282 protein-coding genes, 7 tRNA genes and 3 pseudogenes (1 of these 292 cut by a window edge) are annotated in these 221,055 nt (G+C 34.0%); 176 read left to right on the forward strand and 116 right to left on the reverse strand.

The features are described from left to right. Positions 1 to 74: 74 nt before the first annotated feature. Both NADRNF5_RS01925 and NADRNF5_RS01930 read right to left on the reverse strand, forming a co-directional pair. Complete coding sequence (locus NADRNF5_RS01925; RefSeq protein WP_048115110.1) at positions 75 to 938, reverse strand: DNA adenine methylase; 864 nt, start codon at positions 936 to 938, stop codon at positions 75 to 77. Positions 939 to 1,105: 167 nt separating this feature from the next. Beyond that, positions 1,106 to 1,179 (reverse strand) — tRNA-Thr (locus NADRNF5_RS01930). A 91-nt stretch (positions 1,180 to 1,270) separates the two neighbouring features. Between NADRNF5_RS01930 and NADRNF5_RS11010 the strand changes: the two genes are divergently transcribed. Further along, a tRNA-Leu gene (locus NADRNF5_RS11010) sits at positions 1,271 to 1,392 on the forward strand. A 5-nt stretch (positions 1,393 to 1,397) separates the two neighbouring features. Here the strand turns inward: NADRNF5_RS11010 and NADRNF5_RS01940 are convergent. Then, the gene (locus NADRNF5_RS01940; RefSeq protein ID WP_048115112.1) at positions 1,398 to 1,784 is read right to left on the reverse strand and encodes a hypothetical protein; all 387 of its coding nucleotides are present in this window, start codon (positions 1,782 to 1,784) and stop codon (positions 1,398 to 1,400) included. A 117-nt stretch (positions 1,785 to 1,901) separates the two neighbouring features. Continuing rightward, the gene (locus NADRNF5_RS01945) at positions 1,902 to 2,297 is read right to left on the reverse strand and encodes a response regulator (protein ID WP_048115114.1); all 396 of its coding nucleotides are present in this window, start codon (positions 2,295 to 2,297) and stop codon (positions 1,902 to 1,904) included. A 199-nt stretch (positions 2,298 to 2,496) separates the two neighbouring features. Between NADRNF5_RS01945 and NADRNF5_RS01950 the strand changes: the two genes are divergently transcribed. Beyond that, positions 2,497 to 3,390, forward strand: a complete 894-nt coding sequence (locus NADRNF5_RS01950; RefSeq protein ID WP_048115116.1) for a B12-binding domain-containing protein — start codon at positions 2,497 to 2,499, stop codon at positions 3,388 to 3,390. An 8-nt stretch (positions 3,391 to 3,398) separates the two neighbouring features. Here the strand turns inward: NADRNF5_RS01950 and NADRNF5_RS01955 are convergent. After that, positions 3,399 to 3,473 (reverse strand) — tRNA-Ile (locus NADRNF5_RS01955). Between the two features lie 33 nt (positions 3,474 to 3,506). Beyond that, a complete protein-coding gene (locus tag NADRNF5_RS01960; RefSeq protein WP_048115124.1) occupies positions 3,507 to 4,061 on the reverse strand; it encodes a thioredoxin family protein in 555 nt (184 codons plus the stop codon). Positions 4,062 to 4,141: 80 nt separating this feature from the next. Between NADRNF5_RS01960 and NADRNF5_RS01965 the strand changes: the two genes are divergently transcribed. From NADRNF5_RS01965 to NADRNF5_RS10820, 6 genes and pseudogenes are all read left to right on the forward strand, one after another. Continuing rightward, a tRNA-Ala gene (locus NADRNF5_RS01965) sits at positions 4,142 to 4,215 on the forward strand. Between the two features lie 309 nt (positions 4,216 to 4,524). Beyond that, positions 4,525 to 5,592, forward strand: coding sequence for a hypothetical protein (locus NADRNF5_RS01970; RefSeq protein WP_048115134.1), 1,068 nt, complete (start codon positions 4,525 to 4,527; stop codon positions 5,590 to 5,592). A gap of 486 nt (positions 5,593 to 6,078) precedes the next feature. Next, positions 6,079 to 6,351: pseudogene (locus NADRNF5_RS11520) on the forward strand (hypothetical protein); the annotation flags it as partial. Between the two features lie 79 nt (positions 6,352 to 6,430). Continuing rightward, positions 6,431 to 6,907: a phosphopantetheine adenylyltransferase gene (locus tag NADRNF5_RS01980; RefSeq protein ID WP_048115138.1), complete on the forward strand. Its 477-nt coding sequence runs from the start codon at positions 6,431 to 6,433 to the stop codon at positions 6,905 to 6,907. Positions 6,908 to 6,959: 52 nt separating this feature from the next. Continuing rightward, positions 6,960 to 7,289: a hypothetical protein gene (locus NADRNF5_RS01985; RefSeq protein WP_048115140.1), complete on the forward strand. Its 330-nt coding sequence runs from the start codon at positions 6,960 to 6,962 to the stop codon at positions 7,287 to 7,289. Positions 7,290 to 7,360: 71 nt separating this feature from the next. Further along, positions 7,361 to 8,077, forward strand: coding sequence for a CxxC-x17-CxxC domain-containing protein (locus tag NADRNF5_RS10820; protein ID WP_082051961.1), 717 nt, complete (start codon positions 7,361 to 7,363; stop codon positions 8,075 to 8,077). 146 nt (positions 8,078 to 8,223) lie between these two features. On the opposite strand, the gene NADRNF5_RS01995 is transcribed toward NADRNF5_RS10820, so the two are convergent. Both NADRNF5_RS01995 and NADRNF5_RS02000 read right to left on the reverse strand, forming a co-directional pair. Beyond that, positions 8,224 to 8,505 carry a hypothetical protein gene (locus NADRNF5_RS01995; protein ID WP_048115142.1) on the reverse strand — a complete coding sequence of 94 codons (282 nt, stop codon included), beginning with the start codon at positions 8,503 to 8,505 and terminating at the stop codon, positions 8,224 to 8,226. Next, entirely contained in the window at positions 8,502 to 9,614 is a 1,113-nt protein-coding gene (locus NADRNF5_RS02000; protein ID WP_048115144.1) for a tryptophan--tRNA ligase, read from the reverse strand. Before NADRNF5_RS02000 ends, NADRNF5_RS01995 begins: the two co-directional genes overlap by 4 nt. A gap of 51 nt (positions 9,615 to 9,665) precedes the next feature. Between NADRNF5_RS02000 and pheS the strand changes: the two genes are divergently transcribed. Together pheS and pheT are read left to right on the forward strand one after the other, a co-directional pair. Next, entirely contained in the window at positions 9,666 to 11,054 is a 1,389-nt protein-coding gene (gene pheS, locus NADRNF5_RS02005) for a phenylalanine--tRNA ligase subunit alpha (RefSeq protein ID WP_048115146.1), read from the forward strand. Next, positions 11,045 to 12,688 (forward strand): phenylalanine--tRNA ligase subunit beta, encoded by a 1,644-nt coding sequence (gene pheT / locus NADRNF5_RS02010; protein ID WP_048115149.1) that lies wholly within the window; start codon positions 11,045 to 11,047, stop codon positions 12,686 to 12,688. Before pheS ends, pheT begins: the two co-directional genes overlap by 10 nt. Here pheT and NADRNF5_RS02015 read toward each other — a convergent pair. Continuing rightward, a complete protein-coding gene (locus tag NADRNF5_RS02015; RefSeq protein ID WP_048115151.1) occupies positions 12,659 to 12,922 on the reverse strand; it encodes a hypothetical protein in 264 nt (87 codons plus the stop codon). The genes pheT and NADRNF5_RS02015 overlap by 30 nt on opposite strands. A 244-nt stretch (positions 12,923 to 13,166) precedes the next feature. Here NADRNF5_RS02015 and NADRNF5_RS02020 point away from each other — a divergent pair, with 244 nt between their 5' ends. Genes NADRNF5_RS02020 through NADRNF5_RS02030 form a run of 3 tightly spaced genes read left to right on the forward strand, consistent with a single transcriptional unit; the run spans position 13,167 to position 14,460 of the window. Further along, positions 13,167 to 13,586, forward strand: a complete 420-nt coding sequence (locus NADRNF5_RS02020; protein WP_048115154.1) for an EVE domain-containing protein — start codon at positions 13,167 to 13,169, stop codon at positions 13,584 to 13,586. Positions 13,587 to 13,629: 43 nt separating this feature from the next. Further along, on the forward strand, positions 13,630 to 13,869 hold the full coding sequence (locus NADRNF5_RS02025) for an Lrp/AsnC ligand binding domain-containing protein (RefSeq protein WP_014963852.1): 240 nt from the start codon (positions 13,630 to 13,632) through the stop codon (positions 13,867 to 13,869). 18 nt (positions 13,870 to 13,887) lie between these two features. Further along, positions 13,888 to 14,460 (forward strand): hypothetical protein, encoded by a 573-nt coding sequence (locus NADRNF5_RS02030; protein ID WP_048115158.1) that lies wholly within the window; start codon positions 13,888 to 13,890, stop codon positions 14,458 to 14,460. Here the strand turns inward: NADRNF5_RS02030 and NADRNF5_RS02035 are convergent. Beyond that, on the reverse strand, positions 14,457 to 15,089 hold the full coding sequence (locus NADRNF5_RS02035; protein WP_048115161.1) for a hypothetical protein: 633 nt from the start codon (positions 15,087 to 15,089) through the stop codon (positions 14,457 to 14,459). The two genes, NADRNF5_RS02030 and NADRNF5_RS02035, sit on opposite strands and share 4 nt — an antisense overlap. Positions 15,090 to 15,244: 155 nt before the next feature. On the opposite strand from NADRNF5_RS02035, the gene NADRNF5_RS02040 reads away from it, so the two are divergent. Then, positions 15,245 to 17,509 carry an aconitate hydratase gene (locus tag NADRNF5_RS02040; RefSeq protein ID WP_048115163.1) on the forward strand — a complete coding sequence of 755 codons (2,265 nt, stop codon included), beginning with the start codon at positions 15,245 to 15,247 and terminating at the stop codon, positions 17,507 to 17,509. A gap of 35 nt (positions 17,510 to 17,544) precedes the next feature. Here the strand turns inward: NADRNF5_RS02040 and NADRNF5_RS02045 are convergent. Continuing rightward, positions 17,545 to 17,618 (reverse strand) — tRNA-Trp (locus NADRNF5_RS02045). Between the two features lie 90 nt (positions 17,619 to 17,708). Here NADRNF5_RS02045 and NADRNF5_RS02050 point away from each other — a divergent pair. The 5 genes and pseudogenes from NADRNF5_RS02050 to NADRNF5_RS11525 form a co-directional block, all read left to right on the forward strand. Continuing rightward, positions 17,709 to 18,242 (forward strand): hypothetical protein, encoded by a 534-nt coding sequence (locus NADRNF5_RS02050; RefSeq protein ID WP_048115165.1) that lies wholly within the window; start codon positions 17,709 to 17,711, stop codon positions 18,240 to 18,242. A gap of 30 nt (positions 18,243 to 18,272) precedes the next feature. Next, a complete protein-coding gene (pdxS, locus tag NADRNF5_RS02055) occupies positions 18,273 to 19,241 on the forward strand; it encodes a pyridoxal 5'-phosphate synthase lyase subunit PdxS (RefSeq protein WP_048115169.1) in 969 nt (322 codons plus the stop codon). Then, complete coding sequence (pdxT, locus tag NADRNF5_RS02060; RefSeq protein ID WP_048115172.1) at positions 19,238 to 19,855, forward strand: pyridoxal 5'-phosphate synthase glutaminase subunit PdxT; 618 nt, start codon at positions 19,238 to 19,240, stop codon at positions 19,853 to 19,855. The genes pdxS and pdxT overlap by 4 nt, the downstream gene beginning before the upstream one ends. 58 nt (positions 19,856 to 19,913) lie before the next feature. Then, the gene (locus tag NADRNF5_RS02065) at positions 19,914 to 21,122 is read left to right on the forward strand and encodes a hypothetical protein (protein ID WP_048115175.1); all 1,209 of its coding nucleotides are present in this window, start codon (positions 19,914 to 19,916) and stop codon (positions 21,120 to 21,122) included. 422 nt (positions 21,123 to 21,544) lie between these two features. Next, a pseudogene (locus tag NADRNF5_RS11525) lies at positions 21,545 to 21,814 on the forward strand (peptidase); the annotation flags it as partial. A 2-nt stretch (positions 21,815 to 21,816) separates the two neighbouring features. Here the strand turns inward: NADRNF5_RS11525 and NADRNF5_RS02075 are convergent. From NADRNF5_RS02075 to NADRNF5_RS02085, 3 genes are all read right to left on the reverse strand, one after another. Continuing rightward, on the reverse strand, positions 21,817 to 24,135 hold the full coding sequence (locus NADRNF5_RS02075) for a valine--tRNA ligase (RefSeq protein WP_048115177.1): 2,319 nt from the start codon (positions 24,133 to 24,135) through the stop codon (positions 21,817 to 21,819). A 7-nt stretch (positions 24,136 to 24,142) separates the two neighbouring features. After that, complete coding sequence (locus NADRNF5_RS02080; protein WP_048115180.1) at positions 24,143 to 24,958, reverse strand: 6-pyruvoyl trahydropterin synthase family protein; 816 nt, start codon at positions 24,956 to 24,958, stop codon at positions 24,143 to 24,145. 67 nt (positions 24,959 to 25,025) lie between these two features. Continuing rightward, a complete protein-coding gene (locus NADRNF5_RS02085; RefSeq protein WP_048115182.1) occupies positions 25,026 to 25,304 on the reverse strand; it encodes a 4a-hydroxytetrahydrobiopterin dehydratase in 279 nt (92 codons plus the stop codon). Positions 25,305 to 25,377: 73 nt separating this feature from the next. Here NADRNF5_RS02085 and NADRNF5_RS02090 point away from each other — a divergent pair, with 73 nt between their 5' ends. Continuing rightward, the gene (locus NADRNF5_RS02090; protein ID WP_048115184.1) at positions 25,378 to 26,133 is read left to right on the forward strand and encodes an asparagine synthase C-terminal domain-containing protein; all 756 of its coding nucleotides are present in this window, start codon (positions 25,378 to 25,380) and stop codon (positions 26,131 to 26,133) included. Here the strand turns inward: NADRNF5_RS02090 and purB are convergent. From purB to NADRNF5_RS02105, 3 genes are all read right to left on the reverse strand, one after another. Then, entirely contained in the window at positions 26,126 to 27,487 is a 1,362-nt protein-coding gene (gene purB, locus NADRNF5_RS02095; RefSeq protein WP_048118777.1) for an adenylosuccinate lyase, read from the reverse strand. The two genes, NADRNF5_RS02090 and purB, sit on opposite strands and share 8 nt — an antisense overlap. 157 nt (positions 27,488 to 27,644) lie before the next feature. Then, positions 27,645 to 27,866: a hypothetical protein gene (locus NADRNF5_RS02100; protein WP_048115187.1), complete on the reverse strand. Its 222-nt coding sequence runs from the start codon at positions 27,864 to 27,866 to the stop codon at positions 27,645 to 27,647. A 6-nt stretch (positions 27,867 to 27,872) separates the two neighbouring features. Then, complete coding sequence (locus NADRNF5_RS02105; RefSeq protein WP_082051963.1) at positions 27,873 to 28,334, reverse strand: CBS domain-containing protein; 462 nt, start codon at positions 28,332 to 28,334, stop codon at positions 27,873 to 27,875. 111 nt (positions 28,335 to 28,445) lie between these two features. Here NADRNF5_RS02105 and NADRNF5_RS02110 point away from each other — a divergent pair, with 111 nt between their 5' ends. After that, on the forward strand, positions 28,446 to 28,871 hold the full coding sequence (locus tag NADRNF5_RS02110) for a universal stress protein (RefSeq protein WP_048115190.1): 426 nt from the start codon (positions 28,446 to 28,448) through the stop codon (positions 28,869 to 28,871). Positions 28,872 to 28,896: 25 nt separating this feature from the next. Here NADRNF5_RS02110 and NADRNF5_RS11240 read toward each other — a convergent pair whose 3' ends face one another. Together NADRNF5_RS11240 and NADRNF5_RS02115 are read right to left on the reverse strand one after the other, a co-directional pair. Continuing rightward, positions 28,897 to 29,037: a hypothetical protein gene (locus NADRNF5_RS11240; RefSeq protein WP_192828341.1), complete on the reverse strand. Its 141-nt coding sequence runs from the start codon at positions 29,035 to 29,037 to the stop codon at positions 28,897 to 28,899. 78 nt (positions 29,038 to 29,115) lie between these two features. Then, a complete protein-coding gene (locus NADRNF5_RS02115; protein ID WP_048115193.1) occupies positions 29,116 to 29,316 on the reverse strand; it encodes a hypothetical protein in 201 nt (66 codons plus the stop codon). A gap of 128 nt (positions 29,317 to 29,444) precedes the next feature. Here NADRNF5_RS02115 and NADRNF5_RS02120 point away from each other — a divergent pair, with 128 nt between their 5' ends. Genes NADRNF5_RS02120 through NADRNF5_RS02130 form a run of 3 tightly spaced genes read left to right on the forward strand, consistent with a single transcriptional unit; the run spans position 29,445 to position 31,617 of the window. Further along, on the forward strand, positions 29,445 to 30,893 hold the full coding sequence (locus NADRNF5_RS02120; protein ID WP_048115195.1) for an RtcB family protein: 1,449 nt from the start codon (positions 29,445 to 29,447) through the stop codon (positions 30,891 to 30,893). Then, positions 30,890 to 31,309, forward strand: coding sequence for a DNA-binding protein (locus NADRNF5_RS02125; RefSeq protein WP_048115197.1), 420 nt, complete (start codon positions 30,890 to 30,892; stop codon positions 31,307 to 31,309). Before NADRNF5_RS02120 ends, NADRNF5_RS02125 begins: the two co-directional genes overlap by 4 nt. Then, on the forward strand, positions 31,306 to 31,617 hold the full coding sequence (locus NADRNF5_RS02130) for a hypothetical protein (RefSeq protein ID WP_048115199.1): 312 nt from the start codon (positions 31,306 to 31,308) through the stop codon (positions 31,615 to 31,617). Before NADRNF5_RS02125 ends, NADRNF5_RS02130 begins: the two co-directional genes overlap by 4 nt. On the opposite strand, the gene NADRNF5_RS02135 is transcribed toward NADRNF5_RS02130, so the two are convergent. Continuing rightward, a complete protein-coding gene (locus NADRNF5_RS02135) occupies positions 31,614 to 32,120 on the reverse strand; it encodes a 30S ribosomal protein S11 (RefSeq protein ID WP_082051964.1) in 507 nt (168 codons plus the stop codon). The genes NADRNF5_RS02130 and NADRNF5_RS02135 overlap by 4 nt on opposite strands. Before the next feature lie 117 nt (positions 32,121 to 32,237). Here NADRNF5_RS02135 and NADRNF5_RS02140 point away from each other — a divergent pair, with 117 nt between their 5' ends. Next, positions 32,238 to 32,558, forward strand: coding sequence for a hypothetical protein (locus tag NADRNF5_RS02140; RefSeq protein WP_048118788.1), 321 nt, complete (start codon positions 32,238 to 32,240; stop codon positions 32,556 to 32,558). On the opposite strand, the gene thiL is transcribed toward NADRNF5_RS02140, so the two are convergent. Both thiL and NADRNF5_RS02150 read right to left on the reverse strand, forming a co-directional pair. Beyond that, positions 32,559 to 33,509 (reverse strand): thiamine-phosphate kinase, encoded by a 951-nt coding sequence (gene thiL / locus NADRNF5_RS02145; protein WP_048115202.1) that lies wholly within the window; start codon positions 33,507 to 33,509, stop codon positions 32,559 to 32,561. Then, complete coding sequence (locus NADRNF5_RS02150; protein WP_048115205.1) at positions 33,493 to 34,791, reverse strand: phosphomannomutase; 1,299 nt, start codon at positions 34,789 to 34,791, stop codon at positions 33,493 to 33,495. Before NADRNF5_RS02150 ends, thiL begins: the two co-directional genes overlap by 17 nt. 53 nt (positions 34,792 to 34,844) lie before the next feature. Between NADRNF5_RS02150 and NADRNF5_RS02155 the strand changes: the two genes are divergently transcribed. Next, positions 34,845 to 34,918 (forward strand) — tRNA-Thr (locus tag NADRNF5_RS02155). Positions 34,919 to 34,953: 35 nt separating this feature from the next. Here NADRNF5_RS02155 and NADRNF5_RS11745 read toward each other — a convergent pair. Then, a complete protein-coding gene (locus NADRNF5_RS11745; RefSeq protein WP_257719704.1) occupies positions 34,954 to 35,082 on the reverse strand; it encodes a hypothetical protein in 129 nt (42 codons plus the stop codon). 38 nt (positions 35,083 to 35,120) lie between these two features. Further along, positions 35,121 to 35,309, reverse strand: a complete 189-nt coding sequence (locus NADRNF5_RS02160) for a hypothetical protein (protein ID WP_048115208.1) — start codon at positions 35,307 to 35,309, stop codon at positions 35,121 to 35,123. 61 nt (positions 35,310 to 35,370) lie between these two features. Here NADRNF5_RS02160 and NADRNF5_RS02165 point away from each other — a divergent pair, with 61 nt between their 5' ends. Continuing rightward, positions 35,371 to 35,583 carry a hypothetical protein gene (locus tag NADRNF5_RS02165; protein WP_048115211.1) on the forward strand — a complete coding sequence of 71 codons (213 nt, stop codon included), beginning with the start codon at positions 35,371 to 35,373 and terminating at the stop codon, positions 35,581 to 35,583. Positions 35,584 to 35,586: 3 nt separating this feature from the next. Here the strand turns inward: NADRNF5_RS02165 and NADRNF5_RS02170 are convergent, their stop codons facing one another. Continuing rightward, complete coding sequence (locus NADRNF5_RS02170; RefSeq protein WP_048115213.1) at positions 35,587 to 35,847, reverse strand: winged helix-turn-helix domain-containing protein; 261 nt, start codon at positions 35,845 to 35,847, stop codon at positions 35,587 to 35,589. Between the two features lie 105 nt (positions 35,848 to 35,952). Here NADRNF5_RS02170 and NADRNF5_RS02175 point away from each other — a divergent pair, with 105 nt between their 5' ends. Beyond that, the gene (locus NADRNF5_RS02175; protein ID WP_048115215.1) at positions 35,953 to 36,543 is read left to right on the forward strand and encodes a hypothetical protein; all 591 of its coding nucleotides are present in this window, start codon (positions 35,953 to 35,955) and stop codon (positions 36,541 to 36,543) included. Here the strand turns inward: NADRNF5_RS02175 and NADRNF5_RS11245 are convergent. Together NADRNF5_RS11245 and NADRNF5_RS02185 are read right to left on the reverse strand one after the other, a co-directional pair. After that, complete coding sequence (locus NADRNF5_RS11245) at positions 36,540 to 36,707, reverse strand: hypothetical protein (RefSeq protein WP_192828342.1); 168 nt, start codon at positions 36,705 to 36,707, stop codon at positions 36,540 to 36,542. The genes NADRNF5_RS02175 and NADRNF5_RS11245 overlap by 4 nt on opposite strands. A 165-nt stretch (positions 36,708 to 36,872) precedes the next feature. After that, positions 36,873 to 38,624: an AIPR family protein gene (locus NADRNF5_RS02185; RefSeq protein ID WP_048115220.1), complete on the reverse strand. Its 1,752-nt coding sequence runs from the start codon at positions 38,622 to 38,624 to the stop codon at positions 36,873 to 36,875. A gap of 75 nt (positions 38,625 to 38,699) precedes the next feature. Here NADRNF5_RS02185 and NADRNF5_RS02190 point away from each other — a divergent pair, with 75 nt between their 5' ends. After that, entirely contained in the window at positions 38,700 to 39,110 is a 411-nt protein-coding gene (locus tag NADRNF5_RS02190) for a cupredoxin domain-containing protein (RefSeq protein WP_048115224.1), read from the forward strand. A gap of 110 nt (positions 39,111 to 39,220) precedes the next feature. Here the strand turns inward: NADRNF5_RS02190 and NADRNF5_RS02195 are convergent, their stop codons facing one another. Continuing rightward, complete coding sequence (locus NADRNF5_RS02195; RefSeq protein WP_048115227.1) at positions 39,221 to 39,442, reverse strand: histone family protein; 222 nt, start codon at positions 39,440 to 39,442, stop codon at positions 39,221 to 39,223. A gap of 96 nt (positions 39,443 to 39,538) precedes the next feature. Between NADRNF5_RS02195 and NADRNF5_RS02200 the strand changes: the two genes are divergently transcribed. Genes NADRNF5_RS02200 through cgi121 form a run of 3 tightly spaced genes read left to right on the forward strand, consistent with a single transcriptional unit; the run spans position 39,539 to position 41,631 of the window. Beyond that, positions 39,539 to 40,294: a TatD family hydrolase gene (locus NADRNF5_RS02200; RefSeq protein ID WP_048118790.1), complete on the forward strand. Its 756-nt coding sequence runs from the start codon at positions 39,539 to 39,541 to the stop codon at positions 40,292 to 40,294. 31 nt (positions 40,295 to 40,325) lie between these two features. Next, complete coding sequence (locus NADRNF5_RS11530; RefSeq protein WP_082052021.1) at positions 40,326 to 40,817, forward strand: hypothetical protein; 492 nt, start codon at positions 40,326 to 40,328, stop codon at positions 40,815 to 40,817. Between the two features lie 40 nt (positions 40,818 to 40,857). Beyond that, on the forward strand, positions 40,858 to 41,631 hold the full coding sequence (gene cgi121, locus NADRNF5_RS02210) for a KEOPS complex subunit Cgi121 (RefSeq protein WP_048115231.1): 774 nt from the start codon (positions 40,858 to 40,860) through the stop codon (positions 41,629 to 41,631). Here the strand turns inward: cgi121 and NADRNF5_RS02215 are convergent. The 5 genes from NADRNF5_RS02215 to NADRNF5_RS02235 all read right to left on the reverse strand — a co-directional run bounded on the left by NADRNF5_RS02215 (position 41,623) and on the right by NADRNF5_RS02235 (position 44,209). Further along, on the reverse strand, positions 41,623 to 42,144 hold the full coding sequence (locus tag NADRNF5_RS02215) for a THUMP domain-containing protein (protein ID WP_048115234.1): 522 nt from the start codon (positions 42,142 to 42,144) through the stop codon (positions 41,623 to 41,625). The two genes, cgi121 and NADRNF5_RS02215, sit on opposite strands and share 9 nt — an antisense overlap. Beyond that, a complete protein-coding gene (locus NADRNF5_RS02220; RefSeq protein ID WP_048115237.1) occupies positions 42,141 to 42,737 on the reverse strand; it encodes an L-threonylcarbamoyladenylate synthase in 597 nt (198 codons plus the stop codon). The genes NADRNF5_RS02215 and NADRNF5_RS02220 overlap by 4 nt, the downstream gene beginning before the upstream one ends. 153 nt (positions 42,738 to 42,890) lie before the next feature. Continuing rightward, complete coding sequence (locus NADRNF5_RS02225; protein ID WP_048115240.1) at positions 42,891 to 43,178, reverse strand: winged helix-turn-helix domain-containing protein; 288 nt, start codon at positions 43,176 to 43,178, stop codon at positions 42,891 to 42,893. A 119-nt stretch (positions 43,179 to 43,297) separates the two neighbouring features. After that, complete coding sequence (locus tag NADRNF5_RS02230; RefSeq protein WP_192828343.1) at positions 43,298 to 43,939, reverse strand: hypothetical protein; 642 nt, start codon at positions 43,937 to 43,939, stop codon at positions 43,298 to 43,300. 60 nt (positions 43,940 to 43,999) lie between these two features. Further along, positions 44,000 to 44,209, reverse strand: a complete 210-nt coding sequence (locus NADRNF5_RS02235) for a hypothetical protein (protein WP_048115244.1) — start codon at positions 44,207 to 44,209, stop codon at positions 44,000 to 44,002. A 78-nt stretch (positions 44,210 to 44,287) separates the two neighbouring features. Here NADRNF5_RS02235 and NADRNF5_RS02240 point away from each other — a divergent pair, with 78 nt between their 5' ends. Next, entirely contained in the window at positions 44,288 to 44,569 is a 282-nt protein-coding gene (locus tag NADRNF5_RS02240) for a Fe(2+)-trafficking protein (protein ID WP_048115247.1), read from the forward strand. Positions 44,570 to 44,645: 76 nt separating this feature from the next. Here NADRNF5_RS02240 and NADRNF5_RS02245 read toward each other — a convergent pair whose 3' ends face one another. After that, a complete protein-coding gene (locus NADRNF5_RS02245) occupies positions 44,646 to 45,026 on the reverse strand; it encodes a hypothetical protein (protein ID WP_237089311.1) in 381 nt (126 codons plus the stop codon). An 80-nt stretch (positions 45,027 to 45,106) separates the two neighbouring features. Here NADRNF5_RS02245 and NADRNF5_RS02250 point away from each other — a divergent pair, with 80 nt between their 5' ends. Genes NADRNF5_RS02250 through NADRNF5_RS02260 form a run of 3 tightly spaced genes read left to right on the forward strand, consistent with a single transcriptional unit; the run spans position 45,107 to position 47,565 of the window. Next, complete coding sequence (locus NADRNF5_RS02250) at positions 45,107 to 46,108, forward strand: adenylosuccinate synthetase (protein WP_048118802.1); 1,002 nt, start codon at positions 45,107 to 45,109, stop codon at positions 46,106 to 46,108. A gap of 49 nt (positions 46,109 to 46,157) precedes the next feature. Beyond that, the gene (locus NADRNF5_RS02255; protein WP_048115249.1) at positions 46,158 to 46,844 is read left to right on the forward strand and encodes a hypothetical protein; all 687 of its coding nucleotides are present in this window, start codon (positions 46,158 to 46,160) and stop codon (positions 46,842 to 46,844) included. After that, positions 46,825 to 47,565, forward strand: coding sequence for an orotidine 5'-phosphate decarboxylase (locus tag NADRNF5_RS02260; protein ID WP_048118805.1), 741 nt, complete (start codon positions 46,825 to 46,827; stop codon positions 47,563 to 47,565). Before NADRNF5_RS02255 ends, NADRNF5_RS02260 begins: the two co-directional genes overlap by 20 nt. Here the strand turns inward: NADRNF5_RS02260 and NADRNF5_RS02265 are convergent. From NADRNF5_RS02265 to NADRNF5_RS02280, 4 genes are all read right to left on the reverse strand, one after another. Then, positions 47,545 to 47,964, reverse strand: a complete 420-nt coding sequence (locus NADRNF5_RS02265; protein ID WP_048115252.1) for a bis(5'-nucleosyl)-tetraphosphatase — start codon at positions 47,962 to 47,964, stop codon at positions 47,545 to 47,547. The genes NADRNF5_RS02260 and NADRNF5_RS02265 overlap by 21 nt on opposite strands. Continuing rightward, on the reverse strand, positions 47,961 to 48,734 hold the full coding sequence (uppS, locus tag NADRNF5_RS02270; protein WP_048118808.1) for a polyprenyl diphosphate synthase: 774 nt from the start codon (positions 48,732 to 48,734) through the stop codon (positions 47,961 to 47,963). Before uppS ends, NADRNF5_RS02265 begins: the two co-directional genes overlap by 4 nt. A gap of 102 nt (positions 48,735 to 48,836) precedes the next feature. Next, positions 48,837 to 49,982, reverse strand: a complete 1,146-nt coding sequence (locus NADRNF5_RS02275; RefSeq protein ID WP_048115255.1) for a DUF373 family protein — start codon at positions 49,980 to 49,982, stop codon at positions 48,837 to 48,839. Positions 49,983 to 50,052: 70 nt separating this feature from the next. Continuing rightward, complete coding sequence (locus NADRNF5_RS02280; RefSeq protein ID WP_048115257.1) at positions 50,053 to 50,553, reverse strand: hypothetical protein; 501 nt, start codon at positions 50,551 to 50,553, stop codon at positions 50,053 to 50,055. Between the two features lie 250 nt (positions 50,554 to 50,803). On the opposite strand from NADRNF5_RS02280, the gene NADRNF5_RS11250 reads away from it, so the two are divergent. From NADRNF5_RS11250 to NADRNF5_RS02315, 7 genes are all read left to right on the forward strand, one after another. Continuing rightward, positions 50,804 to 50,956 (forward strand): DUF5679 domain-containing protein, encoded by a 153-nt coding sequence (locus NADRNF5_RS11250; RefSeq protein ID WP_048115260.1) that lies wholly within the window; start codon positions 50,804 to 50,806, stop codon positions 50,954 to 50,956. Positions 50,957 to 51,026: 70 nt separating this feature from the next. Further along, positions 51,027 to 51,449, forward strand: a complete 423-nt coding sequence (locus NADRNF5_RS02290) for a translation initiation factor IF-2 (RefSeq protein WP_048115262.1) — start codon at positions 51,027 to 51,029, stop codon at positions 51,447 to 51,449. Continuing rightward, positions 51,449 to 51,745: a DUF424 domain-containing protein gene (locus NADRNF5_RS02295; protein WP_048115264.1), complete on the forward strand. Its 297-nt coding sequence runs from the start codon at positions 51,449 to 51,451 to the stop codon at positions 51,743 to 51,745. Before NADRNF5_RS02290 ends, NADRNF5_RS02295 begins: the two co-directional genes overlap by 1 nt. 95 nt (positions 51,746 to 51,840) lie before the next feature. Next, positions 51,841 to 52,653: a serine protein kinase RIO gene (locus NADRNF5_RS02300; RefSeq protein ID WP_192828344.1), complete on the forward strand. Its 813-nt coding sequence runs from the start codon at positions 51,841 to 51,843 to the stop codon at positions 52,651 to 52,653. Beyond that, positions 52,650 to 53,222 carry a KH domain-containing protein gene (locus tag NADRNF5_RS02305; RefSeq protein ID WP_048115267.1) on the forward strand — a complete coding sequence of 191 codons (573 nt, stop codon included), beginning with the start codon at positions 52,650 to 52,652 and terminating at the stop codon, positions 53,220 to 53,222. The genes NADRNF5_RS02300 and NADRNF5_RS02305 overlap by 4 nt, the downstream gene beginning before the upstream one ends. Continuing rightward, a complete protein-coding gene (locus tag NADRNF5_RS02310; protein WP_048115272.1) occupies positions 53,209 to 55,083 on the forward strand; it encodes a DNA topoisomerase VI subunit B in 1,875 nt (624 codons plus the stop codon). Before NADRNF5_RS02305 ends, NADRNF5_RS02310 begins: the two co-directional genes overlap by 14 nt. Continuing rightward, positions 55,070 to 56,188, forward strand: a complete 1,119-nt coding sequence (locus NADRNF5_RS02315) for a DNA topoisomerase IV subunit A (RefSeq protein ID WP_048115275.1) — start codon at positions 55,070 to 55,072, stop codon at positions 56,186 to 56,188. The genes NADRNF5_RS02310 and NADRNF5_RS02315 overlap by 14 nt, the downstream gene beginning before the upstream one ends. Here NADRNF5_RS02315 and NADRNF5_RS02320 read toward each other — a convergent pair whose 3' ends face one another. After that, a complete protein-coding gene (locus NADRNF5_RS02320) occupies positions 56,189 to 56,701 on the reverse strand; it encodes an Hsp20/alpha crystallin family protein (protein WP_048118814.1) in 513 nt (170 codons plus the stop codon). A gap of 17 nt (positions 56,702 to 56,718) precedes the next feature. On the opposite strand from NADRNF5_RS02320, the gene NADRNF5_RS02325 reads away from it, so the two are divergent. From NADRNF5_RS02325 to NADRNF5_RS02340, 4 genes are read left to right on the forward strand one after another with little or no spacing between them, the layout of a single operon-like run. Continuing rightward, positions 56,719 to 56,937 (forward strand): hypothetical protein, encoded by a 219-nt coding sequence (locus NADRNF5_RS02325; RefSeq protein ID WP_048115278.1) that lies wholly within the window; start codon positions 56,719 to 56,721, stop codon positions 56,935 to 56,937. A 34-nt stretch (positions 56,938 to 56,971) separates the two neighbouring features. Then, positions 56,972 to 57,325: a helix-turn-helix domain-containing protein gene (locus tag NADRNF5_RS02330; protein ID WP_048115281.1), complete on the forward strand. Its 354-nt coding sequence runs from the start codon at positions 56,972 to 56,974 to the stop codon at positions 57,323 to 57,325. A 22-nt stretch (positions 57,326 to 57,347) separates the two neighbouring features. Further along, positions 57,348 to 57,746 carry a hypothetical protein gene (locus NADRNF5_RS02335; protein ID WP_048115283.1) on the forward strand — a complete coding sequence of 133 codons (399 nt, stop codon included), beginning with the start codon at positions 57,348 to 57,350 and terminating at the stop codon, positions 57,744 to 57,746. 8 nt (positions 57,747 to 57,754) lie between these two features. Continuing rightward, positions 57,755 to 58,039: a hypothetical protein gene (locus NADRNF5_RS02340; RefSeq protein ID WP_048115286.1), complete on the forward strand. Its 285-nt coding sequence runs from the start codon at positions 57,755 to 57,757 to the stop codon at positions 58,037 to 58,039. Here the strand turns inward: NADRNF5_RS02340 and NADRNF5_RS02345 are convergent. The 4 genes from NADRNF5_RS02345 to NADRNF5_RS02360 all read right to left on the reverse strand — a co-directional run bounded on the left by NADRNF5_RS02345 (position 58,036) and on the right by NADRNF5_RS02360 (position 63,699). Next, positions 58,036 to 58,827 (reverse strand): S-methyl-5'-thioadenosine phosphorylase, encoded by a 792-nt coding sequence (locus NADRNF5_RS02345; protein ID WP_048115289.1) that lies wholly within the window; start codon positions 58,825 to 58,827, stop codon positions 58,036 to 58,038. The genes NADRNF5_RS02340 and NADRNF5_RS02345 overlap by 4 nt on opposite strands. Beyond that, positions 58,827 to 59,339, reverse strand: coding sequence for an adenine phosphoribosyltransferase (locus NADRNF5_RS02350; RefSeq protein WP_048115291.1), 513 nt, complete (start codon positions 59,337 to 59,339; stop codon positions 58,827 to 58,829). Before NADRNF5_RS02350 ends, NADRNF5_RS02345 begins: the two co-directional genes overlap by 1 nt. 38 nt (positions 59,340 to 59,377) lie before the next feature. Then, entirely contained in the window at positions 59,378 to 61,507 is a 2,130-nt protein-coding gene (locus NADRNF5_RS02355; protein ID WP_048115294.1) for a biofilm-associated protein, read from the reverse strand. A 98-nt stretch (positions 61,508 to 61,605) separates the two neighbouring features. Beyond that, positions 61,606 to 63,699, reverse strand: coding sequence for an AAA family ATPase (locus NADRNF5_RS02360; RefSeq protein ID WP_048115297.1), 2,094 nt, complete (start codon positions 63,697 to 63,699; stop codon positions 61,606 to 61,608). A 103-nt stretch (positions 63,700 to 63,802) separates the two neighbouring features. Between NADRNF5_RS02360 and NADRNF5_RS02365 the strand changes: the two genes are divergently transcribed. Genes NADRNF5_RS02365 through NADRNF5_RS02380 form a run of 3 tightly spaced genes read left to right on the forward strand, consistent with a single transcriptional unit; the run spans position 63,803 to position 65,704 of the window. Continuing rightward, positions 63,803 to 64,264, forward strand: coding sequence for a hypothetical protein (locus NADRNF5_RS02365; RefSeq protein WP_048115300.1), 462 nt, complete (start codon positions 63,803 to 63,805; stop codon positions 64,262 to 64,264). Positions 64,265 to 64,310: 46 nt separating this feature from the next. After that, on the forward strand, positions 64,311 to 65,114 hold the full coding sequence (locus NADRNF5_RS10640) for an RPC34 RNA polymerase subunit family protein (protein WP_052661858.1): 804 nt from the start codon (positions 64,311 to 64,313) through the stop codon (positions 65,112 to 65,114). Next, entirely contained in the window at positions 65,111 to 65,704 is a 594-nt protein-coding gene (locus tag NADRNF5_RS02380; protein ID WP_048115302.1) for an RlmE family RNA methyltransferase, read from the forward strand. The genes NADRNF5_RS10640 and NADRNF5_RS02380 overlap by 4 nt, the downstream gene beginning before the upstream one ends. Here the strand turns inward: NADRNF5_RS02380 and NADRNF5_RS02385 are convergent. Continuing rightward, positions 65,694 to 66,842 (reverse strand): tRNA (guanine-N1)-methyltransferase, encoded by a 1,149-nt coding sequence (locus NADRNF5_RS02385; RefSeq protein ID WP_048115305.1) that lies wholly within the window; start codon positions 66,840 to 66,842, stop codon positions 65,694 to 65,696. The two genes, NADRNF5_RS02380 and NADRNF5_RS02385, sit on opposite strands and share 11 nt — an antisense overlap. A gap of 60 nt (positions 66,843 to 66,902) precedes the next feature. On the opposite strand from NADRNF5_RS02385, the gene rnhB reads away from it, so the two are divergent. Next, complete coding sequence (gene rnhB / locus NADRNF5_RS02390; protein WP_048115308.1) at positions 66,903 to 67,523, forward strand: ribonuclease HII; 621 nt, start codon at positions 66,903 to 66,905, stop codon at positions 67,521 to 67,523. Here rnhB and NADRNF5_RS02395 read toward each other — a convergent pair. Both NADRNF5_RS02395 and NADRNF5_RS02400 read right to left on the reverse strand, forming a co-directional pair. Further along, complete coding sequence (locus NADRNF5_RS02395) at positions 67,520 to 68,230, reverse strand: fibrillarin-like rRNA/tRNA 2'-O-methyltransferase (protein ID WP_048115310.1); 711 nt, start codon at positions 68,228 to 68,230, stop codon at positions 67,520 to 67,522. The genes rnhB and NADRNF5_RS02395 overlap by 4 nt on opposite strands. Continuing rightward, positions 68,181 to 69,851, reverse strand: a complete 1,671-nt coding sequence (locus NADRNF5_RS02400; protein WP_237089312.1) for an NOP5/NOP56 family protein — start codon at positions 69,849 to 69,851, stop codon at positions 68,181 to 68,183. The genes NADRNF5_RS02395 and NADRNF5_RS02400 overlap by 50 nt, the downstream gene beginning before the upstream one ends. Before the next feature lie 43 nt (positions 69,852 to 69,894). Between NADRNF5_RS02400 and NADRNF5_RS02405 the strand changes: the two genes are divergently transcribed. From NADRNF5_RS02405 to NADRNF5_RS02455, 11 genes are all read left to right on the forward strand, one after another. After that, positions 69,895 to 70,848 (forward strand): dihydroorotate dehydrogenase, encoded by a 954-nt coding sequence (locus tag NADRNF5_RS02405; protein WP_237089313.1) that lies wholly within the window; start codon positions 69,895 to 69,897, stop codon positions 70,846 to 70,848. Beyond that, a complete protein-coding gene (locus NADRNF5_RS02410) occupies positions 70,832 to 71,644 on the forward strand; it encodes a dihydroorotate dehydrogenase electron transfer subunit (RefSeq protein ID WP_048115316.1) in 813 nt (270 codons plus the stop codon). The genes NADRNF5_RS02405 and NADRNF5_RS02410 overlap by 17 nt, the downstream gene beginning before the upstream one ends. A 51-nt stretch (positions 71,645 to 71,695) precedes the next feature. After that, positions 71,696 to 73,420, forward strand: a complete 1,725-nt coding sequence (locus tag NADRNF5_RS02415; RefSeq protein WP_192828345.1) for a B12-binding domain-containing radical SAM protein — start codon at positions 71,696 to 71,698, stop codon at positions 73,418 to 73,420. A 40-nt stretch (positions 73,421 to 73,460) separates the two neighbouring features. After that, positions 73,461 to 73,643, forward strand: coding sequence for a 30S ribosomal protein S30e (locus tag NADRNF5_RS02420; RefSeq protein ID WP_048115322.1), 183 nt, complete (start codon positions 73,461 to 73,463; stop codon positions 73,641 to 73,643). A gap of 82 nt (positions 73,644 to 73,725) precedes the next feature. After that, positions 73,726 to 74,946, forward strand: coding sequence for a DNA repair and recombination protein RadA (gene radA, locus NADRNF5_RS02425; RefSeq protein ID WP_048115325.1), 1,221 nt, complete (start codon positions 73,726 to 73,728; stop codon positions 74,944 to 74,946). 93 nt (positions 74,947 to 75,039) lie between these two features. After that, the gene (gene rlmN, locus NADRNF5_RS02430; protein ID WP_048115328.1) at positions 75,040 to 76,095 is read left to right on the forward strand and encodes a dual-specificity RNA methyltransferase RlmN; all 1,056 of its coding nucleotides are present in this window, start codon (positions 75,040 to 75,042) and stop codon (positions 76,093 to 76,095) included. A 57-nt stretch (positions 76,096 to 76,152) separates the two neighbouring features. Further along, a complete protein-coding gene (locus tag NADRNF5_RS02435; RefSeq protein WP_048115331.1) occupies positions 76,153 to 76,452 on the forward strand; it encodes a 50S ribosomal protein L21 in 300 nt (99 codons plus the stop codon). Position 76,453: 1 nt separating this feature from the next. Further along, positions 76,454 to 76,780 carry an RNA polymerase Rpb4 gene (locus NADRNF5_RS02440; protein ID WP_048115334.1) on the forward strand — a complete coding sequence of 109 codons (327 nt, stop codon included), beginning with the start codon at positions 76,454 to 76,456 and terminating at the stop codon, positions 76,778 to 76,780. Positions 76,781 to 76,800: 20 nt separating this feature from the next. Then, the gene (locus NADRNF5_RS02445) at positions 76,801 to 77,367 is read left to right on the forward strand and encodes a DUF655 domain-containing protein (protein WP_048115337.1); all 567 of its coding nucleotides are present in this window, start codon (positions 76,801 to 76,803) and stop codon (positions 77,365 to 77,367) included. Next, positions 77,364 to 78,071 (forward strand): 16S rRNA (adenine(1518)-N(6)/adenine(1519)-N(6))-dimethyltransferase RsmA, encoded by a 708-nt coding sequence (gene rsmA / locus NADRNF5_RS02450; RefSeq protein WP_048115339.1) that lies wholly within the window; start codon positions 77,364 to 77,366, stop codon positions 78,069 to 78,071. The genes NADRNF5_RS02445 and rsmA overlap by 4 nt, the downstream gene beginning before the upstream one ends. Beyond that, positions 78,046 to 78,579 (forward strand): HemK2/MTQ2 family protein methyltransferase, encoded by a 534-nt coding sequence (locus NADRNF5_RS02455; RefSeq protein ID WP_048115342.1) that lies wholly within the window; start codon positions 78,046 to 78,048, stop codon positions 78,577 to 78,579. Before rsmA ends, NADRNF5_RS02455 begins: the two co-directional genes overlap by 26 nt. Here the strand turns inward: NADRNF5_RS02455 and NADRNF5_RS02460 are convergent, their stop codons facing one another. Further along, positions 78,580 to 79,611: an isocitrate/isopropylmalate dehydrogenase family protein gene (locus NADRNF5_RS02460; RefSeq protein ID WP_048115350.1), complete on the reverse strand. Its 1,032-nt coding sequence runs from the start codon at positions 79,609 to 79,611 to the stop codon at positions 78,580 to 78,582. 111 nt (positions 79,612 to 79,722) lie between these two features. Between NADRNF5_RS02460 and NADRNF5_RS02465 the strand changes: the two genes are divergently transcribed. From NADRNF5_RS02465 to NADRNF5_RS11260, 4 genes are all read left to right on the forward strand, one after another. Further along, positions 79,723 to 80,469 (forward strand): metallophosphoesterase family protein, encoded by a 747-nt coding sequence (locus NADRNF5_RS02465; RefSeq protein ID WP_048115352.1) that lies wholly within the window; start codon positions 79,723 to 79,725, stop codon positions 80,467 to 80,469. A gap of 33 nt (positions 80,470 to 80,502) precedes the next feature. Continuing rightward, a tRNA-Ser gene (locus NADRNF5_RS02470) sits at positions 80,503 to 80,589 on the forward strand. 36 nt (positions 80,590 to 80,625) lie between these two features. Then, positions 80,626 to 80,787, forward strand: coding sequence for a hypothetical protein (locus tag NADRNF5_RS11255; RefSeq protein ID WP_179371275.1), 162 nt, complete (start codon positions 80,626 to 80,628; stop codon positions 80,785 to 80,787). Between the two features lie 73 nt (positions 80,788 to 80,860). Next, positions 80,861 to 81,031, forward strand: coding sequence for a hypothetical protein (locus tag NADRNF5_RS11260; protein WP_182130871.1), 171 nt, complete (start codon positions 80,861 to 80,863; stop codon positions 81,029 to 81,031). On the opposite strand, the gene NADRNF5_RS02475 is transcribed toward NADRNF5_RS11260, so the two are convergent. Next, positions 81,028 to 81,846 carry a SirB1 family protein gene (locus NADRNF5_RS02475; protein WP_048115355.1) on the reverse strand — a complete coding sequence of 273 codons (819 nt, stop codon included), beginning with the start codon at positions 81,844 to 81,846 and terminating at the stop codon, positions 81,028 to 81,030. The genes NADRNF5_RS11260 and NADRNF5_RS02475 overlap by 4 nt on opposite strands. Before the next feature lie 4 nt (positions 81,847 to 81,850). Next, positions 81,851 to 83,044, reverse strand: coding sequence for a hypothetical protein (locus NADRNF5_RS02480; RefSeq protein WP_048118830.1), 1,194 nt, complete (start codon positions 83,042 to 83,044; stop codon positions 81,851 to 81,853). A 91-nt stretch (positions 83,045 to 83,135) separates the two neighbouring features. On the opposite strand from NADRNF5_RS02480, the gene NADRNF5_RS02485 reads away from it, so the two are divergent. Continuing rightward, a complete protein-coding gene (locus tag NADRNF5_RS02485; RefSeq protein ID WP_048115359.1) occupies positions 83,136 to 84,005 on the forward strand; it encodes a methyltransferase domain-containing protein in 870 nt (289 codons plus the stop codon). Positions 84,006 to 84,010: 5 nt separating this feature from the next. On the opposite strand, the gene NADRNF5_RS02490 is transcribed toward NADRNF5_RS02485, so the two are convergent. Beyond that, positions 84,011 to 84,487 carry a cupredoxin domain-containing protein gene (locus tag NADRNF5_RS02490; protein ID WP_048115362.1) on the reverse strand — a complete coding sequence of 159 codons (477 nt, stop codon included), beginning with the start codon at positions 84,485 to 84,487 and terminating at the stop codon, positions 84,011 to 84,013. 76 nt (positions 84,488 to 84,563) lie between these two features. Then, positions 84,564 to 85,373 carry a PKD domain-containing protein gene (locus NADRNF5_RS02495; protein WP_048115365.1) on the reverse strand — a complete coding sequence of 270 codons (810 nt, stop codon included), beginning with the start codon at positions 85,371 to 85,373 and terminating at the stop codon, positions 84,564 to 84,566. A 203-nt stretch (positions 85,374 to 85,576) separates the two neighbouring features. Between NADRNF5_RS02495 and NADRNF5_RS02500 the strand changes: the two genes are divergently transcribed. Continuing rightward, positions 85,577 to 85,750, forward strand: coding sequence for a hypothetical protein (locus NADRNF5_RS02500; protein WP_237089314.1), 174 nt, complete (start codon positions 85,577 to 85,579; stop codon positions 85,748 to 85,750). A 267-nt stretch (positions 85,751 to 86,017) separates the two neighbouring features. Beyond that, positions 86,018 to 86,317: a hypothetical protein gene (locus NADRNF5_RS02510; RefSeq protein ID WP_048115374.1), complete on the forward strand. Its 300-nt coding sequence runs from the start codon at positions 86,018 to 86,020 to the stop codon at positions 86,315 to 86,317. 15 nt (positions 86,318 to 86,332) lie between these two features. Here the strand turns inward: NADRNF5_RS02510 and NADRNF5_RS02515 are convergent, their stop codons facing one another. Further along, positions 86,333 to 87,196: a prohibitin family protein gene (locus NADRNF5_RS02515; RefSeq protein ID WP_048115377.1), complete on the reverse strand. Its 864-nt coding sequence runs from the start codon at positions 87,194 to 87,196 to the stop codon at positions 86,333 to 86,335. A gap of 96 nt (positions 87,197 to 87,292) precedes the next feature. Between NADRNF5_RS02515 and NADRNF5_RS02520 the strand changes: the two genes are divergently transcribed. Together NADRNF5_RS02520 and NADRNF5_RS02525 are read left to right on the forward strand one after the other, a co-directional pair. Beyond that, positions 87,293 to 87,721, forward strand: a complete 429-nt coding sequence (locus NADRNF5_RS02520) for a hypothetical protein (protein ID WP_048115385.1) — start codon at positions 87,293 to 87,295, stop codon at positions 87,719 to 87,721. A 112-nt stretch (positions 87,722 to 87,833) separates the two neighbouring features. After that, on the forward strand, positions 87,834 to 88,709 hold the full coding sequence (locus NADRNF5_RS02525) for a transcription initiation factor IIB (protein WP_082051966.1): 876 nt from the start codon (positions 87,834 to 87,836) through the stop codon (positions 88,707 to 88,709). A gap of 413 nt (positions 88,710 to 89,122) precedes the next feature. Here the strand turns inward: NADRNF5_RS02525 and NADRNF5_RS11065 are convergent, their stop codons facing one another. After that, positions 89,123 to 89,260 (reverse strand): hypothetical protein, encoded by a 138-nt coding sequence (locus tag NADRNF5_RS11065; RefSeq protein ID WP_160289372.1) that lies wholly within the window; start codon positions 89,258 to 89,260, stop codon positions 89,123 to 89,125. Between the two features lie 132 nt (positions 89,261 to 89,392). On the opposite strand from NADRNF5_RS11065, the gene NADRNF5_RS02530 reads away from it, so the two are divergent. After that, positions 89,393 to 89,659, forward strand: coding sequence for a hypothetical protein (locus NADRNF5_RS02530; RefSeq protein ID WP_048115388.1), 267 nt, complete (start codon positions 89,393 to 89,395; stop codon positions 89,657 to 89,659). Positions 89,660 to 89,909: 250 nt separating this feature from the next. On the opposite strand, the gene NADRNF5_RS02535 is transcribed toward NADRNF5_RS02530, so the two are convergent. Continuing rightward, complete coding sequence (locus NADRNF5_RS02535) at positions 89,910 to 91,424, reverse strand: metallophosphoesterase (protein WP_048115391.1); 1,515 nt, start codon at positions 91,422 to 91,424, stop codon at positions 89,910 to 89,912. Between the two features lie 124 nt (positions 91,425 to 91,548). Here NADRNF5_RS02535 and NADRNF5_RS02540 point away from each other — a divergent pair, with 124 nt between their 5' ends. Together NADRNF5_RS02540 and NADRNF5_RS02545 are read left to right on the forward strand one after the other, a co-directional pair. Next, positions 91,549 to 91,950, forward strand: coding sequence for a response regulator (locus tag NADRNF5_RS02540; RefSeq protein ID WP_048115394.1), 402 nt, complete (start codon positions 91,549 to 91,551; stop codon positions 91,948 to 91,950). Positions 91,951 to 92,046: 96 nt separating this feature from the next. Beyond that, the gene (locus NADRNF5_RS02545) at positions 92,047 to 94,701 is read left to right on the forward strand and encodes a DEAD/DEAH box helicase (protein WP_192828346.1); all 2,655 of its coding nucleotides are present in this window, start codon (positions 92,047 to 92,049) and stop codon (positions 94,699 to 94,701) included. A gap of 175 nt (positions 94,702 to 94,876) precedes the next feature. Here NADRNF5_RS02545 and NADRNF5_RS02550 read toward each other — a convergent pair whose 3' ends face one another. Genes NADRNF5_RS02550 through NADRNF5_RS11265 form a run of 3 tightly spaced genes read right to left on the reverse strand, consistent with a single transcriptional unit; the run spans position 94,877 to position 96,880 of the window. Next, positions 94,877 to 95,677, reverse strand: coding sequence for a helix-turn-helix transcriptional regulator (locus NADRNF5_RS02550; RefSeq protein ID WP_048115397.1), 801 nt, complete (start codon positions 95,675 to 95,677; stop codon positions 94,877 to 94,879). A gap of 42 nt (positions 95,678 to 95,719) precedes the next feature. Then, complete coding sequence (locus tag NADRNF5_RS02555; RefSeq protein WP_048115401.1) at positions 95,720 to 96,688, reverse strand: nitroreductase family protein; 969 nt, start codon at positions 96,686 to 96,688, stop codon at positions 95,720 to 95,722. Positions 96,689 to 96,730: 42 nt separating this feature from the next. Further along, positions 96,731 to 96,880, reverse strand: coding sequence for a hypothetical protein (locus tag NADRNF5_RS11265; RefSeq protein ID WP_192828347.1), 150 nt, complete (start codon positions 96,878 to 96,880; stop codon positions 96,731 to 96,733). A 307-nt stretch (positions 96,881 to 97,187) separates the two neighbouring features. Between NADRNF5_RS11265 and NADRNF5_RS02560 the strand changes: the two genes are divergently transcribed. The 3 genes from NADRNF5_RS02560 to NADRNF5_RS02570 all read left to right on the forward strand — a co-directional run bounded on the left by NADRNF5_RS02560 (position 97,188) and on the right by NADRNF5_RS02570 (position 98,097). Beyond that, positions 97,188 to 97,382 carry a hypothetical protein gene (locus tag NADRNF5_RS02560; protein ID WP_237089315.1) on the forward strand — a complete coding sequence of 65 codons (195 nt, stop codon included), beginning with the start codon at positions 97,188 to 97,190 and terminating at the stop codon, positions 97,380 to 97,382. Between the two features lie 152 nt (positions 97,383 to 97,534). Further along, entirely contained in the window at positions 97,535 to 97,897 is a 363-nt protein-coding gene (locus tag NADRNF5_RS02565) for a hypothetical protein (RefSeq protein ID WP_048115404.1), read from the forward strand. After that, positions 97,894 to 98,097 carry a hypothetical protein gene (locus NADRNF5_RS02570; protein WP_048115407.1) on the forward strand — a complete coding sequence of 68 codons (204 nt, stop codon included), beginning with the start codon at positions 97,894 to 97,896 and terminating at the stop codon, positions 98,095 to 98,097. Before NADRNF5_RS02565 ends, NADRNF5_RS02570 begins: the two co-directional genes overlap by 4 nt. A 101-nt stretch (positions 98,098 to 98,198) precedes the next feature. Here the strand turns inward: NADRNF5_RS02570 and NADRNF5_RS02575 are convergent, their stop codons facing one another. Continuing rightward, positions 98,199 to 98,414 (reverse strand): hypothetical protein, encoded by a 216-nt coding sequence (locus NADRNF5_RS02575; RefSeq protein WP_048115412.1) that lies wholly within the window; start codon positions 98,412 to 98,414, stop codon positions 98,199 to 98,201. 250 nt (positions 98,415 to 98,664) lie between these two features. On the opposite strand from NADRNF5_RS02575, the gene glnA reads away from it, so the two are divergent. The 8 genes from glnA (at position 98,665) to NADRNF5_RS02615 (ending at position 103,192) form a co-directional block, all read left to right on the forward strand. Further along, positions 98,665 to 100,110 carry a type I glutamate--ammonia ligase gene (glnA, locus tag NADRNF5_RS02580; protein ID WP_048115423.1) on the forward strand — a complete coding sequence of 482 codons (1,446 nt, stop codon included), beginning with the start codon at positions 98,665 to 98,667 and terminating at the stop codon, positions 100,108 to 100,110. Between the two features lie 82 nt (positions 100,111 to 100,192). Further along, complete coding sequence (locus tag NADRNF5_RS11070) at positions 100,193 to 100,366, forward strand: hypothetical protein (protein ID WP_160289373.1); 174 nt, start codon at positions 100,193 to 100,195, stop codon at positions 100,364 to 100,366. Positions 100,367 to 100,371: 5 nt separating this feature from the next. Further along, positions 100,372 to 100,659 (forward strand): hypothetical protein, encoded by a 288-nt coding sequence (locus NADRNF5_RS02590; RefSeq protein WP_048115428.1) that lies wholly within the window; start codon positions 100,372 to 100,374, stop codon positions 100,657 to 100,659. Positions 100,660 to 100,738: 79 nt separating this feature from the next. Next, positions 100,739 to 101,479, forward strand: coding sequence for a DUF4377 domain-containing protein (locus tag NADRNF5_RS02595; RefSeq protein ID WP_048118839.1), 741 nt, complete (start codon positions 100,739 to 100,741; stop codon positions 101,477 to 101,479). Then, complete coding sequence (locus NADRNF5_RS02600; RefSeq protein WP_048118841.1) at positions 101,472 to 101,834, forward strand: hypothetical protein; 363 nt, start codon at positions 101,472 to 101,474, stop codon at positions 101,832 to 101,834. The genes NADRNF5_RS02595 and NADRNF5_RS02600 overlap by 8 nt, the downstream gene beginning before the upstream one ends. Before the next feature lie 35 nt (positions 101,835 to 101,869). Further along, positions 101,870 to 102,250 carry a nuclear transport factor 2 family protein gene (locus NADRNF5_RS02605; protein WP_048118846.1) on the forward strand — a complete coding sequence of 127 codons (381 nt, stop codon included), beginning with the start codon at positions 101,870 to 101,872 and terminating at the stop codon, positions 102,248 to 102,250. 321 nt (positions 102,251 to 102,571) lie between these two features. Beyond that, the gene (locus NADRNF5_RS11270) at positions 102,572 to 102,736 is read left to right on the forward strand and encodes a hypothetical protein (RefSeq protein WP_192828348.1); all 165 of its coding nucleotides are present in this window, start codon (positions 102,572 to 102,574) and stop codon (positions 102,734 to 102,736) included. A gap of 33 nt (positions 102,737 to 102,769) precedes the next feature. Continuing rightward, positions 102,770 to 103,192: a hypothetical protein gene (locus tag NADRNF5_RS02615; RefSeq protein ID WP_048115432.1), complete on the forward strand. Its 423-nt coding sequence runs from the start codon at positions 102,770 to 102,772 to the stop codon at positions 103,190 to 103,192. A 134-nt stretch (positions 103,193 to 103,326) separates the two neighbouring features. Here the strand turns inward: NADRNF5_RS02615 and NADRNF5_RS02620 are convergent, their stop codons facing one another. Continuing rightward, positions 103,327 to 103,629 (reverse strand): hypothetical protein, encoded by a 303-nt coding sequence (locus tag NADRNF5_RS02620; RefSeq protein WP_048115435.1) that lies wholly within the window; start codon positions 103,627 to 103,629, stop codon positions 103,327 to 103,329. Positions 103,630 to 103,762: 133 nt separating this feature from the next. On the opposite strand from NADRNF5_RS02620, the gene NADRNF5_RS02625 reads away from it, so the two are divergent. Both NADRNF5_RS02625 and NADRNF5_RS02630 read left to right on the forward strand, forming a co-directional pair. Next, positions 103,763 to 104,122, forward strand: coding sequence for a hypothetical protein (locus NADRNF5_RS02625; protein WP_048115438.1), 360 nt, complete (start codon positions 103,763 to 103,765; stop codon positions 104,120 to 104,122). A gap of 164 nt (positions 104,123 to 104,286) precedes the next feature. Continuing rightward, positions 104,287 to 105,120, forward strand: a complete 834-nt coding sequence (locus NADRNF5_RS02630; RefSeq protein WP_237089316.1) for a hypothetical protein — start codon at positions 104,287 to 104,289, stop codon at positions 105,118 to 105,120. A 77-nt stretch (positions 105,121 to 105,197) separates the two neighbouring features. Here NADRNF5_RS02630 and NADRNF5_RS02635 read toward each other — a convergent pair whose 3' ends face one another. Further along, on the reverse strand, positions 105,198 to 105,599 hold the full coding sequence (locus NADRNF5_RS02635; protein ID WP_237089317.1) for a DUF302 domain-containing protein: 402 nt from the start codon (positions 105,597 to 105,599) through the stop codon (positions 105,198 to 105,200). 95 nt (positions 105,600 to 105,694) lie between these two features. Here NADRNF5_RS02635 and NADRNF5_RS10645 point away from each other — a divergent pair, with 95 nt between their 5' ends. Continuing rightward, positions 105,695 to 106,438 (forward strand): rhodanese-like domain-containing protein, encoded by a 744-nt coding sequence (locus NADRNF5_RS10645; protein WP_052661859.1) that lies wholly within the window; start codon positions 105,695 to 105,697, stop codon positions 106,436 to 106,438. A 63-nt stretch (positions 106,439 to 106,501) separates the two neighbouring features. Further along, complete coding sequence (locus NADRNF5_RS02645) at positions 106,502 to 106,852, forward strand: winged helix-turn-helix domain-containing protein (RefSeq protein WP_048115443.1); 351 nt, start codon at positions 106,502 to 106,504, stop codon at positions 106,850 to 106,852. Here NADRNF5_RS02645 and NADRNF5_RS10845 read toward each other — a convergent pair. Then, entirely contained in the window at positions 106,843 to 107,052 is a 210-nt protein-coding gene (locus NADRNF5_RS10845) for a hypothetical protein (RefSeq protein ID WP_082051967.1), read from the reverse strand. The genes NADRNF5_RS02645 and NADRNF5_RS10845 overlap by 10 nt on opposite strands. 283 nt (positions 107,053 to 107,335) lie before the next feature. On the opposite strand from NADRNF5_RS10845, the gene NADRNF5_RS02650 reads away from it, so the two are divergent. The 3 genes from NADRNF5_RS02650 to NADRNF5_RS02660 all read left to right on the forward strand — a co-directional run bounded on the left by NADRNF5_RS02650 (position 107,336) and on the right by NADRNF5_RS02660 (position 110,439). Then, complete coding sequence (locus NADRNF5_RS02650; protein WP_048115446.1) at positions 107,336 to 107,899, forward strand: hypothetical protein; 564 nt, start codon at positions 107,336 to 107,338, stop codon at positions 107,897 to 107,899. Positions 107,900 to 108,019: 120 nt separating this feature from the next. After that, positions 108,020 to 108,871 carry an agmatinase gene (gene speB / locus NADRNF5_RS02655; protein ID WP_048115449.1) on the forward strand — a complete coding sequence of 284 codons (852 nt, stop codon included), beginning with the start codon at positions 108,020 to 108,022 and terminating at the stop codon, positions 108,869 to 108,871. Next, entirely contained in the window at positions 108,868 to 110,439 is a 1,572-nt protein-coding gene (locus NADRNF5_RS02660; RefSeq protein ID WP_048115452.1) for an aldehyde dehydrogenase family protein, read from the forward strand. The genes speB and NADRNF5_RS02660 overlap by 4 nt, the downstream gene beginning before the upstream one ends. Here NADRNF5_RS02660 and NADRNF5_RS02665 read toward each other — a convergent pair. Then, entirely contained in the window at positions 110,421 to 111,293 is an 873-nt protein-coding gene (locus NADRNF5_RS02665; protein WP_237089318.1) for a proline dehydrogenase family protein, read from the reverse strand. The genes NADRNF5_RS02660 and NADRNF5_RS02665 overlap by 19 nt on opposite strands. 218 nt (positions 111,294 to 111,511) lie before the next feature. On the opposite strand from NADRNF5_RS02665, the gene NADRNF5_RS02670 reads away from it, so the two are divergent. Continuing rightward, the gene (locus tag NADRNF5_RS02670; protein ID WP_237089319.1) at positions 111,512 to 112,060 is read left to right on the forward strand and encodes a hypothetical protein; all 549 of its coding nucleotides are present in this window, start codon (positions 111,512 to 111,514) and stop codon (positions 112,058 to 112,060) included. A gap of 130 nt (positions 112,061 to 112,190) precedes the next feature. On the opposite strand, the gene NADRNF5_RS11075 is transcribed toward NADRNF5_RS02670, so the two are convergent. Further along, positions 112,191 to 112,364 carry a hypothetical protein gene (locus NADRNF5_RS11075; RefSeq protein ID WP_160289374.1) on the reverse strand — a complete coding sequence of 58 codons (174 nt, stop codon included), beginning with the start codon at positions 112,362 to 112,364 and terminating at the stop codon, positions 112,191 to 112,193. Between the two features lie 705 nt (positions 112,365 to 113,069). Here NADRNF5_RS11075 and NADRNF5_RS02675 point away from each other — a divergent pair. Further along, entirely contained in the window at positions 113,070 to 113,567 is a 498-nt protein-coding gene (locus NADRNF5_RS02675; RefSeq protein WP_148313036.1) for a hypothetical protein, read from the forward strand. A 535-nt stretch (positions 113,568 to 114,102) separates the two neighbouring features. Here the strand turns inward: NADRNF5_RS02675 and NADRNF5_RS11275 are convergent. The 3 genes from NADRNF5_RS11275 to NADRNF5_RS02685 all read right to left on the reverse strand — a co-directional run bounded on the left by NADRNF5_RS11275 (position 114,103) and on the right by NADRNF5_RS02685 (position 115,992). Beyond that, positions 114,103 to 114,252, reverse strand: coding sequence for a hypothetical protein (locus NADRNF5_RS11275; RefSeq protein ID WP_192828349.1), 150 nt, complete (start codon positions 114,250 to 114,252; stop codon positions 114,103 to 114,105). A gap of 108 nt (positions 114,253 to 114,360) precedes the next feature. Beyond that, entirely contained in the window at positions 114,361 to 115,248 is an 888-nt protein-coding gene (locus NADRNF5_RS02680) for a hypothetical protein (RefSeq protein ID WP_160289375.1), read from the reverse strand. 111 nt (positions 115,249 to 115,359) lie between these two features. Next, positions 115,360 to 115,992: a hypothetical protein gene (locus NADRNF5_RS02685; protein ID WP_148313038.1), complete on the reverse strand. Its 633-nt coding sequence runs from the start codon at positions 115,990 to 115,992 to the stop codon at positions 115,360 to 115,362. A 174-nt stretch (positions 115,993 to 116,166) separates the two neighbouring features. Between NADRNF5_RS02685 and NADRNF5_RS02690 the strand changes: the two genes are divergently transcribed. After that, entirely contained in the window at positions 116,167 to 117,570 is a 1,404-nt protein-coding gene (locus NADRNF5_RS02690) for a hypothetical protein (protein ID WP_148313039.1), read from the forward strand. A gap of 80 nt (positions 117,571 to 117,650) precedes the next feature. On the opposite strand, the gene NADRNF5_RS02695 is transcribed toward NADRNF5_RS02690, so the two are convergent. Together NADRNF5_RS02695 and NADRNF5_RS02700 are read right to left on the reverse strand one after the other, a co-directional pair. After that, positions 117,651 to 118,022, reverse strand: a complete 372-nt coding sequence (locus tag NADRNF5_RS02695; RefSeq protein ID WP_048115475.1) for a hypothetical protein — start codon at positions 118,020 to 118,022, stop codon at positions 117,651 to 117,653. Positions 118,023 to 118,034: 12 nt separating this feature from the next. Further along, a complete protein-coding gene (locus tag NADRNF5_RS02700) occupies positions 118,035 to 118,562 on the reverse strand; it encodes a winged helix-turn-helix transcriptional regulator (protein ID WP_148313040.1) in 528 nt (175 codons plus the stop codon). A gap of 264 nt (positions 118,563 to 118,826) precedes the next feature. Between NADRNF5_RS02700 and NADRNF5_RS02705 the strand changes: the two genes are divergently transcribed. After that, positions 118,827 to 120,308 (forward strand): thrombospondin type 3 repeat-containing protein, encoded by a 1,482-nt coding sequence (locus NADRNF5_RS02705; protein WP_048115481.1) that lies wholly within the window; start codon positions 118,827 to 118,829, stop codon positions 120,306 to 120,308. A gap of 156 nt (positions 120,309 to 120,464) precedes the next feature. Here NADRNF5_RS02705 and NADRNF5_RS11280 read toward each other — a convergent pair whose 3' ends face one another. The 3 genes from NADRNF5_RS11280 to NADRNF5_RS02720 form a co-directional block, all read right to left on the reverse strand. After that, positions 120,465 to 120,857: a hypothetical protein gene (locus tag NADRNF5_RS11280; protein WP_192828350.1), complete on the reverse strand. Its 393-nt coding sequence runs from the start codon at positions 120,855 to 120,857 to the stop codon at positions 120,465 to 120,467. A 186-nt stretch (positions 120,858 to 121,043) separates the two neighbouring features. After that, positions 121,044 to 121,373 carry a YnfA family protein gene (locus tag NADRNF5_RS02715; protein ID WP_048115485.1) on the reverse strand — a complete coding sequence of 110 codons (330 nt, stop codon included), beginning with the start codon at positions 121,371 to 121,373 and terminating at the stop codon, positions 121,044 to 121,046. Beyond that, positions 121,361 to 121,726 carry a YnfA family protein gene (locus NADRNF5_RS02720; protein WP_048115488.1) on the reverse strand — a complete coding sequence of 122 codons (366 nt, stop codon included), beginning with the start codon at positions 121,724 to 121,726 and terminating at the stop codon, positions 121,361 to 121,363. Before NADRNF5_RS02720 ends, NADRNF5_RS02715 begins: the two co-directional genes overlap by 13 nt. Positions 121,727 to 121,959: 233 nt before the next feature. On the opposite strand from NADRNF5_RS02720, the gene NADRNF5_RS02725 reads away from it, so the two are divergent. Together NADRNF5_RS02725 and NADRNF5_RS02730 are read left to right on the forward strand one after the other, a co-directional pair. Further along, complete coding sequence (locus tag NADRNF5_RS02725; protein WP_148313041.1) at positions 121,960 to 122,283, forward strand: hypothetical protein; 324 nt, start codon at positions 121,960 to 121,962, stop codon at positions 122,281 to 122,283. 318 nt (positions 122,284 to 122,601) lie between these two features. Further along, a complete protein-coding gene (locus NADRNF5_RS02730; RefSeq protein ID WP_048118860.1) occupies positions 122,602 to 123,021 on the forward strand; it encodes a winged helix-turn-helix transcriptional regulator in 420 nt (139 codons plus the stop codon). On the opposite strand, the gene NADRNF5_RS02735 is transcribed toward NADRNF5_RS02730, so the two are convergent. The 3 genes from NADRNF5_RS02735 to NADRNF5_RS11085 form a co-directional block, all read right to left on the reverse strand. Next, entirely contained in the window at positions 123,018 to 123,497 is a 480-nt protein-coding gene (locus NADRNF5_RS02735) for a DUF4396 domain-containing protein (RefSeq protein WP_052661860.1), read from the reverse strand. The genes NADRNF5_RS02730 and NADRNF5_RS02735 overlap by 4 nt on opposite strands. A gap of 200 nt (positions 123,498 to 123,697) precedes the next feature. Then, on the reverse strand, positions 123,698 to 123,841 hold the full coding sequence (locus NADRNF5_RS11080; RefSeq protein ID WP_160289376.1) for a hypothetical protein: 144 nt from the start codon (positions 123,839 to 123,841) through the stop codon (positions 123,698 to 123,700). Continuing rightward, positions 123,838 to 124,002 (reverse strand): hypothetical protein, encoded by a 165-nt coding sequence (locus NADRNF5_RS11085; RefSeq protein WP_160289377.1) that lies wholly within the window; start codon positions 124,000 to 124,002, stop codon positions 123,838 to 123,840. The genes NADRNF5_RS11080 and NADRNF5_RS11085 overlap by 4 nt, the downstream gene beginning before the upstream one ends. Positions 124,003 to 124,144: 142 nt before the next feature. On the opposite strand from NADRNF5_RS11085, the gene NADRNF5_RS02740 reads away from it, so the two are divergent. The 6 genes from NADRNF5_RS02740 (at position 124,145) to NADRNF5_RS02765 (ending at position 131,320) form a co-directional block, all read left to right on the forward strand. Next, on the forward strand, positions 124,145 to 124,567 hold the full coding sequence (locus NADRNF5_RS02740) for a DoxX family protein (RefSeq protein WP_048115493.1): 423 nt from the start codon (positions 124,145 to 124,147) through the stop codon (positions 124,565 to 124,567). Between the two features lie 267 nt (positions 124,568 to 124,834). Continuing rightward, entirely contained in the window at positions 124,835 to 125,764 is a 930-nt protein-coding gene (locus tag NADRNF5_RS02745; RefSeq protein WP_160289378.1) for a choice-of-anchor C family protein, read from the forward strand. 195 nt (positions 125,765 to 125,959) lie between these two features. Then, positions 125,960 to 127,366 (forward strand): cadherin-like domain-containing protein, encoded by a 1,407-nt coding sequence (locus NADRNF5_RS11930; RefSeq protein ID WP_048115495.1) that lies wholly within the window; start codon positions 125,960 to 125,962, stop codon positions 127,364 to 127,366. A 121-nt stretch (positions 127,367 to 127,487) separates the two neighbouring features. Continuing rightward, positions 127,488 to 129,845, forward strand: coding sequence for an HYR domain-containing protein (locus tag NADRNF5_RS02755; protein WP_048115498.1), 2,358 nt, complete (start codon positions 127,488 to 127,490; stop codon positions 129,843 to 129,845). A 661-nt stretch (positions 129,846 to 130,506) separates the two neighbouring features. Then, complete coding sequence (locus NADRNF5_RS02760) at positions 130,507 to 130,851, forward strand: hypothetical protein (RefSeq protein ID WP_048115500.1); 345 nt, start codon at positions 130,507 to 130,509, stop codon at positions 130,849 to 130,851. A gap of 52 nt (positions 130,852 to 130,903) precedes the next feature. Next, a complete protein-coding gene (locus NADRNF5_RS02765) occupies positions 130,904 to 131,320 on the forward strand; it encodes a cell division FtsX domain-containing protein (protein WP_048115503.1) in 417 nt (138 codons plus the stop codon). A 117-nt stretch (positions 131,321 to 131,437) separates the two neighbouring features. On the opposite strand, the gene NADRNF5_RS02770 is transcribed toward NADRNF5_RS02765, so the two are convergent. Then, a complete protein-coding gene (locus NADRNF5_RS02770) occupies positions 131,438 to 132,136 on the reverse strand; it encodes a hypothetical protein (RefSeq protein ID WP_148313042.1) in 699 nt (232 codons plus the stop codon). 375 nt (positions 132,137 to 132,511) lie between these two features. On the opposite strand from NADRNF5_RS02770, the gene NADRNF5_RS02775 reads away from it, so the two are divergent. The 4 genes from NADRNF5_RS02775 (at position 132,512) to NADRNF5_RS02790 (ending at position 135,352) form a co-directional block, all read left to right on the forward strand. Then, on the forward strand, positions 132,512 to 132,766 hold the full coding sequence (locus NADRNF5_RS02775) for a helix-turn-helix domain-containing protein (protein ID WP_237089320.1): 255 nt from the start codon (positions 132,512 to 132,514) through the stop codon (positions 132,764 to 132,766). Beyond that, positions 132,759 to 133,214, forward strand: a complete 456-nt coding sequence (locus NADRNF5_RS02780) for a hypothetical protein (protein ID WP_048115513.1) — start codon at positions 132,759 to 132,761, stop codon at positions 133,212 to 133,214. The genes NADRNF5_RS02775 and NADRNF5_RS02780 overlap by 8 nt, the downstream gene beginning before the upstream one ends. 24 nt (positions 133,215 to 133,238) lie before the next feature. After that, complete coding sequence (locus NADRNF5_RS02785) at positions 133,239 to 133,613, forward strand: hypothetical protein (RefSeq protein WP_048115516.1); 375 nt, start codon at positions 133,239 to 133,241, stop codon at positions 133,611 to 133,613. A gap of 392 nt (positions 133,614 to 134,005) precedes the next feature. Continuing rightward, positions 134,006 to 135,352, forward strand: a complete 1,347-nt coding sequence (locus NADRNF5_RS02790; protein ID WP_048115519.1) for a multicopper oxidase domain-containing protein — start codon at positions 134,006 to 134,008, stop codon at positions 135,350 to 135,352. Here the strand turns inward: NADRNF5_RS02790 and NADRNF5_RS02795 are convergent, their stop codons facing one another. The 3 genes from NADRNF5_RS02795 to NADRNF5_RS02805 all read right to left on the reverse strand — a co-directional run bounded on the left by NADRNF5_RS02795 (position 135,353) and on the right by NADRNF5_RS02805 (position 136,726). Then, the gene (locus tag NADRNF5_RS02795; protein ID WP_048115522.1) at positions 135,353 to 135,886 is read right to left on the reverse strand and encodes a hypothetical protein; all 534 of its coding nucleotides are present in this window, start codon (positions 135,884 to 135,886) and stop codon (positions 135,353 to 135,355) included. Between the two features lie 46 nt (positions 135,887 to 135,932). Next, the gene (locus NADRNF5_RS02800) at positions 135,933 to 136,250 is read right to left on the reverse strand and encodes a hypothetical protein (protein ID WP_048115525.1); all 318 of its coding nucleotides are present in this window, start codon (positions 136,248 to 136,250) and stop codon (positions 135,933 to 135,935) included. Between the two features lie 230 nt (positions 136,251 to 136,480). After that, positions 136,481 to 136,726, reverse strand: coding sequence for an Lrp/AsnC ligand binding domain-containing protein (locus tag NADRNF5_RS02805; protein WP_048115528.1), 246 nt, complete (start codon positions 136,724 to 136,726; stop codon positions 136,481 to 136,483). A 278-nt stretch (positions 136,727 to 137,004) separates the two neighbouring features. Here NADRNF5_RS02805 and NADRNF5_RS02810 point away from each other — a divergent pair, with 278 nt between their 5' ends. Continuing rightward, positions 137,005 to 137,388: a hypothetical protein gene (locus tag NADRNF5_RS02810; RefSeq protein WP_237089321.1), complete on the forward strand. Its 384-nt coding sequence runs from the start codon at positions 137,005 to 137,007 to the stop codon at positions 137,386 to 137,388. Here the strand turns inward: NADRNF5_RS02810 and NADRNF5_RS02815 are convergent, their stop codons facing one another. The 3 genes from NADRNF5_RS02815 to NADRNF5_RS02825 form a co-directional block, all read right to left on the reverse strand. Beyond that, a complete protein-coding gene (locus NADRNF5_RS02815; protein ID WP_048118872.1) occupies positions 137,389 to 137,727 on the reverse strand; it encodes a hypothetical protein in 339 nt (112 codons plus the stop codon). Between the two features lie 744 nt (positions 137,728 to 138,471). Then, positions 138,472 to 139,146 carry a hypothetical protein gene (locus NADRNF5_RS02820; protein ID WP_048118875.1) on the reverse strand — a complete coding sequence of 225 codons (675 nt, stop codon included), beginning with the start codon at positions 139,144 to 139,146 and terminating at the stop codon, positions 138,472 to 138,474. A 179-nt stretch (positions 139,147 to 139,325) separates the two neighbouring features. After that, positions 139,326 to 139,796, reverse strand: a complete 471-nt coding sequence (locus NADRNF5_RS02825; protein ID WP_192828351.1) for a hypothetical protein — start codon at positions 139,794 to 139,796, stop codon at positions 139,326 to 139,328. A 175-nt stretch (positions 139,797 to 139,971) separates the two neighbouring features. On the opposite strand from NADRNF5_RS02825, the gene NADRNF5_RS02830 reads away from it, so the two are divergent. From NADRNF5_RS02830 to NADRNF5_RS02880, 12 genes are all read left to right on the forward strand, one after another. Then, positions 139,972 to 141,399, forward strand: a complete 1,428-nt coding sequence (locus tag NADRNF5_RS02830) for an HMG-box domain-containing protein (RefSeq protein ID WP_048115530.1) — start codon at positions 139,972 to 139,974, stop codon at positions 141,397 to 141,399. Beyond that, a complete protein-coding gene (locus NADRNF5_RS02835; RefSeq protein ID WP_048115532.1) occupies positions 141,389 to 142,012 on the forward strand; it encodes a hypothetical protein in 624 nt (207 codons plus the stop codon). Before NADRNF5_RS02830 ends, NADRNF5_RS02835 begins: the two co-directional genes overlap by 11 nt. Continuing rightward, a complete protein-coding gene (locus tag NADRNF5_RS10650) occupies positions 142,002 to 143,231 on the forward strand; it encodes a cupredoxin domain-containing protein (RefSeq protein ID WP_052661862.1) in 1,230 nt (409 codons plus the stop codon). Before NADRNF5_RS02835 ends, NADRNF5_RS10650 begins: the two co-directional genes overlap by 11 nt. 3 nt (positions 143,232 to 143,234) lie before the next feature. Beyond that, complete coding sequence (locus tag NADRNF5_RS10655; protein ID WP_052661863.1) at positions 143,235 to 145,763, forward strand: sialidase family protein; 2,529 nt, start codon at positions 143,235 to 143,237, stop codon at positions 145,761 to 145,763. Continuing rightward, on the forward strand, positions 145,753 to 146,682 hold the full coding sequence (locus tag NADRNF5_RS02845) for a hypothetical protein (RefSeq protein WP_048115535.1): 930 nt from the start codon (positions 145,753 to 145,755) through the stop codon (positions 146,680 to 146,682). Before NADRNF5_RS10655 ends, NADRNF5_RS02845 begins: the two co-directional genes overlap by 11 nt. Continuing rightward, positions 146,672 to 147,013 carry a hypothetical protein gene (locus tag NADRNF5_RS02850; protein WP_048115538.1) on the forward strand — a complete coding sequence of 114 codons (342 nt, stop codon included), beginning with the start codon at positions 146,672 to 146,674 and terminating at the stop codon, positions 147,011 to 147,013. The genes NADRNF5_RS02845 and NADRNF5_RS02850 overlap by 11 nt, the downstream gene beginning before the upstream one ends. Before the next feature lies 1 nt (position 147,014). Then, the gene (locus NADRNF5_RS02855) at positions 147,015 to 147,596 is read left to right on the forward strand and encodes a hypothetical protein (protein ID WP_048115540.1); all 582 of its coding nucleotides are present in this window, start codon (positions 147,015 to 147,017) and stop codon (positions 147,594 to 147,596) included. After that, entirely contained in the window at positions 147,593 to 147,973 is a 381-nt protein-coding gene (locus NADRNF5_RS02860) for a hypothetical protein (RefSeq protein ID WP_048115542.1), read from the forward strand. The genes NADRNF5_RS02855 and NADRNF5_RS02860 overlap by 4 nt, the downstream gene beginning before the upstream one ends. A gap of 59 nt (positions 147,974 to 148,032) precedes the next feature. Then, positions 148,033 to 148,257: a hypothetical protein gene (locus NADRNF5_RS02865; protein ID WP_048115545.1), complete on the forward strand. Its 225-nt coding sequence runs from the start codon at positions 148,033 to 148,035 to the stop codon at positions 148,255 to 148,257. 13 nt (positions 148,258 to 148,270) lie between these two features. Next, entirely contained in the window at positions 148,271 to 148,654 is a 384-nt protein-coding gene (locus NADRNF5_RS02870) for a hypothetical protein (RefSeq protein ID WP_048115548.1), read from the forward strand. A 3-nt stretch (positions 148,655 to 148,657) separates the two neighbouring features. Continuing rightward, entirely contained in the window at positions 148,658 to 149,056 is a 399-nt protein-coding gene (locus NADRNF5_RS02875) for a hypothetical protein (RefSeq protein WP_048115551.1), read from the forward strand. A 72-nt stretch (positions 149,057 to 149,128) separates the two neighbouring features. Beyond that, positions 149,129 to 149,545: a hypothetical protein gene (locus tag NADRNF5_RS02880; protein WP_048115553.1), complete on the forward strand. Its 417-nt coding sequence runs from the start codon at positions 149,129 to 149,131 to the stop codon at positions 149,543 to 149,545. A gap of 53 nt (positions 149,546 to 149,598) precedes the next feature. Here NADRNF5_RS02880 and NADRNF5_RS02885 read toward each other — a convergent pair whose 3' ends face one another. The 4 genes from NADRNF5_RS02885 to NADRNF5_RS02900 all read right to left on the reverse strand — a co-directional run bounded on the left by NADRNF5_RS02885 (position 149,599) and on the right by NADRNF5_RS02900 (position 151,452). Then, positions 149,599 to 149,925, reverse strand: coding sequence for a hypothetical protein (locus tag NADRNF5_RS02885; protein WP_148313044.1), 327 nt, complete (start codon positions 149,923 to 149,925; stop codon positions 149,599 to 149,601). Positions 149,926 to 149,948: 23 nt separating this feature from the next. Next, positions 149,949 to 150,533 (reverse strand): hypothetical protein, encoded by a 585-nt coding sequence (locus NADRNF5_RS02890; RefSeq protein WP_048115556.1) that lies wholly within the window; start codon positions 150,531 to 150,533, stop codon positions 149,949 to 149,951. Beyond that, entirely contained in the window at positions 150,530 to 151,036 is a 507-nt protein-coding gene (locus NADRNF5_RS02895) for a hypothetical protein (protein WP_148313045.1), read from the reverse strand. The genes NADRNF5_RS02890 and NADRNF5_RS02895 overlap by 4 nt, the downstream gene beginning before the upstream one ends. Positions 151,037 to 151,146: 110 nt before the next feature. Next, a complete protein-coding gene (locus NADRNF5_RS02900; protein ID WP_052661864.1) occupies positions 151,147 to 151,452 on the reverse strand; it encodes a hypothetical protein in 306 nt (101 codons plus the stop codon). A gap of 100 nt (positions 151,453 to 151,552) precedes the next feature. On the opposite strand from NADRNF5_RS02900, the gene NADRNF5_RS02905 reads away from it, so the two are divergent. The 12 genes from NADRNF5_RS02905 (at position 151,553) to NADRNF5_RS02960 (ending at position 161,425) form a co-directional block, all read left to right on the forward strand. Then, positions 151,553 to 152,656 (forward strand): hypothetical protein, encoded by a 1,104-nt coding sequence (locus NADRNF5_RS02905; protein WP_048115560.1) that lies wholly within the window; start codon positions 151,553 to 151,555, stop codon positions 152,654 to 152,656. Between the two features lie 104 nt (positions 152,657 to 152,760). Beyond that, a complete protein-coding gene (locus tag NADRNF5_RS02910; RefSeq protein ID WP_048115562.1) occupies positions 152,761 to 153,129 on the forward strand; it encodes a hypothetical protein in 369 nt (122 codons plus the stop codon). A gap of 68 nt (positions 153,130 to 153,197) precedes the next feature. Continuing rightward, a complete protein-coding gene (locus NADRNF5_RS02915) occupies positions 153,198 to 153,860 on the forward strand; it encodes a hypothetical protein (RefSeq protein ID WP_048115564.1) in 663 nt (220 codons plus the stop codon). Between the two features lie 3 nt (positions 153,861 to 153,863). Beyond that, positions 153,864 to 154,274 carry a hypothetical protein gene (locus NADRNF5_RS02920; protein WP_048115565.1) on the forward strand — a complete coding sequence of 137 codons (411 nt, stop codon included), beginning with the start codon at positions 153,864 to 153,866 and terminating at the stop codon, positions 154,272 to 154,274. Beyond that, on the forward strand, positions 154,271 to 156,172 hold the full coding sequence (locus tag NADRNF5_RS10660) for a hypothetical protein (RefSeq protein WP_148313046.1): 1,902 nt from the start codon (positions 154,271 to 154,273) through the stop codon (positions 156,170 to 156,172). Before NADRNF5_RS02920 ends, NADRNF5_RS10660 begins: the two co-directional genes overlap by 4 nt. After that, positions 156,162 to 157,001 (forward strand): hypothetical protein, encoded by an 840-nt coding sequence (locus NADRNF5_RS02930; RefSeq protein ID WP_048115567.1) that lies wholly within the window; start codon positions 156,162 to 156,164, stop codon positions 156,999 to 157,001. Before NADRNF5_RS10660 ends, NADRNF5_RS02930 begins: the two co-directional genes overlap by 11 nt. Positions 157,002 to 157,069: 68 nt before the next feature. Continuing rightward, a complete protein-coding gene (locus tag NADRNF5_RS02935; protein WP_048115568.1) occupies positions 157,070 to 157,303 on the forward strand; it encodes a hypothetical protein in 234 nt (77 codons plus the stop codon). Positions 157,304 to 157,308: 5 nt separating this feature from the next. After that, a complete protein-coding gene (locus NADRNF5_RS10665; RefSeq protein WP_148313047.1) occupies positions 157,309 to 158,328 on the forward strand; it encodes a hypothetical protein in 1,020 nt (339 codons plus the stop codon). Further along, a complete protein-coding gene (locus NADRNF5_RS02945) occupies positions 158,325 to 159,380 on the forward strand; it encodes a hypothetical protein (RefSeq protein ID WP_048115570.1) in 1,056 nt (351 codons plus the stop codon). The genes NADRNF5_RS10665 and NADRNF5_RS02945 overlap by 4 nt, the downstream gene beginning before the upstream one ends. Beyond that, positions 159,377 to 160,231 carry a hypothetical protein gene (locus tag NADRNF5_RS11535; protein WP_237089322.1) on the forward strand — a complete coding sequence of 285 codons (855 nt, stop codon included), beginning with the start codon at positions 159,377 to 159,379 and terminating at the stop codon, positions 160,229 to 160,231. Before NADRNF5_RS02945 ends, NADRNF5_RS11535 begins: the two co-directional genes overlap by 4 nt. Then, on the forward strand, positions 160,221 to 160,721 hold the full coding sequence (locus NADRNF5_RS02955; RefSeq protein WP_148313048.1) for a hypothetical protein: 501 nt from the start codon (positions 160,221 to 160,223) through the stop codon (positions 160,719 to 160,721). Before NADRNF5_RS11535 ends, NADRNF5_RS02955 begins: the two co-directional genes overlap by 11 nt. Next, positions 160,718 to 161,425, forward strand: coding sequence for a hypothetical protein (locus NADRNF5_RS02960; RefSeq protein WP_048115575.1), 708 nt, complete (start codon positions 160,718 to 160,720; stop codon positions 161,423 to 161,425). Before NADRNF5_RS02955 ends, NADRNF5_RS02960 begins: the two co-directional genes overlap by 4 nt. A 295-nt stretch (positions 161,426 to 161,720) precedes the next feature. Here NADRNF5_RS02960 and NADRNF5_RS02965 read toward each other — a convergent pair whose 3' ends face one another. The 3 genes from NADRNF5_RS02965 to NADRNF5_RS02975 all read right to left on the reverse strand — a co-directional run bounded on the left by NADRNF5_RS02965 (position 161,721) and on the right by NADRNF5_RS02975 (position 166,843). Continuing rightward, complete coding sequence (locus NADRNF5_RS02965; RefSeq protein WP_048115576.1) at positions 161,721 to 163,382, reverse strand: DNA topoisomerase I; 1,662 nt, start codon at positions 163,380 to 163,382, stop codon at positions 161,721 to 161,723. 77 nt (positions 163,383 to 163,459) lie between these two features. Further along, the gene (locus tag NADRNF5_RS02970; protein ID WP_048115577.1) at positions 163,460 to 164,290 is read right to left on the reverse strand and encodes an SDR family oxidoreductase; all 831 of its coding nucleotides are present in this window, start codon (positions 164,288 to 164,290) and stop codon (positions 163,460 to 163,462) included. Positions 164,291 to 164,332: 42 nt separating this feature from the next. Further along, complete coding sequence (locus tag NADRNF5_RS02975; protein ID WP_048115583.1) at positions 164,333 to 166,843, reverse strand: DEAD/DEAH box helicase; 2,511 nt, start codon at positions 166,841 to 166,843, stop codon at positions 164,333 to 164,335. 95 nt (positions 166,844 to 166,938) lie between these two features. Between NADRNF5_RS02975 and NADRNF5_RS02980 the strand changes: the two genes are divergently transcribed. Next, positions 166,939 to 167,715: a DNA-methyltransferase gene (locus NADRNF5_RS02980; RefSeq protein WP_048115584.1), complete on the forward strand. Its 777-nt coding sequence runs from the start codon at positions 166,939 to 166,941 to the stop codon at positions 167,713 to 167,715. On the opposite strand, the gene NADRNF5_RS02985 is transcribed toward NADRNF5_RS02980, so the two are convergent. Beyond that, complete coding sequence (locus NADRNF5_RS02985; protein ID WP_048115586.1) at positions 167,716 to 168,060, reverse strand: Sec-independent protein translocase subunit TatA/TatB; 345 nt, start codon at positions 168,058 to 168,060, stop codon at positions 167,716 to 167,718. Positions 168,061 to 168,189: 129 nt separating this feature from the next. Here NADRNF5_RS02985 and NADRNF5_RS02990 point away from each other — a divergent pair, with 129 nt between their 5' ends. Next, the gene (locus tag NADRNF5_RS02990) at positions 168,190 to 168,504 is read left to right on the forward strand and encodes a P-II family nitrogen regulator (RefSeq protein ID WP_048118890.1); all 315 of its coding nucleotides are present in this window, start codon (positions 168,190 to 168,192) and stop codon (positions 168,502 to 168,504) included. Here NADRNF5_RS02990 and NADRNF5_RS02995 read toward each other — a convergent pair. Genes NADRNF5_RS02995 through NADRNF5_RS03005 form a run of 3 tightly spaced genes read right to left on the reverse strand, consistent with a single transcriptional unit; the run spans position 168,501 to position 171,117 of the window. After that, positions 168,501 to 169,655 (reverse strand): MFS transporter, encoded by a 1,155-nt coding sequence (locus tag NADRNF5_RS02995; RefSeq protein WP_048115588.1) that lies wholly within the window; start codon positions 169,653 to 169,655, stop codon positions 168,501 to 168,503. The genes NADRNF5_RS02990 and NADRNF5_RS02995 overlap by 4 nt on opposite strands. Further along, positions 169,652 to 170,341 carry a class I SAM-dependent methyltransferase gene (locus NADRNF5_RS03000; protein ID WP_048115589.1) on the reverse strand — a complete coding sequence of 230 codons (690 nt, stop codon included), beginning with the start codon at positions 170,339 to 170,341 and terminating at the stop codon, positions 169,652 to 169,654. The genes NADRNF5_RS02995 and NADRNF5_RS03000 overlap by 4 nt, the downstream gene beginning before the upstream one ends. Positions 170,342 to 170,391: 50 nt before the next feature. After that, positions 170,392 to 171,117, reverse strand: coding sequence for an archaeal proteasome endopeptidase complex subunit alpha (locus NADRNF5_RS03005; protein WP_048115590.1), 726 nt, complete (start codon positions 171,115 to 171,117; stop codon positions 170,392 to 170,394). Positions 171,118 to 171,221: 104 nt separating this feature from the next. Here NADRNF5_RS03005 and NADRNF5_RS03010 point away from each other — a divergent pair, with 104 nt between their 5' ends. After that, on the forward strand, positions 171,222 to 171,605 hold the full coding sequence (locus NADRNF5_RS03010; protein WP_082051973.1) for an ArsR/SmtB family transcription factor: 384 nt from the start codon (positions 171,222 to 171,224) through the stop codon (positions 171,603 to 171,605). 68 nt (positions 171,606 to 171,673) lie between these two features. Then, entirely contained in the window at positions 171,674 to 172,948 is a 1,275-nt protein-coding gene (locus tag NADRNF5_RS03015; RefSeq protein WP_048115592.1) for a Glu/Leu/Phe/Val family dehydrogenase, read from the forward strand. Here NADRNF5_RS03015 and NADRNF5_RS03020 read toward each other — a convergent pair. Then, the gene (locus NADRNF5_RS03020; protein WP_048115594.1) at positions 172,945 to 173,322 is read right to left on the reverse strand and encodes a toprim domain-containing protein; all 378 of its coding nucleotides are present in this window, start codon (positions 173,320 to 173,322) and stop codon (positions 172,945 to 172,947) included. The genes NADRNF5_RS03015 and NADRNF5_RS03020 overlap by 4 nt on opposite strands. Before the next feature lie 50 nt (positions 173,323 to 173,372). Between NADRNF5_RS03020 and NADRNF5_RS03025 the strand changes: the two genes are divergently transcribed. The 3 genes from NADRNF5_RS03025 (at position 173,373) to NADRNF5_RS11090 (ending at position 175,804) form a co-directional block, all read left to right on the forward strand. Beyond that, positions 173,373 to 174,056, forward strand: coding sequence for a type 1 glutamine amidotransferase (locus NADRNF5_RS03025; RefSeq protein WP_048115596.1), 684 nt, complete (start codon positions 173,373 to 173,375; stop codon positions 174,054 to 174,056). Positions 174,057 to 174,125: 69 nt separating this feature from the next. Further along, positions 174,126 to 175,298, forward strand: coding sequence for a tyrosine-type recombinase/integrase (locus NADRNF5_RS03030; protein ID WP_048115599.1), 1,173 nt, complete (start codon positions 174,126 to 174,128; stop codon positions 175,296 to 175,298). 353 nt (positions 175,299 to 175,651) lie between these two features. Next, positions 175,652 to 175,804: a hypothetical protein gene (locus NADRNF5_RS11090; protein ID WP_160289379.1), complete on the forward strand. Its 153-nt coding sequence runs from the start codon at positions 175,652 to 175,654 to the stop codon at positions 175,802 to 175,804. A 46-nt stretch (positions 175,805 to 175,850) separates the two neighbouring features. On the opposite strand, the gene NADRNF5_RS03035 is transcribed toward NADRNF5_RS11090, so the two are convergent. Continuing rightward, entirely contained in the window at positions 175,851 to 176,240 is a 390-nt protein-coding gene (locus NADRNF5_RS03035) for a winged helix-turn-helix transcriptional regulator (RefSeq protein ID WP_048115601.1), read from the reverse strand. A 241-nt stretch (positions 176,241 to 176,481) separates the two neighbouring features. On the opposite strand from NADRNF5_RS03035, the gene NADRNF5_RS03040 reads away from it, so the two are divergent. Together NADRNF5_RS03040 and NADRNF5_RS03045 are read left to right on the forward strand one after the other, a co-directional pair. Beyond that, entirely contained in the window at positions 176,482 to 176,799 is a 318-nt protein-coding gene (locus tag NADRNF5_RS03040) for a hypothetical protein (RefSeq protein WP_048115603.1), read from the forward strand. Between the two features lie 239 nt (positions 176,800 to 177,038). Continuing rightward, a complete protein-coding gene (locus NADRNF5_RS03045) occupies positions 177,039 to 177,686 on the forward strand; it encodes a hypothetical protein (protein ID WP_148313049.1) in 648 nt (215 codons plus the stop codon). A 222-nt stretch (positions 177,687 to 177,908) separates the two neighbouring features. On the opposite strand, the gene NADRNF5_RS11095 is transcribed toward NADRNF5_RS03045, so the two are convergent. Both NADRNF5_RS11095 and NADRNF5_RS11750 read right to left on the reverse strand, forming a co-directional pair. Then, positions 177,909 to 178,052 carry a hypothetical protein gene (locus tag NADRNF5_RS11095; protein ID WP_160289380.1) on the reverse strand — a complete coding sequence of 48 codons (144 nt, stop codon included), beginning with the start codon at positions 178,050 to 178,052 and terminating at the stop codon, positions 177,909 to 177,911. Between the two features lie 141 nt (positions 178,053 to 178,193). Next, positions 178,194 to 178,319, reverse strand: a complete 126-nt coding sequence (locus NADRNF5_RS11750) for a hypothetical protein (protein ID WP_257719705.1) — start codon at positions 178,317 to 178,319, stop codon at positions 178,194 to 178,196. Between the two features lie 87 nt (positions 178,320 to 178,406). Here NADRNF5_RS11750 and NADRNF5_RS11100 point away from each other — a divergent pair, with 87 nt between their 5' ends. The 18 genes from NADRNF5_RS11100 (at position 178,407) to NADRNF5_RS03125 (ending at position 190,101) form a co-directional block, all read left to right on the forward strand. Next, entirely contained in the window at positions 178,407 to 178,577 is a 171-nt protein-coding gene (locus NADRNF5_RS11100; RefSeq protein ID WP_160289381.1) for a hypothetical protein, read from the forward strand. Positions 178,578 to 178,859: 282 nt separating this feature from the next. Further along, positions 178,860 to 179,186, forward strand: a complete 327-nt coding sequence (locus NADRNF5_RS03050) for a helix-turn-helix domain-containing protein (protein WP_048115607.1) — start codon at positions 178,860 to 178,862, stop codon at positions 179,184 to 179,186. Positions 179,187 to 179,265: 79 nt separating this feature from the next. Then, a complete protein-coding gene (locus NADRNF5_RS03055; protein ID WP_148313050.1) occupies positions 179,266 to 179,853 on the forward strand; it encodes a hypothetical protein in 588 nt (195 codons plus the stop codon). 2 nt (positions 179,854 to 179,855) lie between these two features. After that, positions 179,856 to 180,491, forward strand: coding sequence for a hypothetical protein (locus NADRNF5_RS03060; RefSeq protein ID WP_148313051.1), 636 nt, complete (start codon positions 179,856 to 179,858; stop codon positions 180,489 to 180,491). A 317-nt stretch (positions 180,492 to 180,808) separates the two neighbouring features. After that, positions 180,809 to 181,015: a hypothetical protein gene (locus tag NADRNF5_RS11020; RefSeq protein WP_148313052.1), complete on the forward strand. Its 207-nt coding sequence runs from the start codon at positions 180,809 to 180,811 to the stop codon at positions 181,013 to 181,015. Further along, entirely contained in the window at positions 181,012 to 181,407 is a 396-nt protein-coding gene (locus NADRNF5_RS03065; protein WP_048115612.1) for a hypothetical protein, read from the forward strand. Before NADRNF5_RS11020 ends, NADRNF5_RS03065 begins: the two co-directional genes overlap by 4 nt. Further along, positions 181,407 to 181,874 (forward strand): hypothetical protein, encoded by a 468-nt coding sequence (locus tag NADRNF5_RS03070; protein WP_148313053.1) that lies wholly within the window; start codon positions 181,407 to 181,409, stop codon positions 181,872 to 181,874. Before NADRNF5_RS03065 ends, NADRNF5_RS03070 begins: the two co-directional genes overlap by 1 nt. Further along, complete coding sequence (locus tag NADRNF5_RS03075) at positions 181,871 to 182,239, forward strand: hypothetical protein (protein WP_048115615.1); 369 nt, start codon at positions 181,871 to 181,873, stop codon at positions 182,237 to 182,239. Before NADRNF5_RS03070 ends, NADRNF5_RS03075 begins: the two co-directional genes overlap by 4 nt. Beyond that, positions 182,236 to 182,664, forward strand: a complete 429-nt coding sequence (locus tag NADRNF5_RS03080) for a hypothetical protein (RefSeq protein WP_048115617.1) — start codon at positions 182,236 to 182,238, stop codon at positions 182,662 to 182,664. Before NADRNF5_RS03075 ends, NADRNF5_RS03080 begins: the two co-directional genes overlap by 4 nt. Continuing rightward, positions 182,661 to 182,849, forward strand: coding sequence for a hypothetical protein (locus NADRNF5_RS03085; RefSeq protein ID WP_148313054.1), 189 nt, complete (start codon positions 182,661 to 182,663; stop codon positions 182,847 to 182,849). The genes NADRNF5_RS03080 and NADRNF5_RS03085 overlap by 4 nt, the downstream gene beginning before the upstream one ends. 6 nt (positions 182,850 to 182,855) lie before the next feature. Next, positions 182,856 to 183,782 carry a hypothetical protein gene (locus tag NADRNF5_RS11540; RefSeq protein ID WP_237089324.1) on the forward strand — a complete coding sequence of 309 codons (927 nt, stop codon included), beginning with the start codon at positions 182,856 to 182,858 and terminating at the stop codon, positions 183,780 to 183,782. Then, complete coding sequence (locus NADRNF5_RS03095; RefSeq protein ID WP_048115623.1) at positions 183,772 to 184,245, forward strand: hypothetical protein; 474 nt, start codon at positions 183,772 to 183,774, stop codon at positions 184,243 to 184,245. Before NADRNF5_RS11540 ends, NADRNF5_RS03095 begins: the two co-directional genes overlap by 11 nt. Positions 184,246 to 184,272: 27 nt before the next feature. Next, a complete protein-coding gene (locus NADRNF5_RS03100; protein ID WP_048115625.1) occupies positions 184,273 to 185,469 on the forward strand; it encodes a hypothetical protein in 1,197 nt (398 codons plus the stop codon). Between the two features lie 216 nt (positions 185,470 to 185,685). After that, complete coding sequence (locus tag NADRNF5_RS03105; RefSeq protein WP_048115630.1) at positions 185,686 to 186,006, forward strand: hypothetical protein; 321 nt, start codon at positions 185,686 to 185,688, stop codon at positions 186,004 to 186,006. Positions 186,007 to 186,009: 3 nt separating this feature from the next. Next, positions 186,010 to 186,303, forward strand: a complete 294-nt coding sequence (locus NADRNF5_RS03110; protein ID WP_048115632.1) for a hypothetical protein — start codon at positions 186,010 to 186,012, stop codon at positions 186,301 to 186,303. Positions 186,304 to 186,366: 63 nt separating this feature from the next. Then, the gene (locus tag NADRNF5_RS03115) at positions 186,367 to 186,645 is read left to right on the forward strand and encodes a hypothetical protein (RefSeq protein ID WP_048115634.1); all 279 of its coding nucleotides are present in this window, start codon (positions 186,367 to 186,369) and stop codon (positions 186,643 to 186,645) included. 540 nt (positions 186,646 to 187,185) lie between these two features. After that, positions 187,186 to 189,303 carry a 3-hydroxypropionate--CoA ligase gene (locus NADRNF5_RS03120; RefSeq protein WP_048115636.1) on the forward strand — a complete coding sequence of 706 codons (2,118 nt, stop codon included), beginning with the start codon at positions 187,186 to 187,188 and terminating at the stop codon, positions 189,301 to 189,303. A 36-nt stretch (positions 189,304 to 189,339) separates the two neighbouring features. Continuing rightward, a complete protein-coding gene (locus NADRNF5_RS03125) occupies positions 189,340 to 190,101 on the forward strand; it encodes an enoyl-CoA hydratase/isomerase family protein (RefSeq protein ID WP_048115637.1) in 762 nt (253 codons plus the stop codon). Positions 190,102 to 190,163: 62 nt separating this feature from the next. On the opposite strand, the gene NADRNF5_RS03130 is transcribed toward NADRNF5_RS03125, so the two are convergent. Continuing rightward, positions 190,164 to 190,685 (reverse strand): cupredoxin domain-containing protein, encoded by a 522-nt coding sequence (locus NADRNF5_RS03130; RefSeq protein WP_048115638.1) that lies wholly within the window; start codon positions 190,683 to 190,685, stop codon positions 190,164 to 190,166. A gap of 94 nt (positions 190,686 to 190,779) precedes the next feature. On the opposite strand from NADRNF5_RS03130, the gene NADRNF5_RS03135 reads away from it, so the two are divergent. The 4 genes from NADRNF5_RS03135 to NADRNF5_RS03150 all read left to right on the forward strand — a co-directional run bounded on the left by NADRNF5_RS03135 (position 190,780) and on the right by NADRNF5_RS03150 (position 193,564). Further along, positions 190,780 to 191,133: a helix-turn-helix domain-containing protein gene (locus NADRNF5_RS03135; protein WP_048115639.1), complete on the forward strand. Its 354-nt coding sequence runs from the start codon at positions 190,780 to 190,782 to the stop codon at positions 191,131 to 191,133. Positions 191,134 to 191,225: 92 nt separating this feature from the next. Further along, entirely contained in the window at positions 191,226 to 191,576 is a 351-nt protein-coding gene (gene erpA, locus NADRNF5_RS03140) for an iron-sulfur cluster insertion protein ErpA (protein WP_048115643.1), read from the forward strand. Between the two features lie 153 nt (positions 191,577 to 191,729). Beyond that, positions 191,730 to 192,872, forward strand: a complete 1,143-nt coding sequence (gene dnaG, locus NADRNF5_RS03145) for a DNA primase DnaG (RefSeq protein ID WP_048115644.1) — start codon at positions 191,730 to 191,732, stop codon at positions 192,870 to 192,872. Positions 192,873 to 192,880: 8 nt separating this feature from the next. Next, a complete protein-coding gene (locus NADRNF5_RS03150; protein WP_048115646.1) occupies positions 192,881 to 193,564 on the forward strand; it encodes a DUF120 domain-containing protein in 684 nt (227 codons plus the stop codon). On the opposite strand, the gene NADRNF5_RS03155 is transcribed toward NADRNF5_RS03150, so the two are convergent. From NADRNF5_RS03155 to NADRNF5_RS03215, 13 genes are all read right to left on the reverse strand, one after another. After that, positions 193,561 to 194,181, reverse strand: coding sequence for an FAD synthase family protein (locus tag NADRNF5_RS03155; protein WP_425339017.1), 621 nt, complete (start codon positions 194,179 to 194,181; stop codon positions 193,561 to 193,563). The genes NADRNF5_RS03150 and NADRNF5_RS03155 overlap by 4 nt on opposite strands. Positions 194,182 to 194,222: 41 nt before the next feature. Further along, on the reverse strand, positions 194,223 to 195,260 hold the full coding sequence (dph5, locus tag NADRNF5_RS03160) for a diphthine synthase (protein WP_048115648.1): 1,038 nt from the start codon (positions 195,258 to 195,260) through the stop codon (positions 194,223 to 194,225). Further along, the gene (locus tag NADRNF5_RS03165; protein ID WP_048118895.1) at positions 195,260 to 196,345 is read right to left on the reverse strand and encodes a M20/M25/M40 family metallo-hydrolase; all 1,086 of its coding nucleotides are present in this window, start codon (positions 196,343 to 196,345) and stop codon (positions 195,260 to 195,262) included. The genes dph5 and NADRNF5_RS03165 overlap by 1 nt, the downstream gene beginning before the upstream one ends. A 42-nt stretch (positions 196,346 to 196,387) precedes the next feature. Next, entirely contained in the window at positions 196,388 to 197,230 is an 843-nt protein-coding gene (gene lysX / locus NADRNF5_RS03170; RefSeq protein ID WP_048115649.1) for a lysine biosynthesis protein LysX, read from the reverse strand. Further along, entirely contained in the window at positions 197,227 to 197,394 is a 168-nt protein-coding gene (gene lysW/argW / locus NADRNF5_RS03175; protein WP_048115651.1) for an alpha-aminoadipate/glutamate carrier protein LysW, read from the reverse strand. The genes lysX (NADRNF5_RS03170) and lysW/argW (NADRNF5_RS03175) overlap by 4 nt, the downstream gene beginning before the upstream one ends. 22 nt (positions 197,395 to 197,416) lie before the next feature. Next, positions 197,417 to 198,583 carry a LeuA family protein gene (locus NADRNF5_RS03180; protein ID WP_048118896.1) on the reverse strand — a complete coding sequence of 389 codons (1,167 nt, stop codon included), beginning with the start codon at positions 198,581 to 198,583 and terminating at the stop codon, positions 197,417 to 197,419. A gap of 117 nt (positions 198,584 to 198,700) precedes the next feature. Beyond that, positions 198,701 to 199,120, reverse strand: coding sequence for an HTH-type transcriptional regulator LysM (gene lysM / locus NADRNF5_RS03185; protein ID WP_048115653.1), 420 nt, complete (start codon positions 199,118 to 199,120; stop codon positions 198,701 to 198,703). Next, positions 199,107 to 200,288 (reverse strand): aspartate aminotransferase family protein, encoded by a 1,182-nt coding sequence (locus NADRNF5_RS03190; protein ID WP_048115655.1) that lies wholly within the window; start codon positions 200,286 to 200,288, stop codon positions 199,107 to 199,109. The genes lysM and NADRNF5_RS03190 overlap by 14 nt, the downstream gene beginning before the upstream one ends. Then, positions 200,281 to 201,084 carry a [LysW]-aminoadipate/[LysW]-glutamate kinase gene (locus NADRNF5_RS03195; RefSeq protein ID WP_048115657.1) on the reverse strand — a complete coding sequence of 268 codons (804 nt, stop codon included), beginning with the start codon at positions 201,082 to 201,084 and terminating at the stop codon, positions 200,281 to 200,283. Before NADRNF5_RS03195 ends, NADRNF5_RS03190 begins: the two co-directional genes overlap by 8 nt. A 2-nt stretch (positions 201,085 to 201,086) precedes the next feature. After that, positions 201,087 to 202,133 (reverse strand): N-acetyl-gamma-glutamyl-phosphate reductase, encoded by a 1,047-nt coding sequence (argC, locus tag NADRNF5_RS03200; RefSeq protein ID WP_048115658.1) that lies wholly within the window; start codon positions 202,131 to 202,133, stop codon positions 201,087 to 201,089. Between the two features lie 28 nt (positions 202,134 to 202,161). Then, positions 202,162 to 203,019 carry a lysine biosynthesis protein LysX gene (gene lysX, locus NADRNF5_RS03205; protein ID WP_048115660.1) on the reverse strand — a complete coding sequence of 286 codons (858 nt, stop codon included), beginning with the start codon at positions 203,017 to 203,019 and terminating at the stop codon, positions 202,162 to 202,164. Beyond that, positions 203,019 to 203,186, reverse strand: a complete 168-nt coding sequence (lysW/argW, locus tag NADRNF5_RS03210; protein WP_014965593.1) for an alpha-aminoadipate/glutamate carrier protein LysW — start codon at positions 203,184 to 203,186, stop codon at positions 203,019 to 203,021. The genes lysX (NADRNF5_RS03205) and lysW/argW (NADRNF5_RS03210) overlap by 1 nt, the downstream gene beginning before the upstream one ends. Next, a complete protein-coding gene (locus NADRNF5_RS03215) occupies positions 203,183 to 204,382 on the reverse strand; it encodes an argininosuccinate synthase (RefSeq protein WP_048115662.1) in 1,200 nt (399 codons plus the stop codon). Before NADRNF5_RS03215 ends, lysW/argW (NADRNF5_RS03210) begins: the two co-directional genes overlap by 4 nt. 132 nt (positions 204,383 to 204,514) lie before the next feature. Between NADRNF5_RS03215 and NADRNF5_RS03220 the strand changes: the two genes are divergently transcribed. The 6 genes and pseudogenes from NADRNF5_RS03220 to NADRNF5_RS03240 all read left to right on the forward strand — a co-directional run bounded on the left by NADRNF5_RS03220 (position 204,515) and on the right by NADRNF5_RS03240 (position 210,135). After that, positions 204,515 to 205,540, forward strand: coding sequence for an ABC transporter substrate-binding protein (locus NADRNF5_RS03220; RefSeq protein ID WP_048115664.1), 1,026 nt, complete (start codon positions 204,515 to 204,517; stop codon positions 205,538 to 205,540). Then, positions 205,540 to 206,304 carry an ABC transporter ATP-binding protein gene (locus NADRNF5_RS03225; RefSeq protein WP_048115666.1) on the forward strand — a complete coding sequence of 255 codons (765 nt, stop codon included), beginning with the start codon at positions 205,540 to 205,542 and terminating at the stop codon, positions 206,302 to 206,304. The genes NADRNF5_RS03220 and NADRNF5_RS03225 overlap by 1 nt, the downstream gene beginning before the upstream one ends. 5 nt (positions 206,305 to 206,309) lie before the next feature. Then, positions 206,310 to 207,068, forward strand: a complete 759-nt coding sequence (locus NADRNF5_RS03230) for an ABC transporter permease (protein ID WP_048115668.1) — start codon at positions 206,310 to 206,312, stop codon at positions 207,066 to 207,068. Between the two features lie 128 nt (positions 207,069 to 207,196). Beyond that, the gene (locus NADRNF5_RS03235) at positions 207,197 to 207,523 is read left to right on the forward strand and encodes a hypothetical protein (protein WP_048115669.1); all 327 of its coding nucleotides are present in this window, start codon (positions 207,197 to 207,199) and stop codon (positions 207,521 to 207,523) included. Positions 207,524 to 207,525: 2 nt separating this feature from the next. Continuing rightward, positions 207,526 to 207,759, forward strand: a pseudogene (locus NADRNF5_RS11885) (multicopper oxidase domain-containing protein); the annotation flags it as partial. 66 nt (positions 207,760 to 207,825) lie between these two features. Then, on the forward strand, positions 207,826 to 210,135 hold the full coding sequence (locus tag NADRNF5_RS03240) for a multicopper oxidase domain-containing protein (protein ID WP_160289382.1): 2,310 nt from the start codon (positions 207,826 to 207,828) through the stop codon (positions 210,133 to 210,135). A gap of 29 nt (positions 210,136 to 210,164) precedes the next feature. On the opposite strand, the gene NADRNF5_RS03245 is transcribed toward NADRNF5_RS03240, so the two are convergent. Next, positions 210,165 to 211,265, reverse strand: coding sequence for an MFS transporter (locus tag NADRNF5_RS03245; protein WP_048115671.1), 1,101 nt, complete (start codon positions 211,263 to 211,265; stop codon positions 210,165 to 210,167). A gap of 105 nt (positions 211,266 to 211,370) precedes the next feature. Here NADRNF5_RS03245 and NADRNF5_RS03250 point away from each other — a divergent pair, with 105 nt between their 5' ends. Together NADRNF5_RS03250 and NADRNF5_RS03255 are read left to right on the forward strand one after the other, a co-directional pair. Further along, on the forward strand, positions 211,371 to 212,333 hold the full coding sequence (locus tag NADRNF5_RS03250; protein WP_048118898.1) for a homocysteine S-methyltransferase family protein: 963 nt from the start codon (positions 211,371 to 211,373) through the stop codon (positions 212,331 to 212,333). A gap of 32 nt (positions 212,334 to 212,365) precedes the next feature. Continuing rightward, positions 212,366 to 214,864 (forward strand): methionine synthase, encoded by a 2,499-nt coding sequence (locus tag NADRNF5_RS03255; RefSeq protein ID WP_048115673.1) that lies wholly within the window; start codon positions 212,366 to 212,368, stop codon positions 214,862 to 214,864. On the opposite strand, the gene NADRNF5_RS03260 is transcribed toward NADRNF5_RS03255, so the two are convergent. Then, a complete protein-coding gene (locus tag NADRNF5_RS03260) occupies positions 214,861 to 215,598 on the reverse strand; it encodes a 5,10-methenyltetrahydrofolate synthetase (protein WP_048115675.1) in 738 nt (245 codons plus the stop codon). The genes NADRNF5_RS03255 and NADRNF5_RS03260 overlap by 4 nt on opposite strands. A gap of 73 nt (positions 215,599 to 215,671) precedes the next feature. On the opposite strand from NADRNF5_RS03260, the gene NADRNF5_RS03265 reads away from it, so the two are divergent. The 3 genes from NADRNF5_RS03265 to NADRNF5_RS11030 are packed head-to-tail and all read left to right on the forward strand — an operon-like array spanning position 215,672 to position 216,731. Continuing rightward, positions 215,672 to 216,220, forward strand: coding sequence for an NUDIX hydrolase (locus NADRNF5_RS03265; protein WP_048118899.1), 549 nt, complete (start codon positions 215,672 to 215,674; stop codon positions 216,218 to 216,220). A gap of 37 nt (positions 216,221 to 216,257) precedes the next feature. Further along, entirely contained in the window at positions 216,258 to 216,416 is a 159-nt protein-coding gene (locus NADRNF5_RS03270; RefSeq protein ID WP_048115676.1) for a 50S ribosomal protein L39e, read from the forward strand. Continuing rightward, positions 216,417 to 216,731: a 50S ribosomal protein L31e gene (locus NADRNF5_RS11030; RefSeq protein WP_148313055.1), complete on the forward strand. Its 315-nt coding sequence runs from the start codon at positions 216,417 to 216,419 to the stop codon at positions 216,729 to 216,731. Here NADRNF5_RS11030 and NADRNF5_RS11890 read toward each other — a convergent pair. The 4 genes from NADRNF5_RS11890 to NADRNF5_RS03290 all read right to left on the reverse strand — a co-directional run bounded on the left by NADRNF5_RS11890 (position 216,709) and on the right by NADRNF5_RS03290 (position 220,640). After that, entirely contained in the window at positions 216,709 to 216,951 is a 243-nt protein-coding gene (locus tag NADRNF5_RS11890) for a pentapeptide repeat-containing protein (RefSeq protein ID WP_148313105.1), read from the reverse strand. The two genes, NADRNF5_RS11030 and NADRNF5_RS11890, sit on opposite strands and share 23 nt — an antisense overlap. 38 nt (positions 216,952 to 216,989) lie before the next feature. Continuing rightward, complete coding sequence (locus NADRNF5_RS03280; protein WP_048115680.1) at positions 216,990 to 217,934, reverse strand: FtsZ/tubulin family protein; 945 nt, start codon at positions 217,932 to 217,934, stop codon at positions 216,990 to 216,992. Positions 217,935 to 218,006: 72 nt separating this feature from the next. After that, positions 218,007 to 219,275 carry a tRNA (N(6)-L-threonylcarbamoyladenosine(37)-C(2))-methylthiotransferase gene (locus NADRNF5_RS03285; protein WP_048115682.1) on the reverse strand — a complete coding sequence of 423 codons (1,269 nt, stop codon included), beginning with the start codon at positions 219,273 to 219,275 and terminating at the stop codon, positions 218,007 to 218,009. Between the two features lie 3 nt (positions 219,276 to 219,278). Further along, positions 219,279 to 220,640 (reverse strand): aspartate ammonia-lyase, encoded by a 1,362-nt coding sequence (locus NADRNF5_RS03290; RefSeq protein WP_048115683.1) that lies wholly within the window; start codon positions 220,638 to 220,640, stop codon positions 219,279 to 219,281. Positions 220,641 to 220,767: 127 nt separating this feature from the next. On the opposite strand from NADRNF5_RS03290, the gene NADRNF5_RS03295 reads away from it, so the two are divergent. Then, positions 220,768 to 221,055 carry the beginning of a multicopper oxidase domain-containing protein gene (locus NADRNF5_RS03295; protein WP_048115684.1) on the forward strand. Its footprint extends 1,107 nt past the window's final position, so the window shows 288 of its 1,395 coding nt (coding positions 1–288); the start codon lies at positions 220,768 to 220,770; its stop codon lies beyond the right edge, outside the window.

Raw genomic sequence — 221,055 nt, forward strand, 5'->3', positions numbered from 1 at the left:
CCTTTTCATTTTATTATTTTCTCTTAGAGTTTTCTCTAAACTAAATTCTAAAAATAAAATTTAGAAAATTATTTTTAATAATTTTTAATTAATAATTCAAAGTGTCCAGTTCGTTTTTTAGAATTTGAATTAATGGAACGATTAGCATGGATTTTTTTAATTTTCCAAGATTTGCCTGAGAACACATCTGCTACCTCTTTAGAGTCTGAATTTGATAATAAAACATTACATCCTCTAGAATCTAATTTCAAACAAAGATCTGCTAGTCTATTGAGATCTTCATATGTGAAATTCTTGTTAGTGTAACTTGTAAAGTTGGCAGTATCGCTAACTGGCTGATATGGTGGGTCAAAGTATACTAGATCACCTTTTTTTGCATCTCGAAGAACAGATTCAAAATCTCTGCATTTTATTGCAACTTTGCTTGATTGTAAAATGGAACTTACTGAACGCAAATTTTTCTCATTTACTATATTTGGATTTGTATATCTCCCTAAAGGAACATTGAATTTCCCTTTGCTATTTACACGATACAATCCATTAAAACAAGTTCTATTCATAAACAGTAATCTTGATGTTTTTTCAATCTCGCTTCTCGGATTGGATTCTCTAACTGAATAATAATATGATTTAGAATCTTTATGATAGTTTTTTTCGTGATTTTTGAGTGATGAAATTAATTCATCAATTCTGTCTCGAATTGTAGTATATGTCAAAACTAGGTCAGAATTCAAATCCGAAATACTGCATTTTTGACCCTTTCTTTCAGTAAGGATATGGAAGAGTAATGCACCACCTCCCAAAAATGGCTCAAAATATGTTCCAAATGATTTTGAGAGATTCTCATTTAATATTGGAATTAATTGACGTTTTCCACCTGCCCATTTTACAAAAGGTTTTGGGGCAACTGATGAAATCTGACTGTATACTTGTTTCAATGATTATGATTGCAAAAATCATTAACTGTGCTTTAGATAAAATAATTTGATCTTAAACTAACTTTTTCCTAGTCTTGGAATAGCTTAAATACAAATTTCGTAAATTGGTCAAAATCCTCAATTATGTGGAATTTAAGAATTGCATTGGAATTAGTGAGAAATGAAAAAGCTTCGAACGGGATCTGAACCCGCGACCTTTACATTACCAATGTAACGCTCTACCAGGCTGAGCTATCGAAGCACGAAAATTCTCAGTAGAAAATCCTTATAATTCTTCATTCTGACCTATATTCTTCTAAACTGTTAAATTTCACACAGATTTCTAGATTTTTGGAGGAGTAATCAAGCCTGGCCAAAGTAAGCACTATGTGCTTTTGGACATGCAGGACTTAAGATCAAATAATGGGTGATCCTGTCTCTCAGGAGTTCGTGGGTTCAAATCCCACCTCCTCCACTACTCTATTTTGGATGCTTTATTCCTCTAGAGTTTAGGACTTCGTAGACATCTGGTAATGAGAAAACAAAACCAACATGTACACAATCTTTTTCATCACATAGCTGACAGAACAACTCTCCTTTTTGAACTGCAACTTCTGCGATTCTATTTTTGATATTATCTTTTAGAATTACACGATCATCATCAACAGAAATCTTTTCAATCTTGGGAGCATATCTGGCAAAAGTCTTGTCCTTTTGCATCATCTCCTCTAGCATGTAAGTGACATAACCTGAGAAACTATTGACGCCTTTCATTGTAAGGTCGTCTTTACTGTTTTGATAAACTTGGTGGAATTTATCATAAACTGTTTCTGAAACTGTGATTGATTTGAATCCGGCTTTTGGCAATTTACTTTTCCTTACCGTACAATAAAGTACTCAAGTATTTAATGTTTTATTTTCAAAGTGATGTTTTGACTGAATTACATACTTTTTCATGTTGGCATTAGGCTGGAATTTTAAAAATTAATTTTGAGCAAGTGAATTTACTTTCTTCAAAAATAAATCGATTTTGATTGGTTTTGCTGCAACATCGATATTTTTTCCATCAACACTGAATTTTTTTAAAATCATATCCTTGTTTGCTGTAACAAAAAAAATCTTCTGATTTGGCATCATCTCTAAAATTTTTGCACCTGCTTCAATCCCGTTTAATACAGGCATTGAATTATCACTTACAATTAGATCAAAAGGGGGTTGTTGTTCAGATTGATGTGAACACATTTCATTCTCATAAAGTTCAATCTCTTCTCTTCCATCCACTGCAATACTGACTTTATGTCCTTCAGATTCTAAGACATCTTTGTAAAACCCTGCTATTGCCTCAGAATCTTCCACAACAAGAATTTTCAAACTATGCATAATTTCATACATCCATCAAATAATACATAGATCTGTATGTCTAAATCAAACATCCTATGAAGATGGCCCTCTGAACTAAAATAATGCCCTCATTTTTTACCCTTAATTCTTCTAATACAGGCTATCTGAATCATTTTAAAAATAGCCATACATAAAATTGAAAATTAGTGTTTATACAATACCATAATCCAAAAACATCATGGGTAAGGGCTATTCAACAGAATCAATTAGAGCGAAATTGATTTTATCTTTGAAAAATTCTGATACTGGAATGTCGGGAGTTGAGATTTCTAAAAAAATCGGCATTAATAGAATTACAATGTCAAAATATCTCAAAATTTTTGCAGCCGAAGGATTGCTTCGCCAAAAAAATATTGGAAATGTGACTTTGTGGTTTTTAGAACCAGGTCAAGAATCTTTCAACTTTCCTGATGATTATTTCAAAGTGGGACCGGCCTACCTTGAATATCTGGTTAAAGGTACTGATGAACAAGCTCAATCTTTAATTCGAAATTGCTTGCATTCTGGTGCAACTACCAATCGATTGATTCTTGAAGTGATTTTTCCTGCAGTTGATCATATACAGAATCTATTTGATGACGGAAAAATTGGAACCGCAGAACTTAATCTGCTAAAAACTACAATTTCAAAATCATTTCAAATATTCAATCAACTTCAGATAGTAACTGATCCAAAAAAGAATGTAGTTGTAATTGCAGCTGATTCGCAAAGTATCCTGATTTCCGAAGCTGCATCTGCAGCATATCATTCAGAGGGATGGAGGGTCTCTCATTTAGGTGACATGTCTTCGGCAATTGATGTTTTATTTGATCTTGATTTTCAAAAATTGGTAGGAAAAATCTGGAAGCAAAAACCTGGAATTTTACTAGTAATAATATTCTCACATTCAAATGAGGGATTGAACTTTTTTGCAAATTCTATAAATCCGATTAAAGGAAAATCTGGAAAAAATTTGAAGCTAGTCCTATGTGGTAAAACATCAAAAAAATCTAAAATTAATTCTGATTTACTTTCTGATAAACTTGAGGATATTTTACAATGGTCCAAAACAACTGCTGACAATCTAAAATGATTAAAAAATGGGCCCGATGTGATTCGAACACATGACCTTTCGATTATCAGTCGAACGCTCCAGCCAAGCTGAGCTACGAGCCCACGAACAAATCTCTAGGCAGGACTCATTTAAGTTTAATTTTCTTTCCACTTGATTGAGCAACCAATTGATGGGTCAAAATCATTTTCAATTTTTTCACCGGACAATAATTTTTGCATATTGTTGATCATTGTCTTTTCAGTTGGGGAATCGTCTGGCTTCATAGCATTGTCTATTCTTCCATGAAAAACCAATTGTTTTTGACTGTTAAACAGGAATGGATCAGGTGTGCACATTGCTCCATATTTCTTTGCAACTTCTTGTGTTTCATCCACCAAATAATCGAATTTGAATCCTTTTTCTTTTGCAGTCTCTTTCATAGCTTCAAAACTATCTTCAGGATAATCCGTAGAGTCATTACTGTTAATTCCTATAATGGCTATCTCATTTCCAAATTTTTCATACAACTCATTTAACGCATCTACTTTAGCTTTAACATATGGACAATGATTACACATGAAAATTACCAAAATCCCTTTGTAGTTACTGTAATCATTTAGGGAATGTTTTTTGTCGTCAATTCCCAGTAATTCGAAATCTGGTGCAATACTTCCAGTTTTTAGTTTGACTTGAGACTCTAAAAGAACCATAAAGAATCAATCGTGTTTTCAAATAAAATTCTTGCCAAGAAGACAACAATTAAAATCCACAGATTATCCAAAGTTCATGTGGGCCGGTAGTATAGCCTGGTAGTATACCCGCCTTGCACGCGGGGGGTCACGGATTCAAATTCCGTCCGGTCCACTTTTTGGCTAAACCGATCTGTGCTGAATTTCAGATTACTGGATGGATTTAAATAGGATAACTTTGAGTTTTTTTTCATGGCAAGCGCAGCAGACGGATGGCCCGTATTCATACCACTCATTGTAGGTTTAGCCCCAGGTTTGATTTACTGGATAGCAATTACCGCAAAGAGAAAATAAGAATACATATCATTTTTTAATCTCTTTTTATTATTCTAGTTTTAGTGGTAACTAGGTGAATTGATGTTACCTTTCTTGTTGACTATATGTTATGCTAAATGAAATTAATCTGATTTAGCAACATCATTTGATGCAGAAACTTGTTTTAGGTATGTTTTTGATTTTGCTTTTGATTCCTTTTTCCCAATCCTATTCCCAAGAAAAAACTGACACGCCCTCTACTCTTTCAGTATCTCTTACCAGTGAAACTCCTTTTGTTTTTCAGGATTCAGAGGGCTACACTGTTGTTGTTGGAGAAGTTGAAAACAATGATTCATTATCCGCTGTAACAAATGTGGTAATTCAAGTAAAATTTTATGATGATTTAGATCCAAATCCTTTAGATATCAATCAAGGTCAAACAACTCTTGAAGTAATTCCAGCAAGTGGTAAATCTCCATATGCCATTCGTTCTCAAACACCTAATCCAAATATCACTCAGGCATCTGTCTTTCTTTTGGGATTTGATCCTTCAGTATCCAAACAAAAGGGATTGTCAGTTTATTCTAATGATGTATTTTATGATACATCTTTAAGATTTTCAGGAGTTTTACAAAATGGAGGGGCTCCTAATACTGATACTAACGTTTACCTGGCATTTTATGATGGTTTTGAACCATCACGAATTCTTGGGGTTTCTACAATAGAACTTGGTAATGTGGAGTCAAATGCTGAGGTACCTTTTGAGATAAATGAAGAAATTGATCCTCGAGCTGTAGGATTTTTGTTATTTGCAGAGTCTAATATTTTCAATTCTGATTTTGTTGATGTAAAAATCCCACCTCCACAATCAATGTCAAAATTGGTATCCATTTCTAATGTTGCAGTAAAGGACACAAATGGAAACAATCTATCTGAAATTAAGGTAGGTTCAACTGTAAATATTGTCAGTAAATCAGTAGTTGAGTTTTCTGGCAAAAAAATTCCAGCTGAAACTCCATACACATATTATGTTCAAATCAAAGAATCTGGAGAATTACCATATGTTGAATTTATTGGAAAATTTGACGGGCGATTTATTGGAAATCAACCCCAGTCACAATCAATAGATTGGATTCCAGAAAAAAAGGGATTGTTTTTCATTGAAACATTTGTTTGGGATAGAAATAATATTCCTATATCTGAGCAGGGCCCATTTGTCCTAATTCTAGTAAATTAGATTTGTTAAAGCAATACAATTCTACCCTTTAAATGCAACAAGATATGTTGGATCGTACTCATGAAAATTAATTTCTTTTTCATTATTGCCATGTCTTTACTTGTAGTATCTTTTTCAGGTCAAAGCGCTTTAGGTTATGGTGGTCCCCCTGAACAAAGTAGTGCAAACAACTACACTGTAGATATCAACACTGAGAAGGAATCATATGATCTTGGAGAATCTATAATATTTTCTGGAACTGTAAATAAATATGATGAAGATAGAAATTTACGAATTTCTATTTTTGATTCCAGTAAAAATTTAGTTTCTACTCAAAAAACACCGATAAATCCTGATAGGACATTTTCATATATTGTTGATCTAAATGAAAAATTTTTTGAAGGGAAATATTTTGTAAAAGCCCAATATGGGAATTCAAAGGCTACAGTTGAAAGTATTTCCTTTTTGATAAATTCTGGTTTGGATAATTTGTCCTTAGTTGATGCAAAAATACCTGATTGGATTAAAAGTAATGCTGGATGGTGGGCTGATGGTCAAATTGATGACAGCTCTTTCGTTGAAGGTATTCAATTCTTGATTAAAGAAGGATTGATGAAAATACCTGTGACTGAACAAGGATCTACAACTTCTAATAATAAAATACCTGATTGGATTAAAAGTAATGCTGGATGGTGGGCTGATGGTCAAATTGATGACAGCTCTTTCGTTGAAGGTATTCAATTCTTGATTAAAGAAGGATTGATGACATTATCTAGTTAAGAAAAAATCTCAAGTAATTTACATTTTAAGCATAATGAAAAAGTAGTAGATTTATTTTCAAAGAATTTTATACATATGCATGTCTAAATTTTCACTTGTTGCAATGGGTGGGACTTTTGATATAATCCATAAAGGACATTTGACATTACTTTCAAGTGCATTTGATATTTCAGATAAAGTGATAATTGGATTAACTAGTGATGAGCTAGCTAAAAAGAAAGGAAAAATTCTACTTCATGAATATGAAAAACGACTTGAAAATTTGAGTGTAGAACTTTTAAAAAAATACCCTAGTACTTCTTTTCAAATAAGTAAATTAAATAATGATTTTGGACCTGCAGTTCTAGAAAAAGAAGTTCAAGCACTTGTAGTAAGTGATGAAACCAGTAATCAAGGAAATATCTTAAATAAATTACGTTCAGAAAAGAAACTTCCCCCTGTTGAAATTATTACGGTTCCAATGTTTTTGGCAAAAGATGGAAAAAGAATATCTACCACTAGAATAAAAAATTCTGAAATTGACATTGAGGGGAACTCGCTTTCAATTGACAAGTAGCTTGTCTAACTTTGAGTAATTGTAATAAAACAAAATTCTTGGATTTTGTCTCATGGCAATCATAAACCATATGATGAAAAAAATTGATACTGACGTATCAAATCTTAAACAGGGACTACACCCTGAGAATCTCTCATTTTGGTATGATAAAATCATCAAAGAAACAATTGAGATGGCTCCTCCATGGCTTCAGGATAAAATCAAAGTACATCAAGATCCTATACTTTCAATGAAATTTAATTTAGATATTTCAAAACGTGCAGTAAGATATTTCATGATAGTAGTTGATAATAATATAGATGAGATGCCATATTCTACAAAACTCTATTTTCTTAAAGTTCAAGAAATAATGTCTGCTGAAATGGATAAATCATTAGTATGATGCGATTTTTTTATTTTAGGCACAAATTCAATCTGTAAGTATCTATAACCAAATACCTAACCAAAAATACAATGGAACTCTACAAATCAAAGTACTCCAATAAAAAAAATTCGCGAAGATCTTCCACTGGAGATAATGGTCCGTCACGTTCTTTTAGAAACTCTAGTAGGGATAAATATTCACGAGATGATAGAGGTTCACGAAATGACAGTAGAGATGAATCAACAACTGTAACTTGTTCTGATTGTGGGACTGAATGTACTGTTCCATTTGTTCCAAGAACTAACAAACCAGTTTACTGTAGTGATTGTTTCAGACAAAACAAACCACAAGATTCAGGAAATGATAGATATTCACGAGATGATAGAGGTTCACGATTTTCATCCAAACGAGAGTCTCGTCGAGAAAATAATAGGACTAGAAAACCACGAAATGATAAATTTTTGAGAAAACAAGAAAGTTTCTTTTCTAATGGTTCTGACAAATTTTATGAAACCATCAAAGAGAAGTTATATGAAATTTTAGGTGGGAAAATATGTTCTAATTGTGGTTTTAAGGATGAAAGAGCATTAGGAATTAGTCCAATTTCTGAAAATGTAACTTCTGATAATTCTGGTCGTGGTGGTGATGCTGCATCTTGGGGGAAATATATTTCAGCACCAGATCTTGCTAGAGAAGAATTAAAGGTATTTTGTTTAAATTGTAATCAGATTAGAGAGCCTATACCAAAACGAACAGAAGATAGATCAAGACCAAAATCTAAAAAGAGTAAATACTTTCCTAGATAATCCTAGAATCATTTTTGAGAATTTATTAACACTTTAATTATAATTATTTTAGAATAATATTATGGATGGAGATCAAAAGGCATTGGGAATCGCTATGATCATAATGGTGGGAATAGTAGCTCTATACACTGCTTTTGGTTCCTAGATTATCCCTTAACTATTTCTACATTGACATCATTTACTGTAGTAGAGATAATCTTGTGCTCTTTATCAAGAACTGATTGAATAAAATCTGCAAATTCTTCTACATGCCCTTCCTCTTTGAACATAATACTATGGGCTGATTTATCTTTCAATAAGATAACCAACTCATTTTTTATTATGTTTAGAATTGCTTTAATGTACGTCTCCTCTCCATCTTTAATGAAAATTAAACTGGCTAATTTTTGAGCCTCATAGTTGTCATCAAATGTAATGTTTAACTTCATTTATTCTCCAAAAGAAATTCATGTATCTTGTCTCTTGCCTTTTCTCTTTTTTCTTGATGGATTAAAAGAAAATCATTAATTTTTTCAATAAGTATTGCTTTTAATTCACCTGATAGTAATTTCCCTGATTTATAATCTTCATAAATTGTTTTTAATTTATTATCATCTGGTTCAAAAAATATTCTCAAATATTGAAATGAAACATCAATGTCTGGATTTCCACCAATTTTTCTATGCTCCTCAATATCTGGTTGACCTCCAGAAAATGCATGCTTGTTGATTTTCTTCTTTACAACATTTGGAGAATCAGTAGTGTAAATTGTTCCATTTTCATCTGATGCTGACATTTTACCTCCAGGTCCTTTTAATGCAGGAATCATAATGTTGTGAATTAATGCAGGTTTTGGCTTACCAATTTTTGGAGCTATATCTCTTGTTAGTCTAAAATGAGGATCTTGATCTACCCCTAAAGGAATTAAAACCGGTTTATCTTCAATAAAGCATGGAGCTGATTGCAATGAAGTATAAAAAATCATTCCAATGTTTGTTTCATTTGTAAAACCAAATGTTGCTTTTGTGTTAGAAAAATTAATTTTTTTTGCAACTTGAGCTGCAATAGGATAAAGTGTTTGAATATTTTTTGTGTTGATAATAATTTTTGTCTTATCTGGTTTGAAACCTAATGCAATAAAATCAAGAGCATTTTCAAAAGCGAATTTATTTGTCTCCTCCAAAGTAAGATTTGGTTTTGAAAAAAATTTTTCATCATCTGTAAGCTGAAAATACATATTAACATCAAATTTTTCTTGTAACCATTTTGCAAATACCCATGGTACTAAGTGTCCAATATGAGTATGCCCAGATGGACCCCTTCCAGTATATAGAAAGAATTTGTTCCCTTTTTCATATTCATCAAGAATTCTATTCATTTCTCTGTGAGAGAAGAAAATCCCTCTTCTAAGCATAAAATTGTCTTCTCCTGTAATTTTTTTCATTCTCTCCAAAAGTTCTACTGAAATCTTTTCTGTACCAAATTGCTTGATTAATTTGTCATAATCAATATCACCTTCAACATGCCAAGGAGTTACAATAAAGTCATCAGCTGACATTCATCTTGACTTAGGTTAAGGTTTAAAAAGTCTTTTTCGGATTCTTTGCTGTTGTCGCAAGTTTTTCATGAAATTGAAAAAAAAATTATCCTGTCTCTAAGAGATAATCCAAAACAATCTCCAGAAACCCTTGAAAAATCTACACAACTTTCGCCTGATCAAATCAGAAGAGGTATTGAATGGCTTCGATTAAAAGATCTAGCAATTGTCACTGAATCAAAATCAAGCATTATTAGATTAGGAAAAAATGGAATTGAATCATTTCAAAAAGGATTACCTGAAAGAAGACTGTTGAATTTACTTAAGACAGGTCCTAAAAAATTATCTGATTTACAAAAAGAATTGGGATTTGTATTTGGCCCTTCAATGGGTTTAGCAAGAAAAAATAATTGGGTAGAAGCCTCATCAGATCAAATTTCTATCAAAAATATTCCTTCAGAACTTCCAGGAGAAAAAACTATCAAACTAATTGGTGAAAATAAAATATCTAAAGATAAAATCGACATTGATGATTTAACTACTCTATTAAAAAGACCTGATTTTATAATTGAAGATATTATTACGTCTAAAGAGATTAGTTTATCTGATTCTTCTAAATCCATCAAACTCACAGAATCTAGTGGAGAAATTGATGTCGAAGCAAAAGTTCCCGAAACTTTTGTTGCTAGAACCCATCCCCTGAAAGATACTATAGATGAAATTCGTGAAATTTTTGTAACATTAGGATTTTCTGAAATTCTTGGCAATATGACTCAATCAAGCTTTTGGAATTTTGATGCATTGTTTACTCCACAAGATCATCCTGCAAGAGAATTGCAAGATACATTTTATCTGGATAAAATAAATGCTAAAAAAATTGGAACGGCAGAACAAATTAGAAAAGTTTCTGAATCACACAAAAAAAATTGGCGATATCAATGGGATATTAGTGAAGCAAAAAAAATGGTTTTGAGAACACACACTACTTGTGTGACAATCAAACATCTTGCTGAAAATAAGCCTGATGAGGCACGTTTTTTCTCATTAGGACGTGTATTTCGAAATGAAAAAGTAAGTTACAAACATCTTGTAGAATTTAATCAAATTGAAGGAGTTGTTGTTGGAAAAGATGCATCTTTAAGAAATTTAATGGGAATACAACGAGAGTTTTACAAACGAATTGGTATTACTAAAATAAAATTTTGGCCAACCTTTTTCCCTTACACTGAACCCTCTCTTCAAACAATGGTATACAATGAAAAATTAGGTAAATGGATTGAATTGTTTGGAATGGGAATTTTTAGACCTGAAGTCACTAAACCCTTAGGAATCACGAAACCTGTTTTAGCTTGGGGTGGTGGTATTGAAAGAATTGCTATGCTAAAATATGATTTAGATGATGTAAGAGAATTTTACAATAATAATCTTGGTTGGTTGAGGAGTACGACAAAATGCCAGTAGTGGAATTATCTTATTCGCGACTTCAGAAATTGATTGGTAAAGTCTCAAAAAAACAAATTGCTGATTCTTTACCTTTTCTTGGATTAGATATAGAGTCAGAAAATCAAGATTTAGTTAGAATTGAATACAGTCCAAATAGACCCGATTATTCAACAGATTTTGGAATTGCACTTGGACTGCAAGGATTACTTGGAATTAAAACTGGTATTGTGAAACTCAATGTAAAAAAATCTACCAAATACCCAATCATTGTAAAATCTAGCGTATCTAAAATTAGACCCTTTGTTACTGGTATTGTTGCAAAAAATGGAAAAATTGATGACAAAACAATCAAACAATTAATGACCATGCAAGAAGATCTTCATTTTGGAATAGGGAGAAAAAGAAAAAAATCATCTATTGGTATACATGATTTAGACAAAATTTCATTTCCTTTAGTTTACACCACTACTGACAGAGATCATACATTCATCCCACTAAATTCTGAAAAGGAAATTGCAATAACTGAAATTCTTTCTAAAACAATTGTTGGAAAAGATTATGGGCCTTTACTGGGGCAATCTTCACAAGTACCTATAATTTTAGATACGAATCAAAAAACCGTATCTTTTCCTCCGATTATTAATGCTGCAGTCACAACAGTTACTACAAAAACAAAGAATCTCTTTGTCGAGGTGACTGGAATCAATAAAGAGGATGCAGAAGATATGCTTTCAGTAGTGGCAACCATTTTACAAAGTGCAGGGTTTTACTTGGAATCTGTAAAAATTTCTGGATCAAATAATTCTACTCCAAAACTAGAACAAAAGAAAATCAAAGTCAGTTCTTCATTGATTAATCAGATTCTTGGCTTGAATTTAACACCATCAAAAATTACTTCATCTTTGAAAAAGTCTAGATTGGATGCATCATCAAAAGGTTCTATCATCACTTGTACTATCCCTGCATACCGTTTTGATATTTTTGGTTCTATGGATTTGGTAGAAGAAGTAGCTTTGGGATATGGAATCCAAAATCTTGAACCTACAATCTCTCCATCTCAAACTATAGGAAAAATTAATCCAGTATCAATTCAATTAAAATCATTAGATCAAACTATGATAGGATTAGGATTTCTTGAAGCTTTGAATTCTAGTTTGAGTAGTAAACGTGTGTTATATGAGATGACAAATAGGGATTCTTCAAAAATTATTTCTGTACTTGATTCCAAAAGTCAGGAGCATACAATACTTAGAGATTCTATACTTCCTGGATTATTGGAAAACCTTTCAAGAAATATTCATGAAACATATCCTCAAAAAATGTTTGAAACTGGAATTGTTTTTGGTCTTGATAATCCTGTATCTGAAAAAATTAATTTTTCAGGAATTAGTGCTCATAAAGATGCAAACTTTACTGAAATTAAATCAATATTGCAATCTGCGTTAAAAATTGGATTTGGAATTAATATTGAAACTAAGACTATCACAAATCCCACTTTTGAAGACGGCCATTGTGCTTCAGTGGTTCTTGATAATTCTCAAATTGGAATTATTGGAAAGATTGATTCAAAAATTATTGAAAATTATAAAATACGTGTACCTGTAGTTGGTTTTGAAATATCATTATCTGAATCTATTCTCAAATCGCTTTAACAACGATATTATCATCAATCCAATACCTGTAACAAATAACCCAATTCCAACAGTAATCTCGATCATTAATCTTTGATAAATTGAAAACCTTTCTGCATCTAGACGATAATTTGATTCAGATAACTCAAAATTTTCTAGATATTGAATTTGTGGATAATCAAAAATTATGATTAGTATTCCTAAAATCAAAACTATAATCCCAATGAAAAATAACGCTTGATTTTTGATTTCCATCAATGGTTTTTAGTAGGAGCAGTTCTATAATTAATCGCCCGAGAGCAGGCATGCAGACGGATTAGGATGAGTCGATCGTAATGATACCAGTGATTTCTAATTCACCCAGGTGTGCTACATTATGGGCAACCCCGGTTTCAGAACGCGAGGAGGCGTATGGCTATGTACCAATGATTTTGTGCGAGTCAGAACCGGGGAACATTATTTTAAAAAGATAAAACATCCCTTGATTCAGAGAAATTAAATGGTAAACTATTGGTTAACAAAACAAGAACCTAGTGGTCCTAGAGGATACAACTTTGAACAATTAAAGAAAGAAAAAACTACGGTATGGGATGGAGTTCATAACAATCTTGCATTAAAACATATGAGAGAAATGAAATCGGGTGATCTGGTTTTATTTTATCATACGGGTGATGAGCGACAAGCAGTTGGAATCATGCAAATTACTTCAAAGCCTTATCCAAATCCAAAAGAGGATAATGAACGGTTTATTGTAGTTGATGTGAAATATAAAAAAACATTGAAACGTCCTGTTACGCTTGATGAAATGAAAAAAGATAAAAAATTTAAAGACTGGGAACTAATTCGAATATCTAGATTGTCTGTAATGCCTGTCCCCAAGCCTCTTTGGGATGCAATCTTAAATATTTCTGAAAAATAACTACAATCGGTTTATTGATATAGTCGATTTGTTTAATGAAAATATGGCAACAGCTTATGTTTTAATAAACTGTGAACTAGGTTCTGAGGAAGCTATTATTCAGCAACTCAAAGGCTTAGAAGGTGTAAAAGAAGTTCATGGAACTTTTGGTGCATATGATATTTTGGCCAAAATTGAATCTGATACTGTAGAAAAACTAAGAGAAACAATTACTTGGAAGATCAGAAAAATTGAAAAAATTCGTTCAACTCTTACCCTTATGGGTATTGAAGGCCAAACATAAACACCCTTTTTTCTTATTATGATTTTACATTTTATTTTTGTGATAAAAGAAGAAGATCGTGAAAAACGAAAATTCGAATTTGAATATATTAAAAAAATGGGCCAATTTTACAAATTATGGATAAAAGAAAAATTTGGTATAGATTATGAAATTCAATGCGACGAGTTGGTTACAAAACCAACAAGTATTCTTCAAAGATTAGATACTCATACATTTGTTAGAGACCATGATCAAAGGGGAAAAGACATCTATCACTTTTACCTCACTCATTTCAAACCCTTGTGGACCGACTGCACATGTGATGGATATCATGCTGAAAATTTTGGATTGGTATTTTGGCAACCTCCAAAACAAGCTGATGATACTTTGTTTCTTGCAGAAAAAAACTGTACAACCGTATCTCATATTTTATTACATGAGTTTTTGCGAAAACTTGGACACAAAAAATTCATTCAAGTGGTTCATGATATTTGGACAAAACATCTCTTTGAACAATTAGAATTTGAACAATATGGAGAAGATTTTCAAAAAACAAATGCAAAGCCTATGTTTTTAACAATTGACACTTCTCAAGTAAATTTAAAAAATTAACACTTTGTTACTGAATAGATATTATTTTCAAAGTTTGCAGTTTTAAAATCTAATTTGTTTTCGGGATCATTTGTTCTTGATTTACTCAAATTCTCAAGCTCAACTAATGCATCTCCTCTAAACCCTACCGAAGAACCATAAATTGCATCAGTTAACATTGTTCCATGATCTCCTTTTTTAATATCATCTACCATTTCATAAAATCTAATTGTCTCTTTTTTATTAACTGGATTTCCAGTTGCTTTGTTATATGCTACTGAAATATACATTCCATTATTTTTCACGGCAACAGGAATTTTATGATTCTTACCTGATTCGCCTGGAATTGTTTCGTTAACTAGAACTTCACATTTGTGATACATGCTTGATACATATGCATAGAATCTATATTGTGCATATTTTCCTGCATCATCTTCTTCGCAACCTACAAAGACTTTGTGTAGTAATTCTAAGGCATCATCATTCATACTTTGTAATCTGTCATCTATTCTACCTCTTTCTAGAAGATCTGATTTACACTCTTTAGCAATTAAAACTAGAATAAAATCTGGTAAATTATAATTCTTCAAAGCTGCAACAAAGGCTCCAGCTTGCGACATTCCAAATTTTGGAAAACCTTTATTGACCATTTTTGAAAATCACCCTAAAAAACATACTACTCCCCAACAATATAGTAAAACATGCTTTTTGCTTATAATTGTTAAGGATTTTGTATGCCTATTTTGCTATTATTTCTAAATTTTAAATTGTAAATAATAAATTCAGGAGAAATTCACCGTTTTCTATGGATATTGATTCCACCCCTGAATTAGTTTCAAATGTTTATTCAAAAATCAAAGAGAATATTGTAAAATATAGAAACGTAGTTGAAAGACCACTAACTCTTACTGAGAAAATTTTATCTGGTCATCTTTATGAAATTCCTGATAAAACTCTTAATGGTGGAAAAGATTATGTTTTTCTAAAACCTGATAGAGTTGCACTACAAGATGTAACCGGTCAAATGGTTATGCTTCAATTTATGCAAGCAGGATTAAAACAATCTGCCTTACCAACAACTGTACACTGTGATCATCTGATTAGAGCTGAAGTTCAAGGCGATGTTGATATGAAAGTTTCTCTTGATGAAAATAGTGAGGTTTTCAAATTCTTGCAATCTGCATCTGCAAAACATGGATGTGGTTTTTGGAAACCTGGTGCTGGAATTATTCATCAAGTGGTTCTTGAAAACTATGCATTTCCAGGAGGTTTGATGATAGGTACTGATTCTCATACTCCAAATGCTGGTGGTTTGGGAATGATTGCAGTTGGTGTAGGTGGATTAGATGCAGCTGAAACTATGGCTGGACTTCCTTGGGAGTTACTTTACCCAAAAAAAATTGGTGTTAAATTAACTGGAGAACTTAATGGTTGGACCGCACCTAAAGATATCATTCTAAAAGTTGCAGAAGAACTAACGGTTTCTGGAGGAACAAATTCTATTGTTGAATACTTTGGACCTGGTACAAAATCTATTAGTTGTACTGGTAAAGCAACTATTACAAATATGGGGGCAGAAATTGGTGCAACTTGTTCAATATTCCCATTTGATGAAAGAATGGAAACTTATCTAAAATATACTAATCGAGAAAAAATCGCTGAATTAGCAAATCAAAATAAAGAATTACTGGTTGCAGATCCTGAAGTTGAATCAAATCCAGAAATCTTTTTTGATAAAGTAATTGAAATAAATCTCTCTACATTAGAGCCTCATATTGTAGGGCCTCACACTCCTGATTTAGCTAGAACAATTTCTGAATTAGGCGAGGATGTAAAATCAAATGATTATGTTGATTCAATATCTGTTGCGTTAATTGGAAGTTGTACAAATTCATCTTACGAAGACATGTCTAGAGTTGCAAGTATTGCCAAACAAGCAAAAGAAAAAGGAATCAAATCTAAAATTCCTTTGTTAATCACTCCCGGTTCTGAACAAATTCGTGGAACCATCGAACGGGACGGTCAAATGGATTCTCTTAAAGACATTGGCGCAACTGTTCTGGCAAATGCGTGTGGACCTTGTATAGGACAATGGAATAGACCTGAATTACAAAATGAAGAGAAAAACACAATCGTTACTACATTTAACAGAAATTTCCCAGGAAGAAATGATGGTCATAGATCTACTTTGAATTTTATTGGTAGTCCTGAGATGATTATTGCTTTAGCATTAGGAGGTAGATTGTCCTTTAATCCATTAAAAGATGAACTTACTTCTTCAGATGGTACAAAATTTAAACTGCTACCACCAAAACCTGCACCTGAAGTTCCTGAAAATGGATTTATGATTCCTGAAGGAATTTACATTCCACCTCCAGAAAACCCAACAGAAGTTGAAGTAATAATTGATCCAAATAGTAAAAGGCTCCAACTTTTAGAACCATTTTCAAAATGGGATGGAAATGACTTTGTTGATTTACCAATTCTAGTTAAAGCTAAAGGAAAATGTACCACTGATCATATCTCTCCAGCTGGAGCCTGGTTGTCTCTTAGAGGTCACTTAGATAATTTGAGTGATAACATGCTTTTAGGTGCAGTTAATTCGTTTAATGACGAAGTAGGTAAAGGAAAGAATATACTCAATAATCAACTTGAAGGATTTTCAACTATTGCAAGACAGTATAAAGAAAAACAGATGAGATGGATTATTGTAGGCGATAATAATTATGGTGAAGGTAGTAGCAGAGAACATGCTGCAATGTCTCCTAGATATCTAGGATGTGCCGCAGTTATCACCAAAAGTCTTGCTAGGATTCATGAAACTAATTTGAAAAAACAAGGAATTTTAGCACTAACTTTTAACAATCCAGATGATTATGAAAAAATTTTAGAAGATGACAAAATCAGTCTTTTGGAATTAAATGAGTTGGAACCAAATAAGCAAGTAAAATGTGTTATTACACATAAGGATGGAAGTAAAGATCAAGTTTTACTTAATCACTCATACAATAAAGCTCAGATTGAATGGTTTAAAGCTGGCTCTGCACTTAATGTTTTAAGAAATAGATGATCATTTTATCGTGGACTGACTAGTATTATTAAAAGTGGGCTCGGACGGATTTGAACCGACGACCGATGGTTTTGGAGACCATCGTCCTACCTGGCTAGACTACGAACCCACAAGAATCAAAATATTCTGCTTAAATTTTAAGTTACTTTTAATCAAGATTTATTTGAGAATGATAAGAATTTGTATATGTTCATAAATCATGGTAAAACCAATTTACTTAGCATTAGGCGCAATTCCTGTAATTGTGGCACTTTTAATTTCTGTTCCCTTACTTACCAAAAATGAAATTCCGATGTCGGCAGCTAACTCTGTTGATAAAATTGAAATTGAATACACAAAACACCAGCTAAAGAAAATTTCTTATGGTGTTACAGAAAGAACTGGATCACAAAAAACTGAAATTCTTTTCATAAAAAATGACGGTAATGTCAAATATTCTGTTACTGAACAGGGATACCTACAACCTGACATTCGTTCAAAACTAGATGATAAAAAACTAGAAAAAATAAAGGCATTAATTAAAGAAACTGGTTTTATTTCTATTCCTTCTGAATCCTTTTCCATTCTAGAAAATGTAACTGACTATCAGAAATCAAATGTAAAAATCACTCTTAATGGTCGTGTAAATCAAATTCATTGGCCTGAACAAAATGCTACTTCGGATTTTATTCCCCCAATTATTACAATGGTTGAATCTGAACTTGATAAGATTATTTCTGAAATAGGTGAATAGGTACAAATAGTCTTTAATGAAAATTAGTATATGCTCCCTTTATCAGGTGAACGATTAGATGCTAAAGGAATCGTTTCTGATTCTATAAACTCTGTTGATACTTTACGCGGTTCATCTACTGTTAAACGAGGATTTGCTCATATGCTAAAAAATGGAGTTGTGATGGATGTTACAACTGTAGAACAGGCTCAAATTGCTGAAGAAGCTGGTGCAGTATCTGTGATGGTTTTAGATAAACTTCCCTCTGAAGTGCGAAAAGCTGGTGGAGTTGCCCGTACTGCAAGTATTAGAATTATTGAAGAGATTATGGATTCTGTTACTATACCTGTTATGGCCAAATGTAGAATTGGACATGTCAATGAAGCCTTAGTTCTTCAAGAGACTGATGTCGATATGATAGATGAATCTGAAGTTCTAACACCAGCTGATGAATTTCATCATATTTGGAAATGGGATTTTACAACACCTGTTGTTAATGGTTCTAGATCTCTTGCTGAAGCTTTACGAAGAATTGAAGAAGGTGCATCAATGATCCGAACAAAAGGTGAACCAGGAACTGGAAATGTTGCAGAAGCAGTAACTCACATTAAAAAACTAAATGATGAATTAAGAACAATTAAAGCAATTTATGATTCTGGTGATAATCAAGATTTAGTTAGAATTGCAAGAGAATTCAAAGTATCTTATGATATTGTTCATCAAACTGCAAAACTTGGAAGATTACCTGTTGTAAATTTTGCAGCTGGTGGAATTGCAACACCTGCTGATGCTGCATATCTGATGTCTCTTGGTTGTGATGGTATTTTTGTAGGTTCTGGAATTTTTAATGCAGATGATGCTAAAGAAAGAGCTAGAGCAATAGTTTTAGCTACAACTTTTTGGAATGAAACTGATAAAGTAAAAGAAGCACAAAAAATGATTGATGAAAGACAATCAATGATAGGCTTGGATGTAAAAACACTAGAATTACGTATGCAAGATCGTGGTGGTTCATCATGAGCCTTAATGTTGGTGTTTTATCCATCCAAGGAGATGTTGAAGAAAATCTTTTATCTACTAAAACTGCTTTAGATGAATTGGGTTTAGATGGTAAAGTATACGACGTTAAAACCCCTGAGGAGATTTCTCAGTTAGATGGTTTGATAATTCCTGGTGGTGAAAGTACTACCATAGGACAACTTTCTTTTGTAAATGGATCCCTTAAGGTGATAAAGGAAAAAATTGAAAATGGAATGCCAGTACTTGGAATTTGTGCAGGGATGATTATGCTATCTAATTCTGCAAGTGATCGTATTATGGGTAAAACTGATCAACCTCTTTTGAACATTCTTGATATTAAATTAGAGAGGAATTCGTTTGGCCGACAAAAAGAATCTTTTGAAGCAGATATTTCTTTAGATTCGATTAATATTCCTAAATTTAATGGAGTGTTTATCAGAGCACCATCTGTATCTGATGTTGGTTCAGGTGTGGATGTTTTATCGAAATTCAATGAACGTATTGTTGCAATAAAAAAGGATAATGTCATTGGAACTGCATTTCATCCTGAACTTACTCCGGATACGTCATTACACAAATATTTCATCAATCTTGTAAAATCTTTTAAAAATTAACTCACAATGATGATTTGTAAGCAATTCTTTTTAATCATTATCTAACCGAGCTTATAAAATGGACAAAAAATTTGTATTATTTGGAATATTGGCCTCATTTTTGTTAGGTGGTCTTTTTGGACAATTTTCAATTAACGATTCATTTGCAGATGATAATCTTTCTGTAAGTAGAGAAGATTCTGATGTATATCAAAAACAAATAGCTTCAGAAGAAGAAAATCAAAAAGCTGAAGAACGACAACAAAAGCTAGATGAAAAAGAACAAGAAAGAAAGCAAAAAGCTGAAGAACGACAACAAAAGCTAGATGAAAAAGAACAAGAAAGAAAGCAAAAAGCTGAAGAACGACAACAAAAGCTAGATGAAAAAGAACAAGAAAGAAAGCAAAAAGCTGAAGAACGACAACAAAAGCTAGATGAAAAAGAACAAGAAAGAAAGCAAAAAGCTGAAGAACGACAACAAAAGCTAGATTCTGATAGAAAAAAACTTGAGGAAAGATTGTCTAAAAAAATTAACAAATATGAAGAGAAATTAAGAGAGATTAAAGAAAAATATCAAAATAGAATTGAATCTCAATTTACAGGAGATGCCGAAAAACTTTCAAACGATATTACAAAATTAGAAGATAAATTTACCAAAAAATCAGAAGATATACGTAAAAAACTTGAGGCAAAGCAAAAAACATTAGATTCTCGAACTCAGAAAATCCTTGATAAAATCAACAATGGGGATTACTTAGGAGATAAAATTGGAACCTCTACTACAATTGAAAGTTATAGTCTTGTTTTTGATTCCGTTCAGGCTACTGGAATTCACAACAAAACTCAATTTTCTACTCTTGAAGGTTTTATGACTTTCAATACCTTTGACAAGAGTAAATCTAATTTGAAATTGGAATTAGAGGATTGTAAAATTACTGTGGATGATATTCCTTATAATTGTGGATTTGGAAAAGCTCGAACAACTTCAGGAAATTCTGAAGTAAAAGATTCACTTGTGATTCTTGCATTCCTTGAAGATGATGTCATTGAAGAGGTACATTCCACGCTTAAAATTTCATTAAATGCAGATTTTCCTATCGGTGATATTGATGGATCAAGTCAAGTTTCAATTTTAGGACCACAAAGTAAAATTTCTGGCATGTGGTTTTTAGATGGAACTGGAACCTTGATTAGGACAGTTTCCTTAAGTGATGATTCAACAGATGATTCTGATGGTAATGAAATTACTGTTGAGTTGGATGAAGACATAGGCGTCAGTGGGAATTGATATTGCCTATCAGAAATTTATTTTTCTTATTTGGCTTTGTTTTTTCAATTTTTTTAATTTCTTCATCTCCATTATCTTTTGGTGATGTAGGTTCTGTTTCTGTTGAATCATTTGATGTTGATTATAATATCGAAAATGGAGTTCTTGATTCCATTTTCTTAGATCCTGATTTTATTGAATTAATCATAACAATGGATACTATATCTGATGGAACTATTGAACTGAAAATTCCAAGAAATTTGTTAGATGCAAAATTTGATACAACCGACGATGTTTTCTTCATCTTAGTTGATGGTTTTGAAACTGATTATGCAGAAATTAATTCTAATTCTGATTCTAGAACACTTGTAATTCCTTTCTTTTCTGGAGATTCAGTAATTGATATTATAGGAACTGATGCATTAACCCCATTTTCAACAGAATCTGAAATCCCTTCGTGGATTAAGAACAATGCTGGATGGTGGGCTGATGGACAAATAGATGATGTGGCATTCATTCAAGGAATACAATATTTGATTACTGAAAATATTATGTTTATTCCTGAAACAGAACCTGGAGAGTCCTCTGGAAGTGGAATTCCTTCGTGGATTAAGAACAATGCTGGATGGTGGGCTGATGGACAAATAGATGATGTGGCATTCATTCAAGGAATACAATATTTGATTACAAATGGAATTTTAGAGGTCAAGTAGGCTCAATCTATCAGATTGTGCATTGATTTCAAATCTTTTTTGTATGGTTCGAGAATAGAAGGAATTTCAATTTTTATTGAATCTTTTAATGATAATCCCTGATCTTTTTTCTCATTCCAGACTTTGGAATTAAATTCAGTAATCTCTTTAGTGATATTACTTTGTTCATCTAGATTTTCAGAATCAACTTGTTTTTCTTTATGAATACTTTCTTCTGAATACAAAATCTTCCAAAGATGTTCAGTAATAAAAGGAGTAATTGGAGCTAATAATTTTAAAACTGTTGACAATGTTTTATGAAGTGTAAATATCGCACCGTTTCTTTCTTCATCGGTAAATTCAATTCCATAAGCTCTAGCTTTTACCATTTCAATATAATGTGCAGCAAACAAATTCCAAGTGAATTCTCTTATTGCAATTGCAGGAATGAAAAAGTTGTATTCGTCATAACCTTTCTTACATTCTTTAACTAAATTATCTAATTCCGATAAAATCCATTTGTCTGATGCTGTAATGTTTCCAGATTTAATTACGGGAAAGCTAGACAAAAATCTTGACACATTCCATAATTTACTAAGAAATTTTTTACTTGATTCAATTTTTTGCTCATTGCATCTAAAATCATAACCGTGATTAATTTCACTTGCACTCCAAAATCTAAAAGTATCAGCTCCTAATTTTTCAATAACTGGTAATGGATCTATTGCATTTCCTTTACTCTTACTCATCTTCATTCCTTTTTCATCTAAGCCATACCCCATTATCCATGCTTCAGACCATGGTTTTTCTCCTGTTAATTGCTCACATCTTAGCAGTGTATAGTATAGCCATGTTCTAACAATATCTTTTGCTTGAGGTCTAATCGAAGCTGGATATACTTTATTGAAAAATTCCTCATCTCTGTTAAATTTACTAATGAAGAGTGGAGATACACTTGAATCCATCCATGTATCAAAGGTTCGTTCCTCGCCCACAAATTCAGTCGAATTACATTTGGAACAATTACTAATTGGACATTTCTCATTCCAAGGTCTATAGTACTTTCCAGGCTCAGGAACATGGGGTTCTGAGCAATTTTTACAGTACCAAATTGGGATTTCAGTCCCATAATATCTTCTTCTTGAAATTGGCCAGTCGATATTGATAGATTCTAACCAATTCATCAAAATCTGTTTATGCATTGTTGGATGAAATGTGATGTCTTGTCCTAATTTTTTGATTTTTTCAATTGACTCTTTTTGCTTTAGATAATATTCTTCCATTGGAATAATTTCAATTGGAATCTTACTTCTCTCTGAAATCGGTGTTCTGTGATTAATATCTTCGATTTTTTCTAAAAATCCCTTTGTCTCTAAATCTTCAATGATTTTTGTTCTTGCTTGTTTTGGTTTTAGCCCTGCATATTCACCTGCAACCTCTGTCATTCTTCCATCTAATCCAATTGCAACAATCTCTTCTAGTTCTAATTCTCTAAACAGTGCTACATCGTTTTGATCACCGTAACTACATACCATTACAGCTCCTGAACCAAATTCTTGTTTTGCAGAATGATGTGTTCTTAATTCCACCTCGACATTTGTTATTGGAACAATTACTTTTTTTCCAATGTATTTTGCATATCTCTCATCTTCGGGATTAACTATGATAGTTCTACATGCACAAAGTAGCTCTGGTCTTGTACTGGCAATAATTATTTCTTGATCTGTATCTTTAATTTTAAATTTCATGTAAACTAGTTTTGTGGGTAAGTCTTCGTATGTTATCTCTGCATCTGCAATAGTTGTACCTGAAACCCAATCATAGTTGTTTGGTCTGTTTGCTAAGTACACTTGTCCTTTTTTCCATAATTCTATGAATGTTGATTGTGTGAGACTTCTATATTCTTCTGAGTCTGTTCTATAGTAATTTGCAAAATCACCACTAATTCCTAAACTTTTCATTATGAGAATCATCTCTGCCTCCAAATCATCTAGTGCTTCTCTACAAAGATTTAGAAATTCACCCCTTTCTGTTTCTCTCATTCTAATTTTGTGTTTTTTTTCTGTGTATAGCTCAACTGGTAATCCATTCCTGTCTATTCCTATTGGGAAATAGACATTTTTTCCATTCATTCTTGCAGTTCGAGCAATCATATCTATTTGTGAATAATGAGCAGCTGCCCCAATATGCCACGGTCTACCTGAAGGATATGGAGGTGGAGTGTCTATTGTATAATTCTCGTCTTGTGGTGTAAAGTCATAAATTTTTTCATCATCCCACTGTTTTAGAATTTCCTTCTCTAATTCTGGATTCCATGCTTTTTCTGAAATTTTAGGTTCCATTTCTTAACTATCTTGAAATATTTGAAATAATGTGTGAACCCTTATTGTAACCTTCATAGATGTATACACCAACTGCCTCTACATTTGATGGCATTTTTGGTGCTAATAATTTTATAATTTCACTTGATAGATTTTCTACAGTAGCTTCGCCTTCTAAAAGATATGTTGTGTTTTTTGGAACTTGTAATTCAAACATTCCTTTAGGACCTTCAAATTGAATTAGAAAATGTGAATCATCTTCTTTCTTGAGATATTTTCTATTGATGAAAAATTTATGATCAAATATGTTTACAACTTCTTTGATAATCTTTTTGGCTTCTCCAAAATCTAACAGAAGATTATCTTTCATCTGTCCTACAAGCTCTACCATTACAGAAGATGTATGTCCATGTAAAATGGAACACTTTTCAACTAAAGGAAGAATGTGTGCATAATCAAATGAGAATGATGCATCTTCTAAAAATATTGAACCTGTTTGTGGTGTTTTGTCATAAAATACAACATCTTGTAATTCTTTGATCTGTGCAACATATTTTGCATGTCCTATTGCCATTACTTTATCTTGAGGGAAATCTTGCTTGATTTGTTTGTATTTTTCAATATCTTCATCATTATCAATTACTTCGATTAATCCTTTTTCTGTTTTAAAATCTACATTTACCTCATTTCCATTTTTCAATGTAATCTTGTGATTGTATTGATATTCTTGTTCAAGAAATGTCAGCATTTGTGCTACTGTCAATTCTGTTCTTGTTTTGAGCAAATTTCCTTTCTTATCGATATATCTAAAATCTGAATCTAGAATTGTTGGACTTGTTGCCATTTGAAGTCATCTGACTTTGGATATAATATAAATTCTGTAATGAATATGCCTAATTCCTCATTTAGAATCATGCCAAAGAATTTAGAATTTTAGCAAGATTAACATCATTTTTTGTAATGCCTCCAGCATCATGAGTTGTCAGTTCTACTGTGATTCTATTGTACACATTAAACCATTCTGGATGGTGATTCATTTTTTCAATCTCCATAGCTGCCCTGGTCATAAAGCCAAAAGCCTGGTTAAAACTTTCAAATTGAAATTCTTTGTGAAGCTTTTCATTCACAACACTCCAACCTGTCAAATCCTTTAATTCTTCCTCAATATCTGCATCAGATAATCTCATCATATTGATAAAGAAATAATGTTAAATTAAAAGATTGATTTATTACATTTCTATGGGAATTCTGTTGTGATTAATTATGGATATCTCAAATGAAAAACTGCTTGAAAATATTAAAAATTCTATTTTAGATACTGTAAAAGAAAAGAAAATTGGAATTGCGTTTTCTGGAGGTGTAGATAGTACATTAATTTCAAAAATTTGCTCAGACATGAATTTCAATATTACTTTATTGACTATTGGATTTCCTAATTCACATGATATTTTGTTTGCAAAACAAGTAAATGAATATCTCAAATACCCTCATCATATATTTGAGATTAATTCTGAGACTTTTCCTGCAATTTCCTCAAAAATAAATGAAAAAATACAAACTGAAAATTTATCTTGGAATGAAAATTGTATTGCATTTTATTATGTTTCTAAACTTGCAAGCAGCTTGGACCTTGATACAGTAATCACAGCCAATGGAATTGATGAATTATTTTGTGGTTATAATGCATATAGAGAAGCATTTTCTGGAGGTGAATCTCATATTCTTGAAGTAATGAAATCTAAATTGGATAATGAATTAAAAATGATGAAGGCGGTTAATCTTATTGCATCTGAATTTGGAGTGAGAATTCTACAGCCTCTTTTGTCTGAAAAATTTATTGAGTATGCAAAAACTATTCCAATATCTGAAAAAATTCATGATTCTGAAGACTTGTATCGTAAACACATTATACGAAAATTAGCTAGTGACATTAACGTTCCAGAACTTTCATGCACAAAACGAAAGAAAGCATTACAATATGGTTCTAAAATTCATAAGGCTTTACTGAAAACTAGATAAATTTTTTTATTGTATTTTGAACAGATTTTTGCACATTTTTAATTATTGCTGAAGATGCACCAAGGTGTTTTTCTGGAGAAAATATTGCACTGATTTCTTTATCAGTCAAGTTTGAAGAGAATGCTTTATCATTTTTGATTGCATCGATGTACTGCATTCCTTTATCATTTGCTTCAAATGCAACTCTTTGAACATCTTTGTATGCTACGAATCTTGGTATGCCTTTTTTGATTAGAGCTTCTAAAACGAATTCTGCAAATATCTGTCCCTTTGTAATGTATAGATTTTCTACAATTCTTTTTTCATTTACCATCAAATTTGAAACAATTCTGGTCATGGTTTCAAGCATTTCATCAACTAAAATCGATACTGTTGGAATCACGAATCTCTCATTAGCTGAATTTGAAAGATCCCGTTCGTGCCATAATGGAATATTTTCAAAGGAAACTGCAACTTGACTTCTTACTAATTTAGATAATGATGATACTCGCTCACTTTTGATTGGGTTTCTTTTAACAGGAACTGCACTACTGCCCATTTGTCCTTTCTTAAATTGTTCAGCTACTTCCCCAATCTCAGTTCTCTGCAAATTTCTAATCTCTATAGCAATCTTTTCTAAAGTGGAACCAATTAATGCCAATTCAAATACATATTCTGCGTATCTTTCTCTTGGAACCACTTGAGTTGTCACTTCTGCAGGAAACAATTTTAATCGTTTTGATGCTCTTTTTTGCACTTCTAATGATTTTGCACCCATCAGTGAGCCAGTACCTACAACACCTAATGTTTTACAAATTAAAATTCTCTTCTTAATCTCCTCTATTCTTTCTACATGCTTTGCCATTTCAGCTGCCCAATTAGCAAATTTTAATCCAAATGATATGATACTTGCATGTTGTCCATGAGTTCTACCAACAGCTGGAATCTTTTCATATTTTACAGCTTTTTTTGCAAGAATTGATGCCATCTTTGCAACTTTGGGTTCAATGATTTGTAATGCATCTCTCATTTGCATTGAGTTACTTGTATCTACTAAATCGTTACTTGTTAATCCATAATGAATCCATGGTCTTGCACTTTTACTACACTTTTCACTTAATGATTCTACAAGAGCTGCAGTATCGTGATCACTTTTAGCTTCTAATTGCTTTATTCTTTTAGCAGTAATTTTACCAGACATTGCTGCTCTGAAGATTTCCTTACCAACACTTTTTGAGATCATTCCTATCTCACTTTGAGACATTGCAGCAGCTCCTTCGATCTCTAATTGATAATCTACTTTTCTCTGCTCACTAAAAATATCCATCATTTCTTTAGTTCCATAACGACCATTATCAATAGGTAAAATTGCCAACATTCTTACTCTTTTTACACAGAAAATAAATCTACTTGTGAAATTTTAATTAATTCTGTCTCGTAACTCGTGACAATCGCATAGACATCCCTTCTGACAATTCATTCTCTTGCAGTCTGAGCACACTTTTTTGTTCCAATATGGGGCAGTATTCATACTAGTATCTCTGCTTTACCTTGAATGTACCTTTCTTTACTTGAAGAAGAATTTTGATCAAATACAACGTCCAAATCCCCATCAAAATATAATACAAAAAACTAACATCTGGCTTATCTGGAATTTCTTTAGGTTCATCCTCTACAGGCATATCAAATGGTGGCATGTATACAATTCCAAGTAAAATTGGAATTCCAACAAGTAAAATAACTGGCATTACCATGACTTTCTAATTATATGGACTATAGTTTGTGTAAATTTTTGCTACAGAATGAAAGTACATGTCTCTGATATCCTCCTCTACACTTACTGCCAACAAATTAACAATGTCTGTTGCAGTTATTATTCCAACTACTTTGTCATCATTTAGAACTGGGAGTTTCCTTACTCTACGCTCAAACATCAAATCAGCTGCATTTCTTACTGATTCATCAGAGTTTATTGATAATAGCGGAGATGACATTATTTGTTTAATGGGTGATGAGATTTCATAAGCGTGTGCTGCAACCTTCACTGCAAAATCTTTGTCTGTTACAATTCCTATTGGGACATTGTTTTCCATAATGATAACTGCCCCCACTTTGGCATCTTCCATCATTTTTGCAGTTTCATTAATTGTCATTGAAGCATCTACAGAAATGACTGATTTTGTCATTACATCTTCAATTGTAATAGTTTTTCCATTTTTCAATTTACTTTACTATGTATTTTGTATATTTTACCGTCCTTTAGAATATCAAACTTGAAAATCATGCTAGATAATCTATATCGGCTTTAAATTGAAATTTGATTAATTTTTAGCATGAATTTCAAAATTAAGAAAATTCTTGTTCCATTAGATGGTTCGCCTAATTCATTTCGCGGTTTTGATGTTGCAATTCAACTTGCTCGGGAATCTCACTCTACAATTACTGGTCTATATGTTCTAGGAATCGTTAAACCTAGACCTAGTGATCCAATTACTCCTTTAGAGAAAATTTTATTAGAACATGCCCAAAAAATTATGAAAAAAGCAAAATTACTTGCAGCTAAAAAAGGAATTCTATTCATTGACAGACTATCTTATGGAGATGATGGAAAAAGAATTGTTGAAGTGGCAGAAAAACAAAATTTTGATCTTATTGTAATTGGTTCAAGGGGAATGGGTGCTGCAAAAGAATTATTCCTTGGAAGTACTTCAAACTATGTACTTCATAAATCAAAGAAACCTGTACTGATAGTGAAATAAACAAAACAGAAGATTTTCTTGGATTCTAAACATCTATTCCTGTTGTCACCCATTCTAGAGCCCTAAGAACTCCTTGATAATACTTCATGGCATCCATTGATTCAGTTTCTACAAGCCTCGTTTCTATTTCTTTTCTGTATTCTTCTATTTCTTTTTCAGTCTTCATGAATAAGTAATTACAAATTAGTAGATTCTTTAATCTTTAGATGTCGAAAGTGACAATTCATGCAATGTAAAGAATCTTTTAACTTCTTGATCTTTTTCGAATAGTTGCTATTTTTTTTGATGATCTAGCTTCTTTTGTTTTTGCATTTGATTTTGCTACTTTGCCTTCAGTTTTGATACTTTTTCCACTTCTTCTGGCAGCTCGAGATGCTTCTGCTCTAATTTTTTGTTCTTCTTTTTGTTTTTCAATTTCTTTATCTGTTAGCTTTTTTCTTACCATATTTGATAAAACTATTTTATCATAGATAAATTAGATGATAAATTTCTTGTTTGGTGATATTCTACAAATTTCTTTTTCTATTCTTCTGATGATTTAAATTGGATTGCAAGGAATTTTTACTAATACTCATGTCATCCTCTGACCCAAAAAAAATCGGCGAAAATCAATATCAAATTGATGCTGATTCTAACCTTGGAATGAAAGTACCTGTGAGAATTTATGCAGATGAGCCATTATTACAAAAAATGTTATCTGATAGAACAATTTTACAAGCACGAAATGTTGCATCAATTCCAGGTATAGTCAGTCATAGCGTTGTTTTGCCTGATGGGCATGAAGGCTATGGTTTTCCCGTAGGTGGTGTCGCAGCAATGGATGCTGAGGAAGGAATGATCAGCCCTGGTGGTGTAGGATATGATATTAATTGTGGTGTGAGATTACTTCGTTCAAATTTAGATGAGAATACAGTTCGTTCTAAACTTAAAGAACTTGTCAATGATCTATTTAGCTCAATTCCTTCCGGAGTTGGTTCTAAAGGGGCAGTAAAACTTAGTCATTCAGAACTTGATGAAGTTTTAGTTAACGGCGTAAACTGGGCAATCGATCATGGATATGGTTCATCAAATGATTCAGATGTTTGCGAAGAAAATGGTCAAATTCAAAATGCTGATCCAAACCAAGTTTCTGATAAAGCAAGAAAGAGAGGTGCACCACAACTTGGAAGCTTGGGTTCTGGAAATCATTTTCTAGAAGTACAAAAGGTTTCAGAGATTCATGATGAAGAAGCTGCAAACAGAATGGGGATTAAAGAAGGAACAATTACTGTTTTAATTCATTGTGGCTCTAGAGGTTTTGGTCATCAAGTGTGTAGTGATTATCTTAGAGTTTCCGAACAAGCAATGCAAAAATATGATATTGATTTACCTGATAGGGAACTTGCATGTGTCCCAAACAATTCTGAAGAGGGTGAATCTTATAGAAAAGCAATGTTTGCTGCATTAAATTTTGCATGGAGTAATAGACAAATACTCACTCATTGGACTAGGAATTCTTTTGAACGTGTTTTCAATCAATCAGAATCTGATCTTGATATGAAATTAGTTTATGACGTTGCTCATAATATCGCAAAAGTAGAAAAACACAAAGTTGATGGTAGCGAAAGAAAATTGGTAGTTCATAGAAAAGGAGCAACAAGAGCATTTCCTGCAAATCGTGATGAAATTCCATCAAAATATCGTGATTTAGGTCAACCTGTTTTGGTTCCTGGCTCAATGGGTACTGCAAGCTGGATTTTACTTGGTAAACCAAATTCAATGAATTTGAGTTTTGGTTCTACTGCCCATGGTGCTGGAAGGACTATGTCTAGATCAAAAGCTAGAAGAAACTATACTGAAAATGATGTAAAAAAATCTCTTAATGATCAGGGGATCTTTATCAAGGCATTAACACGGGATGGGGTTGTCGAAGAAACTCCTCAGGCATACAAAGATGTTGATGCTGTAGTTAATGTTTCTCATAATTTAGGAATAGCCACAAAAGTAGCAAAATTAGTGCCTATTGGTGTGATTAAAGGTTGAGCGAAGAAGATTCTGAACTTGAAAGATTAAAGGCAAAGCGATTAGCCGAAATGCAAAAAAACATTTCCACAAGAAAAGAAATCAAAGAATCTGCTGAACCACAAAAAGAAAAAATTCCTGAAAATCCTCGTGCTTCAGTTGTAAAAATTCTTGGATTTCGTGGATTAGAAGTATTAGAAAATGCTGAATCACAGTTTCCAAATGAAACTAAAATAATTATAGATAAAATATTTGAATTAATCAAAACTGGTGAAATTAATGAAACTCTTGATGGGGGAAAGTTGCTCACTCTGTTTAGATCAGTTGGACTCAATGTTCGTATGGAAACTAAAATTAATGTTGAACAAGACGGAAAATTTGTATCATTAAGTGATAAACTCAGCAAGGACTCATCTGAAAATAGTGATGAAGAATGAGTATTGTATTAGAAGTTGGAACAAAAAATTATGCTGATGATCTACTATCCATTAAAAAATCACTTTCACATATGGAAAGTCTTCTAGGATGTTATAGTGGATATTCTGTAAGTGAGCCATCAACAAAATTTGGATGGACTTTTTTTAAATTATCTTTTAAGCCTGAATTACAAACTGGAATTGAAGAAAAGTTTTCTGACATGATAAAAAAATATCAATGGAGTGATCAAACACAAAAATTTGTTAAATTTATGACAGATTACTTTCTTTCTAGAGGCTGTGATGTTAAAATAAAATTGTCTGATTAGACTCTTCTTCCTCTTTTTCCACCTTTCTTTCTAGTGGTGTCGTGAGGGATAGGTGTTACATCATCAATTCTTCCAATCTTGAATCCGCCTCTTGCCAAAGCTCTGATTGCCGCTTGTGCTCCGGGACCTGGAACTCTAGAACCAACTCCTCCTACTGCACGAACTCTGATGTGAAATCCTGTAAATCCTTTAGTTCTTGCAGATTCTACAACTGCATTTGCAGCTTTCATTGCAGCAAATGGTGATGATTCATATCTGTCAGCATTAACGTGGATTCCACCTGAACTAATTGATACAGTCTCTGCACCAGTAAGATCAGTCATATGAATAATTGTATTATTGTAACTACTGTAAATGTGGGCAATTCCCCATTTGTCAGGTCCTTCTTTTTTTGTCTCTGGTTGAGACTTGGTTTCTACTTTAGCCTCAGTTTCTTCTACTTTAGCTGGTGTTTCTACCACTTCTTCTGAAACTTCTTCAACCTGGGCTTCAATTTCTGACAATGTCTACTCACACCTTAAAGGGTTTAAAAAACATTGATTTTCTAATTTTACCTAAATTTGGTCACTTGACTTCAAAATGCTGATTGTTCATATACTATTTTGAACTGGATTTATTTAATGGCCTCCATTCTTTTCTTGGCAATTGGAATTGCAGTAGCTACTGCTTTGGTGGGGTCTGTAGCATTTCAATCTCTAGCACCTACCAATGATAATGTTTTATCCCCACTTGAAAAAAAATGTCAAGAAATTGCTAATGAGGGATACAGAATTCATTCACTTTATCCGGATTCAAATCCTGAAGATCTTCTAGAAGATGATATGAATAGATTACTGTATCTTGATAATTTATGGATCAAAGATTGTGTTTCTGTACTTCCTGCAGATTCAATTTTTAGTATTGTAAATAATGTGGAGCGTGATTTTTCTTATGGTGAATAATTATCTGAAATGTTTCCATCCCAAGTCTCTAATTCTATTATAATTTCTACCCTCTTTTAGAAATACTCCGTTACCTGATTCTACTTGTCCTATTTCAATAATGGGTGTTTTAAGAAGTCTAGCATTTTTTTTAATTATTTTTTTATATTTTGGCTGTACTGTAAAAACAAATTCGTACTCTTCCCCTCCATGAAAAACCAAAGAAATTAAATCAAGATTATGGGATTTTGCATATTTTTCTAAATCCCTTCTTACAGGTATGTTGTTAATGACGAATTTTTTCTTACTTTGTTTTGACATTTCATTGAGAGTTGTTGATAATCCATCACTTGAATCCATCGATGATGAAAAATATTTTTTATTTTTTAATCCAAAACTAATCTTTGGTTTGGGATTCGTCATTGATTTAATTGATTTTTCAGCAAACTTCCCTTTATCATTACGTTTACCCAGAAGTAAATCTAATCCTATTTTTGTATAGCCAAATGGACCTGTTACAAATACAATATCTCCTATTTTGGAATCTTTTCTAGTAACTATTTTGTTTGAATTACCAAAAATACTTACATTGAAGACTATCTCCTTACCTGAATTAGTATCTCCACCTAAAATTACAATTCCGTATTCTTTAGCCGCTTTTTTGAATCCTTTTGCAATAGATGTGATTTTTGAGTGTGTGATATTATTTGGTAAATTTATTGATATGATTCCAAATTCTGGTCTAACCCCTTTTGAGGCAAAGTCACTTACACAAGCAACAATACTTTTTCTTGCAGCATCTTCTAATTCCATTTTTTTTGGAATGTCTGTACTTTCTACAAGTGTATCTGTTTTAGCAATAATTTTGATTTTTCCTAAATTGAACGTCTCTACATCTTCAGAAACAAATTTTTTATTTCCAAATTCCTTTTGAAAAATTTTGATTATGGTTGATTCATCTAACTTTGTCATAACTTTCTTTCACTATTTCTAAAGTGTCCTTTGTAATTTTTTTACATTTTTCTACATCGTTTGATTCTGCTGAAACCCTAATGATGTCTTCAGTGTTTGATTTCCTAATCAAAACCCAACTATCATCATCAATGATTCCTTTAATTCCGTCTTGCGAATCAACATCTGAATATTCTTTTGAAAATTTATTTTTTATGTCTTCTATTACTTTGTCATGAAAATTAGAATCAATTGTAGTTTTTTCTCTAATCTGGAAAAAACTTTTCATGTAATTTAAAATCTCATCAAAATTTGATGTTCCTAACATGGATGCAATTAATCCGCTGCTAAGAATACCTTCTCTACAATAATTAAACTCGGGCAAAATAAAACCACCACTACTTCCCTCTCCGCCTGCTTGAGCATTTGTTTGAAGCATAAGTTCTATCACATTTGCCTCTCCGACCTTTGATCTTTTAATAGTCCCTCCTTTTTCTTTGATATATTTTTCAATTGATATGCTTGTATCTGCACTTAACACAAATTTTCTGTAACCTAATTCTAGAGATTTTGCAACCCCTAACCCTAATGTTACATCTGGAGTTTGTTTTTCTCCTTTTCTAACCACAACTAAGCGATCTCCATCTAAATCAAATGCAAATCCAATTTCTTTTTTGATTGAGGCTGTTCTTAATTCAGATAATTCATCAGATGTAGGATCTGGGCCTCTAGAACATTGCGAAAGTTCTTCATTTAATACTTCTACCTTACATCCTGATTCTCTTAACAATTCTGGAGCAAATCCTTTTGCAGCTCCCCCACCAATATCTACTACTATGTCTGGATTATTTTGAATTTCACCTATGATTTTTTTTGCATCTTCGATGTATGTTGATGTAATGTTGCATTCAGAACCGATTTTTGATTTTATATTTTCTTGATGTTCCACAATTTTGGGTAATTCCTGTTCGTTAATACCTCTGCCTTCAATAATGAATTTCATTCCATTCCACTCTATTGGATTATGTGAAGACGAGATTACTAACCCTGCCCCAAATCTTCTAGCCTCTCTAAAAACTACTGGAGTTGGTACCGTTCCTAAATTAAATACATCTATGCCATTTTTCATCAATTCTGCACTTGCAACATTTTTCATCATGTCTCCTGATGGCCTAGTGTCTTTCCCAATTACACATTTTTCTGATTTGATTAAACTCGAAAAATTATTACAAAATTCTAATACGTCTTTTAAGTTGAGATCTTCTCCAAATATTCCTCTAACTCCTGAAATAGTTTTCTTCAATTAATCCAACTCGGAAAGGCTTTTTATTAACTCTGATGGATTTATCCAAAAGTGCCTTGGTAGCTCAGCCTGGTAGAGCGAACGCCTCGTAAGCGTTAGGTCGTGGGTTCGTACCCCATCCAGGGCTTTGATTTGTAAAAATTTTAAAATTATTTAGATTTATTATTCATCAAAGGTTTCAATATCGATTTCCAATTCTTTTCCTAAACCTTCCCACCACTCTTTTGTTTGATCTGCCATGCTCCCCTCATAAATTACCTTGAATCGTCCTTTATAGATCTGTCGGTTCAATGATGATTGATCATTTCATAACAATTTCTAAAATATCTTTACTCTTCTTTTTCTTCTTGTTTCCTTTTCATTTTTCTGTAAATAATTATCAACAGTGTACCTCCTGCGCAACCCCAAAATAATTCTGATGTGCCATTTCTTATCCCATATGGTTCGAATAGACCGACAAATCCTAGCGTCATTATTGCTACAAGAACTAATCCTACCATCTCAAGTATTTTTACCATGATTCTCTATCGTCATCATGTGATTTCAAAAAGATATATGGTTTTGTAAATAACTCGATTTATGGATAAATATCTTTTAATAATTTTGATTTTTATGGTTGTGACTATTCCTATAGCATTTGTTGAACCCTCATCCGGCGAATTTCGAGATCCTCCTCTTATTCCCCTATTTTATGCTGCAATTGCAGGAATAATCATTATTTTAGTTTACAGCTCATACAAAGAAAAGAAAGAACGACAGAAAGCTAATGCTAAAAGAAGATCAAGAAAATAGATTTTAAAGTTCTAATCCAAATGATTCGGCAATGCTGGAAAAGTTTGCATAAGATTCCAAATACTGTCTTCCTTTTGGTGTAATTACAAAAGTATTTTTTCCATCAAATTCAATTTTGTTGATTAGTCCTGCACCTGTTAAATTCTGCAAGAATTTTGATAGTCTTGAATGTGATAAATTAGCCTTTGTTAGAAGTGAAGTTGTTTTGATGCCTTCCTGTCCAGACTGTTCAGTAGCAGTAAGCAAGTCTGCAACTATCTGCATACTAGTTCTATAGGAAACCATACGTATGATATTTTCAAACTCAGATATAAGGGTATTACCATACATTCAGATCAGATAAATATGCTCTAGGCTGATCTGTCTGCATTGTCTTCTCAATCTTCAATTCCCTGGTTTGATGACTTTGTAGGTGTTGCCTACCGATATTATGACCTCAGAATGAACGTGGTTCCTTTGTTTACTGATCAAAAAGAATCTGCTTCTATTTGGCATGATACTATTCATTGGTGGGTAGATCCATCTATTAAAATCAGATTTGTAGAAATTGATGATAATTATTGGTTCATCATGGGATCGGATTCCCAAAAACCTGATACCAACTTGTCATTTTTCAAAGTATTGCCAAAGTCTGAAAATTATGAACGATTTAAGAAAGGACATGGCGGAGAAGCATATCTTAGATTAGGAGTGTATACAAAAAAATCTCTTAATGATGTAAAAAAAGATGCCTTGTGTGATTGTACTCATGAGGCACAAGATCATGATGAGAATGATAATGATGAATGTCTTTTCAATAGTTGTGATTGCAAGCAATTTTCTAGTTTTCAAATAAATTTGTTGAAAAGAAAAAAAACTACAACTGACATTAAATTTTTGCAAGAAAAAGATGTAAAAGATGATCCGCTTGCATGGAATTGTCTTAATGCAAACATGTATTCAAAATCAGAAAAACTTTAGTCTAAATGTTTGTTTACTCTTACGTGTTCTCCTGGATAATGCTCATTGATTTTTTTTGAATAGCAATCTCCGCAAATAGAACCTTTGATTCCCCATTCATCCATTGGATTGTAATGAAGTTTAATTTTTTCACTACAAATAGCACATTTTTCTTTTGAAACCAAACTGCTTTTGGTCTTTTTATTCGATATAAAAAACATTCTCGTAGAAATTGATAATCACAATAATTATGTTAAATATCACTGGGTTTTACTAAATTTGGGCAAGATAGTCTGACCAATGTAAACCTCCTGCAAGATTTTTACTTGGTTGGACTTCTGCCTTTAAAATTAAAATAAACTATTTGCTAGTTTTTTTAAAGATACAATTTCGTCATCTTCCTGTCTAATTTTTTTATCAATTACACGCAGCATTGTATCATTCCAAACATGTTGAGAGAAGAAATTGTGCTTGGTGTTTGCCATCTCAATTTCATCATCTACGACTGTATCCTCAAGGAATTTTGTAACAATAATATCTGTTATCTTTAAAATTCTGGAATTTAATTTGAAACTCCGAAAAATAGGCTCTAATTTTCTAATGTCACCTTTGTAGTCTCCTTTTGATTCAAGAATTTTCTTATGCAATATTCTAAAGTATACTGCAACAAAAAATAATGTTGCATATCTTTTTGTTTTATGTCCTCCTTGTTTTCCATACTTTAATGATTTTTTGGCAAATTCTTTGACAAGATATGGGTATAGTAAAAGCCTGTAATCGTCTTTTAGATTGTCATTGAAAATATCATCGTATTTACTTCCTCTTGGAAGAAATTGAGCTGGTGAACTATATGCTTCGGTTGGTCTTTGTTCAATTCCTGCAACTAGTGATTGAATTGCATCTTTTGCAACAATTACTTTTTTATGATTATCTGGAAGATAATTATTGTAAATTAAATCACCTTCGTATTCAGATTGTTTAGATTTTGATTTACTGTCAAAAGAACCTGCTTGAATTTCATAAAAATAACCACAATTTCTCAACTGTGATTTAATTGATTTGTGAAAATCCATTAAAGAAACAAGATCTTTTCCTCTAACTGAATTTTGAGAATTTCTATATTTTGTAATGTTGTTTTGTTCTTGCTCATCATCTGCTTTGATAATAGTGACTGTCATAGAACCGTCCATATTTTTTGTTCTCTTTGAGTGATCAAGAATTGAATTTGATGTTTGAGCCCCGTTAACTATTTGAGGTGCATGCAGTTCAATTAAATTCTCTCCCAACTCTGTAAAGTCACTAACTACAATTGTAATTCCATTATTATAAAAAAAGAATTTGTTTGGATTACTTTGTAATGTTTCTCTTAATCCTTTGTTAACTGTAGTCTTAAACTGCATCCATTGTCTAATGTTTGATTCAAAAACATAATCTCTGCTCTTACTTACAAATTCCGTTAATTCTCGTAATTTTAAAATTCCTAGAATAGTATTTTCATGCCTAAGCATTCTCTCTAGTTTAATTGATGATTTTTTTCCTGCTGCTGGTTTTTTGATTCGATCCCATAATTTTTGAATGATTTTCTCTTCATCAATGATTTCAACCATTTCGTCTTTGTAATCTACTTTCTGATCAGTTACATAACAGCACTTTATCTTTAGATTTTTTTCTTTAATTTTTGAAACAAGCTGAGCCAATTCTGGCCTCATTTTTTTTACGTCTTTTGCTAGTAACCTCTTTGCGTCTTCTTTGAATTTTGCTATTGCTTCTAATGAGTGGGATGTTCCATATTTTGATTGAAATAATCTAATTGTGTTGTCTGAAAAATCCACTGGTAGATATGCGTCTATTCCAAGATCGTTTGCACCATCCACAATTGCATCCGCTGCATCATCTTCAGTGGCCTCGAAAACTCTTGTTAAAACCCATTGAAGAAAATTATTTCCTTTTTCAACCTCACTTTTAGAATTTTCAGCATACTCGTGAATACTCCCTCTGATATTCTCAGCAAATCCTTCTAGTGGAGGACTAGAATTTTTTTGTACTAAAAGTGTATGAGAGCCTGGAATGTACTCCAACAACCCATTTTCGTTTTGCGCCAATCAAAATTTCTGGTATGTTATATATTTAGAGAATTTGGTAATTATGTAATAACTCTGTAGTGGATGTGATATGTTTTGATAAAAAAAATTTCTATTTTGAGCGCAGTCGTAGTAGTTATTATTGTAATTCTAGCATTCTCATTAACAGATAATTCTGATAATAAAAAAACAGACACGGATGATTTGATTGTTCAAGGTGATGTGATAATGCCCACAAAAGTTTCTCGTCCAGGGTGTGAGGTAAAAGACATTTGTTACATTCCGTCTTCATTTGTTACTCAAAAAGGAAAACCTGTTACATGGGTAAACCATGATTCTGCATTTCATAGTGTGACTTCCGGCTTTTATGAAGAGCCTACGGATCTTTTTGATAGTGGTCATTTAGATCCATTTGAATCTTATTCTGTCACCTTTGATGAATCCGGAACATATGATTATTTTTGTACTCTTCATCCATGGATGAAGGGCCAAGTTATTGTAGAATAAGGTACCCGAGGGAGTCGAACCCCCTTGTATAAGCTTTGCAGGCTCACGCATAACCGTTCTGCCAGAGTACCGTTTTAAAAAACACAAAATGAACAATTAAACTCTTTAGATTAGAATTTGTTAAATGGTTTTGAAGCCAACTTTACGTCTTCTCCTTTTACTGTTTTCCTACCTGCATGAGACGCCATATCCACTGCACTTTTTGCAATACTGTCTGCTACCTCTTCAATCACTCTTCTTAATTCATCTGCTGATTCATCACTGACTCTTTCAGCACCAGCTTTTTTCAAAATTCTATACATTGCCGATAATCCAAGTTCCGATGATCTCATGAAATCTATTTTAATTTTTTCCGAAAAAAGATAATGAGTGAAAAAATATCACCAAGGAATCGATTTATACAGACTATTTTAAGAATTGATAAAGAAATGACATGGTATTTTGATTCTCACATACATTTGTCTGATCCTGCATATGTCTCTGATATGGAATTTATTTTAAAAGAAATGGAATATCTGCAAATTAAAGCATGCTGCGTATCTATGGATGTTGAAAATTCATTACAAACTCTAAAGTTAGCAAAAGACAGTAATCTTGTTTTACCCTTTATTGGAATTCATCCAGAATGTGCCAATGATAATCTTGAAAATATGATTACCTTGATAGAAGACAACCATACACATCTTTCGGGAATTGGAGAAATAGGATTAGATCCAACATATGTGAATAATCCTGATGATGCTAAAAGACAACGACATGTTTTTGAAACATTATTGTCATATGGTGAAAAATTTAACAAACCAGTTTCAATACATTCAAGAAAAAGCCTTGATGATGTTTTTGAAATAATGACATCATATAGTACTAAACATGCATTGCTTCACTGGTTTGATGGAAGTAAAAAACAGCTACGAAAAGCAATGGATATGGGATTTTTTGTATCTTATGGCCCTGTACTGGTATATGCAAATGATAAACAAACTTTAGTCTCCCTTACAGATGAATCAAAAATCCTTGTTGAAACTGATGGTCCTGTAAAATTTTCTAGATGCTTTGAAATGAAATCTGGACAAATTACCTTTATCCCTAGTGTGATCTTTTGTGCCTCAAAAATTCTAGGAAAAACGTTTGATGAAATGGCTTTTTCGCTAGAAAAAAATACAAATTCATTCCTTGGAATATAGGTATAAAATACCCCCATTCTTAAATTGGATATTGGATAGAATCAAGCGTCTTTCATACGAGGTTTTAGTAGATCATAAATCTAAATTTGGTGAAGACTTTGTTAATAACAAAAAAGCACTTGATCAAATTTCTATAATCCGTTCTAAAGGTTTGAAAAACGAAATAGCTGGATATATCACAAAATTCATTAAAAAAGAGATTCGAGAAGAAAAATTCAAGCAATCTAGAATTGAATCTTCACGAATTGAAGAACAAAGAAATGAAGAAAATCAAGTAGCAACACCTGAAACTGTTACAGAAGCAACACCTGAAACTGTTACAGAAGCAACACCTGAAACTGTTACAGAAGCAACACCTGAAACTGTTACAGAAGCAACACCTGAAACTGTTACAGAAGCAACACCTGAAACTGTTACAGAAGCAACACCTGAAACTGTTACAGAAGCAACACCTGAAACTGTTACAGAAGCAACACCTGAAACTGTTACAGAAGCAACACCTGAAGAAGAGAAAGCAGAATAGAAAATTAAATATTAATTTTATAATTTACAATTAGATTAGAATGATTACTGTAAAACTAGTAGGTGGTGCTAAAAAATCTTTTTTGACAGAAAACTTACAAATTGACAAATCTGATATCTCTATTAAAGAACTATTGAAACTTTTGTTAGAACTAAAACCTGATGACTCACCCAAATTGGATATTGAAAATATCTTAATTGCGATTAATGGTGTAGATTCATCTGCAATGGATGGTGAATCTACAATAATAAAAAATAATGATCTTGTAAGTATAATACCTGTTATTCATGGAGGTGCATTAAAAAAAATTACTTTCAAGATTTCCTCAAAACAAATTCAAGTAATTGAAATAAAAGGCCAACCATCAATAGATGTAAAATTCATTGATAATTTGAGAAAAAAATACCCCAAAATTCAACTTCAAGCTGTTTCAAGTAGTTTTATTATGAATTCATATCATTTGAAAAAAATACTATCATTGTCTTTTGAATCTAAAAAAAATAATATTTTGCTTTCAAATAAACTTGAAATAGATATTTTGATGCGTTTTGCATTGACGAAGCAAATATCTGACGCAATATTGAAAGTTGGCATAAAACCTAAATCAAATTTTATTCTAATTGCCATTGGAAATAAAAAAATCCTAAATTCATTGTATGAAGATTTGATGCCTTTATCTGTAAATTTATTCGTAAAGAAAAATGATTCTTTTCTTAAAAAATATTTTAAAATTTCTCAAAAACAATTAGATGTTGTTTATTCTAAAAATCCTTTAGAAGATATTTTGATAGAAAAAGCTGCAATTCTAGTCTGACATACTACGCTTAGTTTTTTCAACACTCAGTATATCTGATTTTTTTAATATGGAAACTCCTGTCTTATTTCCTAGTATCTCAATTAAAATAATCTTATCTGGAAATTCTAATGACACTTTGTTTTTTATTTTATCTGCAATTTTTGAAATAATTTCTTGGCTGGATATGTCTGAATTTCTTTTTTCTATTGAAATTCTATATGTCTCATTATCCAAAATCTGATTGGATTTTTCAGCAATTATTTTCTCTATTTCTTCAATATTAGTTTCAACTATGCTCTGAATTGGTATTATTCTTAAGCAATATCTAATACTCCAAGGCTCATCAAGCAGCATTTCTTTCATTTTTTTTACTACATTTACAGGATCTAGTTTTGTTTTGGCAGTCAAAATCCCTGACATGTTGGTAATAATGACATCTGCATCTGAATCGCCAAATTCTTCTAAAATATCCCTTAATTCATCTTCAGTTTCTGGCTCAAGATGTCTAGCACAAGTAATGATTAAATTCATTTCTCTAAAATATCCTCTTTAGTCAAAGAGCCTTCTCGAAGAATATTGATCTTTTCATTTTCTATTTCAATTATAGTTGATTCTGCTTTACTTGTAATTGTTCCTCCATCAACAAAAATATCATAATTTTCTAAATTTCTAAAACATTCATCCGGATTTGTAAACGAAGGATGTCCTGAAATATTTGCACTTGTACCTACTAGAAAGTTACATCCTTTCAATATTTTTAAAGTACATTTATGATTTGGTACTCTTATAGCAATTTTTTCATTTAAGAATAATGATTTCTTTAAATCATTGTCGATTAACTTTAAAATTATTGTAAGTGGCCCTGGCCAAAATTTTGTAACAATTTTTTTTGTAAATTCATCAATAACCACAATTTTTTCTGCTATTTCTGTGGAGTAAGTCAAAATTGGTAATGGTTTAGAAATGTCTCTGGATTTTATATCATAAATTTTTTTTACTGCTTCATTATTGTATGGATTACATCCTATCCCATAAACGGTATCAGTTGGAAAAACCGCAATTCCACCGTGTTTGATAATTTCTAAAGCTTTTTCAATTCCTCCTTGATCACATTTTACTTTCATATCTGATTTTACCTTCTTTGTTTAATTATCATTTACTTTTGAATACATTTTTAATACTATGGTGATTTTTTTGTGAGATATGTCCACTCCTTCTGATTATGAAGATACAGAATTTGAAGATGACTTTGATGATGAATTTGATGAAGTAGAAGACTAAATATTTAATCCAAAATTGTCTGCAAAATTTGTAAATGTATTATATGCTTGAAGAAATTCTCTACCTGTTGGACTGATTCTGTATTTGTTTGAACCTTGTGTATCTACTTGTTCTAAAAGTCCTTGAGATACTAATGTTTTTAGAATTCTAGAAATCCTTGAATGTGAGATATTTGCTTTTCTAATAAGATATGTTACTGTTGCTCCATCTTCATCTTGCAAATCATCTCTAGTGGTTGATAAAATATCTCCAATTATTTTCATATGTGTTCTATACTCTGCCATTTCCTCAATAGAATATTTTTCTAATTTCTATGAGAGTGCGTTGATATTTTCCAATATACTAAAAAGACAAAAGAATTTGACACTTTTTTAATTCACAATTTTTTGTGCCTAAATTCATATTATTCAAAATCATCATCAAATTTTATCTTAGTTAATGGGACTTTGCTCACTGGAATGAATAATGCTATTAATCCTCCAATTTTGATTGTCATCGAAGCTGTGTATAGTACTGATTCTGGAAAAACAAAAGAATACCATCCTAAAAATTCACCCAATGCCAAAAGCCCTAAACCTATGGCAACCGAAATAGCTCCTTTATTCTTATTTTCAAAATACGATAACATTGTTTCAATTGCGCCATACGCTAGTAAAATAAATGAAACAGATCTGAAAATGTGTTCTAACTGAACTGACGAAACTAAGAATAATGGTAAAATTCCAACTGATCTAAAATAACTTGATTTTGGAAAAAATGATTTTATGCTATGGGAAAATGCAATGAAAAAATAACCAACTGTTTGAATTCCTATTCCTAATGTTTGCACCCATCTTTCTATACTTCCAGATTTTATTACAAAGTCTTCTATTGTATACCCCATCCATATGACAAAAAATCCTAAACTGATTGATAAAAATGCAATTGATAATCTAAATAGAGTTGGACTACCAGTATTTCTAAATCCTATGATTGACATTACTCCAATTGCCAATCCTACCAAAAACCCTACGAGATTTAGTATATTTTCTAATAAAAATTCCAATGATGTTTAGAAACCCTTTGAGCTAATTATTTTAATCTGATGAATGATTTCACCATGTTGTTAATCCCATTCATCCAATGATCCTGAAGTGTGACCTTCTGTACTTCCTGTATAATCTCCAAGAATATCTGAATATTTTGATTCGTTATGAGCTACAAATTTTACATATTCCCCATAACTCATATCAAAATCACATGAGCCACATTTTACCTCTGAAAAATCCATTGCCAATTCTGCATCTTCTTTACACTTGGGGCATTTTATCTTCATAATGCCCTAAAGTCTTTGTTAACTATTATTACTTTAGATTCGAAAAAAGATAAAAGGAGTTCAATATTGATAATTTCTATGACTCGAATATGCACCAAATGTAAAAATTCTATTCCTGATACCGAACAACTAGGTGTTGTTGCTGAGAAATATCCAACATGTAACAAATGTTGGGCTGAATGGAAGGAATATCAAATTATGGTAATGAATGAAATGAAATTAGATATGTCGATGCTTGATCATAGAAAATTATTGAAAAAACACGAAAAGATCTTTGTAGGCGTACTGTCTTCTGAAGGAGAAGTTATAGATTACACAAATGAAGATAATAGAAAACCTGATGAGCCTACAGGCGTCTAAAAATTCAGGTGTTTTTTAGCATTATCTGGTATAATTAACAAAACCCTTCTTTTTGAATTTTCATCCAAATTAAGGATTATTTTTTTATAGTGTTGGCCAGAATTGTTTTTTCATTTTCTTCTAATGTCAAAAATACTTCCAAAATTCCATCTAAATTAAACTCGATTAATTTTTGAGGTGACTTTGAGACTTCTATGATGTAAGCTGAGAATAACCCCTCTCTTTGTTCTTCTGAAAGTGTGGTTAAAATTTTAAGCCATGTTTTAAAAAGCTTAGAAAAATTAGGAAACGGAATTGTTGGACCTGCTTCTAGTGCATTGTTTATTACTTCTTTTTGTTCTGGTTCTGATAATGTAAAAAATTCTACCATTCTTTTTTTAAGAATTGGGTTTCTAAGAAAATCTGGAAGATTAGCCAAATTAATTATAATATTTCCTGCAAAATTTTCTCCTACCATCGATCTAACCGAATCTTTGTTGAATATAAAATCATGTGAAAATACTTTAGCTTAAATAAACGAAATAGAGATTGCACTACATGACATCAACTGTAGTTGTTGGAGGATTTTTTGGTGATGAAGGTAAGGGTAAAATTATTTCATATTTGGCAATTAAAGATAATCCTACAATAATAGTTAGAGGTGGAGCCGGTCCAAACGCTGGTCATACAATTAGAGATGGCGATAAAGTGTATAAAGTAAGAATGCTTCCAAGTGGTTTTTTGAATAAAAATGCCAAAGTAATGATTGGCCCTGGAGTTGTAATTAATCCCGAAGTCCTTAAAAAAGAAATTAATGATTTTGAAGTTTCCGGACGGGCATTTATTGATAAACATTGTGGAATTATTGAGGAAACTCATCTGTTAAGAGATTCTAAAGGAGAATTAAAAGAAAAAATTGGCAGCACTGGTTCTGGTACAGGACCTGCTAATGCTGATAGGGCAATGAGAGTTTTAAAACTTGCAAAAGATTTTGATTCACTATCCTCTCTTGTTATCGATGTTCCTCTAGAAATTAACAATGCATTATCTAAAAATCAACATGTTTTAGTAGAGGGTACTCAGGGAACTTTCCTTTCTTTATGGCATGGAACTTACCCTTTTGTTACCTCAAAGGATGTTACTGCTTCTGGAATTTGTGCTGATATTGGCCTTGGACCTACAAAAGTGGATGAAGTAATTGTTGTATTCAAATCATATGTTACGCGTGTAGGTACAGGACCTCTTGAAAAAGAATTGTCCCTTGAAGAAGCAGAAAAGAAAGGATGGTCTGAGTTTGGTACTGTCACAGGACGTCAAAGACGTGCTGCAGATTTTGATTTTGATTTAGCTAGGCGTGCAATCATGCTTAATGGAGCAACACAAATTTCCATTACAAAATTAGATGTTCTTTTTTCAGACTGTGCAGGAAAAACTTCCTATGATGAATTGTCTGATGATGCAAAATTATTCATAAAAAATATTGAAATTGAATTAAGCACGCCTGTTACAATAATTGGAACAGGCCCAGCTGTTAATGATGTTATTGACAGAAGAAACTAGGCTCCAAAATTTAGGATAAGTTTAATTTGATAATCTACTACAAACATCTGTGGATAAATTACAAGCAACTACAATTGATAAATTCCCACGTTACATTCAAGTACACTCAACTTTAGAATTCACTAGGCTCGTTTGTGCACTTGAGCGTGCACCACGTGTATCCTTCCTACATGATCACTTTGGAAAAAAAATATTATCTGTACAAATGGATATTCTAAAAGATAAACCAATTGTATATTATACTCCGCTAGAGCATAACGGACATTATCTTTGTTATGGGCTAAAAGGTGGAAAGGAAGAATCTGCAATTGTAGATACTACTTCTGATGCAAGCAAACTCTATTCCCCAATTGTACGGATTAAATCTCTTCCAAAGTCATTGCAGCCTGGAAATGGTACTCTTGATAGATATCAGCCCATTGAATTAGAAGACATGTCTAGTCTTGCAAAGCTTACTTGGGGATTTGAAGAAACCCCGTTCCCTCTATTCTTATTCCCATGTAATGATAAATGGTTAATTGGAGTTTTTATGAATTTCAATGATGAAGGAACATCTTATTTCTGTCATGTAGTATTGGATTCTGATCCCCAAAAACCATTTCTAAAATTTTCAACAAGTAATGGAATACTGCCTACATTTGTAGAAAATCCTTCAGAACACGGTTACTCCTATATCAAAATTATAAAATTAAAAGACACACATCCCTTAGTTGATTATGGCCACCTTCAAAACTAGACTTTCCAAGATCGCAAAAACCAATGGAAAAGTAATTCTTGCAAATGATTATGATTACTCTGTAAAGAATTTAGAATCTAAAACCGTTCAAAATATTCGAAAATTACACCCTTATCTCTGCGGAATCAAGTTGAATTTCCATTTACTTTTACCTCTTGGTTCTAAAGAGATTCTTAAAATCAATAAAACAGCTCATAGATATGGTTTGCAAACAATTGCTGATATCAAACTAAATGATATTGGAAATACAAATCGTGTTACTACTGAACATCTTTGGAATTTAGGGTTTGATGCTGTAATTGCCAATCCCATAATGGGGCTTGATAGTTTAATAAATCTTGTAAAATCATCCCACAAAAATGAAAAAGGCGTTATTACTTTATGTCACATGAGTGCCCCTGAAGCAAAATTATCTTATGATATGGAGATCAAAATGGGAAAGAAACAACAACTTTACCAATTATTTTTGAATTGGGCTATGACTGCAAAAGTTGACGGGATTGTAGTTGGAGCTACTTTCCCAAAAATTATTCAATATTGCTCGAAAAAATCTGGTAAAAAATTAAACATATTTTCTCCTGGAGTCGGTACTCAAGGTGGTAGTGCAAATCAAGTAATTTCATCCGGAACTGATTATCTGATTGTAGGTAGGACCATCCTAAACTCTAAAAATCCTGTAAGTGTTGCAAAAGAATTGCAATTACAAAGTTTTGGAAAGTAACATTTGGGCTTTTGTTAATACTGTTTTAGCGTTATCAAATGTTGTTTTTTCCATGGCTGTGTTATAATCCATCCATGTAAAGTTTTGATGCTCATGAGAAATTTCAACATCTTTAGTTTTAGTTTCTGCCAAGAAAAATACAACTTTTTTATGAATTAATTCTCCTTGATATTGAAAATTATATTCAATCCATTCTTCAAAATTTTCTACAAATGAGATATCTGTTATTCCTGTCTCTTCTTTTGTTTCTCTGATTGCAGTTTGATGAGTTGTTTCATCTTTCTCCATTTTACCTTTGACAAAATCCCAATGCCCTGATGGATAGTGTAATAATAAAAATAAATTATTTGAATCCTCTTTTCTAAATATTACAATTCCTGCTGATGTCTCTTCAATCATTTTCCTAACCGTCTCTTCCTTTCTTGATATGTTCTAATGGCTCTCATCAAATCAATTTTTCTAAACTCTGGCCAAAAAATATCCATAAACACTAATTCGCTGTATGCACTTTGCCACATAAGGAATCCACTTAATCTTTGTTCACCAGATGTTCTTAATATCATGTCCGGAGATGATTGTGGTAAATGTGATGTGTATAGATTTGATTCGATTTCTTTTTTATTAATATCCTCTACTTTTATTGAGCCATCTTTAATTTTTTCTCCAATTTTTTTAACTGCATCTAATAATTCGTATTGTCCACCATATGCTAATGCAATATTTAGAAAATGATTATCATAATTTTTTGTAGCATCATCTAATTTTTCTAGAATCTCTTTTATAGAATCTGGAAGTAGTTCAATTCTACCAATTCCCTTAACCCTCATTTTACACCGATGAATTCTAGGATCGTTGTATAATTTTTCGAGTCTCATACGAATTAATTCGTAAAGATATTCTAGTTCATCATCTTTTCTATTCAAATTTTCTGCTGATAATGCATATAGTGTTACAATCTTGATGTCAAATTCTTCACACCAGTCAAGAAGATTTTCAACTGCATCTGCTCCTTTCCAATGACCTTTTTTTGGCATTGTTAGGTGCCTTTTAGCCCATCTTCGATTACCATCTAAAATTAAGGCAACGTGATTCGGAATGTCTCCATTCTGGATTTCTTTTTCTAATCTTTTACCGTAGATCTTGTATAGTCCGGATAATTGAAAAACCACTTCTTTTATTTTACTAATGTCTAGCCACCTCACCCTTTTCAAGCAACAGAAGATATCAGTGTTATTCAGAAATTTGACTTTAAAAATACTAGATATTCGGATTTAGTCTGAAATCATCTCTTGATCTTTATGCTTTCTATATTTTTTAAAGAGAATAGTAGCTGATACCAGGGTTGCTGCCAATCCTCCCAATAAAGGTGGGATCAAGGTAAATGAATTCTCATCAAAAATCATTATGTTGGTAAATTGGGCTACTGTAGGATACAATGAAATTAGAACAATGATTCTCAAACTATCACTTATTTGTCTTGGAATTCCTCCAATCCAATTACTAAGTAGAGTTCCAGCAAAAATTGCACCAAGACCAATCCATAAAATTGGAAGTGCCCCTGCAATAAATTGTCCAATAATCATCTTGTCTGTAATCTTTGAAATAATTTGTGTGTCTGCTTCAATTAACTCTAAATCAACAGCACTTATCCCTGCAGGAATTGATGAAAGTATCAACAGTATTCCAGCAACCATTGTAAACATTCTGATAAAACCCATCGGTGTTGGTTTAGACCAATTTGATAATGCTCTATCAATATCAAAAGCTCTGATTAAAAATGCTCCCCCTAAAATACTAACAAGAACTGCAAATATTTCTGCAGTATACCCAAATGCAGTTGCGATTCCACCAATTAACAAAAGAATTCCAGGAACTCCTAAAAAGAATTTTGAATATTTTGAATCATATGCAAGCATTTTAAGATATTTTCCAAAAACTGCGTAAGAATATTCTACGCTTCTACTTACTTTCATTACAACACGTTGAACAGATACAACCGGTAAGACATTTTGAATTACTGGGATTACACTTTCATCATCTTCACCATCAGAAACAATCACTGCACCATTAGCAGCAAAATTTTCTAAAACTTTTCTTGTCTCAGAAAGAATTTTTTCGTCTGCCTGAACTCCTCTGTCTTTTACTCCTGCAACAGTAATTACTTCAACTTGATACCCTTTACTGATTAAATCTTCATATGTTTTGATAGCTGCAAAAATTGAATTTGAATCCGCATCCTCAGGATCTTCTAATGCTAATCTTTGAGCTGCCTCTATACATGCATCTCTACCTATAACTGGCGTAGAAATTCCTGCTTTTTCACCTACATCATTATCTCTGTCAATACAAATTACTAGTAATTTATTGGCTGAAGATGCATTGACATCTTTTTCAACCTTATCTGATTGCTGAGACATTCTATTTCTATTACGGAATTACTTTTTAACGATTTCCAACAACTATGAATAGTAAAATTGGGTTTTGAGCCTAGTTTGGTCTCTGCTCTTCAGAATTTCTAGCATATTCTAAAGACTCTTTTTTAATCGATTCAATTTTCTCTATGACTTGTTCTAATTCTACACCTGTACTTCCTTTTTCAATCAAATTTGCTAGCACCTTTGTTTCACCAATATACGAATTAAATTTCTTCAATGCCTCCATGTAGCTAATGTAACTATCTTGCCATACTTCAGGAGGTTTTGATGTAATAAATTCACTAATTTGAGAAGTTACCTGTGACGATGTTACATCAGCTACCACAATGTATTCTTGTGGAGTAATTTCACCATTGCGGAGATTCTGATATTCTATTTCCATTGACTCTTGTAATACTTCATGGATATTTTTTACTCCATCAAGATAATTCTCATAATCTGTAACTATGAAAGTTGTTTCATCTTCTTGTGGCACCAACCATAACAAAAAACTAGCACCCGTAATTGCAGCTAAAATTATGGCAGTTGCAGCAATTCCTTTTTTTGATGCCATTTTGTAATTTTATCTTTAAGGTGTTTATAATTGGTAATATTTTAAATTATTATGAATTGCATCCAAACGTTTGAAAAAAAATGTTTTTACGATAAATTTGACATAATTTTTTTATAAATTTGTTACATTCGATGAATTTTTCAATAATTCTCTCTTTTTGATGCCTGAAAAAATTTACGCGTATCCAGTCTATAGTTAAATAAATTTCACAGCCTCTTCCTAAATACCCGTAAGATTGACAAATTTTAGAATGGTTCAAGCATATTGCGTAAAATGCAGAGCAAAAAGGGATATCAAAGATCCCAAAGAAACTAAATTAAAGAATGGACGTCCTGCTGTAAAAGGTACATGTCCTACTTGTGGAACTAATGTATTCCGTATTGGTGCAATGCCAAAAGAATAACTTCTAACAAAAGTCCACACGATTTCTCTTTTTCAAAACCCATATAGGGTCCAGCATTTATTATTTTTTAGTGACTAAAGCAGAATATGAGGCTCTACTGAAACGAATTCAGGATAAGCTTGGAGATAACAATGAAGATTCGTCAACCAGATTCGAGCTTCCTGTTGTTGATGTTATGTGGGAAGGACAAAAAACTTTTCTACGTAATTTTTCAGAATTCCCAAAAGTTCTCCGTAGAGACCCTGATAAAGTTCTACAATATCTATCAAAAGAATTCGCTGTTCCTGCAGAAAGGCTGGGTGATAAAGCAATGTTTGTGGGAAGACGAGCTCCTGATGATTTCACAAGATTATTTCAAATTTATGTAAAAGATTATCTTGAATGTCCAACATGCAAAAGTCCTGATACTAAAATCCTCAAAGAAAACCGTATCTCATTTTTAATTTGTGAAGCATGTGGTGCAAAATCTACTTTGAAGGGTAAATATGCATAATGCAGTTTTCAGTACGTGTAACTGAATATCAAAAAAACATGATGCTCAATATTTGTGATGCTGAATTATTAGGTAAAAAAATCACTCAAGATGAATTAAACATACACATCAGTGAGAGCTACTATGGTGAAAGATTTGTTGAGAAAGAAGAAGCAAGAGATTTGCTGAAGCAATCATCAATCATTAACATGGTTGGAAAAGAAACAATTTCTTTATCAATTAAACTTGGAGTAGGTTCTGAAAATGGAATTAAAACAATTTCAGGCATTCCGTTTCTAATTGTATTTAATATGTAATATCTTGGTTAATTTGATTTTTGATTCTAGTATTATTTCTGATAAAAGCAATATCTTTTATCTAGTGTCTTCAACAAAATCTATTGCTAAATGATATGAATTCTGATGATATAATGTCTGATGATTTACTTTTTGATGATTTAAGTAGAAAGATAGAATCTAAAATTGATAAAAAATTAATTTTCAAATCAAAACGAGGAGGTTTGAAGGATGGTTTCAAAAAAGGCAAAGTCATCAATGAGGTTTTGGACAAACCAACTGTCATGACTTTATACAAAATGATCACAGATCATATTATTTCGTATGTCAATGGAGCAATCAGTGCTGGAAAAGAATCTGTAGTTTTTTGGGGAGTTGAAAATAACGATGTTAATGTTGCTCTAAAAATTTATCTTGTAAGTACTTCAAATTTTAAAAAACGGGAACCCTACATCCTAGGTGATCCTAGATTCTCTCATATCAAAAAAGGTACAAAAAATCTAGTTCATCTATGGGCTAGAAAAGAATTTCGTAACTTAACTCAATGTTATGAGGCTGGAATTCCGGTTCCCAGACCTCTTCATCTTACAAAAAACGTTCTTGTTATGGAGTTTATTGGTCAAGGTGGGGCTCCTGCAAAATCATTATTGACATCAGAAGTAGATGAAGGTGATTATTTCCAAGCAATTTCTATAATTAAAGATCTTTACCATAAAGCAAAATTGGTACATGGGGATTATTCTGAATATAATATTTTTAAAACAGACAGTGGGCTGGTTGTTTTTGATCTAGGATCTGGAGTTGATTTGAGACATCCAAATGCTCAAGAATTTCTTAAAAGAGATATTAATAACATTACAAAATTCTTTCATAAAAGAGGAGTTTCTGTTGAAGATCCAGATGAATTATTTGAGGAAATAATAAAATGAGTTTTGAAAAATTAATTCGTATTCCAAATGATAGAATCGCAGTTCTTATTGGAAAATCAGGTAGTGTTAAAACAAAAATTGAAACTACTTGCCATGTGTCTTTAGACATTGATGGTGAAACCGGAGAAGTTTTCATAAAAACTCAAGGTGATGTTGAAAAAATTCAACCATTCAAAGCAATGGAAATTGTAACAGCTATTGGAAGAGGATTTTCACCTGAAAATGCTTTGACTTTGTTGCAAGGTGAAAATGCATTACATGTAATTGATCTAAGAGAATTTGCAGGAAAGTCTAATGCAAATGTTGAAAGGATAAAAGGGAGGATCATTGGAGAAGGTGGTAGAGCTAGACGAAATATGGAAAATCTTAGTGGTACACATATCTCAGTTTATGGAAAAACTGTTTCAATTATTGGTGATTCAAGTAAATTACGATTAGCAGTAGATGCGATATCTTCTATTTCAAGTGGAAGTATGCATGGAGCTGTGTATACTAAATTAGAAGCTGCAAATCGCAGAGATAAGCAAGAAAAAATGAAATTATGGGAAGATCAAGATGTCTTTGATTAAAGAAAAATTCAATCAAATATCGCCTAGTGAGTTCTTTTACAGTAACCGTGATTTAGCCGGATTTAGTAATCCTACACGCTCACTCTACACGGCTGTTAGGGAATTTGTAGAGAATGCATTGGATGCCTGTGATCAAAAAGGTATTCTTCCTGACGTTCATTTAACAATAAAAGCTGTTGATCCTGATAAATCAGATCCTAAACCTTACATCTTAACTGTAAAAGATAATGGACCTGGAATAGAACCTGAGCATATTCCTCTTGCATTTGGAACTGTTTTGTATGGCTCAAAATTTGGATTAAAACAAGCTAGGGGAATGTTTGGACTTGGGGCAACCATGGCAATTTTGTATGGACAAATTACAACTAACAAACCTGTTACAGTAAAGAGTTCTGTTGATGGACAAACTCAAGATGAATTTGAACTACTACTTGACATTCAAAAAAATAAACCAGTAATTGTAAAACATAATACAAAACAAGTATCAAAAAAAGGCCTTTCTGTTAGTATTTGCTTAGAAGGTGATTATTCAAAAGCAGGAAATAAAATTAGAGATTATGTTTATGAGACTTCTTTGATTACTCCATATGCGTCAATAACTTTTGATGATCCAAAAGGAGAAAAGTTCTCTCATCCACGCTTTGTAAAAAATATACCTCCACCCCCAACAATAATTCGACCTCATCCCCATGGAATTGATGTAGAACGAATTCGAAGAATGATAGTTGAATCACAATTTGAAATTCCTACTATTGATGATGCAATGATTGAAAAAGTAAGAAAAGATTTGGGTCTATCTGTAAAAAATCTAAGCTTTACTGCAATAATGGATAAAGCAAAGAAAAAATGGAAAACTCTTTCACGTCAAGTTAGAGTAGTAATCGCTTTAATGTCATTTTTAAAAATGGATTTTGAAAAACTAAACAAAATAAAAATTGAAGACATTGATATGCCCAACAAGAAATTATTTTATTGGGATTTTGGAGACTCTCAATCAAAATCAGTAGACATGGATCCTGAAAGTCAATATTTCAAACAATTAACGAATACTGTGCAGGGTGAACCTCTAACAACATTTTTGACTAAACGATTTCAAAGAATAGGTCCAACCACTGCTCTGAAATTTGCAGAATTTTCAGGATTCAAACCTGAAAAACGAATGGGAACAATGACCAATCAGGAATTAGTGAATCTTAGTGATTCCCTTCAAAAATTTGAAGATTTTCTTGCACCTGATCCCAGTTGTCTTGCACCTTTAGGTGAAGGACCACTAGAAAAAGGAATTCAAAAATTCTTTAATCCTGATTTTGCTGCTGTTGTTCAACGTCCTGCCTCTGCATACTCTGGATTTCCTTTCATTATTGAGATGGGTATTGCATACGGTGGTGACATTAAGACTGGTGGACCACATGTTTACAGGTATGCAAATAGAATTCCTCTACTCTATGATGAAGGTAGTGATGTAGTACTCAAAGTTGTCAATGATACTGATTGGGGTAGATACAAGATTAAAGGTGATCCTCCTTTCATTATAGTCTCCCACATTTGTTCCACTAGAATTCCGTATAAAACTGCAGGAAAAGAAAATGTTGCAGATAGACCTGAAATTGAAAGGGAGTTAAGATTGGGATTGCAATACCTGTCTAGAAAATTAGCTGCATACATGTCTAAACGAGGCCAAGCTGATATGGCAAAAAAGAGAGCAAATCTTTATGCAAAATATATCCCACTGATTGCAGAGTTTTGTACTGAACTAGCTGGTAAGAAAAAAGAGCCTGATTATAAGAAAGTATTAGAAATTGAAAATATGGATGAAGTTAAAAAACCAGTAGAGGAGGAAAATAAAGTTGAAAACAAATAAAGAAAAAACTAAGATTAAAGAGCGAAGCAAGAAAGCTGATGCAAAACAAAAGAATATTCTTGAGATGCTTAAAAGTCATGGTGCAAAAATATATGATGAATTAGATAATGGCCAATTCCCAAAATTCTCAATCCCAAGTAGGTCTGTAAGTAATATTGTGTATGATAAAAAATTAAGACAATACATTCTAGGAAGCAACGCTGCTATTAGGAGTTCTAGAAATTCTTCTCAATTAAGATCTTTTACACAATTAATGTGGCTTGCATTTTTTGCAAATAGGCTTACCAAAGAAAAAAAATCATCTACCTTAAGAGATGTTTATTACTCATCTCAAGCTTTCGCCATAGAATTTGAAGACCAATCCGAATCTGATAACATTATTGTTGATTTAGAAGCAGTTACTTCAAAACCACGAGAAGATTTTCACATCTTCCCAGAGGAGAGAAGCTCTATCTTTGGTGATTTGAATATTGAATATACCATTCCAGGTTATGAGGGAAAAACTATGAATTTATCAAATCACCCCGATGGCTATTCTATTGGTCCTAGTTTGACTACTGCAGAATTAGTAGATACTAGTGCTGAAATTGTGATTGCTATTGAAAAAGGTGGTCTTTTTACTAGATTTGTCGAAGAACAGGTTGATAAAAAATTCAAATCAATAATAATCAATACTGGTGGCCAAGCTCCACGTTCAACTAGAACATTACTAAAAAGACTTCATGAAGAAATGAATCTGCCGGTAATTGTACTCACAGATGGTGATGTGTATGGGGAACATATTGCAATGGTAATAAAATCTGGTTCTGCAAATGCAGCACATCTGAGAGAACTAACTGTTCCTGATGCCAAATGGGTAGGTGTTTGGGCTACTGATATTGAAAAATATAAACTTCCAACAATCCCGATGACTGAATCTGATATTAAAAGATGTTATGACTTGAAAAAAGATCCTAGATATGAAGATGGAATTTGGAAAAAAGAACTTGACGTATTTTTAAGACTAAAACGAAAAGCTGAATTGGAAGCTTTCTCAAAATATGGCCTTACAAATATTACTGAAAAATATCTGCCACAAAAATTAGAATTGGCAAAAAGTCTTTAGTTATTTTATTCGAAGTGTTAGCACGCCATTTCTATATTTGAAATCAAATATCTGCATTTCATTTGCACCTTCAATTGGAACTTCTTTTGAAAACCCTGCAGTTCCACGAATATATAAAATCCCATCTACTAATCTTACTGCAATTTTATCTTCAGGACCTGGCACTTCTGCGACAAAAACAAACTCCCCTTCCCCTTTTATCAAATCATAAACCCAGTTCTTTGTTTCTTGTTCTCTTGCTTGAGTGTATAGTGGTTTTTGATCTTTTGTCATTTTCTTTAAAACTCTGACCCAGTAGAACATTGTTAAAGCCGCAGCACCAATTAGGATGAAACTTACAAAACCTGAATCAGCTCTTTGTGTCATAATATAGATAATTCCTAAAAATAAAATCACGATAATTGGAATTACAAAATTTAATGATTGCTCATTCGAATATGCTCCCTTATAGCTTGCCAAACAGTAAAAATTTGCCTTTACCAAATATAAAGTATCTTTGGTTTTTATTACCATTTTTGAAATTTTTACCATTGACCGATAAAGAGTCTACAAAACTATCAATTCGTGATATTGCACTAAAAGGAACAATAATTGCATTGATTGTCACTGTTCCATCACTTTTAACATTCGTTCTAGTGTGGATAATCCTTGATGATTTGTTTTTAGGTGTGATATTGGGCGCTTTTGTTCATTTTATTGCTATGGGGTTCTCGTTAAAAATTTCTAAGAAAATACTGGTCAAAAAATAGATCATTTATTTCGTTGTAACATATTTTCAAAATCATGGATCTCTCAAAAATTGAAAATGATTTGATCTCTGAGATAAAATTGCAACCACTTCAAGCAAAAGTCTATTTGCTAATTACATGTCATGGGAAAATGTCTTCAGTCACAATTGCTAAAAAATTAAAAATATCTGAAGAAGATGCTCAAAAAGCATCTAGGGATTTAATGACTTTGGGTGCTTTTATTGACATTACTGAAACTGAATTTGAAGCAATGCATCCTAGGTTCACTGCTGTTAACATGTATAGAAGAATGTGTGAGCGAGAAAATCGATCTTTTGGACGAAATAAAATTGTCGATAGTGTTGGGGTGATTTTAGAAAAGCCTTACGACGATGCAAGAACTAAATAATGCTAATGGTGGATGACCAACATTGAGTATTGACACTGAAACCTGCAAGCATCAGCCAGTTTACTTTGGAGTAGTAAACATCAACGTAGATGAGCGAACTATAGGCTCTGTTGATGTCTGGAGATGTGGTGTTTGCAAGAAAAGATTTTGCGAAGAAAAACAATTGGGTATTGAAGAAATTGCAGATCTAGTTGGAATGCCAAAAATTGATGCTGATGCAAAATGGGCAGTATCTATATGCAAATTACAACAAGGAAAATACAAATGGAAATTGGTGAGGCTCAAAGAAAATGGGGAAATAAAGCATGAATGTTTAGATGAGAAAATTATTCCGCTCAAAATAAATAATTTTAAAATTGAAGATGAAAAGCATTGGAGCTTTTTAATTGATGATAATATTAACAAGGCAGTAGAAATTTAATTTCTATAATGGACCTTAAAGTTCACATTAATAACATTCATGGAAGCCAGATGGCTGCAAAAATTACTGGGAATTTTACTATAGATAACAATGAATTTCGTTTTACGGCTATTGCATTTGGAAGAATTGGAGGGCAAAATGTTGGTGCAAAGCTTTCTGATGCTACAGAGAAAGAACTAAAAAAATTAGGATATGATGTTGATGAAGTTATAGATTCCCTTCAAAGGAATTTGCTTCAAGGAGATCTTACACTTCCTGAAGGTCTTAAAAAAGAGTCATTTGTTGATGACTAAAATTCTGCTTCCGCTAATGCCTTAGCACAAGAGCAACTTCTAGTTTTAGGGATTTGATCAATTAATTCTGTTAGGATTTTCTTTGTTTTCTCTACGTTTTTTGATAGAGTTTCCAAAACTTCTTTGGCAGTTACAGGTTTTTCAGCCCATACATCATAATCTGTTACAGTTGAAATTGATACATAGCACATTTGTGCTTCACGTGCTAATTGGCATTCTGGAACTAGTGTCATTCCAATAATATCTGCCCCCGTTGTTCTGTAGAATTTTGATTCTGCTTTGGTTGAAAATCTTGGACCTTCAATGCAGACATAAGTACAATCTTTGTGTATTTTCAAATCTTGTTTTTCTGTTACTTTGATAATTGATGATTGTAATTCTGGGCAAAATGGGTCTGCAACTGAAATGTGTATTACTCTTCCTTCTTCAGAAAATGAACCTTTTCTTGATTTTGTAAAATCTAAAAACTGTGATGGCAAAACAAAGTGTCCTGGTTCTAATTCTTCTTTAAGACTTCCAACTGCAGATGGTGCGATAATTCTTGTAACTCCTAATTCTTTGAATGCCCAAATATTTGCTCTGAAATTGATCATGTGGGGGGGAATAGTGTGTTTTTTTCCATGTCTTGGAAGAAAAGCAATCTTTCGTCCATTAAAAATTCCTACGGTGATAGTATCTGATGGCTTTCCGTATGGTGTGTCAATATCAATCTCTTGTGCATCTTCAAGTAGTCCTGAATCATAAATTCCAGTTCCTCCAAAGATTCCAATCTCTACATCTTTTTCCATTAATACTTCACCAGTGACTTACAATTGTAATTGCTAATTCCTTTGATTCCGTTAAGATCTGTTAATTCTATAATGAATGCAAAACCTGTGATTTTACCGCCTACTTTTTCAATTAATTTTGCAGCAGCTTTTGCTGTTCCTCCAGTAGCAAGTAGATCGTCACAAATCAACACTTTTTGTCCTTTCTCAATACTGTCTTTTTGAATCTCAATAGTGTCTTTTCCATATTCAATTGTGTATGACAATTTTACAGTCTTTCCGGGTAATTTTCCTGCCTTTCTAATCATCATCATCCCTTTTTTGTATCTGGCAGCTAAAATACATGCAAGAATGAATCCTCGAGACTCTATTCCTGCAAAGACATCGATATCTTTAGTATGAAAATACTTTGAAAACTCATCTGCAATTTCGGATAATGCTGATGGGTCCTTCAAAATTGGACTAAAATCTCTAAATAAAATTCCTTTTTTAGGAAAATTTGGATATTCTGCAATTTTATCTTTTAAATTCATGACTAGTATCTTCTGAGGTGAAATAAAATTGTTTGATACTAGTTAATTTCAAAAGTGGTTTCAGCAAAATTAAAAGCATCTGAAACTTTTATTGTATAAGTTCCAGGCTCAGTTTCTGCAGGAATGAACCATGGCAGATTAATTTCTCCTGCTTTTGACGCAGGAATTGACAACTTGTCAATTTCTACTCCTTCAGAAGAAATAATTTCTATTGCAACAGTTTGTGTTACTCCAAAAATTTGAATAGTTTTTGATTTCCCTAAATAAGTATCTGGATTATCTAATACTGATACAATTATTCCTTCTTCTAATACTGCACGCACATCTAATTCTACAGTATCAAAGTTTGATCCACTTTTTGCATGAATCGTCCATATCCCTGTTTTGGCATCAGAAGGTATTCTAAATTTTTCTTCAGAAATTCTTCCATTTTTATCTGAAAATGACTCTTCAACTATCTTTACTTCTTTTCCTTCTGGATCAAATAGGGAAATAGTGAGAATAGCATTTGGACTAGTTTCTCCTAAAACTAAAATTGAATCACCTGGATGGTACTCTGTTTTTGTGGTATTGATATCGATTTCACCTGAACCTACCTGCAATCCCACTGCAAAAATTTCCGTACTTTTAGCACTTCCTTTACTGACAACTGCTGAGTATACTCCTGACGCAAATCCTTTCAAATCAAGAGAATAAGAGCCTCTGCCATCTGGTTGCAATTGTATTGATATCACATCTCCTTTTGGTTTATCTGATGGATCAATGATTAATAGACTAACAACCTCGGATGCTTTACCTGTGACAGTAATTATTGCAGTTTCTGTAGACTTGTAACTTGATTTGTCAAATTCTATGTTTACTGGAATTTTTGGTAATTCTCCTAGTCCTACAAAAATAAATTCTTTATTCTTTTCTTGAGTTGCAATTAACGTGTATGTTCCTTCTGCTGTACTCTGAAGAGTTGGATATTCAAATTCTACAATCCCTGACTCATCAATTTCAATAATATCTGAAAATATTTCTTTTCCAAGAGGATCTTCTAGTGTTAACTCAATTGATTTGTTTGGTAATGCTGTCCCATTAAATTTTATAGTTTCACCCGGCTCAAATTTCAAACTAGTGGGTGTGATGATAATTACTTTGTCTGACTCGATAGTCCAGCTAATTGATTTGTTTGTTTTACCATCTGATAGAACCCCTGTATATTTTCCAAATGGTCTATCTAGTGGAACTATTAATGGTTCTATTTCCCAGTTTCCTTTACTATCAATCTCAGCTGTTCTTGTTCTGATGACTTCTCCATCTGGTGAATTAATTGTCAATGAAACACCTTTTCCTGGGGACCCAGTTCCAAAAATTTCTAGCAAATCTCCTCTATGTACAATGTTTGGAATACCTTCAATTGTTAATTTGATATTCTCTTCTGGGATTCTATTTTCAATCTCACCTATTCTAATGCTGATTTTTTTCTCTTCACCTTCTTTATCCTTTATGATAAAATCTGCTCTGTCAGCTTTTTGGTCTTCTGGGATCTTCATTGAAGTCATAAAGTGACCATCTTTATCTGTCACAAAACTTCCAATCTTTTTTGTATCGATGTAGAAATCAAATTCTTGAGATGCGCCAAATTTATCTCCTGTAACTCTAATTGATGAACCTACATTTGGTTTCTCTGGAACTATTCTAAATATTGACTCTGCAGAAATACTGAAACCTGAATTTTCTTCAATTTGGACATTGTCTGGATTTTTAACCACTTTTGATAATTCTTTTGGCAATACTTTGCCAGTGTCAATCTGTTTATCCTTACCATCTAATGCTTTCCAATTAATTCCTGAACTCACTTTATCAGTTTTAACACCAAATTTGACAGATTCACCTTTCTTGATTGGTTCTGATGATGTGAAAACAATTACTCCTTGTGGTGTTTTTTCCCCTACCCATCCTTTTTCAGTTTTGAAAGATTTGAAACTATAGTCACTGCCAACCCAAATCCTAAATGTGTTGATGTCTTGGTCTTGCTCATTTTTTAATTCAAGTATTGTAGTCTCTTCAAGAGCTATACTTGAAACATCAATTTCTTGAGCATAAGATGGAATTACTATAAATGTAATTGAAAGTAAAATTGTAACTGAAAGGATGATTCCTCTCATTGAGGATTTGTTCATATTCTCCAAATTATTCATCTCTCTCTTAAACCTTAAACAATTTTTCCTGCATTGTTATTTCTTGATTCAGAATCTTTCATAAGCAAACTTCTTAAATCTTAAGCCTTGGCCTTTTGAAATTTAGTTGGGTCTGGCTTGGTTGCAATATTTTGATACTGTCTGATTCTTTCAGCAATTAATCTATACAATGATCTAAATTGATCCTTTGTTTTGTCTGTAAGAAAACCAGTGTCTTCAAGGGCAATCTTTTCACAAATGTATCTGGTGATCTCCTCATTATCAAATTCCCCCCAATCGTCTTCTCTGTGGTCTTGCCATATTTTTTTCAACTTTTCCAAAACTCCCTTACCCTCTTTAGATATGACTTCCTCGGGAGTAAGATTTGAAAATCCTTCACGCCTTAACTTTATTTCATAAGTCTGATTGACTGGATGCAAATAATCTTCTAGAGCGATATAATCTTCAATAGACTCTAGTTTCTTTCCTTCCCTTTCAAAGAATATGGTCTGAATAGATGAGAATTCATTTGATACTAGTTGAGCTGAAATTTGCTTTGATTCTTCAGAATTATCTAATAGAATAAATGTTCTATACCCATGATTTCTATAAAAAATTGCTAATGGTAAAACTGAATTTTTGTTATAAGCTGCTACAACATTAAGGGGATTCATTGAAATATTTGGATCCTGCAAGAATTTATCAAAAGCATTTAGATACATTGCATCAGACATTGTCTCCACAATTATTACTGGTCTGGAATTAGTTCCAATCTCTCTATCTACAATGGATTCAACTTGTCCTCTGGATAATCCATACAAAATTGGTGTTAATGTTTTATCATCAGCATTCCAATAATCATAAAAGATTCTACTAAGGTGTTTTCTTTTATCTAATTCTACCACTAGCAAGTTACCTGGTGTATAATCAAATATCATAAATGGGGAATGTGTTGCATACAAAACTTGGTTTGATCCTGCTAAATTTTTAAGCAAGTCTGAAATTCCCATTTGCTGAGTTGGATGAAGGTTTCTAGCAGGTTCATCTAAAAGCAAAAGTGCTTCTTTTAATTCTGCCCTCTGAGTTTCAGCTGCAAAGTTTACAATAAATGAAAATGTCCATTTGAATCCTTCTGCTCTTCTATTTAGTAACCCTGTGTTTGTTATAGTTCCATCTTTATGTACATCAGAAATTACTACGCTCATAATGTTACCTGGATTGTATCTCAAATCTACGTGAATTGGGTCTCCTTTCCATGCAGGGTTTAGTTTTTTGGTCAATCTATTGCTTGCAGCATTTAGGAGTTTGATACACTGTGAAGGACTTTCTTTTACTTCATCGAGTTCTTTCATGTCAAGTTCAGCAAGATAAAATAGATTTCTTACCGTTTCTGCTTTATCAAATTCTTCGATATATTCAATTGAATCTGCTCTTTCTCCTCTCTCTTCTCTTAGAAATTCATTAAGATTGATATTGCCATAAATTTTTTTGTAATCTGAGAAATAAACAAATCTTGGATGTAAATCAGAAGCAATGAAGTTTTCCAAGGCTGTTTTTATGCTTTCACCACTAAGTAAATTTGAAAATTGGTTTTCTGGATTTTCATAGATTTTTTCCCATTCTTCAATAACTTTTGGTTCTTGAATTGCAATTACATGGAACTGATTGCTAAATTCTGCCATTCCGCTATCAAAAGTTTCTTGGTTCTTTGGAACAGGTCCTTCAAAGAATTTTGTATCAATTTGTATTCTTAGATGATTTGGAATTGTATCCAAAAATCCTAATATTTGACTACAGAAATTCTCCCATGAGTTTATTCCTTGACTTTCATCTTCGCTAAGCTCAATATCTTCAAACTCGTATTGGACATTTGGTCTTCTGTTTGTTCTAACTAATTTAATTTTTTTAATTTCAGGCAAACTTGGAAATTTTTCTTTTATCAAATCTCGTTCATGTTGGTTTAGATCAAATTCTCCTTCTGCTAATCTTATCTCGTTTTTTAACTCCTCATCCATCTCATCACATAGATCTAACTCTGAGACCTGCTCGTCTCTATTTAGCAAGGTCAGTGCCTGAAGTATGGTTGTTTTTCCACTTTCATTTCTGCCTACAAAGGCAGCTAAATCCCCAACTGTAATCTCTCCAGAATCATGGATACAACGATATGCTCTAACCCTGAATTTTCTAAGTCGCATCTAGCGATATTTAGTTGTCTACGATTTAACTCATTCGTCAAATTGATCTGGAGTTTCAAATTTTGCTAAATAGATATAAGGGAATTGCAGATTTTAAAACAAAATGGTGTCAAAAAGAATTTTTCTAGTATTTGTCTTACCTGTAATATTTTCAGTAGTATTTGGAACTGCTGTAATGAATGATATTTTGGAAAAACCTGGCAGGGAATTAAACATGTGGCCAATGTCTTTTTCTGAAGGATTTTCAACCCATAAATCTTCGATTGAAATAATTGATCTTGCAAAACTATACACTACATCCACACCTGTAGAAATTCAAATTAAAATCAATGATTCCTCTTTTGATTGTGGGGATCTATATGTCACGATTTATTCTTCAACAAATGATGTAGTTACTCAGGGTGGGTACTTTGAGCAGTGCTTTGGTGAAGGAATGGGAACAATCCCAATTAATGATAATTTCTCTAAAACCATTGACTCTCCAGGCTCATATGAGATTGTAGCAGAAATGGTTTCAAAACAGTTGGAGACTATTTCAACTAGGGGAACATTTACTGTTAAATAGGCATGAATTTTTCTATGATAAATAAGAACTTGAATATGGTGATTTGATGGCAAAGAAAAAAGATACTCTAACTGATGAAGCTGCAAAAATTAAAGCAGAACTAGATGAATTAAAAAAGAAAAAGAAAGTTCTAGATTCATCACCCAAGAAAAAAGCTGAAGCAAAACCAGCAAAGAAAAAAGCTGAAGCAAAACCAGCAAAGAAAAAAGCTGAAGCAAAACCAGCAAAGAAAAAAGCTGAAGCAAAACCAGCAAAGAAAAAAGCTGAAGCAAAACCAGCAAAGAAAAAAGCTGAAGCAAAACCAGCAAAGAAAAAAGCTGAAGCAAAACCAGCAAAGAAAAAAGCTGAGCCAAAGCCACCAAAAGTGAAAAAATTAACTAAAAAAGAATTAGAAGAAGCTAAAAGAGAAGCAGAAAAAACTATAGAAGAAGAATTAGAAGAACAACTCACTGATGAAGAAATTGAAAATTTTCAAATCGAAAAAGTTGACATGGAGAGACTCACAAACAAAGTCTGTGATATTCTTGCAGAACGTGAATCTGAAGGAATGTTTCAAAGTGAACTCTGGAAAAAACTCAAACTCACAAGTCGTGATGGCTCTCGTTTATCCTTAAAGCTTGAAAGAATGGGAACGATCTATAGAGAAAAACTCTTGGAGAAAGGACGTTGGACTTACAAATTAATTTTAAAGAAAACTCCAATCAGTACTCAATCAATTGAAAATGCACCATGCTTGGTTTGCCCTGTTGAACAAAAATGCTCACTTGAAGGTGAAATCAGTCCTAGAAACTGCCAATTCATTGAAGACTGGGTAATTGCTGAGATGAAAAAACCTGCGAAGGCCAAATGAAATTAATTGATGCTCGAAAAGATCATTATAGAAGATTAGCTCACGAACAAGGTTATCGAAGTAGAGCTGCATTCAAACTTCAGGAATTAAACAAATCTTATCGTATTATTGGTCCTGGATTCTACGTACTTGATCTTGGTTGTGCTCCTGGTGGTTGGACTCAGATGGCTGTAAAATTGGCAGGAAATCAAGGCAAAGTAATGGGTGTTGATTTATCTTATGTTGAAGAAATTCCAGGAGCTCATATTATTCGAGAAAATATTGAAGATGAGCATGTAATTGACGAGGTGATGACATATTTTGGACGTAAAGTCAATGCAGTCGTTTGTGATTTATCTCCTCAAGTTAGTGGGAATTGGTCAGTTGATCATGCTAAACAAATCTCATTGAATTATGATTGCACCAAAATTATGGACAAGGTTTTAGCAAAAAAAGGTAATGCTGTTTTCAAAGTTTTTGACGGTGAGTATTCTATGGAATTCAGAGACTATGTCAAGAAAAAATTTTCTAGAATAAATTTAACAAAACCTAGCGCAAGTAGAAAACAAAGTAGTGAATTGTATCTTGTTTGTTTAGGATTTATTGGATAGACTGAAATATTTTAATTATTTCATTAATACTGGCATTTGTTCTAAATCCTGTTGGACTAAATGATGTGCTGCTAGCTTGAAAATTATTTTTTTGTAAATTTAAAATTGCATTTTCAAGTTTAGGTGGTGATGATTTCATTTTTGATGCAACCTCATCAAGTGTAAAATAAGTAACTGGCATATCTGATTCTCCAAGACATTTGCCAAGGGTCTTCTCACAATTTTTATCTATTTCTAAATTTGGAACTTCAAGAACCATGTTTTGAATAAACTCTCTGTCAAAAATTTTTCCTATCCATAAAGGACCTGCAATACTAATTTCTTGATTACACAAATCACACTCTTTTTGTTGATCTAATGATATTTTTCTATGGCCGCATTTCTTGCAGTGTAAAATATATCCTAAATTTTCTTTTTGATCTGGTCTGTTTAGAACTTTGACATAAGTTCGATAGTAATGCATTTCACTTTCTACAAATAATGGGATGATTTCTACTCCTAATCTTCCTGCAACTACTCTGAGACAACCTAAAATCAGTCTTATTGCTATTTCATTTCCGTATTCTGTTCTTACTGGAATACCTCCGTACTTTCTCTTACATGCACTCTGAAAAAGTCCATTTAGAACTTGAAGATCCGTGGCTGCAGTTGATAAAATCCCTCCATGCATAGTTGCTCTAATCCCACAATCAAAAAATGCCGCGGGAGAACCAAAGGGATCGATATCAACAATAGAGCCCCTATTACCTTTTTTTGAATATCTACTCAAAAATCTACATACTTCTTTTTCAGAAAATTCAATATTTTTTAAATTATTTAGATTTGCAGAATATTCTGCCATTTTAAGGGCACTGGGATTAAGATCATTTATTACAATTTTTTCAACTTCTAATTCTTTTCCAACTCTCAATCCTCTTGCACCAATTCCCGATAACCCTTCTAAGAAAATTTTTGGTCCTTGAAAGTTTTTTAGAAAAGCTGCATATGCAATAATTGAAAAATCTCTATTCACTTTTGCTTTTGGATTAAAGAATGCGGGTTTTTTCGGTGGAACTTTATCGGTAATTGATTTTTTTGGAACTAGTAGTTTTGTTTTACCTTCAACTATTTCTTGAAAAGTTTCATCTGGAAATTCCAATTGTTTTTCATTTTTCCTAATCGTATAACGGTTTAATACTTGTGCTTTAAGACACAATTCGTGCAAATTTGTGGTGTTGATGATGCTGGACGTGGTCCTATGTTGGGCCCTTTAGTAATAGCTGGTGTGTCAATAGATAAAAAAAATATTAAAAAATTAAGCGCATTAGGGGTAAAAGATTCAAAAAAACTCACTCCTAAATTACGTGAACATCTATACAAAAAAATTATTGAAATTGTGGATGATTATTACATTGCAAAAATATCTCCTAGATTAATTGATGCCAGTGTAAAGAAGCACTGTCTAAATGGATTAGAAGCAAAATACATGGCAAAAGTAGTTTCAAAATTAAATCCAGACATTTCATATGTTGATTCTTGCGATGTTAATCCCTCTAGATTTGGAAAAGAAATTTCTAAACTATCTGAAAACCATAAAATAAAATCATATCATCGTGCAGATAGTAGATTTTTAGTAGTTGCTGCAGCCTCTATTCTTGCTAAAGTTACAAGGGATAAAGCAATTGCCAAGTTGAAAAAAAATTATGATTTGGGTAGTGGATACCCTTCAGACTCTGTTACAGTAAAATTTGTCACTAAATATTATAAAAATAATCACGTCCTGCCTAATTTTGTGCGTAAAAGCTGGAAACCCGTTATGAAGATTACTGGAAAAAATTAGTTTTTATATTTTGCAATTACCATGGCATGATCTTTATCATATGGATGCAAATCAATTGATTGCAAAATATCGAAATTCTTTTTTAGCTTCTCAGTTTCTTCTTCAATAATTCTTCTTGGTGATTTTGTAACATCAATACTACGTGTTTTAATTACTAGAAAGAAGTATCCGCCTTTTTTAAGATACATCTCACAATTATCTAATGCAATTTGTGTTTGATCTGGCTGGGCTATGTCAACATATACAATGTCAACTTTTCCAAATACTGAAAAGTATTCTTTTGGTTTTCTTGCGTCTTGAAGTATTGGAATGATGTTTTTTCTATACGATGCAACTCTGTCAAGAAAGTCTCTTGCTACTCTACTTGCATGCTCCACTCCAAAAACTATTCCACTAGGACCTACAATATCTGAAATATGACTGACAGTAGTTCCTGTTGATGCCCCTAAATACAGAACTATACTTTTATTTTCAAATGGAAAATATTCGAGATCATTCATTACAGCTGCTGCTAATTTACTTCTAAATGCATCCCATAATCTGTATTCTATTCCTTTTTTGATGATTAATTTTTCTTTATAGACTTGGTTTCCAGGAACTAAATTTTCAGTAGCTAGTTTTCTTTCGCCTTCTGATTTTATCCAATAATATGATTGGTTATCTTCTTCCAAACTTTTTTCTCTTTTTATTTGAATCTGGTCTTTCATTTCTTGAACCGCCTTCTTCTCTTCTTCTATCTCCACCTTCTCTTCTTCTATCTCCACCTTCTCTTCTTCTATCTCCACCTTCTCTTCTTCTATCTCCACCTTCTCTTCTTCTATCTCCACCTTCTCTTCTTCTATCTCCACCTTCTCTTCTTCTATCTCCACCTTCTCTTCTTCTATCTCCACCTTCTCTTCTTCTATCTCCACCTTCTCTTCTTCTATCTCCACCTTCTCTTCTTCTATCTCCACCTTCTCTTCTTCTATCTCCACCTTCTCTTCTTCTATCTCCACCTTCTCTTCTTCTATCTCCACCTTCTCTTCTTCTATCTCCACCTTCTCTTCTTCTATCTCCACCTTCTCTTCTTCTATCTCCACCTTCTCTTCTTCTATCTCCACCTTCTCTTCTTCTATCTCCACCTTCTCTTCTTCTATCTCCACCTTCTCTTCTTCTATCTCCAAAGTTTCCCCCATCACGCCTAAACTCTTGAGGTTTTCTCAAATCTTTTTCAGTTGGATTTTCATACTTTTTGCCAATCTCATCTACTCTGATGTTGAGTTTTTCAAGTAGAGTTTGGTTTAGTCCTTCTCCGTAGACATCTACTCTAGCAGCAATTACTGCTTTGGCAGCAACTGCTCTGGCAATTTTTCCTCTTTGCCATCTAGGAGCTGCATGAACCATGGCATGTTGAAATAGTAATCCATGTTTGGGTGGTTGAGAGCCTGTCTTCAATGATCTAAACAATGCTTTTTCAGCTCCTAATACTTGGATTGTGCTAGCCGGTAGGGATGCTAACCTCTTGAGACTTCCTGCTCTGCCTAAAATTCTTGCTCCTACTGCACTTCCTAGAATTGCAGAAAGGTTAGGTGCAATCTCTTGCATGGCAGTCTCAACATGCTCTTCAAGTTTTTTACGTAATTCATGAAAGTCTAAAATTTGTTTTGCAATTGATTGAACTATAGCTAAATTGACATCTGAAATATCTCCCCCTCTACTTTTTGAGGAAATTAATAATAACATCTCAACTTTTGATTCTGGGAATCCTGCTTCTTCAAATACTTGTTTTGTTAATGATTCCCGTTTTCCTGCAAGTACGATTTGTGCATATCCATTAATGCTGTCAATAATGTTGTCTAATTCTGGAAAGTGTAATCCGTACCATTCTCGAAGTCTTGAACTTAAACCATTTGCAATCTTGTCAATTTCATCTAATGAATTAATTGCTTGAATGATGTGAAGATCTGGACTTTCAGAAACTTCTGTAACTTTAGATGATGATATTCCTAAAGCAAACTCTCTTAGTTTTCCCAAAGTGTCCTGTAAATTAGATGCAAAACCTGAATCTACAATTATCTGAGGTTTTGTTGCTTGAACATTATCTAATTGTGTAGCATCCATCAAATAACAATCAATTGAAAATTTTTTTAAAATTGCAAGTAATGCTTCGTCACTTACAGAAACTCCTCTTTGAATTGAAGCTAAATAATTGATCAATTCATTTAATTTCGATTCTCTATTTTTTACTAAAAGATACTCTTTAACTGGATTTGAGAAAGGAAATGCTTTTTCAAGCTTGTCATCATTGAAAACTGAAATTCCCAATTCTGTTAATATCACAGAATACATGACTAGTTGATTCTAAATCACCTTTAAAAAAGGTACCAGAATCGTGAATCAACTATTATATTCGAAACTAAGTTCATTATTCAAAGTGGAACCTAGTCTTGCAACTTCCATAGGTAAAATTCAATTAGATAAGCCTATGATGCTGGCATCTGGAATTTTAGGTATATCTTTGGATGTTTTTAATCGATTATATCGTTCAGGTGCAGGTGCAGTTGTAACAAAATCACTTAGTACTGAACCCTGGGAGGGATATCCAAACCCAACAATCTTTAGCGTAAAAGGTGGTGGCTGGATAAATGCTGTGGGTCTCTCAAATCCTGGAGCCACGAATTTTGCTAAAATGATTGAATCAAATCAAACTGTTCCAATTGTAGTTAGTTTAGTTGGTTCTATTCCTGAAGATTTTGAGTTTATGATAAAGCAATTTGAAAATTGTAAAGTTACAGCATATGAGCTAAATTTGTCCTGTCCTCACGTTGCCAAAGTCGGTTTAGAAGTTGGTGATGATCCAGAATTAGTTAGGAAAATTGTAACGACATCTAAAAATTCAACTGATGTTCCTATAATTGCCAAAGTCGGTTTAGGTACTACACATTATCTTAATACTGTAAGTACAGCAATTGATTCAGGAATTGATGCCATCACTGCAATCAATACCGTTAGAGCCATGGCTATTGATGTTGAAACACAGCGACCTATTCTTAGTAATAAATTTGGAGGATTGTCTGGAACTCCGATTAAACCTATTGCATTGAGATGCGTATATGAGATTTCTTCAAAATATGATATTCCGATAATTGGCTGTGGTGGTGTTTCAACATGGGAAGATGCAGTAGAATTTTTCTTGGCAGGTGCATCTGCAATTCAACTTGGCAGTGCAATTGGTGATAATTGGATTGATGTATTTGGTGAAATCAATAATGGCATACTCGAATATATGAAAAGAAAAAATTATTCCTCAATAAAGGATATGGTGGGACTTGCAAAGAAATCATAATCATACAACAATTGTTACTATTGAAAAAGTAATTGATGAAACACCTACTGTTAGAACTCTTGTCTTTTCAGATGATCTAATGTCAAATGTACTTCCTGGACAATTTGCAATGGTTTGGATTCCTGGAATTAATGAATTACCAATGAGTGTAATGATCTCCAACGAACCTGGGAAAGCCGCATTTACTGTAAGAAAACATGGTCCAGCTTCTACTGGATTATTTAATATCAAAGAAGGACAACAAATTGGAATTCGTGGTCCTTATGGAAATTCATTTGATCTAAAAAAAGGAAAACTTTTGCTAGTGGGTGGGGGGACTGGCCTTGTTCCAATGATGCGATTACTTTCATTTGTAAAACCAACAGATGATGTGACTGTACTAATAGGTGCAAAATCAAAAGATGAAGTTTTCTTTGAAGACTTTGCAAATAGTATGTTGGAGAAAAATCCTCACAAAGTACTAGTTTCAACTGATGATGGAAGCTATGGTGAAAAAGGATTTGTCACTGATTTAGTTGAAAAACTGGTCAATGAATCTCATTATGATGGAGTCTATGTTTGTGGTCCTGAAATAATGATGTACAAAACTGTCCAGTCTGCGCATTCTAGAGGCATGTTTGTTCAAGCAAGTCTTGAGAGAATGATGAAATGCGGTGTTGGGATTTGTGGAAGCTGCTGTGTTGGAGAAGACCTCGTTTGCAGGGATGGTACTGTCTTTGATGGTGAACATCTTTCTTCAAACAAGGAATTTGGTCATTTTTACAGAAATAAGGCTGGAATTTTAGAAAAATACTGAATTCCACTAGCAAGGTTTAAAATAAATCACAAAATTATTTCCATGAAGGAAATGGGAACTCCAAAAATTGTTTTAACTGCAGACAGAACTTTAATGTCGCCATATCGAGGGCTTTCATTAGCTACATTTTTTGGATGTGCACCTGCACTAGACCCTAATCGTGACAAAAGCAGTTTTTGGTACAAAATTCTTGGAAAACAAGTAACTCCGAAAATCCTGTTTGATTTTATTTGTAATTATATTCCTCACACAAATGGTGTTGCAAATTATGCACCATATGGTTTGAGAAAATTAGAAGCTGGTTTGCTCCGAGATGGATTTAGCAGACAAGATGTAGTTGTTGCACATCCAGATCATATTGAGCAATTCATTGGTCCTGAAACTGAAGTTGTTGGAACATATGAGATGGATCCTCTTGGCATGGGTCCTGTAACAATGACATTTACTTATGGTCGAAAACAAACATCTTATGATGAATTTTACAATACTGAATTACATCATAGAATCAAAGCTGCTAAATTAAAAACTGGCAGTAAGGCAAAAGTAATTTCAGGTGCATCTGGAACTTGGCAATACAATTACGATCCAGAAAAAATTGAAGAGTTTGGCATCTATGCAATTCTAGAGGGAGAGTTAGGTGGTATTGCACCTGAAATTGATGGACATGCTGGAAGATTCTTCAATTATTTGATTAATGGTGACTTTGAAAATATGGATCCTTTCAGAAAGAGAAGTGACTTTAAAGTTAACATTAAAGAATTTGAAAGAAATGGAAAAAAAATCCATGGACGATTTGTTAATTTCTGGGATAGACCTGAACTAGAAGAAATTCCTGATATTGTAGAACCTAGTATGCATGGAATGGTAGAGGTAATGCGTGGATGTGGTAGAGGTTGTAAATTCTGTGACGTTACATTAAGATCATTGAGATACTATTCTCCTGAAAAAGTCAAAAGAGAAATTGAAGTTAACATCAAGAAAGGTGGCTCAAAATCTGCTTGGATTCACAGTGATGATATCTTCGTTTACGGAATGGATCCTAGAACTGCAAAAGGAATGGAACCAAACAGAGAAGCCCTAGAAGAATTATTCACTGCAATCATGTCAACTGGTGTTGAACACACAAACCCAACACATGGAACATTGGCTGGAGCAATTGCCGATGAAAAACTAATTCCAAATCTTTCTAAAATCATTAAAGCTGGACCTGACAACATGATTGGCGTTCAAGCTGGATTTGAAACTGGTAGTCTTAGACTAATTGGTAAATATGCTGATAGAAAACTTGCACCTTATGATCCATCTGAATGGCATTGGGTTGTCAAAGAAGGTGTCAAGACATTGAATCAAGATTATTGGATTCCTGCATTCACATTAATTATGGGTCTTGACAATGATGAAACTCCTGAAGACTCTTGGGAGACAATTCGTTTGCTTAGTGAACTTGAGCATGAACAACCTGATTCCATGTTTACTGCAACTGCACTAACCTTTGTTCCTATAGGCTTGTTAGAAAAATCTGATTTCTTCAATATTGGAAATGAAATGACTCCTGCTCAGCTAGGAGTTCTTTACAAGACCTGGCAGCACAATTTCAAATATGGTATTCAAAAATTCATGACCAAAACTGGCTCTAAAGGTCCTCAAAGATACTTCTTTAACGCCATTGCAAGATCTCTTGGTGGTGTTCCATTAGGTGCAATGGAGAGATATGCACGTAGAAAGAGTAAGGAACACGAACAAGTTATTGAGACTGTAAAGGCCAAATACTGGTAGTCATACAAATACATAAATTCACTAATTCCTATTTTAAAACATGGCAACACACGGTTCACTTACCAAAGCAGGTAAAGTAAGAGGACAGACACCAAAAGTTGAAGGTAGAAAGATTGTAGGTACTAGTTCTAGTCTTAGAAACAAAAGTAACTTCAAAAAACGATTTGTCCTTGGTAGATTCCCTGGACAGAACAAACCTGGACAAAGAAGAAAGAGACGTTAGTCAATTTTTACTAAAATTTATCATTTTACGATCTAATTCTGAAACAATACTCTTATAAAGTACTGGTACCGTACCATACGGTATGGTAGAAGATTTAAGATTAGATAGTTTAGAGGGCGTAGGTCCTGTAACTACAAGAAAATTATCCGATGCAGGTGTCCACAACGTCATGGATCTCATCGTCAGAGGTCCAGTCGAAATTGCAGACATAACTGGAATGGAAAAGGACACTGCTGAAAAAATTGTCAATAAAGCCCGACAGCACTTAGTTGATGGGGGATTAATTGCCAAACACTTTGTTAGTGCAAGTGAAATTTACAAACACCGACAAAGTATTGGTAAAATTACAACTGGTACAAACTGCCTTGATACATTATTTGATGGTGGTATTGAGACTCAAGCCTTAACAGAAGTTTATGGTGAATTTGGTTGTGGTAAAACACAATTTGCTCATACAATGTCTGTAATGGTTCAAAAAACCAAAGAAGAAGGTGGTCTTGAAGGCAGTGTTTTGTATATTGATACTGAAAACACTTTCCGACCTGAAAGAATTGTATCTATTGCAAAAGCCCATGATATGGATCCTGAAAAAGTTCTAGACAACATCATAGTTGCTCGTGCATATAACAGTGCACACCAAGTGTTGATTCTAGAAGAAGCTGGTCCTATAATTGAAGAAAACAATGTTAAACTAATTGTTGCAGATTCTGCAGTTGGATTGTTCCGTGCTGAATATCTCGGAAGAGGAACATTGTCAGTCAGACAACAAAAACTCAATCATTTTGTTCATTTGCTATCTAGAATTGCAGAAACATACAACTGTGCTGCAATTGCAACCAACCAAGTTATGGCATCACCTGATGTCTTCTTTGGAGATCCAACACGACCTATTGGTGGAAACGTAGTTGCACATACTAGTACCTACAGAATCTACTTTAAGAAATCAGGTAAGAAGCGAATTGCTAGAATGGTAGATAGTCCTCACCACCCTGAAGAGGAAGTAATCTTTGCTCTAGGCGAAGCAGGAGTAATCGATCCTGAAGAAGCTGATAAAAAGACCAAAAAGACTACCAAAAAAGCAAAAGCAGCAAAAGAGCCAAAGGTAGAGGCTACCGTGGAAGCACCTGAAGTAGAGGCTACCGTGGAAGCACCTGAAGTAGAGGCTACCGTGGAAGCACCTGAAGTAGAGGCTACCGTGGAAGCACCTGAAGTAGAGGCTACCGTGGAAGCACCTGAAGTAGAGGATGCTGTAAAATCTACAGTAGACCCTGAATTAGATGATTCAGAACCAATTGAAGAGTAACTCTTCTCCTTTCTCTTCAATTCTTTTTGAATTCTCTTTTATTTTCAATACTATTGATTAAATTATAATATCATTTGAGACTGTCAATACATAATGACTGATCTGTATCGTTTACTTCCAGAAGAGATGGAGAAATTAGTAATTGATATGGGTTATCCTAGATATCGTGCAGATCAAATTTTGCTTCCATTATATTACAAATTCCCCAAAGACATCAACGACATACCACAACTCCCAAAAAAATTAAGAGAAGAACTTGTTGAATCTGGATACACTATTGGTTCTGCAAAAGAAACTCATAGAGTTGTAAGTGATGATGGTGATACAACAAAGCTTCTACTTGATCTAAATAACGACAACGCAGTAGAAACTGTTCTGATGCAATATCCTTCATCGAAACTTGGAGGACATCCAAGATCAACTATTTGTGTTTCTACTCAAATTGGTTGCGCAATGGGTTGTGTGTTTTGTGCAACAGGACAAATGGGTTTTAAAACAAATCTTGCTGCAGAACATATTGTATCTCAAGTAATTCATTTTGCAGAAATTCTGGAAAAACGAGGAGAACATGTAACGAATTTGGTATTTATGGGAATGGGAGAACCAATGGCAAACTATGATGAGATGATCAGAGCAATACGAATTCTAACACATGATAGAGGATTTGGACTTGGACAACGACACATAACAATTTCTACAATAGGTATTGTATCAGGAATCGATAAACTAGCAGAAGAAAATTTGCAAATTGGTCTTGCTATATCACTGCATTCTCCAAACAACAAATTGCGAAAAGAACTAGTTCCAACTGCAGGACCAAATTCTGTTGAGGATATTATTGAGGCAGGAAGACGTTATTTCAAAAAGACTGGAAGGCGTGTGACATTTGAGTATGCGCTGATGGATGGAATTAATGATTCTGCTGAAATAGCAGAAGAATTGGCTAAACTTTTGAAAGGAAATGGCTCTCATGTCAATCTGATTCCAATAAATCCCACTGCTGGTGATTTTAAACGCCCATCAAAAAATAGAGTTCATGAATTTGAGCGAATTTTATCAAATGCAGGGGTGAATTGCACCATTCGTGTGGAAAAAGGAACTGAGATCTCAGCTGCATGCGGGCAACTGAGAACTGACATTATTGGGTGATTTTTTCCAAATCCTGTTCTAAGTCTTAAAATAGGGCTTTCGGAGATTTGACACTTAATGGCAACTAAAAAATCTCATGGTCGTTCACATGGATTTAAGCACAAATCAAGATCCGTTATGAAAAAGGATTCTCCAAGAGGAGTCTCATTCCTGTTACGTGAATACCAAGAAGGTCAACAAGCACTTGTCATTATTGATCCTAGACAACACAAAGGACTGCCACACAGAAGATACCACGGCAAAGTGGGTCGTATTACAAATGTTGGCAGACGTGCAATCACCCTTGATGTCAAATTGGGTGATAAAACGAAAACCTTAATCACTAGATTGGATCACATTAAACCATTCGGTGTATGATATGGAAGAAGTACAAAAGAAACAAGCCATTTCTCTTTCAGAAGTTAAAGAAATCTTAGGTAAAGTTGATCCTGAGGATATGGATCAAATTCAGCGATGGACCTATGACTATGTTTCAAAATTTGCGACAATTGAATCAAAAGATGCAAAGGATATGAAAAAACAACTCATCAAAGAATGTGAACTAACAGAAGATGAAGCTGTTGAAATTGTAAACATTAGACCTACAAGTTTGGCTGAACTACGTTCATTTACATTCGGCTGGAAAAAACTAATTCTTGCTGAAACTCTAGAAAAAATGCTCAATATAATCAAGGGGCATTCCTGAGTTTTTCGGAGAATTTTATTTTGTATAGGGCACAATCCCCACCTAGAAAATATGAGGAACATGCTTATGTTTTGGATTTTAATTCTAGAGGGAAATCATCTACTGTAAGAGGACGAGAAGGAATTATTGTTACAGCAATAGGCGAAGACCGTTTAACTCTTTTAGAAATTCTTGGAATTCCAAATTCTACTTTTGAGATAGGTGAGAAAATCTATATCGGAAAAGATGGGAGAACTAAAGTTCTCTCAGTACTGGGAAAGATGGAATATGATAAAATCTCTTCATCTGCACAAAGCGAATTGCCAACAGTTGTAGAAAATATTGTAACTAATAATGAATCTAAATTTGTAGAATACCTCAACAAAGCGCAACCATTAACACCAAGAATACATGCTTTAGAACTAATTCCAGGAATTGGAAAGACCTACATGAAAACAATGCTTGAAGAACGAGAAAAGAAAAAATTTGAAAGCTATGCTGATTTACAAGAAAGAGTCGGATTCAAAGAACCAGTTAAACATATTTCAGAACGAATCATGGATGAAATTACTGGCGAAAGCAGAATGAATCTCTTTGTTAAGAGATGATAAAACGAAAACGGTTCGGACAACACTTTCTCAACTCAAATTCTATATCTCAAAGCATTGTTTCTGAGGCTAAAATTACTAAAAATGACGTTGTTTTTGAACTGGGAACGGGATTGGGCATCCTAACTCCACTGCTGTGTGAAAATGCAAGCAAGGTAATCTCAGTTGATGTAGACGAGCAACTAACCAAAAACGCACAATCTAAATTTTCAAACATTGAAAATTTGGTTTTAAAATCAGGTGATGGTTTCAAGTCAAAAGAACCTTTCACAATTTTTGTCTCAAATCTTCCATATTCTAAGAGTAAAGAGGCAATAGAGTGGCTTGCACAATCTTCATTTTCTCATGGAGTGATAATGGTCCAAAAGGAATTTGCAGAGAAATTATTTGCAAAATCATCAAAAAAACGCAAGGCAGTAAGCGTCATAGCTGATTACTCTTTTGAAATAAAGATTCTCTCAAATGTAGGGAAAAACAATTTTTCACCCCCTCCAAAAGTTGATTCTGTAATTTTAAAAATTGTTAAAAAAAATGTAATGAGTAAGGATCTAATACACACAATCAACAAAATTTTTTCATATAGGAGAAAGACTGTAAAAAATATTTTAAAACAATTCAATAAGGAAAGTGAAATAGATAAAAGAGTCGATGATCTTTCTGGAGATGAAATAATTAATCTTGCAAACCAAATTCTTAAAAAATGAAGAATACCCTCCTTCAGAGGATACCTTCTTCATTGTAAAAAACATTGAAGATGAAAAAGGAGACAATGCCTTGGATATTGGTAGTGGTTCTGGATATCTGACAAAATTACTATCTGAGAATTTTTCTCTTGTAGTTGGAACTGACATTAATTATGCAGTACTAAAGGATCAAACCTACAAAACAGAAAATATTGTTTGCTGTAGTGGCTCTGATGCACTAAAAATAAAATTTGATTTCATTGTATGCAACTTACCCTATCTTGCAACTGATGAAATACTAGATATTGCAACAGATGGTGGTGCAGAAGGATTTGAGATTCCAAAAAAAATATTTGATTCTGTAATTAACAATATTGCAGAAAATGGAAAATTTGTATTTGTGACATCGTCGTTATCTAACTATCAAAAATTAATTGACTATGCTCAAAAATTAGGCTTGAAAACGCGAATTATGGCAAAAAAGAAACTATTCTTTGAGGAATTAATTCTAGTAGAGGCTACTAACTAATTATTTTCTTAGATTATCTTTTGCATATGTGATAATTGCATCTGTCATTTGTGTAGTTGATGCATTGCCTCCGATATCCCATGTCACTGTTTTTCCTTCATTGATTACTTGGTATGTTGCATCAAATATTGCATCTCTGATATCTTTTTCACCGAGATATTCTGCCATCCAAGCTCCTGATAGAACAGTTGCAGTTGGATTTACTTTATTTTGTCCTGCAAATTGTGGTGCACTTCCATGTGCTGCTTCAAACATTGCGAAATTATCTCCCATGTTTGCAGAATAAATTAATCCAATAGATCCTACTAATCCTGAAGCTAATTCTGAAATAATATCCATGAACAAATTGGTACTCACAAGAACTGCACCATTGAACTGCTCAGGGGCTACTACCATTTGCTGTGCCATGTTGTCGATGTAAATCTCTGATAATTCCACATCTGTTCCCTCAACTGCTTTTTGGGCACAATTCCAAAAAATTCCGTCTGTCTCTTTTAGAATATTCCTTTTTGTAATTGCAACCATTTTTTTCATATTGTTTTGTTTTGCCCATTTCATTGCAGAATTTAGAAATCTGTCACAACCTTGTCTTGTAATTTTTCTAATTGCAATTGCGGCATCTTCATTAATCCTTGCCTCAACACCTGTGTACAATCCTTCTGTTGCTTCTCTAAAACATACACAGTCAAGTTTTCTATTAGGTGTTAATCTATCATAAGTTTTAGTTGGTCTGATGTTAGAATATAATTCAAATTTTTGACGCAGAGTAACTGCTACACTTCTTGGGGCTCCTGGAACTGGAATGGTTGTGGTTGGTCCCTTAAAGCAGGCATCAGATTCTTCTAAAATCTTGATTGTCTCATCAGGGATGTATGATTTGTCTTTTCTTCCATTTTTTCCCCATTGCTCAGAGCCTGCCTCACAAAGAATAATCTCTGATTGGGTGTTGCATTCTCTTAGAACTTTGAGCATTGATTCTACAACTTCAGGACCGATACCGTCTCCTTTCATTACTGCTGCTTTTTTACTCAAAACTGAATATTTTTGAGGAGTTTATTATTTAATTCTACCTTGAAATTCATTTTACATCTACATATTTTCTATAGTGATGATTTAATACCTAATTTGCTAATGTAATCTCAAATGCAAATAGTTCAAATCTCTGATCTACATGTTGGCTCTCAATTTTTAGAAGACAAATTTGATACTCTAGTTTCTGAAGTAAATGAACTAAATCCTGAAGTGATTGTAATTACTGGCGATTTGACAAATGAGGGACTCATGAAGGAATATGAAAAATGCAAATCACTTTTAGAAAAATTTAACACAAAAAAAATCATTGCAATTAGTGGAAACCATGATTATAGAAACACCGGTTATCTATTATTCAAAAAATTCTTTCCATTTGAAGCTGTAAATGAACTCAGTGATGATGTTGTTTTAGTTACAGTTGGAACTGCCAGACCTGATAGGAATGAAGGTGAAGTGGGATACAGACAAAATTTGTGGTTGGAGAGAACTATGAAAAAATACAAAGATAAAGTAAAGATTGTTGCAATGCATCATCATTTGATTGCGATTCCTGATACTGGCTCTGATCAACTAACTGTTGTTGATGCCGGAGATGTTCTCAGAACCGTTCTGGATACCAAAGTTGACATTGTTTTATGTGGACACAAACACAGGCCTTGGGCTTGGAATTTTAGAACTTTGACAGTGGTAAATGCGGGAACTGCAACATCTGAGAGAGTTCGTGGTTTCTTTGAAAACACATACAACATTCTCACAATAACTGAGAAAAAAGTTCATGTAGATCTCAAAATAGTGGGTGGAAAAAGACTACCAATTGATGAAATCGTTAATAATTATAGCCAATTTACCGACGAGTGAATTTATTTACAGATTAATTCTAGGCATACTTGTGCGGGGGTCGCCTAGCCTGGTAGGGCGTAGGATTGCTAATCCTATGTTCGCAAGAACTCGTGGGTTCAAATCCCTCTCCCCGCGCCATTAAAACTTAATAGACCGATTTGGGAAGTTTTTACAATGGGACGAAGAAAAACACAAAAGATTATTCGCACTGGTCCAAAAAACGCAACTACTGGAATGTGTCCTGTATGTAAAACAATTGGCAAAGTATTCCTTTTAGGCCCTCCTGGTCAAGAGAGAGGAAAATGTGAAAAATGTCGCCAAGAATTTGAATTATAGTCCAAAAAGCTAACCTGTCCATCAAAATAATTACCCATAACTTTTTAAGACATTTTTTTCATAATAATAAAATATGAATTCAGAAGCCGAAACTATCTATGAGCGTGTTGCAAAACTAGAAGATGAAAATGCATTGCTTAGAACAGAAATTGATATTCTAAAAAAAGCATTTAGAAATAAAATCGCTCGTCACGAAATATCTATGATTAAGAAAGGTCATGATATAGATTCAATCATTGATTAATTTTTTGATTTTATACTTCTAATTAACTCTAAAATAAAATCTACATCTTCTGCGTTTGGATTAATTTCCAAATATTTATTCAAATATTTTAATGCAATTTCGTGATTTAACATTCTATCTTCTAGAATTCCTTTATCTCTAATGTCTTCGGGGGATTCGGGCTCTATTGCTAAAACCATGTTGACACATCGTAATGCCTTGTCGTAAACAAATGATTGAACATAAGAATTTTTTAGATTTCGAGTCATTCTAACTAGAATCTGTTCTGGTTTTACTTCATCTAGATATTCTGGCTGGAACTCTAACTCTCCTCCAAAATTCACATCTAAAATTTCTTGCAAGTCATCAATATCTACTAGCCTGCCATCATAGAATGGATCCAAAATCATTTCTTCGTTATATTTTACTAGTATGTGTCCTGGAAATCCTGCAATCTTTAGATCCAACCCGATAAACTTTGCAACTTCTACGTATAGGATTGATAAAGTAATTGGAATCCCTGATTTTTTATCAATTACTTCATTTAAGAAATTGTTTTTTGGATTATAGTAATCATCATCATCTCCACTGAATCCTAGATTTTCAAAGAGATGCTCATTTAACATTGAAATAAGATATGTTGGATTTTTTACATCATTAATTGACTCTTTGAGTGACATTCCTATCTTGCTAATTTTTTTGATGTAGTCATCTACATCTAGATCAGGATATTCGAGAATTTGTGCAAACTTTAGACATTTTTCTACCAAGTTAAAATTTGGATTTTTTACAAATGCAAACCATTCTGCTACAAGCGGATCGAATTTTTCTTCCAATTGATTAACTCAGTTTTTTTAGGTATAATTGAGGATCTTTTAACTCTCTTGTGTTTGGTGGAATTTCAATCATTTTTTTGAATGTGTCTTTGCCTAATTTCTCGTATACTGCTTTAGTGAAATCCTTTCCCATACTCTTTCTTACCTGGTAAGATGAAAAGTCAGTTCCCATAAATGTCATAAGATAATTCTGAAAATCCTTGTCTTCTTTTAGAATATTCTCAATTGCAAAGCCTGCCATCCCCTCCATTGCAGTAAATGCTGCATGATGCTGCTGAATTGGAACTAGCCATCTTTTGTAAATATCAAGTAGCTGTGGGATTGATTCGCCAATCTTTGGATCAATCTCTACATGTGTGAATGTCATTACATCTGGCCCTATCTGCTCAATTAGGAAATGATCTGGATTTAAAAAGAAAAACAGATTTGCTTTTTTTGCAAATGGAAAATCATCTGGAACTGCCTGCAGCTGGCAATACTCTGAGAGCTTGTTTACTGTCTCATTGTCTAGTGCTAGAATAATTCCTGCCAACTCTTCGTTTATTCTGTTTACCTCCATTGCTGCACTTTTGTTAATTTGATGCAGATTTCCTTGAGCTGAGTGAATCAATTCTTCAAGTACTGTCATCTTTACTGCTCCAAGATATCCAGAATTGACATTTTCAAATCTTGACTCGTATGGCTCCCCCTGCTTGTGGAGAATAATTTGTGGATATCTTGACAAAATGAATTTGTTCAGATAAATCACTGAATCTAAATAATCACCATAGGTTGTTGTAATTTTAGAAATGTATTGAATTGCATATGTGGAGTATACCAAATATTTTGCAGTGTTTTCTTTCATTAATTCTGCAATAATTTTGAGGTCTTCTTTTGCAACTGCGTTGAATAGTTTTTTTACAAATTCCTTTGATTCAGCATCTGCAAATACCTTGTCTCCTTTGAGTCTCTTCAAGTCCTCTAGTTCTGGAAATTTTAATTGCAAATCATCTGCAACTTTAACTCCTAGAAAATCTTGAACCTTTTCTTTAAATTCAGGAAATATCTCACTTGCAATATCTTCGAGTTCCTTGAATTCCACCTTTCTTGCAATGTCTTCTCGGGCATTGATTGCAAGCTGCATTATCTCTTTTTCTTCATTAATTTCAACTGATAATTGGCCAAATAGTGCTTCGGCAAACTCTTCAAATTCTCCCAATTTGCATAAAATCAAAAAATACTACATTTAACATTATCTTGATTATTTCATCAAAGAAATTATTAGTTAATCCATCTCTGAGCAATCAGAAATGCTAGAATCTACTGCTGAATTTTTGAGATGTGCTAGGTGCGGCTCTAAACTTGAACTGGAATCATTTGAAATTAAAAAAGAAATTGAAGAAGGGATTTTGGAATGCAAAAAATGCAAACTCGTATTTCCAATAATTGCAAAAATTCCAATCCTTTGGGATGACTTTGTAAATTATCTGTCATCTCGTAAAGTTCTCAGTGGTAAACTCTATCAGCTAGCAATTAATGCAAAAATGAAAAGTTTTTTGAAAGAATCAATGTCCAAAACTGTTTTTGTAGATGATAGAACTGCACTTGAAGATAGATGGTCAAAAATATATCAAAATAGCAAGCATTCAAAATTTTACTCTACAATAACAAACCATCTTGACTCCTTGCCCAAATCTGATCTTGTCTTAGAGCATGGTTGCTCTATTGGAATGACTAGTACGTTTTTGGCAGATTCTCACAAAATGGTTTTTGGAATTGATAGATCATTTAGTGCATTACTGATTGCCAAAAAGTCTTACAAAGAAAATCTTGACTATGTTGTATCTGATTCACTTTCATCTGTATTTGCTAAATTACAATTTAATCTTGTAATTGCATTAAATATTTTAGAATTAGTCGAACCTGTAGATTTGCTAAAGCACATCTCAAAACAAATCACTTCGGGATATTTTGTACTCTCAGATCCTTATGATTTTGATAGGGGTATTAATTCGGTCAAAAAGCCCCTTGATGAATTCCAATTACGCACACTTTTGCAGAAATTTGGATTCAAAATAACTCCCAAAACAAAAAATCCCTCATATATCCCATGGAATCTAAAACTCAATCCTCGTGCAAATCTAAACTACAAAGTAGATTTGATTATTGGCAAAAAATAAAATTTCTAAATCAAATCTCTCCAGATTCCCTGAAACTCGTCACTTGCTACCACAGTAACAATTTTTATCTTACCTAATTGTGTCAGTTCCTGTCTTTTGTCATAGTATGCATATTCTCCTTCTTTATCTGGATAAATTGTGATGGTGTCTTGTTGTCCTGGTTCGAGAAGATCTGTTTGAACATTAAATCCCTCGATGTAAAGTCTGTGATTTGTTGTTCCGTTATTGATTACAGTTAGTACGTATGCAAATGATGTTCGTGAAAGTAATGTGGGGTTGACTTCGCCTGCAACCCCCTTTATTCCTCTAATCTGAGTTTTCCCATCAATATCTTCAAAGATTACAGTATGCTCTACTTTTTCTTGCCAGAAAATTTGTACATGTCTGACATTTCCCTGTCCGATAAACCCTACAATTATTGCCAATGCAATCACTCCGCCTATAATAGCTGCAATTACCAAAATTTTATCATTTGAATGCATTACTATATTTTGTTTTTTCTCCTTAAAGAAACCCCATGCTAATTCTCAATTAAAAATTGTACTTGTTTGCTCTAACTTAACTAAGCGTGATTGTAACTGTATCTGATTTTGTCTTTGGTATAGAATCTGATACTGTAAGTTCAAAAACAACTACGTCTGCCAAACAATTTCCTAAAAAGGTGGTGGTCTCTGCCGAATCATCAGCAATCGATATTACCGTTCCGGATAAAACATTCCAGGAATATGTTAATGAGTCACCTTCAGGATCATAACTTCCAGAACCATCTAATGGGTGATTGCAGGCTGAAGATAATGCACTTTCTGTATAGTCATCGCCTGCATCAGCTATTGGATACTGATTTGGCTTGTAAAATGAATGAGTTGTAACTCCATTATCTGTTACAAAGTTTACAATTAATGTGCCACTTGACATGTTATTTGATAGTCCTGCACGCACATAGCCAGTTTCTCCTTCATTGATTATTTTAGGATCTCGTGTGTCATTTAGAATGCTGATATCCCAATCACCTATTGGTGGACAGCAAGCTGTATCACCAGTGTCAGTGAAATTCATTTTGTCTGTCACTAGTGTCTCTGCATCATCAATGGTTGCATTGTAAATTACAAACAAATCAAACCTTTCAAAATCCCAAAATTTGTTTGTACCAGTACTGTTGAACTTGAATGAAATTGTGTCATTTCCAGTATCTGCAGTAAGATTTGAAATTTTAAGCGATGTTAATTTTATTATATTCTCGTTCATCATTGCTTTGTCTATATTTTCGATAAATTCAATATGTAAATCCATAATCGATACCAGATAAAAGATGAGCAACATTGTCCCAAACATGATGATTCCCCAACTAACGTTATTACTTAGAGCCATGCTTGTTTTCCCTTGATGATTGGTGTGTTCTCATCATTAATTGAAGTTTGATATTCTATGATAAAGCCATTTTTGAAGATGAATAACAGTTACTTTAAGAATTACTATGAAGTAAATTTTCTAGATTGGTCCATTACTTCATAAATAAAATAAAGCGCGTTTCTGACATGCCTTTAAAATGTGTGAGTTGTCAGGGGGTCGATATGAAAAACGATGCAGTATTAGCCACAATTGGACCATCTGAACTAAATGCGGATTACGTTCCATCAGTACTTTGTTTATCCTGTGAAACTTTGATGGTAATAACTACGCATTCTGAATTAGTTGTTGGAATACACCATACTGTTGGAAATCAAGTTTCTATGCGTGGATCTTGAATTATTTATTTGAAATAATTGTAGATAAAAAATGAGGCTTCAAATTACTATTTCTTTTTTGAAACCTTTGCTTTTGTTGTTTTAGCTTTTGTTGTTTTAGCTGCTGCTTTTTTCTTGGCTGCCATGAAATACCTGTAATCTTTCTAGGATTTCTACAGGATAAATTAAAAAAATTATACAAAAAGAGTATTCTTTGGAATACAATTTCCTAGTGAAATTTTCTAAAAAAGAACAAACAATGAAATACTAAAATCAACTATCTATAATATGGCCCCGATAATCATCATTCCAATCATTATTGTTGCGATTGTAGGACTATCTGGATATCTTGTATATCGATTTTTAATCTATGACTTGTATTGTAAAAGATCTGTTAATCAGTCTCTTCAAAAGTATAATATCGAAAAAACTCCTTCTCAAATCATTAAAGAATATTATGAGAACAAGGGTGAGAAAATAACTCCTAAGGAGATTCAAAACCTTGAAAAAAACTACAGACAAAATGAACCTGAGCAATTCCTTGCAATGTATGATGCAATCAGGGATGCTCAGAAAAGTAAAGAATAACTTTTTCTAATTAAGTTAAGGCTTTATTGGAATTTGAATAAATGGTGTTCCGCCTTCACCAACTACAAGTGGTAGTTTTCCATCCCATGCTTGAGTCTTTAACCAATCCAAATAGTTTGGATTCTCAGCTAGGGCTCTATTGATTATTGCAATGGCTTCGGCCTCACCTTTGGCTTCTGCAATATTTGCATTGGCTAAACCTATGGCGTTTGCCTCTGCTTGTCTGGCTTCTACTTCGATTCTTTTCAAGTCATTTTCTGCTCTAAGTGCATTTTGCTCTGCCTCTACTTTAGATTCGATTGCTGATGCAAATAGTGCAGAGAATTCAAAATCTGTAATTGAAATTACTTCTGTTACGACATTAAATTGATTTAATCTCTCTCTGATGGAAAATTCTATGTCTTGTTTGACTAGTGGTCTTTTTGTAATTAATTCTTCAGCATTATAATTTGCAGTTACTTGTTTTACTGTCTCCTCAATTGCTGGCTGAATTACTCTGTTTTCATAATCAAGTCCTAAATTTTTGTATAGTGTGTGTACTTGCTCTTTATCTGGATGATAATTGACAGTTACTGTTGTCTCTACTGTTTGAAGATCTCTTGATGCACTTCTAGCTTCACTTGCATATTTTAGGGTACGAACTTCAATATCTACAACTTCGTCTTGGAATGGAACTACGAAATGTATTCCTTCTTCAAGTGGAGGTTGTGATAGATCAACTGCATTCCAGTGTAATAGAACTCCTCTGTGACCTGCATCTACAATTTTTACAGAAGCTGATGCTACTACTCCGACAATAATTAATAGAAGAATTGCAATTCCAATGCCCTTTGCTGCACTCATATTGACATTAACTTTAGGTGATTGATACTTTGACAATGAATCTAGTATACTCTAGCTACTATTATACCAATCATATTCTGTTTTACCACTAGAGTTCTCAACAAATTTAAGACATCTAATGGTATAGTATTCATGGTAGAACCTAATTTTTCATGGATTTATCTGGTAATCTTCTTAGCAATTCCACTATCAAGAATAATTCCCCGATTATTGGCAAAAAGAGGCATTGGATTCAAACCATCTCAAACAATCAAAGAAAATCAATTTCCTCCAGATTTTGATGGTAATCCTCAAAGATCTTCAATGGATTCGTCAAAACCTGAAATTAATCCCTCAAAACCCCAAACAAAGACTATGCTGGTTTTAGGGGAGCTAAACCGAGGCACAAAATACTTTGAAAATATCCAAAAAAACACAGGACTTCATAACCAAGAACTTGAATCTATCTTGGAATCTCTAGAAAAGGATGGCCTGCTAAAAGTACATCAAAAACAAGGATTGTTTGGCCTCAAAACCGAATTACTCCCCACAGATAAGGGATTTAAGGAATATTATTCATAAAATGCTCATCATACTCGGTTTAAATTAGCGTGAAGTGGTAACTCTACATGATTCACATTAGTGGAAAAACAGGTGAGTTTGTTTGGTAAGTTCTAATCAAAATGCTAGTTGCATGCGATGTGGAAAAAATTCCATGCTAACTGATGATACTACCGGCGAACAATTTTGCTCTAAATGTGGTTATGTTGTTTCTGAAAAAACTCAAGAATCCGGTCCAGAATGGAGATCGTTTCAAAAAGATGGCGGCGCAGATCCTGCAAGAACCGGAGCTCCATCATCATTACTAATGCATGATATGGGATTGTCTACTGTAATCAATCCCTTAAACAAAGACGCATCAGGAAAACCACTTTCAACATCAATGAAAAGTACAATTGAGAGATTAAGAACTTGGGATAACCGAAGTCAAGTTCATGAGCCAGTTGATAGAAACTTGAGACAAGCACTTGGTGAATTAACCAGATTAAAAGACAAGATTGCAATTTCTGCAAACGTTCTTGAAAAAGCAGCTTACATTTACAGAAAAGCTTTGGAGAAAAAACTTGTAAGAGGAAGATCAATCTCTGCAATGATTGCAGCATCACTTTATGCTGCATGTCGAGATACTGCAACACCTCGAACTCTAAAAGATGTTGCAGATGCTGCAAACGTAAAAAGAAAAGATATTGCTAGATGTTATAGATTATTACATTATGAATTGGAATTGAAAATGCCTGTTGTTGATTCGGTACAATGTATTGCTCGAATTTCAAGCAAGCTTGACATTACAGAAAAAACAAAACGATTTGCAATCAAAGTGCTCAAGGAGGCCCAAGAGCGTGAAGAGTCTGCTGGAAAAGATCCAATGGGTCTTGCAGCATCTGCATTATACTTGTCATGTGTACATAATGGCGCATCTGTAACTCAAAGAGATATTGCCGAAGCTGCAGGTGTAACCGAAGTGACTATCCGAAATCGTTACAAAGGCTTGAAAGCCAGTCATTCATAATAATTTTTGAGATAATAAAAAAATCAACTCTAGATCGATACTAATTTTCACACGATACTTAATCTCTTAACCATTTACTGCATTTTTATGGATTGCAAGAAAGGATTTGTTCATAATTTTGCATATTTCTTAATTTTAGATACTAGACGATGCATTAATTGTGGTCTTGATGAAAAAAATTCCTAATTAAAAATTTGTAAAAAAGAAAAATTGCACAAAAATTGTGCAAGCGTGTTCTTAGCTTTTCAGCATTATGAGTGCTGTATATTGTACTTTGTTGTCAGACAATAAAACAGCTGTCAACTTTATATCTTCCACATCTCGATCCTGAATACATGAATTAATCAGGCTATCGAGTTCTGCCTTACTTTCTGACTGTACTATTTCAACTTTCATTGCTTTGGACATTTTGATTATTTGTATGTCTTAAGAATTTCTGTGTTGAATCTTTGGAATTTGTTTAAATCATGAATTTTTTCATTGATTCTTATAATTGCGTTATACAATCCAAATTCTAGATTCTGTAGAAATGCTGTAAATGCTTCAATCATACTTTTTTCACCTTCTAAGACGGTAAAGACCATGATGAATAATTAAACTAAATTTGAATTGATTATACTCTGAATATCATCAACTATCTCTTTGTTTATTATTTTCAAAATTCTAATTATTTCCGAGCTAAAATGACGTATATTGCAAGCAAGTGTCCATACTGTAATAATGGAAAGCAAATTACCGCAAATAGAACATCTTGGTTAATTCATCTCTCGGGTCACAGAGAAAAAATTATTGAACACCTTGCCAACTCTACAGAATACTGCCAATTCTGTTCATATCCAGAACCATCTGTGAATAAAAAACATGCTTCTTCACATTATAGATGGGCTCATCAAAAAAGTACTTTGATTAACTGGGCTTTAGACAATCTTGAAAAACAGATTGTTGTTTGATCAGATTTGATAAAAAAATGAAAAGAATCTTTGATTAGTTACCTGTGACTAAATCCCAAATGAACCCGAAGAATTCTTTTATCATGAAGTGCTATTTTAAAAAAAGTAGATAATTTCAAATCTGAACATTCATTGACAACGAATGCTCAAAATTTTAATCAAATTATTATGGTTATTCAATCCTTTTTTCAATAAACTGGTTAGATCCATCCAAGTACTGGTGTCTCTGGATAATTGATTTGCTTGTAAATTACTGATAGTGGGAACTGTTTTCTCCTACCTGGAATCTAATTTCTGGGTCATAGTTTGTTTTAGATGCTGATGTTAAAATAATATCTATTAAATTTTCATTTTTAATAATATCTTTTCTCAACAATTTTTGTAATTTTGAAACCGTAATTTTTCTATTTTTAGCTAAAATTTCGGCAAAACCGTCTTCATTGCTAAATATCATGTCTGAAATTAATGCTACATTGATTTTTCTATTTTTTTTAGATTCTTTAATGAACTCTAAAGCGTTTTTAGAAAATTGCAAGATTTTTCCTTTTCCTATTTGACTGTAAGCATGTTTTAAAAAAAGCACGCATTCTTTTGTACTTAGTTTTGTTACTAGAATATTTCCTCGCTGTTTCATAACAAACGTGTCAAACAAATTTCTTTCAGTTAATTTTTCAAAGAAATTCCTATCTCCTCTAAAATGTCCTGAATTGACAAAAGCTATGTCTGACTTTGTATGGTTTTTTAGACAATCTGAAATAAAGTTTCCAAAATTTGTCGTTCCTTTTCTTAAAGAAACCTCAGTAGCATCTAAAACTGTGTCTTTTGGAAAAATTTTGACAACATTGTTTGATGGTAACTTGTTTTCATTTTTTAATTTTTTATACCATGAGTCAATTTCTTTTCTTATCTTTTTTGATGGTGATATTTTTTGATAATGTTTTGAATTTAGAACCAATAATTTATTTTGCAAAAACCCTTTTGGTTCATTTGTGTTTTCTTTATCTGAAAAAATTATTTGAATTGTTCTTGCGTTTGATTGGCCTTTTACTAACATACATCTATCTAATTTAGAATTATAAGAAATTAGTTGATTATGATCATGCCCTCCTAAAATTATTGATTTTAATGGCCATTTTTTTTGTATAGTTTTCTTTAGCTCAATATCTTCTACATCCCCCATATGTGATAAAACTAACAATAATTTGATCTCTGGAAATTTTTCTTTTATTTCGTCAATGATTTTTAGGGATTGTTGGGCATTTTTCATTTTAAATCCATTTTCTACAGCTTTGTTTGCCGTCATTTTACCTACAATTCCAATTAGTGCAATCTTTGGTGATTTTTTAGGCCATACGTCATACTGTAAAATATTTCTTGTAATCTCTTTTGGTGCTGTTAAATTTGTAATAATGTAATTGAACTTGGATTCTTTTATTCTACTTTTTAAAATTTTCAAGCCTCCATCAAAATCATGATTTCCCAAGGTGCAGTAATCTAACTTGCATTCATTTAGAATGCTGATCATTTGCTTTCCCTTGAAAAAATTGCTTAGAAACGAGGGAAATAGAAAATCTCCACTATGAACAAATAAAATCTCATTTTCTTTGTTTTTAGATAATATCTCTAAAATTCTGTAAATTCTAGCAAATCCTGGGATCTCAATTTCTTTTCCATTTTTAGATTCATTTAGAAAATATGTGTCTGTAATGTGGACAATTACCCGTTTTTTTGTAATATCTTGAATAATTTTTAAAATATTTTTCACATTTTACCCCCTATTCAGTTTAGTATAAGTTAATTTTGATAGAAATTAGGAATTTTGAATTAAAATTCAGCTTGTTTATTTGATTCAAACTTAATTTCATTATCCCTTAATTCTTACAGCATTCATGAAGCCTACAGTATTGATTGTTGATGATGATCAAGAGACTGCAGAAATAATGTCTGATCTGCTCAGTCTACGTTCAATCGAGGTTCTAGCATTAGGGTATAATGGAAAAGAAGCAGTTGAATTGTATCAAAAACACTCGCCTGATGTAGTAATGATGGATTACTGGATGCCTGAATTTGATGGTCTATATGGGTTGCAAGGAATTCGTAATATTGATTCTGAAGCAAAAGTGATTATAATTACTGGTAGTCCTGATCATGAATGTAGCAAAGAACTTTTCGAATCAAAACCTTCTGCTGTAATCCAAAAACCATTTGATACAAATAAGCTAATTGCATTAATTGACAAGATCTCATTAGGCGATGTTGTAAAGGTTGACACCAAAACCAAGAAATCTTAAATTGTTTTTTTCAAAAAAATTAAATGATAATTGATCTGATGTAAACATCAAATTAATCATATATTCATTAATGGTAAATTATTCAAAAACTTATTCATGAAGTTTTGTTCTAATTGTGACACTAAACTATTCCAAAATTTTGAAGATGTTGGAGGACCGTGGATTTGTCCCAAATGTAATCCTGAAAAAGTAGTTCCAAAAAGACCAACTTATGGAGTAAATTATTCTGGAAACACAAAATCTTGCTCCAAAGGATGTGGTGCTCAAATCTATTGGGATGATGAATTCAAATCAGATAGCGGAAAATTTATTCCAATTGATTCACGAACAGATGAGCCACATAATTGTGATGGTCCCACAGATTCTGAACCCTACTATCCTGATGAAATAAAAAAATACACAAAACAAAATGAGAAAAAACCTGAACCCAAAATACCCCTTCCTGCAGAAATTTTATTTGATGTTAGAAAAATTCCAAAATCTCTTGTAGATAATGATGGGATAGTTCGAGAAATAGTTCAAGGTCATAAAGAAGAAACCTTGGGAATTATTCATTATGATAATACGGTTGCACCAGATCCAGAAAAGATTTCGATTCATAGTCTAAAAGATATCTTGTCTGAAAATATTCTAAAAGGAATAGAAAAATACGGTTTTTCAGGACTCCTTCCATTCCAAGAGGAATCAATTCGGTCTATTCTAGAGGGAAAAAACTCTATAATTTCTGCACCAACTGGGTCTGGAAAGACTGAGGCATTCTCTATTCCTATATTACAGAAGATTTCCCAAGAGGAAGAGCCCGGAGTTTTTGCATTATTTGTATATCCACTTAATGCACTAATTGATGATCAAGTATCTAAGATATCAAATCTAATTGATAGATGTGGATTGAACAGTAAAGTTGCAGTATATTCCATTCATGGTGGTCAAAGCTCTGAATACAAAGACATGATCATCTCAGATGCTAGTAAAAAGTCACTAATCATCGCAACAAACTTTGATTTTATCAATTATCACCTTATCCTACAAGACAAAAAATGGAATGAGTTATTCAAAACTGCAAAAATAATTGTTATGGATGAGGCTCACTCTTACACTAGCTTTCATGGATCAAATGTCTACCATGTCTTAAAAAGAATGAAACGGTACATGGAAAAGGTCCAATATGTTGGCTCTTCAGCAACATTGGATAATTCTAAAGAATTTTTTTCAAATATGTTTGATTTACCAGAAAATTCATTTTCTTTCATTAAAAGTAAGATTCGAAGAAAGCATAACATGCACATGTTTTTCATAATGCCTAGAAAATTTGGGCAGAGAACCACTATGGAGATGTTAGCATCAATTTGCTACAAAAATAAATCTACACAACTAATCTTTAGTAATTCACACAATGATTCAGAATTTCTTGCATCAAATGTGGAGGATGCAAATCCTGAGATCCGAATTCAGATTCATAGAGGCGGCCTTGATCAAAATAACAGAAAATTATACGAATCCCAAATGAAATCTGGAGAACTAGATGCATTGTCTTGTACTCCTACATTAGAACTAGGAATTGACATTGGTCATGTGGATGTAGTGATTTCTGCCTTCAAAAACGAGTATGATTCTTTTGTGCAACGAATTGGACGTGCAGGTCGTATGGGACAAAAATCATACGCAATTTGCGTCTTTGATCCTGATGATGCTGCTTGTCATTACTTTGCGCGTCATATTGATGATTATCTATCGCAAGACCATGTCATTCCAATTAACAAGAAAAATCCGATAATTTCTGATAAACACACTGAATCAATTGAAATTGAGGAGGAGGCAGCCACAGAATCTGATAAATCTCAATTTTTTGATTTTGCCAATAGTGTCAATCTGCGAGGAACTTCAGGTGAGATTGCAATTTATTACAATTCTAAAAAAATTGGAACGCGTGGTGTTCCTGTTGGCTATTACCAACTTCATCAAAATGCGATTTATCACTTTAACAAACAAAACTATGAAGTTACATCTCTGATAAAATCACAAAATGGTGCAAGAGCATATCTGAAAAGATCTTATGAAAAACAAAAAAGAACAATCCCAATTGTTAGAACATCTATTCTTCAAACCTCTGAGAGAAACGCAATACATAGAGATGTAATTGTAAAATCAAAAAAACTTGCTTTGCGTTATGGTATAATTGAGCTAAGCAGAACAATTACTGGATATCTAAAAGGAAATTATAACGAGTCATCTGAAAATTTTGAAACTCATAATGGAACAAGCATTTCATCATGGCGTAATTTTAATTGGAAATCAAAGCATTCTTCCGTTAGTATAATTGTTCCATCAGAGTTTATTTCAAAACCAAACTCTGAATCAAAAAACCAGATTGCGGCAGACTCTACAATTCATACAATAACGCATGTGTTTATCAATGCTGCAAAAATTGTAACAAAATCTGAATCAAATGATATTGACGCATATTATGAAAATGGTGTGATCTACCTTTATGACAATTCATCTGATGGATTCAATGGATGCAGCAAAATAATCTATGATGATTTTGAAAAAATTCTTGATACTTGTAATTCGCTACTTTGTGATTGTGATTGCCCAGTAGATCCTAAACAGAAAAAATTAGTTGAACAGGGTGAGAATTGGGGTGGGTGCCCAAAGTGCACCTTTACGACAAATTATTGCGTAACAAAAAATAAAGAACTGTCAAAATTTAAAGCAAAAGAGTTCTTTGAAGTTTTTTCTAATCCTACTTGACCTCGTATTTGATTAAACATCAATGTTTGTGATTTTTAATGCAACTATCACAAAATTCCGAACCACAATGCTCACAAGAAATCAACTGACCTGGGCGATAACCTGTAAAGCAATTATCACAACTAGTCCCATTCATAGAGTTTCTTAAAAATTCTAAAATAAAAATATACGCGAATTACTCTTTTAGCTTGCTTTCTTTAAAGATGTCAGAGCCATACCAGCAGTACCTGAAATAATCTAGACACCATTCATGAAACATCAAGTCGTCTGAATAAAACATTTCAGTAAGATCTGATTCCCCATCAAGTGTTGGGAACATAATACATGCCTCTTTCTCATTGAGAATTAAAACAGTTTGAACATTTTTTTCCATCTTTCTTTCGATTAGTCCCTTTTCAACTAATTTGTCAAATCCAAGTTTTTTGAGTAATGCTTTTCGTCCTTTTGGGACTACAGCTGACTCTGAAAATATGTAGTTGAATTTGACTCCTTTCTTGACTTGCTTTACTAGAGGTTCTATCAAGTCAAGTGGAACTTCAGACAAAACCTCATAGATGTATTCGTTGGAATTTTTGTAAACATTTTTCCACTGCTCAAGTACTTTTGATATGCCTTTGATGTATTGACCGTTAGCTAATTGACCGCAACGCATTTGAAATTTGTGTGGAATATTGCCAAAATAATGATCCTCGAAATATTTTCTATTTTGTGAAATAAACACAAGTGATGGAACTTGTGTGCACACAATTTTACCAAATGTCGTTAATGTATACTTGCCATCAGTTTTCTTTTCAATCAATCCACTCTGTTCTAGTCTAGTAAAATTTCGATGGACTTCTTGTTTTGTTGCATCGATTTCTTTTGCCAATGAGGTGGGGGTAGAATTTTTTTCTAATAACTTGAATAAAATTTGCATTCTCTGTGGGCTTGCCAAATCCAACACATAGTTTGCAGTTTCATCAAATAGATCACTCATCGATAATACTACTCAATACTGGATAAAAATCATTACAGGAAACTATTCTATCACTTTGATAAGATCTTTGAGTTTCCTTCTTGATTTTGGTGGTTTTTTCTTGTCGGGATATCCAATACACAGAATTGATGATGGCCTCAATTCCGTACCTAGAATTCTCTTGACTTTTTCCTCATCAAACATTCCAATCCATATCGTGCTTAATCCTACCCCTGATGCAGCTAAGAGGGAAAATGCAGCTGCAATTGTTGCATCTTGTAATGAGAACTTCTCTAATATTTCGGGAGGAAACTTTAGCTTTACTCTTGATGGTTCAGTACAAAAGACCAGTACTACAGGCGCATCAACATACGGCTGTTTATTTGCAGCCTCCACAAGCGCTTCTTTTGTTTTTTTATTTTTGATTAGATATACTTGAAATCCTTGAAAGTTCCCTGCTGTTGGGGCAACATCAGCAGCTGATAATATCTTGTCAATCTTCCAATCTTCTACTTTGGTTTTTTCAAATTTTCTTGTTGAACGCCTTGTGGAAAAAACTCTGAATATATCAGTAGGTGAAAGATCCTGTCTTATCTTCTCTGGCTCTGATGAAAGAATTGCCTCAATCAGTGATTTTTTTGAATCTTTTTTGGATGTCTCTTGCTGAGTTTTTTTATCATCTCTAATCCAAACCGAAGGGTAGAATTCCTTTGTTCCAATGTAGACGTACTGAGGCTCATGAGGAACTTTGGCATATTCTAAAACTCTGTCTTGAATTATGCTGGTCTTCACCTCTAACAACGGATGATTAGTTAGCATAAACTGAGTTACATCTGAATTCACTCTGATTATGCTTGTTTGGTCTTCTAGCTCTACTTCTCCAGTAGAATTTTTTTTCAAAATTTCGACTAGATTTTCTAATTCGTTTTTATTTAAAATTACAACATCTGTATCGTCTTCATCTACACCTTTCCATACTAATCTACAACCTTCTTTTGATGTGTATGATGCCTCTATAGTTTGGAATTCCATGATGTTTTTCATAATTGTTAACTATAAAAAAAAAGTTTGTTGCTAGCCAATTAAACCGCTAGCAACAAGATAGGCACCTGCACCCATTCCAATTACTGCGCCGATACCCATGCAGAGAAGATCGAATTTTACGACCTTTTTGAAAGGGGCATGAACCATTTTATCCCAGGTTGAGATTTGTTGTATTTTCATGATTATGTTATGGAAAAAGTTGTTCATAGATTCTGGTAAATTTAATTGATTACCGGTAAGCTGAATAGCTGACTAAGGTATAAGCATAAAAATTGTGTATCAATACCATGCGAGAACAATATTACCCTAGACCAGTAAAAGCCTGTGAGTTTTTTCACAGGTGTCTCGCTGTTTATCCAAAGGAGGTATTACAATGATAAAAAATAACCAAAAACCAAAATTAATGATTCCAAGAAACAAAAAGGCATTCTATGCCTTTTATGCTATTGCTGGAATTTCTGTAATTGTTTTGTCTGTGGTGCTTTAGATGCAAAATTCAATAAGAATTGATTGTTGTAGAAAATGTGGTTCCACTCAAGAGATCAAGCAAAAATGTTCTATTTGTTCACAGGCAATCAAATTTGAATGTAAAACTTGTCTCACCGAATCAGATGAGCAGATTCATTCAACATGCCAGCTAGTTGATTTTAATTTCAAACCTCCAATATCCCATGTTGCATGATTAGAATATCTAAGGCATGCCACAGCTTGAAAAATATTTTGATATAATGATTCGTGCTAACCTGTATGGCGATAACGTAAGAGGCTGACATATCTATTGGATCTCCTCGATCCTGATAGTTGCCTCTTTACGTTTCACCAAAAAGGAATAAAATGAAAAAATCAAACTCTGAAAATAAAAAACTTGGACTGCTTTTAGGTGCAGTGCTGCTTGTCTCTTTATTTTCTGTATCTGCATATGGTGATTCTCCAAAAAATCCTAATGTTAATTCAATTAAAATACAATATCTTGCAAAAACATCTGGTGATAGCTATTATGTTCAATTCAAAACATGTGTTGGACAAGAGCATGTTCCAACTCCAACTTTCTCCATAATCTCTGATCTTGGCTCCAAAGTTGTAAAATATAATAAATTACAGTTGGCAAATTCATGTAAAAACTATGAAACATCAGTTGATGCAAAATATGGTGATAGTATTCTAATCCAAATGCCCATTGAGATGACAAAAAAATGAATATCTATGACACAAAATCTGTAATTTGCCACAAATGTAAATTTGTAATCGGGGAGATTGATTTTGATGCAGAAGTAACATTGCCTCTCTGTGGAAACTGTGCAAATCCTATGCCTGAAGGAGACAAAATCCTCTACACTGCAAGCTATTTCAAGAATAACCCTCCTCTTAAAAAATCAGTTATGGTACAAACCTCATAAACCTACTTTTCATCTATAAAGTACTAGAAATAGTATCAATCTTGTCTAGTTACAAATCTAAAAGTTTTCAAAAAAAAAATGAAAAGAAAAAGTATTTTATTTTATAATTCTATTACTGTACCTGCAGCTAATGAATATTGTTGACTTTGCTCATCCCCGTGAACATCATACCATGAAATATTCAGGTTTACTTTGTTTCTGATAGCAGACTCTACTGTAATACAGCTTGCATGCTTCAATCTTTGTTGAATTGGTCTCTCTTGAATTGGATTTTCTTGTATTGGATTTTCTATTGTTTGATTTGTTGATTTTTTCATGTTTTTTAACTAGAAATTTGGATTTAGCCAAATGAGTGAAAATTAATTTTTGATCGCTGCATCTATTTTGACTATTTTTTTGTTAATAATGACTTGAAAATTTTAATTAAATTTTAGCATATAGTACTAAAAATAATGATATTTTCTTGAAGATTAGCAAAAAAAATTGATCTTTCTGAAATTACCTGACTAACTTGACAACTCTCACTTACAAGACCACATTAGTAAATTAGTTTTCAAAAATATCTAATTGGATTCAGAACAGGTACTGCAAACTATTAAAAATGAAAATATATCGTTCATTGATTTTTGGTTTGTAGATATTTTCGGTGAATTACATAATGTTGGAATGCCAAGTTATGCAATTGACAAGGATAGTTTTGTTAATGGTCTTGAAAAACTAGATGCAAGCTCCATTGTTGGATTCAAATCCGTAAATCACTCTGATATGATTTTATTACCTGATCCAAATTCGTTTAAAATTCTTCCAAATGATTATGATCCTGGTAATAGGAAAAATGCTCGAATATTCTGTGATTTGTATGATGGTAGCACCAGAAAGGAATCGAGATTCAATCGAGATTCTAGAGGTATTGCAAGTAAAGCATCAGAAAAACTGTCTGAATTTGGACTGACTCATACTAATTGGGGCCCTGAAATTGAATTTTTTGTCTTTGATACGATTAATGTCTATCCGTCACCATATGCTGCAACTCATGCCTATGGAGGCTCTGGATATTCAATCGAATCCAAAGAATCCCCTTGGGCTAAAGGGAATGTAAGTACTGCAATTGACCTCAAAGAAGGATATTATCCATCACAACCAAAGGATACTCTTGAAGGGTTTAGAAAGGATGTTTGTGATGATTTGTATAATTATTTTGGAATTAAGATTGAAGCAGAGCATCATGAGGTTGCAACTTCAGGTCAATGTGAAATCAATTTAGTATATGATGAAATGATTGCAATGGCAGACAATGTCATTGCAGTTAAAAATTTAGTTAAAGTAAAAGCAAAAAGAAAAAACAAGGTTGCAACTTTTATGCCAAAACCAATTTTTGGCGATAATGCATCAGCTATGCATACTCATCAAAGTCTGTGGAACGGAAAAACAAATGTAATGTATGATGAAACTGATGAGCAATCTCAAATGAGCCAAACCGGCAGATATTATGTTGGAGGAATTTTAAGTCATGCATCAGCTTTGTGTGCAATTACTAATCCTACTACAAATTCTTACAAACGTCTTGTTCCAGGTTTTGAAGCACCAACTAATGTTTGCTGGGGTTTGGGTAACCGTTCAACTGCAATTAGAGTTCCAATGTATAATAGGAATCAATCAAAGAGCAAGAGAATAGAATATCGTGTACCTGATCCTACTGCAAACATCTATCTTTTAGAGGCTGCATTGTTGTTAGCAGGATTGGATGGAATAAAAAATAAAATTGATCCTGGAGATCCTATTGAAGAAAATGTTTACAAACTTTCTCCTGAAAAGAAACGAGAATACAAAATTGGAACATTGCCTGTTTCTCTGAAAGGTGCACTTGATTCATTGGCAAGTGATTCAAAGTTCTTAGAAGAAATTTTCACAAAAGATTTCCTTGATGCATATGCTGAAATAAAATACAAAGAATATACTGCATTTGCTCAAACCCCAACAGCTTGGGAAGTTTCAATGTATGCTGATGCCTAGATTAATCTGATTTTATCTAAATTAATTTTCATGTTTTACAAAAAAGGCATGCCACAAACTGTCCGGTATAGCCAAATATTTTTTGTATGATCTACTTGTAATGCAAAACCCACCAGGCCAATCTGCAAAAAGTCGTTTAGCAATTCTAGTTGGAAGGGAGTCCGACCTTTCCCTTCTAACTAGAGGAAAAAACATGCCTGGAATCATTCACGATGTGAGAAATTTCACTTATCTTACTAAGAGGAGGTGTATTTGAAAATAATGAAATCAATATTGGCAATATCAATTATGGCAATCTTGACTACAGGAGTTGTTGCTCCCTCATTAACTGATGCATATGCTCAACCTACAAAGGCTGATTATTCAGACAAACTCAAAGCAAAATCATATGGGGTAAAAACTAAAGACAAAATACCATTCCAGAGTTCACATAAAATCATTCATGATGAATTTGGTTCTGTAAAGAAAGAACAAGTAAAAACATACAAGAAGATTGTGGCAGAGTATAGTGCAAAACAAATTCTCAAAAATCTCTATAAACTAGGATAATTTTTTTTATCCTGTTTTTTCTTTTTAGTAAAATTGAAATTTCATCAAAGTCTTTAAATGAATATTCTATAGAAATAATATGAAAACAATTTGGTTTGCTATTCCATTTATTTTAATTGGCACGATTGCTATTTCAGAATCATTTTCTGAAGAAACAAAAACATTTTTCATCAGTCCTTCTCTTGTTGATTGTGTAGGAATAGCGGCACAAAAATGCTTACAGATTCGTGAAGATGAAACTTCTGACTGGCAGAATTTTTATGATTCAATTGAGGGGTTTGCTTTTGAGCAAGGGCATTCATACAAAATATTAGTAAAACTAACTGACATAGAAAACCCTCCTGCAGACTCTTCTAATAAAAAATACGCTCTCATTGACATATTAGAAAAAACCTCCACAAGACATATTCCTTACAAAAATATGTGTGCACCTGGCTTTGTCCCCTTGGGTGAAATCTGCGTACTTGATGATAGGTGTGGTCCTGGAGCATATCCTGGCAAAGTATGTGTGATGAATGGTCAAGAAAAACCATATCTCAGACCATTACTACAAGGCGAAGCTGGGATCCCTGCTCATTCTGTAATCTGTGCTGAAAAGTTGACTTTGATTTTCAAATCAAATGATGGATCTCCTGCATGTGTAAAGCAACAATCTGTTCAAACGCTTCAAACTCGTGGATGGCAAATAAATTTTCCTAACTTTGCATGTACCTTGGAATATGCTCCAATTTGTGGTGTTGACGGGAAAACATATGGGAACACATGTATGATAACATCTGAGCATATTGCAATTAATCATGTAGGTGAATGCAGTGAATAAAATAATTCCAATTTCTTTAGCAGTGGGGATAAGTATCTTGATTGTGGTGATAGGAGTAAATTCACTAAATTTTGAGCCTGTACCTCCAGTATCACAACAAGATTTACGAATAATGATTGATGAGTGGATGAATAGTTCTGATAGAAATGATTTGGAACCTAGATTGGAAATTATGAAAGCATATTATACATTTGAAGAATCAGGGCAAAAACTATCTGATGATCAGGAAGGACGCGTAATGCTAAACCAAATTCGAAAGATGATAAGTTTTGATATTCCAAAAATGGAATTGGACCAAATTAAAGCAGAGATAAGAAATGATCTCAGGGAAATGGGTTTTAATCCCAAAGAATAATTTAAATAAAATATTTGTACAATAATTCCTTGGTAGTGTCTAATCTACAAATCATCAAAGAATTCTATGATTCTTTTAGAAACAAAGACAAAAAGTATCTGGATTTATGTGATGATGAAATTCAATGGATTACTACTGAGGATATGCCAAATGGTGGAAAATATGTTGGTGTCAAAGCAGTCTTTGAGGATTATTTTCCAAAAATGCTTTCAAATTTTAAAGAATTTCACGCCATTCCAGAGCAATTTCTAGATTTCAAGGATCACATAATGGTTATTGGAAAATATCAAGGGATTTCTATAAAGGACAAAAATTTTGAGGTACAATTCTCACATGTATATCTATTACAAGAAAACAAAATTGTTCAATTCAGACAATTTACTGATGCCAAAGTAATTTCAGATTCTTTGAAATAACTATTTTAAAATTAATTTCGAATCTAAAATTTCCAATGTATCTATGATTACAAAAGATGTGTTCGTATAGAAATGATCCAACATTCAAAATGATTGAATATTTTGGACAAACACCAATCAATAAAGTAATTTTTCATAATGACACTAACATCAAAAAACTCTCAAAGACTTTCGTATCCTTACGACTCCACACTTTGAGAGATTTTGATGTTTTTATCAAATCTAGAGTTGTCATCTCCTTCAAGTGTGCTATCCATTTCTCAAAAAGGCATGCCACAAATTAACTGCTAATATTATATCATTCTAGTACGATAGTATACCATGTCAACTGTAATTCAATACAAATTTGACCAAAAACCAAGCCAGGAAATTCTGGTTGAAAGTGAGGCCAAAAACCCTCTCTCAACTAGCATTTCTGCTATGGATATGATTGGTCTTTCTTGGATCTTCAAAAAAGATGAAGACCTGCTTGAGGAATTCAAGTAATCATTCTTAATCAAATAGGAGGAGGTGCGAAAAATGAGTAAAATAGAAAACACAAGCAATCACAAAGATGTCTATTCTATATGGAGTGATAGTGTTGACAGCTTCTATTCAAATATAGAAAAGTCAATCCCACAATTCCACCAAGCAGCTACTAATCTGCTCCAAGAATATGTGCAAGCATGGAATAATGCTTCATCATCAATTATTGATATTCAAAGAGAATTTGCAACAAAAACAGGAATTAAATCCAATCTCCCAGAATCATCAATTAGTATGATAAATGACTCTACAGAAAAGATAAACCGTTCATTTAATGTTCAAAGTAAGATGTCAATTGCATCAATTGATGCAACCAAGCATAATATCCATACATGGAATGAAAATTCAAAGTCTTTTGTTAACATAAACAAAAGTATAATGGATTCATTGGTATTGCCATTTAATCCAAAAATATAATGGAGATAACATCTCCATTTTATTTATTCAAAATATTTTGTTTTGAATAATACCATCTTTTCTAAAGATACAAAAATTATTACTGTGGCAAAAAACTTTGGAAATTAAGAATAAAAAAAGAAAATTTAAAAAAATTAATTGGTTGGATTCATCAAAGCAGCACGCTCTTTTGTTTTTTGATCAACTAGTGCCTGAACATATTTTCCTGGCTCTGCATTACAATCACCGATGTTTACTGCAAATCCGTCCATAGTTTCACCAATACAACCATTTTCAGTAACTGCGATTACTTTAACCATCTCCATATTGTGCTCTGGTGAGGTGTAGAACATCAAATATGCAAAAAGAAGACCAGCTCCTAATGCAATAACTCCTGCAACAATCATAGTGTTGGCTCTACCTGATTTTTTATCTGATTTGTTATTCACTGCAGACATGATACCACTACTGCTAAATAAGTAATAAAGAAATTAGACATTTTCCAAAGGTAATTTCCAAATGTGAAAACTGTACATGGAAATTGTTTCTGTGTGTTATATCTTGGTTTCACACTATATCAAGTGAAGAAAAATGTACAATCAAAAGCAAAACGAAGGTAAAGTATCGCGACGCGTGCTTTTATCTGCACTGATTGCAGGACTTGCAGTCGTTGTAATCTTCACAGTGACTCCTTGGAACTACATTCCTACAGAGATTACTGAAGACGTAACTGTGATAGCAACAACCGAATACGGCTGTGTTGGAGAATCACAATTTGGACTAAACGTGGTCGTGCCTGATTGTAGTGCACAAGTCGGCGATACTGTGTCTGCCACATTTAATGTTCCTTCGGGACTGTTAAACGGATATTGGGAAGAGCTTGAAAAAAGACAAAATCCGATGGTAGATGAATGGGATAAAGACGTTAGTGGAACAGGTCTTTCCCCATAATTTTTTTATTTTTGCAACAAAATATCTTAAATAACTAAAATTGTAATGATATTTTTAAAATTATTCAAAAAATAACTTGAAAACTTGTATTAAAACTATCAGTATGATTTAATCTAATAATTTCTACGAATCCCTCTTAAGCAATTTTTTCATTTTTCTGTTCAATGACTAAACTACTCTATGCATCAATCATTGCTTCAGTAATTGTTATGTCTGTTTTTAGTACCAATGCCTTTGCCCAGTCCGAATTTAAAAAAATTGAAGGCGACGAACTACTAAATCCTATTTCACAAGATATTCTTGCAAAAATAGAATTTTCAAAGAAACAATTCCAGCAAGCAAAAGAAACTGAAAACAAGCGTACTGCACAACAAAAACTCATCGACGAGCAACGAAAGATTTCCCAAGAATCTCTAAAACAAGAAATTAAAAGAATGGAAAAGTCCTATGAAGAATTTACTCCTAGAAACGCATTTGCAAAGTATGTTTCAAATCTAAATGCAACAAATCATGGGATATTCTGGGATCAATTTGATTATCTTCAAGTCAAAGTATCTCTAGCAAGGGATGCAAGGGACTCTGTTCTAAAACAGGGAGGAACATTTTCTGATGCCATGAAGCAATATGTTCAATTTGCCAAGATGCCAAAAATTGAAATGCAAAATATTGTGCGTGAACTTAACATAAAACACAACCTTGCACAAGAAGACATTCAATCCAATTTTGACATGAACGGGAAATTACCTCGATATGAAAATGATCTCGCAGCTCCATGCTATGGTTGTACTGCAAAAATATCCAAAGTCCAAGTTGATTCAAACCAATCAGTTCCTATATCTAGAACTGTGCTTGAACCAAAACCTCTACAGATAACTGATCTCAAAGAATCCCTTTCAGATCTACAAAAAGAATTCCTAGAGTCAAGAAATATCATAGAACAGAAAAAAATGGTATTTGAGATGAATGAAATCATAAAACAAATTCAAGATCTCAAATAATTTTTTTATTTTAATATTAAAATCTAAACTACTCGATGCTTCTTCTCATCTGTTTTAACAAATGATAATTTGACTGATTATTTTGTATTTTCTATGACTTTGATTAGACCATCTTCGATATCTTCACCTGAAATCTTGAGATTTTCATCTGATGCCATTGAAAGTAAGGATGTAGGCCTTGCCAAACTGATGAAATTCTCATTATTTTTTTGATAAACAGCAATAGTACATGGTAGCAATAACCCAAGATCTGGATTGGCCTCTAACACTTGTTTTGCAAGATGGGGATTACATACTTCCATTAGTTTGTATTCATCTGTAAACTCTAGTCCTTTTTCTGATAGAATTTTTTTAAAATCAAGCGTTTCTAAAACACCAAACCCAATCTCTTTGAGATTTTCAGAAAGATCAGTGATGGTATTGTCAATACTTTTTTTGGTTTTGACTGTATGTGTGAAATTCATATTACTATTTTTCATTTTGATCTTATATAGACAAATACGATTTCCACACTTGAAAGTTATTTCTGGAAAATGTATTTTACTATAATAATAATATCTACAGAAATAGTTTCATGAATCAAAAACACATTGGAATTATAGTGTCCATAATAATTGGAATTACTATTATTGGTACAGTTGTTCTAGACCAAAATTCAACTCCTGACAGTCTTGAAAAATTTGCGGTAACTTCTGAAACATTGAACGTATTGCTTGAAAACAAAGAACATGTTTTAGTTGTAGATATCAGAACTACTGATGAATATCAATCAGGACATTTGTTTGGTGCATCTCATGATGTTCTGGACTCTTCAACTCTTGAAAAAAGAGTTACCACAATTCAAAATAGGTTACCTGATGTAGTCTCCAGATATAATTTTGTCTTGATTGACAATGACGGTTCTGATGCAAAAAAAGCAGCTCAAACCATGACTGAGATGGGGATTCAGACATTCTATCTTGATGGGGGAATGAATAATTTATCTGACAATCTTGTTTTTAGCTCTCAAACTGTGATTGATTCAGAAGAATTGGCATCAAAACTCGCATCTGATGAAGATTTGTATTTGTTGGATGTTAGACAACCTGATGAATTGCTGGAATCTAAAATTGATGGTGCAGTAAACATCCCTCTGGCTGACATATTCAAACCAAACGGAATGGATTCTATTCCTACTGATAAACCAGTAGTGGTAATTTGCGGTTCTGGAAATAGGGCAACAATAGCCACCTATGCACTGGCACAAGAAGGCATTGATTTTCAAGTTCTAAAAGGCGGAATGAAAGCATGGAACTCCCAAGTTCAATCGGAAATGTAGCCTTGCTGAACTTTTCATTTTTTAAATCAAGATTATATTGTATGATGTAGAGAAAATCAGTATATGGCTGATTTTAAAATTTTAGGAAGAGACTCTGATTTAAGAAAAGCAATTCTAAAAGCTCTATCAGATGAATACTCTAGGACTATAATGAATTTCACTATAGAGCAACCAAAATCTGTGGTGGAGATTGTAAAAGGATGTGACATTCCAATGACTACTGCATACAGACGTGTAAATGAACTTGAAGAGAATAAAATTCTCAAAGTTACAGGCTCTGTTGTTACTGATGATGGCAAAAAATATTTTTTGTATCAAAATAGACTAAAGTCCATCTATGTTATATTTGGTTTAGAAGAATTAGATGTACAAATTGTAGAGAATGATGGCATGGGAATCAGTGCTTATTGGTAGTTTGTTTTGTATTTTAGTTTTGAAAGTTTGTCCCTAGCTTTTGTTCTTAGTATAGTATGACAACATGGACATCTTGTTTCATTATACACCATGAAAATTCCACAAAAACTACATCGTTTCTGACCTTCCTGATATTTGAATTGCATTGAAACTCCACTGCTTTTGTATTTATGACAAACACCTCTACATATTGCTGGCATTCTTACTCAAACCTCAACAAAGACCCGCAACACTTACAGATTATTCCGAATTGGTTTGATACTATTTTCTGACTCTCGCACACAAGACATCTTCTTGATAGTTTTGCATAGAATCCAAAATTTTTTGCAAAATTTGGATCTTCTAATTGTAATTTCATAATAATATTTCTGTTTTAAGATATAATACAAAAGTAGACAATTTCCGATAACGATTTCCAATTTTGAAAGTCAGATGAGAAAATTATATTTTCAAGTTATAACAAAATGCTGTTTTTTTTAATTAATGAACATAAGTAAAGGAATATTGATTGGAATTGTAGCTGGTGTTCTTACTTCTGGAGCACTTGCTCTATCCTATGATTCCTCACAAGCAGATGCGATGCCTGGTATGAGTATGGGCAGTTCTAGTAGTTCAGGAGGTATGAGTCCTGGTTCGAGCTCTAGCTCTAGTATGGATGGAATGATGGGAGGTGGTCCAAGTAGACATGGTGTCTTCTATGGTCCCGGAACTATACACCAGCAATGTCATATGGGTGGTGATATGCTTCCACGTTACTGTGAACCATACTACAAAGCAATGTCATCCGTAGTTGGAGTAAAAGTGTCCAATGTAGATCCTGTTGACGAAAAAACTCTTCGAGTTACACTCAAAGAACTTAGTGTAGCAAATTCTGGCGTCAATCAGAAGATCTCAATTTCTGCAGGTGCAGGTGATTTGGTAGGCACTGCTGTAATTGGTAGTGGTTGGTCGGGAACTACAACTGTGGATATTCCCTTGAAAGGAATGGGCCACATCTATAATCATGGAAGCATGCACGTCCACATATTTCCTGTAACTAACGGATAAGGGAAATAATTTTTTATTTTTTAATACATCTTTTTTCTATCTTGAAAATAATTCGAATCCATAAATCGTACATTTTACAATGTTTTAAAAATACAAATTCTATGAATTCATAGACTAGATATGGAAAAAATTTGTTGGGCTAACACAGAAAATTTCAATGATGCAGAATTTATTATAGTTGGAATTCCTGATGAATCTCAATCTCATGCTTTAAGAAAAGGAACTGAAGAAGCTCCACTTAAAATTCGTGAAATATCCAATTTACGTGATTCATTTGAAAGAAATGGAAAAATCTCAATTGGTAGACCCCTGAAAGGAACCAAAAAAAGGGTACATGATCTTGGAAACATATCCCGAAACCAGATAAAAGAAACATTTGAAAAAATTGTTCATTCCTCAAAGATTCCAATCTCGATTGGAGGTGATCATTCCATAACTACAGAAATTATTAAAACTATTTCAAACAAAAATGAGAAAATATCCCTTGTTTATTTTGATGCACATCCTGACTTTGTTAGCTCACACAGAAACTATTACGGTTCTGTAATTACTGATGTTCTTTCACATATTGAAATAGAGTCTAGTCTTCAAATAGGAATACGTACTCCTGAAGAAGAGGAATTGGAGAATCTCAACAAATACCATCTTGATGTAATCACACCTTTTGATATTCAAAAGAACGGAATAGAAGATATTGCAAACTCTATTCTAAATAAATTGGGCAAAAATGTCTATGTCTCTTTTGATATGGATTGTATAGACCCTTCATTTGCACCTGGTGTATCAGTTCCTGTACCTTTGGGTCTGAGCAGCACTGATTGCGTCTATTTATTGCAAAGAATTGCTGAAAAAGGAATAATTGGGATGGACATTATGGAAGTATGTCCAAGTTTTGATGTTAAAGACAGAACTTCTCATTTAGCATCTAGGATAATATCTGAAGTACTTTATTCCTCAGGAGAATCATCTTGACTGAATTTGAAAATGAATTTACGTGGGGAAGAGCAATCTCACAAAACACCACAGATGAATTTCATGAAAAATTTGAAAAAGCGGTTGATGATGCAAAAAAAGAATTTGGTAAAAAATATCCGTTGATAATTAATGGCCAAGAAATCTATTCTGATGAAACTTTTTTTGTAACCTCCCCTTCAGATTCACAAATTACTATCGGTGAATTTTCAAAAGCAACAATCTCTGATACAAATGATGCAATATCTAGTGCAAAAAATGCATTTGAAATATGGAGCAATACATCATATCTAAAACGAGCTGAAATTTTTAGAGAATGTGCTGATTATTTTTCCTCAAGAAAATTCTTTTTGACTGCAATAATGACTTTTGAAAACGGTAAGAATCGTTTTGAGGCAATGGGGGATGTTGATGAGGCGATAGATTTTATGAGATTTTATGCCTTTCAGCTAGAAAAAAACAAAGGATTTTACAAACAAACTTCTCATCCAAACCCTCGTGAAAAAACTCAGACTATAATGAAACCATATGGTGTATGGGGTATTATTGCTCCGTTTAATTTTCCTTCAGCGATTGCAATAGGGATGACTACTGGTGCATTGATTACTGGAAATACTGCTGTTTTAAAACCTGCAAGTACTGCTCCGTTATCATCTTTTTATTTTGTAAATTTTTTGTTCTCAAAAATTCCTAATGGTGCAATTAATTTTGTTACGGGTTCAGGTAGTACTCTAGGAAAAACTTTGATTGAAAGTAAAGATGTTGATGGAATAGCATTTACAGGTTCAAGAGAAGTCGGAATGCAAGGTTTCCAAGAGTTCACCAAAACCACTACAAAGCCTTTCATTTCTGAAATGGGCGGAAAAAATCCGGCAATTGTAACCAAAAATGCCGATTTGGATAAGGCATCTGAAGGAGTAATGAATGCGGCTTTTGGATTTGGTGGACAAAAATGCAGTGCATGCTCTAGGGTTTATGTTCACAATGATGTCGCTGATCAATTCATTTCAAAGATAGTTGAGAAAACAAAGAAACTAAGAATAGGGATGCCTTGGCAAAAGGATGTGTTTTTGGGTCCTGTAATTAATAATGATGCCAAAATAAAATTTGAAAATGCAGTAAATCTTGCAAAGCAAGACGGAGAGATTCTTACAGGTGGAATAGTTCTTAATTCATCCGAACTTGAGAAGGGATATTTTGTGGAACCAACAATAGTTACAAAATTACCTGAAGACCATAAACTTGTCAAAGAGGAATTATTCTTACCCTTTCTATGCATTCAAAGATATGATACACTTGATGATGCAATCAAGCTTGCAAATCAAACAGAATATGGATTAACTGCAGGAATTTTTAGCAATGATGAAAAACAATTAGAAGAGTTTTTCTCAAAAATTCAGGCAGGTGTTGTGTATGCAAATCGTTTTGCAAGTGCAACAACTGCAGCATTAGTCTCTAGTCAACCATTTGTGGGATGGAAAAATTCCGGATCTACTGGAAAAGGAGCTGGTGGTGAAAATTATTTACAGCAATTCATGCGCAGTCAAACTCAAACCCGCTGTGATTGAATCAATGAACTTCCAAGTAGCAAAATATTTCTTTTTCTTTCTTTGATCCTTCTAATTGAATATGGTAACCAATTAACTCCATATGGAATATAATCTGATACAACAAATTTCTTTTTGATTAGTTTTGGTTTGAGTTCATCTCTTATTCCTTTTAGCATTTGAAATTCAAATTTCTTTGGATATTTTTTTGACAAATTTTCTGCCTTTTTTATTATTTTTCCATCATGTGATGCTATTCCAAACTCATTTCCTTTCTTGAATAATATCTTCATTAGTTTTACAAAATTTTTATCCACATCTTCTTTTGATTTGAAGGATATGCTTGCTTTTTCTCTGTATGCTCCTTTTACTAGACGAATTTTTGCCCCAATTCGTAGCAAATCAATCAGATCATCCTCTGTTCTTTTGAGATTTGCTTGTAATGCAATTCCTAGTCGCTCATACTTTGAAAAAAATTTATTGTAAATCTCTATAGTCTCATCTGTATGCTCTGAGGATTCCATGTCAAGCCAGACAAAAACATGGGCATTTCGTGCATTTAGAATAATTTTTTCAAAATTTCGGTAACACTCTTTCTGACTTATTGAAAGACCTATCTGTGTAGGTTTGACTGATACAGCTCCGCGAATTTTCCATTTTCTAAAGGAATTGATGATTTTTTGATATTCATTAACTGTTGTAGTGATCTGTTTCTTTGAAGTGTGATATTCACCTAGTTTGTTTACAATTGCATGCCTTCCTGATTGATATGCATTTTTTGCAGATGTTAGAGCGTCATCTATTGTGTTGCCTGCAATCCATTGTTTTGCTATTTTAAACAAAACCTTTTCCATCAACTGAGTTCCTGATACCACAGTAAGTATTGACTAGCGATAATTATATGATTTTAGATTAATCCCTGACAGATTATGATAAGAAATATTTTGATGAGAAAGGAAAATTAAATTAGTTTAGAACTACAAACCAATCAGATTTGGTTCAGATTCATTTTGTTGAGGTTGATAGTTTTCTGGATTTTGCGCGATTTGTTTGCGCATTCAGAGAATACCCTTTGAGGGTATATGCTCATAAATTGAATAATAAGATGATTCTATCTTGCAGGTTGGTTCTGTCAAATTCTATTCTTGCATTTTACACTGATTATGAAAATGGAAGGTATATAGAATATGATCCAAAAGGAGGGAAAGAAACTGCAAGAGTTGTCAATTCTATAGACTCATCTTCTCAATATGCTCCGATAATTCATTTGGATTCACTACCTTTTCCATTAAAATCCTACAAAAAAATCTCAAACAAATTCAAAACTTCCAAAGTACTGGATTTAGGAAATTTAGCTAGATTGACATATGATCCTGAATGGCCTGACGATCCAAAGGTTACTCTATTGTGTTTTCCACATAGAAAAAAATGGATTATTGGTTACATGTCGATGATAGAATTAGTTGAAACTGTTTATTGTTTTTATTATGTAGAGTTGGACACAGAACCTGACAAAGCATTCATAAAATATTCAGGACATAAGGGAGTTCCGGCACAATTTACCGACATATTTCAACACGGATTTCCATATCTTCCTGTAGTTAAATTGAAAAAAGAACACCCAATTTTTGGATTAAAGTGAATTTTCTAAATCAAACAAACTTGATATGTTTATTTTTCTCAAATCATCATAAGTGGAATTTAGAAATTAAAATCCAGACTTTTGAACATTTGTGAATTGAATTTTTAACGAAATAATGCTGGTGTAAAATTTAATCTTCTTTGGGAACATAGTTCTTACATGAGCATTTAGTGCATACTATTTTTGATTGTAATTTTCCACTTGGCATTGATGTACCTGGTAAGAAATCCCCAGTACCAATGCGACCCAACGCAAGATGATGATCCTCTTTTGAATGCAGACAATTTTTACAATCGTCGTTCATTTCTCTCCTCTAACAAAGTCATTTCATAAATATTATGACTTGACTTGGATTTAAAGTGGTGAATCCCCGTGATGTGGAATCTAAATTGGGGGCCTTGAAATACACTTACAAGTCACCCCGAATATCTATGAAAGTTAGTTCAGTTCTCTAAACTCCATTGCGTTATCTAATTAAAAACATCTTTGAGTATAATTTCTACATCATGGTTAAATACAAATTTTGCATAATGTTACTATGCCCCAATCTATTACAAAAAAGATATTTCAAATCATTCAAAGCAAGTGGAACCAATTGGATGAACCTGATCAAGAATGGATTGAATTAGAAAAATAGTGGTTGAAAATCTGACTAGGATTTTGTTTTAAAATACATGCTAAAATAAACTACATTTGGATTGTATCTTCAAGCCTTGAAGAAGATGTTTTGAGAAAAAGAAAATTGGAGGACTGCTAATCCTCGTCTTCATAGTCTGATTCATCATCTATGTCATCATTATAGTCATCGTATTGATAACTCATAGCAAATGTGGGTTGGAATTCTTGAATTTAAACAAGATGAATGATTCATTCGTGTTGCTTTTTTATAATTTGAAATGTACAAATTATGATAGATAGGTTGGAGGCTATTCCCAGACCGTTTACCTCACACCATCTATTTACAAAAGATACGAATTACTTATGAACATCATGAATTTAGCTTGAATGATTGAAAACTAGTCTTTTGATAATCATCGTAAGTGCAATAATTGCATCATCGATTGTTTTTGTTGCAATTTGGTATAGCATTCCAGAAGAATGCAACGAGGAATGTGAAATTAAACCCAGAAGTATATTGGCAGGGATAAGTGGACTTGGAACTATTGATCCGTTTAAGAGACCCTCTGAGATTAAACCATCATATGATCCCTACGTGGTAGAGATACCTTTTGATCAAACTATTCGATATGAAAATCTTGAATTATACTTTTACGATACTGAAGACAGTAGATGTCCCATGGATGTTACTTGCATCTGGGAAGGACAAGTAACTGCAATGATTCATGTGAAAAACCAAACTCACAAAATATCGGGGTATTTTACTCCAAACCACACAATGAATTACATTTCTCCATACAATATCACTCTGGTGGATATTAGACCATATCCGGTTAGCACAGAAAAACCAAATTATGTTGTAACCTTGGAGATAAAAAAATTAGAATGACTAATTGTTATTCTTGACTGCAAAAATACAAGATTCAAAAATTAACTCTCGCTAGGGGAATTATTTGATTGATTCGATTCCCTATCTGTTATTTTGATATGTGGAAAAATTCTTTTACTGGTACCAAAAATTTTTACTGTGTCATTTTTTCGGTAGCGAGTGTTTTGTCTTTCAAATGAGTTTTTTCATGATCCAACACATTTTGAAAATTACCTTCCCATGAATCCCACCTGAAATTACAAAGTTTGCATCTATATGCCATTTATTTTTTCATATTTCCTGTTTTCTTGTTCTCATCTTGGGATACGTTTATGTCATAAGAATTTTTTTCTTGTTTCCATTTTAGTTTTGAAAATAAATTTTTTAACATGATTAAATAATGCTGATCATAGTAATGAACAATGATCTAGTTGACTATAACCTGCTTGAACACAACTTGATCTTTGATGACTGTATTACCCTATCATGAAGTTTCCAACAACAATAGAACAAGAACTATTCAAAAATGAAATGTCAAAATAAAAGAGTAGAGTTGCTAGCCGATTAACCCACTAGCAACAATGTAAGCCCCTGCACCCATTCCAATCATTACTCCGATTCCCATACAAATGAGATCAAACTTTACGACTTTCTTGAATGGTGCATGAACCATTTTATCCCAGTTTGAGATTTGTTGTGTTTTCATAATGTCATTACGTTACTGTTGATGATAACTCAGAGTAAGCTTACTAGCTTACTTGTAATGTTGGTAGATCCATTATATGTGAAAAAAAACAAAATTTGTTCTCAAATGTTAGTCTTCTCTAGGAAGTTTTCCATTCTCATCAAACATATTTTGGACATCTAATGTAGAATTTCCATATTTCACGCTCAGATTCTTATTGACATCCATGATTTCTTTTTGCGTTACAGCAGCTTCTTGCTGAAAGATTTTCATGGCTTCAAATGACGATTTTCCATCTTTGAGTGCCTCTTCTTTGGCATCATGTGCCTGCTGAGAAATCTTCTCTGTAAACAAGAATTGTTGCCAGAATATTGCTCTGACTGAACTGTCTACTTCCTGTATGAATCTGTAGAAAACATTTCTAGGGCTGTTAGGTTCGTTTCTCTTTTCGGATTCTTTCAGGTCGTTTTGCAGGTCTTCTTTGGCAAGCTGCCTGCCTTTTTCAATTTCTTGTCTTTCTTTGCTGTCTTTTTCTCTTTTTATTTCGTCTTTCTTTTGTTTTTCAATCTCTTGTAGCATCTTTGAAAAAGGATCCAACTCTATTTTTTTCTCTGATATTTTTGGAGTTTTTGTAACTGGCTCTTGAATCTTCTTTGCTTTACTTTCTGTTACTTTGTATGTGATTTCTGCACTTGTGTATCTGTTATCTTTTTTCGCATAGACTACGATGTCATACTCTCCAATTTCTACAGGAATTGGAGATGTTACTGAAAACTGACCTGTTGAATTAGTTGAGGTCTTGATGATTCCAGAAGGAAAGTATATGCTAATCAAAACCTTGGAAACAGGTTCCTCATCCAAAGTTATTGTTTTTCCATGTATCATTGAATGCTGACCTTCTTCATACTCTGATAGACTATTGATACTAAGCATGAAATCTTCTACTGCCCATGCAGGGTTTGCAAGAAAAAGTCCCATCATACATGATAGTAGTACTATGGAAGTTATTTTGTACATGCAATTGATTTGAAAAAATAAAGATAATTCACAGTATTCAAAAAAATGATCAATGGATTTGAAATTTCTAGAGTCAGATCGATAACTGTATTAGAAAAAAATAGAGATTAGTTAATCATACCTTGGAAGTTTTCCATATTTGTCAAAGGTAGATTGAACTGAATCATCTGCTAATCCATGCTTGATGTTGAGGTCTTTGGTAATGTCTATTAGTTGCACTCTTTTTACGGCACCTGCATTGTGATATGCCTCTCTTGCTTCTTGAAGAGAACCTCCATTATCTAAGACATTTTTCATTGCTTTTCGTGCATCAGAGACCTTTTGTTGCTGAAAATTGAACATATCCCAGTACACTAACTGAGTTTCAGCGGGTTTTGAGGCTACAAAACTGGTAAAGGATGCCTTTGGTGTGTGATCTTTGTATTTGTCAGTCATTCTGTCAAGTTCTTTGTTTAGTTCCTGCTTTGCAACAGCTCTTTGTTGATCAATGAATTTTTTGTGTTCTTGTTGTTTTTTATTTTCATCTTTGATTTCAGCCATTTGCTTTTTCATTATCTCTATCTTTTCAAGTATTGACTTTGCAAAAGGATCCTTGTTAATTTGTTCAGCGTTTCTTACTGTAAAATCATTATCTTGCATTGTTTGTGCAAATGCTTGAACAGATTCATTTACTGAAACAGTTGATAATAACATGATTCCAAACATCACGCTATAGATTACATGTTTTGAATTATTCCTAGTCATTGAACATGATTTTTTGTTTTTTTATTTACTGATTATGAACAATACAATCGGAATCTTAATCTACAACAAAATTAATTACGTGCAGTTCAAATTCAATCTTGTATCATAAAATTCTAAATACATGTGTATCTTTGTGTAAAAGGGTTTTAATTATAAAAAAACTTGTTAAGACCTGTGAATCGAATTTTACTTTTTTTAGTGTTGCTTACTAATCTGGTTTCTTCTACTGCGATGGGAGATATAGATTCTCCAAGAAAACAAATGGCAAATGGGGTACCTTCAGAAGATGTAATATGCAAAAATGGACTACAGTTAATGATCAGAAGTAATGGTGATGCAATATGTGTAAAATCATCTTCTATAGAAAAATGGGTTAACTCGCAAAGGGCAGAAATTGTAGATTTCTCTCTTCGAGACTCAAAAAATAACGATACCTCATCAGATAAAGGGCAAGTAGAAACTGACATTTTCCCAGAAAAAATCCTTGTCCAATCTGCACGTGATTCGTATGTTTTAGGCTCTACAATGACTTTTACGGGAGAATCCGAGCCAAACACAAGTCTTGAAGTTGAACTAGAAGATTCTGATGGGAATAAGGTTTACACAGATATTTTAGAGATTGATGATTCAGGAATAGTACAATTTGAAATAAAAACTGATGATTCTTTTACTCATGGGGCATATTTTTTGATTTTAAAACATGGAGATGACTCTGAAATAGTACCTGTACAAATTGGAGAATCAGCAGGGGATATTGCAGCTGTAATTGAAAAATTCCACTTTGATTACAACTCAAACGCTTCAATTGAAATTTTTGGACCCCTTTCAGCAAAAATCTCATTGACAGTTTATGACTCTCGTGACAATGTACGTTTTGAGGACAAAGTACAGCTTGACAAAAAAGGTCATGCTGAATATTTGCTAGACCTTTCAGGTTACAAAAGAGGAAATTACTATTTAGTGCTAAACTATGCTTCTGAAGAAACAATTGAGGAGTTCACAGTCGGGTTAAGTAAAGGAATTACTCCTATTGATATCAAAATAGATGATAATTATTACAAAATTGGAGAGACAGTTCTTCTCAGCGGAAAGTCTTCAGACAATACCAAGATTCTGATAGAATTAATCGATCCTACTGGAGAAGTCATTGATAAAATTGAATATTACACTGACAATGATGGTAAATTTACATATCCATTAGAGCTATCTCTTGGAAAGCAAAATGGGTTATGGACAGTCAAAGTTAGTAATGCTGAAAGAATTTCTGAATTGACATTTGAGGTGGTAGGAAAAGAAAAAATTCTAACGGTACAACTTGACAAAGAAGAACCATATAGACATGGAGAGTTTGTAACTATTTCAGGAACAGGCATAGATTCAGAGTTTCAATCTGTAATTCAGATAACATCTACTGATGCGTTTTTCGAATTAATACCAGAGGTAACAAATGAGGGTACTTTTTCTGAAGTATGGCAGATTCCAGAAAACTTGGCACCTGGAACTTATACTGTATTAGTTAAGGATGATACCGAAGATGTTACAACCAACTTTCAAGTCATATACAAAACAGAATCATAAAGTTTGAAATCAGATAATACTTTGATCTGTTCAAAAAAAAGTTTCACACTATAACTAATTAAAACTAAACAACATCATTTCTATACATGATTTTTCTTTTTTCTCATAATCCCAAAAAAGAAACAAATCAGGATGCCTAACATGATTACTGATAAAAACAAATCAAAAGAATCGTCATCAAATGTAAATAATTCTTGTATTGCTTCAGTTGTAAGATATATGGTAAACAATGAAAAAGCTAATGCGATGTATTTTAATTGAGAGACCCCAGTTTTCCTATACGCAGAAACTGCCATGATTGTTAAAAATATTGATAGTCCTGCAATGGCAACAGTTACAGATCCTGCAATAATATCATCTTGAGTTACAATGTCGGCTGGATCATCAAATGGATTAAGGTAATCAAGCTGTAGAAAAATATTTGATATTACCGATAGATATGATTCAAACATTCTATATCTTTGTTATTCCTGTTCAAATGCTGAAAAGACATCTACCATGTTGTTAATCATAGAGTTCCATGTGGTTGATTTGCATTTCCTTAGATTCTCTAGAACGTTTTTTCTGCTGGTGAGATGATATAGGGTATATTTTCCAGAATACTCTGACTCTACAATGTTTAATTCCAATAATCTTTTCATGTGCCAACTAACAGTTGAAGATGATAACCCGACTCTTTTTGCTATGTCTTGATGCGTAGATGGCTCATGTTGAAGTAAACACAAAATGATACTTCGTGGGGATTCTAAATTAAATACGGAAAGTACTTTATCGCTTGATTCGTCAATGTGGTAATAATTTTTGTAAAACTTTGTTTTGACTGATTTGATTTTTCCTTCCTTTTCAAGAACATTAAGATGGTATTGAACTGTACCCATTGAGAATCCTAGATTATTCTTAATTTTTCTTAGATGGGAACTAGGATTGTTAATTATAAAATCTAAGATCTGCATCTGTGGGGATTCTAGCATTTTCTTACGATCTCTACTCACAAAATCAAGAATTTAACCTATTCTACAAACAATTACAGTTTTTTGACAAATTTTGTTTTCTCAGATCTAGACTTGTATCATAGAATGTTTTAGGCAGTTGCTAGAAACCCTAGTGGCAGGTAGGTTTATCATGACTGTTAGACTGCTTGGTTCATCGATACTTGCCTATTTTTTTAGATTGATGTGAAAAATTACTCATGAAAATAATTTCAAATTCAATCTTGTATCACAAACAAAGTATATTCAAATCCCAAAAAAGAACAATTGGCAGTTCGTAGATTCTTCGTCATTCCTATTGCCATCGTAATTAGTTTGTCCTTTACTTTCTTCTTGTTAAATTCTGATGGTATGTCTGATGCAAATCTGCTTGGCTTTGATATGGACAAAGACGGAGTGCCTGATTCTTTTGATAACTGTCCAAGAAATACCAATTTTGATCAGACAGACTTTGATTCAGACAAATTGGGAGATGAATGTGATATTGATGATGATAATGACGGGCTTTCTGATTCACTTGATCAGTTCGACACAGATCCTGAAGACTGGGCAGACTTTGACTTTGACGGGATAGGATCATTCAAAGACACCGATGATGATAATGACGGGATTTTGGATGTGGTGGACTCTAGTCCTTTGCCCATTTCAGAAAGCTTGGCAACAAAATACCTCCATGACATACGTGTATGTGCTGACATGGATGAAGGTACATCGCGTCTTGTGTGCTATTCTGCGTTTTTTGGCAAGATTGCAGAAAACGAGGAAAATAATTCCGATGCACTAGAACTCTCAATTGCGTTATCTAAGATTGGAACGATTGATGACTGCCATTTTGTTTCTCATGAAGTAGGGCATGTTGCATACGCTGAGAATCCAAATGTAATTGACAATCTCATTGGAATGGATGGGACAATGTGCAGGGGTGGATATTTTCATGGTGTTTTAGCTGCGTATTTTCATGAAGTTCAAGAAAACAACAAAAAACTTCCCTCTGATTACAAATCAATATGTGATGATTTGATAGGTTCTTCAAACTATCAAGACTGTGTGCATGGATTGGGACACGGGTTGGTGCATTTTTTTGGTGAAGATCTAAACTCTTCTTTGGATATGTGTCATGAAATGTCCTTTTATCAGGACAGGCTGTGTGTCAAAGGCGTGATGATGCAGTATACTGATAATGTTCTGACCCGACAAGGAATGAATCAAAATACGCTTTCAACTTTGTGTGATGAATCAGAATTGAGCTCTGTTGATTTTATGGAATGCAGCATGTCAGTTGGAACAACTCTTTCATTTTTTACCAATCATGATGTGGAAGGAGGTACGGAATTTTGCAAATTAATCAAACATGAGCAATCTCAAAATTATTGTCTTGAAGGGTTGAATCTGGAGATTCGGGATTCAGAAAAATATGAAACAGATCCTTTGACACTAGATGAAAGAGAAAAATTCCAACCACAATTTGTAGAAGGAACATCCAAAGTAATTGACATTCAAAGTCCTGCAGTTGTCTCTGATTTTCACTTTATCTCTGAGGCAGGATTCATCTCATTTGTAATTGATCGGCCACACTATGTGGTAATGTATATTCCAAATGAGTATGTGACTTCGAAAATGGTAGTGACAGTTGGGGGAGAGATTCCTGATGATCTAGATGCCAAGAGAAATGTTTTGGGAGAAGATATCTCCATGATAAGATTTGTCTCTGAGAATTCAGGATTGGTAATGATTACGCCACTGCCCTGACAATAAAGGGGAAAAATTATTTTTTGAAAAATATTATTGAAATAAAAATAATACTCTAAAATTTGTATCAAAAAATACCTGTTATTAATTCACTAAATCGACATGCTGTGTATAGAATAATTTTGAATACGAGGGTTCAAAATAATAAAAAAGAAGTTATTGAGATTTAATGGTTGCCAAAGTTTCCATAATTACTTTGATTTGCTTCATTAGGACTTGTTGCATATCTGCTAGCTGTTCTTGCAAGAATTTAATCTCCTCCCGTAGTTTTTGATTTTCTTCTCTAAGACTAATTAGTTCTTTCTTGTCGTCATCATACTTGTCATCATCGTATCTGTCGTCATCATACTTGTCATCATCGTATCTGTCGTCATCATACTTGTCATCATCGTATCTGTCGTCATCATACTTGTCATCATCGTATCTGTCGTCATCATACTTGTCATCATCGTATCTGTCGTCATCTTCGCTTGCAAAAGCAAAGCCAGTAGGCAGAGAAAGCACCAAAATTGCTAACAGAAAGAATGTTGCAATACTGTATTTCTTCATGGTAAACATAACGGCAAAATTCAATTTAATGAGGGTAGATATTTTCCATAACTGATTTTCATGTATGAAAGTAATGCCTAATCTTTCATAATATTATGGAAAAATTATTGATAGAGCCGGATGGTTTTACTTTAGACTGAAAGAGTACGATGTCTCATTTTATCTACCAAGAGTAAAAGATTACAATTAACGAGGCCAATAAAACATGATTGCAACCCCTATCAAGACAATAATGGAACCTATTATCTCAAATCTGTCTGGTTTTTTCTTGTCAACCCAATATCCCCAAATAATTGAGGATACTACAAATATTCCTCCATACGTTGCATACACTTTTCCAAAGTCTGCGGGTTGCAAAGTCATAACAATTCCATAAGAAAATAAAATCAATCCACCAATCAAACCCAATACCTTTCCCTTATGATCACGTAGCCATTTCCATACAAGATACCCTCCACCAATCTCTAGTAGTGCTGCAAAAAAGAAAATGCCAATAGTTGATGCTACTTCGACCAAATTTTTTCTCCTTTTCTTGGATAGTAGAAAATTATCAAGACTCCAATAACCGCAATTATTGTTCCAACGATGTCATAGTTGTCAGGAGTTACTCCATCAATTAGCCACCCCCAAAATACTGACATTACAATAAAGACTCCTCCATAAGCTGCATAGACTCTATGAAAGTGAGTTTTCTGAAATGTGGGGACTATTCCATACAAAAATAACACGAATCCTCCGATTGCCCCTAATACAAAACCAAAATCTTCACGTATCCAAAGCCAAACTAGGTACCCACCACCAATCTCACAAAGACCAGCTAGAAAAAATAACAAAACTGAAGTGAAAAAATTCTTTGGTTGGTTATTCATTTAACACCAAAATGGAATAAAGATTCTATATTATAACTAGTTAAGATAAATGGGTTGGAATCCAAGAAAAAGCAGTTTTGTGGTTATTGTCCTGAAGACAAATGTTTGTTAGATTGTAAGATATGTAATCCAAAGTTTGGCAAAGGATGCAAATGTGATTGCTAAACCTAGTTTTAGACTGTAAGAATAAAGATTCGAAATTCTTATGAATCTCATAATTTTAGCTTGAATAATTGAAAACTAGACTCATCATCATATCTATAATTGTGATAATTGTTGTTTTGTCTGGTATAGTTTATGCAATTTCAGTAATTAATGAACCAAAAACTGCAAAAGATTGCAGATTCACATATGCAAAGGGTGGACAGGAAATGTTGGATTGTCTAGAAAAAATTAGAGATAACTCGTCTATACCTTCTGCACAAGAGTTTCTGAAAATGGATTGTAAAGAACTTGAACATCATTTTCCTGAATTTCCTAACAAAGAAGTTGCAGATGCTTGGATAACCAGAATGCATGAATGCCTTACTGAACAAGAAAAAGAAAATGAAAACTAAATTTTTGATTGCATGTGGAATTGTGGGTACGGGTATCTTAATTACAATAATATTTTTAGAATGGGTCTCACAATTTGAGTAATTTTTACTTTTACTGCAAAAATACAAGATTACGACATTAATTCTCGCTAGGGGCTTTATCTAATTGATTAAAATCCCCGTGCTGGAGTATGATAAGGAAGGGCCATTTGACTCTAAAAAACAGGTAATTTAATTCTGTGATGGGCCACCATGATCTGTTTATAGACTAATAGAATATACTAATTCTAATTGACTGTTGATCTTGACAATATCGATGTTGCAATAATAAAATCCTTAATGCAGGATGGAAGGAAATCCTTTCGAGCTATCTCTAGAGAACTTAAAATCAGCACTCCTACCATTAAAGCAAGATATGATAGGTTGGTAAATATGGGATTGATTAAATCTGTACGCCCAGAAATTGACATTTCAAAAATTTCAGTTAGCGCTAAGAAAAAACTTCCAAACGAATTGGTAGATTATCTAAAGATTCAAAAAAAGAGTCTTCACATCAATCTTGACAATCTCAAGGTAAAACTAGAATGTGAATTTTGTGAAGGGCCAATTCATGAAAAACCCAAAGTATTAAAATTTGCAGATATTGAGAGATTTTTCTGCTGTAGTTCGTGTAAAAATGACTACCGGGAAAAATATGGTGGAAGAATACAATCTTTAATTGAAGAATATGAAGAAAATAAAAAAATGAAAAAAGCCTAATGGCATGAAGGCTTTTTCCCTTTTTGGACTTCTTTTTTCATAGCCCAGTACATTATTGGGTATGATGCCAAAAATCCAACAGGCAATATTATTGCCAATCCAATCCAGAAGATAGGACCAAACAAATGTGCGCCAATAAATCCCGGAATTAGAAATGCTGCAGTGTTTTCAGCAAATTCCATTGATGCTATGCTTGCAGTATCTCCCACAATTGCAACTCTAGCTGCTTGTTTTAGAGATAGTGTCTTGAGCATTGGAATTATTGTAAAAGCGTAACCTGTTGCAAAGGCTAAACTCACAGCAAGAATCAGGGTAGAAATAAAATCCCAATTGTAATGGAATCCCAATATCATTCCAGTAACTTCTCCAATGTTGCATCCTAGCAAACATCTAAGGGTGTGCTTTATTGTCTCTTTACGCAAATTAGTAGACGTTAGTCCATGTTTTGCATGAGTTGTGTGGTTGTTTTGATTCATGACCGCTATACGGCAATCAGGTAGATATTGACTAGACTTTACAATTGTAAAATACACTACACTGTGAATTCATTTAGCAATACAACCTAAAAAATCAAAGAAACAAAACATGTTGTTTTTTTCTTTGAATATAAAATACAACAACTATCTAAAATTAACTAAAGTTTAATTCAAAAATCATATCCATGTAGCAAAGACAATCATGAGATTCCTTCCTTTAGAATTGCTCTAGCATTTAGTAAAGACTCGTTATTTCTGGTAAGATTTCTTTTGAATTGAACAAATCTACTCATTATTCCATTGTAAGAGATCACCGCATCCTGAACTAATGACCTTTTACTCATTTGACTCTCTCCTCAAACAATGTCCATGTCAATCCTTGAAGATCCTCCCAACTTACTGGAGTTTCATCATCCACAAGAGTTTCCACTTCTTTTACAGGTTCTTTGGTTACCTGAGTTGTTGACAGCGAGTGTTGCTGTTTTGTTTTTATGCATTGTTGCATGTATGAATAATATGATGTGATATAGTTATTCACAAGACTTTACAATTGTAAAATAAAAAATCTGAACTGGAAAATACTCCAATATTGTATATTTACAATTGTAAAGTATACTGTTGATTTATCCTGTAGTGTATAATGAGACATGATTAAACTACAACAAAAACAACAACCAAACAAAATCCAAGAATTAACCTATTGGGGAATTAGAGCCTCAGTTGGAATAATATTTTTTGTATATGGTATGCAAAAATTCGATCCAGTATGGCGGGATCATTTAATTGGTTTTGGACTTCCTCCAGAACTGCAAATCCCTATTGCGTTGGCTGAAACCATAGGCGGTATGTTTCTCATAGTTGGATTTATGACTAGAATCACTGGTGTCATATTTAGCATAATTCTATTGGATGCAATATTTCACATTAGATGGGAAAACGGATTCTTCATATCTCAAGGTGGTTGGGATTATGATCTTGCACTTCTTGCAATGATGTTATTTATCATTGCAACTGGAACTGGTAAAATCTCCATCAATTCAAAACTGAAGATTCCAAAAATTCTTCAGTGATTTTTATTTATTTTTCATTTCATCTTGTTGCGATGATAAAACGTGCTGAGGTATAGATAACGACTCCTCATTTGACCTTTTTGAAGATATTTTGAACAAATCTTTTTCTAACTAAAAAAAGGTTCAAGCCTTTACGGCTTGGAATTCAGATATTGCTATTTTGATTTGTTTATCTTAAGATAATTGTATCATAAAGTATCTCTATGAATTTCGTTCAACAATTTGATTTCTATAATGTTTAATAATGCAGTTATTTTGTGTTTTTCAATGACTAAAACAATACTATCGACAATATTTCTATCGACAATTCTTTTGACATCTTTGATTGCCACTGCTGGCCTTCAAACTGCAAATGCTACAACTAATCTTGTAGTTAATGGAAGTTTTGAAGAAGATCCTACCTCAATCTGTCCTACTTGGTTCGTTATATTATCTGCAGGTTCAACTGTCATTAATGGATGGACTATAGATGGAACTTCTATTGATTGGATTTGTACACTTTGGGAAGCATCAGATGATACAAAAAGCATTGATCTAGCTGGAACCCCAGGACCAGGCAAAATCTCACAAGAGATTCCTACAGTAGTAGGAGCCACTTATGACGTGTCTTTTGATATGGCAGGAAATCCAACTTTATGTGGAGATGGCAATATCAAAACCATGAAAGTTTCTGTAGCTTCATATGAAGACCAGATTGATTTTGATATTACAGGAAAATCAAATACTAACATGGGCTGGGAAACACAGACATTTTCATTTGTTGCAGAGTCCTCTACTAGTACGTTAAGCTTTGAGAGCATTAATGATATTTACTGTGGAGTTGCACTTGATAATGTCTCAGTTATAGAGAGTGTTCCACCTGTGACTCCAGTAGATATTGATATCAAACCAGGAAGCGATGTAAATCCAGTTAATACAAAAAGCAAGGGAGTAATCCCAGTAGCTGTGTATTCAACTGCAGACTTTGATGCAACCACAATTGATCCAGATACAGTAGTATTTGGACCAAACGGAGCAGCAGAATCTCACGGTAAAGCACACATTGAAGATGTTAATGGTGACGGACTAGATGATGTTGTACTTCATTTCAAGACTCAAGAGTCTGGAATAGCAAAAGGTGATACTGAGGCAACTCTCACTGGTGCAACATTTGATGGAACTGCAATAGAAGGCAGCGACAACATCAGAACAAAATAGGTTTTTTCCTTTTTTCTTTTATTTTTAAATAATTTCTTAATCTGTATTCCCTTTTCATCCCCAAAACAGTAACTAAGTCCACGTGTACCCGTATTAACATCTGATAGTATTACGATTTTTAAGAAAATTATTTTTATATTATTTTTTAATTACAAATAATTACATTTAACTACATAGTCTTATTCAAAATTCACAATGACTAAAAATACAATTTCTAAGAGCATGTTTTCTCTAATTGCTCTTGGAGCACTCACTACACTTCTAATGACAATTCCAAATACTTCTTACGCCTTTGTTACAGATGGTTTTGTTGGACCAGTTGATTTTGGTTTGAGTTACAATTATGAAAATTGGGCATCTACTCTAAATGGTGAATTTATCAAAATGACTCCACCTATTGGATTGATTGGAAATAATAATTTCAATGATCATAACCTTCGTGCATTTGATGAAGGACAAAATCTATCCTTTGGGTCTTCATTTAATGTTGATATTCTAGCAACTACTGGTAATCCTGGAGTACTTCCAGCAGGCACATATGCAAGCCATTATGTTGCATATGATCCAGTTAATTCAGGAATTGAAGGATGTATTGATTTTGATGCAGACATTGAAGCTGTTATCACTTCAACATCTTTACTGCAAGCAACTGATGTATTTCAAGACTCAGTAACCACAGGAGCAATATATCAAAACCCTGGATTACGTGGACTTGAAAGTAATCAGGATGATGTAGTAATTGCAGATTCTGATACTGTTTGTCTTGCATTTAGAGCCTCAATTCCTGGTGATTTCATCAGAGTTTTAACATCATTTTCACCATTAGGTGAAGATACCGATGAGGATGGCATTCTAGATGGAAACGACAATTGTCCAGATACTCCAAATGCTGATCAAACTGACTCAGATGGTAATGGAATAGGTGATGCATGTGATAATACACCTCCAGTTGCAGAAGATGACGAATACACTATTGATGAAGATACTGTTCTAAATAATGATGTCACTACAAATGACAGTGATGCAGAAGATGATATTCTAACTGTAACACTCGTAGATGATGTTTCAAATGGAATACTTGTCTTTAATTCTGATGGTACATTCGAATACACTCCAAATGAAAACTATTTCGGATCTGACTCATTTACTTACTTTGTAAATGATGGAAGCGAAGATAGTAACATTGCAACCGTTTCAATTACTGTAAATGCCGTAAATGATGCACCAGTATGTTCTGAAGGAAGTGATCTAGGAACTCTTTGGCCACCTAACCACAAAATGAAATCAATTGATATTTCACTTGAAGCAACTGATGTTGATGGGGATGATTTATTCTTTACAATTACTAGTATCTTCCAAGATGAACCAGTAGACACAAAAGGTGATGGAAAAACAAAACCTGATGCAAAAATCATTGATGAAAATACTGTTGAAGTAAGGGTAGAGCGTTCAGGAAATGAAAATGGTAGAGTTTACCATATCACTGTAGATGCAAGTGATGGTGAAGCATCCTGTACTGGAACATTCACAGTTGGAGTGCCACATGACAAGAAAGACACACCTGTAGATGACGGAGCAAACTTCAACTCTACAGAGTCCTAACTTTTTCTTTTTTCATTTTCTAAACTCTAAAATATTTTCATAAATTCTTTTCTTCATAACTTATCTATACGAAATTCGTCTACAAGATCAGTTTATTAGATGTGCTTAATGGTTTATTATATTGAAATTAAAATTATTAATTCCAATAATTTTCAGTGTTTTACTTTTAGGTTTTACACTACATCAAGATGTTTTTGCAGCAACATGTTCTGATTTTACAGATGAAACAAGTTGTAATGCCTCTTCATTTTGTGCATGGGAAAGCAACATGTGTGTTATTTCCCTACCAAGTGATGGAACCCTCACAGTAACAAAAGATGCCTCCCCATCTACCATAGACTTGGCAGGTTCTGGAGGACAAGAACAAACAACAATCACAATTGATGTTCAAGGAATCTCACTAGACCAAAATCTTGAGACTATATTTCTAATGGATTCTTCTGGAAGTGTAGGATCTTCTGGATGGCAAATAGAAAAAGATTTTGTAAATAATATTATTCAAACAAGCCTGCCTGACTCAACTGATCCTGTTGGAATTATCCGATTCTCTAATTCTGCTATAGTTGATCATCATTTAATTGATAATCAAGACAGAAACGTACTCCAAAATCTTGTTAATAGTTTGAACTTTATTTCTAGTACAACTGCTACAAGGGATGCAGTACAAGCTGGAATAAATGAATTCAACACTAATGGTGTTTCTAATGCTCCAAAACTCATGTTACTAATTACTGATGGAAATCCATTTCCATCTAGCTCACAAAATCCTTGTACTGCCCCCTCTCTTAAAACTCAATTAGATTCTAATGCAATAAAAGTAGTAATTATTGGAGTTGGAAATAATTGGAATCCTTCCTTAATTTCTTGTTTGGTCGATGATCCAAGCACTGATATCATATTTGTTAGCAGTTTTTCAGCAGGCTTATTTAATCAAATTAAATCACAAATTGATGCACAAATCATTGCAGCCAATGCTGCATCAAATGTCAATCTAGTTGAGACAACACAAAGTCATATCATTGATGAAGATAATTTCTCCATTCCACCTGATTCAATATCCACCCTTCTTGGAGGACAAACCCAATTGGTTTGGAACAACATTGCACAACATGTAGGAGACAATAATGATAGGCTATCTATTGATGAAACATTTACTGTTTCCTTTACTGCAAAATCAAATCAACCAGGTGTTGACTTGGAAGTAAACGATTTGACAGAATCTACAATCACCTTTAATGATCCAAATGGATCTCCAATGAGCGTTGATTTACCACAGGCATTAATCACAGTAATTGATCCTTTCCCAACAATCACAGTACCCTCTGACATTACTGAAGAAGCAACCGGACCTAATGGTGCAAATGTGGACTTTGTTGTAACTGGAAATGATGCAAATGACGGAGCTCTAACCCCAACTTGTGATGCAAACACTGGTGACTTGTTCCCACTTGGAACCACTCCAGTAAATTGCTCTGTTACTGACTCTTCAGGAAATACCGTGAATGATTCTTTCACAATAACCGTACAAGATACAATTCCTCCAACACTTGACCTTCCAGCTGATATAACTCAGGAAGCAGAAGGACCAAACACTCGTGTATTCTTTGATACATCTGCAACTGACATTGTAGATGGTACTGTAACTCCAGTCTGTAGTGCAACATCAGGTGACACATTCCCACTTGGAACAACTCCAATTACTTGCACTGCAACAGATAACGCTGGAAATACTGCAGACTCTTTCTTTGATATCTTTATTGAGGATACTACAGCCCCTGAACTAACTGTACCTGGTGATATATCAACTAGCACTGGTGATCCAAACGGTACCGAAGTATTCTTTGATACTTTTGCAACAGACCTAGTTGATGGAGATATTACGCCAACTTGTGATGTTTCATCCGGATTTGTTTTCCCAATTGGAACAACCACAGTAAATTGTTCTGTAACAGATAACGCTGGAAATACTGCAGACTCTTTCTTTGATGTAATTGTAGAATTATCCTACAAGGGTCAAAAAGAGGCTCAAATTTCATTCTTAGAAGCACTAACTGATGATGCACCAAAGAAAACTCACAAAGATCTTGAAAAGGCAATAAAATCTATTGAGAAAAGTATTGATGATAAATTATGGGAAACTGATGTTACGCTAACTGAAAAACACGGTCACAAAGTCTTTGACGAAGAAAAATCTGCAGTTAAAGACCTGTTAAAGATTCAAAAAGATGATGATTCAACTGACGTATCTCAAGTGATTAAAGCGCTAGTTGATGTTGACAGAGAACTTGCACAAGATGCAATTGATGCAGCTACTGTTTTTGCAGGTGACAAAAAAGTCGATAAAGAACTAGAGAAAGCAAATGATGAGATGAAAAAGGCCCAAGAAGAATTAGATGACGATAAACCTGACAAGGCAATTGACAAATTCAAGAAAGCATGGGAGCATGCCCAAAAAGCAATCAAACACGCAACAAAATAATTAACCTCTTCGCTTCTTTTTTCTTTTTAAAATTTAATTTCATGCCTATCTGCATCCATTTTCATCCTCAAAATAGTAGGTGACTCCCCGTGAAGTTGAACTCACTTGCGGTGTATAACTAAAAGTATGAAACTCTGAAAAACTGTCTAGTTTTGCATAGTTATGAACTCTGTTTGGGTTTCAAACTACATATTTTTAAAAAATGGCATAGTTTGGCATAGTTTTGAGCCTGAAATTTAGGATTCTACATTGAATGTTATAGGATTTTGTGTGCCGGGGGCGAGTTTTGTGAAACTAGTTTGATGCCCATCCATTTTGTTTATAAAGAAAATTTAATTTTTCCAATTTTAGATCTTTTTTAAAATTAGAATTGGACAATATTTTCTAAAATATTAACAAACTGCAAATATTTTCTGAAAAATGCCAGTGAAAGTCTTAAAGTTCAGGTAACATAGTTACGTATCATTTGATAACCATAAAAAAGAACATGATTCTATGAGCGAATTTGAGGGATGGAATTGAAAAAGATTTGTAAGACCTGTGAGAAAGAATTTGAAAACAGATCAAGCTATTTTTGTTCAGTAGAATGTGCTGGTAAAAATCTGGAGGAATTTAGTAATTCTTAAAAAGAACAATTTTTGGATTTTTATGGTGGATTTGAATGGATTCTAAATTATTGATATTTGTAATTGCAGGTTTGATCATGCTGTCTTATTCTACATATGATGCATTTGCACAACCTTTGCAAGAGGTAAATGCAGATGTGATTGAATTTGACGGTACATTTGGAATAATTGAGATTTCATGGAACAATAACGGCGCATCATACTATGAAGTTGGATGTGTAAGCTGTATGCCAAACTTGTCTGATACTACCCCTGAAAACTCGATGATCCTAAACGATGTTACTGCTTTTGCTAATGGTGATGCGCTCCTTTATGTTATAGCATATGATGAGAATTCTGAGATAATTACAGCAACACAAGTCATTATGAAATTAGTCTGATAATTATCAAGAAATATGTATTTTTATCCAAACAAATGATGATGGAAAGAAAATGAAAACTCTGTACAAAATAACTATTGGCATCACCATTCCGTTGGTGCTTTTTGGAATCTTTGTTCTGCTTATAGCAATTAATGTAAGCCACATGCTTGAAAACTCTGAAAGATGGATGGTTGAACTAGAACCAGATCTTGATTTATCTGATGATCAACTAGAATCACAAATAAAAAATGAAGATCTCAAAGAACTTCGCCTTTATAGAGTGCAAACCCTTGAAGATTACTTTGAATCACTGCCTCCTAATTTTGAGCGACAGTTCAAGGCTTCAATTGATACTGAGCATAGATTTGTTGTCTATATTGATGAAAACCACGAATATTCTAAACAACAAACACAATCAATTTTTAATGATATTGATGGAATCAAAGAATCCCGATATCTTCATGATTGGTTACTAAATAAAAATTGAATTCAAAGAAATTTCTTGGTTCAAATTGTAATGGAAGCATGGTTTGACTGGGGTATAGTCAACAGCTCCTCGTTTGACCTTGTTTAGAATTTATGGTAAAAAAAGAGAAAAAAAACTCTAGATATGTGAACTTCTCATATTGAGAAATACAGAATCTTTGAGTTCTTTGAGTTGTTCTTTAATTGACTTTGCAGTCTCTGAATCTCCATTCTCATATGCATCTCTAAGCTGTTGCAATAAATCTAGAAATTGAGCTCTTGCAGCGTCAACATCGGCATCACCAGTTGGTTCTGAGAATTTTTGCTGGAACTTTTCAATTTTTCTATCCATCTTATCACCCTTCATCTTTGAGTGATCATATGTCTTTGAAATTGATGTAAAGTTTGTACTATCACCTGCGTCAACAACAAAGATGTTCTTGGTCTTTGTTTGAGATTCTTCATCTCTGTCTATGCTGATGATTTTCCAGACAACAAACTTGTTGTCTTCACCATCTTTTGCAATTCCAATTTTTGCTTTCATTGCATCAGTAACACCGTTACTTTCTGCAACAGAAACTGCTTGACCCAAAGAAACTGTTACTTGGCTTTTTAGCTCAGCATGAGTCTCTTTTGTCATTTCAGCAGGAATTACAATTGATCCAGTAAATCCTTCAACTAGGATAGCTTTGTGTCCATGTCCTTTTTTGTGGTATTTGTCTCCACCCATTTTTGCATAATCTCCGCCTTCTGCCATTACACCAGGTAATGCTGCAACAAACATCAGAGCAAAGACTGCTGCAAATGCAGGAATCATGTACTTTGTTTTACTATTCATTGATAGTTTCATCAATTTTAGAATAAAAGTTGTTGTTATCAAGTGATACGTAACTATGTTACCTGAACTTTAAGACCTCTGCTGGTATTTTTTCTTCATGGTTCAATTCTGCAAGGGTATTTGTGAGCAGAAAAAGGCATATTCGATGCCAAATAATTTACGTTATAAATCCGGACAGAAAAGATGTGGTCTCTGTGATTGTTATTTTTATACTGATGAACATTCCTGTCCATGTTGCAGTACGCGACTTAGGACTAAACCTCGAAACAAACGACTATGGGAAAGATGATAATCTGTTATGGGCTGTATTTTTAGGGGCGATAATTTCTGGTACGTGAATACAGGGATAGAATTTACATTAGAAAGGATATTCTCTTGAAGCTTTACGAGTATGGTGAGATGAATCAAACAAGATTGATGAGTATTTGCGGTCTGAATAACGTAAAACACAAAGGAATTGTGGACAGTATGGTGGAAAAACAGATGATAAACAGAAAAGAAGAGCCATGGGGAAACAAGACAATTTACAAATACAGTATATCTGAGAAAGGAAAAAATCTACTTGAAGAAGTCTTGCAGAAATATGAGGACTTGTTCCCTAGAGACAACGGAGACAAAAAAAATGACTAACAAAAAAGAACGTGAAAATATTTTTGAAATTTTAGATGGAATGATGTTCCAGCTAAGTAAAACAAAAAAAATGTTCTTAATTATGATAATTACGACATTAATCATTCCTCCAATATCCATAATTGCAATTTCCAGTGCATTTGATCCTCCTCATCAAGACAGGTTCAAAGAGGATTTTGATATACGATTACAATCAAAATTGGATAGTGGTGAGATAACTGAAGATGAGTATAATTTGATAAAGGAGAAATTCTCAAAGAAGATAAAACCTCATCCTTTACTCCGTCCTCATCAGCTTGTAATATTTGCAATTTCTGTCGTGTGGTTGGGCGTTGGTATTAGGCAGTGGTTTGTTATTTCTAAATGGGATAAGAGATATCAACAGTTCAAGGAAAACCAAAAAGAGATTGATAAGAAATTTGAGGATGATTCAGATGATGAAAAATAAAATGATTAATGGAAATGTCGTACAATGAATAATCTAAATATTTTGTTTTATGCCGCAGCTGCAACTACTGCAATTGCAGGAATAATTCATGTTGTCTTGGGTATTCCATCAAACAATCAGAACATGCAGATACTATTTGTTGTAGGTGGAGTTGTACAAATCTTCTGGGTTGTGCCAATGATCAGAAAATGGGGAAATGTATGGTATGGTGTTGGTCTGGGCGGAACTCTTGTATTCATAGCGATATGGGTAATTACCAGAATTCCTGATAATTTCATTACTGGTAGAGGGGGACGAATCAGTGATAACGGAATCTTGACTGAAGTATTTCAGATTGCATTTGTTGCACTGATAATAGCTATTCTTGTCATGGGAAGTAAAATAACTGAGAAAAAATGAAATACTATAATTTTCAAAAACAAAAAAAGTATTATGAATTGGTATATTATCGCTCTATCAACAATCATCGGATTGGAATCTAATTATATTTGATTATTCTCTTTTGATAAACTCTGTTTTTGGCTCTAACACGCAATTTCGTGTTACAGCAGGAACAACGAATCAGTTTTGTCTGAATGAAACGAGAACATGTGGTGCACCATTTTAATCCGTTCTGATACTTTAAACCTCCTTCAAATCTTTTTGTCACAAAGTCAATGCAGTATCCTTTACATCTTGGTGCCAAGATATCTTAAAAAAATTCTTACTAGATAAGATCACTGTATGCAACTGTTTGCAACTGTTTGCAGAATAAACTTCCTAGTTAATAGCAAAACAAATTCATGTTTTTCGTGGACAGAACCATTGTAATGCTCATCGGAGTTGTCTCCCTTGGAGTAACACTTGGCATTTTTTTCTTTGATGCAGAATTACCTTTACAGTCATTTGCAGAAGATAATTCTGTTCACAATCCCCCAAAAACAATCACCTATACTGTAATTGCTGAAGATACAACACTTGAGATTGCTCCTGGAACCAGAGTTGAAGCCTGGACATACAATGGAACCATTCCTGGTCCTACGTTAAGGGCAACTGAGGGTGATCGTGTAATTATCAATTTTATCAATAATGGGAAACTCCCACACACAATGCATTTTCATGGAGATCACAATGAAAAAAATGATGGCGTATTCCAAGAAGTTCTTCCCGGTGAATCATATGTCTATGATTTCATTGCAGAGCCTGCAGGACTATTCATGTATCACTGCCATGTGATGCCCGTCTCTGAGCATATTCGAAATGGTTTGTACGGTGCATTCATAGTTGATCCTAAAGAAGGATTGGAACCTGCACGAGAATATGTACTAGTAAAAGGAGAATATGATTTAGAAGATCAAGAGACTTGGACTCCAGATTATGTTTTCTTTAATGGATATGCTGATCAATATTGGAATTATCCATTACCTGTTAAGACTGGAGAAAAAGTAAGATTGTATTACGTTGACATGGGAGCAATTGCTGCTTTTGGATTTCACATTCATGGAACAATCTTTGATACAATAATATCTGGAATTTGGGAGAATAAACCCATACGAACCCAAACATGGGAAGTAAGTCCAGGAAATGCAGCTATCTTCGAGGCAACATGGAAAGACCCAGGAAGGTATCTTTTCCACTTGCATGGTGTTCCAGAAGAAAAAGGAACAATGGCTTACTTTGATGTACGTGAAGCTTCCTCTGATGCAGTTGATGGTGTAGAAATTGCAAGAACAAAATCTATAGACATGTGGGAATGGCAAAAACAGATTACAATTAATTTACAGCAACCAGATCCAAATGGCGAGATTACAAAAACATCTGCTAGTTCATCTGGGCATTCCCAACATGCTCCAGCATCTACTGAAATTGATGAATCTCAGATAGTTGAAACAAATCTCTGTGATGTGGAAACTGGTTCTGCAGTTCCATCCTCAAACAAATCATATTATCCGAAATTCAATCAGGCAAATGTTGGTGATACTGTGACGTGGACTAACAAAGACGTCTCTGTACATACCATTACAAGCAATGATGATCTATTTGACTCTGGAATGATGATGCCTGGTGATACATTTGAACAAAAATTTGATGATGCAGGTTTGTATGAATATTATTGCATGCTTCATCCTTGGATGACTGGAGCTGTAAAAATAAAATAATTATTTTTCAAAAGACAATTCCATCATCATGTCTTTGATTTGAAAATCTATCTTTTTTTCCAACACGTTGTTAAAAATTAGCTCCAATACAGTTTTGTGATACAATGACCAATTATATCCTAAATCGTGTTTTATTATGTAGCTGTGCTTTGATCCATTGATTGTGTGGTTCATCTCAAAATCTGATATCTTCATTCTCGTAACAAACCACGATACAAAAGAGTCAATATCCATGGTTCCTTTCATAAACGTGGAAATATCTGATACTATGCTCTGGCCAATCTGTCGTGCCAATTCAACTGTCTCTTCTTCTGATAGTTTTTCAAACAATGCACTGACTATGGGTTTTGCAACTGGAATCATGCCAACCTTGGGCTCAAACATGTCCCAGTCTACATATCTTGAAAAAATTTTGTTTGCCAACACATTAAGACTGACTCCTTGAGATTCAGATTCTGCTCTTATCTTATCTAGAACACTGCCATCCAATCTGAATGACATTGTTTCTGTTTTCTTTTTTTGCTCATCTGACAAGTATTGTGATTATTTCTCACGCATTAATAATGTATTTTTATTTCATTTAATGGAATCCTTTGCAAGTATCCCTTATTTCCTTGATAATCTCCTCAACTATGACTGCTTTGCTTTTTATGATTTTAGCAACATCTTCTCTTTCTTTGTCATCCATGTTTCTTCCCAACTGACAATGAGCAGTGGCAAAAGCAATTCCTTGCAGATCTCCCATGAAATACCCATGGATGAAATTGTATGGATTTTCAACATTTCCAAACTGCCTCACAAATTTCTTTACTGCTTTTTCTGATGGTTTTATCTCATTATACGCCTGAATTGACGTGTTGAGTGCTTTTTCTATTGACTGCTTTAATTCAGAATCCATCATCATTTCACTTTATGTGCCTGAATAGATTCTGTGAAATTGTCTTTTTTCCATTCTGTTTTCCAGTACTTTCAATGCTCTAATTCATTTGAACATTCTATAGAACAAACATCATCACACCAATGTTCAAATTTTCTTCCACATACAATACAAGTTCTCATAATGTGTATAGCACTCCTTTTTGATTTATAAAATTTTCAACATTTCCTTTCATGCCCATCACTGCATTTTTATTTCATGTATTCCACTAGTGATAAAGTGGATTCTATTCCCTCCATCTTTCTTAGTTTCCATTGTACAGCATCACGCAAATGATCCAAACTAGCAGCTTGTAATTTTACAATAATTCTCCATGGACCGTCTATCAAAGTGGATTCTTTTACAACATCAATCTCATTTAATTGATTCATCACACCATCCATTGATTCATGTTTACACATTATCAAAACAAATACGATACTAGGACTATCCTTCATTTAGCATATCTCCAAAATTGAGTTTAATTTGTCAGATGCAGTAGTGATTGGATTTTTTTCATATTCATCCTTTTTAATTTAAATTTTTTTCACGTTTAGGTTTCGAATGCGCTTTTACCATGTGTCTTTTTGTTCTTTCAGGATTTGTAAACTCCATATTACAAATTTTACATGTGTTAGAAAAACTCATCTCTCTTTTTAAAATATTTTTAACAGTACTTTTACTGAATGGAATCTTTGACTTCATAATGAAATAGAGTATTTGATGTTATAAGGAGTTGCTTAACATTGTTAATCTACTTGATATTTCCATAATAGTTAAAGGAGTAGTTCCATCAACGGAAGCATTGGTTGATTCCAAAAAATATCGTGACCGAATCTATATCGTTAAAGACATCATTCTGACACTTTCTGAGTATGGCCAACTAAACCAAACTGCATTGTTTAGTTTTTGCGGATTAAACATCACAAAACACAAACAAATCTTAGATAATTTAGAACAAAATGAAATGATACAAAGAGTAGAAACTGTAGATGGGAAAAGAACAATCACCATCTTCAAAGTAACTCCGAGAGGAATGGATTTCTGTCATGATATATTGGAACCCTTTGAAAATCTATTTCCAAGAAGTGGGAAATCCCCTTCGATGGATATTGAATAATTACTCTTCTTTGTCTAGTTGATATTTTGAAGCAATGTCTTTATCCAAATTCTCTCGTTTTTTCAGATAATTGCAATACCGCTTATTCCAAGAATTTAATGATCTAAACTGCTGTATGCCTGCAACCAGCCAAATCCCAGAAGTGACTAATACGGCAGTCAGCAAAACTGTCAATAATATTGCAAAATCCCCTTCATTTTCTATCAATTGAAGGAATTTTGGGTGTGTAAGCAAGTATAGAGATATCCCAATTGCAAGTGGTGCTAAAATTAATGCCGAAAATGAGACGCCCAACATCAATCCCTTAAGTTGCTGAATTTTCTCAATGAACAAATCCATTGAGCTTAGGATGTTATTGTGATTATCAGACAAATTCTTCCTCATCGATATTCAGAAAAATTTGTTTTATGTGTTTTGAATTTCCCATGAATGATACATCGGTATCTTTTTCAAACAATCTCATTTCTAATCTGTAATTAATTTGAAGTATATAGGAAGTACTTAACAATGTTAATCCAGTTTTATTAGAAATTATGCCAATTCCAAGTATGAAAAAAAAAGTAGATATGGAAGATGATAATTTGGATAAAAGAAATGAGGATTGGTGGAGGCTGGAAAAATCTCAGATAGGAAGAAGGAGATTTTGCTAGGTATGACTTTTTGTTGTAAAGGGATATGTGAAACCTTGATGTTGACACCGGTCCCAACTTCATTGCGATACCAATTAGGCTACAAAAGATGTACGATGTGTTCTGTTTTTGTGGAAACAGAAAATCTGAGATGCCCATGTTGTGGAGTGCGCCTAAGAACTAAATCAAGAAACAAGAAACGCTCAAAAGAAGAATTGTCTCATTAACAATGTTAAGTATTATCTAAATAGTATTTTCCCAAAATCCAATTAATGCAGAAGCAACTACTCCAAATAGGAAATAATGACTGTTTGTCATCCTCGACGCATGTCCTAGTTTTCGTTGTCTGCCTCTAGATACAAGGTAATATTTCCAACCGCTTCTGCATTTTTTTCTAGATTGCATATTAGTTAATAATGGAAACTAAAGTTCTTGTATCAAAATTTACCTATGACTAATTCACTAAATCAACATGTTTTAGTTTTTTAACCATAGATATAATTGCCAAAATAACACCTGCTGCCCCCAAAGATAAACTGAAAATTAGCAAATCATAACTTCCTTCATCATGCGAAACACTCGTGGATTCTGAACTCATTGAAGATACTTTTTTTTGGAGTGAGGCGATTGCATTTTTTAAAGCCAAAACTTCGGAACTGGATGTTTGAGCATTTTGTTGTGGAAAATCAAGTATTGCAGTAGATTCTACATCTTCAATGGGAATCTGCACGTCTATGTTTATTCCGTTAATCTCTCCTTTGATATCCATGATTATTGAGCCTGTTTTTGTCGGAATTACAGGTGAATAATAATATCCTGGTCTAGGATCTGAATTGATATCGATTTTTTTGGTAGCCCCTCCATACATTGCAGTTGCATCTATATTTTTGAAAGCACTAGTAATTCCCTTGTACGTCCCTTCAGTCTCGCCCACTTCAACTATTTTAAAGACAAAATCATTTCTAATTCCTACAACAGGAGGTTCGATTCCCCACCCTACATCAATTTTGATATTCTCTACATTAACTGAAGTATGTGCTGATGCTGGTGCAGACCCAACACAGAGAGATAGGACGAACAATACAGATACTGCGATTACAAAACCGCCTATGTTTTTGGATCTTTTCATTGAAAAAATATCTTGTTTCACCATATCAACACACAGTTATCATTACACCATTAAAGAATAAAACAGGAAAGACTATTTCCATAATTGGTTTTCAATAACGGAAATTCTGGATTCACAAGCATCACATGCTGTATATAGAATAATCTTGAATACAAGGGTTCAAAAAAATAAAAAAGAAGTTATTGAGACTTTATGGTTGCCAAAGTTTCCATAATTACTTTGATTTGCTCCATTAGGACTTGCTGCATGTCTGCCAGTTGTTCTTGCAATGATTTAATTTCTTCACGTAGTTTTTGATTTTCTTCTCTAAGACTAGTTAGTTCTGTTTTTTCATCATCATCGTATCTATCGTCATCATACTTGTCATCATCGTATCTATCGTCATCATACTTGTCATCATCGTATCTATCGTCATCATACTTGTCATCATCGTATCTATCGTCATCATACTTGTCATCATCGTATCTATCGTCATCATACTTGTCATCATCGTATCTATCGTCATCATACTTGTCATCATCGTATCTATCGTCATCATACTTGTCATCATCGTATCTATCGTCATCTTCGCTTGCAAAAGCAAAGCCAGTAGGCAGGGATAGAACCAAAATTGCTAACAGAAAGAATGTTGCAATACTGTATTTCTTCATGGTAAAAATAACGACAAAATTCAATATAACGAGGGCAGATATTTTCCATAACTGATTTTCATGTATGAAAGTAATGCCTAATTTTTCATAAAATACGATATTCGTATCTTGCCCAGTTCTGATACACTGATAAATCATCAGTACCTGTTATATAGAAAAATTCATTCGGTATTTTATGCGTGGTTTGGGGGTTGTTGCAACAAGTGTTGTCTTTGCACTATTTTTTGCCATGAGTCCAGTGTTTGCCCAAGAAACAAGCGAGCAGACTACTCTATCAGATGATCTTCAAAATAATCCCTTGGCACAAGACATTCTAAAAAAAATTGAACAGACAAAAAAATGGATTGAAGAACTAGAACAAAGAAACTATGAAAAACTAGCCGCACAAAAAGAACTGGAGGCTAAAAGATCCAAATCCCTTGAAATACTAAATCAGGATCTTGCAGATTGGGAAAAACTGTGGGATTACTATTCTTCTTACAATGCCTTTGACAGGTTTGTAGATAAGATTCCTGACTCTCAAGTACAAGATGTCTTTTGGGATCAGTTTGAATTCAAGGAACAAAAAGTTGAGGCAGGAAGAGATGCATTCAAAAAAGTACTAGATGACGGGGGTTCTCGACGTGATGCTCTACAAGCATATCTTGTAGCAGCTGAAACTAAACGTATTGAGCTAATAGAGACAAATTCGCAGTTTAATGTTAATCATAACTTGGCATACTATTCACAACAAATTCTATTTGATGAAGAAGGGAAATTCATTGATTCGCAGATAACTGGAGAGCAACTAAGAAAATACTATGAGGATTATAGGACAAACCCTGCATATCTTCAAGCAAATCCAAATGACTCTTTATCGTGGGAAGATCTTGGAAAAACAAACCCTGATACTGAATGCAGAGAAGGAAATGTAGTAGTATACAGATTCCATGCAGATGATTATGTCTGTGTAAGTATAGCTACTGCAGAGATGTGGGTAAGACATGGAATGGGTGAGATTACAGGTGATGTGCAAAATAGATTTGATCAAGAGGTCGTCTCTCCACTTACAAAATGCAATGACGGATTTACTGTAATATTTAATCTTGAAACTGAAAAATATTCATGTGTCCTTGATGATACTGCAAAAGATTGGATAGAGCAAGGACTGGCAGAATCTCATAGTGCAGATGATTATGTGGCAGCCAGTATAGAAAACAAGGATGCATCTGAAAGAGTAGAAAAAGTCAATCAGCAAATATGGGAAATTAAAAAAGAGTTTGAAGAGAATCAAATCAAACTAAAAAAAGAATATGACATAAAATATGAAGATGCCCTAACTGCATCAAAGATTGATGAAAAGAATGCAACTGTTGATTACAACCAACGCTCAGGCATGTCAAAAGAGGAATTGAGCATAAAAATTGGTGAGATTAGAGAAAATCTTGAATCCGAAAAAGAATCACTACTTGAGAACAAGATTGACGATTTGAAAAGTCTTGAAAAAGAGTTTGAAGATGCCATGAAAGAACTTGTTTCTCTATATGAGGATGATCCATTCGTTGAGGTCAGATTGAACATGGGTCATATAGGATACGAGGCAGTCTCTAGAGATGAAAACTAGACTCATCATCATATCTATAATTGTGATAATTGTTGTTTCGTCTGGTATAGTTTATGCAATTTCAGTAATTAATGAACCAAAAACCGCAAAAGATTGCAGATTCACATATGGTAAGGGTGGGCAGGAAATGTTGGATTGTCTAGAAAAAATTAGAGATAACTCGTCTATTCCTTCTGCACAAGAGTTTCTGAAAATGGATTGTGATGATTTGAATCATATCTTTCCAGAGTTTCCTAGCGAAGAGGTTGCAGATGCTTGGAACACAAGAATGCATGAATGCATTAATGAACAAGAGTCATTACAATCTCAAGCAAATGAACTTGGAATGGACAAAGGAATTGTAACCGAGATGGAAAATTTACAACAAATGTCATGTGATGAAATTATCCAAAGGAATACAGAAGGTGAATATCGTAGTAGTGATAACCGAGAATTTGCAAGAGAGAAAACCCTTGATTGTAGTGATATTGAAGAATCTTTTGCAGTAAATGCATCATGTGAAGAATTGTATGAAAGGTATCATAGTGGCCAACAATATTGGTTTGAAGACCATAAACAAATAACAGAAAACAGATTAGCTAAATGTTCAGAGATTGTGGATAATGAAAACTAGACTTTTGATAATTATTGGAATACTTATGATGGCGACAATTCCATTTGTCACATTTGCTGTACTTGATAGATATTCTGATTATGGCGAACATGTGGGCGCTATGGAGGAAAAAGAAGATAAATCTGCAAAACTTGGTGATAAATACTACATAGAACCAGAAAGAAAAGAGAAACTAGAAGCAGTTGAGCTTGATCTTAGAGATAGAATCACTCAATTACATCAACAAAAATCTTTATCCTCTTTTGGAGTAAACCTTGATCATCGCACACAAGAAATTATTGTAATAGTTGAAAAGGATCATTTTAATGCTGAAATTGAAAAAATGATATCTGAGTATCCTGATGATATCCGAATTGTTTTCTTCAACGACGGAATTTATCTTGATGAATGGTCCGAATCCGAACCAGGAATAATGAAAAAAGCAAGAGATTTGGGTATCAATAACATCATGGATGCTGTTGATTCAGAAGAATTGAGTTTTGATGAGAAAAAAGAGTACATCCAGATTAGATATGAAGAAGATGGTCCTGTGACAACTCCTTCTCTGAATATTAGGATCAAAGACTTTACTAGAAATTTGGACTATGGAGAACGTCCTACATTCACTGTAATTGAAACAGGATATGCTATTCCATGCACGCATCCAACACTAGAAGTGTACTATCTAAAACAAGAAACTGGCAATGAACACACACTTGATGATCTGGTGTACGAGGATAGAATTATGTACTCTTGCCCTTTCTTTGATTCCTTTTACCCTGTTTTAAAATTCTGGGATGAAACAGATTTTGAACCATTTCCTGTCTGTGAAAAGGAAGGACGGTATCTTGTAGTGGGTGATTCAGGTTATGAAAGGATGCCCTTGGAGGAATACTATTGTGGGATGGAAAATCAAAACATAACGATATCAAAGTGGGATTTTAGTGAAGAGCAATCTTATGTCATAATTCCGTTAGGTGCAGTTATTCACGGAAGCGCCTCATTGATTCCAGAAGAAATTACGGTTGTTTTAGGCAAGAATAATACGATTACTTGGATTAACGATGATGATACAGTCCACACACTTGTCAGTGACAAGGGCGGCAATGAAAGATGGTCAACTGGAATGATGAGACCTGGAGAGTCATCGTCTGTGACATTTAACAACACTGGAATTTTTAATTATCATGGAACTCCCGGACCTTGGATTACAGGTACAGTAACAGTCTTGGAGAAATAGAAAATGAAGGCTAGACTTTTAATTATATTTTTGATTGCATTTACAACAATTGGTATGGTATCTGCTGATGCATACCACAATGAAGAAACATCAAGAGGCAGTAATGATCCAAGCATTGCAGTAACTGAAGATGATGCATATGTAGTTTGGATGGATAGCAATCATCCAAATTTTGGTGATGTTTATTTTACAAAGATCACAGATGGAAAAACAATACAAGTCCCAATCAATATAACAAATGGAACATCGTTTTATCCACATCCACAAATTCATGTTTTTGAAAATAATGTCTATCTGCTATGGGAAGACAGAGTATCTGAAGATGGTGATGAACAGATGTTTTTTGCAAAAAGCAATGATGATGGAAAAACATTCAGTGAACCAAAGTCAATTCCTGAGAACAACCAGTCAATTTTCCGTCCTGCATCAGTACACCAAGTAAATGATATCCTCTATGTGTTTGGAAGTAATTGGAATAGAGAAGCAAGACAAAGCAGCATCATATTTGTAACAAGTGATGACTATGGTGAGACATTTTCAGAACCAACAGTTCTGTTTAATCATGAACAATCAGATCAAGACATAAGGATACAAGTGTATGATGACACAATTTACATTTTGTCTGATGACCGAAATGACTTTGATGAAATTGGTTCATTGTATCTTAGAAAAATTTTGCCTACTGGAGAACTGTCTGATATTGTAAATGTCAATGGAGGCACTACTAGTGTAACTCATCCACAATTTGCAGTGTATGACGAAAACGTCTATGTCTCATGGAGAGAAAGAGTATATGAAAAGGGAGACTGGGGAATCACTGAGAGATGGTACCAAGTCTTTACAAAAAGCCATGATGGTGGAGATACGTTTGGTGAGATAATCACGTTTGATTCAGATCCTAAGTCAATTGACACTGTGGGTGCGGAGGGGGATTTTGTGTTTGCTTATGATGACTCTGTGTATGTATTATGGAAATCCGAATATTGGGATGGGGAGACTCAAGAGTTTAAGATCTTTCTTGCATACAGTACCAACAACGGTCAGGATTTTACCGTAATGACAGTACCACTAAATGAAAAGATAGTAGACCATGGATACATTACAACAATACTGGAAGGTGACAATCTGCATCAGATTGCAGTAACTGGAAAAAATCTACCATATAATGACGCAGCAGTATATTTTGCATCAAAAACTGACAATGAATATTCAGTGCCTGTAGACATCCTAAAAGATATTCAGACGAGAATTGGCTGGATGCCAAAGTTTGCATCAGATGGAAACAATGTTCATTTTGTAACAGAAGGAAACAATGACAAGAACTGTTTGTTGTATTCATTTAGTAATGACAATGGTGAGTCATTTGGAGATGTTATGAATCTCAGCTATGGAGATGATTACACCTGTTTTGGTAAGAATCTAGATATCAAACCACCAATCAAACAAATATCCTCAGGTACAGAACTCTCAGATGTACAATGCAAAGAAGATCGTACTGTGGGATATGTTTTGTCACTAAGACAACGAGATGATATGCCCGTATGTGTCAGTGCAGACAGTCATGATGAGTTGGTAAACAGGGGATGGCTCTTAGAAAATGGACAAGAGATTTTGTCATTGGATGCTGCAAAAAAATTCATCGAGTCCAGTCCCACATTTTTATCTGGAGGGGTTGAGGATTCCATCAATCTTGATATCGTAAATGTAAGAAAAACAATTCCTCCAATTGTTACAATCAATGGGACATTTGTTGTGATGAACACCAAAGACATTCTCAGTGATGGTCCATTTGAAGTGGTAACTGAAACACCTGATACAAAAAATGTTGCAATGCAAGTGGCACAGATAAACAAAGTACATTCCGCAATAATTGATGGCACTTGGGATGAAATCAACCAAGACTATGTAGAAGATATTCCAAAAGAAAATACATTTCACCAATATTCTCCTGGCCCAACCTCACGCATAGTGTTGGAGATTGGTGATTCAATTAACAAAAGAGGAATGATTCCAATTACAATTACAGAAATATCTGAGAATGCGGTAGGAAGTGCAACATTTTGGCAGTTTCAGCCAATAAGGCATAATGGGGACAATCGAGGAGTAACATGGGATTTTTTGCCAGAGTCACATCGACAAGGATGGGGATTCTTTGATGAGAATGGAGATGATGCATGGGATGACTCTAAAATTCCAAGGGACAAATATGGAATTCCTGCAGACGGACACGGATATCCGATGTTTTGTGGAGATCAAAGAGTAAATGGAGAATCAGCACATCCATCGGGAATTCCAATAAAACCAGACGTGAGAACTGTGATCATGAAATCTGGACAGATGGGATATCTTCCAGATTCAGATGGAATTTACAACATTAGATATGGTTCATTATTTGAGACAGACGTAATATTTCCAGACAATGCCAAAATAATTGAAAATGAATCAATGTTGTGTATTATGGAAAACGTCAGAGAAGATGCAACACACGGATATTATACAAATTTAGTTTTTGAGTTGGAAAATGAAAACTAGACTTTTGATAATAATTGGAATCGTAATATTTGCAATTTCCATAACTTCATCTTCTCTTGTATATAATCAGGAAATTAAATTGTTTACTGGAATGATGATGTCTACTGATTGTAGACCTGGTGAAATAAGACACAATGATCAATGCATCGAATTTGAAGTTCCTTCACATATTGGTACTCTAAATTATGGGATTGATTCTATTGTTTCATACTGTGAAGAAATACCTACACCTCCGAATTCTGGTATTGGTATTGACAGGTGCATTCCATTTGAATTTGTAGATGTAGATGAACTGTTGCAGAGAATCCAAAACAACAACACTGAACCATTAAGCTGGCCTTCATCAATAAAACTTTCTTGGTGTGCAGATAGATTTGATTCTATTAAACATGAGTTTTTAGAAAATTTTGATGGGTGTGATACCTCTGATTGTTCAGCAGAGCCACCATTATTTTCTTCAGCCCTAAACAATGATGAAGAATTTATTGAACAAGGGTGTGCACAATTTGTAGATAAATGGGCATATCTAACTGAAGATAACGATTTTACTTGGAATCAGGTTTACTGGGAAGATTTTGTAAATCATCATTACAAATTTGAGATAACTACGGATCCTGAGAGAAACCAAAAATGTGCAAAACTCTTTGATTTGATAATGCTTAGTGCACCTGATTCTGATTTGTGGTATGAACTAACTGAGACCAATGATTTTGTGGATGCACAATGCGCAAGTGTTGTGGAGGAATGGGAAGATTTGACTGAGTATAATGTGTGGAATATTGGTCTATCTTGGGATAATGTGGTAGAACATGAATTGTACGGTTGTAATAAGAATGAAGTTTATTTTTCTGGTATTTGTATGACTCAAGAAACTAAAGATCGAGCACAATCTATTGGAGAATTAGAACATGAAAACTAGGAAAATATTTTGGCTTTCAGTTACAATTTTTTCCATATTGATAATTGGCGCTGTCTTGTACATGAATATTCTATCTTTTGAGCGTCTATTTCCTCTGGATTGTGATGTTACAGAGGAATGGCTGAGAGGAAAAACAGACTTTCTTGTAGTCAAGAACTTTTTGAATAACTATCCTGATTCAGAGTTTAAAAATTTGGGAAATGTGGAAAACATGCCAAGATATTGCCAATATGCTTTTGTTGTAGAAAAACAGGGAGAAATAAAACAAATCGTAATCACAGTTGACAAAAATCTGCAACTGACGAGAATTACTGCTGATCACGGAGAATAAAATGAAAACTAGACTTTTGATAATTATTGCATTTGTGATGGTTTCTACAATCACTGAATCATTTGCAGAAGAAATCGAAATAAAATTTGATGAAACTCTTCTCTATGATAGTTTGAAACTGTATTTTTATGATATAGAGGATTCTAGATGTCCTTTGGATGTGACATGTGTTTGGGAAGGAAAAGTTTCAGCAATGATCCACGTTAGCAATGAAACTCATAAAATTGGAGGTGGATTTGAAATTGGAAAACCACTCACATACATCACACCATACACAATTACCCTAATTGATGTAAAGCCACATCCCATCAGCACCGAAAATCCTGACTATGTGGCAATTTTGGAGATAACAAAATCTGATAGTACTGATGAACTAACTGATGAGCAGGTTTGTGGGGTTGGAAATGTACTACTTGATGGGGTTTGTGTTCCTGAAAACAAAATTGAAGAACATGAAATAGACCAGCTAAGGGGAGAATCCCTCTCAAATCCTGAAGTGATGATAATAATTGAGAGTCTTGGTGCAGGATTGATTGTATTGTTTATTGTAATTTATGCAATTAAAAAGAAGAAAAAGAAATGATTTCAGTAGATTGTTCTCACTCACTTGCAATAAAAGACAAACTGCTGATCTTCGTAGCTGACAAACTGGGAGCACTCCCAATTCTAAAGTCTGACAAGTTTTTTCTTGAATCCTTCGATGAATTTTCAATAGACAAGCATAAAGTAATCTCTGCAATTGAAGAGTTTCTGGACTCTGTCAACTTGAGAGAAAACTTTCAGATAGTTCCAAAGGGTGATGACATCAAGATAGAACCTATTGATGGTGAGGGCATGAAGACAAAACTAGAAAAATTATCCAAGATAAATGAAAACCCTTTCTTTGAGTGCACACATTGTGGGTTTATGACTATGTATGAGGAAGAACTAAGAACGCATAGGCTTATTCATTATATCTAGAGTGGTGAAACTAAGAATAGCTTCTGAATTGTTAGATAACAAATGTGAATAAAAGTTAAATGTTAAAACCTGTTATGACATACATGGATTCAAAAATTGCAATGTTTTCAATATTTACCCTTACTGTAATTCTAACCATGGGGCTTACAGTAGATACAGCAGTTGCTCAAACCTCTGCATCAGTTGATGGCGGGGAAGAATACAAAGACGGATCACATGAAGGAAAATCTTGCCCATCTAAAGATAAAAAAACTGCATCAGTTGATGTTGGTTTGAATATCTGATTTCTGTGAACGCATGAATTCCTTCAAATTAAAGCAAGTTGTCATTAAAAAAATAGATTTACTGCTTACAAAAAATATTGGCGATAAGGAACGACTTGAACAAATTCAGATGAAGCTTGCACGTGGACTACCATTGTTTTCTGAGAATCAGGCATACATTGACGCACTAATTTTGGATAATTTGTCTGACAAAGAAATTGATTCTATCAGAAAAGAAATAGAGTCTGCAATACTTGAAAAATCGGATTTTGATGAACAACAAATGATGTGCTGTATTTGTTGTGGAAATGCAAAAAAATCCCTTGGCAGTGGTGGAATGTGCGGTACTTGCTATCTTGACTATAACATAAAGATCTCAAAATTCATTACAAGACCTATGGTTGGCAGAACATTTTAGAAATTGAACGGTCTTAATTATTTTTTCACGCCAGTAGGTCCTGAATACAAAAAGACATTTGCAAGAAATGTTGGCATTGGCTTTTTGCTACTTTTTGCATTTTATGGTGCTTGGAATTTATTCAGTGATATTTCTGAGCCTGAAACTATCTCAAATGATTCTGACATTGAAGAACTAATCAAAACTTTCAAAGAAAAATATTCAGACCGCGAGATTACTGAATTTCCTGATTCCAAAGGAATCCCCTACAAGTATGTGGCACATGCACAAAATAGTGATGTTGAATTGCTTTTAGAAAAAGACAGAGTAGTGTTAAAGGCTTGGAAGGATGGTGACACATTATGCATTGTTTCAAATCCTCTTCCAAGAGATATTTTGGATAACTGTCCTCTAAAATGGTGAATTGAACATTTAATCTACCAGAAGTAAAAGATACGAAGTCTTTATGAATATCATATTTTTGAGATGTAACGTATGGCTCTTCCCAAAAAATTACAACGACCACATGGAATTACCATTGTTGCAATTTGGTTTGTACTTGAGGGAATCTATTATTTTTACACCCATTCAATTGGCATGTTTGGTGGAGCGAATCTGTTGGAAATATTTGCAGACGATCTGGTGCAAAATTCTTTGACCGCCTATGGATTGGGGTTGGCCATGTTCAATTTTGTTGTTGCATGGGCATTCTGGGATGGTAAGGCATGGATAAGAATACCAACAATCATTGTCTTGTCTACAAGTGTTATTGTAACTTGGATACTGTTTTCATTCCAATTAGCAAGTGCATTTGAGAGTATTTTGAGTACTGCGTTAACCGGTGTTGTCATAATTTATCTCTTAAAATCAAGTGTAAAGAAATACTTTGAACAATGTAATTCTGGATTTTAATAAAATAAAAACTAGATTTTTGATAATTATTGGAGAGTGAATGTGCAGTGAATTCATTTTTGATTAAAAAGTAGAATGCTGTGAATTCTATGTTTCATCTTTAATGATTGCAAATCTTCTTTGTACGTTATTGTACTAACTGCCATCATAACTGTGATGATTATGAATGAAAGCATTACAATAAAATTCTGATAAAGCCATTCAGTTGAAAATAGTTCTATTGACTCTGTCTTTTTTTCACTAATTCCTAACTGGTTTTCGTATAGGATCATCCCATTTTGATTTTGAACTGACACTCCCATAGTATCTGGATGCGCAAATACAATCGATATTGAACCGCTTAGAAGCAAGACTGTTAGGAATATCCCGTATATTTTCATAATTTTGAGCCTAAAAACAGAATTTAGCAGATGATCTTTAGCGGATCAGAATTTGCAATCTCGTTAATCGTCACATACATGTTAAACTCGTCATCGTCTACCTTTACTTCAAAACTATCAATCGTGGAATAGTATTTTTTGTTGTGCTCTGAATCCCCCAAATCATTTGTGGCAAGCAGTCCGTGTGAAATCAAATATGAAATGTTTTCAGAAATATTTTCTGTATCTTTTTTTGCCCTTGATACAATCTCCCAGATAGTGATTGGATAGTCAAATGCAATGTCTAGGATTTGTTTTTTTACTGGATCATCAAAGGATTCTAAAATTGCACTTTTCAATGACTCGTCTTTAATCTCAACTGTGTGTCTTGCTTTTGATTCAAGACGACAAATTACATCTAGGGTTTTTTTAATTAATGGTGTGCAGTCATCTCCGAGAACTTGCCCTGTAATCGTTTGGAATTTCTCAAAATCTTTAATTGATGACAATAAGGTCATGTGATGCTGCTCAAACAATGAATTTTTTATTTTTGTTATTTCGTCATAACTGACAAAATCTGAAAATGTTTTCTCAAAAGGTGAAGCTAGGAGAGTCTCCATTGCAGTCATGGATAAACGGCCTCTCCTATTGGATACTTTGGTAAACGTGACAGGTTTACCTGAAGTCGTATCTGACTAACTCTTGTAGATACACTAAACTCTGCCTTTGAAATTATTTTGTCATACAAACGAACACGATTTGTAGTCTTTGTGTATCCTACAGGCAAAATAAAACCATCTTGTAACAGCTCGTTGAATTTACGGTAAGCTCCTGACTGTGAAACTCCTGCATGTCTTAACATCTCGTCTTTTGGAATTGGTTTGTCAATGTGCAACAGAATTTTTCGTTTTATTGCATCAGAATAAATTCCAATAATTTTTTCTGCAAGATTATGTTCGTACAGCTCAATCCATAGTGAATAGTCATGATCTTTTAGAATAGTCAGTGCAGACTTTACTTTGGACTTGGGCTTGCTCTCACATGCAAGCATGGTGCTCTGTCCTGGCTCTAGATGGTTATTTGCATTTCGTATTGTGTCAATACACAATAACTGAGAAAACTGGTTTGGCATTGATGATAATAGGTCAAAATAATACTTAAGAAATACTACTTTTTCTTTTTTTTGAGAAAATCATTTTTCTTTAAATATCTGTGGAAATTTAGGCACAAAAAATGGGAGGTTTAACCCCTTCCCATGGCTGCATACTTGCCTTTTCTTCCTCTGATGAAGAAAGACGCTGCAATTCCGCCAAACACTCCGCCTGCAAGTATTGATGCACCAACTATTCCATCTGCTGCAAAGTATGGAGTTCCAGAACCAAATGCATCAGGATTTGTTGCAATGGTCTTTTTGTTTGCAGGATCTTCTAGCCAATCATACAATGATCCTTTGTCAAGAACGTCATACTGTGCAAAGGCTGGCTGAATTACTACAACAAGCATTGCAGAAAACAACATTCCGGCATAGATTGAACTTGTTTTTTTCATGGCGTTTTTATTTAGAATCTGATATAAAAAAACAGAACAGTTTTCCCAAAAAAAATAATTTCATATTTGTGTTTTATACAATTATTCCACTATATGATACATGCTGAGAAGAATTTTTCTAGCTGGCATTTTACTGGCATCACTTTCTTTTCTACCTGCACATGCAGTACAACTAGATGCTGCAATTCCAAAAAATTCCGAAGAGTTTGTTCCATCATTTCAGTTTACTAGAATCATATCAATACAGTATGATGAGAACAGTCAATTATCTGAACTTGTTGGGGACAAAAAATATAATGTACGAATTGATCTTGATTCAGAAAATTCTGCAATACTAATTGATTTGATAAATGCGGAACTGGAAAAAAAATCATTTGTAAGAGTAAGTGGGATTGACGGTGTATATTCTGCAATTGTTATTCCGCAACAAAACTCGGTTAGCATAGAGTTTAAAATAATTTTACAGCCTGTAATGTATGGTCATTTTGTTGGTGATTCAACACTTGATTCTGAATGGAGGGGGTTTGAAATACCTGATGTTGTTGCAGTATCATCTGAGTATGGAATGTATGATATCAACTCCCCAAAATCAGTACTGCTAGCAGTAATGCCTAATGTATTGGATTATCTGTCTGATTCAGAGGCGATGCGATTGTTGGAATTAAAATTCCTTGATACTAGCGGCCTAAGTGATTTACCGCTATCAAAGTGGGAATCCATGTTTGATCCTACTGCAAAGATGAGTGAAACCCAGGAATATGGATTTTCAGGAGGCGTAATTACAAACTATTCCATGGGTATCTGCTCTGTATACTTGGGATTGTGCCAAGACAGGAGCTATGCTGAAGAATTTACAATTCATGGGGAACGATATTCTATAAAATCAATTGAATCCCAAGATGACGCAACCATAATTATCGAAGGCTATGTTCAGGAATCCCGTCATGGGGGTGTTGAAATGCTTTCGATTGCAGATTCTGCCCCTGACAGGGGAAACGAAAACGACACTCAGGTTCCAATAATGTATGCAATGTCTGGTGCAGGAGTTGCACTTGCAGTTGGATTTTTCATCTGGAGTGATAAGAAGAGCAAGAAAACCAGTACAGAGCAAACAGGAATTGATCCAAAGAGTCTATGCGCAGTTCCAATAGGAAGTTCTGCTGGTAGTTATCAAACAAACCGTGTAACTGCTCATCTGGAATAATTTTTTTCTATTTCATTTTTTATGTACCTGTTAAATTTTTAAAATAATTTTTTTCTTTGGGAATATGTTGTTGTCTTTATCTATCATTATGACATAGTATACTCATGAGTCTAATTGGAATGTATGTGCTTAATACAAAATACGATGAGCAGAAAACCCGCTTGGCTTTGGATATTTTGTATGGTGATCGAAAAAACCAGTTTCGTGAATTGTCTTTGGTGTTATTGAATCAAAAGGCATTACACATGATGCCTCATTGGAAAGAATACATTCTCAACTTTTGTTTGGATGTGGAGGAGTCATTTCTTACTTGGTCTGATCAAAAACCACTACTTGCAAACTCTCCTCAAAAATCACTGATGATTCTAAGACGCTTGGGACAGAAAAAAACTTCGATGAACCAGATTGCACACTTGCTTAACATCTCCTATGATTTATCATTGGAATTCAAGGAACTATATCGACGTCTATAGTTTCTTGATTTTGTTAGGGTAAAAGATTCGAAGTCTTTATGAATCTCATAATTTTAGTTTGAATAATTATGAATGCTGTAAACACATTATTTGTAATTAGCACAATAATGGTACCATTAATCCTAATTTCATTAAATTATGAATCAATAGATAATTTTTACAACATCGCACAACCTCTAAATGATTTTGTGTTAGATGATTGGATAAGTTCCAATTATCCAGACAGATTTCAAGAAATCAAACAGCTAGATGATTCTACATGTTTTGTTACTCCAACAAACAATCAATATTGTTACAAGAAACCAAATGGAGGTGATGATTTCAAATTTACTCACCCCATAGGAGATAATGGGATTAGTGGAGAACTCCATCTTGAACCACTACACAACATTACTGGATATTGGACAATGAAAGAAATCACTCTGATAACTCAAGATACTGCAATGATTACTTTTTCAGATAATTCTGAAAAGTATCCAAAAAAAACACTTGACAGATGGCATATGACTGAATTTGAATTTACAAAAACTGTAGAAAAATATGATACATTTGTAGCATTTTGTACTAATAATGGAAAAAATCTTGAGGTAATGCAGTATTTGGGAATAATTACAATTGATGAAATAGATTATGTTGCAACTTGGCATATAGGTGCAGCATCAGAGAATCCAGTTACCTGTAAATATCCTGAAATAATTGAAAGTAGTTTTGGACATGACTTTGGAATTTAGAAAATGAAAACTAAACTTTTGATAATAATTGGCATAATTGTTACAGGATCTCTAGTAATTACAGGAACAATCTTGATTGATTTTCCAATAAAGATGAATCCTACATATGACTTGCCTGAAAATGATGTCTATTGCAATACACAAATTCTAGTCCAAACAACTCACAAAGTAGACAGGGAAGTTTTTGCAAAAACAGTTCTAAATGAGATTAAAAAATTAGATTGGAGATTTGATTGGTCAGATAGATACATCCTGATTACCGACATGCAAAATGAAAAACTTCGCATTACCATTGAAGGCTTGTGGTCACCTGAGGGAAGTGGTGCAAGACTAATAGAATCCTTGGAACATCTGGATGAAGTTGAGTCAGTACTTGAAGATAGGGGAGTGCGTATAGCACTTGAATGCCAATGAAGACTAGATACAAAATTCTCTCAATTGTAATTTTAGGAATTACTGTAATTAGCGGCGCATTTGGTGCAGCATATTTGATTCCTGGTATGCATACTGATGCTTCGTATCATCCAGATTATGACAGGGATTATGAATACAAGATTACTGGTGATAAGGGTGGAGCTGGTTCTCACACAAAAACAGAACTGATCTTTACTAGAACAACTGTTGATGAGCCATTAATTCTAGACTCTGCTGAGTTGACCAAAGGACTATACTATACTGATGATATTTTGTTCTGGGATTGGCAAATCTATTCTTTTGAAAATTTTGTCTTTGTTAGTTGGGTTACCTCTGAGCATTCCTGGTCTGATGTATTTTTGGCAATAAGCAATGATTTTGGCAAAACCTTCGAAGTAAAAAACATCAGTCAGGATAGAAATTACATTGATCATTATAAGATAGATTTTTCTGATGAGTCCATCTATTTTGTCTGGCATCAGAATTTTATCACTGAAGAAAATGACCACCTGACTCATCTTTATTTTACAAAATCTGACAATTATGGAGAATCGTTTGGACAACAAAAACTCATGAGTCGTTTTGATACTAGATCCTTTGAATTTGATATGGAGGCATTTGATGATAATGTCATTTTAGTCTGGAGAGAGGATACGGATTCCCAAGAAGAGAAAAACATATGGTTTGCAACAAGCACTGATAGAGCAGAATGGTTTGATAGGGAAGCAAAATTGTTTGGGGCTCGTGTTGATGTGGAATCTTTAGATGGAATTTTACATTTTACCGGACTTTCAGAAAGACATGCTACTGAAGTTTGGTATGCATATAGTGATGATATGGGGCAAACTTTACATAAAAAAATAGTCTTTGATGCTGATTGGAAACTCAGTCCTTATGCTGAACGTCCTTTTCCAAAGATCACATTTGAAGACAGAGTTTTTGTAGAATTTGAAATGCGTAATGCAGAAGGAGAAAAAACGCATTACAAAGTTCCTATAATTGATGAAAATGAGAAAGAAGTTGACTGGTCAGACATTACATTGATGAAACCAAACAGCGTGGAATTCTTCTATTATCCTGATCCTGAGGATAAAGAGGACACACACCAGTTATTCATGCTAATCCGATTGCCTGAATGGATGGGCGGTGCCGAAAATGATGTTTCTGCATTCAGAGCATACAGTGCCAAGGCTCTAGATGATCCCTGCATTGTAAAGTATTGGCCTGATGTAGGACGACAACGAATTGAGAACCCATGTCAGGGAGGAATGTACAGAGTTATTGATGGTGCCATAACTTATGGTGCAACACACAGAACAACTGCCATGACTGCGCTTCCATACCTTGAACTTTCAATTGATAAAAACGGAATGATGTATGTTGAACCTCCCACATTCACTCCATCTGAAAACGGTGTGGTTGCATATGGCAGAAATATGTCTCTAGATGAGATACGTCAAAACTCTGAATTTCTTGCCGAATCATTTGCAAAACACTATCCAAAATACCCTCCAATACCAACAGAGTTTGCCGGATACACCTTGTCTGAGATAACTCCTGAAAACCATTCTACTACTGTAAGGTATTTGGATTTTCCAAACAAAGTTGGATATATCACCATGATGGTGGGAACTGGAACAATACATCCAGATTTTTCAAAATCTAATGTGGAGTATTGGCAGATAGGTGACACTGAAATCAAGATTGCTGGAACTGCAATGGATGAAGACAGTACTACGCCTGAATCCCTTAGAACATATGAGATAACATTCAGAGACGGATACTATTACATGATAGAAGGAAAAAATCTAGAGTTTCTCAAAAAATCAATTATCTCGCACTTTTTCCCAGAATATTCCTATGATGATATGTTTTTGGTATTAAAAAATGAAAACTAGATTCCTGATATTCATCTGCATTGCTGTTTTTGTTACATCCAGTCTTATGGTAATTGCATACACATATCCTGAATCATTTGATTTGACAAGACCCTATTCTGAAATTGGTGAATATGACGGCACGGTTTCAGAAATTGCATTAATGATTGATGAACAATGCTCAAACAAAAATCAATTCAGTGATTATCCATTTACCAAAACATCAAATGGTCATTACTATATTGATAATGTGATCTGTGAGCGAATTAATGTAGAGCAAGGCGGATGTCTGGAGCCATTTAGCAAGGGATTTCCTGATGAAACCTGTAGGAATCGTTTAACTTTTGATTATCCTTATGGTGAAACGGGTCCATACTTTAGCAAAGAATTTTGCAATCAGGTGAAATCATGGGAACCTGCACTTACTGACACTGTTGAAAACAAACGAGTAAACTCTGAATGGCTTCAGATATGTATTATTCGTGGATTGATAGAAGACACTTCATGGGTTTTGCTTCCAGTAACTTCGTGTAGTTATCCTTGGCATGAGTCAAACCATGAAAAGACAAAACAGTACTATGTAGAGTATAGAAATATTTTTGGAAATTATGATTCATCAGATCCTCAAGAAAATTCTGAGGCGATGCATTATATCATAACTAGATATTATGAAGATCTTGGAAAAGACATCCTTGATGTAAAGACAATCTTTGACCATTCAACTACTGGAATGGGTGAAGGATGTAATACGATTGTAGGTGGAACTTGGCACTTGAAGATTCAAAATACTGATCTTTCATATTTTTTGGATAGTGGTTTTATTAAACAAAAGATATACCGTGAAAACTAGGATTTTACTTTAGAATGCAAGAGTAAAGATTCGAAATTCTTATGAATATCATAATTTTAGCTTGAATCATGCAAGTGTATGTTCGCAAAGATGTTCAGGCATTCGAATATGTCTCTTTTACTGAATTTAAAAATGAAGAAGAGTTGGATTTTTGCTGTGAGAAACTCGAGAAATATGTTTCAGTTGTAAAATCTTGGAGTAGCAAAATTGGAAAATTCTGTATTGTAGAAAAAGATACTCTTACGCCAATTGATTACTGTCCTTTCTGTGGTAAAAAAATCGACTATGTCGATGTGGAGTAAAGAAAATGAAAACTAGACTTTTGATATTTTTTTTGATGTCTACTGGTGTTGTGATGACAGCTAATGCTGTTCCTATGTTGGATCCTACTCATGCATTTGATTTTTCTGAAATAGTAATTGTTGGCAAGATTCTTTCAGTAGAAATTTTATCAGAACCTGAAATCTCAAAAACTGAAAATACTTATCGTGAGGTATCTGGTATTGCACTTTATGACATACAAGTGGTAGACTCATTTAAAAATCCAGATAAATACAAATCCATTTCTGTTCCTGGACTTTTTTTGCGAGATCCTCATGGAATGTCCTATGAAACTTATCCCTATGAAGTCGGACAACATGTTTTGTTATATCTGCAAGAAAACCAACACGGATATGCCGGAACTGATCTGATTATCCGAAGTGGGGATTCTAGATTATTAGAAGGTGAACTTTGTGAGTCTGGATATTATTTTGACAAAGGGCATTGTGTAGTAGTTGATGACTCTGTCCAAACTCCTCTCCCTTCTTGTAAAAGTGGGCCTAGCCCTGATGGTGATAATTGGGTTTTCTTTGACTGCAAGTGGGTTGTGGCTACACCTGGATGGATTTTTGAAGATGGTATTTGGAAAGATGATCCTTCTGTACAAAGAACTGGTCCGGCACCACTTCCAACATGTCCTAGAATTGATATTTGTACATGTAGTGGAAATGTTCACTATTACAATTCAACTGATCAGCAATGCCATTTGTCTCCTTACCTGCCAGATTCCAACAAAAAACTATGTGAAGAGTTTTCACAAATGGAGATTGATGGATGGCAGTTTAACTCAAAATATTGTGACTGGGAAGAAATCTCAGAACCTTACATGCAACCACCCTCTGATTCTTACAAGAATGATGAGTCATTAAGACTTGCATCAGAAAAAGTTGGTATAGGTGGATTGGGAATTGATCCTGAATATGATGTTATAACAATACTTGTTGGAGTGGGAGTTGCAGCAGGAATTTTGTTTGTTCTGTTGTTTGTCTGGAGACTTGGAAAATGAAAACTAGACTTTTGATTTTGTTTGTATTTGTTGGATTACTAATTTCCATTCCACATATTTTTGCATCTGAATCGTTTCATGGAACATCAAGTTTTGAGAATATTCCTTCAGAAATCTCTCGTCATTTTCCAACCACCTTTGATATCAAACTGCAGTATACTGCAGGTCCGTGGGGTCTTGATGACGTGATTCCTGTCATTGAGATTTCACCTGAAAATGCTGCATCGCATGTAAGTTTTAATTTTGAACCAATATCTGTGAATAAAAATTCCATTGGAAGAATACCTGTTACAATAACTGTAGATCCTGCAATAGAGTACGAGAAAATTTTTCTCAGCGTATCTTTTGAAGGAAATAATTCACAAGCAGGCTTACTCAAGAGCGGATGGACTGACTCTTTAATTTTATCTCTAGGACCAAGAGATGAAATTTCCCAACGTGTAGACTATGAAAAGATTCCATGGGGGGAACTGGAGATAAAAAGTGACGCTGCAATATTTACAAAAAACATGATTCCTCGCTCTATGGTAAAGGCAGGTGAGCAATTCTTTGTAGTGCAAAAAGTAGATTTTAGTAAAGATAACTTTGCTGCAAACTCAACATTTAGTGCAGTTGTAGGATATGCATTTGAAAAGGGACAAAAGATGATTCCATTTCCAAGGGGAGATAATGTAACTGATGCAGAGCATGACAAATTTTCAGAAGACTCGCGAAAACTACGCAACGAGTTTTATCAGAACAGCAAACTTGCAAAGTCATTTGAATTTATAGTAACACCTGAAAAACCATTCCTTGTAAAATCCCCTTTTGTACTACCAGAATCAGGAACATATACCCACCAGTTTTTCAAGAAACTAAAGAATTCACCTGCAGTATCAGAATCTAGTATGGGAGGTACAACTGTTGTTGAGAAATTCAGCAAGGCAATAGGTGAGAATAACATTTGCAAAAACGAGAATTTTAGAATTTTGATAAAACATGATTATTCCAACGTGGTATGTGTTGATTCTGATACTGCTTGGACATTAATTGGACGAGGATGGGGATTGTGAAAACTAGATTTTTAATAATTATTGGAATTGTTATGGTAGTGGGTGCAGCCATAGCTCTTGGTGCAAACATAATGTCTGAAAATGCAAAACAGCGAGAAATAAAATTAAACCAAAGTCATCTTGCATATGATCCAGTCACTGATCCTATTTGTTTTGTCGTAGATAGGGCAACTTCTGGTGAAACTGGAAGTGCCGTGACTATGGGTGCTTGTATCTCACTAAAACAATTTGAAGAAATGGGATGCACCAAACCAATGCTTGAGCATATTTTGAGATATTCAAACTTGCTTGATGAAGAAGTTGATGTACACGTCTATCTGGATTGGGCAGGATTGCCAAATGGAGTTACACAAGAAAAATTTGATGAATGCTTTGATGCTATTCTTGAAAAACGACCTATACTGAATTCAGAAAATCAAGATGAACCAAACTCTTGTCCTGACGGACAAAACTACAATGAAGCATTGTTCAAATGTGTAATTACTTGTGAAGGTGATTTGGTGTACAACGGTAATACTGATTCTTGTACTACTCACTTTGAGCGAAAGTATCATGGATTCTGCAATGAAGGATTCACATACCAACCATTAACACACACATGTCTTACTGAAAATAATCCTGATGATGGTATTGGTGATCTTGAACATACTCCATTAAAGGATCCGCCTAAAACTGCTCCTCCTGAACCAGCCGTTGAAGATGTTTCATCTATTCCTTCTGCCCAAGAATTTCTTAATATGGACTGTGAAGATCTTAACCACCATTATCCTGAATTTCCAAGCGAGGATGTTGCAGACGCTTGGATAACGCGAATGCATCAATGTCTTAATGAACAAGAAAATGAAAACTAGACTTTTGATAATATTTGCCTGTATGTTCGTTTTATTGTTTGGTTACTCGCAACATGTAACTGCAATCTGCATGGAAAATCCAGACTGGCCAGATGCTCCTTGTTATGCCATTAGAGCCAATAATCCTGGAGAGATGTATGAAAGAAATGACTGGGTACCATATTATGATTACAAAGGAGAAGAGTTTATGGAATCCAAAAAAACAGAATTGCTTGAAGCAATAAAAGAAAAACGACTAGACGAATGGAGAAGAGAAGGGCCTGATTCTCAGCACAACAATGTTTTCATGTATTATTATACTCAGGGTGAAATTCCACACGAGGATGGAAAATTCTATGAACAGCATAAACAAGAAGAAGTAACTGCATACTATGTAGCAAGTTTATCAGAAGGATACGTCCCTGTTGGTTCTGCCTCTGTTCATTTTGTTTTGATATTGATTCCAGTTGTAGCACTAACTGCTTTTGTAATTTGGAGAAAAAGAAAATGAAAACTATATTTTTTGTAATTATTGTCTCTATCATAATTGCATCTTCAATAATTTTTGTGGCAGTATGGAATAGTATTCCTAAAGATTGTGATAAAGATTGTGAGATTGAACGAAGGAGGATAGGATCAGGCCAAGGAGCACAGGGTGTCTTTGAGCCTACCTCTAGAGAAGAACATTATGAAATTAAAATCACAGGAATGAAGGATATCTATCGTATAGGAGAACAATATGATTTTTCATATGTTATATCTGGATACGGATATTCATGTGGCAGCAAAAAAATTACTTTTCCAGATCAAAATGGGGAAACCATGGCGATGTCTTCTAGCTCATCGTGTATTGCAGGTGTCCCAATGACAGACTTTGTCATTGATTCTCAAACAGATGTTTCTGCACAATCTGTTCATGGTACAATAAACATTCCTGGAATCTACAATGTCACTGTTACTTTTGATAGACCTTCTAGGGATTTTCCGACAACTGCCGTCAAAGAATTTCGTGTACTGCCGATAAATTCTTGGCATAACAACCAAATGACGGATACTGATCTTCAAACGGTAATTGATAGTTGTGCTAATGATTCCCCAAATGAAAGAATGGCAAATTCCTTAAGATATACAAATGAAACTCATGTTTTTTTGAATCTGGGTTGTGAATGGAAAAAGATTGGGACGTTTGTAGGAGAAAAAGAAAATGAAAACTAGATTTTTGATTGCATGTGGGATTATTATGGGTGCAGGCGTCTTAATTACAACACTATTTTTAGAATGGGTTTCGCAATTTGAGTAATTCTCACTTTAGACTCAAGAATAAAATCCACTTGCAGTTTCGAACTCGCGACCTCCAGATTATGAGTATTGCCTTAGTTGGAGAACCGTTAGAGATTACCAAGCGAACTGGCACTCTAACCAGGCTGAGCTACCCCGGCATACTATATGCCTAAAAATCTGGGAAATTAAATGATTCTAAAATATATTGATTAATTATTAGGTGTAAAGTTTACTTTATTTCATTCCATTTTACATTTTCATTTTTGACCCAGAGGAATTTCTTTTGTAGTGCTGATGTGTATAGTTTCTCCCACTCAGCACCTACCTCATCAGTCCATGCCTTGAATACACGAGGATCGATATAATTTCTCAAAGATGTTCCGATGTTGTAGTCTTTGGTTTTTTCAGACAAATCAATTTGTAATTCTAATTTTTGCAATCTCTCTTTTTGTTTCTTCTTTTGTTTTCTGATTTGTTCATTTAGAGTCTTGATTCTTTTCTCTTTATTCTTCTTTTGAGTATCTGTCTTTGGTTCGGATGTCTGTACTTTTTTTAGTGTCTCTTCAGTCTTCTTCCAGGCTTCTTCTTTCTTTACTTTTTTTAGTGTGTCTCTTTTCTTTTGTAATGATTGCTCGAAAGTTTTTGGAATTGTTCTTTTATGATTACACATCATAGCTGCCTCAAGGTTTGCTAATTTTGCATGGTATAGTTTCTCAGTAGCAGTCTTTCCTTTCATCTTGTCATGCTCTACCAGATAGTTCTTGACAACTGTAGTTGCCAAGTATGTTCTGAATACCTTTGCAGTTAATCCCTTTACAATACTTGAATAATATGCGTTGACGTGTCTTGATGTGATGTCATCGAAGATCTCATCTTTTGGTTTTTTCTTTTCAATCAGTTTCTTTAGATTCTCTTGAAATTGTTTATCATGTCCTTCTGCTACAACTGTCTCTTGCCATCTTACACTATCCTTACCTAGAAAATCAAACTCTATGGTATTTGCAGTAATTTTGATGTGTTCCTTTCTAAGGGTAGTGGCACCTACAGTATCTGCCTCGTCTGGATCTTTTTCGTCTCCTACCCTCATTGCGGTTCTGTAAATTAAATAACAGGCAGTTGCAATTCTGCTGATCTTTGGATCCTTACTCTTCATGTCTACAACAATCTTGTCTTTAATTTTGTCAATCTCCTTTGCAAGCTTTACTGCCTTTTCGTACTTTTCTTTATCTCTGTCTTGTTTTAGTCCTGCAGTATCTGCAAGCCATACATATTTTCTTTTTTGTGTGAGAAAATCCATCCAGCTTGCAAGCCACATGGAGTCCTTATCATGAATAATCTTCCCCCATTTACCTTCAGGTACTTTGGCTTCTTTTCCTAGATTTAGTGTAACATCTTTTGCAGTTACTCTGGGTTTCCATCTTCCTCTAAGTGGGTGTTCTCCTCTTCCAATAAAGATTCCCGGAGGTTCTGCCATGTAGTTTCCTACTTCTACTTCTTTGCCATCCATTATGGCAATTCCGTATTTTACTTTCAATTTTTCTCGCAATTCTTTTCTTTTTGCAGCAAGTGCTTTCTTCTCTTCTTTAGTCATCATCTCTTTGAGATCCTTTTCCTTGTCTACTATTTTGTAGGCATTTGAAAAATCAATGTCTTCATATGATATTTTTTTAAATTTAGAATCTAGAGTTTTTGCAAAATCTGCAGTAAAGTTTTTTTGAAAAACCTTGTCCTGAGCATACGGGGTGTCCTTCTTTTTTGCCCACTGATATACCATCTCCTCTTGATTGACATCAAGTGATACTGTCTCACCTTTGATCTTGATTGTAAATCCCTGTGCCTCATATTCAGGTGGGAATAAGATTCCATTATGTTGTAGCGTTTTCCATTTCATTTTTTTCACATTAAAATTGCGGACTTTGATGAAAACTCTATTCTATGTGTATATCAATTTAACGTACAAGTGCTATTTCAGCCTGGAAATAGCTCTTTACTGAGATATTTTTCAAATTCTATGTCTGTTTTCATCTTTTTTGCTTCCAAGAACATGGCAGCATCAGTTCCTACGATGTATCGGGGCAGCATTTCATCATCATGAATTGCTTTGATGATTACTTTGGCAACTTCAGAAGGTGGTGTTCCCATCTGTACCATCATCTTTAGTCCTGAGAGAATATGCTCAGTAATTTCTTTGTATTTTGGATCTTTCTTTGATTCTGGAATCTTCATTGATTCAAAAAAGTTTGTTTTGATCACTCCGGGTTCAATCAGAGTCGTCCTTATTCCGAACTGTCCGAGTTCGTATCGTAGGCATTCGCCTAAACCTTCTAATGCAAACTTTGAACTAATATATGCCGGAGATCCTGGAAGGCCCATTCTTCCTGCAACTGAACTAATGTTGATGATGTTTCCTGATTTTTGTTTTCTCATTATTGGTGCAACCTCTTGAATTATTCTTACAATGCTAAAGAAATTGGTCTCAAATTGTTTTCTAAAATCATCAACAGATACATCTTCTGTGCATCCAAATTGACCATATCCCGCATTGTTTACTAGAACATCTAATCTTTGACAATCTGAAATTATTTTTTTTATTGCAGAAATTATTGATTCTTCTTTGTCTACGTCTAACTGAATTATTTCAATTGATAGATTTTCTTTTTTTGCAGCTTGCTCTAACTCGACTCCTTTTTTTATATCTCTCATACTTGCAAAAGTTTTGTAGCCATCCCTTGCAAGTGCTAATGCAGCTTCTAATCCAATACCTGAAGAACTGCCTGTAACTAGAGCTACTTTTTCCATGTAATTGTTATATTTTTGGTCTATTTATCCCATTTTGATTTGTTATACTAGTGGCCTATCCCCTTCTGTGGGATCTATTAATTCTGTTTTCTCCCCTTTGTTTATTCTCTCAAGAATCTCCAACGCCGAATATTTGTGAAGAAATTCATTATTGTTTCCACATCTATATGAGAACGTACATCGTGGGCATCCTGACTCATTTTTGCAAGGGCATTCCTTTACGATGTGCATGCTTCTCTCAAGGGCCTTCTCAAATCTGTCGTACAATGCCTTACTTGCACCACTACCTCCAATAGCACCGTCATAGATGAAAATCAAGCCTGAAGTACCTAGTGATATTCCCCCCAAGTCTTGAGAGACACCTCCTGTTATCATGTTGCTTCCCTCGATTACAACATGCTCTGTTGCATGGTATCCACTGGCTTCAGCATAATCTTCATCCTCTGCTTTTTCTATAACTTTGAGCGGTCTTGGTGCATGAAAGACAATTCCTTTGGTGATAAAATCATATTCTAATGGTGCGTCTAGCATGACTTTTTCACCTTGAGTAATTTCTTGCCCCAACTCGATATTGACATATCCGTAAACTTTCTTTTGAATATGCAATTTACAAAACGCAACTTCTACCCCGTTTGCAATTCTTTTCTCAAAAATAGTTTCTATAGTTGGCCATTCTTCAGTCAATGATTTTGTATAGTATGGATAGTCTCGTGAAATTTTTTCTAGCCTTGCCATATTTTTTTTAGGATAATCAAATTCTTTTACTCTGTAACGAATACCTGCTAAAAAATAGATTGCATCCTTGTGTAATTCTTCTAATGCAATTGGTAGAACTCTGTCTCCAACTTTTCTATCTGATAGGAATATATCAATTGATTTTCCAATCCCTCTGATGCTGAATTCATTTAACATGGAATTTATTTTGTCAAAATTGGGAACAATTCTGTTGTTAAAAATTTTCAGATTTTCTTTGATAATGTGATGCTCTATTACTTCTTGATGTTCTTTTAGTTCATGCTTTGATATTGGTCTGTCGCATGCCATTGCCAACACTTGAAATTCTTCTACGAATGGATTTTTTGGATCAATGTATGTTTTCTCAATGTCTTCAAAATAATCATCAGGATGATTTTTGTAGTATTGTGATATTGGGTCATTACCCAATGCCAAAAATGCATATCCTCTTTGCCCTTTTCTAGCAGCTCTGCCTATCCTTTGGATTAGTCTATTGACTGGAATGGTAGATGAAATCACACAATCTACATTTCCTACATCTATGCCTAACTCAAGCGTGGGAGTACAAGAAATTGCCTGTAACTTGTCTTCTTTGAATTGCTTTTCTACTGAAGTTCTATAGTTTGCCATCAGTCCAGCTCGATGAACTTTGATGTTGACTTTTTGTTTTTTTGCTTGAATTGCTAATAGTTCAGAGTTTAGATGCGAGTTGTTAAAGACCATGGTCTTGTGATTTTTTTCAGTCAACTTCTTTGTCAGTTCCACCATGAGTTTTCTTTGAGTTCTAAGTGATGGAAATAGCATCACAAAATTTGTTTGACCTTTTTTTCCAGATCCATGAATAATTTGCATCTTCTCACCAAATAACTTCTCACAAAATTTCTTTGCATCATCTAAAGTTGCAGATGCTGCAACAAACTGTAGCTTGCTGCTGCAAATTCTTTTGAGTCTTTTTATGATATAGTGTACATTGGAACCAAAAATTCCTGAATAGACATGTGCCTCATCTACAATTAGAATTCTAGTGGATGACAGTAGAGATGAAAACTTTGTCTGATGCCACATGTGATAATGCAATACATCAAAATTTGTAACTAAAATTTGAGGAGGGTTGTCAATTATATCTCGTCTGTCTGGAAGTTTGGTGTCTCCATCAAAAACTTTGACATCTACTCCAATCTTTTCTGCAAATTTTTGAATTTTTGGGAATTGATCTCGTGCTAAAGCTTTTGTTGGATAAACAAAAATTGCAAAAACATTTCCTTCATTTGCCTCTTTTTTTATTCTTTGAATTACTGGAATCAAAAATGCTTCTGTTTTTCCAGATGCGGTGGGTGCCTCAATTACAACATTTTCACCAAATGTGATTTCTTGAATTGCCTCTTCTTGATATTTGTAAAATTGCCCAATCTTTAATTCTTTGAGATGCTCTGAAATCGATTCATCAAGTCCCATCTCTTCGATTTTTGAGCCCATTTTAGGCTCGGGATTCTTCAAAACTTTGTATTCTGAGATATAGTCTTTCTTTGAAAATAATATCTCTTCAGTAATTTTATCTGGCTTGTTATTTCCTATCATCTCTTTGATTTCATTTTCTGCTCTGATGATTCCCTCTTCTTTTAGCCCTTCTGATAGTCCTACGGTTGTGACTAGACCCTTATCAAAACGTGAGAGAAATTCAAGAAATACTTCGTCTATGTTTTTTGAAAATTCAAGTAGATCCTCGATGCCGCATTTTCCACAAGAAACATGCATTTTTTTGTTAAATGTTTTCTGTATCTCTATCTTTGACTTACATTTTGGACATGAGAATTTCAAGATCTAATTGATAGTTTTTGATTGGTGATTTATTGTTTAATCATAACTATGTACCCATGACATTATTAAGCTAGGAAATAGTCTTGAATTTAAAAATGAAAAAAATTGAAATTAACAAAATTTACAACCTGAACTGTATTGAGGGAATGAACTTAATTCCTAAAAATAAGATTGATCTTGTAATTACCGATCCTCCATTTGCCATAAATTTTAAGGCAAAAAAAGCAAATTATAACAGAACTTCATCACGTGTATTGTCCGGTTACAACGAAATCAAGGCTAAAGATTACTATGATTTCACTTTTGCATGGATGAGTGAGGTTTTTCGAATCCTAAAAGATTCTGGAAGCATGTATGTTTTTTCTGGATGGAATAATCTTAAAGATATTCTCCGTGCATTAGATGATGTGGGATTTACAACCATAAATCACATTATTTGGAAATATCAGTTTGGTGTTGTCACAAAAAGAAAATTTGTCACTTCTCATTACCATTGTCTCTATGTGTGCAAAGATGATAAAAAACGAAAATTCTTTCCCTTTACTAGATTTGGCAAAGATGAAAAAACAAAAGATGGTCGAAGTCTTCATTATAGAGACAAAGAAGATGTTTGGGATATCAAAAGGGAATATTGGACAGGGGATGAAAAGACACCTACTAAACTTCCATCTGAATTAATTCAAAAACTTTTGGAATACTCTAGTGACAAAAAAGATATTGTTTTTGATCCATTTCTTGGATCCGGACAAGTTGCAGTAGTCAGCAAGTCTCTTAATCGACGCTATCTTGGTTTTGAAATAGTTCCTGACTATTACAAATTTGCCAAAAAGCGACTCGATAAAAACATGTACAGAATAAAAAATTCAAAATAATTATTTCTTTTCAGGCTCATCGATTCTTTTTTGACCTATTTTTTCTGATATGTTTTTTCGAATCTCTTCATCTGTTTTACCTTCTGTTTTCACTCCAGCTGATTTTGCAATCATTTCTAACTTTTCTCTTTCTGTTTCAACTGGCCCTGAAATTTTTGGTGATTCTTCAGTAACATCTTTCATCTGATCTTGAATTTCGTTTTTTGCTTTATTGTACTCATTAACTGCTTTTCCTAGTTTTCTTGCAGTTCCGGGAAGCTTTCCAGTCCCCAAAATCAAAACAAGGGCTACAAAAATTATGATTAGCCATTCACTTCCACCCACATTTAGTGAATACTCTATCATATTCTGATATGGCAAAATTTGAAATTAAACGTAATGTTGTAGTTTCATGCCTAGAAATGCATATTTTTATTGAATATCATATATGAGAAGCACTTATTGATTTAAATAAATTCAAAACTGATGATTGATATGAAAAAAGTTGAAGCAATCGTTCAATCTGGCGCAAAAGATGCAGTAGTTGCTGCAATCAAAAAAGTTGGTGTTGGTGGTGTAACTACTTATCAAGTTCAAGGTCAAGGCGCACAAGATCCTCCCTTAGTTGGACAATATTTCAGCAGAGATATGATAGTCTGTGTTGTTGACGATCCTAAACTAGATGATGTGATCGATGCAATTGCAAATGTTGCATGTACTGGAACCAAAGGTGATGGTAAAGTCTTCGTTACAGACATTTGTGACGCACTTGATATCTGCACTAAAAAACGTGGAACAATGGATATCTAATTCAAAACTCTTTGCGGTTCTAGTTTCTTTCTAGATATTATTGCAAATACTGCAACCCCAATCCCTATTATACAAAATAAGACATATGGCATTTCATTTCCAAATGATTGGGATATTGGACCTCCCATTGTTGGTCCTATTGCCCACCCCATACCGAAAATAGTTTCATAAGCGCCAATTATTTTTCCTGATATTGCTTTTCTTGTCTTACTCAAGATTATTTCTAATGTAAGTGGGAAGAAAATACTGAATCCAAAACCCATCAAAACCAATGCAATTCCAAAAGCAATGATTGATTCGGCATAAATTGATATTGCCAAACCGATTGATACTGCAATCGTTCCTGCAATCAAAGTCTGACTAGTATATCTTGCAAACTTTCCCGCAAGTGCGAGAGAACCGACTCGAGATATCCCAAAAACAAAATACAGCAATAAAATATCTGATGCAGTCATTCCTCTGTCATTTAGAAATGCAGGAAAAATCGTGAGAATTATCCCAAAGGAGGATGTGCAAAAAATCAATAAGATTATGACTTCGGGAAATTTCTTCATTTGTTTAATTGATGAAAAAGAAAATCCCTCATGATGATTTCTAACACTTTTTCTTGAGGCTAAAAGAGATGTAATTATTCCTGCTGCTAGAATAAATGCTGCAATTTGGAATAAAATTCTGTACGTAATGTCTAGGCTCTCAAGGAATAGTGTTCCAAGTAATGGACCGACCATAAATCCAATTACAAAAAACATTGTAAACCAAGAAATATTTCTGACTCTGTTTTTCTCAGAACTTTCATTTGATATTATGGACTCACAAGGTGGCCAAAAAAATGCATGAGCAATTCCAGTTATGACTCGAAATCCCATAATCTCGGGAACTGATTGTGCGATAGATAGAAGATATATTGATGCTGAATTCATTGCAGCTCCTACTGCAAGTAAATATCCGTTGTTGATTCTATCTAAAAGAATTCCTACAAACAATGGAATGAACATGTAGGGAATGAAGTTTGTTAATCCGATTAAACCAAGTTCTGAATATGTTGCGCCGATGACATTCTTTGCAAATACTGGTAGGATTGGACCATGAAGTCCGTATGAGATTCCAATTATTAGGCCAGTGATGTTAACTAGAATCAGTACTTTGTTCATTTGTATGCGGCAACCATTATTGCGCCACCCATAAGATCTTTCTCAAATTCAACTCTAGAAAATTTTTCTAGAATCAGTCCTTCAAGTTTTTTGTTTGCAGGCCATCTCTTGAATGTTCCATATAATGTTCCAAACTTCAATCCTAATCTTCCACCTGCGATAAATGCAAGAATTGGTAGAATGCATCGAAGATAAAATGAAACTCCTGCTCTGATGAATGCATTATCTGGTTTTCCTAAATCTACAATTACAAATCTTCCATCTTTTTTTAAAACTCTATGAATTTCTGAAATTGCAATTCTCAAATTGATTGCATCCCTTAAAGAATATCCGCACAAAACGGCATCGAACTCTTCATCTCTAAACGGAATGTGCTCAAATACACCATTTGCCATATCTGGATGTTCATCAAAATGACTGCTAGTATTTTTTAGCATTGGTACAAGTGGATCATATAGTGTAATTAAAATTTCCCCATCCGTTAATTTCAAAGCAGTCTTTGACATGTTGCCAAAACCAGAGCCTGCATCAAGGATCTTGTTTCCTGGAAGAACTCTTCCTGAAATTCCCCGATTTCTATGTTCAACATCTTTTCCTAAAGAGATAATAGAATTTACTTTGTCATAAACTGGAATAATTTCTCGAAGTACTTCCATTACTTCGCCCCAATAACTTCCTAAACCCATAATTTATCGTCTCAGTAAATTAATTTGAAAAGTTTTCAAATCTAAAACTTCTATTGAGTATCAAACTTTGATGCGTTTTTAGAATAATTTTCCACGTCTGCTTGAGAAATTTTCTCAAAGACTTTAGATTCTGCAGTTATCTTTGCCATCTTTACATTATTTGCACCATCTTTTTGTTCAGCCTTTAGATTAATTGCTGCAATAGCTAATGCTGCTGCATCATCCAAACTCATATCTTCGTTGTAGAATTTCTCCAAAAATTCATTGACATCTTCTGCACCTGCACCAATTGCAACTGCTGAATATTGTAGATAAGTTCCACTAGGATCTGTAACATAGATTGATTCTCCTTTCTGATCAATTCCTGCAATGATCATAGATACTCCATTTGGACGTACTCCGCCATATTGTGTAAATTGATGTGCTTGATCAGCTAAATGTTTTGCAACTGTAGCAACTTCAACTGATTCATCATATGTCATTCTATTTCCTTGTGAAAAGAATCTTGCACTGTCTACTTGAACACGTGCATCTGGAATATATCCTGCTGCTGCAACTCCTATATGATAATCAACTTGAAAAATCTTCTGTGTAATATTTTTAGTTTGTAATGGACGTGGTTTTTCCTCTACTGCTAGAATAACTCCTTCTTTGCTGAGAATTCCGATTGCAATAGTTCCCCTTTTTACAGTTTCAATTGCATACTCTACTTGGTAAATTCTGCCATCTGGAGAATACATGGTTGGAGTCATATCGTAACCACGTGATGCCATCATGATATCACGAGTCCATTCTCAGTCAATTTAAGGGTAATTGTCTTGCCTGAATATGGAAAAGATCTGGAAATAGGGTTTTAAGCCAAATTCTCTATTTTTAATTGATGGCAAACCAACTCCTAGAATTCAAAGAAATTCTTAGATCAAGACAAATTTCTCCTCAAAGAAAATCTGACAAGCAGACGAGGAAATTACTACTTTACTTATTCACAAGTACTAGAGGGGGCTTTACTAGATTACGGATAATAATTCATCTGCTTGATAAGCCATACAATACACATCAATTAGCACAAGCACTTGAACTTGATTACAAAGCGGTTCAACATCATTTGAAAGTACTTGAAAAAAATAACCTGGTTTCTAAAATCGGTGAAAAATATGGGGCAATTTATCATCTATCAAACTTCCTTGAAGTAAATATTCATACATTGGAGGAAGCAATAGATAAGCTAGATAGAAAAATTAATCAGAAAAAAGTATACATTTGATTTTATTCTTTTGCGATCTGAAATTTTTCATGAAACTTAATATAATATGCTAAATTTTAAAAATTATCTTGGTCAAGCATGATCCGTTTGCAAATGCAACAAAGCAAGTTAACGATGCTTGTGATATTTTAGGAATTAAAGATAAAGGATTGCGTGAATATCTTGCAATGCCCAACAAAGTTTTGAGAGTAAAGATTCCAGTAAAGATGGATAATGGAAAAATTAGAGTTTTCACAGGTTTTAGAAGTCAGCATAATAATGATAGAGGACCATACAAAGGAGGCATTCGTTACTTTAACCCAGAAGGTGGTGTTGAATACATGGAACGCGAAGTTATGGCTTTGTCATCATGGATGACTTGGAAGTGTGCCATTGTAGATGTTCCATTAGGTGGTGGCAAAGGTGGCATCTATGTTAATCCTAAAACTGAAAAGATTAGTGAAGCAGAACTTGAAAGATTAACAAGAGGATTTGCATTCAAAATTTCTGAGATCATTGGTCCTGCAAAAGATATTCCAGCTCCTGATGTTTACACAACTGGAAGAGAAATGACTCAAATCATGGATACATTTAGCAAACTAAACGGTAATCAATATTCTCCAGGTGTTATCACTGGAAAACCAATCACTATGGGTGGTTCTCTAGCAAGAAATGTTGCTACTGGTTTAGGTGCAGCATATACTGTTAGAGAAGCGGCAAAGGCAATCAAACTAAATCTAAAAGGTGCTAAAGTTGTTTTACAAGGATTTGGAAATGCATCTACATTTGCAGGTGAATATCTTGAAAAAATGGGTGCAAAAATTATTGGTGTTAGTGACTCTAAAGGATCTATCTCAATTCCAAATGGCGCCAAAGTCAGTAAAATTTTAGAGCATAAACAAAAACATGGCTCTGTTGTAGGATTTCCAGGAAGCAAAAAAATCAGCACTGAAGAATTACTTACTACAAAATGTGATGTTCTAGTTCCAGGTGCACTTGAAAATCAAATCAATGCAAAGATTGCAAAGAATCTAAAATGTAAAATTATTGCAGAAGCTGCAAACGGTCCGACATTACCTGAAGCAGATCCAATTATTTATCAAAAGAAAATCCTAGTAATTCCGGATATTCTTGCAAACTCTGGTGGTGTATGTATCTCATATCTTGAATGGGTTCAAAATAACATGGGTTACTATTGGAGCTTTGATGAGGTTGCAAACAAGATGGAGAAAAATATCACTAAGGGATTCAAAGATGCATATGAAATGTCAAAGAAACACAAAGTTGACATGAGAAAGGCTACTATGGCTTTAGCTGTACAAAGAGTAGTTGATGCATTTGAAGAAAGAGGAATTTGGCCTTAAACAAGAAAAGATTCGTAGCAAACTAGTTGTTCAATAAACATTATTTTTCCTTTTGTAATCTCCCTTAGTTTTCTTTTGTAAGAAAGATCAATCTTTGTTCTTCTTTGTAGTAGATGGATTGTTTTTCCAGTAAGGTACCTTCCTTTTTTATCTCTATCAAAAAGGATTATGAGGCTTTCATATTTTGCCGCACTATCTGTAAAGTCTATTATTCCTTTGAACTTGTGAAATTCTAAAATTTTTCCTAGGAAACCTACCTTTCTTAATGCTCTGCAATCCCTTTTCCCTTCAACAACTACTACGCAATCTGTTTTAGAATTTAGTTGAAAAACAAAATTCTTCAATTCTGCAATTTCCTGTTCAGAAACTAGCACATCATGTAATGTAGTTCTAACATATTAAGCACTTTTGGAAATAGAAAATAATGTCTGATGTCCTACTTGTACAAAATACCCGAATTGAAGGTTCAGGTTATCTCGGTGAACTATTACAAAAAGATGGATTTGAAATTGTATCTGTAAATGCAAAGCATGAAAAACTTCCAGACAGGGCTTTCTCTATGGTTGTTATTTTAGGTGCACCTGAAAGTGCAAATGATGATTTGCCTTATCTGCGAGCAGAACAACAACTAATCAAAAAATCTGTTGAAAATAATACCCCTGTGATTGGAATTTGTTTGGGTTCACAACTAATTGCAAAATCATTTGGTGGCAAAGTGTATCCTGGACCAAGAAAAGAAATTGGATTTTACAATGATTTGAAAATAAACAATAATGCCCCTCTTTTCAAAGGATTCACAAATCCATTTACTGTATTTCATTGGCATGGTGATACTTTTGATTTACCTAATGGTGCTGTTAATCTGGCCTCATCTGAGAATTATCCCAATCAGGCATTTCAATACAAGAGTGCTGTTGGATTACAGTTTCACTTAGAGGTAAATGAGGAGATGGTGAATCTTTGGCTTGATAATACAGAAGAAAAACTACAAAAAATCCCATACATCGATCCACAAAAAATTCGCTTAGACATTGTTGAAAATATTTCAACTGTAAAATCAAATATGAAGAATTTTTACAACAATTTCAAAACGTCATTTGACCTTTGACCAAAGTTTAATATACAAAACTTTGTTGTTCACCAAAATTTAATAACAAATTTTGCAATACAATGATACTTGCGCAAAAAAACAATCACTATCTCATATGATTTTGAAACATTTGATACCGTAAAAAGATGGAAAAGAGAACTGGCAAGACGTGGTGTTAATGGTACTTTGTCTGCAAACACCTGGAAAAACGTCACATACTGGATGACCCGATTACTCAAACATTCAGGCAAAACCCCTGATGAATTAATCAAAGAAGCCACCCAAGATACGGAACTTGCCGAAGATAGGCTGGCAGAACTATTTTCTTGGTGCAAAGACATGGGGCAAGATGCCAATTCATGCATAATTGGAATCTATGGGACATTGCGAGGATTTTATTCCCACAACAAAATTGATACTAGATCCTGGCATTCGCCAAAAATGAGACCAAAAGAGGTAGATCAGACTGATGCAAACTATCCTTTATTCTCAATAAATGAAGATACACGAAAACTAGTCCTAAACAAGCAATTACTACGAGATTTTCTCAAATCTCTTAATCGAAGAGATGAAGTGATTGCAATGTGTTTGATGTCTTCTGGTCTTGATATTGGAGATTTAATAAAATTGAATCTTGATTTTGTCAGGGGTCAAGATGAACACAAGAGACTGTTTGTGTCGAATTTTAGAAGCAAAAATGGTGAATGGATTCGAACCTTTATTGGAGTAGAGGCTACAAAGGGACTTAGAAAATACATCAAGCAAAACAGAAAAGATGCTGAAGACTCTGAACCTATCTTTGTATCTAATATCCGAGATAATAATACGCGTATGGATTCAGCAAATATTGCGACTAATTTCCGAATTGCTCAAGAGAGACTGGGAATTTTCCTTACTCCAAAAAAGCAAGGTCCGCTTAGACCCAAAAGACTACGTAAGGTGTTTCGTACTGCATGCCAGATTGCCGCAGTTGGTGATGATATGACACGAGTATTTATGGGACAAAAAAGTCAGTCATCTAAAATATATCTCTCAAAATCAAAAGAGGAACTGGAAATATTCTATGAGATGGTGGAGCCATTTCTTACTCTTTACACTGAAACTACAGACGATCAAGCAATAAGTAAACTCAAACAGGAATTCCATCAAGAGCGCAAAGAACTATTGCAGAACTATGAAATTCTTTTAATGAAATTTCAAAATATGAGCAAACGACTAGACACCATTGATAGTGTTGTCTATAACTCAAACACTGCTTAGAATTAGTATCTACACTTGTTTTTGACTTGATATTTTTGTGGTTCTGTTAAGATTTGTATTTGGTTCAAATTCCTCTTAGAGTACATATGTGATAGGTATAGACAAGTAGAATACGTTAATTTTTTTAGAATGAATTTGGCCATTTTCTTAAATGTCTTTTTGAATTGATTATTTTATGGCTCAAGTATGTACTGGATTATGTAGTAGATTCAAACCTAATTCATATACAAATAATTTACGTTACAAAATTGGTCAAAAATGGTGTTCATTATGTGCATTGTTTTTTATGACACAAGAAACTATTTGTCCCTGCTGTAAAACACGTCTTAGATCAAAGCCCAGGAGTAAACGAGATGAAGTGCCAAGAATGTGATCATGAAAAAGGGAAATGTGACTGTCTTTGTTGCTGCTCTATCTCACAGATTGGATGTCCATATTGTGTCTTACCAGTTTTAGGATATAGACAAATTAAAAAAATTATTAGAAAAATAAAAAACCCTTCTTAATTAATTCCATTATTCTATACTAAATTCAGTTTTTTTCATTTCAATTCTAATTTAATTTTGGTGAAGGTATGTTGAAAACCTGTTTTACTGTTCTTGATTTACCATCTTTGAAGACTTGTTTAGGATAGTGTTTCATTGAGAATGCTGCCATCTGTAATAATATTCCCTGAAGATCTTTGCCCTTGTTTGTAAGATGATATTCTACACGAATTGGAATCTCATCATACACATCTCGTGAAATTAATCCTGCTCTTTCCATTTCTTTTAGTCTTGCAGAAAGCGTTTTGGGGTTTATCTCCTCAATGTGATCTAGGAATTGATTAAATCTAGTATGATCCCTCATTGCCATATTTCTGATAATGTGTATGGTGAATTTTTTTCCAATAATTTTGAAGGTATTGTCCACTGGACAGTTTTTAATTGCATCCAAATTCATATATGCATTTGAAGAATTTTGTATATAATGCTTACCTTTCTATAGTTAGTAATAAAGAGTAACTAACCATATGTATATCTGATAGCATGTCTTTCACTAGCTGCTATAAATAAAGAATTGTTATTAACTTACTTTAGGTAAGTAACAATGAGAATCACAAACCATACTAACAATCGTCGCTCTCCTACAACCTCCTGTGATTCTTTTTGTCTTACTTTTGATTATACGGGAGGTGAAGTAAATGGAATGTAATGGACCACAATGCTCAGTTTCACAAGTAGAATCACAAAATTCATGTGAATGTCCTTCTTGTACAGGACAAAACCCTGTTGATTTTATCGAATTAACTTGGCACAAAGCAGCAATGGATGCCATCTTGGATGCTAAAAAAGATAGAATCAAAGAAAGAATAGAAAAACATTTGGGTGATGCACTAGATCAAGGTGCAGATGCTGTAGTTGAACATATTCACAAGAAAATATCTGCAGCGATAACTACGGCAGGTAGTGAACAAGAGCTAAAAAACAAACTGTTCTCAATTTTAAAGGAGGCTTGCTAAGCCTTTCCTTTCTTTTTATTTTATACTGTAAGTATGTGGACCTGTCAAGATTTGATTGTTTGGTTATATTATGACTTAACATTTATTATGATAATAACATATGCAGGTAATACTTGTTAAAAATCACTTTCAATAAACTTTCCACATTGCTTACGATCTCAATGTTAATTGTTTTCATTTCAACCCCTAATGATGCCTATGCATGCAGCATAACTGACCTAAAATCGTGTGTTAAGGATGTGGTCAAAGAAGTAGTTGATCCACTAATCAAAGGAATTGATGATGATATTGGAAAAGTAAAGGGTGATATTTCCACGCTTGATGCTGACATGAAAAAAGACATCGGTGATGTAAAAGGGGAGATATCTTCCCTTGAAGGTGATATCACAAAAGATATTGGCACTGTGATTAAAGATGTTGAAAAAGTTGAATCTAAAGTCGAATCAATAGAGTCATCCATTGGAAAAGACTTCTCAAGTGTCATATCCGACATAAAGTCCGATGTGACAAAAATCGAGCAAGACACTGAGAATCTGGAAAAGACAGTCATAAATGACATCAAAGAAGATGTGAATGAAATTAAAAATGACATTAAAGAGATTGAAAAAGTCGTAGCATCAGTTGAGCGAATAGAACAGAAAATAGTTCATTTCATTGAGAATGTGGCCGAGAACTTTTGGGATGATCTTAAAAGAGATCTTGGATATGTCCTTTATGGAATCATTGCAGTTGTTGTAGGATATGTAATAATTCGAATAATTCAGTTTGCCCTATGGTTGCACGCATACTTGAGAAATGACGGTGTTGAATCAAACACCAAAAAAATTGTCAGTCAAAATGAACAGATAATTGAATTGCTAGAAAAAATTTCAAAAGGTAGATCATGAGTTCAAAAAGAATTCAATGTGATATTTGTGGAATATGGTTACAGGGGGAAGGCTTTCTTGCAAGACACGTTAAAGCATTACATCAAAATGCAAAAATCATACCATGATGTTTTATTTCTGTAATATTTGTGCACAGTTCAATTTAGAACTGTTTTCTCTAAATAATTCTATAATGTTGAAAAATATCTTTAAGTTAGCTCCATAGTGTGATGTGTTCATGTCCTATGATCTTTCTCTTCTTTTGTTGCCATCATTCATTGCAGCATTTCTTGTTTCAGGAATATCTGTAGTTTTTGTAAGAAAAACAAGTTCATCCAAATTTCTTAAATCTGTTTTTCTAATTACTGTCTGGATAATTTCATTCATGTCTGTTTTCTTGTTTTTTACTAGTGGGTTTCCAATTGTTTGATTTTTTGTAATTTTATTATGGTGTGTGGACCTATCGAGGTTTGCTATTAGTGGAACTGTTGAGATTCATTAATGAATTATCTTCAAATCTAACACTTGTTAGATCTTTTCTATCGTAATTTTTACTTGCTCGCCTTCAAACGTAGAAATTTTATCATGCATTCTTTTTGGGATAACAATTACTCTCATTTCCCCTTGATGAGCAATTGTTGCAACAAATTGCATGGTATCGGCCACATTACTTTGTGAAATTATATCTAATTATATTACACTATATTAATATAGTATAATATAGTATACTATATTAAAATCATGACTAAAAAAGTAGAAAATACACCTAAACTATCATGGCATGAGGAAATCATCAAAGCTCAGCTAGGTCAATGGATTGTAGACTTACAGAAAAAGGCAGAACTAGAATCAAGATTACAAAAGGCATTTGAGAATTCCAAGAGTCATGTTTCATCACTAAGTCAAATGTAAATTTATTTGAATAAATCCTGTCTAAATTTTTATTAATATCATAAGTTATTATATTATTGGAAGCTGGATGCACAATATCATCATCGATTATTCTCGTCCCAAACACCCCTTACTTTACAAGGATAATTTATCTGGCTTCCAAAATTTTATTCCAGTATTGTAGAATTACCAATACATTATAACAAAAATAATACAATGTACTGATCTATGTTTTCCATAGGATACATCAGTAATGTTTTAAATGCCCAAAAATTAGAAAATAATAGGTTATGAGGATAATAAATGGAGAAAAAAGTTAGTGTTGATATAAAAGAGATAGATGCTGTGAGCTGGCAAGTGGTAGAAAGAATATTACTAATATTTTATGAACAAGGCTCACTTAAAAAATCCCAGATTGCCATGAAATCTGGTTTAAAATATACTACGTGCATGCGTTATCTAAAATGGTTAAATGAAAAGATGGATTTTATAGCCTTTGAATTAAGTAGTGATAATAGACAAATACAGTCAATACAACTCACATCACAAGGAATTTCTTTTTGTAAAAATAAAATTTTTGAAAAATATAATGTTGATGTAAAAAAGAACAACGGACAACTTTTTGCTTAAAAATATTACGTACCGATCAGCACGTCTCCAACGGTGCGTTTGTCTTATTAGCAATTTCCAAACTTGGGAATATAATAACATGAATACGATACAAATAATGACTGTGGTAACTTCAATTGCGTTATTAGGTGGATTAACTGTAATCCCAAACGTTTCTGCACACACATCTGGTAATTCAGGTCTATTATCTAACAACCAACAAATTTGTTATAGTGTTAGTGGACTGAATTTAGTTGAACTTAATGGAAATACAAACCAAGGCTCAACGATAAAAACTCATGCAATAAATGGAATGAATGATGTCAACAGTATGACTGATTTCAATGTATCTGAGAGAACCAGTTGTTCAGGTGGAACATATAGTTGGGTAACAAGCACCTATCTCGCTAATGCAAACGACAAAGCAACCACTACTCCGATAATTTCTGGTTCTGTAAAGTACATAATGTTTAGTAACAATGCAGATGCAAACATGATTAATTCAGGCTCATGTCAATGGTATCAAAATGATAACATCGAATATGTAGCTAATCATGAATTTGGACATTATGCGGGATTAATTCATCAGTCTGGCTCAACTAGTCATACAATGATGCACACGTCTTGCGATACAGGATATGCAATAATTAGGTCTGGAGATATCTCTCAGATCAATGGATGGTATTGAAAATGAAATATAAAATATTCTCATTGGCTGCCATTGTTGCAGTAGTAGCTGTCAGTGGTATATTCTTTGCAAACTTTGAAAACGAAAAAGTTTCAGAACAAATATCCACAACTGAATACATTCCAAGTGATATGGGACAGTATTTCCCAGATTACGAAGTAACTCATTCCCATGCCTCCTATGGCTCGATAGATATGAAAGACCTCAAAAAAGATGTTAAATATTCTATCCAAGGAACTGTTGTTGCAATAAGTGATATCCTCTATTGGGATGGTGTAAACAAAGATGATGAAGCTTTTGATAACATCGATCTTCAAACTATCAAAGTTGAAGTTGATGTTAAAGTAGACAAAGCTTCTAAATCAGATAAAACCATCAAAAAAGGCGATATCATAACCATAACTATCCAAGGTTTCAAGTCAGGAGATCAAATCTCATTCACTAGTGATGATCAATATCAAATCGGTGATGAAATAATTGTTCATCTTGGTGAAGACACGAGTGGAATAGTTGGTGAGGATGTAAAATTCTCAATTGCAGGTGGCCACACAAAATACAAAATTCAAAATGATAAAGCCTACAACGATGATAACGTTAAAGGTAAACCTATAAAAGAAATATTGGATCAATCCCAATAATCTTTTTTCTTTTTTTATTTTGAATAAAATAATTCTGTTGTTTTTTGCTATTTCCTTTGTTTTAACAAATGTATATGCTGTTCCATCTGATGTTGAAATTTATTGTCCCGCTACACATATTGCAGTAGATGGCAAATGCCAACCTGTAAATTTTACTAATCCCTATCATGTCAAATGATAAATCTGAATCTTGGGAACAACTACTGGGATTGTCATGGACTATTCTTGATGAAGAATAATCTCTAAAGATTAGACTCGTGATGAATAATACCTTCATATAGTAAGTACAATTGTGTTTTTCTAATTGGTAAATAATAATGGGACAAATCAATTGCAAAAACAAATGTAACACACACGAATCCATCTCAAAGCATAGAGCCTATGAGGAAGGTGGATGCTTTTGCAAAAACTGTGACTATTATTTCAAGGAAAAATTCTTGAGATGCCCATGCTGTAACACTAGAGTTCGCTATTCCACGCGCTCAAATAAGCGAAAATTAGAGTCTGAAATTGCAAGAATATGAAAACTAAATTTTTGATTGTTCTTGTATTGATTTCTGTAGCGGTAATTTCTGGGACTCTTTTTGTCATGAATTCTAATCTGATTCTACATCTGATGTATTCTGATCAGTATCTACTTGAGACTGCAATGAAAAATGAAATTGTGCAAGAGTTTGTCAATATGTATCCTGAAAACAAAATAAGATATGTGAAAGTGTTGGATCAGGAACCTGCAATAGTTTTTGAAATGATTTATGATCAAAAGATGGCATTTTTGGCAGTTGGAAGTTTTCAGAATGACAATCTGGAATTTATGTACAAATGCTTTTCTTATGATTATAGAACAACATTTTTTGAGTTAAATGGTATACAATATGAAAAACAAGTACGAGACAATCCTTGTTGGGAAATATGATGAAAACTAGACTATTGTTGATCGGATTGTTCATTACGACAATTATTCTTCCCGCAATGGCACAAGAATCCAATCTTGTAGGGGGCGGTTCAGTAAATTTGGATTCTGAATTGGCACCAAGCTTTTCACAAGATTTTGTATGGTACAAATTTCTGATTCCATTAATTATTCCGATAATTATCATATTCTCATTGTTTATTGGAACCTTTTTTGTTCTAAAACTCAAAAAAATTTCTAGCAGGCCATACTTGTCTTTGGAATTGGCAGGTCTACTGTTGTTTTTTGGGATACCAAACCTTGTTTCTTCTTTAGGTTTTTTGCCAATACTCATATCACAACCCGAGCAAATCAGGCCATACATCTTTGAGCAAATTTTTGTTGCCTTGTGGGTACCAATAGTTACATTGTCTGTTGCAGGAATCTTGTTGTACAGATCCTCTGTTCTTAGGAAGTTGATTAAAAAATGAAAACTAGATACAAAATAATTTTGATTTCATTTATTGCCGTTATACTGTTTTACACAACCATAGTGACATATGCTACAAATCCATTTGACGTCTTTAACCTTAACAGTATTTTTTATTTCCCTGGAATTGTAAAACAGCTTGTTGCTAATGAGGGAAATGGAATTATTTGTACTGATGCTTGTGGGCCCTGTAGTGCGTGGGGCTATGAATACATCTTGATTGATGGACAATGTGTGTTGCCTAGTGTGGAATCCTGTAAATTACTAGATGCACCAGGTGAGTGGGCATTTGATGAATGGACATGTAAGCCTGTTTGTAAGAATGCATATCAAGAGAATTGCGCAACTGTTGGAGATAGAAAATGAAAACTAGATACAAAATACCAATTATTGTAGGAATAGTTATTTTGATAGGTTTTGTCGCTATTGTAATAGCCCCAGTTTTCTTGATGATTGTCTCTAATGCACTTGCTGGTTTTATAATGTCAAATACTTCAGATGAAACATTTGAAGAGGATTTTGCAAAAATTCCAGAAGTGAAATTCTTTATTGAAAAATATCCAAATCATTCTACATCTCATTCTGGAGATTTTCTAGGATGGAAGGTAATTTTTTATGATTCAAAAGCAGGTAATGAAAGCGCTATTAGTTTGCATGTAAAGAAGAGTGTATTGCATCAGGGCGTAAAGATTAGTGCAGGATGTAACAACAGTAATTCTAGTTTTGCATATGATATTCCACAAGAACAAGTCATGGATTACCTAAAAAATGACAAGTGTTTAAAAAAATGAAAACTAGATACAAAGTCATCATTACGGGTTCGGTAATTTTTGCAGTTTGGATAGGTGTCTCTGTTACGGGAATTTGTATTTTTGTTGATGGAGAAACTCCTGACTGGTTAGGTTCTCAAAATGGATGTGGCCCTTACCTAACATATGAAATTCAAAAATATTTTGGAATTCTTTGGTATGATTGATTGAAAATGAAAACTAGAATTTTGATAATTATTGGAATTGCCATTTCATTTACTATCGCTTTTTTTGTTTTGGGTCCATCGCAAGGCCATATTGCTGAATATTTTCTAACTGATGAGCAGTTTGAGGACATGATTTTGAATACTGACAACACTGATAGATATTTGACATATGACGAATCAAAGACTTGTCCTGATGGACAAAATTACAATCAAGTACTGTTCAAATGTGTCGTCTCTTGTGAAGGTGATTTGGTGTACAACGGTAATACTGATTCTTGTACTACTCACTTTGAGCGAAAATATCATGGATTCTGCAATGAGGGATTAACATACAGTCCATCATTGCATGTTTGTTTGGGTGATGATTCTGATGTTCAAATCCCTCCACTAAAAGATCCTCCGAGAACTGCACCACCCGAACCAATTCCAACACTTGAATCTAAAATTATGAAAAAAGCTGAAGAATTAGGGATAACCAACATAATGAAAGCAGTTGATTCTAAAGAACTAAGTTATGATGAGAAAAAAGACTACATAAAAATTCGATATGAAGAATCTCCAGGACAAATTCCATCATTAAACATTAGGATCAAAGATTTTACTAGAAATCTGGAATATGGAGAACGACCCACATTCACTGTAATTGAAACAGGATATGCTAATCCATGCACGCATCCCAAACTGGAAGTATACCATCTAAAACAAGAAATTGGTAATGACCACACATCTAATGATCTAGTTTATGAGGATAGGATTGTGTATTCTTGTCCGTTCTTTGATTCTTTTTACCCTGTTTTGAAATTCTGGGATGAAACAGATTTTGATCCGTTCCCTGTATGTGAAAAAGAAGGACGGTATCTTGTAGTGGGAGATTCAGGTTATGAAAGGATGCCATTAGAAGAATACTATTGTGGAATAGAAAATGAAAACTAGATTATTGATAATTATTGGACTTGTTTTGGTTGTTGGAACAATGCTTGCAGTTCTGGTAAACCATCACAATTCAATTCGTGAATACGAATCAAACAATACTCCAGACCAACTAAGAGGAATCTTTGGCAACTGTGCATGTCAGGAAAAACAAAACCCTGACACAAACATGTTGTGCACTCAACCCTTCATCGACTGGGAGAACTCTACGCATTACATTGACAACAACATTTGTAAATTCATAACCTTAGAAGAACATCAAAGTAAACCCTCTGATGAAAACCGATATTTTTTCAAAGTAGGTGATTTGTTTTATTGGCAGAATTTACAGACAGGTGAAACAATATCTCCCTTAGGAACATTTACTGCCATAATTGTGAGTAGTCTTGGACCAATCCTTATTGTATTGTTTATTGTAATTTATGCAGTTAAAAAAAGAATGAAGAAAAGCATTGAGGAACGCTAAAAAATACTAGGTTGTTGTATTGCTTTGATGTCCAGTGATAACTCCATAACCTTTAGATCATTTTCTCTTGAAAAAGACGATCATTGCAAAACCATAATCAAAATAGAGCCTGAATATATGGAAAAACTGGGAATAAACGAGGGTGACATTGTCCAAATTACAGGGACCGATAAAGCATTTGCATTTTGCTTTTCAGCAACCTCACAAGAGATTGAAAAAACAAAATCTCAAGAAATTCCAATTGAATATCTAAATCCCTCCCACAAAGAAAACGTTTACCCTAAAATGATATTGAGTGGACTTGTAGCCAGCAATGCTTGCCCTTCCAACCGCATGAGACTAGTAAAATTAGAAAAACTAACTGAAAATTTCAAGGATACAATTCCGGAGGCCAATGTGATCACTTTGGGTACGATGGAATTTGCAGAAAAAACAATGCCCAAGTATAAAGACAACATTGATTTTTCTTCATTATTTGGAAGATTGGTAAAAAAGAAAGAAAGGATAAGCACATCATTTTTGCAAGATTTTGCTCATAAACACCAACAAACTTCCAGAGGTGGGCATTCCCATCCTCCAAAGTTTTCATCTCTAATTGTTGATGCAAAACCTGAAAACAAAGAGTTTTGGATAATTACAAAAAATACAAAATTTGAATTCCAAAATGTTTCAATGAGTGAATTTAGAGGCAAAGCACCAAAACCCGAATCCCTGTCACTTCTTAGAGTGATTCCAATTGTAGAAAAATTACATTTGCATGATACTGACATTGCATTTTCTTCACTTGAAGTTTTTGAAAATAATATGAAGCTAAGTTGGTATACTCACCAACGAACCAAACTTCCAGATTATCTTCTTTCAAATCCATCAAAATTCAATGACATGAATATGCGTGTAGATAGTCCAGAATTAACAATTCAAATCAAAGATGATTTGGGTAATGTACATTCGGATGGACATTCTGGTGGCGGAGGAGGAAGTAGTGGCCCTGATCCTACAACAAATGAAATGGTATCTGATTATTCTGGTGAATTCAGATTTTTTTCTACATTGGATTCCAATGCAAAAGAAATTACTATTATTATTAATGAAATAGCATGGGTAAAAAGAGAACGTCTAAAAGATCCTCCACCATCAATTCCACCAAATATGGGAACCCTGTCAGAATCTAATCCCAAACTCTCTGTTTTAGAGGGACCATGGGAATTCAAAATAACTCTATGATCATCTCCTATTCCTAGAATAAAATTATACCAAAATAGTGCAAAATCTAAACGCCTGACTATACTCCTCGCGTCATTCCCGGTGGGACAAATTTGAACCGCAAACAATTTTCTTATACCAAATCTATTGAAATTTGAACCAAAGATTCGAATACTTTATGACTATCATATGAAACACCAAATTCAACTGTCTTGCAATGATTAAGAGTAGTAATGAATGGTTGATTACATTAGGAATGGAGATGAAAAGGTCTTGTTTGTTTTAATTATATATGGAATTATCGGATACTTGTTTTTCAAATATTTGTGGCCAATGCTAAATAGTAATGATCCTGAGAAAAAACCAAAGGACCTATACAAATTCTATGAAAAGCATCCAAAACTTTTGGTATTGACAATAATTTTTGCATTGCTTGGAATTAACGAAGCAATCAGCATGCTTGGTGGAATTTTTGAATTTATTTTTGTCCCATGCTATCCTGATTCAGGAACAATCAGCATCTCTTGTTGGATAAAAGACGGTTTAGGATTTGTTTAATTTATGAACAACAAAATAACAAAAATTGGTTGTTCTGTAGGTGTTGGCATTCACTTGTTTTTTCTGAGCACCATCTTTATGGTGGGAGAAGGGATTCTTTTTGGCATACGATTCTTTGATGAAGTAATTCGAGTGTTTACTGGAGTTGAGATTCTTATTTCAATAATTTCTGTGATTTTGATTTTCAAAGATAAACCGATTGGATTTGTCTTATTGGCAATATCTGTTCTAAGTACATATGTTATCCAATTTGGGCATCGCATGTTTTTGTGGCCATGTGAATATTGTGGGCTGTAAGTCTAAACCTGTTAGGATTTGAGCTAAAAAGGATAAAAGGAAATTTTACCATATAATGTGAAAATGCCACAATCCACATCAGACATTCTAAGAAAGACAATCAGAAAGGAACTATCTCAAGGTGCAGATTACTCCACTACTGCCAAAAGAAATGAGTTTCATGAGGATTTCCTATATTCACACCCTGATGTAGAATGTGATAGGACGTTAATTGTCAAAATCTTCAAAGAAATCTATGAGGAACGTGGTACAGACCTGTATTCAGTGGGACTATCTCGAAAAAAGAAGTACAACGTAAAACTTGCAGAGCAACTAAAACAACAACGCAAAAACCAACAATAATACTGAATTTTTTGTATCTCTTCGTAATACCTAAAACGCCATTTTAGGTGTGCGAAGTATAGCTAGCTATCGTTTTTGGGCAAAAAAGCTATGAAATAACATAGATATCAAAAGACATAGCTAAGATACCTCTATGATATAGCGCACGAAATAACAGCTATATAGCGCACGAAATTGCGACATAGCTATCAAAATTGGCGATATAGCAAAACATAGTGCGTAACAGACATTTTTGTAGAAAATTTTGCTATATCTTGATACAAAAAATGATAGCATTTGATACTGCGTAACAAGAAAAAGCTATGTTTCGTACACCTAGTTAGGTGTGCGAAGTATGGTACTTTGATGATGTGACTTGGTGAAAAAAATAATCGACCCTTTTTTATCATGTTTAGTTGATACTTCTATGTCGATTATCCCTATCTTTACAAGAGCATATAGCGATCAGAAATTTCGTTTTTTAGGTATCAAATATCACGAATTGAATTTTGTCAAATTAATTAAATTAATATACTTAGATTTGATTTCATCGATCGAACGATGACTGCAGTGAAGAAAATTTTTGAAGAAATTATTCAAACAGATCACAAAGTTATCACTGAAGAATCATCAAAATCTATTCTCAAAACTTATGGAGTTAAAGTTCCACCTTATGCACTAGCTACTTCTGCTGATGAGGCAGCAAAGCAGGCAAAAAAAATTGGATTTCCTCTGGTAATGAAAGTTGTATCTCCACAAATTTTACACAAGACTGATGTTGGTGGAGTAAAAGTTGGAATTGATAATGTCAATGATGTGAAAAAGACATTCAATGACATGTATGGTCGTCTTTCAAAAAAGAAAGGTGTTGAGGTAAAAGGAATTCTTTTGGAAAAGATGGTTCCAAAAGGAGTTGAACTAATTGTAGGTATTCAGAATGATCCACAATTTGGCCCAATGATAATGGCTGGATTGGGAGGAGTAATGACTGAAGTTTTCAAAGATGTTGCATTTAGAATGCTGCCAATCACCACATCTGATGCAAAATCAATGATAAACGAACTCAAAGGTTCCAAACTTCTCAAAGGCTTCAGGGGAAGTGAGCCAGTTGATCTTAACATGGTCGCAAAAATGTTAGTAAACATTGGAAAATTAGGCGTAGAAAATGCCGATTACATTAACAGTATTGACTTTAACCCAGTAATTGTTTATCCAAAATCACACTATGTAGTTGATGCAAAAATTATTCTTAATGACAAATTAAAAAAGAATTCAATCTCAAAAGCAAAACCAAACATTGCATCAATGGAGACATTCTTTACTCCAAAGTCTGTCGCACTAGTTGGAGCATCTTCAACACCAGGAAAGATTGGTAATTCTGTTTTAGATGCACTTGGAAAACAAGATTACAAAGGCAAAGTATATCCAATTAACCCTAAACAAAAATCAATTCTGGGAATCAAATGTTATCCTTCATTAGAAGAAATTCCTGACAAAGTTGATCTTGTTGTTGTTTGTGTTGATCTTTCATTATGTGGTCCAATTATGAAGACTTGTGCAAAGAAAGGAATTCACAATGTTGTAATCGTTTCAGGTGGAGGCAAAGAGCTTGGTGGTGACAGAGCCGCTATGGAAGCTGAAGTAAAAGAATTATCACTAAAACACAAAATCCGTGTAATCGGTCCAAATTGTATTGGTATGTTTAATGCTGCAAATCGTCTTGATTGCGCATTCCAAGGACAGGAAAGAATGGTACGTTCAAAATTAGGTAATGTTGCATTCTTCTCTCAAAGTGGAACTATGGGAATTAGTATGTTAGAAAGTGCAGATGTATTTGGTTTATCCAAGATGATTAGTTTTGGTAATCGTTCTGATGTTGATGAAGCAGATATGATTTGGTATGCTGCAAATGATCCTCAAACTAAAGTAATTGGATTGTATGTAGAAGGATTTGGCGATGGTAGAAAATTCATCAATACTGCTAAACGTGTAATGAAAGAAATGAAGAAACCTATAGTAATTTGGAAGAGTGGAAGAACTGCTGCAGGTGCTAAACAAGCTGCATCCCATACAGGCTCACTAGGAGGCTCAAATGCAATGATCATGGGTGCTTTCAAACAAGCAGGAATTATTTCAGTTGATAGTTATCAAGAATTAGTTGGGGCTCTAAAGGCATTAGCATGGCAACCCGCTGCAAAAGGTAACCGTGTTGCAATGACTAGTAATGGTGCTGGTCCAATGATTGGTGGAATTGATCAATTAGAAAGATTAGGTCTTACAATAGGAAAAATGTCTCCACCAATTCTCAAAAAAATAAAGGCTCGTTTCCCACCAACTGTTCCAATTCACAATGGTAATCCCGCAGATGTTGGTGGTGGCGCAACTGCTGATGATTATAGATTTGTCATTCAACAATTCCTTGATGAAAAGAATATTGATATTGCAATGCCATGGTTTGTCTTTCAAGATGATCCACTTGAAGAAACAATTGTTGGTTTCTTAGATGATCTCTCAAAGAAAAAGAAGAAACCTATTTTGGCTGGAGGAAATGGTGGACCATATACTGAAAAAATGATAAAATTGATTGAGAAGCATAATGTTCCAGTTTACCAGGATCTCAGAACTTGGGTTGCAGCTGCATCCGCATTAGCCCAATGGGGCAAAGTTCTCGGAAAATAGAGAACATTTAATTCCCATACCTATTGCCAAATTAACATGTCACTAGTTACCACATCTACTTCTGATGGCATTTGTACTGTCAAAATTAACAGACCTGACAAACTCAATGCTATGAATACAGATGTTGCAAAAGAACTAATCAAAACTTTTGAAGAACTAAATCATGATGATAATGTAAAAGTTATCATTTTGACTGGTGAAGGAGAAAAGGCATTTTCTGCAGGTGCAGATATTGAATACATGTCAAAAATCTCTGCAGACGAATCAGTTGAATATGCAAAGACTGGTCAACTTGTAACTTCAACTGTTGAATTAGTAAAACAACCAACTATTGCTGCCGTTAATGGTTTTGCTTTAGGTGGAGGTTGCGAACTTGCAATGTCATGTGATATTAGAATAGCAGCAGATACTGCTAGACTAGGTCAACCAGAAGTAACAATTGGAGTTCCACCTGGATGGGGAGGGACTCAACGATTAATGCGAATTGTGGGAATAGCAAAAGCAAAAGAACTTGTTTACACAGGTAAAATGATCAAAGCAGATGAAGCAAAAGAAATAGGTCTTGTAAACCATGTAGTTCCTCTTGCATCATTACAAGAAGAAGCTTTGAAAATGGCACAACAAATAGCTGGAAACTCTACAATGGGTGTTCAAATGTCTAAAGTTGCAATTAACAAAGGACGAAATGCAGATCTTGATACTGGTCTTGGCCTTGAAATACTTGCATGGAGAAATTGTTTCACTCATCCTGATAGAGAAGAACGAATGACAGCATTTGTTAACAAGTCAAAGAAATAGTTATTTCCAATTTCCTTCTTATTTTATTCAATTCAAAAAAATAAAGTTAGAGTATTTCAACTCTACTTTACTGTAATTGAACCTACTCTCCAAGGATGAAATGAACAATAGTAGTTGTACACTCCAGACTCTTCAAATGCAAATTCAAATTTATCACCTGTGTTTAATGGAGGACTGTTAAACCAATCAATTACCTTTCCAGATGTATCTAGACTTTGAATGTTATGTGGTACAGAGTCATCATTTACCCATGTAACTGTAGTGCCTTTAGAAATTTCTAGATTCAACGGTAAGTAAAATCCTGCACTGGCAATCTCTGAGTTTCCATTAGGAATTGTAACTGTTGCTTGATGTGTTACTTTTTCAGCATCAATACTTTCTATTACAATGACCTCGTTTTCAATCAAAAACTTAACCATGTTTAGAAATTCTTGTTCTGAAACAACTCCTTCCCCATACCATAATGCTGTATTTTTTACCCATTCAGGAACTGATTGCGCATTTGCAAAATTTACTGAAAATGAAATCAGTAAAATTGCAAATACTATTGTTGGAAGAACTATTTTTTTTGGTAACTGTTCCATGCTTTAACATTGTTTTAGAGGATTAATTTAGGATGTATGCGATGTCTTGCAGTGCAATCATCTCTGTTAAATCAAATCTCTTCTTTTTTAGGATATGCAGGAATTATCCCAAACTCGAAAAATAGTTGATGATGAAAGAAAACAGGTTATTTTAGAAATACTGGCCGATAAATATTGCAAGCAAATTCTACATAATACATTAGAAAAGCCAAAATCTGCCATGGAAATTTCTAATGAAAAAAAGATTCCAATCAGTACTGTGTATAGAAGACTTCAAACGCTGTATGATGCCAAATTACTGGCAATATCCGGATCCATCAATCAGGATGGGAAAAAATATTTCCTATACAAAAGTAAGGTGAAATCAATTTCTCTAAAATGTGACTTGGAAGTTACAACAGTTGAACTAATTCCCAATATTTCTGGGGATTATAATGACGATCTCTAGTGAATAATGTCTAAAACATGATTAATTCTTAAATTACTAGTGTGCTGGGTGGGAAAAGCTTATTATAATTTGAAGCGGCATTTTTGTTTATAATGGCAACTGAGCAAACACAAAAGATGATCACAGTCAGCACAAAAGCAGCTGAGAAGATCAAAGAATTCATGAAAGAAGAAGCAGAATCACCTGAATATCTTCGAGTATATGTCCAAGGTGGCGGTTGTTCTGGTCTATCCTATGGGATGGGCTTTGAAAAGACACCAGAAGAGGATGACATAGTCATGGAAGAAAATGGAGTAAAACTCCTAGTTGACAGTTACAGTGTTGACCATCTACAAGGTGCAAACGTAGACTATATTGAAAGTCTAATGGGTTCTGGATTTAAAATCAATAATCCAAACGTTACAAAATCCTGTTCATGTGGTCACTCATTTAGTACTGAATAAACAACTATCATTATTTTTCATTTTTAGATTCACTTAGCATTTGCTAAGCTCAATTATTATTGAAATATTTCATCAGTTGCAATCCTTTTTGCGATACCCTCATATATCGAAGGTAGAAACCCAAATTATGATAATAAAGGAGATGAATCATTTATGCCTCAATCAGGAATTGTCAAATATCACGTTAAACTTTCCTATGAAGTTGATGGGCTCGTTGAAAGAGCAGATATAATCGGAGCCATCTTTGGCCAAACAGAAGGACTGTTAGGGCCAGAGATGAATCTGAATGAGCTGCAACGAGTTTCTAAAGTAGGACGTATTGAAGTTAATAGTAAATCTACTGCAAATACTACTGCAGGTGATGCATTAATTCCAATGAGCACTGATATTGATACATGCGCATTAATTGCTGCAGGAATTGAAAGCATTGACAAAGTAGGACCTTTTGATTGCACATTCAAATTAGAAGCAATTGATGATGTACGAGCTGCAAAGAAAGATGACATTGTAAGACGTGCAAAAGAAATCAAGCAAAAATGGGCTACTAAAACAGTCAGTGAAGGAGAAACAATGTTAAATGATGTTCATCAGGGTGATGCTGGAAAACTAGCAACATATGGACCATCCAAATTAACATGTAGTTCTGGTGTTTTTGATTCTAAATGGGTAATCCTGGTAGAAGGAAGAGCCGATGTAATCAATCTTCTAAGAGCTGGATATGATAATGTTTTAGCAATTGAAGGTGCAAAAATTGATGAATCTATCAAAGAATTATGTAATAATAAAGACACTGTGGTAGCATTTCTTGATGGAGATAGATCTGGTGGATTTATTCTCAAAGAACTCAAATCCGTTGTAACTTTAGATTATGAATTACAAGCTGATAGCGGTGTTGAAGTTGAAGAACTAACCCCACAAAGAATTGATGAAATTCTAAGACCAATTGCAGATGAAATTAAATCTGGAAAGCCAGCACCTGCTCTAAAAAGTGAAGATGATAAACCTCTTGCAGAAATAGCATCAAAAGTTTTTCCAAATCTCAATGAAACACTTGAAGCCGTTGCTTTAGATGGTGATCAAAATGAAGTTTTCAAAGTTCCAATCAGTGAAGTAGTAAGTAAACTCTCATCCCAATCTGGAATAAAATATCTTCTACTTGATGGGATTATTACCCAGCGACTTTTAGAAGGCGCCAAAAACGCAGGTGTTGAATGTGTTGTTGGTCACAGAGTTGCAAAACTTTCAAACTCTGATGGAATGACACTAAAAACATTCGGTGACTTGGGCGTATCTTAGGAAACTAGATGACTGAACTAAAAATTCAGCACATCTTAACTCTCTCATATCTATTATCCAAAGGAGCAAAACACAACTACGTCACTATAACAACCTCTTCTCTTGGAAAAAATATTAAAAAATCTCAACAGTCTGCATCAAAACATCTCTTAGAATTAGAACAGAATAAATTCATAGACCGAATAATTAGCGGTCGCAACATTTCTGTTAAAATTACTCCAAAAGGATTCACTGAAATGGTCAAACTCTCTGCAATACTTAGAAAAAGTTTGGATTCTTCACCTTCTTACGTGGAACTTAAGGGAACTCTCGTCTCTGGAATGGGTGAGGGTGCCTACTATATGGGATTAAAAGGATACACAAAACAATTCCAGTCAAAAATTGGATATGTCCCATTTCCTGGAACTCTCAATGTAAGATTAGATCAAAAAATACATCAAGAAGCCATCAAACAATTTGAAACTTTGAATGGTGTAAAAATTAATAGCTTCTCAGATGGAAAGCGAACCTATGGATGGGTAAAATGCTTTCCTGCTAGGTTGAACAATTTGGCCAACTGTGAATTAATCATCCTTGAGAGAACACATCATGATGACTCAATTATTGAATTAATTTCTAAATCTTGTTTGAGAAAGACTGCAAAACTTAAAGATGGATCAAAAATTTCAATTAAAATTAAAATTAATTCCTAGATTCCGTGAATAGATTCGCCATATTCTTTTTCAATTTTAGAACTGGAACTTTCGGGAATTGGAGATTGTAATCTTGCAACCGTTGCATCAAGCTTTATTTTTTTGCATCCTTCGGTAATGAATTTCTCTTGATGCACTTGATCATAGCCTAATGCAATAATCTCTGGCCTAACAAGATTAACTGTTTTGAAAATATCCTCTTCTTGTCCAATTAGACATAGATCCACCATTGATAGAGAATTTACCAATTCTTGTCTCTGCTCTTGGCTGTGAATTGGGTTTCTTTTTTTCATCTTTACTGCTGTATTGTCTGTTGCTACAACAACTACAAGTACATCACCTAGTGCTTTTGCTGCATTTAGCGTATGAATATGACCTGGATGTATGATATCGAAAACTCCGCCAGCTAACACCACTCGTAATGATTTTCTACCGATTTCTGTAAGTGTGCATCTATCTTCATTAACAAATTGATTTTTTACCAATTCATCGATTTTTGAATTTATCATGTCTTCTGATAACATACATTTTTTCATAATGGTCTGAGATAATGCCTTTCCATCAATTTGACATACATACATCACTGATAGAATTATTTTTTCACTTTGATCCAATATTTTTTCTATTTCTGACCCTCTCTTTAATTCATCGCTAGACATCACATCTTTGGATCAAGGCCTTTGGCCAGTCTTAATGCATCAACTAAACCATCTGCGTACCCAATACTCAATATTGCTACCTCATCCTGACCGTCTTCAAGAAATTTTTCTGCATCTTTAATGTACAACTCTGCATTTTCTAATATCACCTGAAATTCTTTTTGATTTTTATAATGTGGCTCAATTTCCTCCAAGGCCTCTCTTACCATTGGTACATATTTTTCCATCATTTGTTTTGAAATTTTCTTTGTTTTTTCAGAATTGTCAAATGGTTCGTCAATGCATTGACCTAATATCTTCAATGCATCTGATTCTGTAAAATGTAGTCTTCCTGGTATTATCACGGTATGGGGCGGCTTTCCAAAATCTTTTTTCTTTAAACTGGAAATTTTTCCTGAAATAATTAATTGATCTTTGAATCCTATTCTTGATGCAATAATTGCATAGCTATCTGAACTGATCACATTTCTTTTTTGTCCTTTTTCTGTTTCTAATAATCCATCTAGTGCATCTTTAGGATCTAAGAAAAAATCTTTGTCTTGATTATATTCTAAAAGAAGAACTGTGTGATTTCCTTCAATAATGTTTTTGTAAATTACATAATATGGAGTTGTAAGCGATTTCATTTCGCTCATTATCGTTGCAATTCGTCCTACTTTGTAAAAATGTAAACCACATTCTCCAATCATTGAAGTAAGAGAAGATGAGGCATGAATCGAATGTGTTTTTATTTTTTCCTCAATTGCTCTTGTTCTTAATTCGATATGCGTTGTTGCAATGTAAGGATCCCCGTATGATAGTAAAACTACTTTCTTTTTCTTTGAATTTTTTAGAATTTCATTTCCGTCTTCTACAAGCCATCTTTTTGCTGGCTTGAATTCTCCTTTAGTGGCATTTTTAATTTTGGTTAAATCTGATTTTCCTATTGGACTTGTAAATTGTTCAAGGTATACAATATCTGCCTTTGATAAAATATCGATTGCCTCATTGGGGATTGATTTGAATCCCGAAATTCCTAATCCTACAAACCACAGCATTACTGCATCTTTCTGTCATGAAGTCTTTTTAAATGCTGTAGAGTTTTCTTTAAGATTTCTATCCCTTTAAGATATTCTTCAATGGATACTTTTTCATCAATGGTGTGTGCCTCATGAGGATCTCCAGGACCATACGTGACTACAGGAATTTCCCATTGATTCCCCAGGACATTCATGTCGCCAGTTCCTGTTTTTCTAATTAATGTGGCCCTTGACTGTGTTTCCTCAAGAATACCTAATGTCAGTGCTCTGACTAGTGGTGAGTTGTGTGGTGCCTCAAATGGTTCAGTCTCATCAAGAATTGAATAAAATGCTTCAACTTGTCTTTTTTGAGAAATCTCTTTAACAATTTCTGCAATCTTTTGCTCGATAGTTTTACAATTCATATCTACTGGAATTCTAATGTCAAAAACTGTTTCACATTCCTTTGGTGTAATATTATGGCTAGTACCTCCTCTAATCTCTGTCATTGATGAAGTCAACAACATTCCTTTAGATTTGCCTTCTTGATTTTCTTCCAATCTTTCTTTTAATTCACTTGCAAAAATCATTGATTCATGAATGGCGTTTTTTGAAAGCCATGGTGCACTTGCATGTGAACTATCATCTACACTTATTTTGAGATTAATAGCTAGCCTTCCCTTGTATGCAATTGTTACCTGATTAATTCCACTAGGCTCTCCAAAAATTGCATAATCAATTCCAATTTCTTTTTTTACGAGATTTTTAATTCCAGTTGCATTTCCTTCTTCATCAACTGCTCCGACAAAAATTATGGTTCCGTTATTGTTCTGAATTGATGCTGCTGCAAATAACATTGCCATTAATGGGGCTTTAGCATCTGATGCTCCTCTGCCATATAGTGCATCACCTTCTTTTCTAACTTTGACTTTTCCTGGTACAACATCCATGTGGCCACATAACATGATTTTTGGAGATCCTGTTCCTTTCCTTGCAATAACATTACCGACTTCATCTATCTGTATATCTTCAAATCCCAAGTCATCACATTTGTCAGCTAAAAATTCTGCCATTGGTTTTTCACTTAGTGATGGCGTGTAGAGTCTCAATGCTTTCTCTAGCATCTTAATTGCAAATCTTGATTCTGATAGATGTTTGGTCAATTCTTATTTTTCTATATTTAGGGCATAATTTAGCATTAATGATGGAATGTCTACTTCACAAACTCGAACTGTATTTTTGTATTCTGTAGTGTTGTTTACTTCGTGTACTACCAATCCTTTTTCATCACTTTCCATCAAATCTACGCCTACAATATCTCCTTGAACTGCATTCTTTGCCTTTATGCACATCTCTTCCATTTCTGGTGTAACCTTGCATGGTTCTGCCTCTCCGCCAAGTGCCATGTTTGTTTTCCAATGCTTTGATTTTCTGTAAATTGCAGCAACAATTTTATCTCCAACCATGATGGCTCTGATGTCTCTTGGAGGTCTTTTTACAAATTCTTCCAAATAATGGATTTGATAAATTGGATACATCTTCTCTCTACTTTCAATAATGCCTTCTGCCGCATCTCTGTCGTTAAGTTTTGAAATTAGTCTTCCCCAACTTCCAACTGTTGGTTTGATTACTTTGGGAAATCCTTGTGTGTCTAATGCTTCCAAAGCTGCATCTTTTGAAAACGCTACAGTGGCATCAGGTGTTGGAACCCCGAATTTTTTTAGTAACATATGTGTGAATAATTTATTTCCAGCAAATACCCCTGTGTTTAGACAATTGATTACTTTGACTCCTAATCCTTCAAGTGCTGCTGTTGAATGTAAATTTCGGTAGTAGCTTACGCATCTCTGAATCACTACTCCATAATCTTCGGGTTTTTTTTCTAAATCTAATGCTAGTTTCTTGCAATCTACCATCTGAATATTGATATTGTTTTTTTTACCTGCTTCTAGAAGGGCTTTTTCTTCCCAACGGATGGAATCGTAAAGAATAGTAACGTCAGAACTCACTGTCCCCAATCCTCGCCAACCGTTTGGGCAGGCTTTAGTTGGAAACCGTCTGAACTTTTTTCTAATTCAAAACTTGCGCCACATTCGGGACATGTTACAATTTCTCCTTCAAGTGCATCACTTGGGATGGATATTTCTGCATCACATTCTTCACATTTTGACATATCTTATCTTCCACAACCCTCTTTATTTATCATTAATTATCTTTTTTTCAAGTCTGTCTTCGAGTGGTATTTCTATGAGATCTCCCATTCTGAGTCCTTTTAGTCCTGCAGCCACTGCCTTTGCACTCTCATCATCTTTCTCTAGTCCTAATAATGACATCAAGTAGGCTGCACCTGTTTTTCCTGCAAGCTCTCCAAAGACAATTCGTCTTCGATTACCTACTGCCCTTGGTGGGATGGGCTCGTATGCTGCTGGATTTCTAAGAATTGCTGCAAGATGCGTTCCTGCTTTGTGTTTGTATGCTGATGAACCAACAATTGGTTTTGAATCATATGGTTTAATTGATGTGTACTCTTCAATTAATCTTGAAAGGTCTAGTAACATATCTAATCTGAAATCATTTGGTGATTTGTATAGGTATGTCAATGCAACTGCTACTTCAGCTAGTGGTGGAATTCCAGTTCTTTCCCCAATCCCATCAATAGTAGTATGAATTTGATCAACTCCTGCATCACATGCTGAAAATGCATTTGCTACTGCAAATCCTATATCATTGTGAACATGTGCATCTAGTGGAACATCAACTGCATCTCTAACTTTTTTTACAAAATTATACATTCCAATCGGACGTAATATTCCAACTGTGTCCGGAAGGCTGATTCTATCAACACCTGCTTCCTCTATGGCTTTACAAACTTTGATCAAAAATTCTGGCTCTGCTCTACTTCCGTCCTCAACTGTAAATCTAATTTTTAGACCATGAGATTTGGCATACTCTACTGTTTCAACTGATCTTCTTAATGCTTCTTCTCGTGAAATACGTAATTTGTCTTTAAGATGAATATCTGAAATTCCTAAATATGCTGCACACCATTTAGCATCACAATCTAATGAAATGTCGATGTCTTCTTTTAGTGCACGTCCATGTGAAACAATATCTGCTTTTAATCCCTGCTTGATTATTGTCTTAGTTGCTTCTTTATGATCATTTGAAACTACTGGTGATATCTCGATTTGATCTACACCAAAATAATCTAACATCCATGCAATCTGAATTCTTTGTTTGTTAGTAAATGAGACTCCTGGGTGTTGTTCTCCTTCTCTTAGAGTGCTATCTAATACCCTGATCTTCTTTGGATTTTTATCATACGAGTTGTAGATGTTTGCATAGTGATTCGGATCTTTCATTACTGAAATCGTTGACATTTATTGATGATATAAACATATTCGTACTATCTTCGGTGAAAAAAAGTATTAATGATCCTAAATTAGTTATGATGTGATTTTTTTTTGCGAAAGTCGTTTTTAGATTATTTTTCTCAAAATAATCACCGTGTTTGTATCGACAACACCTGGAATCTTCCTTAATGCGTCAATGGTATTGTTAATTTCAGCGATACTTGATGCACTCATAATTGTTGTAATGTCGTATTGACCAGTTATTTCATAAACTGTTTTTACCCCTTCTAGTTTTGCAAGTTTGAGTGAAACTTTTGATGTGTCTGTTGCAGAATCAACTGATACTAAAACAATCGCGCTTGTTGCATTCTCTTCTCCAAGTTCCAAAGTAAATTTTTTGATGGTTCCGCTGTCTACGAGGTTTTTTACTCTTCGTCTTACTGCTGATTCAGAAAGTTTTAATTTTTTACCTATATCCACAAACGATTCTCTGGCATCTTCTTTTAGATACCCGATAATTTTTTCGTCTACTTTATCCTTGTACAACTTTTTTTTGCTCCTCTTCACTTAGTACAGAATCTAGAGCATGTAAAACTTTTGTTATGTCTTCTTCAGAAATCACTAATGGTGGGAGAATTCTTAGAATGTTTCTTCCTGAGTATAGCATGAGGACCCCTTTTTTCATTAATCCCATTAGTATGTCTTTAACTTCAAATTTCATCTCTATTCCTATCATTAGTCCTTTGCCGCGAATTTCTCTTATCATGGTATGATTCTCTTTTAGTTTCTCCAAGCCTTCTCTGAATATTTTGCCCATCTTTTCGGAATTCTCAATTAATCCATCTTCAGTTAATGCCTTGAGTGCTGCAGTTCCTGCTGCACATGATAATGGGTTTCCTCCAAATGTTGAAGAGTGTTCTCCCTTACTTATTGCAGCAAGTATGTCTGGTCTTACCAGTGTAGCTCCCATTGGAACTCCACCTGCAATTCCTTTTGCAAGACACAAAATGTCTGGTGCAGTATTCCAATGCTCACATGCCCATAATCGTCCTGTTCTTCCTAAACCGGCTTGTATTTCGTCAAAAATTAGCAGAATCCCCTTTTCGTCACAAAGCTTTCGTACATCCTGCAAAAATCCATCTGGTGCAACAATAATTCCGCTTTCACCTTGAATTGGTTCTAAAATTACAAATGCGGTATCATCGTCAATTACTGAACGAAGTGATTCAATATCTCCAAAAGATGCAAAAGAAACTTTCTCGACTAGTGGTTTGAATGCTTTTTTGTATTTTGGATTAAATGTTAGTGATAATGCGCCAAATGATTTACCATGATATGATCCTTTCATTGCAACCATTCCTTTTTTACCTGTGAATTTTCTTGCAAACTTCATTGCAGCTTCAATTGCTTCTGCACCACTATTGTTCAGGTGAACTTGTGTGAGTCCTTTAGGAGCTAATCCGATTAATGTTTTGAGAAACTCTTCTCTTGTTTTGTTGTATAAGGAACTGTGAACTGTAATGATTTTATCTACTTGTTCTTTAATTGCGTTGTTGACTCTTTGATTTTGGTGACCAACTAGTGCAACACCGTATCCGCCCATGCAATCGATGTATTCTTTACCATCGACATCCCATACGTGTGATCCTTTTCCTTTCTCAACTGTAACTGGAAATCTCTGATAGAGATTTCCCATAAATTGATCTTCACTCATGTTCAATCACCGTACAATTATCATGTGCAATCGCAGATGATATTGGATTTTCTTTTTGTCCATTTGCAATCAATGCTTCTTTTACCCCCATATCTAATGCTTCTGTTGATGCTAGGATCTTCTTTTCCATCCCTGGTCCAATTTTTGGTCTGATCTCTTTTGCTTCTGCTAATGTCAACTTTGAAACAAGTTTCTCATCCATTAGCAGTCCATCTACATTAGTAATGAATAATACTTTGTCACTTCCAACTTTTCCTGCAACATATGCTGCAGCTCTATCACCATCTACATTAAGAAATTCTGATTCTTCACTAATCGCAATTGGTGATATTACTGGTGTTAATCCCTGCTCTAAGAGAGATTTGATGAATTTTGAGTTGATATCGGTAATTTTGCCTGTATATCCGCCATCAATTGCCTGTTTTCTGCCTTTTTCGTTAACTATGAGAAGCTTCTTTTTTCTGTCTGCTTGAATAATTTTTGCATCAACTCCTGATAGGCCTATTGCATTGATTCCATTTTTTTGAAGCATCTGGACAATGGTTTTGTTTATTCTACCTGACATTACCATTGTAAAAATCTCTGCAGTTTCTTTATCGGTATATCTACTTTTGATGCCACTTGGTGATGTTACAAATTTTGGTTCCTTTCCAAGTTGTTCACAAACTTTTGTAACCTCTTTTCCACCTCCATGCACTATGATTATTCCTTCTGACTCTGCAACTTTTTTAATATCTGCGATTGTAGATGGATGTAAATTATCTACTACACTTCCACCAATTTTGATTGTGATCATTTCTAAACAGGAGTTAATGGTGTATTTCTAAGCCCATCCATTTCATCAAAACCGCACATAACATTCATGTTTTGAATGGCTGAACCTGCTGCACCTTTCATCAAGTTATCTGATGCAGATAATGCAATTAATCTATTGTTGTCTTCATCAAGATCAAACCCTATATCACAAAAGTTTGAACCAACTAAGAATTTTGGATCAGGGAATTTGTATAATCCTTTTTTATCTCTAATTAGTCTGATGAATCTTTCTTCACCATAAGTTTGTCGATATAATTTCCATAATTCTTTTTCATCAATATCTTTTTTCAAGAATGTGTGATTTGTACATAAAATTCCTCGAACTACATCTACAGCATGTGGGCTCATTGAGACACGAATTTTATGCCCTGCAATCTCACTTAGTTCTTGTTCAATCTCACCTGTATGTCTGTGCTTTGCTGGTTTGTATGGTCTGATTACTCCTGCTCTCATTGCATGTGCAGTGCCTGAACCAGAACCTGCACCAGAAGAACCGATTTTAGAATCAACTACAATATGTTCTGTATCAATAATGTCATTTCTAATCAATGGTGCAAGTGCTAGCATTGATGTTACTGCCATGCATCCTGGACATGAAACAAGCTGTGCTTTTTTAATCGCTTCTCGGTGTAATTCAGGTACTCCGAAAACTGATTTTGCTAAATAATCTGGATGTGGGTGTTCCCAGCCATACCATTTGTCGTATGCATCCTGATTATGCAATCTATAATCTGCACTCAAATCAATCACCTTGACTCCTCTGTCATAGAGTGCCTTTACAATCTCAGTTGCAGTTCCATGAGGAACTGCTGTAAATACTAAATCACATTGATCAGTTAATTTGTCATAATCTAATTCGGAAAACATCAGATCTGTAAATCCTTTCAAACTTGGTTGAACTCTGTGGAGATACTCTCCAACATGCTGCCTTGATGTCACCATGCCGATCTCAACATCAGGGTGATTAACAAGTAGACGAAGTGTTTCTCCACCTACATAACCTGATGCGCCAACTACACCTACTTTCATGATAAACCTCCTCGTAAAGGAGTATAATTTATTTCCTAACGTAGTTTAGGGCAAATTCTACCATTTCTTTTGGTATATTTCGTTGTGAAACTCTTGCCAATCCTTTGAATTCTACTGTATTATTGACTTCATGTACTACTAACCCCCTCTGATCGTCTTCCATCATATCAATTCCCAAAATTCCACCGCCCATTGCTTTTGATGCTTTACTGGCCATATCCTCCATCTCTTTTGTTATCTCACAAAGTTCTGGATCTGCTCCTAATGCGATATTTGTTTTAAAACCACCTGATGACTTTCTATACATTGCAGCTACTGGCTCATCACCTACTGTGATTACTCTGATGTCTCTTGGTGGTCTCTTGATTAATTCTTGCAAATAGTAAATTCTGTCATGTGGGCTATCTGTGATGTCTCTGATTTCAAAAACTGCCTCCATTGTATCCTTATCTTTTAATGGCATCACTCCTCTTCCCCAACTTCCAATTACAGGTTTAATGACTAGAGGGAATCCAACTTTTTCTAAATTCTCAGCTGCACTTTCACTTGAAAATGAAAAATATGTCTTTGGAGTTGGAATATTATTTTTTTTTAAAAGTAATGTCATGAACATCTTATTTCCACAAATATTTGCAACTTCGAATTTGTTTAAAACTGGAATATCTAAAAACTCTAAACTTGCAGTAAAATGGAGACCTCTGAAATAGCTGACGCATCTTTCTAGAACGATATCTCCTAAATCATAGTCTTCTTTTTTACTATCTGTGTTTATTTGAGTAATTTTTGCATCAAGCATTACTGCATCGTGTCCTAGTTCTGATGCTTCTTTTTGGAGCATCTTCTCTTCCGCTCTTAGGCGGTCAAACACAATACAGACTTTTGACATTACTCTCCCCAGTCTTCGCCTACGGTTTCTGCTTGTTTAAGCTCAACATTTGATCCGTCTTTTTTTGAGATTTCAAAGTCAGCGCCACAATCAGGACAGGAGACAATTTCTCCAACTGAGGCATCGTCTGGGATGTTTAGTGTTGCGTCACATTCTGGGCAGTTCATGTTTTTGTTGACCTTTTCTTTTGTAATTTATTAGCTTCTGTTGACTGCATTCCCCACAATTCTACAAATCCTTTGGCTAATCTTTGATCAAAAGTTGATTCTGTACCGTATGTGGCAATTTCGTGACTGTATAATGAATTATTTGATTTTCTGCCGACTACTCTAAGACTTCCTTTGAACATCTTTAGTTTCACAGTTCCAGAAACTGGTTTTTGTGATTGTTCAATGAATCCATCAAGATCTGCTCTCAGTGGATCTTGCCAAAGTCCTGAGTATACCAAATATGCCCATTCATCATCTATTATTGATTTGAACTTATTTTCATGCTTTGTATGGACCATTTTTTCCAAATCTGAATGAGCTTCAATTAGACATGTGGCAGCTGGAGTCTCGTACACTTCTCTTGATTTGATTCCAACAACTCTATCCTCAATATGATCAACTATCCCAACTCCTGCATCTCCTGCTTTTTTGTTAATGTATTCGATAAGTTTTTGTGATTCCAGTTTTTTTCCATCTACTGCAACAGGAATCCCCTGTTCGAATTTAATTTCCAAGTATGCTGGTTTATCTGGTAAGTTTTTTGTTTTAACCCAAATGAATGCATCATCTGGTGGTTCATTGTATGGATCCTCTAGTACTCCGCCCTCTATTGCACGTCCCCACAAATTTTGATCAATACTAAATCTTTTTGCTACAGCATCGATTTCTATTCCGTGTTTATTTGCAAATTTTAATTCTGTTTCCCTGTCTAGATTTTTATCGCGTATAGGAGCTATGATTGGAAGGTCTGAGCCGGAACGCAATGTAATGTCAAATCGTACTTGATCATTTCCTTTTCCTGAACATCCATGTGCAAGTGAAGTTACTTTTTCTTTTTTTGCAATCTCTAATACTTTTTCTGCAATTAATGGTCGTGCAAGAGCTGTTGCAAGACAATATTTTTTCTGATAAAGAGCATTTGCTTTTATTGATGGAAAAATGTAATCTTTGACAAATTCTTTTCTAGCATCAATGTTGTAGTGTTTTTTTACACCAAGTTTTTTTGCTTTGGCTGCAATTTTTTTAGTATCATCGCATTGACCTACATCAACTGTTACTGTAATGACATCCATGTCATGTTCTTCTTGCAAATATTTTACAACTACTGAAGTATCTAATCCTCCTGAAAATGCAAGAATTCCTTTTTGTGTCATAAAACAACTTTCCCGTCGTATTTTGGAATTTATCTTTTGTGATAGGCTAGAAACCAATTATTTTTGAAAAATTTCTGACTAGCTTGAGCTAAAATTCGATGATTATTTAACCGCCAAATATAACGCTGTTTTATGAAAACTCGATCAATTGTTTCAGCAGGAATTGTGGGAATAATTTTGATGATAACACTCGGAATTACTCTTAATTCTAGCGATACTATACATGAAAATAAACTTCGTATTGCATATTTTCCAAATATTGGTCATGCTATCCCTATTGTTGGAATGGAAAAAGACTTTTTTCAAAAAAGTATTGGCGATGAAATAAAAATTGAAGCACGTGTTTTTGATAGCGGCCCCCAGGCAATTGAATCATTATTTGCAAATTCAATTGATCTTGCCTATGTTGGACCTGGACCTGCAATAAATGGATTTTTAAATTCAGAAAATCATAATGTAAGGATTCTTGCAGGTGCTGCAAGTGGTGGAGCAAGCTTTATCGTTCATCCATTATCTGAAATTAATTCTGCATCTGACTTTGCTGACAAAAAGATTGCTGCACCTCAAATTGGAAACACTCAAGATGTTTCTCTACGTCACTATCTATCTGTAAATGGTTTGAAGACTGCAGAAAAGGGCGGTTCAGTGATTGTCTATAATATTCCGAATCCTGATATCTACACTTTATTTGTAAAAGGCGATATTGATGGTGCATGGGTTGCCGAACCTTGGGCTACTATTTTAGAAACTGAACTTGATGGAAAAAGATTATTCCACGAAGAGGAATTGTGGCCAAACAATGAATTTGCATCTGTTCTTTTGATTGCAAATGTGGATTATGTTGAAAAAAATCGTAAACTAGTTTCTGATTTGTTGACTTCACATCATGAAACTGCAGAATGGATTAATGAAAATCCAATAGAAACTAGAATTATTTTTAATAATTTTCTAAAATCACACTTGGGACAATCTTTATCTGATGATGTTGTGGATGTTGCTTTATCCAATCTTGTAATAACTGCTGATCCTCTTCTTGATTCTGTTTACTCTTTTGCAGAAAAAGCTGATACGCTTGGATATTTGGGAAGAAATGGATATGACTTAGCTGGAATTTTTTACCCCCTTAATTCAAATTCTGTCTTGGAGGAAAACACGTAATGACTAAACTTGAAGCAAAAAATATTGTAAAATATTTTAGTCATGATTCTCACAAACTAAAAGCACTAGGTGGTGTAAACCTCAAAGTTGAGGCTGGGGACTTTGTATGTTTGGTTGGGCCCTCAGGATGTGGAAAATCCACCTTCTTACGTATAGTCGCAGGCTTGGAATCCCCTGATGAAGGACAAATATTGTTTGATGGTCATCCTGTTGCTCAAACAGGGCCTGAGAGAATAATGGTTTTTCAAGAGGGTGCATTATTCCCATGGCTTAAGGTTCAGGATAATGTAGAATTTGGATTAAAGATGGCTGGAATTCCAAAAGAGGAAAGAGCAAAGATATCTCATAGGTATCTTGACATGATGCAGCTAACAAAATTTGCAGATTCTTACACTTTTCAACTTTCAACTGGAATGAAACAACGTGTAGCTATAGCTAGAGCATTGGTAATGGATCCTGATGTATTGCTAATGGATGAACCATTTGCAGCACTAGATGCACAGACTAGAGACTTGTTACTAGTTGAGATGCAATTAATTTGGGAAAAGACAAAAAAGACAATTTTGTTTGTAACTCATAATGTTTCAGAAGCTGCAGTTCTTGGAACTAAAGTTGCAATCTTTAGTAATCGCCCATCAATAATTAAAAAAGAAGTTGATAATAATTTTCCAAGACCTAGAGTTACGGAAGATGAAACACTATTAAAATTTCAACAAGATATTTTGGCAGAATTAAGACCTGAGGTAAAAAAAAGTAAAGACTGATTATCATGGCAAAAAATTTCACCCTTCATAGAATTGCATTTTACATTGGAATTGTTGTAGTTTGGCAAGTAATTGCAATGAGTGGAATTTGGCCTGAAAATATTTTTCCATCACCTTATGAAGTAGCCGAAGATTTGGCATATGGTGCATCAGATGGTAGTCTATTTTATGGAATTGCAACTAGCATGTGGAGGTTGTCAATTGGATTGGCAATTGCAATTGTAGGTGGTATAGTTCTTGGAATTTTCATGGCAAGAGTTGAGGCAATCAATCAAACTGTCGGGTCTTTAGTTTTAGGATTACAATCAATTCCTTCAATTGCATGGGTTCCGCTTGCAATACTTTGGTTTGGTTTAACTGATGGTGGAATTATTTTTGTCACAGCAATTGGAGCTATTTTTGCAGTAACAATAAACACCTACACAGGAGTCAAAAATATAGATCCGCACTTTATCGAAGCTGCACGAAATATGGGTGCCAAGGGTAGCCAGCTCATCACTGCTGTTTTAATTCCTGCAGCATTTCCATACATGATTTCAGGATTCAAGCAAGGCTGGGCATTTGCATGGAGGGGTGTGATAGGCGCTGAAATCCTGTTTTCATTCTTAGGATTAGGATTTTTGCTAAATGCTGGGCGCTCTCTAAATGATGTCTCAGAAGTAATTGCTATAATGATGGTGATAATGGGAATTGGATTGGCAATTGATGGTGTTGTGTTTACAAGACTTGAAAATAAAGTAATGTCTCGTTGGGGATTAAGATAGTTATTACTTATTTGTAAATCTTCATACTACTCCTTAATGATATAATGTGATGATATGCGATCATCGGATCAAAGTATGAAAAACATATTTACTTATATTATCTTATTTGAGATTTGTACCAATAACTTATGAAACGAAAAAATAAATTCGCAATAGGATATGGGATTTTAGCAGTAGCTTTAGTTGCTGTATTTGCATTACCTATGAGTAATGTAGTCCCAAACGAAGAAAGCGCATTTGAAATTAAAGATATGTTTAATGTCTTTAACATAATTCCTGCTCAAGCAGATGATCCGACAACTCATAACATTGAGATGACCACTAAAGTACTTCCAGATGGAAGAATGGCATACCAAATGGTTAGTCACGTTATTGTTCAAAGTGATGATGACGGTGATTCTGAAGATATTACAAGTAGATATGATACTTACCATCAATTCCTGGACCAACAATAATTATTGAAGAAGGTGATGAAGTATTTCTTACCCTAAATAATGAATTAGGTGATCCAGACGAATGTGTAAGTGTACATGTTCATGGAGTTCATTATGCTCCTGAAAGTGATGGAACCCTTGAAGAAGTAAATGGTGTTGTAGATTCTTGTGCAACTGTTGATACTCCGAGAACATTTCATTGGAATGCTGCAAAAGGCTCTGCTGGTGTATGGCCATATCATGATCATACATTTGGCAGTGAACTTGGAGCAGAACTAGAAGGGCTCTATGGAACTCTAATTGTAAATCCTAAGAAAATGGAAATGCTAACTGATGGTAAAATTAAAGACATCAAAATAGACAAGATTGACAAAGACTTTGTCCTATGGATGCAAGGAACATCCTTCTGGGGAATGGAAATTGATCACAATAATGATGGAAAACAAACTCCTCTATGGTTGAATCCTACACTTAAAGCAGAATTAGGAGAAAAAGTCAGATTCAATGTTATCGGAATTGGTTCAGAATTCCACACATTCCACATCCATGGCCATAAATGGTTACAAGATGGAACAACAAATGTGATTGATGTACAAAATATTGGTCCTCTAACTAGAACCTCCTTTGTAATAGAAGCAGGTGAGGGTGTTGGACCAGGAAACTGGATGTATCATTGTCATGTGTTTACCCATATGGAAGCTGGAATGAAAGGAATCTTTGAAGTAACCACTGATGGTGCTCCAAGTGAACCAGGTCCCAGTCCATTTGATGGAATCATAAGCTTTGAAATTGTTGATGAACCAGGACCATGGTTTAAAAACAGAGCTCCTATACCGGGAACTTCTGAATCTCTAGCTGTTGCAAGCCCAGGAGATACATTAGTATTTGATATGACTACAACAAACACTGTTCATACAATTACTAGTTTGATCTACCCTGTAGATACAGCAGCAGGTCCTGATGCAACAAACATGCCATTTGATCAAACTGATGCCTTCAAAGGAGGAGCAAATGTTCAACTTGAAGATCCGGGATTGTATGTATTCACATGTAAGGTACATCCATACATGTTTGCAGCAGTAATTGTAGATGATCCTGCAACTACAGCTGGATTGGACTTTGGTGAAAACATTAGAATCGTTAATGGAATCACTGTTCCAACATCTAGTTCGCTAGCAATCAAATTACTAACATCATTCTTTGTTGTAACTGATCCAAATAATTGGCAAGACTATGATGCTGGTCTATGGAATGTTTCATTCCCACCAGTGCCAGTAATTTTGGATGGTGGTACTGTTGTTTCTGATTTGTCTGCACTAAATGTTGTAGATGCACCATTGACAACTGCTACGCCACAACATGATGGAATTGGTGAAGTTTGGATCAACACTCAGTTTGAAACATCAACAGGAAAGACTAACTATGGTTCTTCAACTGCAGTCGATACTGCAACATGGGAAGTAACCAAGAAAGTATTTGGCGATGCAGTTAACATGAATCATCCACACAACATGTGGACAAACACTGAAAATGATATCATTTACCAAACCCAATGGTTTGACAGTAGACTCTCATCAATTGATAGGGATACTGCTGTAGTTTTAGATGATATTTTTGTTGGTGATTCTCCTTCACATGTAATGACAAGACCTGCTGATGGAAACACTGCATACATTGCAATGAATGGTGAAAATTCTGACTCTTCTGTAGTTAAGGTTTCGCTAAACCCTACAACTGGTGCATTGTCAAGTATTGGTTCTCTAAACATTGATGAGCCCCATCCACACGGTCACTGGATGAACAACGATATCATGGTAACTCCAAATGCATTTACAGGTACATCTTCAATCTATGACTTTAACACTGATACTGCAACTGTAATTCCACACACTGAACTATTTGCTGTAGGAAATGTGTTTGGTGTTCCAATTGCAACTGGAATGCATCCAGCTGGTGACAAGTATTATGTTGCAAATCTGTTAGATCAGACTGTAACATGTGTCTCAACTGGAGGTGATGCATGTGTAGATGGTGCAAGTCTAGTTAGTACTAAACCAATTGTATTAGTTGGGGGCATTGATCTAATTACTGGTACTCAAAGTGGTGCCGCTGGTCTTTTACCAATTCAAACTCCTGTTAGTCCTGATGGAAAATATGTAGTTACTGCTACATTATTACCTTCAATAACAATTATTGATACAGCTAGTGATGAACTAGTTCTTAGTCTTGATTGTGATGCAGGATGCCACGGGGTTAACTTTGGTGCAAATGAAAATGGTGGTTACAATGCTTATGTTTCAAGCAAATTCTCAAATGCATTAATCGTATTTGATCCAGAAGAAGCAATTAATGCAGATCTAGATTCGGATGGAATTCTGACATCTGGTGAAGCTGCAGGCGTAGTGGGTAGAGTAATTCTATCTGAAACTAATGCTGCTGCTGGTGCAACCTTTGATGGAACTCCAAGCGGTCTTCATGGAATGGGCGGACAAGGTGTACTTGCTATTCCAAATCCATATGATGGCTGGATTGAAGAAACTGCTGCTTTAGTAGATTCTGGTAGTCTTTCACCTGAAGTAAATGGTTGGATTACTACTATGATTGCTAACGGACAAGACGATCCATATCCATAGAAAATATTCTAAACAATCTTTTTCTTTTTTTATTTTCTAATCTTTAGTGATACTACAAATGCACAAATAATTATTGCAATTGCAAAATACATTACTGCAACATAATCAAATAGATATGCAATACTTCCTGCAACTACCGGCCCTACTACCGTAGCAATTGATAAAGTAGAACTGAATATTCCAGTTGATGTGGAACGTGGATTGTTCTCCATCAAATGGAAATTTCCACCAATAAATAAAAATGCCCATGTTGCACCAACAAGCGACATAAATGGCATTGCCATCCACCAATCCGTAATTAATGCCAATCCAATAAATACAAAAGTTGTAAAGCCAATACCAATTTGAAACTTGGTAACATTTGATAAATGAATTTTACTTGCCATTATATTCATCAAAATAAATGCAGTCAATGTGTTTGCAACGTATACTACTGATATCTGATACAGCTCAGCTCCCAATCTTTCCATTAACATAATTGGTAAAATCGTCCATACAGCTGCTGCACCAATATGTCTTAGTAATAATGATGAAAAAAGAAATTTGTTTTTGGTAATTACATTTTTTGTAGTTCCAGGTTTGAGTTCTTTTTCTTGTTGAGGATTCGGTAGTTTGATTGTAAATAATAACCCAATTACAAATGATGCAGCACTAAGTAAGAAAATTAGTTTGAGATCATTTGCAATTCCAGCTGCTGCAATTCCAGCTAACCATCCTAATGCATGAAATGATATTACAGTAGCTGCTCGCTTTTTGTCAATGTTTGCCTCATAGGTGTATGCAATCATTGCAGGAATCATGATTCCGCTTGCAATCCCGGCAGCAATTCTTACCAGGAAAAACATCGTGAGATCCTCTGCAAAATAATGTAGTCCAAAGGCTATTGCGCATCCAATAAAGCCAATTCTGATGAATTTGAGCCTGGTTCCTTTCTTATCTGAGTGCCTTCCAAAGTAAATCTCAGATAAAATTTGGGCAAAACTAAATGAGGCTACTAGTAGCCCAATCTCAAAAATTGAATCTGTTACGCCCTTCGCTATTACGGGCATGAAAACAAAGATTATGGAAATCCCAGCATGCTGAAAAAAAGTGGCACTACGAACTAGGTTGTTTACTTGAAGTTTGAGCATAAATCTATAGAAAAAAACATTTCACCTAATTTCAACATACTCCCACGAATGTACAGGGAATTTTCTGAAAAGAGTTAAACTGTGTCAGAGTGTTTTGAAATTAGGTTGACTGAAAAAGAGCCATTTCTTGATGCGTTAAAAAATCGAATACTATTATTTGATGGTGCAATGGGTACTGAAATTCAAAGATATGATCCAAAACCTGAAGACTTTCCAAATAATCAAGACGGTTTTAATGATGGTTTAGTAATTACACATCCTGAGTGGATCAAACAAATTCATAGAAATTATTTAGATGCTGGTTCTGATTGTATTGAAACAAACTCTTTTGGTTCCAATAAAATAAAACTTGATGAATATGGTTTTGGTGATCAAACAATTGAATTCAACAAAAAGATTGCGACACTTGCATCTGAAGTTTGTGCAGAATATTCTGATAAACCACGATATGTAATTGGGTCTATGGGTCCAACAGGGTATCTACCAAGTTCTAATGATCCTGATCTAGGTCAAAAACCTCTTGATGAAATTCGTGAGGCTTTTGAATTACAAGCTGAAGGATTAATTCTTGGCGGTGTCGATGCATTGCTTATTGAAACCAGTCAGGATATTCTTGAAGTAAAACTGGTAATTGAAGCATGTCATAATGCAATAAAAAAAACTGGCAAAAAAATTCCAATTATTGCAAATACTACTTTGGATCAATATGGGAAAATGTTGCTTGGTACAAATATCCAAGCTGCATACACAACTGTTTCTGATATGGGAATTGATGTATTTGGATTGAATTGTTCGACTGGCCCAATTGAGATGACTCCTAGTGTAAGGTGGCTTGATGAGCAAAATGAACATAATGTATTGGTAGTTCCAAATGCTGGCATGCCTGAAAATGATGGAGGCCAAGCAGTTTACAAAATGACTCCTGAAAAAATGGGTAAGGCACTTGGTGATTTTCTTGATGATTACAAAAAAGTTCGAATAATTGGCGGTTGCTGTGGGACAAATCCTGAACACATCAAGGCCCTGAGGAAAGTAATTGACGAAAGAGCCAACTCTGTCGAGGGTTAAGTATTTACAAAAACAGATGTGATTTTACTACATTGACAGTTCCAAGAGTTAGTTCAGCATTAAAAGCAGTGGATCTAAAACAAATTCCTGCCCCGTTAATTATAGGGGAGAGAATCAATACTCAGGGTTCTCGAAAAGCCAAGAAATTAGTTCTTGAAGATGATTATGATGGATTGGTAGATTTAGGACGAATTCAAGTTGAGGATGGTGCGCATTGTCTTGATGTTTGTGTTGCAACTACTGAACGTGCAGATGAACGAGAGTTTATGCTAAATTTAGTAAAACGATTAAGCTTAGAGATTGACGCTCCACTTGTAATTGATTCTACAGATCCTGAAGTCATCGAGAGTGCAGTTACTCAAATACCTGGTAGGCCAATTATCAATTCAATAAATCTTGAAGGTGATGGAAGCCGATTTGAAAAATTAGCTCCAATTATGGCAAAGTATGGTTTACCTGCAATTGCTCTATGTATTGGACCGGAGGGTATGGCCAAAACACCTCAACAAAAAGTTGATACTGCAGAATTACTTTATGAAACAGGAAAAAAATATGGATTAAAAATTGAACAATTTATTTTTGATGTCCTTACATTTACTTTGGCAACAGGGGAAGATGAATTTCTTGATGCTGGAAAAAATACTCTTGAAGGAATAAGATTAGTCAAAGAAAAATTTCCAAATTGTTTTACCACATTAGGTCTAAGTAACATAAGCTTTGGTCTTGCACCCTATGCGAGAAAAATTCTAAACTCTGTTTTCTTGTATCATGCAGTCAAAACTGGTCTTGATACTGCAATAGTTAATGCAAAAGAGATTATTCCTTATGGTGAAATTGATGAGAAAGAGAAAAAACTAGCAGAAGATCTAATCTTTAACACTCATCCAAATGCACTATCTGATTTGATTACTTATTTTGAGAATGCTGGACCTCAAAGTGGTACTGCTTCAAAGAAAGTAGATGTTGATCCTTCTTGGCCTGCAGGAAAACGCTCAAACTTTAGAATTGTAAATAGACTCAAAGATGGAATTCAAAATGATGTTGTCTATGCCATTGCAGAGAAACTTGGAAAAAATGACATTATCAAAGATGTTGATGGGGTTCTGACACTTGATGCACCAAAAGAAGTCACTCATGACGGTGCCATTAAAACTCTCAATGAGGATTTGCTTCCTGCAATGAAAGAAGTTGGTGATAAATTTGGTTCAGGAGAGCTAATCTTGCCATTTGTTCTAAAATCCGCAGAATGCATGAAAGCTGCAGTTGGTGAACTAGAGAAATATCTCGTTAAAGAAGAGGGAACAAGTAAGGGCGTACTTGTTTTAGGTACTGTTTATGGTGATGTTCATGATATAGGAAAGAATCTTGTAAAGACCATTTTCCAAAATAATGGATATACTGTACATGATTTGGGAAAACAAGTTCCTTTACAAAAATTCCTTGAAAAAATTGATGAAACAAAACCTGATGCAATCGGATTGTCTGCATTACTTGTGTCAACTTCAAAACAAATGAAATTCTTTGTAGAACATGCAAGAAAAAACAATATGACTATTCCAATTCTTTGTGGCGGTGCTGCAATTAACAGTAATTACATAAACCGAATTGCAAAAGAAGATGGAATTTATGAACCTGGGGTATTTTATTGCAACACCATGTTTGAGGGTCTTAAAACAATGGATGTTTTGGTTTCAGATCAAAAACCAAAACTGTTAACAGATTGGAAGGAAAAGTTGGAGAACTGGAAAGAAAAATCTAAAGCCGATGTAGATCCTGACACACTTCCAAAAAGTAACATCAAACCTGTAAAAGCACCTAATCCAAAAACAATTGGGGATCCAATTCGATTAAAAGCAGATCAAATCAATATGGCCGAAGTTTGGACCATGATTGATAAAAAATCTCTCTTCAAATTATCTTGGGGTTTGAGGGGAAAGGCAGGCTCTGAATCAGAGGATGATCATGAACAATTGTTAACTGAATGGAAAATGAGAATTATTAGAGAAAAACTCTTTGAACCTGAAATTGTTTATGGCTATTTCAAATGTCATAATAAAGATAGAAAATTACTCGTTGAGAATCCTCATGGTGATGATGTTGAATTAGAATTTCCTCGTTCTACAAAACCCGAACACTTGTGCCTGACTGATTATTTTGGTGATGATGATATTGTTGCATTTCAATCCGTAACTGTGGGAAATAAAGTGGCAAATATTATTGAGCAATGGAATAAGGAAGACAAATACACTGATGCATATTATCTACATGGACTTGCAGTTGAGGTTGCAGAAGCCTTAGCTGAATGGGTGAATCAAAAAATAAAATCTGAATTGAATTTAGAAAAAGGTGGTCTTAGATATAGTTGGGGATTTCCAAGTTGTCCTGATGTTTCCCAACACCATTTAGTGTGGAAATTATTACAACCTGAAAAATCAGGTATGACTCTTACTGAATCTGGACAAATTATTCCTGAACAATCAACTGCAGCAATAGTTATTCATCATCCAGATGCAAAATATTTTGTTATCTAATTTGATAATTTCTTCAAAAATTCATTCAATCCATTAAAGTCACTAGGAGAAGTAATTAACACGTCTCCTGTAATTTTTTGTGTTTTATCCAGCAACTCTTCAAATTCTTGAGAATATGTTGCTAAATCTAAATTCAAAAACTTTGCAGATTTTTCATTTTTAGGTGATGGGTACAAAAGAATGGGAATTACTGAAAATCCCTTTAAATTATCAGATAAAATCTTGACCTGTTCTATGTTTTGAATTACCTGAGTCATGAATCCTTTGGGCTTTGATTCTAATTTTTTTCCAATTTTGGAAAAATTAGGCTTGTTGGAAATAGATAGGTACAAATCGATTTTTGAATAAAGTCCTTGCTCTCTTAACTTCTTGACAACCGTGCTGGGAATTTGACCTGAATCTTGTTTTCCTGACTGTGATGGATCTCCCATTAATACTAGAATTCCTGAAAAACCTATTGCAATACAATTATCTACAAACTCTGAGATTTCTTTTTCACTCTTGTCTCTAACTCTTAGACTCACAGTGATTGGTAAATTCGGAATCTCTTTTCTGATAATCTTTCCAACCTCTATTGGAGATACTCTTTGAAATCCTAATACATTTTCAGTTAGATGAATTGCATCACATTTTTTTGAAATCATTTTTATTTTATCTATGAATTTTAAAATGGATTCGTTTGTATCAACATCAGGTAAAATTTTTGGTGGATTTGCTTCGTACCTGATTGTCATATTCTAATTCCTTCAAACCTTGGTTAAAACCTTTGAATACTGAAACCCATATGGAATGGTAGGAAAGATTGAAATGAATTTAGATGATCTGAAATTCGAACTCTCAAAACCTGTAAAACCAAAAATCGATTATGATGAAAAATATCGATTGGCGTCAGTGCTTGTTGTAATTTATGGAAAAGAACCAAAAATCGTAATGACTGAAAAACCTCAAGATATGAAATTCCATGCAGGTGAAATATCCTTTCCTGGAGGTAAAATAGAAGATGATGATTTTGATCTTCTTCATACTGCATTGCGTGAAACCCATGAAGAGATTGGACTTGAAATTTCACGGGAACAGGTAATTGGTCAACTTGAACCTGTAGTTACTTTGAATTCCGGATTTCTGATTTTACCATTTATTTCAATCGTTGATGAAATTCCTCCTTTGTCATCTAATCGTGAAGTTGAAAAAATTTTTCATATTCCCTTTGAACCATTTTTACAGACCATGGCTAAAGATCCCGATCCTTCTCATAATATCATTCAAGAGATGTATACTTTTGAGTATCAAAATCAAATAGTCTGGGGAGCATCTGCAAGAATCTTAAAACAGATTAGAAATATTCTCAAATTTTGAGATTCATTTAAAAAGAGCTCTTCGTGCCTGAAAAACTATGGCTGCACGCAAGTCCTCTCCAAGAAAAATCCGTCTTTTAAAAAAGACAAGACAAGCATCACCCGTACCAGCTTGGATTATTCTCAAAACAAAGAGAAGTGTTAGAACAAATCCAAAACGTAGGGCTTGGAGATCAACTGATGTGGAGGTAGGATAGATGTCTCAAGAATTAGAACGTGTTTATACAATTAATCTAGGTAAAGCTTTACTTTCACAATCTCAACATAGAGCTGTTAGGGCAATCAACATGATCAAAGAATTTGCTCGACATCATATGAAAGTAGAACAAATAAAAATTGAGGAAGAACTTGCTCATTTGATTTGGGCAAAAGGAGTTAGAAGCCCTCCAAGAAAAATTCGAGTTAGAATGAGTAAAACTGATGAAGGATATGTTCTTGTTTCCCCATATACTGATGAAGTAGAATCTACTGTAACTCCTGAAAAAGAGACTAAAAAATTCCAGATAAAGTAGAAGAACCAGCTAAAGAAGCACCAAAGAAAGAAGAACCAGCTAAAGAAGCACCAAAGAAAGAAGAACCAGCTAAAGAAGCACCAAAGAAAGAAGAACCAGCTAAAGAAGCACCAAAGAAAGAAGAACCAGCTAAAGAAGCACCAAAGAAAGAAGAACCAGCTAAAGAAGCACCAAAGAAAGAAGAACCAGCTAAAGAAGCACCAAAGAAAGAATAAACAATAAACTCTAAAAAATTATAATTTTAAAAATTATTTTATTTTATTCCAATTGGTACAAATCTAATTTACAATCAATACTGCAATCAGGAGTTGACCAATCAAGTGTGTCTTCTTGTGGAATCATTCCAAGAGGATCATAGTTATCAAATTTTGTCATTCCTTGTATTGATGACAACATTACAACTTTTGACTCATCAGAAGTTGAGTTCATGTCTATCTGTGAATTACTATCATTTAGAATTCCGCTTGAAATGTTTGTAATTGAATTTATTATTCCTACGGGGATGTTGCTTCCTCCAACTACATACAACATAGAGCGTTTAACTGAATTTGGTGGTGCATTGCCGTATAGCATTTTTAATGAATCTCTTAGAGAGTCTTCAATATGTTGTCTATCTTTACTTGTTGTAAGGATGTTTGTTTCATTGGATATTTCAGAAGTTCCAAGTGATTCTACAACGTGCATAATTGCTGAATTTGCAATTTCGTAGCATGTTTTAGGGCTTAAATCAGGATTGCTTTCCAATAATGAATCATTATCTAATACAACTGTGCATTTTGAATTCTCCCTGATTCTTTTTAGGGATATGCCTGAATTGAAAATTCTATCTTTTTCATATTTGAAAGGCATTATTGCAAATGAAACTAGTCCTTTGTCTTTACACATTTCAGAGACTACTGGGGCAATGGCTGAACCTGCTTTTCCTGCTAAATTACTCATAAGGATAACTGTGGAATAGCCTTCAATCTTTGATTTTATTTTCTCAGATACATTGTAAGCTGAGCCTCTGATTAATTGAACAGATGGATTTACCACACCATTCGTAGAAACATGGATGGACTGATTTTCTGAAGAGAAATCTTTCTCATCATTGCTAATTAGTAGACAATCTGAATTAAGTGAGTTTTTTGCTTTAATTGCTAATTTTGAGCCTACGCCTCCCAAGCCTATAACTAAAATTGGTTCTTTTACTTGAAAACTCATTCTGTTCTTATTTTCTAATTTACATAAAAAACCTTCTTACGTTTTTTTAATCAAATTTTAGATCTAAAAAATTTAGCTTGCGATCTTTCCAACAAGTCTCTTTACAGTCGCATCTATGATTTCAACTATATGTGATTCACCGATGGCTACTTTGTCTACAACTGATATAGGCTTGTATGCGAAGTTTCTACCTTTGATTCCTTCATCTGTCATTTCATCAAATAGCACTTTCCCTTTCCAACCGATCCACTTTCTATTGGATTCTATTGATAATTTACTGATCTGTTCAAAAATTATCTTACTTCTTCGTTTAGCTTCTGCTGCATCCAATTGTTTCAACTCGGCTGCATCTGTACCTGGTCTAGCGCTGTATCTGGATAGATTTACTGTATCGGGCTTTGTTTCATCAAGCAGAGAAATTGTTTTCTGAAAATCTTCCTCAGTTTCTGAAGGGAATCCTACAATGATGTCTGTTGAAATTGTAAATTGATTAAATTTCTCTCTTGCTCTACTTACTATGTCTCTAAAAGTTTCTGCAGTATGACCTCGTTTCATATCGTGCAGAACTTTATCGCTTCCACTTTGAACTGGAATGTGAAGAAATTTGAAGACTTTGTCATTATCAAAAGAATCAATTAATTTGTCTTTTATTCTTGGCATGTACATTGGATTCATCATTCCTACTCTAACCATGAAATCCTCTGGAATTTCTACAACAGCATTAACTAATGATGGTAAATCTGTACCTATATCAAAACCATAACATCCATTATCTGTGGATGTGAGCCATACTTCCTTGCATCCCTCTTTGATTTCTGTTTGTACTTGCCTTACAATGTCTCCAAGTCTGTAGCTTGAAAGATCTCCTTTTGATATCTTGGTCTGACAAAATGTACACTCACTCATACATCCACTTGCAATTTCTACAATCCCTACTGCGGGATTTAATCGAACTTTGGGAAGCCCAACTTTTGATAAATCAGAGTCTTCTAACGCGATTTGCTTTCTTCCATCTAGTGTTGAATTGATGATCTGAATGGTTTTTCCAAGAGAGTTTGGTCCTAAAAGACTGGCTTTATCTGCAAATTTTTCTACGCTGGATTGCTCAGCTTTTGGAAGGCATCCTGCAACAATTAGTGGTTTTGATTTTAATGATTTTATTCTATACATCATCTTGTTTGCTGTAGAGTCCTTAACAGAACATGTGACTACTATATTGAGATCTGATTCAGATGAATTCTCTACTAATGTATGGCCTCCATTTTGAATCAATCCTGAAATCATTTCCGAGTCTCCAAAGCTTGCAGAACATCCGTAAGCTTCTACGAAAATTTTTGCCATGCTCTATCCGAAAAGAGAATCAATCTCTTTGTTACTCATTAATTTCTTTGAAACAACAAGCTCTCTGATAGTTTTTCCCGTTTTTAATGATTCTTTGAAAAGTTCTGCAGATTTTAGATATCCAATCTTTGGAGTTAGCAGTGTGACTATTACTGGACTGTTTTCAATATCTGCACGAAGTTTTTCTTTATTTGCAGTAAGTCCATCAATCAGATTTGCAGAAAATATTGGTAGGAAATTTTTGAGCATATCTGTTGACTCTAACATGCACTTTAGCATTCCAGGTAACATTACATTTAGCTCAAACTGCCCACTTTGTGCAGCATAAGATACTGAAGTGTCATTTCCAATTATGTTAAAGCAAACCATATTCATACATTCGGCCAAAGATGGATTTACTTTTCCAGGCATAATTGATGAGCCTGCATGAACTGCAGGAATTCCTATCTCTGCTAATCCTGCAATAGGACCTGATGCCATTAGTCTAATATCATTTGCAAGTTTTCCAATTTCTAAAGCCAAATTTCTTAGAGCACTTGATGCATTTGCAACAGCAAATTTACTTTGCAAACCATGTTGCATATCTTTTTCAGGTTTTAAAGTAATCTTTGAAATTTTAGATAACTCTGATATTGCAATCTTTCTATATCCTTTAGGGGTGTTTGCACCAGAACCAACTGCAGTTCCACCTAATGCAACATTTTGTAATTCTTTTTGTGATAGAACAATTTCATTCCTAGCTTTAGTGATTGATGTTACATATGCTTCAAATTCACTTCCTAATGTAACTGGCAATGCATCCATCAGATGTGTTCTTCCAATTTTCTTAAATGATGAAAATTGTTTTGCTTTTTTTGATAATGATTTTATTAAAATATCGATTGCTGGAATTGTTTCTTTTAGATTCATCAAAATTGCAACATGCATTGCAGTAGGATATGTGTCATTACTGGACTGTGACATGTTTACATGATCATTTGGATGGAGAAACTCATACTGTCCTTTCTTCTTGTGCAACACTTCTAATGCTACATTTGCAATGACTTCATTAGAATTCATGTTAAATGCAGTACCTGCACCAGAATTGATCATATCAACTACAAATTGTTCTACATATTTTCCAGACAAAATCTTGTCACATGCTGAAACTATTGCCTTGCCTCGCTTTGCATCTATGGCTTTGGTCTTCATGTTTGCAACTGCTGCAGAGCGTTTAATCATTACAAACGACTTTATCAAATTCTCATGGCTTTTGTTTCCAGTAACATGGTATTGCTTGATAGCTCTTCCTGTAAATGCACCATAATATGCGTCAGATGGGATTTTGACTTTTCCAAGTGAATCTTGATCTAGTCTAAATTTCATGCTGTTTGTACTCGTTTTTACCCATTATTCATTCTTTTTCTGAATATTTCATATTTTCACATGAGCATAATGGGAATTATTATATAGGAATCGCTAGTCATCGTGCTTAATGAATAAGCGTGTTAGTATGCTCTTTACAATTGCAGCAGTAGCTGTAATGGGCGCAACCTTATTCGGAAGCACATACACACAAACCCAAATTACTGGTCAATCTCTTGACGCATCCAAAATGGATGTTGATGTCATGGATCAAATCAGAAATATGGGCGGTTTACAGCTTGTAATGCCTCAAGCATTCGCAGAAACTGATTGTGGAGTTTTGGAAAACAGCGGTAGAACCGTACATGATTTCCAATTAACTGGTGAAAGTGTTACACTTCCTATCATGGGAGGTAAAGAATACAACGCCATGACC

Source organism: Nitrosopumilus adriaticus, assembly GCF_000956175.1.
Taxonomy (GTDB): domain Archaea; phylum Thermoproteota; class Nitrososphaeria; order Nitrososphaerales; family Nitrosopumilaceae; genus Nitrosopumilus; species Nitrosopumilus adriaticus.

Bases quoted from the DNA above. Each gene is read 5' to 3' on its own strand.
- NADRNF5_RS02555 (WP_048115401.1), bottom strand. From the start codon at position 96,688: ATGGAATTCCAAACTATAGAGGCATCATACACATCAAAAGAAGGTTGT.
- NADRNF5_RS02130 (WP_048115199.1), top strand. From the start codon at position 31,306: ATGAGTATTGTATTAGAAGTTGGAACAAAAAATTATGCTGATGATCTA.
- NADRNF5_RS03165 (WP_048118895.1), bottom strand. From the start codon at position 196,345: ATGCTAGAGAAAGCATTGAGACTCTACACGCCATCACTAAGTGAAAAA.
- NADRNF5_RS03195 (WP_048115657.1), bottom strand. From the start codon at position 201,084: ATGATCACAATCAAAATTGGTGGAAGTGTAGTAGATAATTTACATCCA.
- NADRNF5_RS02625 (WP_048115438.1), top strand. From the start codon at position 103,763: ATGTACAATCAAAAGCAAAACGAAGGTAAAGTATCGCGACGCGTGCTT.
- NADRNF5_RS02565 (WP_048115404.1), top strand. From the start codon at position 97,535: ATGAAAAAATCAAACTCTGAAAATAAAAAACTTGGACTGCTTTTAGGT.
- NADRNF5_RS02490 (WP_048115362.1), bottom strand. From the start codon at position 84,487: ATGCATTCAAATGATAAAATTTTGGTAATTGCAGCTATTATAGGCGGA.
- NADRNF5_RS02645 (WP_048115443.1), top strand. From the start codon at position 106,502: ATGGCTGATTTTAAAATTTTAGGAAGAGACTCTGATTTAAGAAAAGCA.
- NADRNF5_RS03010 (WP_082051973.1), top strand. From the start codon at position 171,222: ATGGCAAACCAACTCCTAGAATTCAAAGAAATTCTTAGATCAAGACAA.
- NADRNF5_RS03000 (WP_048115589.1), bottom strand. From the start codon at position 170,341: ATGGGTTTAGGAAGTTATTGGGGCGAAGTAATGGAAGTACTTCGAGAA.
- NADRNF5_RS02930 (WP_048115567.1), top strand. From the start codon at position 156,162: ATGAAAACTAGATTCCTGATATTCATCTGCATTGCTGTTTTTGTTACA.
- NADRNF5_RS02830 (WP_048115530.1), top strand. From the start codon at position 139,972: ATGCGTGGTTTGGGGGTTGTTGCAACAAGTGTTGTCTTTGCACTATTT.
- NADRNF5_RS02160 (WP_048115208.1), bottom strand. From the start codon at position 35,309: ATGGTAAAAATACTTGAGATGGTAGGATTAGTTCTTGTAGCAATAATG.
- NADRNF5_RS11255 (WP_179371275.1), top strand. From the start codon at position 80,626: ATGGGACGAAGAAAAACACAAAAGATTATTCGCACTGGTCCAAAAAAC.
- NADRNF5_RS11075 (WP_160289374.1), bottom strand. From the start codon at position 112,364: ATGAACGACGATTGTAAAAATTGTCTGCATTCAAAAGAGGATCATCAT.
- NADRNF5_RS02635 (WP_237089317.1), bottom strand. From the start codon at position 105,599: ATGAAAAATAGTAATATGAATTTCACACATACAGTCAAAACCAAAAAA.
- cgi121 (WP_048115231.1), top strand. From the start codon at position 40,858: ATGATTACTGTAAAACTAGTAGGTGGTGCTAAAAAATCTTTTTTGACA.
- NADRNF5_RS02100 (WP_048115187.1), bottom strand. From the start codon at position 27,866: ATGGTAATGCCAGTTATTTTACTTGTTGGAATTCCAATTTTACTTGGA.
- NADRNF5_RS02340 (WP_048115286.1), top strand. From the start codon at position 57,755: ATGGACCTTAAAGTTCACATTAATAACATTCATGGAAGCCAGATGGCT.
- NADRNF5_RS02890 (WP_048115556.1), bottom strand. From the start codon at position 150,533: ATGACTGCAATGGAGACTCTCCTAGCTTCACCTTTTGAGAAAACATTT.
- NADRNF5_RS02835 (WP_048115532.1), top strand. From the start codon at position 141,389: ATGAAAACTAGACTCATCATCATATCTATAATTGTGATAATTGTTGTT.
- NADRNF5_RS02955 (WP_148313048.1), top strand. From the start codon at position 160,221: ATGAAAACTAGACTTTTGATAATATTTGCCTGTATGTTCGTTTTATTG.
- NADRNF5_RS01945 (WP_048115114.1), bottom strand. From the start codon at position 2,297: ATGCATAGTTTGAAAATTCTTGTTGTGGAAGATTCTGAGGCAATAGCA.
- NADRNF5_RS02165 (WP_048115211.1), top strand. From the start codon at position 35,371: ATGGATAAATATCTTTTAATAATTTTGATTTTTATGGTTGTGACTATT.
- NADRNF5_RS02465 (WP_048115352.1), top strand. From the start codon at position 79,723: ATGCAAATAGTTCAAATCTCTGATCTACATGTTGGCTCTCAATTTTTA.
- NADRNF5_RS03005 (WP_048115590.1), bottom strand. From the start codon at position 171,117: ATGATGGCATCACGTGGTTACGATATGACTCCAACCATGTATTCTCCA.
- NADRNF5_RS11095 (WP_160289380.1), bottom strand. From the start codon at position 178,052: ATGAATGAAATTATCCAGACAGTAATTAGAAAAACAGATTTAAGAAAT.
- NADRNF5_RS02240 (WP_048115247.1), top strand. From the start codon at position 44,288: ATGACTCGAATATGCACCAAATGTAAAAATTCTATTCCTGATACCGAA.
- NADRNF5_RS02330 (WP_048115281.1), top strand. From the start codon at position 56,972: ATGGATCTCTCAAAAATTGAAAATGATTTGATCTCTGAGATAAAATTG.
- NADRNF5_RS03240 (WP_160289382.1), top strand. From the start codon at position 207,826: ATGCTAACTGATGGTAAAATTAAAGACATCAAAATAGACAAGATTGAC.
- NADRNF5_RS11540 (WP_237089324.1), top strand. From the start codon at position 182,856: ATGAAAACTAGAATTTTGATAATTATTGGAATTGCCATTTCATTTACT.
- NADRNF5_RS02040 (WP_048115163.1), top strand. From the start codon at position 15,245: ATGGATATTGATTCCACCCCTGAATTAGTTTCAAATGTTTATTCAAAA.
- NADRNF5_RS02880 (WP_048115553.1), top strand. From the start codon at position 149,129: ATGGCTCTTCCCAAAAAATTACAACGACCACATGGAATTACCATTGTT.
- NADRNF5_RS03095 (WP_048115623.1), top strand. From the start codon at position 183,772: ATGAAAACTAGATTATTGATAATTATTGGACTTGTTTTGGTTGTTGGA.
- NADRNF5_RS02310 (WP_048115272.1), top strand. From the start codon at position 53,209: ATGTCTTTGATTAAAGAAAAATTCAATCAAATATCGCCTAGTGAGTTC.
- NADRNF5_RS02630 (WP_237089316.1), top strand. From the start codon at position 104,287: ATGACTAAACTACTCTATGCATCAATCATTGCTTCAGTAATTGTTATG.
- NADRNF5_RS02120 (WP_048115195.1), top strand. From the start codon at position 29,445: ATGTCATCCTCTGACCCAAAAAAAATCGGCGAAAATCAATATCAAATT.
- NADRNF5_RS02860 (WP_048115542.1), top strand. From the start codon at position 147,593: ATGATTTCAGTAGATTGTTCTCACTCACTTGCAATAAAAGACAAACTG.
- NADRNF5_RS02990 (WP_048118890.1), top strand. From the start codon at position 168,190: ATGAAAAAAGTTGAAGCAATCGTTCAATCTGGCGCAAAAGATGCAGTA.
- NADRNF5_RS11020 (WP_148313052.1), top strand. From the start codon at position 180,809: ATGGGACAAATCAATTGCAAAAACAAATGTAACACACACGAATCCATC.
- NADRNF5_RS02650 (WP_048115446.1), top strand. From the start codon at position 107,336: ATGAACATAAGTAAAGGAATATTGATTGGAATTGTAGCTGGTGTTCTT.
- NADRNF5_RS03120 (WP_048115636.1), top strand. From the start codon at position 187,186: ATGACTGCAGTGAAGAAAATTTTTGAAGAAATTATTCAAACAGATCAC.
- NADRNF5_RS02770 (WP_148313042.1), bottom strand. From the start codon at position 132,136: ATGAATAGTAAAACAAAGTACATGATTCCTGCATTTGCAGCAGTCTTT.
- NADRNF5_RS02520 (WP_048115385.1), top strand. From the start codon at position 87,293: ATGGTAGAACCTAATTTTTCATGGATTTATCTGGTAATCTTCTTAGCA.
- NADRNF5_RS02960 (WP_048115575.1), top strand. From the start codon at position 160,718: ATGAAAACTATATTTTTTGTAATTATTGTCTCTATCATAATTGCATCT.
- NADRNF5_RS02170 (WP_048115213.1), bottom strand. From the start codon at position 35,847: ATGCAGATAGTTGCAGACTTGCTTACTGCTACTGAACAGTCTGGACAG.
- NADRNF5_RS10665 (WP_148313047.1), top strand. From the start codon at position 157,309: ATGAAAACTAGACTTTTGATATTTTTTTTGATGTCTACTGGTGTTGTG.
- NADRNF5_RS02365 (WP_048115300.1), top strand. From the start codon at position 63,803: ATGGTGTCAAAAAGAATTTTTCTAGTATTTGTCTTACCTGTAATATTT.
- NADRNF5_RS02035 (WP_048115161.1), bottom strand. From the start codon at position 15,089: ATGGTCAATAAAGGTTTTCCAAAATTTGGAATGTCGCAAGCTGGAGCC.
- NADRNF5_RS02965 (WP_048115576.1), bottom strand. From the start codon at position 163,382: ATGAAATGGAAAACGCTACAACATAATGGAATCTTATTCCCACCTGAA.
- NADRNF5_RS02530 (WP_048115388.1), top strand. From the start codon at position 89,393: ATGACGTATATTGCAAGCAAGTGTCCATACTGTAATAATGGAAAGCAA.
- NADRNF5_RS03135 (WP_048115639.1), top strand. From the start codon at position 190,780: ATGCAGGAATTATCCCAAACTCGAAAAATAGTTGATGATGAAAGAAAA.
- NADRNF5_RS02730 (WP_048118860.1), top strand. From the start codon at position 122,602: ATGCAGGATGGAAGGAAATCCTTTCGAGCTATCTCTAGAGAACTTAAA.
- NADRNF5_RS02910 (WP_048115562.1), top strand. From the start codon at position 152,761: ATGAGTCTAATTGGAATGTATGTGCTTAATACAAAATACGATGAGCAG.
- NADRNF5_RS01985 (WP_048115140.1), top strand. From the start codon at position 6,960: ATGGCAATCATAAACCATATGATGAAAAAAATTGATACTGACGTATCA.
- NADRNF5_RS03040 (WP_048115603.1), top strand. From the start codon at position 176,482: ATGGAATGTAATGGACCACAATGCTCAGTTTCACAAGTAGAATCACAA.
- NADRNF5_RS02195 (WP_048115227.1), bottom strand. From the start codon at position 39,442: ATGAGATCATCGGAACTTGGATTATCGGCAATGTATAGAATTTTGAAA.
- NADRNF5_RS03085 (WP_148313054.1), top strand. From the start codon at position 182,661: ATGAAAACTAGATACAAAGTCATCATTACGGGTTCGGTAATTTTTGCA.
- NADRNF5_RS01960 (WP_048115124.1), bottom strand. From the start codon at position 4,061: ATGGTTCTTTTAGAGTCTCAAGTCAAACTAAAAACTGGAAGTATTGCA.
- NADRNF5_RS02355 (WP_048115294.1), bottom strand. From the start codon at position 61,507: ATGAACAAATCCTCAATGAGAGGAATCATCCTTTCAGTTACAATTTTA.
- NADRNF5_RS02920 (WP_048115565.1), top strand. From the start codon at position 153,864: ATGAAAACTAAACTTTTGATAATAATTGGCATAATTGTTACAGGATCT.
- NADRNF5_RS11750 (WP_257719705.1), bottom strand. From the start codon at position 178,319: ATGCAATTTGTTGCAACAATTGCTCATCAAGGGGAAATGAGAGTAATT.
- NADRNF5_RS02485 (WP_048115359.1), top strand. From the start codon at position 83,136: ATGCTAGAATCTACTGCTGAATTTTTGAGATGTGCTAGGTGCGGCTCT.
- NADRNF5_RS03220 (WP_048115664.1), top strand. From the start codon at position 204,515: ATGAAAACTCGATCAATTGTTTCAGCAGGAATTGTGGGAATAATTTTG.
- NADRNF5_RS02785 (WP_048115516.1), top strand. From the start codon at position 133,239: ATGAATAATCTAAATATTTTGTTTTATGCCGCAGCTGCAACTACTGCA.
- NADRNF5_RS02090 (WP_048115184.1), top strand. From the start codon at position 25,378: ATGGATATCTCAAATGAAAAACTGCTTGAAAATATTAAAAATTCTATT.
- NADRNF5_RS02575 (WP_048115412.1), bottom strand. From the start codon at position 98,414: ATGAAAAAATCAACAAATCAAACAATAGAAAATCCAATACAAGAAAAT.
- NADRNF5_RS02030 (WP_048115158.1), top strand. From the start codon at position 13,888: ATGATTTTACATTTTATTTTTGTGATAAAAGAAGAAGATCGTGAAAAA.
- NADRNF5_RS03245 (WP_048115671.1), bottom strand. From the start codon at position 211,265: ATGCTCAAACTTCAAGTAAACAACCTAGTTCGTAGTGCCACTTTTTTT.
- NADRNF5_RS10820 (WP_082051961.1), top strand. From the start codon at position 7,361: ATGGAACTCTACAAATCAAAGTACTCCAATAAAAAAAATTCGCGAAGA.
- lysX (WP_048115660.1), bottom strand. From the start codon at position 203,019: ATGTCAAAAGTCTGTATTGTGTTTGACCGCCTAAGAGCGGAAGAGAAG.
- NADRNF5_RS03105 (WP_048115630.1), top strand. From the start codon at position 185,686: ATGGTTGATTACATTAGGAATGGAGATGAAAAGGTCTTGTTTGTTTTA.
- NADRNF5_RS10655 (WP_052661863.1), top strand. From the start codon at position 143,235: ATGAAGGCTAGACTTTTAATTATATTTTTGATTGCATTTACAACAATT.
- NADRNF5_RS02275 (WP_048115255.1), bottom strand. From the start codon at position 49,982: ATGTCTCAGCAATCAGATAAGGTTGAAAAAGATGTCAATGCATCTTCA.
- NADRNF5_RS11030 (WP_148313055.1), top strand. From the start codon at position 216,417: ATGTCTCAAGAATTAGAACGTGTTTATACAATTAATCTAGGTAAAGCT.
- NADRNF5_RS02545 (WP_192828346.1), top strand. From the start codon at position 92,047: ATGAAGTTTTGTTCTAATTGTGACACTAAACTATTCCAAAATTTTGAA.
- NADRNF5_RS03125 (WP_048115637.1), top strand. From the start codon at position 189,340: ATGTCACTAGTTACCACATCTACTTCTGATGGCATTTGTACTGTCAAA.
- erpA (WP_048115643.1), top strand. From the start codon at position 191,226: ATGGCAACTGAGCAAACACAAAAGATGATCACAGTCAGCACAAAAGCA.
- NADRNF5_RS02560 (WP_237089315.1), top strand. From the start codon at position 97,188: ATGCAAAATTCAATAAGAATTGATTGTTGTAGAAAATGTGGTTCCACT.
- NADRNF5_RS11065 (WP_160289372.1), bottom strand. From the start codon at position 89,260: ATGATTGAAGCATTTACAGCATTTCTACAGAATCTAGAATTTGGATTG.
- NADRNF5_RS01970 (WP_048115134.1), top strand. From the start codon at position 4,525: ATGCAGAAACTTGTTTTAGGTATGTTTTTGATTTTGCTTTTGATTCCT.
- NADRNF5_RS03060 (WP_148313051.1), top strand. From the start codon at position 179,856: ATGAAATATAAAATATTCTCATTGGCTGCCATTGTTGCAGTAGTAGCT.
- NADRNF5_RS11280 (WP_192828350.1), bottom strand. From the start codon at position 120,857: ATGAAGAAATACAGTATTGCAACATTCTTTCTGTTAGCAATTTTGGTG.
- NADRNF5_RS02510 (WP_048115374.1), top strand. From the start codon at position 86,018: ATGGCCCCGATAATCATCATTCCAATCATTATTGTTGCGATTGTAGGA.
- NADRNF5_RS03265 (WP_048118899.1), top strand. From the start codon at position 215,672: ATGAATTTAGATGATCTGAAATTCGAACTCTCAAAACCTGTAAAACCA.
- NADRNF5_RS02735 (WP_052661860.1), bottom strand. From the start codon at position 123,497: ATGAATCAAAACAACCACACAACTCATGCAAAACATGGACTAACGTCT.
- NADRNF5_RS02550 (WP_048115397.1), bottom strand. From the start codon at position 95,677: ATGAGTGATCTATTTGATGAAACTGCAAACTATGTGTTGGATTTGGCA.
- NADRNF5_RS03100 (WP_048115625.1), top strand. From the start codon at position 184,273: ATGTCCAGTGATAACTCCATAACCTTTAGATCATTTTCTCTTGAAAAA.
- NADRNF5_RS02140 (WP_048118788.1), top strand. From the start codon at position 32,238: ATGGCCTCCATTCTTTTCTTGGCAATTGGAATTGCAGTAGCTACTGCT.
- NADRNF5_RS02970 (WP_048115577.1), bottom strand. From the start codon at position 164,290: ATGGAAAAAGTAGCTCTAGTTACAGGCAGTTCTTCAGGTATTGGATTA.
- NADRNF5_RS02085 (WP_048115182.1), bottom strand. From the start codon at position 25,304: ATGATGAGATTATCTGATGCAGATATTGAGGAAGAATTAAAGGATTTG.
- NADRNF5_RS03235 (WP_048115669.1), top strand. From the start codon at position 207,197: ATGAAACGAAAAAATAAATTCGCAATAGGATATGGGATTTTAGCAGTA.
- NADRNF5_RS02845 (WP_048115535.1), top strand. From the start codon at position 145,753: ATGAAAACTAGACTTTTGATAATAATTGGAATCGTAATATTTGCAATT.
- lysW/argW (WP_048115651.1), bottom strand. From the start codon at position 197,394: ATGTCAAAATGTGAAGAATGTGATGCAGAAATATCCATCCCAAGTGAT.
- NADRNF5_RS02760 (WP_048115500.1), top strand. From the start codon at position 130,507: ATGGATTCTAAATTATTGATATTTGTAATTGCAGGTTTGATCATGCTG.
- NADRNF5_RS10650 (WP_052661862.1), top strand. From the start codon at position 142,002: ATGAAAACTAGACTTTTGATAATTATTGGAATACTTATGATGGCGACA.
- NADRNF5_RS11240 (WP_192828341.1), bottom strand. From the start codon at position 29,037: ATGAAGACTGAAAAAGAAATAGAAGAATACAGAAAAGAAATAGAAACG.
- NADRNF5_RS01995 (WP_048115142.1), bottom strand. From the start codon at position 8,505: ATGAAGTTAAACATTACATTTGATGACAACTATGAGGCTCAAAAATTA.
- NADRNF5_RS02765 (WP_048115503.1), top strand. From the start codon at position 130,904: ATGAAAACTCTGTACAAAATAACTATTGGCATCACCATTCCGTTGGTG.
- NADRNF5_RS02995 (WP_048115588.1), bottom strand. From the start codon at position 169,655: ATGAACAAAGTACTGATTCTAGTTAACATCACTGGCCTAATAATTGGA.
- NADRNF5_RS02380 (WP_048115302.1), top strand. From the start codon at position 65,111: ATGAAATTAATTGATGCTCGAAAAGATCATTATAGAAGATTAGCTCAC.
- argC (WP_048115658.1), bottom strand. From the start codon at position 202,133: ATGAAAGTAGGTGTAGTTGGCGCATCAGGTTATGTAGGTGGAGAAACA.
- NADRNF5_RS03065 (WP_048115612.1), top strand. From the start codon at position 181,012: ATGAAAACTAAATTTTTGATTGTTCTTGTATTGATTTCTGTAGCGGTA.
- NADRNF5_RS03190 (WP_048115655.1), bottom strand. From the start codon at position 200,288: ATGAGTGAAGATCAATTTATGGGAAATCTCTATCAGAGATTTCCAGTT.
- NADRNF5_RS03055 (WP_148313050.1), top strand. From the start codon at position 179,266: ATGAATACGATACAAATAATGACTGTGGTAACTTCAATTGCGTTATTA.
- NADRNF5_RS02850 (WP_048115538.1), top strand. From the start codon at position 146,672: ATGAAAACTAGGAAAATATTTTGGCTTTCAGTTACAATTTTTTCCATA.
- NADRNF5_RS03180 (WP_048118896.1), bottom strand. From the start codon at position 198,583: ATGAAAGATCCGAATCACTATGCAAACATCTACAACTCGTATGATAAA.
- NADRNF5_RS03280 (WP_048115680.1), bottom strand. From the start codon at position 217,934: ATGAGTTTTCAAGTAAAAGAACCAATTTTAGTTATAGGCTTGGGAGGC.
- NADRNF5_RS02360 (WP_048115297.1), bottom strand. From the start codon at position 63,699: ATGCGACTTAGAAAATTCAGGGTTAGAGCATATCGTTGTATCCATGAT.
- radA (WP_048115325.1), top strand. From the start codon at position 73,726: ATGGTAGAAGATTTAAGATTAGATAGTTTAGAGGGCGTAGGTCCTGTA.
- NADRNF5_RS11085 (WP_160289377.1), bottom strand. From the start codon at position 124,002: ATGCAACAATGCATAAAAACAAAACAGCAACACTCGCTGTCAACAACT.
- NADRNF5_RS02935 (WP_048115568.1), top strand. From the start codon at position 157,070: ATGCAAGTGTATGTTCGCAAAGATGTTCAGGCATTCGAATATGTCTCT.
- pheT (WP_048115149.1), top strand. From the start codon at position 11,045: ATGCCAGTAGTGGAATTATCTTATTCGCGACTTCAGAAATTGATTGGT.
- NADRNF5_RS03070 (WP_148313053.1), top strand. From the start codon at position 181,407: ATGAAAACTAGACTATTGTTGATCGGATTGTTCATTACGACAATTATT.
- NADRNF5_RS02225 (WP_048115240.1), bottom strand. From the start codon at position 43,178: ATGGCAGAGTATAGAACACATATGAAAATAATTGGAGATATTTTATCA.
- NADRNF5_RS02015 (WP_048115151.1), bottom strand. From the start codon at position 12,922: ATGGAAATCAAAAATCAAGCGTTATTTTTCATTGGGATTATAGTTTTG.
- NADRNF5_RS02435 (WP_048115331.1), top strand. From the start codon at position 76,153: ATGGCAACTAAAAAATCTCATGGTCGTTCACATGGATTTAAGCACAAA.
- NADRNF5_RS03080 (WP_048115617.1), top strand. From the start codon at position 182,236: ATGAAAACTAGATACAAAATACCAATTATTGTAGGAATAGTTATTTTG.
- rlmN (WP_048115328.1), top strand. From the start codon at position 75,040: ATGACTGATCTGTATCGTTTACTTCCAGAAGAGATGGAGAAATTAGTA.
- NADRNF5_RS11100 (WP_160289381.1), top strand. From the start codon at position 178,407: ATGACTAAAAAAGTAGAAAATACACCTAAACTATCATGGCATGAGGAA.
- NADRNF5_RS02985 (WP_048115586.1), bottom strand. From the start codon at position 168,060: ATGATAGAGTATTCACTAAATGTGGGTGGAAGTGAATGGCTAATCATA.
- NADRNF5_RS02250 (WP_048118802.1), top strand. From the start codon at position 45,107: ATGACATCAACTGTAGTTGTTGGAGGATTTTTTGGTGATGAAGGTAAG.
- NADRNF5_RS02805 (WP_048115528.1), bottom strand. From the start codon at position 136,726: ATGAAGGATAGTCCTAGTATCGTATTTGTTTTGATAATGTGTAAACAT.
- NADRNF5_RS03225 (WP_048115666.1), top strand. From the start codon at position 205,540: ATGACTAAACTTGAAGCAAAAAATATTGTAAAATATTTTAGTCATGAT.
- dnaG (WP_048115644.1), top strand. From the start codon at position 191,730: ATGCCTCAATCAGGAATTGTCAAATATCACGTTAAACTTTCCTATGAA.
- NADRNF5_RS03035 (WP_048115601.1), bottom strand. From the start codon at position 176,240: ATGAATTTGGATGCAATTAAAAACTGTCCAGTGGACAATACCTTCAAA.
- NADRNF5_RS02495 (WP_048115365.1), bottom strand. From the start codon at position 85,373: ATGGCTCTAAGTAATAACGTTAGTTGGGGAATCATCATGTTTGGGACA.
- NADRNF5_RS03260 (WP_048115675.1), bottom strand. From the start codon at position 215,598: ATGACAATCAGGTACGAAGCAAATCCACCAAAAATTTTACCTGATGTT.
- NADRNF5_RS02345 (WP_048115289.1), bottom strand. From the start codon at position 58,827: ATGGAAAAAGATGTAGAGATTGGAATCTTTGGAGGAACTGGAATTTAT.
- NADRNF5_RS02080 (WP_048115180.1), bottom strand. From the start codon at position 24,958: ATGGCAACAAGTCCAACAATTCTAGATTCAGATTTTAGATATATCGAT.
- NADRNF5_RS02110 (WP_048115190.1), top strand. From the start codon at position 28,446: ATGAATTTCAAAATTAAGAAAATTCTTGTTCCATTAGATGGTTCGCCT.
- NADRNF5_RS03075 (WP_048115615.1), top strand. From the start codon at position 181,871: ATGAAAACTAGATACAAAATAATTTTGATTTCATTTATTGCCGTTATA.
- NADRNF5_RS03230 (WP_048115668.1), top strand. From the start codon at position 206,310: ATGGCAAAAAATTTCACCCTTCATAGAATTGCATTTTACATTGGAATT.
- NADRNF5_RS02065 (WP_048115175.1), top strand. From the start codon at position 19,914: ATGGACAAAAAATTTGTATTATTTGGAATATTGGCCTCATTTTTGTTA.
- NADRNF5_RS11260 (WP_182130871.1), top strand. From the start codon at position 80,861: ATGAATTCAGAAGCCGAAACTATCTATGAGCGTGTTGCAAAACTAGAA.
- NADRNF5_RS02025 (WP_014963852.1), top strand. From the start codon at position 13,630: ATGGCAACAGCTTATGTTTTAATAAACTGTGAACTAGGTTCTGAGGAA.
- NADRNF5_RS02855 (WP_048115540.1), top strand. From the start codon at position 147,015: ATGAAAACTAGACTTTTGATAATTATTGCATTTGTGATGGTTTCTACA.
- NADRNF5_RS02905 (WP_048115560.1), top strand. From the start codon at position 151,553: ATGCTGAGAAGAATTTTTCTAGCTGGCATTTTACTGGCATCACTTTCT.
- NADRNF5_RS03215 (WP_048115662.1), bottom strand. From the start codon at position 204,382: ATGACACAAAAAGGAATTCTTGCATTTTCAGGAGGATTAGATACTTCA.
- NADRNF5_RS02000 (WP_048115144.1), bottom strand. From the start codon at position 9,614: ATGTCAGCTGATGACTTTATTGTAACTCCTTGGCATGTTGAAGGTGAT.
- NADRNF5_RS02815 (WP_048118872.1), bottom strand. From the start codon at position 137,727: ATGGATTTGTTCATTGAGAAAATTCAGCAACTTAAGGGATTGATGTTG.
- NADRNF5_RS03130 (WP_048115638.1), bottom strand. From the start codon at position 190,685: ATGGAACAGTTACCAAAAAAAATAGTTCTTCCAACAATAGTATTTGCA.
- NADRNF5_RS02440 (WP_048115334.1), top strand. From the start codon at position 76,454: ATGGAAGAAGTACAAAAGAAACAAGCCATTTCTCTTTCAGAAGTTAAA.
- NADRNF5_RS02075 (WP_048115177.1), bottom strand. From the start codon at position 24,135: ATGGAACCTAAAATTTCAGAAAAAGCATGGAATCCAGAATTAGAGAAG.
- NADRNF5_RS02115 (WP_048115193.1), bottom strand. From the start codon at position 29,316: ATGGTAAGAAAAAAGCTAACAGATAAAGAAATTGAAAAACAAAAAGAA.
- NADRNF5_RS02265 (WP_048115252.1), bottom strand. From the start codon at position 47,964: ATGATTGAAGAGACATCAGCAGGAATTGTAATATTTAGAAAAGAGGAT.
- NADRNF5_RS11930 (WP_048115495.1), top strand. From the start codon at position 125,960: ATGACTAAAAATACAATTTCTAAGAGCATGTTTTCTCTAATTGCTCTT.
- NADRNF5_RS03050 (WP_048115607.1), top strand. From the start codon at position 178,860: ATGGAGAAAAAAGTTAGTGTTGATATAAAAGAGATAGATGCTGTGAGC.
- NADRNF5_RS03115 (WP_048115634.1), top strand. From the start codon at position 186,367: ATGCCACAATCCACATCAGACATTCTAAGAAAGACAATCAGAAAGGAA.
- NADRNF5_RS02295 (WP_048115264.1), top strand. From the start codon at position 51,449: ATGCAGTTTTCAGTACGTGTAACTGAATATCAAAAAAACATGATGCTC.
- NADRNF5_RS10660 (WP_148313046.1), top strand. From the start codon at position 154,271: ATGAAGACTAGATACAAAATTCTCTCAATTGTAATTTTAGGAATTACT.
- NADRNF5_RS02570 (WP_048115407.1), top strand. From the start codon at position 97,894: ATGAATATCTATGACACAAAATCTGTAATTTGCCACAAATGTAAATTT.
- NADRNF5_RS11090 (WP_160289379.1), top strand. From the start codon at position 175,652: ATGAAGTGCCAAGAATGTGATCATGAAAAAGGGAAATGTGACTGTCTT.
- NADRNF5_RS10845 (WP_082051967.1), bottom strand. From the start codon at position 107,052: ATGCCAGCAATATGTAGAGGTGTTTGTCATAAATACAAAAGCAGTGGA.
- NADRNF5_RS02900 (WP_052661864.1), bottom strand. From the start codon at position 151,452: ATGAAAAAAACAAGTTCAATCTATGCCGGAATGTTGTTTTCTGCAATG.
- NADRNF5_RS03285 (WP_048115682.1), bottom strand. From the start codon at position 219,275: ATGGCAAAAATTTTCGTAGAAGCTTACGGATGTTCTGCAAGCTTTGGA.
- NADRNF5_RS02590 (WP_048115428.1), top strand. From the start codon at position 100,372: ATGAAATCAATATTGGCAATATCAATTATGGCAATCTTGACTACAGGA.
- NADRNF5_RS02820 (WP_048118875.1), bottom strand. From the start codon at position 139,146: ATGAAAAGATCCAAAAACATAGGCGGTTTTGTAATCGCAGTATCTGTA.
- NADRNF5_RS02780 (WP_048115513.1), top strand. From the start codon at position 132,759: ATGACTAACAAAAAAGAACGTGAAAATATTTTTGAAATTTTAGATGGA.
- NADRNF5_RS02720 (WP_048115488.1), bottom strand. From the start codon at position 121,726: ATGAATAACCAACCAAAGAATTTTTTCACTTCAGTTTTGTTATTTTTT.
- NADRNF5_RS10645 (WP_052661859.1), top strand. From the start codon at position 105,695: ATGAATCAAAAACACATTGGAATTATAGTGTCCATAATAATTGGAATT.
- NADRNF5_RS02695 (WP_048115475.1), bottom strand. From the start codon at position 118,022: ATGTTTGAATCATATCTATCGGTAATATCAAATATTTTTCTACAGCTT.
- NADRNF5_RS03270 (WP_048115676.1), top strand. From the start codon at position 216,258: ATGGCTGCACGCAAGTCCTCTCCAAGAAAAATCCGTCTTTTAAAAAAG.
- NADRNF5_RS02300 (WP_192828344.1), top strand. From the start codon at position 51,841: ATGAATTCTGATGATATAATGTCTGATGATTTACTTTTTGATGATTTA.
- NADRNF5_RS02885 (WP_148313044.1), bottom strand. From the start codon at position 149,925: ATGAAAATATACGGGATATTCCTAACAGTCTTGCTTCTAAGCGGTTCA.
- NADRNF5_RS02620 (WP_048115435.1), bottom strand. From the start codon at position 103,629: ATGTCTGCAGTGAATAACAAATCAGATAAAAAATCAGGTAGAGCCAAC.
- NADRNF5_RS02350 (WP_048115291.1), bottom strand. From the start codon at position 59,339: ATGAATTTAAAAGATAAAATTGCAGAATATCCAAATTTTCCTAAAAAA.
- NADRNF5_RS03025 (WP_048115596.1), top strand. From the start codon at position 173,373: ATGTCTGATGTCCTACTTGTACAAAATACCCGAATTGAAGGTTCAGGT.
- NADRNF5_RS02235 (WP_048115244.1), bottom strand. From the start codon at position 44,209: ATGAAGATAAAATGCCCCAAGTGTAAAGAAGATGCAGAATTGGCAATG.
- NADRNF5_RS02320 (WP_048118814.1), bottom strand. From the start codon at position 56,701: ATGGTAATAAAAACCAAAGATACTTTATATTTGGTAAAGGCAAATTTT.
- NADRNF5_RS03110 (WP_048115632.1), top strand. From the start codon at position 186,010: ATGAACAACAAAATAACAAAAATTGGTTGTTCTGTAGGTGTTGGCATT.
- NADRNF5_RS02745 (WP_160289378.1), top strand. From the start codon at position 124,835: ATGACTAAAACAATACTATCGACAATATTTCTATCGACAATTCTTTTG.
- NADRNF5_RS11250 (WP_048115260.1), top strand. From the start codon at position 50,804: ATGGTTCAAGCATATTGCGTAAAATGCAGAGCAAAAAGGGATATCAAA.
- NADRNF5_RS02500 (WP_237089314.1), top strand. From the start codon at position 85,577: ATGAAAAACGATGCAGTATTAGCCACAATTGGACCATCTGAACTAAAT.
- NADRNF5_RS02945 (WP_048115570.1), top strand. From the start codon at position 158,325: ATGAAAACTAGACTTTTGATTTTGTTTGTATTTGTTGGATTACTAATT.
- NADRNF5_RS02915 (WP_048115564.1), top strand. From the start codon at position 153,198: ATGAATGCTGTAAACACATTATTTGTAATTAGCACAATAATGGTACCA.
- NADRNF5_RS02305 (WP_048115267.1), top strand. From the start codon at position 52,650: ATGAGTTTTGAAAAATTAATTCGTATTCCAAATGATAGAATCGCAGTT.
- NADRNF5_RS02415 (WP_192828345.1), top strand. From the start codon at position 71,696: ATGGGAACTCCAAAAATTGTTTTAACTGCAGACAGAACTTTAATGTCG.
- NADRNF5_RS02245 (WP_237089311.1), bottom strand. From the start codon at position 45,026: ATGGTAGGAGAAAATTTTGCAGGAAATATTATAATTAATTTGGCTAAT.
- NADRNF5_RS02740 (WP_048115493.1), top strand. From the start codon at position 124,145: ATGATTAAACTACAACAAAAACAACAACCAAACAAAATCCAAGAATTA.
- NADRNF5_RS02215 (WP_048115234.1), bottom strand. From the start codon at position 42,144: ATGAATTTAATCATTACTTGTGCTAGACATCTTGAGCCAGAAACTGAA.
- NADRNF5_RS02540 (WP_048115394.1), top strand. From the start codon at position 91,549: ATGAAGCCTACAGTATTGATTGTTGATGATGATCAAGAGACTGCAGAA.
- speB (WP_048115449.1), top strand. From the start codon at position 108,020: ATGGAAAAAATTTGTTGGGCTAACACAGAAAATTTCAATGATGCAGAA.
- NADRNF5_RS03290 (WP_048115683.1), bottom strand. From the start codon at position 220,640: ATGAAATTTAGACTAGATCAAGATTCACTTGGAAAAGTCAAAATCCCA.
- NADRNF5_RS02595 (WP_048118839.1), top strand. From the start codon at position 100,739: ATGAAAACAATTTGGTTTGCTATTCCATTTATTTTAATTGGCACGATT.
- NADRNF5_RS02895 (WP_148313045.1), bottom strand. From the start codon at position 151,036: ATGCCAAACCAGTTTTCTCAGTTATTGTGTATTGACACAATACGAAAT.
- NADRNF5_RS02615 (WP_048115432.1), top strand. From the start codon at position 102,770: ATGAGTAAAATAGAAAACACAAGCAATCACAAAGATGTCTATTCTATA.
- NADRNF5_RS02870 (WP_048115548.1), top strand. From the start codon at position 148,271: ATGAATTCCTTCAAATTAAAGCAAGTTGTCATTAAAAAAATAGATTTA.
- NADRNF5_RS02395 (WP_048115310.1), bottom strand. From the start codon at position 68,230: ATGAAAGACCAGATTCAAATAAAAAGAGAAAAAAGTTTGGAAGAAGAT.
- thiL (WP_048115202.1), bottom strand. From the start codon at position 33,509: ATGACAAAGTTAGATGAATCAACCATAATCAAAATTTTTCAAAAGGAA.
- NADRNF5_RS02865 (WP_048115545.1), top strand. From the start codon at position 148,033: ATGTTAAAACCTGTTATGACATACATGGATTCAAAAATTGCAATGTTT.
- NADRNF5_RS02685 (WP_148313038.1), bottom strand. From the start codon at position 115,992: ATGACTAGGAATAATTCAAAACATGTAATCTATAGCGTGATGTTTGGA.
- NADRNF5_RS02050 (WP_048115165.1), top strand. From the start codon at position 17,709: ATGGTAAAACCAATTTACTTAGCATTAGGCGCAATTCCTGTAATTGTG.
- NADRNF5_RS02020 (WP_048115154.1), top strand. From the start codon at position 13,167: ATGGTAAACTATTGGTTAACAAAACAAGAACCTAGTGGTCCTAGAGGA.
- NADRNF5_RS11270 (WP_192828348.1), top strand. From the start codon at position 102,572: ATGTCAACTGTAATTCAATACAAATTTGACCAAAAACCAAGCCAGGAA.
- dph5 (WP_048115648.1), bottom strand. From the start codon at position 195,260: ATGCTGTGGTTTGTAGGATTAGGAATTTCGGGATTCAAATCAATCCCC.
- lysW/argW (WP_014965593.1), bottom strand. From the start codon at position 203,186: ATGAACTGCCCAGAATGTGACGCAACACTAAACATCCCAGACGATGCC.
- NADRNF5_RS02260 (WP_048118805.1), top strand. From the start codon at position 46,825: ATGGCCACCTTCAAAACTAGACTTTCCAAGATCGCAAAAACCAATGGA.
- NADRNF5_RS10640 (WP_052661858.1), top strand. From the start codon at position 64,311: ATGGCAAAGAAAAAAGATACTCTAACTGATGAAGCTGCAAAAATTAAA.
- NADRNF5_RS02680 (WP_160289375.1), bottom strand. From the start codon at position 115,248: ATGTACAAAATAACTTCCATAGTACTACTATCATGTATGATGGGACTT.
- NADRNF5_RS02200 (WP_048118790.1), top strand. From the start codon at position 39,539: ATGACATGGTATTTTGATTCTCACATACATTTGTCTGATCCTGCATAT.
- NADRNF5_RS02800 (WP_048115525.1), bottom strand. From the start codon at position 136,250: ATGGATTCTGAATTAAAGCAGTCAATAGAAAAAGCACTCAACACGTCA.
- NADRNF5_RS02525 (WP_082051966.1), top strand. From the start codon at position 87,834: ATGCGATGTGGAAAAAATTCCATGCTAACTGATGATACTACCGGCGAA.
- NADRNF5_RS02420 (WP_048115322.1), top strand. From the start codon at position 73,461: ATGGCAACACACGGTTCACTTACCAAAGCAGGTAAAGTAAGAGGACAG.
- pdxS (WP_048115169.1), top strand. From the start codon at position 18,273: ATGCTCCCTTTATCAGGTGAACGATTAGATGCTAAAGGAATCGTTTCT.
- NADRNF5_RS01950 (WP_048115116.1), top strand. From the start codon at position 2,497: ATGGGTAAGGGCTATTCAACAGAATCAATTAGAGCGAAATTGATTTTA.
- rsmA (WP_048115339.1), top strand. From the start codon at position 77,364: ATGATAAAACGAAAACGGTTCGGACAACACTTTCTCAACTCAAATTCT.
- NADRNF5_RS11275 (WP_192828349.1), bottom strand. From the start codon at position 114,252: ATGAAAACACAACAAATCTCAAACTGGGATAAAATGGTTCATGCACCA.
- NADRNF5_RS11080 (WP_160289376.1), bottom strand. From the start codon at position 123,841: ATGAGTAAAAGGTCATTAGTTCAGGATGCGGTGATCTCTTACAATGGA.
- NADRNF5_RS01980 (WP_048115138.1), top strand. From the start codon at position 6,431: ATGTCTAAATTTTCACTTGTTGCAATGGGTGGGACTTTTGATATAATC.
- NADRNF5_RS02220 (WP_048115237.1), bottom strand. From the start codon at position 42,737: ATGAAAGTAAAATGTGATCAAGGAGGAATTGAAAAAGCTTTAGAAATT.
- NADRNF5_RS03150 (WP_048115646.1), top strand. From the start codon at position 192,881: ATGACTGAACTAAAAATTCAGCACATCTTAACTCTCTCATATCTATTA.
- NADRNF5_RS02400 (WP_237089312.1), bottom strand. From the start codon at position 69,851: ATGTATTCTGTGATATTAACAGAATTGGGAATTTCAGTTTTCAATGAT.
- NADRNF5_RS02280 (WP_048115257.1), bottom strand. From the start codon at position 50,553: ATGGCATCAAAAAAAGGAATTGCTGCAACTGCCATAATTTTAGCTGCA.
- NADRNF5_RS02825 (WP_192828351.1), bottom strand. From the start codon at position 139,796: ATGAAGAAATACAGTATTGCAACATTCTTTCTGTTAGCAATTTTGGTT.
- NADRNF5_RS02980 (WP_048115584.1), top strand. From the start codon at position 166,939: ATGAAAAAAATTGAAATTAACAAAATTTACAACCTGAACTGTATTGAG.
- NADRNF5_RS11265 (WP_192828347.1), bottom strand. From the start codon at position 96,880: ATGAAAATACAACAAATCTCAACCTGGGATAAAATGGTTCATGCCCCT.
- pdxT (WP_048115172.1), top strand. From the start codon at position 19,238: ATGAGCCTTAATGTTGGTGTTTTATCCATCCAAGGAGATGTTGAAGAA.